The following is a 230,686-nucleotide window of genomic DNA, read 5'->3' as shown; positions in this document are numbered from 1 at the left end:
GTTCTCTTCGCGCTTCTGCGCGGTGACGATCACTTCTTCCAGACCGCTGTCGGGCGGAGCCGATGCTTCCTGTGCCTGCGCGAACGTCGTGACCAGAATCGTGCTGGCAAGCATCGCCGCCCCGTGGCGTGCCGCATTCAACGTCTTCATCTTAGCCCCCCAGTTTTTCGCTATCGCCTCATAGTCTTCACACATGCTAAGTGCTGCGTTTGCCGAAACAACGGCATGCGCGGAAAACTGATCAGGCGTGATTCATTTCTTTTCACGTTCAGGAGCCGGCGGAGCCTTAGGATCTCGCCATCCCCCTGACGCCGGGCCATTGCTGGCCCGGCATTTTTTTGTCGGTTATTTCTTCGCCAGGAACTTCGCCGGAATATACAACGGCATCGAATCCTCCCACGGGCTGTCCGTCAGCATGCGTTTGCCGGTACCGTCGGCGTTCATCGCCCAGTTCTGACCGTATGGCTGGAACGTGCGGTCGTAGAGCGATGCTTCGTCCCGGAAGCCGTATTCGCCCGTGTTCCAAAGGATCTGCTTGCCGTCCGCCGTCCACACGGCGTGACCGTCGTTCGCGCCGGAGGTCGTCAGACGTTTCAGCTCTGTGCCGTCCGGGCGAATCGTGAAGACATCGAAGTTCACCTCATCGACGCGGCGTGTGAACACAATGGCGCTGCCATCGGGCGACCAACCCGGCAAATTGTCAGGCTCGTTTGTCAGAGCACGAACCTTGCGAGTCTCCAGATCGAGAATTCGCAGGCCCTTCTCTTTCTCGCTGTACACGCGGAACACCACCTGCTTGCCATCGGCGGAGTAGCTGGGGAAGCCGGAGTGAACGGTGCCGTCAGTCAGCTCTTCCAATCCCGTGCCATCGCGACGCACGCGCATGATCTTCGCGGTGCCATGACGACGCTCTTGAAACCATTGCCCCAGGCCGAACGCGATCCACTGCCCATCCGGCGACCACGCGGGTTGGAAGGCGCCGGCCAAGCCGCGCGAAGACTGCGTCTTATCCAGGCCGCTCGTCGCAACCTCAAAAACAACTTGCCGATTCGTGCCGTCCGGATCGCTGATCACAACCGATGAGTTGCGATGTTTCTCGCTGTACACCAGCTTGCCGTCGTTCGACAGCGCAGGGAACACATCGGTGTACTGATAGTCCCATTCCGGATCCCAGCTGTAGAGCGGCAAGTTCTGCGCGCGCGGTTTGAAGTCCACCTTCTCGTAGAGGACTTGTGCGCCATTCGACGACCACACCGGCGAGCGCAGCTGGGCCTTCACCGTCGCGGAGCCCGTCGTGTTGTACAGACCTTCCAGCGGACCGCCCTTGATGTGATAAGCGATGTCTTTGTTATTGACGAACTGCGGCGCCACTTTGAAGCCCGGGCCCGACGTATGCTCGATGCGCTCGCCGCTCTTGATGTCCACCGACACGATCTGCGACGACACCTTCGCAATTCCTTCCGGGCGGCGGGCTCCCCATGTTTCCTCGGTCGTCGTCTCATAGAACACGACGCGCTTGCTGTCCGGCGACCACTTCGGTGAGCCGAGGCAGTAGCCCGGCTTCGTCGCGATCTTGCGCAAATTCTTGCCGTCCGCGCCGACCACATAGATGCTCAGTTCTTGAGTGTGCTCCCACCCATGAGGTGCATCGTGGCCGCGCCACTCCGTGCCGCGATCCGACGAGAACGCGATCCACTTGCCGTCGGGAGACCACGACGGCCGGAAGAAACCATCCGGCTTGCCCGAATCCTGCGCCGTCCGCGCGGTCGCGGTGAGATTGCGCAACTGACCCGACTTGATATCGAGCGTCCAGATGTTCGCCTTCAAGCTGCCACGCGTCGACATGAAAGCGATGCGCGAGCCATCCGGCGATAGCGTTGCTTGGTCATCGACCGCAGGATCTTTGGTCAACTGCTCGATGCCCGTGCCATCGGCGCGCGCACGATAGATGTCCGCCTGCCCGAGCCCGCCGCGCTCGGATGTAAAGACAATCCATTTGCCGTCCGCGGAATACGACGGGTGATAGTCGAACACCGAGCTCTGCAGCAGCTTGCGCTCGCCAGTGCCATCGGCGTTCGCGACAAACAGCTCTGAGGACGTCGGCCCGATCCGATTCATCAGCATGACGCCCTGCTTGGCAACATCGGCCTGGGCGGTGAATGGAACAGCACATTGCAGGGACAGGATCGCCGCGGCGATGCTCATCGTCAGTTGTCTTCGGTTCATTACTCTCGCTCTGGATTCTTGGACTTCGAGGGCCCCGCATCCCCTGCAGACCGCTTGCTTCCTGACACCGGCGTAAGCTTGGAGTCGCGCCGGCCTGGTGACCACCGTCGATTCTTGCATCGGGGCGCGACTGGCGAGTATTGGATTCGCGCTGGCGGCGATAGATTTGGGGTGTGGCGCTACGCCCTGCGGTAACTTATCAACGCCGGTTCGATCGCCCCGGCCTCCAGACTGCCGGTTCGCGCAAACAGTGACCATAATGCGCGGATTTTTTGGGCACTGGCGTGCACCTCGGACCAGCTCAACCCGGCCACCAGATCGGCGTCGTGCCAGGTTTGCTCGTCACCGAACAACAGCGGCAAGTCGATGGCATGCGTCGCGCCCAGCTGATTGGTCTTCGAACCCCAATGGATTTTGTACGTGTAGGCGCGCCCGCCCGCCCGAGCGTGACGCTTCGCGAAGCGATCCGCCGCAGTGGCGTACACCTTGCGCGTGATGGTGCCGATGGCCGCGCGCCGAATGGCGTTGCCCAGCATCGGCAGGGCTGCAAGTTTTCGCAGCGGCTCGATGATGGGGATGAAGAACGAGCCCTCCTCTGCCGTCGAGCCGATCAGCACATCGAAGCGGCGCGCGCATCGTGACCACGCCGAGTCAAGGTCTTCCTCGGCCGGCAACGGATGATGTCCGTACTGTGTGCCAAACGGCATGCTCGCCGGCCAGCCAAATCCTGCCGAAGCCGAGACGACAGAGGCTTGTGCTGCGATCACATCGTCGGTGGGCGCATCGTGAGCAACGCGGGCGGCGATCTTCATCATCGCTTCGTACATCTTGCGACGCCCCAGACTAATGCCCAACGGGGCGCTCTGAATGATCGCTCGTCGAAACAGATCTTGCGCACCGTCAGCGATCATCAAATGCGCGATTGCGTCGCCGCCCGCGGACTGGCCGAACAAGGTGATGTTGTCCGCGTCGCCGCCGAATGCCGCAATGTTTGCTTTCACCCAGCGCAACGCTTCGATGATGTCGAGCAACCCGACGTTCGCGGCTCGCCCCCCAGAGCCGCCGAGGAATCCCAACAACCCCAATCGATACGTGACCGAAACGACAATGACATTCTGTTCTTCCACCAAGGAGCGAGCGTCATAAATCGCCGCATCGCCTGCGCCGAAAACATACGAACCGCCGTGGATCCAGACCATCACGGGTCGCTGATCGCCGGGCGCAATGTCGTCGGGCCGCGTAATGGACAAACGCAGGCAATCTTCAGTCGTGGCGAGCGTGCGAACCGACGACTTCATCAGCCCCATGCCGAACGGATGATCGGCCTGCGCACAGGCTGGCGCCCATCCGGTGGCCTCGATGCCGGTCGGCGAGGCAGGCTCCGGCGTCGGCGGCTGAAAACGAGCGGCACGGGCGTAACGGATACCCGTCGCCCGAATCACCCGCCCGTCGCGCCAACCGATGATGCGGCCCGCCGGTGCGTCGAAGGAAGGAACAGTCATCGGCAAACTATAGCCGATGTGATCCGCTCAGCTGGCGGGTCTTAGGGTCAACAGCTTGTCATGAACGTATGACTTGGCTCGCTGACAGGCGGACTCCATCGGCTCGCCCGATGCCATCAGAGCGGCGATGGCCGAGCTGAGCGCACAGCCCGTGCCGCGCATGGTTACATCCAGGCGCGGAGCCCGAAGCAAGACTAGCGGTCCGGCATGATTTACAAGGACGTCCACGGACTCCGCGTCGGTCCCGTGCCCACCTTTAAGCAGGACGCCCTCCGAGCCAAAGCGGAGTAAGGCACGTGCTTGCCCAGCTTGCTCCGAGCTGGTTCGGGCAACGTGCTCGCCCAGCAGCGCGCCGGCTTCGATCAAGTTGGGCGTCATCAGCGAGCACCGAGGTAGCAGCTGATCTCGCAGCAATTGCAGCCCCTCTGGATCCAGCAGCGCCGCGGCCGAGGTCGAGCACAGCACGGGATCCACGACGATCGGGATCTCACGTCTATCGGGCAACTCATCGAGAACGGCACGCACGATCTCGCCCGTACCGAGCATGCCGATCTTGATGGCGCGGATGGCATTCGAGCGCAGTGCTGTGCGCAGTTGTTGTCTCACCAGTTCCGGCGAGAGCGCGCAGGAGGCTTCGACACAGCTATTTGTTTGCGCCGTAACGGCAGTGACCACGCAAGACGCGCGAGCGCCGAGTTCGGTGATGACTTCAACGTCTCTCACCAGACCGGCGCCACCGCTCGAATCGGTGCCGGCGATGACAAGGACTTGTGCCGTGCTTGGCATGCTACTTCGCAGCCATGCTGCGAGTCGCCTCGATCCATTCGCGCGCCCTCGTCTCTGGCGTTGCGTGCCGAATGACATCTGAAACGACAGCGGCGCTATCTGCACCAGCTCTAAAAATACCTGGCAGCCGCTCGACGGTGAGCCCGCCGATGGCGACCAGTGGAATCGGCGCGATCAGCCGTTTCCACTCTGCAACGCGCGCCAGTCCCTGCGGCGCCCAGGGCATCACTTTCAACGTCGTTGGATACACCGGCCCGAGTGCGATGTAGTCGGGCTTGAATGTCAGCGCTCGCTCCAGCTCATCGGGACTATGCGTACTGATGCCGATCCGAACGCCCGCCTTCTTCAACGCGGGCACATCGGCCTCATCGAGATCCGACTGACCGAGGTGCACGAAATCGCAGCCCTCATCCAGCGCGATCCGCCAATAGTCGTTGACGATCAAGCACGCCCCCGCCCGCGCACACAGCGACCTGGCCGTGACCACTTGCTCACGAATCTCCGGGTCCGATCGGTCCTTGATGCGCAGCTGGACCAGCCTCACGCCCATCGGCAGCAACCGCCGTAGCCACGACACATCGTCGACGATCAGATAAAACGGATCGAGCTTCATACCAGATGCGCCAGGCCGATTTCGGGCGTCGAAGGAATCGCTACGTCACTCGGCAGCATCGGTTGCGCGATAAACGCTGAGCGACCTGCTTTAACAGCGTCTGCAAACGCCCGCGCCATTCCAACCGGATCTCCCGCTCGCGCGACCGCGGTGTTGATCAGCACACCATCCATACCCAACTCCAAGGCTCGTGCCGCATGTGATGGCACGCCGATGCCCGCATCCACGATTAGCGGCACTTCAGCGAACCGAGCACGCATGGCGCGCAAGCCGGGTACGTTGTTCAAGCCTTGCCCTGAGCCGATCGGCGCACCCCACGGCATCAGCACGCGACAACCGGCATCCAGCAGCTTGTCCGCAACCACCAGGTCTTCGGTGGTATATGGAAAGACCTGGAACCCGTCGTCGCACAGAATCTTCGCGGCCTCCACGAGCCCGAATACATCTGGCTGCAACGTGGTGCGATCGCCGATGACTTCGAGTTTGATCCAGGATGTGCCGAACACTTCGCGGGCCATGTGCGCCGTCGTGACGGCCTCCTTCACCGAGTGACAGCCCGCGGTATTCGGCAGCACGCGCACACCCAGCGAACGAATGATCGAAAAGAATCCTTGCCCGGAACGTTCGTTGCTCGATTCACGCCGCAGCGACACAGTCACGACGCCGGTCCCCGACGCCTTGACCGCCTCGGTCAACACAGCCGGTGACGGATATCTCGAGGTTCCCAGCAACAGCCGCGAGCTCAGCTGCGTGTCGTAAACCAGCACGTCATCCTCCTTGCATCGGGGCCACGACTTCGATGCGATCGCCCTCGCTGAGGACGATGTCCAGCCGCTGAGTCTTTGGAATGAACTCACCGTTTACCGCGGTCGCAATGGCGCCGTCGCAATAGCCCAACTCGCGCAGCGCCTGATCCAGCAAGTTTTCCGAGACTTCCCGCTCGACGCCGTTAAGCGTGATCTTCATGAGCCACCTCAGAGCAAGGTTCGCCAGTCAACACGGCGTCCGCGGCCATCTGCGCAAATGCTGGCGCGAGCAGAAATCCATGCCGGAAGAAGCCATTGATATAAACGCGACCGGGTCGCCTCACGATGCGCGGCATGTTGTCTGGAAAAGCCGGACGTACTTGCGTGCCCAACTCCAGAACCTCCGCCTCCGCGAACGCCGGATGTAACGAACACGCAGCGCTGAGGAGCTCCAGCACCGATCTTGCCGTGACACGGTTCGAATCGTCGCTCTCGATCATGGTGGCGCCTACCATGAACACGCCATTGGGGCGCGGCACGATGTACGCTGGAATTCGCGGATCGACCAACCGGACCGGCCGATTGAGCGTGATCTCTTTGGACCGCAGCACCAGCATTTCTCCTTTGACCCCGCGAAGCTCCCGCAGAGCCTCCCTCGCGGCCAGACCGGTGCAATCGACAACGACATGATCGCCCTCGGGCCTGGCACTGCCCGAAGCACCGAAATGAATTCGACCGCCCAGCGAAGCCAGTCTGTTTGCCAGACAGGGCAGAGCCTCGCGCGGATCTATGTGAGCCTCATCCTTGAAGAACAAACCCTTCGGAAAGCGGTTTCCGAGCGCTGGCTCCAGCTCGCCGATGCCATTCGCGTTCAACCATTCATATCGCGTCGTCCGCCGACTGAGCTCGACCAACGCCGATGCGTGTCGGCCATGTGCGACCAACAAGCTCCCCTGCTGGTCCAAGGTCGGCATCCGCTTCTTCCACCACGCGAGGCTCCGCTCGCCAAACGTCGCCACCAGATCGGCCGAATGATCGCACTCGCACCAGGGCGCGAGCATGCCGCCGGCAAACCACGAGCAGCTCTGCGGGCCGAAGCTATCGGCCCTTTCGAACACCTCCGTGGCAACGCCGCGTTCGGCGAACTCGACGGCGCAGGTCATCCCCGCGACGCCGGCACCAATGATCGACACACGCACGTGGATCAGCCCTGCTCCGAGCGAATGTAAATCTCGCCCTGCTCGCGAAATTTCACCGCCATCTCGGTCATGCCCGACTCACGCGCCGCCGCCTGCACTTCGTGCGAAATGCGCATGGAGCAGAACTTCGGCCCACACATCGAGCAGAAGTGCGCGAGCTTGTGCGCCTCGCGCGGCATGGTTTCGTCGTGGAAGGCGCACGCAGTGTCTGGATCCAGCGAAAGATTGAATTGATCTTCCCACCGGAAATCGAAGCGCGCGCGTGAGATGGCATCGTCGCGATCTCGCGCGCCGGGATGGCCTTTCGCCAGATCTGCCGCATGCGCCGCGATCTTGTAGGTGATCACGCCCGTCTTGACGTCGTCGCGATTGGGCAGGCCCAGATGTTCCTTCGGCGTCACGTAGCAGAGCATCGCTGTGCCGAACCAGCCGATCATGGCGGCGCCGATCGCCGAGGTGATGTGATCGTAGCCCGGGGCAATGTCGGTGGTCAGCGGCCCGAGCGTGTAGAACGGCGCTTCGGCGCAATGCTTGAGTTGCTCGTCCATGTTCTCTTTGATCTTGTGCATCGGCACGTGGCCGGGGCCTTCGATCATCACCTGGCAGTCGTGCTTCCAGGCAATGCGAGTCAACTCACCGAGCGTTCTGAGCTCCGCGAACTGCGCGGCGTCGTTGGCATCGGCGATCGAACCGGGGCGCAGGCCGTCGCCGAGCGAGAAGCTCACATCGTAAGCACGGCAGATCTCGCAGATCTCCTCGAAGTGCTCGTACAGGAAACTCTCGCGATGATGGGCGAGACACCACTTCGCCATGATGGAGCCGCCGCGCGAAACGATGCCGGTGACTCTGTTTGCCGTCAGCGGGATGTATTCGAGCCGCACGCCCGCGTGAATCGTGAAGTAGTCGACGCCCTGCTCCGCCTGCTCGATGAGCGTGTCGCGGAAGATCTCCCACGTCAGCGCTTCGGCCACACCATCGACTTTTTCCAGCGCTTGATAGATGGGCACGGTGCCGATGGGCACCGGTGAATTGCGCAGAATCCACTCGCGTATGTTGTGGATGTTCTTGCCGGTGGAAAGATCCATGACGGTGTCTGCGCCCCAGCGGATCGCCCACACCATCTTGTCGACCTCCTCCGCCATGCTCGACGACACTGCGGAGTTGCCGATGTTCGCATTGATCTTCACCAGGAAGTTGCGGCCGATGATCATCGGCTCGGACTCCGGGTGATTGATGTTTGCAGGGATGATTGCGCGGCCCGCCGCGATTTCAGCGCGCACGAACTCAGGCGTCACGTACTCCGGGACGTTGGCGCCCCATGAATTGCCGTCGCGATTGGCCGCTGCTCTGAGCTTGGCGCGACCGACGTTTTCGCGGATCGCCACGTATTCCATCTCAGGCGTAATGACGCCCGCGCGCGCATACGCGAGTTGCGTTACACCCGCCCCCGCTTTCGCGCGCAGCGGCGGTTGCTTGATAGGAAACTCGGTGATGGCTGATTCGGTGCGTCGCTGACTTTCGTGATGCTCGACATCTTTGCGGGCAAGGATCCACGGCTCGCGGATGCGTGTCAGTCCCCGCTCGATTTGAATGTTTGCTCGCGGATCGGTGTAGGGACCGGAAGAATCGTAGACGACGACATCGGGCTCGTTGGCCGACGGATGCAGCTGGATAGCGCGCATCGGCACTTGAATGTACGGATGCAAGACGCCGGATTCATAGACTTTTCGCGAGGAAGGCAGCGCGGCCGTGCTGACGGGGACTGTGGTGGCGTTCATCTGATTCTCCATGTGGAGATCCAGCGCCGCCCCGGTGTACTAAAGCACGCGCCCACGCGACGTCCCAAAGGCAATCGAGACAGGGACCGTCGCTTCGCGCTCAGACTTTCCTACGCCAGCATGACCTGGATCAGGTGTAAGGGTCGCCATATCGCGCACGAGCGCCAATGACCTCTCAGCCCCTATAGGGACTCCCCTAGCGAGCGCGACGTTACCTTTTGCGCGCGATGTGCGTCAAGCTGCGCTCACAATGCGAGCTCATTTTGCTTTTCAGACGCTCCGCCGGATCGCCGAACAAAACTGACCGGTTCGCCGACGCGAACGATCCCTCCGCTGAGCACGCGCGCCGTGATTCCGCCGTGTCCGCGGACGGCGCTGTATCCGCCCGGTCCAAATGCTTCCTCCATTCTCGAACATGGATGGCACGGCCCCGTACCTTCCATCAGAGCGCCTCCAATCGTGAACTGCGCGCCGTTCAGCGACAGCAGATTGATGCCACTGACGACAATGTTCCGTCGCAACAGCGCGGGATCGATACGATTCTTGCCAAGGAGTTGCGCAATCGCGGGCAGATGTTCGCTCTGGATCAATGTCACCTGTCTCTTGCTCGACGCGCCGCCGCTGAATCGATCTCCCGTCAAGCCACGTCCTTCGCATGCTTCGACGCTGTCGACAACAATCATGGGCTCGCGCCGCGCGGGTCGTACACCAATCCATTCGACCCTGCCGATCTGGGGCACGCTCGAGAGCAAAACGTGGAAGCCTTCAGCCATGCCGGGCATCGTACCAATGTATACAAGCGCTCTTCGACATTTCTCGGTACGAGCAGCTATGCATCATAGCTTCCATCCTCGCTTCAGCCATGTGGAGAACCGCTACTTGCAGGTAGATTTTTCCCCAGCTCATATTCGCTGCTATCACAACCGAGGGGGAACGAGTCGTGCGCAAGATCCACCTACTTACCATTGTGCTGCTCGCGGCGCTGGCCTCGAGTCCGGCGCAGGCGATCACGGGGAAATACGTCAAAGACTTTGAGCATCCATTCGTGGGGCTCGCGGTGTTCTATGACGAGGCCGGCGAGTTCATCGGTCGCTGTTCCGGCTCGCTGTTGTCGCCGTCATTGTTTCTAACAGCCGGACACTGCATCGAAGGCGCGGCGAGCGCGCGGGTTTATTTCCAGCAGGATGCGGGGGCGAACTACGATCCGGAGACCGAAGTCGATCCCGTCACGGGCTATCCGGAAACCTGTCTGACCCAGCCCTGTACGACCTCCAGCGAGCTGATCAGCTATGGTTATCCGGAGCCCTTGCCAAATACACGCGACGCGGCGCTGCTCATCCTGGATGAGCCCATCAACCTGAGCGAATACGGCGTACTCGCGACGGCGGGCTCGCTCGACGCGCTGGCCACCCGGCGTGGCCATCAAGCCATCGATTTCACGGTGAGCGGCTACGGCCTGACCTACACGAATCCGGCACAAACGATCTCGTTCCGCGAGCGCCTCATGGCTTCCTCACGGCTGGTGAATCTGCGGAGTGCACTCAACGGCGGCTTCAATCTGCAGACCACGAACAACCCCGGCATCGGCGGCGGCACCTGCTTCGGCGATTCCGGTGGGCCGGTGTTCTACGGCAGCTCGAGCTCCAACCTGATCGTCGGCATTACGTCGTTCGGTCTGTCCAGCAACGTCTGCGCCGGCGTCGACTTCTCGTACCGCACCGACCAGGCCGAGTTGATTGAGTTTATTCTCGCCAACGTGCCCGAGGGCGAAACGGTGAGCGTCGTTCCGCTGCCTTGATCGACTAGTTAATCGATTGGGCGGGCCCGCCGCTCGGGGAAGCCCTGAACGTTCGCGGGCCCGCTTGCTCGTTTGCCGTCGCCGCGTCCGCTTTGCGACGGACCTCTCAAAATCCGCTACGGGATCACCGTAATTTTTCCGCGTCGCCTGCCGATGCAGGTCATCAGACGACGGATAACGCGCGGCGGCGACTCGTTGCCGCCCTGAGGCCAATGCTGAAAAAAATCGCCATATCTGAAGTTCGAACCGGGATGTTCGTGGCTTCGGTCGAGGGACCGTGGCTAAAACATTCCTTTTGGAAAACCCGCTTCCTGGTGGATGCGGAGTCGCTGGCCCGGCTGAAAAGCTCCGGCCTCGCCGAATGCTGGATCGATACTTCCAAGGGGCTCGACGTTGCGCGCCCCAAGGCCGAGACTCCGATCATCGAGATCGTTCCGAGCGCTCCGCCGGCGTCGAAACCCAGAGTCCGGCGCTCCATGGGCGACGAGTTGCACAACGCGGCCAATGTGTTGAAGCGCTCCAAGCAGGCGGTCAACTCGCTGTTCGCCGAAGCGCGCATGGGCAACGCCGTCAACACCAGCGACTGTGCGCCGCTGGTCAATGACATCGTCGATTCCGTCGACAGCAACTCCCACGCACTGATCAGCCTGTGCCGACTGAAAACCGCCGACGAATACACTTACATGCATTCGGTGTCGGTGTGCGCGCTGATGGTCTCGCTCGGCAAGCAGCTCGGCCTCGATGAGCCGACATTGCGCGATGCCGGCATGGCGGGGCTGCTGCACGATCTCGGCAAGGCGGTGATGCCGCAAGAGATCATCAACAAGCCTGGCAAGCTCACCGACGAAGAGTTCACCATCATCAAGTCGCATCCGGTGCGCGGCCACGAGATGCTGCTCGAGAGCGGCGTCAACAACGAGCGCGTGCTCGATGTCGCGCGTCATCATCACGAGCGCATCGACGGCAAGGGTTATCCCGACGCGCTGAGCGCCGACAAAATTTCTTTGATCGCCCGCATGAGCGCGGTCTGCGACGTTTACGATGCCGTCACTTCAGACCGGCCTTACAAAGCCGGCTGGGATCCGGCCGAATCGGTCGCGCGCATGGCGTCGTGGGAAGGTCATTTCGATTCGATGGTCCTGCAGACGTTCATCAAGACCATCGGCATCTATCCGGTCGGCTCGCTGGTGCGCATGGCGTCCGGCAAGCTGGGCGTGGTCGTGGAACAGAATCCCACCAGGCTCACCGCGCCGAAAGTGAAGCTGTTCTTCTCCACCAAGTCGGGCATGCCGTTCGAGCCGAAGCTGGTGGACCTGACCGAATCGCACGTCACCGACAAGATCGTGGCGCGCGAGCCGCCTGAGAACTGGAGCTTCGGCTATCTCAACGATCTGTGGGCAACTCACGTTGCGTGAGTGACGGACAGAACTGACTCGGCGGGTGGCCCAACACCCGCTTGAACATCGCAGTGAAGGCGCTCGGACTGTCGTAACCGAGATCGCCGGCCACATTCCCCACTGGCCGGCCCGCCGCAAGCTGCGTCATCGCCGCCAGCAATCGCGCTTGCCGGCGCCACGAGCCGAACGTAATCCCCGTCTCTTTGTGAAACAAACGCTCGAGCGTGCGTGAGCTCGCGCCCACCGTCGCGCCCCACTCCGCGCTCGTCCTGCAATCCGCAGGATCTTGCAGGATCGCCTGGCAAATACGACGCACGCGAGTGTCTTCCGGCATCGGAATATGCAGCGGCAACGTGCCGATCTCACGGATCTCGCTCAGAATCAATTCGATCAGATGTACCGATGGCGGCACCCGAGGCTCGGCTTCAGTAAGCGCCACCATTCGCAGAATCATTTCACGAAGCAGCGGCGTAACTTCGATGACGCAGCAGTCCGTGGGCAAATCGCTCCGTGCATCGGGACGGAAGAACAACGTGCGCATCTTCACTGCGCTGTTCGCGCGGATCTCATGAGGCACTTGCGACGGCACCCAGATCGCACGCATCGGCGGCACAACCCAGATCCCGCTCGGCGTATCGACTCGCATGATGCCGGCCGACGCATGGATGAGCTGCGCCCGGTCGTGCTGATGGCGCTCGATCAAATAACCGGCCGGATAATCGCGCGCGAACGCGACGATCGGCTGCGGACTCTCCTCCAGTTTCCGCACGATCGCCCAGGCCGAGCCGTTGACGGGCATGCACGCACTCATTGCTAAGCGGCTTTAGCCCGCTGTAAATCGGGCAACCACAGGGACAGCACGCCGAGCAACGGCAGCACAGCGCTGATCTTGTACACCAGCGCGATGCCGTAAACGTCCGCCAGATGTCCGAACGACGCCGCGGCCAGGCCGCCGATGCCGAACGAGAAACCGAACATCAATCCGGACATCATGCCGACGCGCGTCGGCAACAGCTCCTGTGCGAACACGACGATGGCCGGGAACGCAGACGCAATCGTGAGCCCGATCACCACGGTGAGCACTTCGGTCCACGCCAGGCTCACGAACGGCAGCATGAGCGTGAACGGCAACGCGCCGAGCACCGAGAATTGGATCACCGCCTTGCGACTGAAACGATCGCCGAAGTATCCGCCGAGCAGCGTGCCCACCGCGATCGAGCCCAGGAACAGGAACAAATGCACCTGAGCCTCGACGACGCCCATCTGGAAACGCTCGATGAGATAGAACGTGTAGTAGTTGGTCAGGCTCGACATGTAGGCATACTTGGAAAAGATCAGCAGCAGCAGGATGGTCATGCCGCGCACGACGGTCGCCCGAGGAATGGGCGAATCCTGCTTGCGTGGCGCATGCGCCCGCTGCAATCGGGGCAATCCATGGTGCTTGTACCAAACGCCCACGTTCCAAAGGATGACCGTCGATACCAGCGTCACGAGCGCAAACGCGCCGAGACTCGACTGCCCCCACTGCACGACCACCAGCGCCGCAAACAACGGACCGATGGCCTGGCCGGCGTTGCCGCCCAATTGAAACAAGGACTGCGCTAGCGAATGCCGGCCGCCCGCTGCCATGCGAGCAACGCGTGAGGCCTCAGGGTGAAATACCGAAGAGCCCATGCCAAGCATCGCCGCGCCAGCCAGCAGCCATTCGAAGTTGCTTGCCAGCGAGATCACCAGCAATCCCAGCGCCGTGAACAACGTGCCCGCCGGCAGCGAGAACGGCGCGGGCCGGCGGTCGGCGACATAACCGACGACCGGCTGAAGCATCGACGCCGTCAGCTGATACGCCAGCGAGATCCAGCCCAGCTCCGCGAACGTCAGGTGGTGGCTCGCCTTGAGCGCGGGATACGAGCCTTGCAACAGCGACTGCATCGTGTCGTTCAACAAGTGGCAGCAGCTGATCGCAATGATCACGGGAAAAGCGGTCTCGTCCCGCCAGCTGGCAGGATCGCGAGCCTCGGCCGAAGAATTCAAAAGGATGCTCCCAGGGAGAATCGCTCCGGACGGCACTGCCCGGAGGCGGATCGGAGGCAAGTGTAAGCAGTCCGTGACGCGGCGTCCCTAACAAGATCGACACCTTTCGTCGAGAAAGCGACAAGGCGACTTGGGTCGGCTACTCGCCCAACAGATGCAGCACGATTTCCCGCTGATGCGGCCGCTGGCGATGCTCGAACAGGTAGATGCCTTGCCAGGTGCCGAGCGCCGGCTCGCCATCAAGCACGGGGATGGATAACTGCACTTGGGTCAATGCCGTGCGCAGATGAGCCGGCATGTCGTCGGGACCTTCGTCGTCGTGCTCATAGCGGTCCGGATCTTCCGGCGCGATCTGCTCGAAAAAGGCTTCCAGATCGGTGCGCACCTCGCGGGCCGCATTCTCCTGGATCAGCAATGACGCCGAGGTGTGCTTGCAAAAGATCGTCAGCAATCCGGTGGTGACATGCTGAGCGTCCACCCACGCTCGAACTTCGCGCGTGAACTCCACCAAGCCGCGCCTGGTCGTGCGAATCGAAAGAACCTGGGTGAACTGACGCATGACTTTAGAAAATCTTTGCACCGACGGCCCGTAAACAGAACGCCACGATGCCCTCCACCAGTTCCGCGCGCCCGTCCCGCTTGGCTCGGGGCGCGATCGGTCGGACCAACGCTTCGGTGAATGCGCCGACGATGCAGGCCGCGCCGATATCGATGGATTGAGCCGGGAATTCCCGCTTCTCGATGCCCTCGATCAACAACGACTTGAACACCTCGCCGAATCGAATGCGACCGAGCAAGCGAGCCTCGTCGACCTCCTGCTCGGCCGGCTCGGCGATGAAGGCATAAGCCAGATACGGCCCCTCGAGCGCGCGGTTCGCAAACGATTCCACGCAGGCGCGCAGCCGCGCCGTCACATCGCCTTCCCCCTGCACGATGGCCTGCAGGATCGCGATCTCGTGATCGATGGCGCTGGTCAGCACTTCGACGAATAGCGCCGATTTCGACGGAAAGTAACGATAGATGGCCCCGGCGGACATCCCGGCACTCGCGGCCACCGCGGCAATGGAGGCGTGATTGAACCCGCCCTCGGCAACCAGGGCGCGCGCCGCCTTGAGGATGCGCTGGCGGTTATCGGCCAGGCGCTCCTCCATCAGGAAGGATCGCTTGTAGCTCACGGACCGGATCCTAGCATGAAGTGAACGTCGATTTTTTTTGTGAATCCCGATTCACTTCTTGGCCGACCCCTCCTACAATGCCCTTCATGAACGTCATTACTTCCAAGCTGCGGACCAGCAGCGACGAATACCGCGCCAACAGTGCCGCCCTGCGCGCACTCGTCGATGAATTGCGCGACCGGACCGCGACGGTCGCCTTGGGCGGCTCCGAAAGTGCCCGGCAGAAGCACACCTCCCGCGGCAAGCTCCTGGTCCGCGATCGTATCGACCTGCTGCTCGATCCGGGCACGCCCTTCCTCGAGCTCTCCGCCCTCGCCGCCTACGGCATGTATGGCGGCGAAGTCGCGAGCTCGGGCGCGGTCGCTGGCGTCGGCCGTATCAATGGGCGCGAATGCGTCATCGTTGGCAACGACGCAACAGTCAAAGGCGGCACTTACTATCCGATCACCGTAAAGAAACATTTGCGCGCTCAAGAGATCGCGCGTGAGAACCGCCTGCCTTGCGTGTATCTCGTCGACTCTGGCGGCGCGTTCCTGCCCATGCAGGATGAAGTGTTCCCGGACAAGGAACATTTCGGTCGCATCTTCTATAACCAGGCGAACCTGTCCGCCCTCGGCATCCCGCAGATCGCCTGCGTGATGGGCTCGTGCACTGCTGGCGGTGCGTATGTGCCGGCGATGAGCGACGAAGCCGTGATCGTTCGCAACCAAGGCACGATCTTCCTGGGCGGCCCGCCGCTGGTGAAAGCCGCCACGGGTGAAGTCGTGAGCGCTGAAGACCTGGGCGGCGGCGACGTGCACACTCGGATCTCCGGCGTCGCCGATCATCTCGCCGAGAACGATCATCACGCTCTCGCGCTCGTTCGACGCATCGTTGGCAACCTCGGCCCTCGCGATACGTTGTTTCAGCCTCAGTCCGTCGAGGATCCTCTGTACGATCCCGAAGAACTGTACGGCGTCATCCCGGCCGATACTCGCAAGCCCTTCGATGTGCGTGAAGTGATTGCTCGCATCGTCGACGGTTCACGGTTCGACGAATTCAAAGCGCGCTTCGGAACCACGCTCGTCACGGGATTCGCGCATGTGTATGGCTACCCGGTGGGCATCATCGCCAACAACGGCGTGCTGTTCTCCGAGTCCGCGCAAAAAGCGGCGCACTTCATCGAGCTGTGCTGTCAGCGTCGCATTCCGTTGGTGTTCCTGCAGAACATCACCGGCTTCATGGTCGGCCGCAAGTACGAGAACGAAGGCATCGCTCGTCACGGCGCCAAAATGGTGACGGCGGTTGCGACGGCGCAAGTGCCGAAGTTCACGGTGTTGATCGGCGGCTCCTACGGCGCCGGCAATTACGGCATGTGTGGTCGCGCCTACTCGCCTCGCTTCCTGTGGACCTGGCCGAACTCGAAGATCTCGGTGATGGGCGGCGAGCAAGCGGCCAATGTGCTCGCGACGGTGCGTCGTGACGCGCTCGAAGCTCAAGGCAAACAGTGGAGCGCGGCCGAGGAAGAAGCGTTCAAAGCGCCGACCAAGGCGCAGTTCGACGCGCAAGGCAGTGCCTACTACGCCACCGCGCGGCTCTGGGACGACGGCATCGTCGATCCGGCACAAACGCGGCGCACGCTGGGTCTCGGTCTCGCGGCTGCGGCCAATGCGCCGGTGAGCGACACGCGCTTCGGCGTGTTCCGCATGTAAGGAAAAGTATGTTCAGAAAAATCCTGATCGCCAATCGCGGCGAGATTGCATGCCGGGTCATCGCCACTTGTCGCAAGCTGGGCATCCGCACGGTCGCCGTTTATTCCGAAGCCGACGCCGGCGCGCGCCACGTCCGGCTTGCCGATGAGGCCTACTGCGTCGGTCCGGCCGCCTCGCGCGAGAGCTATCTCCGCATCGACCGCATCATCGAAATCTGCAAACAATCCGGCGCGCAGGCCGTGCATCCCGGCTACGGCTTCCTCTCCGAGAACGAGAGCTTCGCGCACGCCTGCGAAGAGAATGGGATCGTGTTCATCGGCCCGCCGGTGAAGAGCATTCGTGCGATGGGTTTGAAGTCCGCCGCCAAGGCGCTCATGCAACAGGCCAAGGTACCATTGGTGCCCGGCTATCACGGCGCCGATCAAGATCCGGCGTTATTGCAGCGTGAGGCTGATCGCATCGGCTATCCCGTGCTGATCAAGGCGTCCGCGGGCGGCGGCGGCAAAGGCATGCGCGTCGTCAACGCACCGAATGAGTTCGCCGCCGCGCTCGCTTCATGTCAGCGCGAAGCTCGTACATCGTTCGGCGACGACAACGTCCTCATCGAAAAGTATCTGCTCCAGCCGCGCCACATCGAGATCCAGGTGTTCGCCGACCAAGCCGGCCACACGATCAGCCTCAACGAGCGCGACTGCTCAGCCCAGCGTCGCCATCAAAAGGTGGTCGAAGAAGCGCCGGCTCCCAGCGTGAATGCCACTCAGCGTGCGGCGATGGGCAAAGCCGCTTGTGACGCCGCGCGCGCCGTCGGTTATGTCGGCGCCGGCACTGTCGAGTTCATCGCCGACTCGCAGGGCAACTTCTATTTCATGGAAATGAACACGCGCCTGCAGGTCGAGCATCCGGTCACCGAAATGATCACCGGCCTCGATCTGGTCGAATGGCAGCTGCGCGTCGCCGCCGGCGAAGACTTGCCGTTGACGCAAGATCGGGTGCCGCTGAACGGACACTCCATTGAAGTCCGTATCTACGCCGAGGAGCCCGAGAAAGGCTTCCTGCCTTCGGTGGGTCGGCTCGCCTACTTCAAGACGCCGGCGCCTTCCGCTCATGTGCGGCTCGACACAGGCGTCGAGCAAGGCGATGAGATCACGCCGCACTACGACCCGATGATCGCGAAACTGATCGTTTGGGATCGCACTCGTGAGGCTGCGATCGAGCGCATGCTCGGCGCGTTGGCGGAAACGCGCATCGTTGGCGTCGGTCACAATGTGAATTTCCTGTCGCGGCTGGTCGGGCACGCGGCGTTCCGCGAAGGTCGCGTCGATACGGGCCTGATCGAGCGCGAACGGGCCACGTTGATTCCGGCGGCTGCCGAGCTGCCGAAGGAAATCTTCGAGGTCGCCGCACTCGCGCAACTCGCTGCCGAGCGCGAGCAGACGGCGCAGTCGAACTCTCCGTGGAGCGTCACCGACGGCTGGCGCATCAACGGCACGCAGAACCGGGCGTTGCAGTTCTCCGCCGGCGAACAGAGCGCTTCCGTTTCAGTTCGCTACACAGCGAGCGGCTACGTCATCGACGACGAGCCTGCGCGCGTCCAACGCACGTCGGATTCGGATCTGCGCATCACGATTGGTCAGCGTCACATCAACACCGCCGTCGTGAAATCCGGCGAGCAGATGCACGTGTTCCTGCGCGGCCAACAGCACGCGCTGACCTACGTCGACCCGCTCGTTCACGCCGGCGAAACCGAAGAAGCTCAGGGCGGACTGACCGCTCCGATGCCAGGCAAGATCATCGCCCTGCTCGCTGAGCCCGGCGCGGAAATCGACAAGGGCGCGCCGCTGCTCGTGATGGAAGCGATGAAGATGGAGCTGACCGTGTTCGCGCCGAGCAAGGGCAAGCTGGTGAGCTACCTTTGCAATGCCGGCGATCAAGTGAAGGAAGGCGTGCCGCTGGTGGACTTCCAGGCCAGCGCCTGACGACGAAGCATCGATGCGGCCGGGGCGGCAATCGCTGCCCCACGTCCGAATAACCGCACGGCCGTACATGCCATACGTATGTGCCATCGCCGACACTGGAACCAATGAGCGGGCCTTGCGTTCCACGGGTCTCGCGTCGGCTCGGAGAACGTCATGGCAAAGGTCCTGGTGCTTTACTACTCCTCGTATGGCCACATCGAACAGATGGCGAATGCAGTCGCCGAGGGCGCTCGCTCCGCTGGCGCTGAAGTGGCGGTCAAACGCGTCCCAGAAACTGTGCCCGAAGATGTGGCACGCAAGTCCGGCTTCAAACTGGACCAGCCCGCACCGATCGCCACCGTCGACGAGCTGCCGCAATACGACGCGATCATCTTCGGCACGGGCACCCGCTACGGCAACATGACGGCGCAGATGAAGACCTTCATCGATCAGACCGGGTCGCTGTGGCTCAAAGGCGCTCTGGTCGGCAAGGTCGGCTCGGTGTTCTCGTCATCCAACACTCAGCACGGCGGTCAGGAGTCGACCATCCTGACGTTCCACCCCGTGCTGTTGCACCTGGGCTTCATCATCGTCGGCCTGCCCTACTCTTATCAGGGACAAATGGGCGTCAGCGAAGTCATGGGCGGCTCCCCCTATGGCGCGTCGACAATCGCAGGCACGGATGGCAGCCGCCAGCCGTCGAAAATCGAGCTAGAGGGTGCGCGCTATCAGGGCAAGCACGTCGCGGAGATCGCAGCGAAGGTTGCGGGGCGCTAGCGCTCAACGGCTTCTCGGCTTCTCGACACATGAGGATGGCGCCCGAATGGTGAGGGATCATTGAACTGATGAACTGTCGGTCATCGATCAGCGCCTGCGCGCGTGTCGCGACATATGAAGCGACCGTGAGGACGATGAATCCGACGTAGAGCGCGATATTCAACTGCTTTCGAGGAAACATGCCCGGCATGGTCGCCAGCATGAAGATCCCCATCGGCGCCCACATGGTCACCGCCATGTAGAACATGTTGAGATTGTTCCGGAAGTCATGGCCTCGGTCGATCATCGAGAACATCACGACGTACATCACAATCAAACCCAGCGCCATGTTGATCCAGATCATCAGATAGGGACGGCCTGAGCTCCCGCCGTGTTCGTGATGACCGGGATGAGAGGACTGCGCCATGTCGAACCTCCGTTTGTCCGGGGCCAGTCCGACATGAGTGCTACCCAATCGCAATACGGGACAGGTGTACCAATGATGCTTTAACCGTAGCGAATCCACCAATACGCCGCCCCGGCGAGCACACAACCCACCAGCACCCACACCATGCTGAGCTTGTAACGCGCCAATGCGATGAACGCGGCCAGGCTCAGCAGCACCGCACCCGGCTCGATAGTTGTCCACTCCGGCACGTCGAGCCGCATCGGGCCGGCGTCGATGCGATTCACTTTGCCGAACAGCGTGTGAATCGCAAACCAGATCGACAGGTTCAGGATCACACCGACGACGGCCGCGGTGACGCAGGAGAGCGCCGCGTTCAAGCCGCGATGGCGACGCAGCGATTCCATATAGGGTGCGCCCAGGAAGATAAATAGAAACGAAGGCAGGAACGTGACCCAAGTGGTCAGTAGCGCTCCGAGCGTCGCGGCCACCCACGGATTCAGTGGTTCCGCGAAACGATACGCAGCGAGGAAGCCGACGAACTGCAGCACCATGATCAACGGCCCGGGCGTCGTTTCGGCGAGCGCCAAGCCATCGATCATTTCTCCCGGCTGCAGCCATTGAAGATGTTCGACGGCTCGTTGCGCCACGTACGCAAGCACGGCGTACGCGCCGCCGAATGTGACGACCGCGGTTTGACTGAACATCACGCCCTCTTTCACCAGGACGTGCTGCGACCCCAACCACACCGCCACTGCCGCGACCGGGGCCAGCCACAAGGCGAGGCAGGTAATCGTTACGACAACGGCGCGACGCGTCGAGGGCTGCGCGTGAGAGAGGTGGCCGTCGGCCTGCATGCGGTCGACGATGTACTCGCCATCATCGCTGATGTCAGACGCCGAACCATGCGAGTTGCCCGCTACGTACTTCTTTGCGAAGAATCCGATCAGGGCCGCGCCGAGTACGACTAACGGAAACGGCACATGAAACGCCCAGATCGTGATGAATGCCGCCGCGGCAATGCCGACCATGAAGCTGTTCTTCAGCGCCCGACTGCCAATGCGCAGGACGGCGGAGACGACAATGGCAAGTACGGCTGCCTTGAGCCCGAAGAACACAACCGTCATCGCCGCGACATCGGCATAGCGAACGTACAGCCAGCTCAGCAGCAACATCGCGATGACGCCCGGCAGGACGAACAACCCACCGGCGACGATCCCGCCCCAGGTTCGATGCATCAGCCAGCCGATGTAGGTCGCGAGCTGCTGCGCTTCGGGACCGGGCAGCAACATGCAGTAGTTCAAGGCGTGAAGAAATCGAGACTCACTGATCCACCGCCGCTGCTCCACCAGCTCACGATGCATGAGCGCGATCTGCCCCGCCGGGCCGCCGAAGCTGAGCCAGCCGATACGAGACCAGACTTTGAGCGCCTCGGAGAACGAGACCGTTCTCGGAGGGTTCGCCGCGGGAGGAGAATCGGAGACGGTATCGGTGGTGATGCTCACCGCCGGGATTTAGAGCCACGGATGACAGGTGGTCAAGCGTAATCCACATGTGACCAGCATGTTACCTCCGCCCGGTGCCGGGAGGACACATCTCCCTCCCGGCGGCGCGAGTCACAACGCCTCCGGTCCGGTCAGATAGCCGACCACCCACCGCCGAGCGCCTTGAACAACGTGATCGATGCATTTACGCGCGTCAGCTTAGCCTGCACCAGTGAGTCTTCGGCGTTGAGCTGCGAGGTCTGGCTTTCAAGCACGGTCAGCAAGTCATCCGACCCTGCCTGATATCTCGTCGTCGCGAGCCGAAGCGCCAGCTGCGCCTGCTCGACCGTCTGAGTCAGCAACAACGTGCGCTGATCCGCCGTCGACACCGCGCTCAGGCTGTCATTCACTTCCTTCACACTTGTCAGCACCGTCTGCAGGTATGTCTCCACCAACTCGCGACGGCTCGCATCGGCCAACTGCACCTGACCCCGCAACTCGCCGCCATCAAACAAGACCTGTGTGAGTGACGCGGCAAGCGATGCAACGGATGCCGACCCGCCCGTCAGCCAGTTCGTCACCACACCTGTCGCACTCAATTCCATGTTCGGGTACAGCGCCGCCCGCGCCACGCCGATATCCGCGTTCGCCGCAACCAAGTCCGCTTCAGCCGCGCGCACATCAGGCCGACGCTGCAATAGATCGCCAGGCTGACCCGCCGCAATCGAAGGCAACTGCGTATCCGCAAGCGTTTCAGTTCGAACAGTGAAGTCCTGCGGCACGCGACCGAGCAGCAAGGCCAGCGCGCTCTGCGTCTCCGTCAGACTCTGCTGCAATTGAGGCACCTCAGCCTCGATGTTCAACAACGCCGTGCGCTGCTGAGCGACATCCAAACCGCTCGCCGCACCTTTGTCGTAGCGAACTTCGACCAGCGACATCAGCGACCGCGCCGCCTCGAGATTCTTCTGCGCAATGGCCAGCCGATCCTTCAACGCCAGCGTCTGGAAATAATAGGAAGCCACATCCGCCTGCAACACCAGCCGCGTCGACTCCATATCATATTCGCGAGCCGCGACGCGGGCCGCAGCCGCCTGCACGTTCGCTCGGTTTCCGCCCCACAGATCCAGCTCATAACTCACCGACAGCTGCGAATCATCCGACGACGCCAGTGACCGCGCGCCATTCAACTCTTTCTGCCGCGAGCCGCCGACCGACATCGTCGCGTACGGCACCAGCCGGCTGCTCGCCATCTTTGCCGTCGCCTTCGCCTGCTCGATGCGGGTCGCCGCCGCCGCGAGATCGTGATTCGCAGCGAGCGCTTCAGACATCAGCTGCTGCAGCTCCGCATCTTTGAACAGATCATTCCACTCGCTCGGCGAATCACTCGTCGCCGCGACCGCCTGATCCACCCATGACTCCGGCAAATCAGCGCTCGGCCGCTCATACGTCGGCGTCAGGCTGCAGCCGGCGAGAACTCCAAGCACCGCAACCGCCACAGCCCGCTTCAAATAAGTACTCATGTTCATTACTCCGATGCCAGGGCGACGACGGGATCCATGTAGGCCGCTTTCCGCGCCGGCAGATATCCGAACAGCACGCCAGTGAGCAGCGCTGAAGCAAGCGCCAGCAAAGCAGGCGTCGGCGTGAAAGCGACGTTCGTTCCCAAAGCTCGCGCGATGAAGCCCGCCGAGAAGCCGAGCGCAACTCCGATCAAGCCGCCGATGCCGCAAACCACCAACGCTTCGGTGTTGAACTGAAGCAGGATGTTGCTGGCCCGCGCGCCAGTCGCCATACGCACCCCAATCTCACGAGTCCGCTCGGTCACACTGACCAGCATGATGTTCATTACACCGATGCCGCCAACGATCAGCGAGATCGCCGCCACGCAGCCGAGCAGCAACGTCAGCGTGTTCTGCGTCGACGCAGCCGCGGCCATGAACGAGCTGGTGCTGCGGATCTGGAAGTCCTCGAGGTGATGCCGGGACATCAACAACTGACGGATTTCCTCCTGCGTCTCCGCCGTCCTTTCATCCGACGCCAGCTTCACATTGACCGAACCGAGGTACTGCTGACCGAACAACCGGTTGAAGCCCGTGGACAGCGGCACGAACGCCGCGTCGTCCATGTCGGAGCCGAAGGAATTCGCGCCCTTGGTCGAGAGCACACCGATGACTTCGAACGGCGTGTTGCCCACCAGCACGAACTCTCCCACCGGATCCTCATCGTCCGGGAACAGATTCTTCGCGACGGTCTTGCCGATCACGATCACGGTCGCATAGCTGCGAACATCCTCGTCCGTGATGAACGTGCCGTTCTCCATCGGCCAGTTCTGCGTCACCTGATACGTCGGCCACACGCCGGTGATGTTGCTCTGATAGTCGATCGAGCCCATACGCAGCGTGGCGCGCGTCCGTCGCTCCGGCGACACGGCGACCACGTTGTCCAGCTCGGAGATCGCCTCCGCATCGGTGGGAACCAGCGTGGCGATGTCACCAGACGGCCGCGTGCCGGGCGCACCAGGAAATACGAGCAGCAGATTGCTGCCCATCGCCGAGATTTGCTTCATCACGGCTTCTTTGCTGCCATTACCGATGGCGAGCATGGTCACGACGGCGGCGACGCCGATCATCACACCGAGCAGCGTCAGAGCGCTGCGGAACTTGTTGGCACGAAGCGATCGCATGGCCATCTTGACCGCCTCCTCCAGGTCGTCGAACCAATTCGCATGCGCCGCGGCCGAAGCACGCTCGGAGGACTTGCCGGCAACCGCACGTTTGACGCCCGAGTCATCGACAATCCGCCCATCTTTGATATGCAGAATGCGCTCGGCATGCTCGGCGACGGAGGCGTCGTGCGTGATCAAGATGATCGTGCGCCCCTCCGAGTGCAGTTGCTTGAGCAGCGCCATCACTTCGGCGCCGCTGCGACTATCGAGCGCACCCGTCGGCTCGTCTGCGAGAATGACTTCCGCATCGTTCATCAAAGCGCGAGCAATCGACACGCGCTGTTGCTGGCCGCCGGACAGCTGATTCGGCCGATGATCCGTGCGCTCGCACAAGCCCAGCTTGGCGAGCAGGCTCTTCGCGCGCTGCCTGCGCTCGTCCTGCGCCATGCCCGCGTAGATCGCAGGCAGCTCGACGTTCTCCGCCGCCGTGACCGTGGCCAGCAAGTTGTAGCGCTGGAACACGAACCCGAACGTGTCGCGACGCAGGGCCGCCAGCTCATCGGGATTCAAGCTGCCCACATCGACGCCGTTGACCTCGTAGCGGCCTGCGCTCGGTCGATCCAGGCAGCCGAGGATGTTCATCAGCGTCGACTTGCCGGAGCCCGACTGGCCCATGATGGCCACGAACTCGCCGCGCCGGATTTCCAGCGATGCATGGTCGAGCGCGCGGATCTCGGAGTCGCCGCTGACATAGACGCGACTTGCGTCGACGACTCGAATCAACGGGGTATTGGCGTCCATTGTGTTCTCCCGATGTGCGGCTTTAGAGACGCGGGCCCATCTGTCGGCCACCACCTTGCGGAGCTCCGCCCGCCGGCGGTACCGCAGCCGCGACCACCAGTTGATCACCCGGCAATAGCCCGGAGACGATCTGCGCCATCGAACGATTGGTGAGGCCCACCTTCACATCGCGCTCGACGACCCCGTCGTTGGTCAGCACCTTCGCCTTATAAACATTCGCGCCGGCGTCACGTTGCGCCTGCAGAGCATTGATCGGCGCGAGCGGCACATCCTTTGCTTCACCCAAGGTGAAGAACACCTGCACCGTCATCTGCGGCAACAACAGCTTCTCGTGGTTGTCCACATCGATGAGCACGTTGTAGAGCACCACATCGTTCTCGACGACCGGCGTTGGATATACAGCACGCACCTTGCCCTGCCACTTCTTTTCCGGCATGCCGAGGGTCGTGAACGTTGCCGGCATGCCCACTGCGATGCGGCTCACGTCGGCTTCCGCCACCTGCGCCCATGCCGTCATCACATCCAGGTTTGCGACCTGCACGATGACGGGCGCGGATTGCGAGGCATTCACCGTCTGGCCTTCAAGCGTCGTCTGCGATGCGACCGTGCCATCGAGCGGCGCATAGATCTTGGTGTAGCCCAAGTTGGCGAGGTCACCCGCGAGCGTGGCTTCGGCGGCTTTGATCTGAGCGCGTGTCGCGGCGACCGTGGCGTTCGCGACTTTGGCCTGCGCGTCAGACTGATCCACGGTCGTCTGGCTGATCGCGTCAGCCGCACGCATTTCCTGATTGCGCTTCAACTCGGTGGCTGCGAGTGCGGACTCCGCGAGCTGCTGATCCAGCTGCGCTTTGAGATTCTCGAGCGTCGCGCGGTCCTTTCGAACCGTGGACTCGTACACAGTGGGATCGATCTCAGCGATCAGATCGCCTTTGGAAACGCGGTCGCCGATCTGCACGTGGATCTTCATGACGCGGCCGGACACCTGAGTGCCGACGTCGACATAATCCTTGGGCTCGATGGAACCCACGGCGGTGATGCTCTTTTGCAGGTCGCCCCGGGTCACGGCCACCGTGCGCATGCCGGCATCGTCGTCCTTGCCAATGTAATGGCAGGCCCCGGCCACCACCGCGGCCACCAGCACCGCCGGCACCGGCAGCTTGCGCCAGCCGCTGAATTTTCCTGTCTGCTGCATGCCTCAGCCCTCGCCACCCGTGTTTTTCATGGGAATCAGCATGGGCGGCAAACGTGGAGGAAAATTGAAGACTTTGTGGAGTTGGCCCCCAAGCCTTGCCGGAAGCCGCCCGGCGGGCCTTAATGACGCCCTATGAAATGGAGCATTTCGACCAAGTTATTCCTGGTCCTGGTGGCGATCAGCATTGCAGCCGTGGCTGCAATGGGCGTGTCCGCGCGCATCAGCTTCACGCGCGGCTTTATCGGCTATCTCAATGAGCAGAGCACGACCTATGTCGAATCGGTCGTTCCCCGATTGGCCGAAGCCTACAAAAACGAGGGCAGCTGGAAGTTCCTGAACCATAATCCCCGTGCCTGGTACCGCCTGCTCGACACTCGTCCGCGTCGCGAAGGCCCGCCGCAATTTTCCGAAGTCGACTTCACCGCCGTGCAGCTGCGAATGACGCTGCTCGATGCGGACAAGGAAATCGTCATCGGCAACCGCACTCTGACGCCCGGCGCGCCGATGCGGGCGATCGAGGTCGAAGGCAAGACCGTGGGCTGGCTGGCGCTCGTGCCCTATCAGCAGGCGACGGCCGCCGCCGACGTGCGTTTCCAAAAGCGTCAGCTCACGCAGAACTGGCTGATCGGCCTCGGCACCGTTCTGATCGCGGCGCTGGCCGCATGGTGGTTGTCGCGCTTGCTGGTGACGCCGCTCACAAGAATCGCGTCGGCCACTCACAATCTCGCGAGCGGCGACTACACCGTCCGGATTCCCGTGACGTCGAAAGATGAGATCGGCGGACTGTCGCAAGACTTCAACCGGCTCGCCCAGGCGCTGGCCCACAACGAGCAGCTGCGTCGCTCGTTCATGGCGGATGTCTCGCACGAGTTGCGCACGCCGCTGTCTGTGCTGAAAGGCGAGCTCGAAGCCATCGAAGACGGGGTGCGCAGCATGACGCCCGAGACGCTGGCGTCCCTGCAATCGGAAGTTGCGACGCTCAACAAGCTGGTCAGCGATCTCTACGATCTGTCGCTATCCGACATCGGCGCGCTCAGCTATCGCATGACCGATGTGGATATCGGCGAGGTGCTGCACTCCACGCTCGCAGCCTTCCAGCAACGGCTGGCCGAGCGCGGACTCAAAGTGGAAACGCACATCGATTCGCCGGCCATGATCAATGGCGATGAAGGCCGGCTGCAGCAGCTGTTCAACAACCTATTGGAGAACTGCGCGCGTTACTCGCAAGCCGATGGCACCATGCGAGTCGCTTGCCGGAACACCAATGGCGAGGTGCTCATTGAAATCGAGGACTCCGGGCCTGGCGTGCCGGCCGATATCCTGCCCCGAATCTTCGAAAGATTCGTGCGTGCGGAGGCTTCACGCAATCGCTCGCACGGCGGCGCGGGATTGGGCCTGGCCATCTGTGCCAACATCGTCCAGGCTCACGGCGGTACGATCACGGCGAGCGCTGCGCCTCTGGGCGGTTTGCTGATCAGCATTCGACTGCCGCTACTGCGTACGTTGAAGGTCTGACATGAGCGACGGCGCACCGCAAACGCGAATTCTCATCGTCGAGGACGAGCCCAAGCTCGCGCAACTGCTCGCGGACTATCTCACCTCGGCGGGCTATTGCACGCAGATGATCGGCGACGGTCGCGAAGTCGTGCCCGCACTGAAGTCAGCGCATTTCGATTTGATGCTGCTCGATCTGATGCTGCCAGGTCGCGACGGTTTGGAAGTGTGCAAGGACGTGCGCGCGTTCAGCAGCATTCCCATCGTCATGGTGACGGCGCGGGTCGAAGAGATCGATCGACTGCTGGGCCTGGAGCTGGGGGCGGACGATTACATCTGCAAACCGTTCAGCCCTCGCGAAGTCGTCGCGCGAGTGAAGGCGATTCTGCGCCGGAGTCCGCAACAGGTGCAGGCGCAGGTCGAATCCAAGCTGAAGATCGACGAAGCGCAGTTCAAGGCCACACTCAATGGCCAGACGCTGGATCTCACGCCGGTGGAGTTTCGGCTGCTCAAAACATTGTCAGCGTCGCCCGGCCGCGTGTTCTCGCGTCAGCAGCTGCTGAATACGTTGTACGAGGATCATCGAGTGGTGACCGATCGCACCGTCGATAGTCACGTGAAGAACCTGCGCCGCAAGTTGCAGCAGGCGAATCCCGGCGACGAGCTGATCGAATCGATCTACGGCGTGGGCTACCGCTTTACGCTCTAGTGCTCGCGTCTCACCGGCGGCGGCATGCGCAGCTCGTGTTTGCGCACGGAATTGAGATAACGATGCACGCGCTCGGCGTCTGGTGTGCCGAGCAGGTCGGCAGGCCGGCCGCCCAATGTTTCATTCGGCGTACCCAGCCACGCCTTCGCCCGTTCCACCGATCCCAGCACTTCCACGATCGTGCGAAACAGGCCGACGACTTGCAGCGCGCCCTGCCACTCTTCCCGCTGCGGATCGAGCACGCGTTCGCCCGCCCGCAATTGGGCCGCTTCGTGGGCCGACATATGTAACAGCGAAGATAAATTCTCTGTCATGTTGAGCTGATCGACGGCTCGAAACACCGCCTTGGTCAGCAAGGCCGGGGACAGTTGCTTCAAATCTGCACGGTCTGCAGCCACGCTTTGGCCTCATCGAGGTTCTCGAACGAGCGCATCGCTATCCCACGCGGCGCTCGCGACATGACATTCGCGACGGACTGCTTGCCGAAAAATCCGTTCGGGCATTTGCTCGCCACCGCCTTCAGGCCGCCGCTCAGGGCGCGGGGCAACCAGTCCTCGCGAAGCCAGGTCTGATCGTCGGCCGGAATCACCGCGAGCGCGCTGTCGTCACCCAGAATTTTGTGTAAAGCATTCCGTCGCAACAGGTCGAGAGCGCATTCCTGGACGAAGCGCAATTGCGCGCTGGTGGCGTAGCGCCCCCACACCAGCATGACGCACGGAATCGCCGCATCCACCGAGATCCGGCAAATAGGATTGTCCGCGATGTTCGCGACCAGCCTGGCGCCGTCGCTGGATTCCGTCCGGACCACTTCCGTGAGTTGCCGCAGGAACTCCGTTTCCCGCCCTGCCGCTGCTCCATCCGTCATTTCGACTCGACCGCCCTCCAAATTCCATAAGGTCGATCATAGTGGGATATGCGCCCGGCCGCGACCCTCGCGGATTCGACTCCGTTCAGGCCGCGGCCGGCCGGCACTCGGGCAGCACGAAATAGAACGTCGCGCCCGCGCCGGGTTGCGACTCGGCCCACACACGCCCGCCGTGCTTTTCGATGACCGATTTCACGATGGTGAGGCCCAGGCCCGTGCCTTCGAACTCGCGCTCGGAATGCAGGCGTTGAAAGGCGCCGAACAGGCGTGGCGCATAGCGCGGATCGAATCCAACACCATTGTCGCGGACGAAATAAGCACGATCGCCCTCGACTTCGGTGGCGCCCACCCAGATCTCGGGATTGGGCCGGGTCTGCGAAAACTTGACCGCATTCGAAATCAAGTTGCGCAACGCCAGCGTGAGCAAGCCCGCATCGGCGCGCACACATTCGGACGCCAACGCGATGTGCACTTCGGCGGGCGGTTGCGGATTCACCTCCTCCACCACCTGCCGCATCAGATCGGCGAGCTCCAGCTGCTGAGTCTGCAACTCGCGCTGGCTCACCGAGGCAAGCTTCAGCAGATTGTCGATGATGGCGTCCATGCGCTTGGTCGTGTCCATGATCGCATCCATGTGGCGCTGGATCCGTGGCGCGCTGGCCGTGCCCAGATCTTCGCCGAGCAACGATGCGTAACCTTTGATCGCCCGCAGCGGCGCGCGCAAGTCGTGCGACACACTGCGAGTGAATGCTTCGAGATCCCGGTATGCCGCTTCCAGGCGGCGATTGGCCGTTTCCAATTCCTGCGTACGCTCGCTCACCCGTTGTTCGAGCGTCGCATTGAGCAGCTTCACCTGTTCTTCTTGCTGGCATCGCGCCGTGATATCCCGCAGCGACGCGAAGAACACCGTCTGGCCACGGCGCAGGGTGGATGCAATCGAGATGGCGACGATGATTTCGCTGCCGTCCCGTCGCAGCGCCGGCATCTCCACCCGCTTGCCGAGCACAGTGTGCCTGCGAACATGAAAATTCTTTATCGCATCGACGTGCGCGTCACGCAGGCTCTCCGGCACGATGAGCTCGGCCAGCCGTCGGCCGAGCACGTCGACCTTGGTCCAGCCGAAGGTCTGCACCGCCTGCTTGTTCCATTCGAGGATCCGGTCCTCGGCATCGATGACGATGAACACCTCGAGCGAGTTCTCCAGAATCGTGGCCGCGTCCCGCTCCTGTTCCAGCAAACGCTGGTCGGCCAGCACCCGTTCATGCAGCACGTGCCGGCTGCGAGCCATCGCGAACGCCAGGCTGCTCAACAACAACGAGCCGCACGCGCCGACGATCCAGACGATCCACACCGGCACGACCTGATTCTTCCTGATCATCGTTGGCGTGGCTGCCACACGCAGCGTCCAGCGATGCCCGCCAACGACGACATCGCGTAGGACGTACATCGACTCGGCGACGTTGGGATCATCGGGAGCGCGTCGATAGAGCAGCGCGCCGGCGTTCGGCTGCCGATCGTCATACAGCTCGAACTCCACGTCGCGCGGATCGCCTTCGAATACGTGCTCCATGAAATCGCCGGCCCGGAATGGGCTATAGACATAGCCGATCAGCGCCGCGCGTCGCTCGGTTGCCGAGGATGTGGGCAAGTCGCGCTGGTAGACCGGCACATACATCAGAAAGCCCGGCTGCGGCTTGGAGTCGATTTCCTGCACCAGGGTCACTTTGCCCGACACCGCCGCGATCTGCTCGTCGCGGGCCCGCTCCATGGCGACCCGGCGCACGGCCTCGCTGGCCATGTCGAAGCCCAAGGCCTGCTTGTTCCGTTCGTCCTGCGGCTCCAGGAAAATAATCGCGGTCTGCGGGTGCTCGTCGCGGCCAGCCGGATTGCTCCAGAGCTCGATGGGAAAAGCGTGCAACTGTTCGGGACTCAACTTGCTGACGACTGCCGTGAACCCGAATCCCTGCACTCCGCCCAACACCTGGCCCAGGTTCAGCGGCCGCGCGAAACGTCGCCATTGCTGTTCGGTAATAGGCCAGGCGTCGTCGATGAAACCTGCGCCGGCGCGCAGCATCGCTTCACAGGCCATCAATCGATCCTCGATGGCGTGCTGACTGTGAGAGGCGCGTTCTTCCAGCGTGCTCAATGTGAGAGTGCGTGCCGCCTCATCCATGGACAGCGCGAACGCCGCCGTCACCGCGGCCCCGAGCCCGAGGATGGCTAGCGCGACCGCCCCTGGAAACAGCCATCCAGAACGAGATTGTTCTTGTGGATGGTCCAACCTACCAGGCACGAATTGCCCGTCCCGTACGCTCATCGGCTCCTGGTCACCGTCCCCTGACGGCCGACACTATCGCCGGGCAGCACGATGCCGCATGGGTAGAAATACGATTGTGGGGTCCACGCATCGCCCGCCTGCGGCTAAGGGCAACGCAGTGACGGTCAAAGCGAACGCGCGATCTCGCCCGCGTCCGTGCAACTTTCCAGCGTCATGATTCGTTCGACCCACGAGTCGATCGTAACAGCGCTGGGTTGCGAGCGCGCCCGCTGGCAACAGTCGCGAAATTTTGCAATGAGCGCCGCGTCCGATGCGGGGCGTTGGGGACTGCCGGACGGTTCGTCGATCTCGAGTTTCACTCGCCTGCCGTCTTTCAGTTCCAACTCCACCGATCCGCGTAACACATCGGCCCCGGCGGTCGCCGAGCGCGTGGGATCGGCTGCAAAATGCACGCGACTCGCGAGGTCGAGCACGGCCCCGTTGCCGAGCGCACCGTCAGTGAAATCATCCAGCGTCACAGTGCCCCGATGCATCGCTGTCGCCACTGTGAACGGCAGACTGAACTTCGCATCGATGGCCGTCGCCGGCCGCTGCTTCTGAACGACAGGCTCCGCCAACATCAGATTGAGACGGCTGCCGATCAACCGCACGCTGGCGACATTGTTCGGATCGATCCGGTGCTCGCGGACGAGTTGCGCCGCTGCTTCGATATAAACATGCGTTCCGCGACAGGACGGCCAAGGTTTGAAGGCAATGTCATCGATTTCGAAACGCTCACCCAACGAGTGAGTCAACGCCTCGGGCTCATACGCTCCTCTCGCATACAACGCAAAGAAGCCCGCTCGGCCCTCGAACGGGCGATCGAACCCCTTCACTCCTTTGCGCGCGAGCAATGCGGAAGTCACGCCGATCTGCGCGGGGAATGCATCGCGTACGGCCCGAATGTGAGAGTGCGGACTGAACTTCAGCTCCGCACTGCAGGTCGCCTGGCAGAGCGTGAGTGAGAAGGCATCCGTCAGCTGCGATTCGTCGAGCCTCAAGAGCCGGCCCACGGCAGCAGTCGTTCCGAACGCAGCGATGATCGGAGGCGGATACCAACCATACTCATCCAGCGGCACCCGGAGTGCGAGCCCAATGCGACACGCGACGTCGCAACCGGCCGCGAGCGCTGCGATCAGCTCTTTGCCGTCGATGGGAGCGAAGGCTTCGCACACGGCCAGCGCCGCTGGAATCGTCGGCGCATTCGGATGCAAGAGCGCTCGATCATGCGCATCTTCGAAGTCCAATGCGTGTGCAAGAGCGCCGTTTGCGAACGCCGCCATCGCCGCGGGCACCCGAGCGCCCGTTGCGAACACGGTGCTCTCCGGTCGACCACCCTGCTCCACTGCGAAGTCGACGAACGGACGGCACACAGGCGCCAGTCCGGTGGCTGCGAGCGACACGCCCAAGCCATCCAACAAACAACGTTTCGCCATCTCGCGAGTGTGCTGAGGAATATTCTCGTAGCGGGTGCCCGCTACGAAGGCCGCTAGCGCATGGGAGATCGAATCTGTCATCGGTTACTTGGCAGCGTCGGGCTGTAGCCCGTTGGAAGCATCGTCAGGATTGTTGGGTGTTCGCGCGCGTGAGATCCAATGGAGGGTCGCGAGCGCGGCGATGTAGAAGGCGGCGAGCGTCCACACCAAGCCGCCGAACGATCCGGTGGAATCGTGCAAGCTGCCGATCAACGGATGCGCGAAAACGCCGGAGCCACTGCCGACGACGGTGATCATCGCGAACGCCGCCGCGGCGGCACGCCCTTCCAACAATTGCATGGCCAGCGCCCAGAACACGCCTTGGGCTCCACCGGCGCCAAGACAAGCCAGCAAGAAGGCGGCGAACGCGAACGCAGTACTCGATTCCTGCAGCGCTGCCGAGCAAAAGAATCCGAACGTGGCAATCGCCACCGAGATCCGCAAGGGTGTCGCTCGATCCTTTACTTTGTCCGAGCTTCGGCCGGCGATCAGGCAGCCGATGCTGAAAGTAATCCACGGCAAGCTATTGAGTGCGCCGACGGCGAGATTTCCGGCGCCCGACACCTGCCGGATCATCAGCGGCATCCAGATCGTCATGACATTGATCGCCAGCACCATCGTGAACAGCACGAAGCCCAGCGCCCATACCATGGGATTGAAGGCCGCTTCGCGGATGTTGCGCAGGGCGCCGGTGTGCTCCGACTGGTCGGCGACCTGGCTCAGCTCACCGATGAGCCAGGCGCGTTCTTCGTCATTGAGGAACTTCGCATCGGCGGGTGTATCGGGAATCAGCTTCAGACACAGCAGCCCCATGAGCACGGACGGCCCCCCTTCGAGAATGAAGAGCGACTGCCAGCCGTGCAAGCTCGCCCAGTCCACGTCCAGCAATGCGCCCGACAGCGGCGACGCGACGATCATCGAACATGGCACGGCGACGAAGCTCACGCCTACTGCGTAGCCGCGCACGCGCTTCGGAAAAATACGGCTGATGTAGTAAATCATGAAGGCATGGAAGCCGGCCTCCGCCATGCCGAGCGCGAATCGATTCACCAGGAACCAGAACTGATCCGGCACGAAGGCGGTCGACGTGGAGACCAGGCCCCACGCGCAAGCGATGATCGCGAAGCCACGACTTGCCCCCAGACGCCGCAGCAACTCGGCATTCGGCGCCTGAAACAGCAGATAAGCCAGCGTGAACAGGCCCGAGCCCCAGCCGAACACTTCCGCGCTCAAGCCCAGCGCGTCGTTCATCTGCAGCGCTGCGAAGCCGATATTGACGCGATCGATGGCGAAAAAGAAATACAGCAGGAACACGATGCTCGCGACGTGCAGCATCAGCTTTCGTTCAACGCGCTTCTGAATGTCCACGCCGCTCTCCGACTGCTTCAACGACGCGCGAGCGCCTTCTGATACTGGTCGCCCGCCTCGGCAACGATTGCGTCTGCATCGGCTGGCAATAGCAGACGATCCTTCACCAGTGCTAGGGCGGCCTGCTTCACCGACTGCACATACGCATCTCGCGAGGCGTAGCGCTCCTCGATCGACAAGCGTGGATCCTTGCGCTCCATGCGCTCTTGCCGAGTCGCGGCGAAAGGCACGTGCAGTCCCGTCGCCATGCACAGATCGCCTTCGCCGAAGCCCGGCTTACGCACGTTCCATCCCGCGTTGGTCGCGAGCGGCACGCTGACGAATGGATGACGAATACCTCCGATCATCAATCCGTCCGCATCCGCTTGCGGCACGAGCAACGGATAGGAACCGACCCGCTTCGGCGGTTCGTGGCCGAAATCGTAGTAATGCTTCGCGGAGAACGCGCCGACGTACGTGGCCTCGGGCAACTTAGGAAAGTTGTACGCGGACTTCGCCACCAACTCACCTCGCGCCACGGTGGGATAGCGACTGGCCGGCGGTGCTTCATCGTTCGTCACCCAACGATCCAACGCCGTGAATAGCGCTCGCGCGAAGACGCTCCAATCAATCCTCGCTGGCGCTGGAGCTGCACAGAATGGTGGGCTCATGCCGGGACGGGGCGTCGACGTATGCTCGGTGCCCGCAAACACATACACGCGCACGCTGTCAGGCATCGTGAGGTCACGGCTGCTCGTATCCACGTATGTGAGCGTGCCGCCGTGCCAGAGCTCGTTCTCCGAGTCGATATGAATGATGCGAGGACAGGTGCGCGTGGCCGAGCAACGACGCATCACGCCATCGGTGCGACCGCTCAGCGCGTCGCGAGTTACTGGATAGCTGAAAGGAAACTCATCGCCACGCAATCCCCAGCTCGTATGTTGTGCGTCCTTGAGACCCGGCCGCGCGAACAGGGAGTTGACGGAGTTGCGGCCCGCGCCGGAGATCACGATGTTGGCGCCATCGAGCACGACGCGGCCGGACTCGTCTTCGTTGAATTCAGAGAGCAGCTCTTTCAGTGTTCGGCCCGTCTGGGAAGCGCCGAGGCCGATCACTTTCTTGATCGCCGACCGAAGCGGATTGCCCTCCGCATCGCTGTATCTCAGATAGGAGACCAGATCGCGCATCGATGCCAGTGCCAGCCCATAGACCACTGGGTTCTTGGCCCGGTAGACGAACTCGAACAACGCGCCGGCGCTCGTGCCCGCGGGCTTGGTCACTTCGATGCGCCACGGATCGAGATATCGCCACGCAAGGCTTGCCGGCGATACGGCAGGATCCGCATCGCGCTCGCGCATCGTCAGCGTGCCCTTCTCGTTTACGTCCGCAGCTGGATAAGAGAGATAGCCGATGAAGGCACCCTCTGCGCCTACGTCGAAAAACTGTTCTCGAGTCATCGCAGTGACGCCAGCGGCCGTCGGCAACCGGGCACTGAGTGCTGCCGAGTTCGGTTGACGCGGCAGGCGACTGCCCAACGCTACGGACATCGGCGGAGCATTTTGTAGCGGATACTCCGCCTGCCAGCCGCTCATCACGAGGGTGAAGCCGGCATCCATCAAGAAGCCATCGCCTGCTTCCGGCGCCGCACTGAAGCTGCCTCGGCCCGCGCCTGGCGCTACGCGATTCAATAATCCTATGCTCAGCGGGCGGCCGCGGTTGACCATCTCATACAGCATGCGGCCATTGCCCTTCGCCAGATCGACAGGCTTGAGGATCAGCACGTCCGCTTCGAACTCGACACGTCCTTGGGCATCGCGCGGCGCCTTCTGAATATTCACGAGGCCGGCGTTGACCGGCGCGGACGGATCGACTCGATAGTGAGCGACGGCGCGAATCAGTTCATACGCGCCCGTGGAACCAAACGTTCGACCGGCAAATGCCGGCTCGAGGGATTTCACTTCGAGCTCGACCAACTCAGCGCGGGCCAGCCCCGTGAACGCCAGCATCATCCCAAGTGCAAGCGTCGCGAACTTCATTCGTCCATCGCCTCGAGTAGCAGTTCGTCGCCCGCGACGACGTATCGTGCATTCAGTCCTTGGCTCGCAGTGTGACGCTCGAGATAGGCGCGCACCTCCTCGAACCTCGAATCGCTCGCCTTCAGGATCTCCGGCTGCGACATCGGCCCGATGAACACGGGCAGCAGGCTGATGCGTGCCGGCTCGCCTCGCGCGAGAACGCACTTCACGATGGCGCTATGCCGCGAATCCGGCGGGAAGTTGTAGGTGATGTCGAAGTTCGGCTCCCACTCCGGATGCAGCTTCTGAATCTCCCTGAATCCCTTGCTGCGCGCGTGCTTCTCGTCCATATGCAAGTCCATCGCGAAGTTGCACAGGCTGTAGAAGATGGGCTTGCCCTTGTAGACATCGACGCCTTTCAGGATGTGCGCGTGATGCCCGAGGATCACATCGGCGCCCGCATCGATCGCCGCGTGACCGACATCGCGCTGATAGTCGGCGATCGCACCTGGAATGAAGTGAATGCCCCAGTGCAGAGACACTGCGACGAAATCGACCTCTTTGCGGATCTTGCGAATGTCGTCGGTGAGCGCCTTGAGGTCGTCGCGATTGGGGAACGTGTGAACTCGAGACGGCGTGCCCGGCTGGTCATGTTCCACCTGCTCATAAATCGTCCATGCGCGCATCGGCGCACAGCCCGGACGATTCTCTTCAGCCCAGAATCCCATCGGCAGAATGGAGCTGTACGCAAGAAAGGCGACGCGACGCCCCTTCACTTCGCCGATGACCGGCTTGCGCGCTTCGGCGATGTTCGCCCCGACACCGACAACGCTCAGCCCGCTCTCACGCAAAGCATGGACGGTGTCGAACATCGCGTCGGCGCCCCAGTCCATGCAGTGATTGCCCGCCATGGATGCAACGGTAAAGCCCGCTCGCCGGAGTGCGGGCGCCGCAGCTTTCGGGCTGCGATCTGTATGCCTGACCTGTGGCAGGCGCGCGCCGCGTTCTGAGATCGGCAGTTCGAGCTGCATGAACGCAACGTCCGCCCGCTGCAACGTGGGCCGCACGTAATCGAACAGCGTGTCCGGGTCGGGCCGACTGGGACCGATGTCGCCGACGGCATAGATCAGCACATCGTCCGAATCCACTACGGCGCTACACATGAAAAGTTCTCGGCGTCATCGATGCTGCCCGCGCCTTTGTAGCGCGCCACTTTCGGATAGGGACACAGCGGTCGCGAACGCTCCACGCGCGCGGCCTTCACATTGCTCGCGATGATTCGCTCCGGCGCGACTCCTCGCTCAACCCACTGCTCTAGCGCCATCAACACATCGTGCTGAGCATCCAGCACTGGCGGATCGCCCGCGTTGCCAAAGCTGTTCGGCCCCGGCCCGCCGCGACAGTGATACATGCCGGGCACCATGAACAGGCGGAAGAAGCCCTCGGTCTTCTGTTCGCCGACTTTGCGTCGCACGGCTTCGTAGTAATTGATGCTGTTGTAGGGTGACGGTCCCGAATCGTCCCAACCGTGATACAGAATCAAGCGCGCGTTGCGGTTTGCGAAGGGAGCCAGATCGACGTTGTCGGAGATCAACGCCTTCAGTCGCTCGCGCGCGATAGGCAGGTCCCGTTCCAGGACGAACGACGCCGGATCCCAGTTCTTGTCCTGAAACACCGCGTATCGATACATGTCCGCGCCGAGCTTGCCTCGGCGCTCCAGCTCAGACGCGGGCAACATTGCGCCGATCGCAGGCGGCGGATAAATCTCGTTGCCCGTCGCATCCTTCAATGGCGAGAACAAGCCGCGCAGATTCTCCACTTGCGCCTTACTCAAGCACTGGCCCTGCTCTGCGCCCGTGCACGCCAGGGACGCAAAATCAAACTTGCACGAGGGCGGATGCTCGATGAGTGCATCCTCGACGCCATCACTCTTGTCGCACGACGCAACCATGCGCGCGACCGCAAACTCCATGTCCTGCTGTGTCAATCGACCCGGAGCAGCAGCGCCGTTCGCACGGCCGCTGAGCATCACGTACGTCGACATATCTGGAAAGCTCGTGCCGGGCGCGCCGGAGACGACGCCGTCGTAGTCTTCGGGATATCTCTGCGCCGCTGTCAGCCCCTGCTGACCGCCATTCGAACATCCCATGAAATACGAATAGCGCGCGGGTCGCGTGTAGTACGCCTTGAGAATCTGCCTGGTCGCAGCCGCAGTGAGATGTTGCGCTCGTCCGCCGTAGTCCTCGATGCGCTGCGGTTGGCCGAGAGCCCACGATGCGTCCATCGGGCCGCCTTTGTGCCCCGTATCCGTCGACGCCGTCGCGTAGCCGCGCTTGAGCCCATGGGCGAGCGAGCTGTAGTTGATGAAGCCCGCGTAACCGCCGTTACCGACACCGAGATGTTTGCCATTCCAACGTGACGGAGCCGGCAACCACACCTCGAACTCGATCTCCTTCTCGATGCGTCCTTGCACTCGACAGAACGGCTCGCTGACAGCGACCGCGCCGCGCGTGAGCGTGTCGTTCTCCACAGTCCATTGCGGCGCCGGCTCGATGAACGTCGCCTCGAGCTTCGTGTCTTTCAACGTCAGCGCCTGCAGCGCCGTGCATGAACGATCGGCCGCATGCACACCACTCACTGTGACGACTGAGATCAGCAGCGCCGCAACCGATTCCTTCATGCCACCCCCACTGCAAACATTTCTCGCCTCTCCATAAGTAAACAGAGATGGCTTCATAAGAACTTCATATGGCTCGACGCCACAAGCCTCGCGGCGCGACGATTGTTTTCTTCAGCGTCCGGTTCGTCAAGACAACAGAGACAAAATAAATTTCTTTGTGCTATTACTTCTCGCGCTCGATACGAACACACAACGATGATTCGGGGGATACATGGCGAGTCACGCTTCGACACTTCGTCACGCGATCGTTCTGGCGCTCACTGCAGCGTCGTTCAGCGCACCGCGCGCATTCGCGCAGGAGCAGGCGGCAAACAGTGAAGGCTTGAATGAAGTTGTCGTCACAGGCAGTCGTATTCGCGGCGTGGAGCCGACTGGCTCCGCCGTGATCGCTTTGGATCGCGAGGTCATCGTCGAAACCGGCGCACCGACGACGAGTGACTTGATCAGAAAGCTGCCGCAGATCGTCGGCCTCGGTGCTTCTGAAACGGCATCGGGCGCGCAGAACGGCGCTGCGAACGCAACTCGCGGCGTCGCTGTGAATCTGCGTGGCATCGGTTCGAATGCAACGCTGCTTCTGCTCGGCGGACGCCGCATGCCTCCGGCCGGAACGCAAGGTCAGTTCACAGATGCGTCGGTCATTCCATCGATCGCCGTCGAGCGCCTCGAAGTCGTCGCTGACGGCGGTTCTGCGATCTATGGCTCCGATGCGGTCACCGGCGTGGTGAACCTCGTGCCGAGACGCGATTTCACCGGTGCGGAAAGTTGGGCACGCTACGGTGCGGCCGATGACTACTACGATTGGTCCGTCGCGCAGATTGGCGGCTTCGGCTGGAGCACGGGCCATGCAATGGCGGCTATCGAGCACACTTATCACAGCGCGCTCGAAGGCAAAGACAGGGATTTCTACACCTCCGACCTGCGGCGCTTCGGTGGCGACGATCTGCGCTCACAACAATGCGCCCCCGGCACCATTCTGGTTGGCGGTGTTCCCTACGCCATTCCTGCCAACTCAACGGGGACGGGACTGACGCCCGCCTCGTTCACGCCCAACACGCGAAATCTCTGCGACAACCTGAAGCGCGGCGACATCCTCGCCGATTTGAGACGCACCAGCGCGTTCGTCGCGGTCACGCAAGACCTGGGCGATGCGGTCACCTTGTTCGCCGAGGGTTACTTCTCTCAGCGCAGCTTCTCTTTGCAGGATTCACAAGTCGTCTCCAATCTCACAGTGACGCGTGCGAACCCGTACTACGTCAATCCCACCGGCGGCACTGGCCCCATCACCGTTCAGTATGACTTTGCGAACGACGGCGGCATTCCGGAGAATCCCGGTGAGGCTGAGTCGTGGGAAGCCGTGTTCGGCGCGCGCTTCAATATCTCCACTACCTGGCAAGCGGAAACTTACGTCGCGCACGGCAAGAGCGAAGACTTCGTGCGCCGGACCCAGAATCTGAACACCACGCCTGGAGGCATCAACGCTGCGCTCGCTATCACTGACCCCGCGCTCGCGTTCAATCCCTTCGGCGGTGGTGGCATTTCCAATCCCGCCACGGTCGCGGCGATCCGCAATGGTATGTTCATTATCCAGGGCGACACCGACATGACGGTGGTGGCCGTGCAAGCCGATGGTCCTGTGTGGTCGTTGCCTGGCGGCGATGTGCGTCTGGCTCTGGGCGGCGAGTATCGAGACGAGGGATTGAACGGCCTGCTCAATCAAGGTTCCGCTGTGGCGCCTGTGTACGTGCCGAGCAAAATCTCTCGAGACGTGAGCGCCGTGTTCGCCGAAGCCTATGTGCCGATCATCGGCGCCAACTCCAGCAGCGGCCAGGAACTGGGTGTTTCGCTCGCCGGACGCTACGAGGAGTACAGCGACTTCGGCGACACCTTCAATCCAAAAATCGGCGTGACCTGGCGTCCGTTCTCGGACATCGCCGTCCGAGGTAGCTGGGGGACTTCCTTCCGCGCACCCGGTCTCGCCGAGAACGATCCGCGCTCGGGCGGCTATGGTTTGTATGGTGACACCCTGCCCTGCAATCACCGTCCGCCCGCAACGACTTGCCAAGGCATCGGCATCGCGGGTGGCAATCCGGACGTGAAAGCTGAAGAGGCGACGACCTGGTCCGCCGGCTTCGAATATACGCCGCAAGCGCTGCCTGACCTGCGTGCGTCACTCACTTACTTCAGCATCGACTATGAGAATCAGATCATCGGGCTTCGCGGCACCTCGGGGCTGCTGACCAACCCGATCTACGCGCCCTATCGCATTCTCAATCCGACGGCGGATCAAGTGGCGGCGCTGCTTGCGTCAGGCTTGCCGATCAACTCCTCCATCAATCCGGCGACGGTGACTTATATCCAGGACGGCCGTCGGCAGAACCTGGGTCAAACGATTGCGAACGGCATCGATGCAGCCATCAACTACGACTGGGACCTGGCCGGCGGTCAACTGAGCGCGGGCTTCAACGGTTCCTACTTCACCGAGCTCACCACCTCCCAGGCTCCCGGCGCGCCCCAAGTGGACGTCGTCAGCACCCTCAACTTCCCCCAACGCTTCCGCGGCCGCGCCGAACTCGGCTGGCGGCGGAATGAATTCAGCGCGGTGGCGTTTGTCAACTATGTGAGCTCGTACGATCAGGTTGGCGTTACGGTTCCTCGCAGTATCGACGCGTACAAGACAGTGGATCTGCACGTTGGATATGAGCTGTCGCAGGTGTCGGAGGGACTGTCGCTTTCGTTGGATGTGCAGAACCTCGCGGATGAGGATCCGCCGTTTGTGAATATCTCCGGTGGATATGATCCGCAGTCGACGAGCCCGATCGGACGGTTGTTCGCGGTGAGCGTTCGCAAAACGTGGTGAATCTCATGAGCATCAGAGTTCTGCTTGCATCGACTTCAATTGCTCTCCTTGCCGCAACCGCGGCGGCCAGCGATACGGCGAACGTGAAAACCATCGATGCCGACCTGATCGGCAAGCCACCCTCCGGCGAATACGGCGTGGTCGTTGAGCACGATCCATCGCTCTCGACCCACACCATCTACCGCCCCGCCAAACTGGGTGCGATCAAACATCCCGTCATGGCGTGGGCGAACGGCGCCTGCAAGAAATCCGGTCTGCTCTTCGCTGAGTTTCTCGCCGAAATCGCCTCGCACGGCGTCGTGATCATTGCCGACGGCCCGCCCATTGCCGAGAAACGCATTCCACCCGGGCAGCGTACGGAACCCACTGCTCGTCCCAGTCCCAGCTCGCTAAAGCTCGACGGCACTCCTCTCATCGCCGCGCTCGACTGGATCGAAGCGCGCAACAAGGAACAAACCAGTCGTTACTTCGACAAGCTCGACATGAGCAAAGTCGCCGTCATGGGCATGTCCTGCGGTGGCCTCATGGCGTACGGGGCTTCCAGCGACAAGCGTGTCACCACCGTCGGCATCTGGAACAGCGGCCTGCTCGAGCCCAACGCGCCCATCTTCGCCTCGCTGCACAGTTCCGTCCTGATCGTCACCGGCGGCCCTCGAGACGTCGCACATCCGAACGGACTCCGTGACTTCGAAACGATGCCCGCCGCCATCCCTGTCTTCCACGCCGTGCGCCCAGCGATCGGCCACTACGGCACCTATTCGGAAGACAACGGCGGCCCCTTCGGCGAAGTCGCCGTCGCGTGGATCAAGTGGCAACTGCTCGGTGACGAATCGGCGGCCAGCAAAGGAATGTTCGTCGGCGAGCGCTGCTCGCTATGCGTCAATGCCGATTGGAAAGTCCAACAACGCGCATTGGAATGAAAAGGAAATACCGACGACCTGCAAGAGATGAACATCAGCGTACAAAGGGCATTCCCAATATAGGTAAGTCCACCCTATAAATCACAAGCGCGCAGTTCTATCGTCGGCGCTCCATTCGAGGAGAGCCCCCATGATTACGTTTCAGCGTCCATTACTCGTCGGCGCGCTTATGGGTTTGCCGCTGCTGGCCTCGGCGGCCGACCAGCCTGCGACCGACAATGCGGATCGCGCCTTGACCAGCAGCGGCTCCGCGCCGCTCGTCGAGAAAGTGAAACGAGCGACAGAGCAGTTCAAGAATTTGAACGTCGCGCTCAACCAGGGCTGGGTCGCAGCGACAACCTGTGTCAGTGGCCCGAACTTCGGCGCCATGGGCGTGCACTTCGGGTTGCCGGCGCGCATCGGCGACGGCGAGGTCAAGGGCGACGAGCCTGAATTGTTGATCTACGAACCGCTGTCGGGTGGCGACACGCGCCTGGTCGGCGTGGAGTTCATCGTGATCGCGGACGATTGGGCCGACAAACATCCGAACGGCGAACCGCCGTCCGTCGACGGCCACTTGATGAATTTTGTCGGCGAGCCGAATCGTTACGGATTGCCCGCGTTTTATGAGTTGCACGTATGGGCGTGGGAGCACAACCCGGACGGCTACTTCGCCGATTGGAACAAGCTCGTGACTTGTAACAAGCAGACCGCGGACTAGGCCTTGTCCGGGCCGATGCGGACCAACGCCTTGCCGAGATGCTGGCCGCGCACCATGCGCTCGAACTGCGCGGGTGCGCTGGCCAGTCCGTCGGAAATGTCATCGACTTGAACGAGCTTGTCCTCACGCAGCCAACGCGAGCCGAGCTGCACCCATTCGGGATGTCGGTTGAAATAGTCATAGACGACCATGCCCATGACCGTCGCACGCTTGCCCATCACCGCGCCGAGCGGATATGCAGCGGGCGGCCCATCCGAGTGGTAATGGTCGGCCAGGCCGCATAGAACGACGCGTCCATACAAACGTAGCAGCGGAAACGCCTTCTCGTAAACCGCGAGTCCGACGTTTTCGAAATGAATGGTCGAGCCTTCGCCGACCGCTTGCTTGAGTGCGGCCGCCCAGTTCTCGGTGCGATAGTCGATGCAGGCATCGAAGCGGTAGCGTTGCGTGACGAGCGCGCATTTCTCCGGCCCACCGGCAATGCCAATGGCTCGTCCACCCAGCGCACGCACGATCTGCCCTGCCACGCCGCCCACGGTTCCAGCAGCGGCATCGACAGTAAGCACATCGCCTTCTTTGGCTTTCGCCAGTTGAGTGATACCCACCCAAGCCGACAGACCCGGCATGCCAAGCACGCCGAGATGCGCCGTTAACGGTAGCGTCGGATCGACTTTCCGAGCGCCACTCGCAGGAATCGCGGCAATGTTCGTCCAACCGGTCTCCGCGACGACATAGTCGCCACGCGCAAAGTCCGGGTGATCCGAATCGAGCACTTCAGCAACTGCCGAGCCCGGCAGCGAAGCACCTGGCGCAGGCGCCGGTTCACCCATGTGCTTGCCACGCATTCGGGAGCCGAGATACGGATCGAGCGACAACGCGATAACACGCACACGCAGCCCACCGCGTGGCGCTGCGGCCGGCACGGGCCGCTCGACTAACGCGAAGTCCGCCGCAACCGGCCGAGCCTGCGGTGAGTGACGAAGTACGACTTCCTGATTTCCGGCGGACATGGCTGACCTTCGTGATAAGTGTCGTGGCGTTTAGCGACCGATCTCGAGCAGCTCGAGCAGCTCCCCTGCGGGGCCTCGAACTGTCGCCGCGCGACGCCCGCCATATACCGGCCCCGAGCGATGCACGGGCGCTTCGATATATTCCAGCGGCAGTGCGTCGAGGTCGTTCACCGCGAGCGTGACCAGGGCATTCGCTGCCGGCAGCGTGCCCTCCGGTCCGGATCGAACCGTCGCGCTTTCCGGATAATCATCGACTTCGACGATCGGCAAGCGCCCCTTCTGCACCATCGTGATGGTGCTGCGATGATCCTTCGGCAGACCGAAGGCGTTGTTGATCATCGAGTATGCGAGCGTGTAGCTGCTGCCCACATCCAGCTGCAGCAGGTGCTCATACCACTGCACCGTCGCGTCGCGGTTTGGAGTCGCAAGGATCACGATGAAGATGTGATCTGTCAGCGAGTTGGCCTTGGGCAAATCCGAAGTCGGCGTGTTCTCCGCGACTTCATTCAAATAAATCATTTCCCGACCGCGCCCCAGCACCTGCATCGGAATGAAATACGGCAAGCCCTCGAGCGCCTTCGGCGGACCGACAACGTCGAAGCCGCTGCCTTGCAATCGTCCGGGCCAGCCGAAGACTTCTTGAACCGTCAGCTCATAGGCCGCCCACCCGTAAGTGCGCGTCGGGTGAAAATCCGCCGGCAACGGCGCTTCGACCAGACGAATGAAACAATGCGCGCCGCTCTTCGGCTGCAGCGTCGCCATCTTCGCGCCGGCGCTGCGCGGACAACCCCAACTCGCCGCGAGATCCGCCGTAAGCGGACCATGATCGACGAGCTCGAGCCCCAAGCGCTCGTGATAGTCGGCCAGGGCGGCATCGAGATCCGGCGTGGTGACGACGCCGCCCACGATGCGGCCGTGAGTCAAATAGTTGCTCATTTGAATTGCGCTTTGCGCTTGGCAAGAAAAGCCGCCACGCCCTCGGCAAAGTCCTCGCTGCCGAACGCGGCCGAGAACACTTGCTGGGTGGATGCATCGTCATCCGGTTGCCCATCGAGAATCCGACGGACGATGCCCTTGATCGCGCGGATCGCTTGTGGCGAGTTGCTCGCAATCACGTCGGCAAGCTGATCTGCTTCACCGGCCGCGTTCTCGCTCAGAATCTCCACCAGTCCGATGCGATGCGCCTCGGCCGCGTCGAGCAGCTGACCGGAGAACAGCATGCGCTTGGCCTGCCCCTGTCCCACCAGATCGACCAGCAGTTTCGTATCGTGCAGCGAGTACACCAGTCCCAGCTTCGCCGGCGTGATGCCGAATCGTGCCCGCGAGCTGGCGACGCGAATGTCACATGCGATGGCCAGGCCGCAGCCACCGCCGACGCAATCGCCGTCGATGAGTGCGATCACGGGCTTCGGCGCACGCGCCAGCTCGTACTGAACCTTGCGGATCGCCGCCTGGTTCATCTTCTGCCACGCCGGATCGAGCGCTCCCGTCGCGAACTCGGAAATGTCAGCGCCGGCGGAGAACACGCCATCCACCGCGGACTGCAGGATCACGACCTTGATGGCAGCGTCCTTCATCGCCTCGTCGAGCAGCGATGGAAACAGGTCCCACATCGCCTGCGTGATCGCATTACGCTTCGCGGCTCGGTCGATGACGAGCCGGGCAATCGCTCCCTGCTTTTCGAGTCGCACCGTCACGGCGGGCTCACCTTCGCGAAGTGCTGGGCGATCTCCTGTCGCGTCGTGATCCACACGTCGCGCTTCGCCGTCGCGTACTTCAGGAACTCTTCGAGCGCCCAGATGCGACCCGGCCGGCCGATGATGCGCAGATGCAGGCCGAGCGACATCATCTTCGGAAAGCCGGCCTCGCCTTCGCGATACAGCTGGTCGAAGCATTGCCTGGCATAGTCGAGCCACTGGGTCGGCGACATGGCGGGATCGATCCACATCTTCATGTCGTTGGTGTCGAGCTGATACGGCACGATCGCGATGGGCTTGCCCGGCACGGTGGTGCGATCCCAGAACGGCACGTCACCGGAGTAATCGTCCATGTGATAGCTGAAGCCTTCCTCGATCAACAGTCGGCGAGTGTTGTCCGTATGCAGATAGCGGCTGAGCCAGCCCATCGGTCGCACGCCCACGGTCTTTTGAATCGAAGCCACGGCTTTGCGGATGAACTCACGCTCGTCGGCCTCATTCATCTTGAACTGATGAATCCAGCGCCAGCCGTGACTGACCGGCTCATGGCCGAGCTCGGCAATGGCCTTTGCGATCTCGGGATGGTTCTCGAGGCTGAGCGCCGCAACCGTCCAGCTCGCCTTCACACCATAGTTGCGCAGCAACTTGACGATGCGCGGCGCGCCGGCCTTGATGCCGTAGAGATAATTCGACTCGTTGCCATAGTTGCGGATGGGCAGTTTGAGATGAATGCCCAACTCGTCGACCGGCTCCATGCCCTTGTCGCCGCGGGCGACCGTCATCTCCGACCCTTCTTCGACGTTGACGACGATCGACAGCGCGAGCTTCGCGCCATTCGGCCACTCGATGCGTTCTTCCTGCATCAGTGCATCTCCTCGCCGCCGGAAACATTGAGCGATTCGCCCGTCACATACACGGCATCGTCGGAAGCGAGCCACGCGCAGGCCGCCGCGGTGTCGCTCGCGAACCCCGGCCGGCCGAGCGGATTTTTGCGCTTCATGTTCTCGATGTAAGCCTCGACGCTCGGGAAGCCGAGCAGCTTCGAGAAGTACTCGTTCTGTTTGGCGCCGAGGCCGGTCGTCACGTGATTCGGACACACCGCGTTGACGGTAATGCCGTGGGTGCCCAGCTCGATAGCCGTGGATCGAGTCAGACCGACCATGCCGTGCTTGGAGCTGGTGTACGGCGCCATGTGAGGAAAGCCGGACTTCGCAGCCTGGCTCGCGATATTGATGATGCGTCCGCCCCGCCCCTGCTTGATCATCACGCGCGCCGCGGCCTTCGTGCCGAAGAACGCGCCGGACAGGTTCACGCCGAGCACTGCGTCCCATTCGCTAGCAGTGGTTTCCAGCAGCGGCTTCATGATGTAGCCAATGCCCGCGTTGTTCACCCAGATGTCGAGCGATCCAAATGCTTCGACCGCTTTCTGAGCCAGTGCTTCGCAGCTCTGCTCGGAACGCACGTCGCAGGGAATGGTGGCGACCCTGGCGCCACGCTGACGTAGCTCGCTCGCAATCTTTTCCATCTCCGCCGTCGTGCCGATGTCGCCTGCGCCCATGTGCTGAGCGGGCGCGCCCAGGTCGGAAACGACGCAGTTCGCGCCCTCGTCGGCGAAGCGTTGCAGGATGGCCTGGCCGAGGCCTTTGTCGCGACCGGAGCCGGTGACGACCACGGTTTTGTTTTCAAAGCGCCGCATTAGAGTGCCTGCGTCAGAATGAATTGAGGATTGTCCGCAAACTGCTGGAACTGCGCGGCGACCTTCTGCACGGCCTCGCTGCCCACGTCCGCGCCGAACGCGTTCATGTCCGCCACGTCGATCACCTCTATATAGGAGTACGGCGGCTTGGCGTCGGTGCCGAGCACTCCGGTCGTGCGATAAACCTGGAAGTCCGCAACCGAGCGCAACGCGCGCACGCCAGGAATATCCGTGGTCCGCGCCCACTTCTCATAAGCCGCCACGTCCGTACCCGGCTTGAGATTGAATAGAACGACGATTCGCATGGGAGTCCCTCGCTTTCTAGTTGATAGGTGGAGGCCTATAGCCGCGCAGGCCGGTATCCAGTTCTCGCGCGACCGCGATCAATCCGGCTTCGTTGCCCGGAGCGCCGACGAGCTGAACAGCGACAGGCAGGCCGTGCTCATTCAATCCCGCTGGAACGCTGATCGCCGGCAGGCCCGCGATGCTCGCAAGCGCGGTGAAATTGGATTGGCTGACCGGCGGTCTGGACGTGTGCTCGAAGGCAGCTTGAGGCGCAGTGGGCAGTAACAGCACACCATCTGTCCCGATGCTTTCGCGAAGAACGTTTCGCGTACGTTCGAGCACGGCCTGAGCGTCCGCGCACTGCGCGTCCGAACGATCTTCTACGTAGCCCAGCATGAACTTCAATTCCGCCGACAGAACTTCTGCGCGCTCTCGGCGCGTCTCCCCAAGATGTTCGATCAGCTCGCGAACGGCGACGATGAACCCGGCAGAGCGTATGGCCAACGCATCGTCTGCAAGTTCGATGCTTGCGGCCGGCCGACTCGCCAGCAGTTGACGTGCCTTCTCGTATCCAGCAATCACAGCCGGCTCGCACTTGGATGCGTCCACCAAGCCATCGAGGAGCAACAGACGCTTCGGCTCAACGGCGGGCGAAACATCCATCAACACGCGGAGCACCGCGTTCAGATCATCCAGCGAGCGCGCGAGCGGTCCGATGCAATCGAAACGTTCGCTCAAAGGCACGAGCCCCGCGGATGACATCAGCCCCGTTGTGGGTTTGATCCCATACACGCCGTTGTAGGCCGCTGGGATGCGAACCGAACCGAGCGTATCGGTGCCGAGCGAAGCGACACATAAGCCAGCAGCGACAGCTGCACCACTGCCACCGGATGAGCCGCCAGGCGTGTGGCCGTCGCGATGAGGATTCAGGGCCCGGCCGAACCACGGATTGTCGGTGGTGGCACCGAGCGCCGCCTCGTGCATGTTCAGCGTGCCGAGCACGATGGCGCCGGCGTCCTTCAACTTCGCGACGACGTGCGCGTCGCGATCTGCGACAACGCCTCGTCGCAGTTCCATGCCCGCGTTCCATTCGAGCCCTTGGACCGCGATGTTCGCCTTGATCGCGACCGGCACGCCTTCGAGCGATCGCGCCTGCCCTTTCTGGATACGTTCGACGCTCGCAGCGGCATCCGACAACGCGCGCTCTCGATCGACCTCGATAAAAGCTTTCAGCGAAGCAAGGCGATCGATCCGATCGAGATGGCTCGCGATCACTTGCGCAGGCGTCGTCTCGCCGGCGGCATAAGCTGCTCGCAGACTCTCGATGCTGACTTTCCGCCAATCGCTCACGACTTGCGCTCGTCGATCAGTCGAATCGGTTTTTGACGCACGTCGATCTGGGTCAGCGACGCGGTCTCGCCGGCGCCCACCAGCTTTATCACCACTTCGACGCCCAACCCCCGCCGTAACACGCCGGCAAGTTGTTCCGCATCCGTGTTGCCGCGGCTTTCGAGCACGACGACCATGTCATCGCGCATCGTGCCCGGATCTCGCGTCAGGCGGCAGACGTACTCGCCCGTGAGATCGCTGCGATTCTCGATCAACGCGCCGATGGCATGCGGGAACACGTTGATGCCGCGCAGCTTGACCATGTTGTCGCTGCGGCCTTTGAAGCCGGCGATACGACTGAACACCATGCCGGTCTGATTCGTACCGGTCAGCTCGTGCGTGATGTCATGCGTGTTGAACCGGATGCAAGGCGCGATGTCGTCTTTGAACAGTGTCGTGACGACCATGTCGCCGACCTCGCCTCGTCCGACGGGCACGCCGGTATCGACATCGAGCAGTTCCAGATATTGCGCGTCTTCCCAAACATAGAGGCCGTCGCGCTCGGGACCTTCACCTGCAATCGATCCGGTGTCGCCGACGCCGTACCAGTCGAACGCCTTCGCGCCGTTCCACGCCTGCTCGACACCCGAACGATCTTCCGTACCGAGATGGCCGCAGATCATGCGAATGTTGATCTTGTCCAGCACACCTTCGGCGCGCGCCACTTCCGCGAGCTTACGAATGTAATCGATGAACCCGACCAGCACGGACACGTTGAAGTCGGCCATCAGCGCGACCTGATTCGCCGAACGGGTTTCGATGCCGGTGCCGGCGGACAGGAAGATCGAGTTCGTGAAATGCGTGACGGCCTCGCGGATGTAGTGACCGCCGTTGATCATGCCGTGCCCATACACGGACTGCACCACGTCCTCGGGCTTCAGTCCTTGCCAACGATACATGCGTCCCACGAGCAGATTCGTGACCTCGCGGCCTTTCGGACCGAACAGCAGCGCCTGCGGACGCCCCGTCGTGCCTGAGGTCGTGTGAAAAATCACCGGCGAACGCTCGGCTCCGCCGACACCGGCGAAATCGCCGTAGGGCGGATGCTCGGCAATCGACTTCATCAAGTCGCTCTTGTCGTAAACGGGCAGCTTGACGATGTCTTCGAGGCTGCGGATATCACCGGGCTCGATGCCCTTGGCGCTCCACAAGCGCCGATAGAACGGAATCTGCCAGCCGCGCTTCATCAACCGCAGGAAGCGCTGATTCTGCAGCGAACGCAGCTCATCGCGGCTCATCGCCGTGTAACGCGCGACGAAGGCGTCGCCGATGGGATAGTCCTCGAGCATCTGCCGGGCATCGAATGCTTCGAAGTACGAGGGAAACGTCATGCATCACTCCGCATGAGAGAAAAAGGACAGCGGATCCAGAAACAACGCATCGTCGAGACCGCCACCTGCCAGCTCGCGACAAAGACCGCGTTTCGCATCCACCTGCGCAGCGCTCATCGGCGCGGCCGGGTGCCCTAAAACATTCGGCACGTCCCGCTCGATCTTCGTGCCATCGGTTCGATGGACGACGATGCGCTGAGGCGCCAACGCATTGGGATTCGGATTGGCGTCGCGCGTGATCTCGAGCTTGGACGCCAGCGCCATGATGTTCGGATCCGAGAACGTTTCCGCCGTGAAACGACGCGGATCGATCCGACCGTCGCTGAGCATGAGCGCGCTGAGCAGAGGCAGACACAGGCGTGCGTACGCTGATGTCATCGTTGGCTGCAGCGGCCGACCGACGAGTCGATGGACGAGTGTCGGGACGAAAGCTTCGATGCGCGCCACCGAATTCACATCGACACTCCCGTCGCGACGGAGCGCGTCGAGCGTCGAGAGCACGCCGTGGCTCGCACGCCCGCTCGGAAACGGCTTGACGCTGACTTCAGCAATGCGCCACACCGAGCCTATCGTGTTCGTGTAGGTGGCGAGGTCGCCGTCATCGATCAACTTGAAGTAACCGAAAGGCCCTTCGAGCACATCGTGCGGCCCCGTCAGGCCCGCCTTCACCAAATCGACGGCCGCAATGGCCGCCCGAGCCGCGCCCGCAATCTGCAGCGGCAACGCGATCGACCCTTCCACATGCGCCTGCATCGTACCGGCGCATTGTGAGTATGCGAGACCGAGCACGTCGTCGACATTCTCGATGCCTTCGATGCGCGCTACCGCGAGAGCCGCGCCGATACATCCCGCCGTTGCTGGCCGGAAGAAACGCAGCGGACTGGTCGCCGCGATGCCGAGCCCACTCGCGATATCGACGCCGACCGCCAGCGCGGTGAGCGCCGCGTCCCGATCACAACCGCCGCGACGATCGATCGCTGCCAGCAAGGCGGCAGTGACAGTGGACAACGCATGCACGACCGCAGGCTCATGCACGGCGTCCCATTCCAAACAATGAATCTGAAATGCATTGACGAAGGCCGCGCTCGCCGCTGGCAAACGCACGCCGCTCGCCAACACGCGTGCGTCGTTGCCGGCTCCCCAACCACGCGCCGCAGTGAGCACGCCGGAGGCGCCGGGCGCTGTCGATCCAGCCGCTCCAACGGCCAACGTATCGGCAAGCAACCGTAGCGTTGCCTCGTGAGCTTCCGGAGGCAGCGTGTGCGGGGCTCGGGCGAAATCCAGCAATTTGCGCGTGGCGCTCACACCAGACTCCTCACGACTGCTGTGATGTCACGAACCTGGCGGGTCTCGAACACCGTGCGGACGATGTCATCGATGGCAGCCGGCGCCAGTCCGCCCCACTCCATCAACTCGCGGACTTTGTTCACAACGCCAAGTTCGCTCAATGGCCGCTCCGGATCGCCGAGCGTATCGCGCAACGTGATCTCGCCCGACTCCGACGTGACACGCGCGCCGAAATGGTCCGGATACGCGGCCGTCATTTCAGGCGATTCCTCGACCGTCACCAGCTTGCGAAGCTCGGCCAGTTCCTCGATGGCGCCGGGCTCGAAATCGCTGAGGCGCGGCGTGCCCCGCTTCATCACGATGGCGACGGCGTGTTGTAGTGAGAACTTGGCTTCGAGCACGCCGGCCGGATTCAAACGATTGCAGAACACCAAGGCGTCGCGGTAGGTACTGACGGTGACACGCCCAGTCAGGAGTCCTCGGCTCTTGAGCTCCAGGGCAGCGTCGATCGCTGGGTGCGCATGCCGGCAAGCGCCCCAAGGCTTGAAACTAACGGCTTCAATCTTCCATGCGCCACTCAGATCGAGCGGCTTGGGCTGCACGCAGGTGGCGGCGAGCAAGCCCTGCGGACCTTCCAGAATGAAACGCGGCCCGGTCACGCCATTGCGCGCCTGACGAGCGGCGGCGACGCCGGTCGCCATGGCATGCGCCAGATGCCATTGTTTCGCCATGACCGGCTCGTGTCGCATTTGCCAGAGCCCGCCCGCCACTGAGCCGGCCAGGCCCAGCGCCGAGACGATCTGGTCACGATCGGCCCCGGCCAAACAGGCCGCGGCCGCCGAGGCGCCGAAAAATCCGGCCGTCGCGGTGTTGTGCCAATAAGAATAGTGGCGCGCATCGAACATCGAGCCCACGGCGATCATGGCCTCGTAACCACGAATCGCCGTGTCCAGCACGGAATCCAGCGCATCGGCGCCCACTTCCAACACGGTTGGCCAGATCACCGGCCCGGGATGCAGCAGCGCGGCGCGATGCACGTCATCCATTTCCAACACGTTTCCAAGCCATGCGGCGGCTTGAACAGGCGCGGCCGACTGCGTGTTTCTCTGGATTTTTCCGACCGCCGACGCTCGCGCCCCGGCCACACACCCCAGCCAATCGAGCAAATGCAGGCGGGCCCGCCGGCGCACCGACGCATCAATGGGCTGCAGAAGTCGCTCCGCCAGGCGCTCGGTTTCGCTAAGCTTGCTACTATTCATTGCAGGTGGCTCTCCACCGACAATTGCCAAATGGAGGCCCTGGCTTGGCAGCAAAGATCAAAAGATCGACGCGCAGCGCGGTTCGCAAACCGAAATATCAGCAGATCGCGGCCGAGCTGCGTGAAGGCGTTTTGCGCGGCGATTACCGGGACCTGGATCAGTTCCCGACCGAAAGCGTGCTCTGCGAGCGCTACGGTGTCAGCCGTTACACGGTGCGCGAAGCGTTGCGCTCCCTGCAGCTCGAGGGTTTGATCGAGCGCACGCGCGGCTCGGGCACCACGATTCAGCCCGCGACCGCTCGTGGCGGCTCGTTGTATCAACTGTCGAGCGTTCGGGAAATTCTTCAATACGCCCGCGACACCAAGTCGGCGTTCACACCGCTGGGCATGACCGAGTTGCCGAAAGACATCGCGGCGAACGTGGGCGCACCGTCCGAGGAGCGTTGGTTTCATTTTCGCGGCTTGCGTACGCGCCCCGGTCAGCCGGAGCCTATCGCGCTGACAGATGCGTACATCCATCCCGACTTCCAGAGCGTGGTCGAGAAGATCAAGCCGAATGGCCTGGCGATCTTCTCTCAGCTCGAAAAGCTGGCGCGTGTGAAAATGACGCACGTCACCCAGAACATCAAAGCCGTGGCGGTGAGCAATCAAGTGGCGGCCGAGCTGGGTATTCCGCGGAAGACGCCGTGCCTGCACATCTTGCGTTGTTACATGGGCGCCAACGACCGGCTGTTCGAGATCTCCTCGAGCTACCACCCCGCCGATCGCTTCGTGTACTCGATGCATATCGACCTGGAAAAATAACTCAGCCATCGCCGAGCTCCGGCGCCGGCCGCGGGCTCCAGGCCGGCTCGCCCGAGAAACGAATCGCCGGTGCGATGTGATGAGCGCCATCGGCGTTGGCGACCAGGCCGCGCTCCGCCAGATGCGGTTGCGCGAACGCCTCGCGAAAATCCAGCACCGGCGCGAACGCCACATCCTTGTCGGCGAACCACTCGATCCACGCATCGCGCGAACGCGTTCGAAACGTTTGCCGTAAGAAATCGACCAGCGGCACTTGCGCCAGCCCCGGTGGCTCGGTCGCCAGCGGAATCAAATCGGGCCGGCCCAGCGCATTGAGCAGATTCGCGGCGAATTTCGGCTCGCGTCCGCCGAGCACGATGTGACGGCCGTCGGATGTTTCATAAACATTGTAGAACGCCGCGCCGCCGAGCGATCGCTGATTGCTGGAACGCGGCGGCTCACCGCCGGCCATCGCAGTACCGACGATGTGCGAACACCACGGCAACAACGAATCGAACATCGCGATATCGAGATAGTCGCCGCGCCCACTCTTCTCTCGACCCAGCAACGCCATGAGCACTGCCGACAACCCGGTAAGGGCCGCAGCCATATCTGCGGACGGCGCCCCCGGAACGACGGGCGTTCCGTCCACACCGTCGTTCACTGAAATAAAACCGCTGAGCGCCTGGACCGCGAGGTCGTGAGCCGCGTGATGCGCCATCTCGCCCGTCTGCCCGAATGCGGAGATGGAGCAGTAAACGATGCGCGGATTGCGCGCCGACACCGCTTCATAGCCGAAGCCAAGCCGCTTCATCACGCCTGGACGGAAGCCTTCGACGAACACGTCGGCGCCATCGATCAGCGACCACAGCGCTTCGACTCCCTGGGGCGATTTCAAATCGAGCGCAACACTGTGCTTGCCTCGATTCAGATTGCGAAACCACACCGACTGGCCGGCTTCGAACGGCGCCTGCGCGCGCGCCGGATCGCCCGCCGGCGGCTCGACCTTGATGACCTCCGCTCCCTGGTCGGCCATCATCACCGACAGCATCGGGCCCGGCAGGAACTGCGACAGGTCGACGACTTTGAGGCCGGTGAGCTTGCCCATGGATTTCAGACGATGCCTCGGTTCTTGAACGCTGCAATTTCCGCCCCGCTGTAGCCCGCTTCGGCCAGCACGGCGTCGGTGTCCGCCCCCAGCAGCGGCCCGGCGCGATTCGGCAAGCGCTTGCCATCGAGCCGGATCGGGCTCGCCAGCACGCGCAGCTCGGGGCGATCGGGATGCGCGACCGTGTCGATCATGCCGATGTTACGCAAATGCGGATTGTCCAGCGCCTGGTCGAGCGACAACACCGGTGCAACGGGCATGTGGCCGCAGAGCAGCTTTACCCAATGCGACGTCGGCTGCTGCTTGAACACGTCATCGAGAATCGCTGTCAGCTCGTCACGATGCGTCAGCCGATCGGCCGGCGTGACGAAGCGCGGATCGCGCGCCAGCTCGGGCTGCCCGATCTTTTCCACCAGCGCGCGCCAGAACTTCGGCAGCTGCGCCATCACGAACACCCAGCCATCGGAGGTGCGGAACATCTGGCTCGGCGTGACCGACGGATGCGCGGAACGCGGCGTACGAGGAATCACGTCGCCTTCATTCAAGTACCACATGGCCGGATAGCTGGTTTGATGAACCGCGACCGACAGCAGATCGACGTCCACGTCGCGCCCCTGCCCCGTGCGCTGAGCATCGAGCAACGACGCGAGCAAACCGATCGCCATCTGAGCGCCCGTCATGAAGTCCACCATCGACAACCCAAAGCGAGTCGGCGGCGCCGCCGGCTCGCCGGTCAACGACAGGAACCCCGCTTCCGCCTGCATCAAATAGTCATAGCCCGGCCAGCGCGTGCGCTCGTTGTCGCGTCCATAGGCGGACAGGTGCGCGCAAACCAGCGCCGGGTTGACGTCTTTCAGGTCATCGTAGGTCAAACCGATCTTCTTCGGCAGATCGCCGCGCAGATTATTGACCAACGCGTGGCTCTGCGCCGCCAGCCGATGCAGGATGGCCTTGCCCTCGGGGCTGCCGAGATCGAGCGTCAGCGAGCGTTTGTTGAGATTGAAGCTCTGAAAATACAGGCTCTCGTTCTCCCGCAGATAGTGCGGACCGACCGCACGGGCAGTGTCGCCTTCGCCGGGCGACTCGATCTTGATGACCTCGGCGCCGAGCTGCGCCAGGAACTGCGTGCCATAAGGGCCCGCGCCATACTGCTCGGCGGAGAGAATACGAAAACCTGCGAGCGGCAAAGGCTTCATGCCGGGTTCCTCTTCAGCCACTGCTTGGCGATGATCATCCGTTGCATTTCGTTGGTGCCCTCGCCGATGCACATGAGCAGCGCGTCCCGGTAGAAGCGCTCGATCTCGTATTCCTTGGAGTAGCTGTAGCCGCCGAAGATGCGCATGGCCTCTTCGGAGTTGCGGACCGCGGCTTCGGAAGCAAAGTACTTCGCCATGCCCGCTTCCATGTCGCAGCGTTCGCCGCGATCGTAGGCTTCAGCCGCGTTGGTCACGAGCAAACGAGCCGCCTCGGCGCGCGTCACCATCTCGCCCAACTTGAGCTGGATGGCCTGATGCTGGGCAATCGGCTTGCCCATGGTCTTTCTCACCTGCGCATAAGCCGTCGCGAGACGCAGCGAGCCTTCCGCCAAGCCGACGCCGCGAGCGGCGACGTTGATGCGGCCGAGCTCCAAACCGCCGGTGGCCTGGAAGAAACCCTGCCCCTCTTTGCCGCCGATCAGATTCGCCGCCGGCACCCGATAGTTCTCGAACACCAGCTCGGCGCTATCGATGGCCTTGTAACCGAGCTTGTCGAACTTCTTGCCGACGCTGAAGCCCGGGCCCTTGGGGCAAACGAAAAAGCTCATGCCGTTGTAACGCGGCTCAGCCTTCGGATCGGTCTTGACCAGCACGGCGAAGCAGCTGCCCTGGATGCCGTTGGTGATCCAGGTCTTGGTGCCATTGATGATGTAATCATCGCCGTCGCGAACTGCGGTCGTGCGAATGGCCTGCAAATCGGTGCCCGCATCGGGCTCGGTCAACGCCAGACCGCCGCGAATCTCGCCGGAAGCAAATTTCGGCAGCCATTGCTGCTTCTGATCTTCCGTGCCGAAGCGCTCGACCGCCGCGGCCATGATCAGATGCGAGTTGACGATGCCGGTGATCGCCATCCAGTAGGAAGAGATCTTGGCGATGATCTTCGCGTACGTGGTCGCCGGCAGGCCCAGCCCCTCGTAATCCTGGCCGATGGTGGCGCCGAACAGCCCCATCTCTTTCATCTGCTCGACCAGCTCGGCCGGCCAGATGTCGTTATGGTCGTGATGCATCACGACCGGGCGCACCTCGCGCTCGACCCAGCGGTCGATCGCCTCGAGCAGAGCCTGTTCCGCGGACGCGTCGATGCGCCGTTGCGAATGTGCTGACACTTATGAGATCCCTCAGTCGCCGACCGGACCGCAACCGCGCTTCCAGATCAGCATGGTCCGGCTGAATGTACAGACGATGTCGCCGTGCTGGTTCTTGCCCGTCGTCTTGACGGTCACGATGCCCTGCTCGGGACGCTTGGCGGATTCCCGCTTGTCGATGACTTCGCTCTCGGCATACAGCGTGTCGCCGGGGAACAGCGGATGTGACATCCGGATGTTGTCCCAGCCCAGGTTGGCGACCGCCTTCTGACTCACGTCCGAGACGCTCATGCCGACCATCAGCGCGACCGTGAACGGCGAGCACACCAGCGGCTTCTTGAATTCGGTCTTCTTGGCGAACTCGTAATCGAAGTGCGCCGGGTGCGTGTTCATGGTGAGCAACGTGAACCACACGTTGTCGGTATCGGTAATCGTGCGTCCGGGACGGTGCTCATACACGTGCCCCACCACGAAATCCTCGTAATAACGTCCAAAGCTCTCGCGATAGCGGCCCGGACTGACTTCAATGACCCCATCACGCATCGTGCTCGCTCCGCATGTTCGTCAAACTGCTTTGATCCAGAATTCGTCGATAACGGCGCATGATCGGTGCTTCGAGCATGCGGCCTTTGAAACGCACAGCGGCGCCGTTGGCCGCTGCGAATACTTGTGCTGCCTGCTGCGCCTCGGCGATTTCTTCCGCCGTCGGCAACATCACTGCGTTGATTGCATCGACCTGCGCCGGATGAATCGCCGCCTTGCCCGTGAATCCCAATTGCTTCGCGGCCCGGGTCTCCGCAATCAAACCTTGCTGATCGTCGAGACCGATGAATGGAACATCGATAGCGCCGACGCCTGCACCCGCGCACGCGAGAATGAAAGCGCCGCGCGCGGCGAGTAGCGGTTCCCACGCCAGTGCCACGCCGAGCTCGGCGGCGAAATCGCCGCCACCGAACATCATTGCGCCGACGCCCGGTGCAGCCGCAATTTCATGCGCCGCCCGCAATCCCTTTACCGTTTCGATCAACGGCACGATGGCCGGCGCGTTGCCGTCGAACGCCGCTGTAACGACCGCGATCTCAGCTGCGCTCTCGACCATCGGCACCAACAACAACGGCGGCGCGACGTTCGCATTGACGAGCGCCAGCAAATCTTCCAAGCCGGCGCGCGTCTTGATGCCATTGATACGCAGAGCGAGGCGTCGATCGCCCGCAGCCAACGCAGCGAGCGCGGCGGCCCGCGCCGTGACCTTGTCGGATGCGGGGACCGAATCTTCGAGATCGATACAAACAACGCGGGCCGCCGCGGCCAGCGCTTTCGATGTGCGTTCGGGCTTGCTGCCCGGTACGAACAGCAGACTGGCGATATCGTTTGCCGCGTTCGTCATAGCGGCTTCACCGCGCCGAGATACGAAGTCACGACCAGCAACAGGTAAACGGCCCACACCCACCAGCGCGTGCGATCCATCGTGGCGCGCAGCGGCTTCTCGGTGGCGTCGCTCGAGCCTTCCTTGATCAGGCGTCCCAACTGCGGCCCCACCGGCTTGAATGCAACATCGATCATGATGGCGGCCGCGAAGATCACGCCGAACAGAAATGCTTTGGCCGCGAGCCAGGTCGGAATCAGCGGCGCACCTGTCGCCAGCGACTGCGCGCCGATCCACAGATAACCGACCATGATGAAACATTTGAGCCAGAACTCGATCTTGCGATTGCGCGCGGCGCGCGGTGTTTGATCGTGCAGATGGGCATCCCACACCAGCCACAGCCAGACCAATCCCGCCAGCCACGCCGCCGCGAGCAGCCAGCCCGGCACGGCCCACCAACCACCGGCCGAAACCACCGACAGAGACAGCGGCACCATGAGCGCCCACGCAGTACGCGGCACCATGTCCACCTGCACCAGCAACTTCAGCAACGCCAGGCGCTGCTCGAGCGTGTAGGTCTCCCGCTTGCGAAAGTGCTGTCCGAGCACGAACACACCGACGTCTGCACCGAGCCAGAGCACGAACAACAGCAGGTGCAGATAAACCAGTGTCGGATACATCAGTGGCATCGCTCGTGCATCTCCCGTCGTCTTTTGCCTGGCGCCGACTGCGCTTCGTGGGCGCTCGATTACAGGCTCGTAATCATCATAGCGCCCATGGTATTTGTCCGGACAACTTTTTTGCAAGCGGCCTTTTTTTGCACAGCATTGCAGCGCGCATGCGACGCCTGCGCGGCGCCGGGCCAAGTCGCAGAATGCGCGCCGTTACAATTGTCCATACAACTCTAAAGCATTGTGCGGCGGCGGTTTCCCGCGGCGCGCGCTCGCAGCCCGCCCAGTGCACGCTTGACAAGGTGCGCGTTTAGTGAGATTTGTCCGGACAACTTTTTTGCCGCGCTTCGAGAACAACGGGAGGGGAATATGCGCAATCTGTTTGGCCTGGCCACAGCTCTGACGACCAGCCTCGTGACCATGCCGCTGTACGCACAGACCGATGCGGGATCCGACGAGGGCGCCTCGTCGGGCATCACAGAAGTCATCGTGACGGCCCAGCGCCGCACCGAAAGCGCACAGGAAGTGCCGATCGCAATCTCGGCGTTTTCCGCCGAACAGCTGACCAGCCAGGGCGTGTCGAACACCCTGCAGATCGGTCAGTACATCCCGAACATGGTGGCCCAGAACAACACCGGCCTCGGCTCGGCGAACGCGTTCTATCTGCGCGGCCTGGGCAACAGCGAGACGGTGGCCACCTTCGACCCGCCGGTCGGCACTTACGTCGACGACATCTATCTGAGCCGCCAGAACGCCAACAACCTGAGCTTGTTCGACGTCGAGCGCGTCGAAGTGCTGCGCGGTCCGCAGGGCACCCTGTTCGGCCGCAACACCACCGGCGGCGCGGTGCGCATGATCATGGCGGATCCCGGCGACGAGCTGGGTGGCTACGCCGAGATCGGCTATGGCCGCTACAACAAGCAGGTCGCACGCGGCTCCATCGATGTGCCGGTGCTCGACAAGCTGGCGGTGAAGTTCAGCGGTTACTGGCAGGAAGACGACGGCTACGTGAAGAATGTCACCACCGGCGATCGTCTGAACGACGACGACGGCTGGGGCGCCCGCGTCGGCCTGAAGGCCGACTTCACCGATACGATTTCCTGGTCGGCTTCGTTTGCCAAGATCGAGGCCGATGGCGAGAACATCCTCAACTTCGAGTGCAACCCGGCGAATCCCGCCGACTGCAACGGCCGCTTCGCGACCACCGGCCTGCGTGAAGGCGCAACCGGCGCTGCGCCGTACGCCCCGCTGGTGATCTCGGGCCGCAAGGCCAACTATCTGCTGGGCGCCCGCTCGGAGACCGATCTGCTCACCTCGAACTTCCAGATCGACTTGAGCCCGGACTTCCAGTTGAGCTTCATCACCGGCTACGTCGACACGACCCAGCAATATGCGCTGGACTTCTACGATGGCCGTGGCGGCCCGTCGCTGGCCTCGCCGACTCCGCCGGTTCGCGGCTTCACCCGTGGCGGCTTCACGATCCTCAATGACGGCTCGCACGAGCAGTTCAGCCAGGAAATCAAGTTGAACGGCAGCCTCGGCGACGGCTTCGCCGACCTGGTCGCGGGCGTGTACTACCTCGATGAGAAGAACACGACGGACTTCGCCGACATCTTCGGCGACACGCTGCTGCTCGCAGACCGCGTGCTGGACAACACGACCGAAGCCCTCGCCGGTTACGCGCAGGCCGACTTCAACGTCACCGACGAGTGGAAGCTCACGGCCGGCATCCGCTACACCGACGAAACCAAGAAGATGTCGATCCGCGACAATCGTCCGAGCTGTAACGACGGCACGATCGAGGCGACGTGCATGGACAACGTCAACCTGATCTCCCCGTCCGGCAAGCCGATTCCGCGAGAGATGGGCACGGACATGTGGACACCGCGCTTCGCCGTCAACTATCAGCCTTCTGGCGACGTGCTGCTGTTCGCCTCGGCGACCCGCGGCATGAAGTCCGGCGGCTGGAACGCCCGCAGCACGCCGGCTCGCAGCGTCCTGCCGTTCGGCCCTGAGAAGGTGTGGAGCTACGAGACCGGCGCCAAGACCGACTGGCTGAACAATCGCCTGCGCGCCAACGTGACGCTCTTCTACCTGGACGTGGCCGACCTGCAGACCCCGTCGGCGCTGCTCAACGCCAACGGCTCGATGACGTTCCTGACCCGCAACTTCGCGGATTACGAGAACAAGGGCATCGAGCTGGAGCTCACGTACATGCCGATCGACGGCTTGACCACGTACCTGAACGTCGGCTACCAGGATGACAAGTACAAGATCGACCGCAATGCGCCGGATTTCGACGAGTACGGCATCCAGTCGGTGAGCGCGCAACAACGCTTGTGTCAGCAACAGCTGTCGACCGGTGCGATTCCGAACGCCAGCCCCGCCGTCGCCGCCTGCGCCGCCGGCATCATCACCGCCGAAGGTCAGATCGCCGAACCGGTGCGCACACCGGACGTGACGCTCTCGTTCGGTGCAAGCTATGACATCCCGCTGGGCTCGAGCCGCATGACGTTGGTGCCTTCGCTCAACGCCAGCTATCGCACCGAGCAGGAAGTGTCGACCAACAACCTGACCATCTACAGCGGCTCGGTCACTGGCACCAACGGCACGTTCCCCTCCAACCCGTACAGCGGCGACTACATCACCGGCTCGTACAGCCCCGAGGCCTGGTTCGTGAATGCCACGTTGACGTTGTTCGGAGCGGACGATCGCTGGCTGGTGGCGGCCGAGTGCACGAACTGCTTCAATGAGACGGCGGTCAACACATCGCTGGCCAACACTGCCTACATCAACGCTCCGATGCAGTGGATGCTTCGCACGAGGTTCAACTTCTGATGACAGCAGGCGAAAGCCGCGCCGACACCACGTCGGCGCGGCCAGCTTCGGAATTCAAGCGGGGCTCCAAACCGCTGGTGGCGGCGTTGCTCGGCGTGGCGTGCGGCGCCTCGCCGTTGCCGTTCAACGTGCTGCCGCTGGTGATGGGCCCGATCCACAAGGAATTCGGGTGGGATTTCGCCTCGGTGAGCGCGGGCGTGACCATCTTCGGTCTGATCGCTTCGTTGCTCGCGCCGGTGTTCGGCGGGCTGGCCGACCGCTTCGGCGTCCGGCCCGTCGCTTTGTTGTCGTTGTTCCTGTTCGGGCTGATGTTCGGCTCGTTCTACTTTCTGCCCGGCTCGCTGGGCGGTTATTTCTTGTTCTGGGCGGCGCTCGGCGCCATCGGCATCGGCTCGACGCCGGTGACCTGGAGTCGCGCCGTCAGCTTATGGTTCAACCGCAATCGCGGCCTCGCGCTCGGCATCATGTTGTTGGGCACGAGCCTCGCCGCGCTGGTCGTTCCTCAAATCGCACAGCGCGCCATCGCCGCCGGGGGCTGGCGCATGGCGTTTCCGGTCGTCGCACTGTTGCCGATACTGGTCGCACTGCCGATCGGTTATTTGTGGTTTCGTGAGCCGCGCGCCGACGAGCGCCCCGCCGGTGTCGGTGGAGCGGACGGAAAAGTCGCTGGCATCACGCTCGCACAAGCCGCGCGCGGCTATCGTTTTTGGGTGCTGCTCGGCTCGATCCTGATGATCGCGTTCGCGTACGGCGGTGCTCACATTCACATCGCGCAGATCGTCGGGCTGCATGGCTTCTCGGCTCAAGTCGCCGCGAGCGTGCTCGGCGTCGTCGCCATCGGCATTCTCACTGGACGACTCCTCGTTGGTTTCCTGTTCGATCGCTTCTGGGCGCCGGGCGTCGCCTTCCCTGCCCTGCTGTTGCCCGCACTGGCTTGTTATCTGTTGATGGGAACAGACACCAGTCTGCCATTGGTGATGACGGGCGCGTTCCTGCTCGGCTTCGCTGCCGGCGCGGAGTCCGACGTGATCGCGTTCCTCGCCGCGAAGTATTTCGGCATGGCGCATTACGGCCGCATCTACGGCGTGCTCTACATGCCCTTCGGCATTGGCTCGGCGATCTCCCCCATCATCTACGGCATCGTGCGCGACCGCACCGGTGGCTACGATCCGATGCTGCTGGTCGCGATGGTGTTGTTCGCCGTGGGTGGCGCCATGCTGCTGGCGCTGGGCCGCTACAACGACAAATTCGCCGAGCCCAACTCCGACGCCGACCCCGAGCTGGTCCGCGCTTCCTGATCCCGGCGCTTGATATGAACGCTTCGATGCACATTGCAAACGATCCCCTGGCGGCGATTGCTGCCGCCGTCGGCCCACAAGCCTTGGTGACCGATCCGGCCGAACTGCGCTACTACTCGCACGATGTTTACAGCGGCGGCGAAACTGCGCTCGCCGTGCTTCGTCCGAACAACAAAGAGGAGCTCGCTCGCGGAATCGCGGCGGCTACTAAAGCCGGTGTCGCAATCATTCCTCGCGGCGGCGGCATGAGCTACACGGGCGGCTATCTCGCGCCAAGCAAACAAGCGCTGCTCGTCGATACGGCCGCGATGAACCGCGTGCTCGAGATCAATGAGACGGACATGACTGTGACCGTCGAAGCTGGTTGCACGTGGGATCAGTTACAGCGCACGTTGAAACCGAAGGGATTGCGGGCGCTGGCCTGGGGCACCTTGTCTGGCATCAACGCCACCGTCGGTGGCGGCATGAGTCAGAACGGCATCTTCTGGGGCGCGTCCGGCGGCACGGTCGTCAATGCGGCGATCAGTTTCGAAGTCGTGCTCGCTGACGGAACCCTGGTGAAGACTGGCAGCGACTTCTTCCGTACGTTTGGCCCCGATATCACCGGCCTGTTCGCCGCCGATTGTGGCGCGCTGGGCGTGAAAGCGACGATCACCTTGCAAGTGGTTCGCGAAGGCACCGCCTTTGCGTACGGCTCTTTCAGCTTCCCCGAGGCGGAGGGTTACTTCAAAGCCATGAGCGCGGTCTCACGCGAGGGGCTGGCATCTGAATGTTTCGGCTTCGATCCGAACCTGCAAGCTCAACGCATGAAGCGCGAGAGCCTGACCAAGGATGCGCAGTCGCTGGTCAACATGATGAAGGCGCAGGGGTCGGCATGGAAAGCTCTTAAGGAAGGCGCGAAAGTCGTCGCCGCCGGCCGCTCGTTCCTCGATGACGCTCACTTCTCGCTGCATGTGATCGCCGAGGGCCGCCATCAAAGCGCGGTCGATGCCGATATGAAAGCGGTGGAAGCCATCGCCGTTCAATTCGGCGGCCACGGTGTCGAGAACACGATTCCCAAGATCCTGCGTGCCAATCCGTTCCCGCCGGTGAATTCGATGGTCGGACCGGAAGGCGAGCGCTGGGTGCCAGTGCACGGCTTCCTGCCGCACAGCCGACTGGTCGAAGGCTGGAATCGCATTCAAGCCATGTTTGCCGAGCATGCGACTGCCATGACGGACAACGGAGTGACAACCGGCGCGTTGCTGTGCGCGGTCAATCGCTCCACTTGTCTGATCGAGCCCGTGTTCTATTGGCCGGATGAGTTGCAGGACATCCACCGCCGCTCCGTCGAGTCGGCGCATCTCGCCAAGCTCAAACAGTTTCCCGCGAATGAGTCGGCTCGCGCATTGGTCAAGCAGTTGCGCACGTCACTCATCGGAATCTTCCGCGAGCTGGGCGCGACTCATTTGCAGGTCGGTCGCGCTTATCCGCTGAAGCAAGCAAGCGATCCGCGCGCGTGGGAGCTGTTGCAAGCGGTGAAGCGGGCCGTCGATCCGAACAACCTGATGAATCCCGGCAGCCTGGGACTATGAGGGATGGGCATCGATCGCCGGCAAATGCTCGCGGGAATGGTGGCAGCAGGTCTGCCCTCGTCTGCCGCCGGAGCCAACGATACATCGCGGGGTAACAATATGACTGCGGTCTCTCAATACGCAGCCGTGGCTTTGCAAATCGCAGCCCGCTCGGTGGAGCGTCTGGCCGATCGCGCGGCCGCGAGTCAGCAGATGCTCGCAATGATCGAACAGATCGGCGTGAAGTTGCGGAGCTCGAGCGTATTTGTTCAGCAGTACGGCGGCACACCCGTAAAGCTTGCGGTGCTGCCGGAGTACGTGCTGACCAGCTATCCGGGCCGCATCTCCATTCCAGACTTCGCAGCCAAAGCAGCGCTCGATATCGACGGTCCCGAGTATCAAGCCCTCGGCAAGGTCGCACAGTCACAGCAGTTGTTTCTAGCGGGCAACGCGTACGAGCGCGACACTCACTTTCCCGGCCTCTACTTCCAGACGAGCTTCGTCGTCGGACCGAGCGGCGACGTCGTGCTGCGCTACCGCCGACTGAACTCGATGTTCGCGCCGACGCCTCACGACGTCTGGTCGAAGTACCTGGACATCTACGGCATGGACGGCGTCTTCCCGGTGGCTCGCACCGAGATCGGCAACCTCGCCGCCATCGCCTCCGAAGAAATTCTGTATCCCGAGATCGCCCGAGCCCACGCGCTGCGCGGCGCCGAGATCTTCGTGCACAGCTCCTCCGAAATCGGTTCGCCGCTGATGACGCCGAAAGCGCTCGCCAAGCGCGCGCGAGCGATGGAGAACATCGCGTACGTCGTGTCGGCAAATACCGCCGGCATCGAGGACACCACGCTCCCGCTCGCTTCGGCGGACGGCAATTCCGTGGTCGTCGACTACAAGGGTGCGGTGCTGGCCGAAGCGAACACGGGCGAAACCTTTACCGCGTTCGCCGATCTCAATCTGGACGCCTTGCGCCACCAGCGACGCAAGCCGGGCATGACCAACTTCCTGGCGCGTCAGCGGCTCGAGCCGTTCGCGGCCGTGTATGGCGCCACCGTCGGGCAGCCGGCCAACGGCCTGATCGAGAACGGCCAGGTGAAAGTCCCGGACCGCAATCATTTTCTGCGCGCTCATGAAGCAGTGATCGAGCGCCTCGCGAAGGATGGGCTCATATGAAACGTGAAGATGTGCCGCCGCCGTACACCGCGGTGACCCGGCACGAAGTGTTTCCGACGCCGACTCACGACGAGGCGGCGCGCTTCAACTTCCTCACCGCCTTCAACAAGTATCTGTCCGGCGTCATCGGTCCCGGCAACAAGCTCGCCTACGAAAAGCGCGTGCTGCCCGCGTTCCGCGCCGAGCATCGGCGCGATCCGAAAGACCGCTTCGAAATCCGGCACGCGATGAACAAGGATCCGTGGCATCGCTTCTGGTCGGCCTGCAAGCGCAACTCCATGGAAATGCGTCAGCAGAACGGCCGCTCGATGGTGCTGCGTCAGCTGGATGCGCTCGATGCGAAAGCTCGTCAGCTCAACGCCGACCGGCCGACCCTGCAGCTCGATCCTTCGGTCGCCACGCCTCGCTATCAGAATGCGGTGGATATTCACTGCATGCCCGGCTCCTATCACGGCGAAGAGCGTCCTGGCGATGTATCCGCCGGTGCAAACTACGACTGCGGCATCTTCGCGACCACCGCGGGTGGCCTAGGCGCGTTATCGGATGGCGGCGGTCAGGCGCTCGTCGAATGGATCAAGCGTGAGCGCCCCGGCTGGACGCCGAAGCGCATTCTCGATGTCGGCTGCACCATCGGCCACAACATCGTGCCGCTCGCGCTCGCGTTTCCGGACACTGAAATCATCGCGATCGATACCGCCGCGCCCGTCCTGCGATACGGACATGCACGCGCTCAAGCTCTCGGTGCGAAGAATCTGAAGTTCATCCAGATGAACGCCGAAGACCTGAGCCGCTTCCCCGACGGGCATTTCGATTGGGTGCAGACGACAATGTTCCTGCACGAGCTGTCCGGCAAGGCGCTGCCTCAAATCATTCGCGAAGGCGTGCGCGTCCTCGCGCCGGGCGGCTTGATGTTGCATCTCGAACAGCCGCAATACTCGGATGAGATGCCGCTGTACGAGCAGTTCATTCGCGACTGGGACGCTTTCAACAACAACGAGCCGTTCTGGTCGGCCATGCACGCCATGGATCTGAAGCAGGTCATCGAGGCGGCCGGCCTGCCCCGCTCCAGTCAGTTTGTGACAGGCGTGCGCGCGGTCGTCGACCCCACCGTCTTCCCGGTCGCCGCATCGGGTGAGAAGGAAGACCATGGTCGTGCCGCCGTCTGGAATGCGTACGGAGCCTGGAAGCCGCAATCATGAGCGACATCGATTACATCCTGCGCGCCGGCGCGCGAGCCAAGGGTAAGCGTCCCGATTTTCTCGGCGACCCGAGTAGCGAGCGCATGCTGTCCATCTTGCTCGCCGTTGTCGGCGAGGTGTCGGTGCTGAAAGAACGGCTCGACACGGTGGAACGCCTGCTCGACGCCAAAGGCACGATCAGCCGCGCCGACATCGATAAGTATCAGCCCGATCGCGACGCCGCTTACCAGCGCGGCTTGATGACCAAGGAATACATCGCCCGCGTCATGCGCGGCGTACAGCAGGAAATGGAGGCGATGCAGACGGACGAAAAACCCGTCGCCGATATCAGCGTGGATTTGCGAGACAATTGATGAAACATCGTGCTGTGAGCGGGCTCATCCGCTATACCTCCAAGAAGCCCGACATGCTCGACAAAGAGCGCGGCCGCGAATGGTTCACCTTCACGCATCACGGCGACGGCAGCGCGATCTTCCGCGCTCGCTGCGAGATCGAAGAGCCTGCTCCCACCGTGCTACGCGACATCATGTATTCGCTGGACAGCGCGGGCCGGCCGCAGAGCCTGCATGTGCATCTGACCGTCGGCGATCGCTTCATGGGCTCCGGCTGGCTGCGTCATGAGCCGGGCAACGACGGCGGTTTGGTTGAATGCGAAAGCTATGGTCCCTCCATCGGGCGGCTGTCGCAGCGGGTCGAGTATGCGGGCGCAATCGACGGCTTCGGCACTCACCCGGTCGCCGGCGACGCTTACACCACGCGGTGCATGGACCTGAGCAAGGGTCCGCATCGACGCACCATCCGTGTGTTCGTGCCCTCGCCCGATCATCGAGGCGCGACGCCGCCACAGATCGCGGAAGTCAATATCGGATTGGAATACGTCGGCGAGGAAACGATCACCGTCGCGGCGGGCACGTTCAAATGCCGCCACTTCAGATTTGTCGACGATGACGGCCCGGGCATGGGCGGCAAACAGCACCCGCACTACGATGTTTGGGTGACTGCCGATGACGACGCCGTCTTCGTGCAAGGCGGCGTCGGCGGTTATATGCAGACGTGGTACGAGCTGGTGGAGCTTCAGCGCAGCTAGGCTCATTCGCTCGAACCGGCAGGGCCCCGTAAGGACCCTGCCGATGTGCCGTTACTGCTTGCCACCCTTGCTGGCTGCGACGAACTTGAAGCCGCCCTGTAGAGCCGGAGCGCCGCAGACGTCGCCGATCAGGATGTCGACCTGATACGTGCCGGTCGCCGGAATCACGTAGTTCGTGATGTATTGCGTGACGTTGCCATAGTCGTCGGTCTCCCAGCGGATGTTACTGGCGCCCGAGCCTGCAACGCGCTGTTCGATCGCACCGGAGGGCGCAGTGATTCTCACCGTGATGCCGTCCATCGGCGGCAGCAGCGCGCCGACGCCATCCGTAATGCTGAACTTGATGGGCAGTGTCGAACCGGCATTGAACTGCCGATTGGGAACACTGATGGGCGGCAAGGCACCGACCATCGCGCCTACACTGAACGTGCGGATGGCCGATCCCGTGTGCCCTGCGTTGTCGTCGGCCTCGGCCGTCAGGGTAAACTCACCAACATACAGCCAGGGAGTAACGCCGGTCGTCGCGGTCACCGTGGTGTCGGCTGCTACCGGAAGCGCTGGGCTATTGGTCAGTGAGGAGCTGAGACTGTAATTGAAGCTCCCCGCGCAGCTCGTTATCGCTGCCCGTGTGGCGATCACGCCCGTACCGGCGCCGCCCTCCGGCGGATCCACGGCGGTGAAGTTGACGAGCAAGCTGTCATTCACCTTCAGCGAGGCGTCGCTGACCGGCGCCACGATGTTCACCGTCGGCGCCAGCGTGTCCAGCACCTGCGGTTCCTCGACCTGGATGGCAAACGACCGGCTGGCCGTGCCGACACCGACGCCCGTCTCCGACGGCTTCACCTCCACGGTTACATCGTAGATGCCGACAGGGATGGCGGCGGAATTGCCGAAGGAGAACGAGATCGTCTGGCTGCCGCTTCCCGGCGGTGTCAGCTGAAACGGCGCCGTCGTAAAGGAGGACAACGCCGCTTGCAGGGCAGCCGCGGTCGAGGCAGTGACCGCGATACCCCCTGTTTCGATCTTGGCGATGCTGACCGTCAGCGGCAGGATCGACGGATCCGTGCCATTGCCGTTGCCGAATTTCGGCGGCAAGCTGCTATCGCAGTTGCCATTCACCTGGACCGCGGGCGAGCTGACGGTAAATTGGAAGCTCTCGCTGCCCGCCTCGCCTTGTGTGTACGAGTACTGGGCCGGCGAGATGGCCGTCATCAACACGGGACCGTTGGTGGTACATGCCGGCTTGGCGGGTGGGGCTGCAAAACTCGCCGCGGACAAGATCAGGCCGAGGCCGAGCACGCCGATGGCCGCCGTCGAACGACTGACGATTGGGATCGTGGACATACCGAAACTCCTGATGCAGTTGAGTTGCAAACATCGAGGGCATTGCAAGAACAACGCGAGCCGTTGGAGCTCTCGTCGCCAGACGCTGCATCCAGTTCGGTACCCGGCCGTCTCCTGGAACGGAGACCCGTAGCTTTGCGAGCCCGGCTCACGCCGGGTGTGCCTTTATCGCCAGATCGAATCTGTCGAGGCAAACATATTGAGTTGCGAAGGCCAGCGGCGCGGACCAGACATAACTGATCCAATACGGGCCGTTGTGACGAATGAATCACGCCGGCACGGGTTGAATCTGCGACCTTCGACTAAGTGCTGGCCACAGGACTGTTGGAGCGATGCGCGCGGCGTTGCGACATCAACTGACGACTTCGGAGCGCTCGTCGTTAGCGCGGCCGCAATCCTTCTTCTGAATATGCTGCGAGCGGCGCCGGCGCGCCGCTCTGGCGAATCAGCAACTGCTTGCGAAAGAAACGCAGCAACCCGCTGTCTCCCATGCGTGACGGACCCAGTCCGCTCGCACCGAAGCTCGACTTCTCGGCCTCCCAAACCATTGTTGTCAACGAGCCGTCGTTGATCGACACCGCACCAGCGTTAATGCGCGCGGCGACCGGCTCCGCGTCCTCGGTTGTGCCGGCGAGCACGGCGGCTGAGAGCCCGAAGATGCCGGCGTTGGCGTGGGCGACGGCTTCGTCCGCTGAATCGAATATCGTTACAGGGATGACTGGACCAAACGTTTCCTCGGCCATCACGAGCATGTCAGGCGTGACCTCGGTGAGAACCGTCGGTCGCAAATACTTCCCGCCGCCCAGCGTCTCGACTCGTCCGCCGGCCAACAGCTTCGCACCGCGTGACACCGCGTCGTCGATCTGTGTCTGCACGATGTCCGCCTGTCGAGCGCTGATGAAGGGACCGATATCACCGACTTTGATGTCGGGATAGTTGAGCCGCACGGCCTGCGCCTTCTCAACCAACGTGGCCAGGAAGCGCTCGGCGATGGGGCGCGCGACGTAAACGCGCTCGATGGACTGGCACGCCTGCCCGGTGTTCACCACGGACGCGCGCAAGGCAATTTCCGCCGCTTTCACAGGATCGGCGCTCGCGAGCACGATCAGCGGATCTTTGCCGCCTAGTTCCAGGCTCGCTGGAATGAACGCGCGTGCGGCGCTCTCGCCCACTTTGCGACCGGTCGCGACGGAGCCGGTGAACGCCACGAAATCGACGTTCGGAATCAGCGCGCCGCCCGTGGAGCCGTCGCCTTCGATCACCGTCAACACGGAGGCGACCTCTGGGACTTCGGCGATCGCCTGCATCAACGGGCGAATGAAGCGCGGCGTAATCTCGGACGGCTTCACGATTACCGCACAGCCCGCCGCCAACGCCGGAACTGTGTCGATCATCGACAGCAACAGCGGGAAGTTCCAAGGGCTGATGACACCGACCAGGCTGTAAGGCACGAGCCGCGTTGAAGTCGTGATCGACGGGATCGCTGTACTCTGACCGGACGCTTGATAGCGAGCGATCAAAGCCGGCGCGCTCTGCGCCCAGCGATTCAACATGCCGATGACACTATCGACCTCAATTGACGACAACCCAGCACGCCCCGTGTCGTCAATCAACGCTGCGACCAGCGCCTCGCGATGCCGCGCGACACTCTCGGCCAGCCGCCGCAGCGAGCCCGCTCGACCTTCTGCACCCAGCTCCAGCCAAGCCCGCTGCCGCGCTCGCAGGTCGGCAGCAAGCGGAGAAACTGTGTCGGCGCGAACCGGCTCAATCGAGTAATCAGCCGCGCCCGTGCGCGGATTAACAACGGCAATGCTCATGGCAGTACTCGCAAGCTAGCGCTCACTCTGAGCGCAGCAATGAACAGGAATGACGGCGTGACGACAGCAGTCTGTTGGGGGTGGCGAATCGAAATTGGCCAGGCTCACTGCTGCGTGCGCCAGCTCGTCACAATATCCTCTCCGGTCGCAAACCAGGCTTCGCGGCGCTTGCTCAACTGCTCGAGCAACTTCTCGAACGCATCGATTCGATACGGCAGCCCGACGATGTACGGCGTGATGTGCAATGGAAGCACGCGGCCGCCATGACTCTTCGCTTCGTTGGCCAGCCAATCGAACGCATCGACGACTTGCTGGGCATAGCTATCGATCGATTGCTGTTGAACCGTGATGACCTGGCGATCCGACAGCTCATGATTGAGCGGCAAGTTGATGAGGCCGTTCGAGAACGCGTATGGCAGCTCGTCATTGGCCCAATCGCACATGTAGGTCAGCCCTGCCTCCTTGAGCAATCGCGGCGTATTCCAGCTCTGCGAGCGTGCAATCGACAACCATCCGGAGGGTTTCTTGCCCGCAACCGACAGCGCCGCGAGCGAGCGATCAATCAACGCACGCTCTTCTGCTTCGGGCAGACCCGTCGCGATCGTGCCGTTCATGTCAGTGGAATGGGCAATGATCTCGTGCCCCTCCGCCACGATATCTCGAATGATCTGCGGATAACGCTCGGCGATCGCGCCATTGGTCGCCACCGACGCCTTCACGCCGGCTTTCTTGAACGCATCCAGCAGTCGATAGAAACCTACCCGCGTGCCGTACTCTCGCGCCGTGTAGTGCCGATAGTCCGGATACGGCGTCACCATGTGCCCCGGTGCGCGAAATGGCTTGTCCGAAGGCGTCATCGGAAACCATTCGAGGCTCACGCACACCCACACCGCAACCGACTTGCCGCCCGGCCAACCGACCGGGCTGCGCGAAAAGATCGACGACCACTCGTACAAGTCGTGGTCATAGCCCTCGCGACGCTTCGCGTATTCGAGATACGAAGGCTCAAGCGCCATGGACGGCCTCCTGATAGTGATGATCGTAATAGTGATCCGCAATTTCGCCCGCGCGCGCAATCCAGGCGCGGCCGTCGGCAGCGATATGCTTGAGCACCTCGGCGAACGGCCCGATGCGATGAGGCTGCCCGATCAAATAAGCATGCAGCGGGATGCACATCACCGTGCCCGACTGCTCGCCTTCGCTCGCCAACCGCTGGTACTGACGGATCAACGCATCCGCGTAGTCGCGCGGTGACATGTTGTAGACGAAGAATCCATAGTGATCGTTGACTTCCAGGCTGTACGGAATGGAAATCAAGCGGCCCGACTTCACCTTCACCGGCTGCGGCTGGTCGTCGTGATACAGATCGCAGGTGTAGTGCAAACCGTACTCCGCGAGCAGATCGAGAGTGCGTGTCGTATGCGTCAACGCGGGCGCGAGCCAGCCGCGAATCGTCTGGCCCGTGGCTTCGCGCACCGTGCGAATCGAATCCTCGATGATCGCCCGCTCCTGCGCTTCGTCCATGCCGTACGTGTAGCGCGTGTTGTAGATGCCGTGGCTGAAAAATTCCCAGCCGCGTCGATTGGCGTCCGCAACGACTTCAGGATGATGCTGGCAAAGCGCCACCGACAGCGAGACCGAGCCTGGAAAGCCGTACTTGGTCATCACCTCGGCCATGCGCCAGTGCGAGACGCGATTGCTGTGATCGCGATGTGAGAAGCCGACCACGTCCGGATGCGGCCTGGTCCAGCTCTTGCGATTCGGATTGGCGGGCGGATCGAGCTCGTAGTACTCGAGATTCGGCGCCACCCACACGGCGATCTGCTTGCCGCCCGGCCAGACGATCTTCGGCCGCGCGCGATACGGCTTGAAATCGTAGAGCTGCGGATCGGCTCGTTGCACAGTGTCCATCAGCGCGCCTCCAGCCAATCGATCACAACCTGCACCGGCTCAACGTCGGCGTACTTCAATTGCAGGTCCGTGAGATTTGCGAAGTGATAGCTCTCGTGTTTGTCCGCGCAGGTTTCGATCGGCACGATGGTGCGAAAACCATAGGCCAACGCGTCGACCGCCGTGGCTCGCACGCAGCCCGACGTGCTGCCGCCAGTGACCACTACCGTATCCACCTTGTGCCAGCGCAGATAGCTGTTCAGCGGCGTCTCGAAGAATGCCGACGGCATCCGCTTGGTGTACTGCAAGTCGTTGGGATCGATGGCGCAACGCGGATCGTACGCGTGTCGCTCGCTGCCGTACTTGATGTTCTGCAGTGAGTCCGGCGTGTTGGTGCGGATGCCCCACACCCCGGCATCGCCCGCATCGTCCTTGTAACCGACGCGGCTCCAGATCACCGGCATGCCCCGGCTGCGCGCCAGTTGCGAAATGGTGTTGATGTACTCGATTTGCCGCGGGTCGGTCTCATACGCGGTTTTGAACATGTCGATGCGCGTGTACGCCTGCTGCATATCGACGTTGACGATGGCCAGCTTTTCCCCGAAGCCGAACTTGTTGCGGGCCGGGTTGGCCATGGTCTGCTCGAAGATCTGTCGCGCGGTGCGTCCATCGCACACCATCTTGGTTCCGATCGGCTGCATGCTCACTCCCCGCGAAATCAGCGCTTAACGCTCAAGTCCGCAAAAAAGGCTTGTGTAACTAAAGTTGTCCGGACAAACTTGTGGCATGAGGATCTTCCGCCATTTCGTGCGCGTCGGCAACCGTCGCGTCCATTACCGCCGGGCCGGCTCCGGGCCGAGCCTCATCATGGTGCACCAGAGCCCGCGCAGCTCGGCCGAGTACGAGCCGCTGATGCGCAAGTGGGGCCAGCACTTCACCTGCATCGCGCCGGATTCGCCCGGCTTCGGCCAGTCCGATCCGTTGCCGGGCTCGCCCGACATCGGCGCTTTCGCGCAGCATTACCTCGACTTGCTGGACGCGCTGGGCCTCGAGCGCACCGCCGCCTACGGCTTTCATTCCGGCGGCATCATTCTGGTCAGTGCGGCCAAGCGCAGCCCCGAGCGCTTCACCGCGCTGGCCATCGGCGGCTATGCGATCTGGACGCCGCAGGAAATGGCGCACTTCAGCGAGGGCTACCTGCCGCCGTTCCAGCCCAGCGCCTACGGCGAGCACCTGGTGTGGCTGTGGAATCGCATTCTCGAGCAGACGTGGTTCTTCCCCTGGTTCGACGTGCGCAATGGGTCGCGCCTGCGTGTGGCGCATGACGATCCTGTTCGCACCGACGCTGTCGTACGCGACATGCTCGACAGCGGTGACGCTTACCGAGCCGGCTACGGTGCGGTGTTGAAAGCGCCACGAGACATTCCGGCCCCGACGGCGAAAACGCCGCCCGTGCTCATTGCCGCTTACGAGGGCGATCCGCTCCATTCACACATTCCGCGACTGGGCACGTTGCCACCGAACTGGAGCGCGCGAGGCGTCGCGACGCCAGCCGATCTCGAAGCGGCGTGTTTGCAGCATGTGCGTCAGACGCCGCCGATTCCGTGCCCTGCTCCGCCTGAGAACGAAGATGCCGGCTTCGTCGTTGTGACTGTGCCTGGCTTCGATGGCTTGATTCACTGGAGCGGTCGGCGCGATGCCGACACGGTCGTGCTTCACGCGCCGGGACGATCGACGGAGCTGCTCGATACGTCGCGCGTGCTCGCAATCGATCTGCCAGGCCATGGCTTGTCGGATGAGTGGCAGGATGGTCACGCAGCGGAGTTGAAAGATTGGAGCGCCGTGGTCAGGGCCACGATGAAAGTCCTTGGCGCAAACGGCAAGCGCGTGATCGTTGGCGAGGGCTTGTCTGCATTCCTCGCAGCCGACGTTGCCCGAGCCATCGACGCAAGCAGTTGGGGCGCAATCAACGCACACATCCCGCAGCCGCAGGACGTCAAGCGGTGGGCCGACACCGCCATTCCCGATCTCACGCCCGATCGCTTCGGCAGTTATTTGAACGCGGCCTGGAGCGCAGTGCGCGCCAGTCACTTCTTCTGGCCGTGGTTCGACGGCAAGGCACCGAACGCCGTGCCTTTCGAAGCCGCCGACATCGCGCCGGATGCGCTCGCGTTGGAGCATCGCAGTTTGATTCGAGCACGCTCGGGCCGCGCGTTGCTCCGAACGTTGCTCAACGTCGATCGCGAGCAGCTTCTGGCCGGCGCACCCGCAATCACAACATGGGAACGAGCAGCCTGGGCCAAGGAACGCGCCGACATCTGGTCACCGAAGGTTTAGGAGATTCGCATGGGAATTCGTGAAGACATGCCGGTACTCGCGCGCCACGAAGGGGTGTGGGATGGCGTCTATATTTATTACAACGCCGCCGGCGTGAAGATCGACGAGCATCAATCCCGGCTGCTGTGTCGCTTTCCCGCGCAGGGCCCGCACCCTTATCACCAGACCAACTTCTACACCTGGGCCGATGGCCGCACCGAGGTCCGCGATTTCCCGGCGCGCTACGCCGACAAGCGCGTGTGGTGGGACAATGAGTTGATCAAGGGCTGGGCCGCCGAAGTCGCGCTCGATGAATATCGCCGCACGGTGATGCTGTACTGGCAGCGCCAGGGCGATCCCAGTTTGTATCTTTACGAGATGATTCAGATGTCGGATGACGGCCAGAACCGCTGCCGCACCTGGCACTGGATCCGCAACGGTCAGTTGGAAACGCGCACGGCCATTCAGGAGCGGCTCGTCAGTCGCGACTGGCAGTCGTACGATAAGTAGCTGGAGGAGCGGCGCTGTCCAAGCCAACCACACTGTTCGCCAGGCTGTGGGACCAGCACGTCGTCGCCACCCTCGACGGTGGCGTCGACCTGATCGCTATCGACCGCATTTTCCTGCACGAACGCACCGGCGCCGCCGCACTGAACAGTCTGCGTGAAGCCGGCCGCCCGATCGCCGATCCATCGCGCGTCTTCTGTGTCATGGACCACATCGTCGATACCCGGCGTGGCCGTAACGATCGAACCTTGATGCCGGGCGGTCAGGCATTCATCACGGAAACGCGTAGCGCCGCACGCGAAGCCGGCATCACGCTCTTCGATGTCACCGATCCCGATCAAGGCATCGTGCACGTGATTTCACCGGAGCTGGGCATCGTGCTGCCCGGCTGCACATTGATTGCACCTGACAGCCACACGTGCACCCAAGGCGCGTTTGGCGCGCTCGCATGGGGCATCGGTTCTTCCGAAGCCGAGCACGCGTTGGCAACGGGAGTGTTGCGTTTGTCCCGCCCGAAGACCCTGCGCGTAACTTTCACTGGTGCGCTTTCACCAGGCGTGACCGCAAAGGACATGATCCTCACGTTGATCGCACGTCACGGCGCGGGCGGCGGCAAAGGTCACGTCGTCGAGTTTGCCGGCGAAACCGTGACTGCGCTCGACATGGAAGCGCGCATGACCTTGTGCAATATGGCGACCGAGTTCTCGGCCATGACCGGAATCGTCGCCCCCGATGAGAAAACATTTGCGTGGCTCGAAGGCCGCCGCTATGCCCCGGCTGGCGAGTTGCGAGCGCAGGCAGTGAAGCACTGGCAGCCCCTTCACACCGATGAGGGTGCGCAGTTCGATGCCGAGATCGTCATCGATGCAAGCAGCATCGAACCCATGGTCAGCTGGGGCACCTCCCCCGAGCACAGCATCGGCATTTCCGGCACAGTGCCTTCGGGTGCGCCGGAACGGGCACTCCTATATATAGGCCTGGAGACTGGACAGCGCCTGGCCGGCACGCCCATCGATGCGGCCTTCATCGGCAGCTGCACCAACAGCCGCTTATCGGATCTGCGTCGCGCGGCGGCGCTGCTCAAAGGCCGGCGCGTCGCGCCCGGCGTCAAGGCGCTGTGCGTGCCTGGCTCCATGCATGTGAAGCGAGCCGCCGAAGCGGAAGGTCTCGATGCGATCTTCGAACAAGCAGGCTTCGAATGGCGGGAGAGCGGTTGCTCGATGTGCTTCTACGCGGGCGGCGAAAGTTTCGCGCCCGGCTCGCGCGTCATCTCTTCGACCAATCGCAATTTCGAAGGGCGACAAGGCCCGAACATTCGCACGCACATCGCCAGCCCCGAAGTGGTGGCCGCCAGCGCCATCGCAGGATGCATCGCCGATCCGCGGGAGCTGCGATCATGACGCCGTTCACCGTACTCACATCGGTCGCCGCTCCCCTGCTTCGCGACAACGTCGATACGGATGCGATCATTCCGTCGCGTGAGATGAAAAGCACGGGCAAGACCGGGCTCGCTGCCGGTTTGTTTGCGCCTTGGCGCTATCTCTCACCTGGCAGCCGCGATCCTGATCCTGCCTTCGTGCTCAATCAGCCGCGTTACGCCAATGCGCATATTCTCCTGGGCGGCGACAACTTCGGTTGCGGCTCCAGTCGCGAGCACGCCGTGTGGGCACTCGCCGAGTACGGGATTCGCGCCATCATTGCTCCGAGCTTCGCGCCGATCTTCGCGGGCAACTGTATTCGCAACGGCGTGCTGCCCGTCGTGCTCGATCGAGGAAGCGTCGCTACGATTGCAGCCGCGAACGAGCCTGTGACGATCGATCTCGCTCAACAGCAGGTCGAGGCGGGTTCGCAGCGCTGGAATTTCGCGATCGGCGCGGAGGCCAAGGCCATGCTGCTCGAAGGCCTCGACGGCATCGAGCTCACCTTGAAACATCGCGAGCGGATTGCCGCATTTCAACGAGCGGACCGGCTCGCGCGTCCCTGGATTTATTTCTCCACACAACCATGACACGCATTCACCTGAGCGAAGTCGGTCCGCGCGACGGCCTGCAGAGCATCAAACGCGTCATGCCGCTCGATGCCAAGAAGGCGTGGATTGCCGCCGAAGCGGCCGCCGGTGTGCGCGAGATCGAAGTCGGCAGCTTCGTGCCCGCCTCGCTCCTGCCGCAGATGGCGGACACCGCCGAACTGGTCGCCTTCGCGAGGATGATTCGCGGACTGTCTGTCGCCGTGCTCGTTCCCAATCTCAAGGGGGCTGAACGCGCCATCGCGGCCGGCGCGCAGAAGATGTCCATTCCGTTCTCCATGTCCGAAACGCACAGCCTCAAGAACGTGCGCAAGAGTCACGCGGAGATGGTCGAAGAGATTCGCGCAATCGCCGAGCTCGTCGCTGCACAACCCGCCGAGAGCCGTCCTCACTTCGAGGTCGGCTTGTCCACTGCCTTCGGTTGCACGATGGAAGGTTCGGTGAGCGAAGACACCGTCGTGCGACTTGCTGCTGCATCGATTGCAGCCGGCGCAGTTGAAGTCGGACTTTCCGACACGACCGGCTATGCGAACCCGGCGCAGGTCAAACGCCTGGTGCGCAAGGTGAAAGCGGAGATCGGCGCGAACAAGCTCAACACGCTGCATCTTCACAACACCCGCGGCCTGGGGCTCGCGAACGCACTCGCTGGACTCGAGGAAGGCATCACGACGCTCGATGCGTCGCTTGCCGGCCTCGGCGGCTGCCCCTTCGCACCGGGCGCCTCTGGCAACATCGTCACCGAAGATCTCGTCTTCATGCTGCAGGCGATGGGCTACGAAACCGGCATCGATCTGGAAAAACTGCTGGAAGTCCGCCGCATCCTAGCCGAAGCGTTACCCGGCGAGCCGTTGTATGGATTCACGCCGGATGCCGGCCTGCCCCTGGGCTTCAACGATGGAGTGCGCACATGAGCCGGCCCGCGCCGCTGAGTGGCTTGAAGGTCATCGAATTCACTCATATGGTGATGGGCCCCGCCGCGGGCGCGATGTTCGCCGCGCTGGGGGCTCATGTGATTCGCGTCGAGCCGCTCGAGGGTGACAAGACGCGGACGCTGCTCGGCTCGGGCGCCGGTTACTTTCCGATGTACAACCGGCACAAGCAGAGCATCGCGCTCGATCTGAAGTCGGAAGAAGATCTCGCGCTCGCAAAGCGTCTCGCGGCGAACAGCGACATCCTCATCGAGAATTTCCGGCCCGGCGCGCTCGACAAGATCGGCCTCGGCTATGAAGCGTTATCCGCCGCCAATCCTCGTTTGATCTACTGCTCCGCCAAGGGATTCCTGCCCGGTCCGTACGAAGATCGCACGGCGCTCGATGAAGTCGCGCAAATGATGGGCGGCCTCGCGTATATGACCGGCCCGCCGGGCCGACCCTTGCGTGCCGGCGCGAGTGTCATCGACGTGACTGGCGGAATGTTTGGTGTCATCGGTGTGCTCGCCGCGCTCGAAGAGCGTCATCGCACTGGTAAGGGCAAGCTCATCCAGGCCTCGTTGTTCGAGACGACTGTATATCTGGTCGGCCAGCACATGGCGCAGTTCGCGGTCACCGGCAAGCCTGCCAATCCCATGCCGGCGCGCATTTCGGCGTGGGCCATTTACGATGTGTTCGAGACGAAGGACGAGCCGGTTTTCATCGGCGTGGTCACCGATGCGCTTTGGGAGAAGTTCTGCAAGCTGTTTGGATTGAACGAGCTGTGGGCGGACGAATCCCTGCGCAAGAACAATGCCCGCGTTCAACAGCGTGACCGTGTTCTGCCGCAGATCAGAGCGTTGATTGCCGGCTTCACGCGGGCCGAAATCATCCAGCGATTGGAAGGCACGGGGTTGCCGTTCGCGCCCATCGGTAAACCGGAAGACATGCTCGACGATCCGCACCTGCTCGCCACCGGCGCGTTGGAATCGGTGCAGCTCGGCGACGGCAAGACCACGCGACTGCCGACGCTGCCGATTGCATTCGACGGCGAGCTTGTCGCGCGCGAGGCGTCGCTGTCCGAAATCGATGCGGACCGCGAGGCGATCCTCCGCAACTACCTCGGATCGTGAAATAACTGCACGCTCAACAGCGCTCTGCGTTCCGTCGTCCGTTGACGCGTAGGAGATAGTCCGGGCCGCTCGACGGCAAGGAATCGTTGCGTATCCACGCCGCCCCGGCTCGTCGGCTATGCTGGCGGACATGCGTCACTATCGATGGATACTCCTGCTGTGCTCGCTGTTCGCGACGGCCGCAGTGGCCGCGCCTCGCAGCGTCTTGCTGATCATCTCCGACGATCAGGGCCGCGACCTCGGGGCTTACGGCAACCCCGTTTTGCAGACACCGATCCTCGATGGCCTCGCATCGCGCGGCACGTTGTTCACGAATGCATTCGCCACCGTTTCGTCCTGTAGCCCGAGCCGCTCCGTGATCTACAGCGGCTTGTACTCGCACAGCAATGGCATGTACGGCCTGGCCCACGACGTTCACAACCAGCACTACTTGCCTTGGGTTCGCACCCTGCCCCAGATACTCAAGGCCGCCGGCTACGCAACAGCACTGGTCGGCAAGAAACACATCCTCCCCGAATCGGCTCTGCCCTTCGATGCGGAGCTAGCGCCCGAGAAGCCCGGCGTCCGTGACGTCGCATTCATGGCCGACGAAGCTCGCAAGTTCATGGCAGCGAATGCTGGTAAACCCTTCCTGATGATCGTCGGCTTCAGCGACCCGCATCGCGCGGCCGAGAACTTTGGCAACACGCAGGCATGGCCGTCGATCAAGCAGGTCACTTACGATCCGAAGAAAATCCCGGTGCCCGCGCATCTGCCCGACGTTCCTGAAGTCCGCAAGGACCTCGCCGACTATTACGAATCGATCAGCCGCCTCGACAGCGGCATCGGCCTGCTGCTCGAGGGATTGAAGGAGTCCGGCCGCGCCGACGACACGCTCGTGATCTTCCTGAGCGACAACGGCCGGCCCTTCCCCGGCGCGAAGACCACGCTGTACGATGAAGGCATCCACTTGCCGCTGATCGTTGCGTCGCCGACGCAATCCAAGCGTGGAGTGAAGAACGATGCCATGGTGAGTTGGGTCGATATCGCGCCGACCATCCTCGAGTGGGCCGGGGTGCCCGCACCGAAGGAATACAAACTGCAGGGCCGATCCTTACTGCCCATTCTCGATCAGAGCCAGCCGAAAGGCTGGGATCGTGTGTACGCCTCGCATGGCTTCCATGAGGTTCAGCAGTACTACCCGATGCGCGCGCTGCGCACGCGACAGTACAAATACATCACGAATCTCGCAGCACCGCTGGCCTTCCCCATCGCGGGAGACATCGCCTCCTCGGCCTCCTGGCATGCGATCGAAGCGAAGCCTTCTCTGGGACTGGGCGCCCGCTCGCTCGACGCATTTTTGCACCGGCCCGACGAAGAGCTCTACGACTTGAGCAAAGACCCGCACGAGCTACGGAATGTCGCGAACGATCCGGCCTATCGGCAAGTCATGCAGACCATGCGAGCGGATATGAAGAAGTTCCAGGCGGAGACGCACGATCCGTGGCTGCCGGGCACCTCGTCGCCCTTCGGTCATCACTGACTCAAGCAAACACCGCGTCCAGAAACATCATCACCGCGAAGCCGCCGAGCAGCGAGAAGGTTGCGATATCTTCGTAGCCGCCGCGATGGGTCTCGGGAATGATTTCATCGCTGATGATGAACAACATGGCGCCGGCCGCCATGCCGAGTACGATGGGCATCATCGGCCCGGCAATCCACACGGCCGAGGCGCCCACCGCGCCGCCCAGCGGTTCGACCAATCCGGTCAAGGAGGCGACCAGAAACGCCTGTGACTTCGGATAATCGATGGCCAGCATGGCCGCCGCAACCGCCAGTCCCTCCGGAATGTTTTGCAGTCCGATGCCCACCGCCAGCGGCGTGGCCTTGCCCATGTCGCCGCCGGCAAATCCAACGCCGACCGCCATGCCTTCGGGAAAGTTGTGCAGCGTGATGGCGATGATGAACAACCACAGCCGCTGTATGCGCAGGCTGTCCGGCCCTTGCTTGCCAAGCACGAAGTGCTCGTGCGGCACACGCGTGTGTATCCAGTACAGCCCGATGGCGCCGCCGAGCAAACCGAAGATGACGATCAGCACCGCCAGCGGCTTGGAAGAAATGTACGCTTCGGCATGATCGAGCGCCGGCTGCAACAGCGAAAAGAACGTCGCCGCCAACATGACGCCGGCCGCGCCGCTCAGCAACGCATCCTGCGCCTTTGGCGAAGGGCGTCGAAAGAAGAACACCCAGACAGCGCCGAGCACCGTGCCCATGCCGGCAAGAAAACTCGCCGTCAGACCGCGCCAGAAAATCTCATGAGCTTGCATGCAGCGGATACTACCGTGTCGCGCAGCAGCCAGTCTTGCGCGAACTAACGATAGTTGGGCAGCACCAGCGATCCGAAGCTGAGATAGACCGCATCGCGTCCATCGAACGTACGCCCATAGCCCAATTGCAACGGACCGATCGGCAAGTCCAGCCCGAGGAACACGCTGCCGGCTTTGATCAGATCGCCCGTTGAGACTTCCGAGCGGTCGAGCCAGGCATTGCCGGCTTCGAGACTGCCGGCCAGGTAGACCGGCAGATCGAACAACAGGCTTTGCCGGGTGAGGCGTCGATAGTAGATGCCTCGGAAGAACAGCATCTGGGTGCCGATCAGTTCGCGCTCGCTCAGCCCGGAAAGAAACGTCAGTCCGCCCAGGGTGGACAGCGTTTGCAGGGCGCCCGTCTCGTCGCTCGACATCGAAGCGCGGCCGCCGAGCACCACAGTGTTGCGCCCGAAGCTATAAGCCTTGTCGAACGAGACACGCAACAGGTCGCCGTCCTGATCGGAGCCGAGCGATGTATCGAACATCGTGTAAGCGATCTCGGTGCGCATGCCGTGGCGAGGGAAGCGCACGTTGTCGAGACTGTCCCAAAGAATGCCGGCTTCGACGCCGCCCACATCCTCCGAATCCAGCTCGGCGAATTCCGGCAAACCCACCTTGAGGTCGGCGCGGGCACGACTGCGTACGAGCGAAGTCGAGAGTTGCAGCCTGTCGCCGATGTCGCGACCGATTTTGAACGCGCCGCCGTACGTCGTGAGTCGATACTGAGCAACGGTATCGCCCTCCGCAACCAAGGGCTGATTGAGCGCGCTGTATTCGATCGACGGCGCGACGAACCAATTGCCGCGCTGTGCGAACGGTAGATAAACATCCGTTCCTATCGAGAGCACGCGCCCCAAGCCAACCAGCGTGCGCCATTCGCCGCCCTTCTCGGTCAGGCTGGTGACGCGACCTTCCAGGTTCAACTGATAGTCGCTGTTGCCCGCGAAGTCGTCGTCGATCTGCAGACCGGCGCGGAACAGCGTGCGGCCGATGCTGGCATCCACCGGCACGACACGGACACCCGGCCTGCCCTGCTCATCGGTGTCCATGTGATAGGAGATGGACTCGTATGTGCCGCGGCCGAACGAGCCGGTAATGTCGTTCTCCAGCGCCTTCAGGTCCAGCGGCTCGCCCGCCTTGGCCGACAATCGATCGTGGACGAACTCCGAAGTCGCGCTTTGTGACGCCTCCACATCGACGAAGGCCACCGTCTTCGGCGGCGAGTACGACTCGCGCTGTGTTCGTTGCCACGTTTGATAGGCGGCTTCGGACACCGACATCTCGCGCAGCTGCTCCACGGCCGCGAGCGCTGCCTTCTCACCGGCATCGACGCCTTCGATCGCCTCCTGAAAGCTGGCGCTCGTCAGCAGGCCCATCTCCGGTCGCAACAGCACGTCGCGGCTGCCCATCTTGCTCAGACTCTGCTGGGTACGATCGCGCATCATGCCGCTGACCATTTGCACCAGCACCTGCACGCCACTTTGCACCGACTCCGCCGGCGCCAATGGCTGACCCACATCGACGACGATCAGACGATCGACGCCCATCTCGCGAGCCACATCGATGGGAATGTTGTTGACGACACCGCCATCCACCAGCACGCGCCCCTGGTGCTTCACGGGTGCGAACGCGCCGGGCACCGCCATGCTTGCACGCACCGCCAGCGCCAGGTCGCCGGACTGAAACACGACCGGCTTGACCTCACCGATGTCGGTCGCGACACAGCGGAACGCAATGGGCAGGTCATTGAAGCTTTCGACCTTGCCGCGGCCAAGAAACATCCGACGCAGCCACAGACCCAGCTTCTGTCCGCGCACCAGTGTGGTCGGGAACCGTAAGTTGCCGTCCTCCAACCCGACTTCGAGATTGGCGACGATGCCGATGTCGGTTTCCTTCTGCCGCATCGGCCGCTCGCGACGCGCCGTGTCGTCGTGGAAAATATCGATCCAGTCGATGGAGCCGATGGCCTGCTCGATCTCGTCCGGCGAATAGCCGGCCGCATACAAGCCGCCGACAATGGAGCCGACGCTGGTGCCGGTGATCGCGTGAATCGGAATGCGTTCGCGCTCCAGCACCTTCAGTACGCCGATGTGAGCGGCGCCTCGTGCTCCGCCGCCGCCAAGCACGAGCCCGATGCGCTCGCCTTCCGCGTGCGCAAGATTGCTCACACACGTCGCCAGCAACAGCAGGAGACCGCGAGCGGCTTGCCGCCAATGCGTGCATTCCATGATCTGCCTCGGTATGGATGGGCACCGAGGGCTCGACTTTGCTAGCACTGGCGCCACTTTGGGTGGCGCCAGTCTGCGCGAAACTCAGCGAGCTGTCACGGCCGCGGGCTTGCCGAAGCGCGCCCGGAAGTCGCTCAACTCGATACGAAACTCGTCCTGACGCAGGAACTCTTCGTCGCTGAGCTTGGGCTTCTCCTGCGCCTTGTACCACTGCGCATAGCTCGGCGACTCGGTGCTGTGCTTCTTGTAATGCGTCGAATACGTACGCACCTGAATAACGGGCGTCGCGCCGCCCAGATCGAACGTCATCAGCCGCAGCCAGCCATCGCCGATGCCGACCGGGTAAGCGGATTTCACGCCCGCGTCCTTCGCGGTCTGGCCACGGTCCTGATAGTCGGCGAGCACCTGATAAACATCGTGACCGAACTTGTTGTCGTCGGTGCGCAGCACCTGGCCGTGCTCGTGACCGCACAACACCAGGAAGATCTGGTCGTGCTGGCCGATCAGCTTGTCCCACACCATCTGCGGACTGTTGTCCTGCGGATCGGCGGCGGATGCATCGATGATCGGGTTCGGCCAGGAGAAACTGGCGTTCGCGTTCGACACGCTGGTCGGCAGCATCATGTATCACGTGAGTCTGCGCAATCGCGCGCTGACCACGAAGCAGCTCGAAGCGCTGGTCGATTGCATGATCGCCATCATTCGCGACGAGACCGGCTCGCTAGCGACTTAGCGGGTAGCTCAGGCGACGGACGGCGACGCGATCCGATTGATAAGACGCCAGCCAGAGATCGTTATCGACGAGCACAGCTGCCGACACACCGTTGAACGCCGGATCGGGACCGTCATAGGCGATCAGCTTGAATTGCATGGTCGCCGGATCGAGCTGCGCCACGCCGTAGCCGCGGTGGCAAAGCATCCCGTCGGCTTTGCCGTCGACGATCTTGCGGAGTCCGCCGCACGCTGGCTCGTCGACCTGCATTCCCGCGAGCAGCAGCCGTCCTTCATGCCAGTGAATGTTGTCAGGCATGAAACCCGGCGCAGCCGCACGTCTCAAAGGCTTGGATGGATCGGCACGCGAGAACACCACGACCGAGCGCCAGCCGAATGCGACGACGTAAAACTCGTTGTCATCGATCGATGTCTCGATGCCGTTGTTTCCTGGCAGCTCCGTGCCTTTGAGCAGCTTGAACCCATCCGCGCCAGGGCGCCACTCGTAAACGCCGCCCGTGGTCTTGCCGAGCACGAAGTCGGTGATCGTCGTGCCCGGATGCGTCAGTACGCTTGCCAGGATCGTTCCATCGGAGAAGGTCGCAACGCTGTTGGCTGCGATGCCTTCGGGCAACAATACGCAGCCGATCCACGACAGTTTTGGCTCGCCGGCTCGCGCATCGATCAGGAATACTTCGATGCTTTCCCGACCGCCGTGATTCGCCACGTAGAGTCGATGCGATGATGGCGCAGCGGTGCGGAGGCTGATGCCTTGCGCGTTGAATGATTGGGCAGACGGCGGCGAAGAACAGTGCGGGAAGGCCTGCCGATCGTGTTGAAGCTGATCCGGCGTTCCGGAGTACCAAAGCCGCATCGAGTGCGCCGAGCTATCGACCAGCTTCAGCCCTGCCCCGTTACTGAAGCCGCTGAAAACCAGCCAGCGCGTGCCCGGAATGCGAGCGACATCCTCCGGTCGCTCGGCGCCGCAGATGAACTTCAGAGAATGCGTCGGCGCGCACTCCATCGAAGACGAATCGCTCGTTGCGGACTGCATTGAGCCCGCAGCGAGCCAGAGGATCAACCAGGCAACGGCTCGCACCACGACTACATCGAGAACCGCAGCCCCAGGTAGTACGAGCGACCGACGGCGTCGAACACGCTGGTATCCGTGCTCGTCTGCGAGCTGGAGACAAACACCGAATCCTTGTCCGTCAGATTGGTGATGCCCAGGCGGATCTGCCATTGATCGTTGAATTCGTACGAGCCGACCAGGTCATACAGGTTGTAGGCCGGCACGCCGATGCCGGGATTCGCCGGCGTCGTCACCGAAGTCACATCGTCCATCGCGTGCTGATATCGCCAGCGCACCGACACCGATGCGCCGCCGATGCCATAGCCCACGCTCGTCAACGCCTTGTACTCCGGATACGACGCCCCGATCGTGTTCGTGCCGCCGTACTCCTGGAACGGCGTCTCGGGCAGCGTCTGAATCGAGAAGTTCTTGGAATAGCCCACGCCAGTGGAGAAGAACACGCGACCGGTGCCGAAGCCGATCTCGCTCAAGTCGGCGCTCCAGGCGAACTGCACGTCGATGCCGCTGGTCTCGAGCCCGCCGAGGTTCAGATACGGCGTCCGGATGACCTGCAACAGACCGTTGGCATCGCGAGTCAACAAGGCGCAGAACGAGTTGTTCGGATCGTAGCCGGGATTCGAGCCGTCCAGGTTGTAGCACTTGCTGAGCGCCGTGAGGCCCGGAACGATGGAAATCACGTCCTTGATGCTGATGTCGTAATAGTCGACCGACAGCGTGATTCCGCTCACCCACGGCGACTGCGAATTCGGCTGCCAGGAGAAGCCGACGTTGTACGTATCGGCGGTCTCCGGATCGAGATCGCGATTGCCTCGAGTCAAGCCAGCGGTCGCCGTCGTCGGGAACGTGTAGTTGTCGATCACGCTCGTTGGAATGCCCTGCGCCAGGCAGAGCGATCTCACATTCGCACCGCCCGCGCCCGTACGAGCCGTCGAGCGAACATCGCAAGGATCGCCGATGGAAGCCGGCGGCGTGCCGAACGCGATCTGCGATCCGCTGTCGGCTGCGAACAGCTCGCCGATGTTCGGCGCACGGACGGCACGCTGATAGCCGCCGCGAATCAACAAGCCCGGCGTCGGCGTCCATTTCAGGTCGCCTTCGTAGCTGTCGACGCTGCCGCTGGTCGAGTAGTCCGACCGGCGAAACGCCGCGCCCACGTTCAAACGATCGATGAGCGGGAGATCGGCGAGAATGGGCACGTCGATCTGCGCCGCATACTCGGTCACGTCGTACTTGCCTTGCGAGGGCAGCGAAGCAATCACGGCTTCGATGTTCTGCGAGGCCAGCTGCGAGTCCGGGCTGTATCGATAGGTGTTCTTTCTATGCGAAGCCAGCAACGCCAGCTTCACCTCGCCGGCGGGCATGCTGAAGAGATCACCCTGCGCGACGCCTTGGAAGTTCGTTTGCGTCAGCACTTCGGTGCTCTTTGCCGTGGTCGTCATGTATGCGCGGCACTGGGGAGAGATGTTGCTGCTGTTCGTCAGGCCAAACGGGTTGAAGCCGCCCGCGCACAGCGAGTTGCCGCCATCCGGCGCATTCAGCAGATTCTGCACCTGGTTCTTCAACACGGCGTTGTAGTTGGACTGCAGATGGTTGGTGTCGTCATAGGAGCCGTAGAGATCCCAAGTCCAGCTCTCGAACGGCAGTGTGCCTTTCATCCCAATCAGATATTGGGACGTGTCGTAATGCTCGTCCCATGACTTGGCCGGCAATCCGACGTAACGGCCATTCCAGGTGAAGCGCGCGTTCGGCTCGCTACGCGAAGCGAGCAGCGTCCGCAGGTCGGCGGGAATGAACGGGTTGGTGATGGGAATGCTCGTCAGCGTGCCGAACTGCGTGAGACTGCCGCCGCTGCTGGTGGTGACCTCGGAATCGACATGCATGAACTGACCATACAGCGTCAGATTGTCGGTGAAGTCATAATCGAATTTGGTGTAGATGGACGTGCGATCCAGAGGATTCTGGATCACGGTCTGCGGGCCCACTGGCATGCGCACGTTGCCGGCGATGATCGCGTAGCCGCCGTCCGTTGGGCCGCGATAGTTTCTTGCGCCTGTCTGCGAGAACAACGTGCCGTCGTCGTTGAAGCCGAGATTGAGTGTGTTGCCGACCGTGCCGCTCACACCATAGCTCGCGAACAAGCTGTTGACGGCCGCCTGGCTCGGTAAGTTGGTCGCCGAAGGCACGAACGTGCCCTGGCCGATGAAGGACGACGGCGTCACCAGGTCGAAGAAATCGCGCTTGTCGCCGTTCAAGCCTTCGCGGGTCGAGTAACCGATGGACAACAGCGCCTGGCCGCGACTGTCCGCAAAGGAAGTTCCAAACGCCGCGGACGACGTTATCTGCTCATAGTCACCGCGCTCCGAGTTGCCATACTGCACGTCGGTGCGAATGCCCTCGAAGTGCGGCAGCGTGATGAAGTTGACGACGCCCGACATCGCGTCCGATCCATACACCGCGGATGCGCCGCCCGTGATGGTCTGCACGCTCGACAGAATGGCGTCGGGAATCAGGTTGATGTCGACGTTGCCGGAGATGTCGGCGAGCGGCAAGCGACGGCCATCGAGCAGCACGAGGTTGCGGTTCGAACCCAACCCGCGCAGGTTCACGGTGGCGTGACCGCCTGTGCCCTGGCCACCATTGCCCGCCGTGCCTGACGGCGAGAACTGCGGCAATTGATTGAGTGCCGCCTCGAGAGTGACCGCGCCCGTTTCTTTCAACGCCTCGGCATCGGCGATGACGATGGGACTGGGTGCGACGTGATTCGGATCGGAAATCAGCGAGCCGGTCACCACGACCTCTTCGAGCCCGCTCGCCGCCTGCTCCTGTGCCAGGGCGGTGCTTACAACCGTGGTCGCGGCAAGGCCGGCGACGAGGCGCCATCGTCGTTGTTTCATCGTTCATCCCCCCAAACATTCATGTTCCTCACACCGTGGTGCTCGGATCTTGTCGATGTCGAACCAGTAATCAGCCGATCGGGACCCCTGTCATTCGGCGGCAGCGAGCGCAGCGGGCCGGCGCGCCAGAGAATCGAAATGCCGGGCCATGCGCTGCGCATCCGGCGCAATGCCTGTGAACAAACGGAACGCGCCGACGGCCTGGTAGATGGCCATGCCACCGCCATCGAGCGTGCGACAACCGATGCTGCGAGCGGTCTTCAGCAGCTGCGTCTGCAACGGGAAATAGATGATCTCGACGACCCACTGCGATGCTCGAAGCATGTCGGCCGGCAGGGGCAGCCCTGGATTCTTCGCCATGCCTGTCGTCGTCGCATGCACGAGCCCATCGGCCGCGGCCATCGCCGATCGCAGGTCGGTGACCGCGCGAATCTGTCGAGAAGGAAACAACTCGGATAGCGACACAACGAGCGCTCGCATCTTCGCGGTGTCGATGTCGTAAATATCCAAGCGCCGCGCGCCGAGCTTGAGCATGGCGTAGGCCACAGCGGCGCCGGCGCCACCTGCGCCAAGCTGTACAACACACTCGACCACTGCACCTTGCAGACCGAGTTTGAAACTTTCGGCGAACCCCCACCAATCGGTGTTGTGCCCGACGCGACGCCCTTCGGAGAACACCACGGTATTCACGGCGCCGAGCGCTTGCGCGTCGTCGCTCAACGAATCCAGCATCGGCAGGATGATCTGCTTGCAAGGATGCGTGATATTCAGTCCCGCCAGCCCTCGCTCCTGCGCCGACGCCAGCAACGCCGGCAAAGCAGTCGCGCCGCCGTTGATCCGATCCAGATCGAGCAGCTCATAGCGATAATCCAGGCCCTGCGCCGCGCCCTCTTCCATGTGCAGCGCCGGTGTCAGCGACTGTTGAATGCCGGAACCGATCAGCCCGGCCAGCACGCGAGGATTGCTTGCGGTGGAAACGGCGGAGCTCACTTCCGTTCGCCTCCGGTCACCGCATCGATGAACTCGAAGGTCTGAGCCAATGCCTGCAAACTTGCCTGACGCGTTGCCTCGGGCGAGCTGCCAATGAAGCTGTGATCGACCGCGGGAATCACTACCAATTCTGATGCGACACCTTTCGCTCGCAGAGCTGCGTCGAAGGCACGTGACTGGCCGACTGCAACGACCTTGTCGATCTCGCCGTGGATCAGCAGCGCCGGCGGATCCTTCGCGTCGATATGTGAGATCGGACTGGCGAGCGCGACCTTATCTGGACACTGCGCCGGAGCGCAGCCGAAGTACTTGCCGGCGGCTGACACGGCATCGTCGACGCCGGGCGGCGGCGGCGGAATGGCTTTGAAATCGAACACTCCGTACCAAGCCACCAAGCCCTGCACGCAATCAGACTGGCTCGCGATGTTCTTATCGGAGGCGTTCGGCTCTACTCCTTCGATACCGCATGTCGTTGCAGCCAGCGCCGCCAACTGCCCGCCCGCGGAACCGCCCCACACGATGGTCTTCTGCGGATCGACGGAGTATTTCGCCGCGTTGGCCCGCAGCCATTTGATCGCGTTCTTCACGTCGTGAATCGCGGCAGGAAATTTCGCTTCGCTGCTGAGGCGATATTCCACGGACGCCACCACATAGCCTTTGCGAGCCAGCGACGCGAGCACGCCGGGCCAGTTCGCGAACGCGCCGGAATGGCGCGTATGACCGCTCTGCCAGCCGCCGCCGTGGATATAAACAACCAACGGACGCGGCCCCTTGGCTGCGACCTGACGGTAGATATCGAGACGCAACGGCCGGAAGCCCGCCGGTGTGCTGTAAATCACGTCGGGATAACTCTCGACATCCGACCCGAACGAGACTTTGGCCCGCGGGTACCGATCGTCGAGCACCGGCGCGGCCGCCGTCTCGGCAGCCACGTCGGCGCGAGCCGGCGCCGCCAGCTGTAACGCCACGACGACAGCCCCCACTCCAGCCCCGAATCTGCTCATGCCCCTGCAACGCATTGTGCTCTCGCCGCCATCGGCTATGTTCTGTACTAGTTCGTACATACTGCCTCGGAGAGGACCCGATGGCAAGCGTCGAAACATAGGGAGTGTCTTCAGCCCTGCTCGGAAGCTCGAGCGTCGGGGCGATAGCGCGACTGCGCGGCGATACGAACGGCAGCATTGCTCGCGCCGTAAGCCTGGTAATTACGTCGCTGCACGATCTCGAAAAAGAAACGCTTGGCGAACGCACGGGTGAACAACTGGAAGTATTCGCCCTGCCCCTCGCGCTCGTACAGGATATTGTGGGCGGCAAGGCGTTCGATCAGCGCGCTGTCGAGATCGAATCTGGCCTGCAGATCTTCGTAATAGTTCGCCGGAATGGGCAGCGTCTGTACGCCGCGCTCCTGCAACAACTGTGCGGTGCTGAAGATATCGTCGGTCTGCAATGCCAGGTGCTGCACGCCCGCGCCCATGAATCCATGCAGGAAACGCGACGACAGGGTCTGCGGTGTCGGCGAGCTGTTCAGCACGATACGAAAGGTTCGATCCGACGACTCCACGGCCTGGCTGTAGACCAATCCGAACGGATCGTCGATCTCGACCTGCGCAGTCTTGGAGACTGCAAACAAGGAGAGGTAGTACAAGAGCCAGGACAGCATGGCATCGTACTGCATCGTCTGCGTCACATAGTCGATGCGAAGCAACCCGACGCCACGCGCGCCTGCTATCGAATCGCTGACCGAGAGGAAATCGTTCTTCCAGACGTGCTGCTGTTCACCATCCCGGATGAAATAAAGCAAGCTCTCGCCCACGCCGCGCGCCGCGGGAATTTGCAGCTCTCCGGGTCCGACGGGCTGGGAGAAACTGCTGATCTGCAGCGCCTGCGAGCGTTCCATCGCCGCCTGCACATCCTCGACACGTACGCCCATCGCACACACTGACGCGCCATGCATGTCCGCGTAGGCTCGAGCGAAGCTGGCAGGCTCGTTGTTGATCAGCAAATTGATGCCGTTCTGGCTCCAGCGCGTGACTCGCTTGGAGCGATGCCGTCCGGTGAGCGTGAAGCCCAAGGTCTCGAACATCTGCCCTAGCGGCTCGACCTCGTTGTCGTTGGCAGCAAACTCGATGAACTCGATGCCGTGACACTGGACCCGCGGTGGCCGACCCGATCCTTTCGCCAGCAACAAACGTCGAGCGACCTGATCTTCGATGTATCGCAGGGCTCGCATGCCATCGACTGCGCTCGTCGACGCTGCGCTCGCCCGGTAACGATCGTTGAACACTTCGAGGGACCAGATGCCGTTGTAGCCACGGGCCCGCAGCGCCGCGACGTACACTTCCAGATCCAGCTCGCCCTGCCCTGGCAAGTACCGGAAGTGACGACTCCAGGAGCGGAAGTCCATCTGAATCACCGGCGCGTCCGCGAGGTGCACCAGAAAGATCCTGGCCGGATCGATGTCGGGCAGGCTGTCGATGGGAATGTTTCGGACCAGCGAATGAAAACTGCCGAGCACCAGGCCCAAGGCGGGATGATTGGTTTCCTTCACGACCGACCAGGCTTCGCGGTGATCGAAAATATATCGACCCCACGCCAGCGCCTCGTAGCCGATGCGCATGCCACGCGCGTGCGCCCGTTCGGCCAGCTCATGGAAGTCCGCAACGATGCGTTGACGATCGCCTGAGGTGGCTGTGGATGCATTGCTGCCGACGATCAGCAGATCCGCGCCGACCTGCTCCATGGTGTCGAGCTTGCGCTCGATCAGATTGAAGTTGTGGGTTCGAACGGCGCCGGACATGCCTTCGAAATCATCGACTCGTTGGAAGGCGGTGCACTTCAACCCGAGCTCGCGGATCGTCCGCCCGACATCTCGCGGCGTGCCGTCGAAGGCGAGCAGGTCGTTCTCGACCAGCTCGACACCCTCGAAGCCGGCGTCGGCAATGGCGCGCAGCTTGGCGTCGAGCCGGCCGCTGATCGAAACGGAGGCGATGGACGTGAACATAGAGGGCGCTCCTCGGCACGTACGTCCGTACCGGTTCGTACAGTGTACGCGCCGAATGCCCCGCGCACCATTGCGCTGCGCAGTCCCTGCTCCGCGCAAGCCCAGGGTGTACATCCATGTACGCGGAGCGAAGCCGTGCTTCGCTGAAAGACACCGCCGAGCCCCTGGCCGGCGAGGCGTACCGATGTGAGCGTGTCAGCCCTTGCGCACTTCCAGCAGCCGCTCCACCGCTTCGATGATGATCTTCTTGTGCCGCTTGCGCAGCTTCGGATCGGACAGGTCGCGATCGAAGATGGCGCCGAAGGTGTGCCGGTTCGACACGCGGAAGAAACAGAACGCGCTGATCAGCAGATGCACGTCCACCGGATCGAGATCGGCGCGGAACACGCCTTCCTTGCGCCCCCGCTCCAGGATGCTGGTGAGCGTGCGAATCACGCTCTGGTTCACGTCCTTGATCGAGGTGAGGTTGGTGAGGTGCTTGGCCTGATGAATGTTTTCCACGCTCACCAGGCTGATGAACAGCGGATGGGTCTCGTCGTAATCGAACGTCAGCTCGATCAGCTTGCGCATGGCGGCGCGCGGCTCCATGTCGAGCAGCTTGGCTTTTTCCTCGAGCGCGCGGATATCCATGTACGCCTTTTCGAGCACTGCCTGATACAGGCCCTCCTTGCCCTTGAAGTAGTAATAAATCATGCGCTTGGAGGTGCGCGTGCGCTCCGCGATCTGATCGACGCGCGCGCCACTCAAGCCATTGATGGCGAATTCCTCGGTGGCGACCGCGAGGATGTCCTGCACCGAGGCCTCGGGATCGCGCGTCACCACCGGCGGTTGTTCCGCGGTGGCTTTTTTCTTAGGCATCTTGCTCATGACTGACCTCGTTCATTGACACTCTGTACTGCCTGGTACATAGTGAAAAAATGGACCGGTTGGTACACGACCGGCCTCGATGAATATGCATTCTGGGGGAACGGGATGGAGAACACGGCGACGGTGGCGGTGAAGGCGGACACGGGCGCCGTGCGCAGCCGCGCGCGGCTGACCGTGTTGGGACTGATCACTGTCGGCACCATGATCAATTATCTGGATCGTGCCGTGCTGGGCGTCGCCGCCCCGTCGATGACCAGGGAGCTGGGGCTGGATGCGGTCGTGATGGGCATCGTGTTCTCGGCTTTTTCTTGGACCTATGCCGCGGCTCAGATTCCCGGCGGCGCGTTCGTCGATCGCGTCGGCGCGCGGCTGTCGTATTTCTGGTCGGTCAGCATCTGGTCGGTGTTCACGCTGCTGCAGGGCCTGGCGTCGGGCCTCGTTTCCTTGCTCACATTCCGCCTCGGATTGGGCGTCGCCGAGGCGCCATGTTATCCCACCAACAGCCGCGTGCTAAGCACATGGTTTCCACAACACGAGCGCGCCCGCGCGACCGGAGTTTACTCGGTGGGCCAGTACTTCGGCCTGGCGTTCCTCAGTCCCCTGCTGTTCTGGATCGTCGCCGAGCTCGGCTGGCGGGCGCTGTTCGTGATCGCCGGGGTCGCCGGCCTGTTATTCGCGGCGGTCTGGCTGAAAATCTATCGAGACCCGCAGGATCATCCCACCGTCAACCGGGCGGAGCTGGACTACATCGAGGCCGGCGGCGGGCTGGGTTATCGCGGCACGGCCACGCCGTTCGCTTGGCGCAATATCGGCGCACTGCTGAAGCATCGGCAGGTGCTCGGCGCGTCGATCGGCCAGTTCGCCGGCAATTCCACGCTGGTGTTCTTTCTGACCTGGTTCCCGACCTATCTTGCCACCGAGCGGAACATGGGCTGGCTCAAGGTCGGCTTCTATGCCGTGATGCCCTTCATCGCCGCCTCGGTCGGCGTGCTGGTCGGCGGCTGGGTTTCGGACACGATCATCCGACGCACCGGCTCGGCGACGCTGGGCCGCAAGCTGCCCATCCTGACCGGCCTGCTGCTCGCCTCCACCATCGTGATCGCGAACTTCGTCGATAGCGATCAGGTCGTGATCGCCGTGCTGTCGGTGGCGTTCTTCGGCCAGGGCATGGTCAACCTGGGCTGGACGCTGATCACCGACGTGGCGCCGAAGCGGCTGATCGGTTTGACCGGCGGCGTATTCAATCTGTGCGCGAACCTCGCCGGCATCGTCACGCCGCTGGTCATTGGTGTGATCGTCGGCGCCACCGGCTCGTTCTTCTACGCCCTCGCCTACATCGCGTTCGTCGCCCTCATTGGCGCACTGTCCTACATCTTCATCGTAGGCGAGGTGAAGCCGGTGGCGATGGACGTCTAGTCGCGAGGCGTCCGCGGCGCGCCGGCGCCCACGGCGCCCGGCATGTTCACAGTCGAGAAGAACTCCATCCGGCTCACATCGAAGCGCCGAGTATCGATCTCGTCGCCGAACTCGATGAACTCCTGCGTCCGCACCGTAAACCTCGGCACCTTCACTTCGCTCGTCGACGGAGTGCCGGTCTTTGCGAACGCCACCAGTACATCCGACATCTTATTGGCCAGGGCGCGATCGTAGTCCGTCCAGGCGCGAGTACGACGGATGCGGTTATAAACATCCTGGGTCAACAAGAAGAACGGCACCTCGCTCGTGTGATAAGCGCCGGCCGTCGCGGGATTGAGGTCGGCAATCGCCACGCCCGGCTCATACGAATGCGGATGGCTGTACATGTACACGTAAGTCGCCGCCTTGCCTTGGGCCACTTGTCCAAGCGCCCAGCTACGAATCGACGTTGCCATGCCGCCGTCACGAACGGCAGTAGCGCCGACAGTCGATACATCCGCATCGGATCGCACCGGATAGAGCTTCAGGAACTGATCGGCCTTGTCGCCGAAGTACTTCTTTGCTGCCGTGTTGAATTCATCGAGGGTGCGAGCCGTGCGCAGCTCGTTGCCGCTCTCGTCGCGGGTGAAGCCGATCAGCAAGGGCACGTCGTTCTGCTCGCCGCTTGCAAAGATCTCTCGCGGCGTGCGCGGCATGAAGTGAGCGTCGATGTTCGGTCGGAACCGCACGGTGCCTGCCGTACCGCCCAACTGGAACTCGGCTTGCGCTGCGAGGATGCGATCGGCAGGCACGTTGCGAAGGTCGGCCAGCGAGCTGACTTTGAGTGCCCGCTGCAATTCCAGACCGGACTGCTCAGCCTCGCTTTGCGAGATCGGGTCCGATCCGGCTCGCAAGCCACCGCCACTCATGCCGACGATACGATGAAACAACCCCTTCGCAAGCCCACTGGCCTGCAGGCTGAAAGCAGAGCTGGCGCCGGCCGATTGGCCCATCACGGTCACCCGATTCGGATCGCCGCCGAAATGTTCGATGTTTCGCTGGATCCACTGCAGGGCCGCGATCTGATCGAGGTGGCCATAGTTGCCTGAGGCTCGATGCGGAGAAGTCGCTGTCAACTCAGGGTGCGCCATGAAGCCGAACGCTCCGACGCGATAGCCGGCAGTGACATACACAACGCCCTTCTGCGCCAGCCCTTCGCCGCCATAGTTGGGCATGCTCGCCGAGCCGATGGACAATCCACCGCCATACAACCACAGGATGACGGGCGCCTTCTCCCCTTGCGGCAATGAAGCCGGCGCCCAGATGTTCAGATACAAACAATCTTCGCTGGTCGCCTCCTCGCCAAAGTAATGATTGATGTTGTGCGGCCGGAGGATCTGGATGCACTCGGGCGCGAAGCGATCGGCGTTGTAAACGCCTTTCCACGTCTCGCGCGGCTGAGGCTCGGCCCATCGCCGCTCGCCCGTCGGTGGCGCGGCGAATGGCACACCGAAATAGGCTCGCACACCGGACGGAAGCAGTTTGCCGCTGACGTTGCCGCTATCGATGGCGACTGGGTCGCCGGGAATTGGATTCTCGACGATCTGCGCCTGGCCGCTGCTCATCCACAAAGCGGTCGTTGCCAACAGCGCGCGAAACACGGCCGCACGCAGGCTCAAAGACTTCTGCATTCGATTCCCCGCAATCAACGTGGCGTCATTCGTCGTTCGTCGCCGCCTCAGGTCGAAACGTGGCTCACCTTCCGGCCCGGCGAATAGATGTCCATGATGTTCCAGTGGCCCGCGGTGGGCACCGGCGCATTCTCCATGATCACATCCAGCAAATACGGTTTGCCACAGCTCACCGCGTGTTCCAGCGCCGACTTGAATTGATCCGCCGACTCGATGCGCACCGAATCCACTCCGTATGCTTTAGCCACGGCCGCGAAGTTCGGCGAGTACGGCTGGTCGTTGTGACGAAACACTGTGCCGAACGTCGTGCCGAAGTGGGCTTTCTCCAAGCCCGCGATCGTGCCGAACGCTAGATTGTTCATCACCACCCACACGACGGCCGCGTTCTGCTCGACGGCGCTCGCCAGCACAGCGGGGTTCTGTCCGAATCCGCCATCGCCGACGAGCGACACTACCACTCGATCAGGTCGCGCGATCTTCGCGCCTAGTGCAGCCGGCGCGCCGAAGCCCATCGTGGCGTAACCGCCGGGCGTGAGGATCGTGCCAGGCTCGTAGATGGGAAACTGTTGCCCGACCCCATTCTTGTTCCAACCGACATCGGTCGTGATGAAGGCATCCCGAGGCAACACGGCCCGCACATCGGCGAGGATGCGCTCCGGCCGCATGGGGAACTGCGCGCTCGCCTCTGCCGCGGCGTTGTTACTCTTGAACTGCTTGCGATAGGCGGCAATCTCCTGTCGCAGCGACTCGTTGCCTCTCGGCTGCGGCAGCAACTCGCGCGCGACACGGTTCAACACGGTCAGCGCCTGCTTCAGATCCGCGATTACACCGATCTCCACCGGATAGTTTCGGCCGAGTTCCGACGGATCGATGTCGATGTGGATCAGCTTGGTCGGCGGCATGTTGAAGGTGTACTCACCTTCCCACGAGCTGCAGTCGGCCTCGCAGAAGCGAGTGCCCAACGCGAGCACATAGTCGGCATTGCGACAGCTGTCGTTGATGTACTTCGTGCCCCAGAAGCCGGTCATGCCAAGGGTCAGCGGATGATCGTCGGGCAGCGCGCCCTTACCCATCAACGAGTGCGCGACTGGAATGCCCAGATGGTCGGCGAAATCACGCAACTCCTGAGCCGCATCCGCGAGCAGAATGCCGCCGCCGACATACATCACGGGTTTACGTGCGCTCAGCAGCGTCTTCACGATGGTTCGAGCGGTGGTGTCGTCGATGGACGGCTTCTGATAGGCCGATGCGTTCGCCTTCACGCGATCGAACAGCGTCGAGCGCGCTTCGGCGGAGAAGATATCCATCGGCACGGAGATCAGCACCGGCCCGGGCCGTCCACTCTCGGCGAGATGGAACGCCTTGTCGACGATCTCCGGCAGGTGATCCGGGCGCTCGACTCGCCACGCGCGTTTAACGAACGGCCGATAAATCTCGAACTGCGAGGCGTCGGCGTGCATGTTCACTTCTTGATGAGGATGCTTGCCGTAGTAGTGACTCGGCACATCGCCGGCGATCACGACCATCGGGATCGAATCGAGCGCCGCGTTCGCCACCCCCGTCGCCGCATTCGTAAGACCTGGCCCGAGATGGCTCAGCACCACCCCGGTCTTTCGACTTGCCCGCGCGTAGCCATCGGCCGCATGAGCTGCGATCTGCTCATGCCGCGTGTTCACGAAGCGAATCGAGCTCTTCTCGAGTGCCGCCAGCACCGCAATGTTGGTGTGACCGCACAGGCCAAAAATGTGATCGACCCCGCGCGCTTCGAGATATTCGACCAGCAACTGGGCTACGGTTTGTGTCATACGGACCTCGAGCTTCGAATGCCAATGCGTTATCGATCCGGATCGAGCGAGCGTCGCTCCGGGCCGCTGTAGGTGTAGGGAATCTCTTTGGGCATGGGGCCTTTGATGCGCTGGTTCAGCTGCGTCTGTTCCCATGCGTGCGACAGAATTCCCACGGAGCGCGACAAGATGAACAAGCCGCGCCCCATGGGCGGGGGAAATCCCAATTCGGAAAAGATCACTGCGGTGATGCCATCGATATTCATCGGAATGGCTTTGCCAGTGCGACGCCGCAGCGCCGCTTCCACTTCCCTGCCGATACGCGCGTAGTTGCCCGAAACTGTGCCATCGCGAGACGCGCTCTCGACCAGCGCAAACAAAGGAGCAACGCGCGGGTCGACGGGATGAAAGCGATGCCCGAAGCCGGGAATGATCTTGCCATTGCGCGCGATGTAGCTGTCGAGCACACGATCGGTCGACGCCGCCAGATCGTTGCCGCTGGCCGCACGAACCTCCTCATACAACTCCATGCATTGTTGGCCCGGGCCGCCGTGAATGTCGCCGAGCACGTTGACGCCGGAGGCGACGGCATTGTTGAGATCGACGCCGCAAGTGACTGCCATGCGAGCGATGGCGATCGAAGGTGCGTGCGGTCCATGATCCACCGACGCCACCAGCGCGGCCTCGAGCAGCTTGCTTTGTCCCTTGGAGGGCAGCTCGCCTCGAGTCATGAGCCAGATCATGTCGGGGAACGAAATGCGCCCGATCAGCTCCTGAATGGGATAGCCGCGGATGCCGATCTCACCTGGATGAATATCGATGATGCGCGTGTTCCACCAGGCTTGCGCCTTGTCGACCAGCCCCTGCGAATCGTCACTCATATCGCACCGACAGCGCGGAAACTCTCGATCTCTTCCGATCCGTAGCCGAGATCGCGAAGCATTGCTTCGGTGTGCTGGCCCAAGGTCGGCGGCCGAAGATCGGAAGGAGCATCGGCATCGGAGTAGCGATATCCACCCTGCACCACGCTCACTTCCTTGCCGACGCCCGCGACATTCGAGACCTTGCGGATCAACTGGCGATGCGCGATCTGAGGCAGATCGAGTGCCTGCGGCACGCTCAACACGCGCCCCGCGGGTACGCCGGCTTTGTTGAGCTGATCTTCCCAGTACACAGCCGGTTGCTGGCGGAGCTCAGTTTCGATCAGCAGCGTCAGCACTTCCCGATTGCGCTTGCGAGATTCGCGCGTCAGGAAGCGAGGATCGCCGACGAGATCCGGCCGCTCGATGAGCTTCGCCAGTGACGCAAACTGATCGTCGGTATTCGCAGCGATGTTCAACAGGCCCGCGCCCGTTCTGAACGTACCCGACGGCGCAGCCGTGAAGTTGTCGTTGCCAATGGGCTCGGGCTCGAGACCCGCGATCAGATAATTCGAGACGATCCAGCCCATGGTTGCGATGGTGGAATCGAGCATGGAGACGTCGATGAAGCGGCCCTCCCCCGTGCGTTCCCGCCCCACGAGTGCACTGGAGATGGCGAAGGCTGCAGTCAGTCCGCCAATGCTGTCGCTTACGGGATAGCCCACGCGATAGGGAGCGTTGTGACGATCGCCGGTAATGCTCATCACACCCGACATGCCCTGCACGATCTGGTCATAGGCCGGCGCCTCGCGCATCGGCCCTTCCTGACCGAAGCCGCTGATCGCGCAGTAGACCAATTTGGGATTGATGCCGGCGAGCGCGTTGTAGCCCAGGCCGAGTCGATCCATCACGCCGGGCCGAAAGTTCTCGACCAGCACATCGGCGCTGCGCACCAGCCGGCGGAAGATTTCTTTGCCGCCTTCGAGCTTCAGATTCAGCGTCATGGATTTCTTGCCGCCGTTCTGTGCAATGAACGATGCGCCCATGAGCTGCTGGCTCAACTCCAGGTCGGCCCCGAGCTGACGCGCGAGGTCGCCGGCACCCGGCACCTCGACCTTGATGACCTCGGCGCCCGACAGCGCAAGCTGATACGAGCAGAACGGCCCGGCCAATACATTGGTGATATCGATGACGCGGATCCCGGACAGCACTGCCGTCATGAAGACTTCCTCGCTGGGCCACTGGCAATCCAGACACATTTGGTGTCCAGGTACTCGCGGATCGCATCGACGCCAGACTCACGCCCGACACCGGAGCGTTTCATCCCGCCGAACGGTGCGGTGAAGCTGGTCGCACGATAGTTGTTCACCCAGACGGTGCCGGCCTTGAGCTTCGCGGTCATCGACATCGCGCGATCCACATCCTTCGTCCAGACCGCGGCGGCCAGGCCGAATGCCACGTCGTTAGCGATCCGCAAAGCGTCCGCCTCGTCTTCAAACGGAATCACGCAAAGCACAGGACCGAAGACTTCTTCCTGCGCGATCCGCATGCGCATGTCGACGTTGGTGAAGATGGTGGGCTCGATGAACTGGCCCGCACCGAGATCGGTACGCGCCTGGCCGCCCGCGACACAGCGCGCGCCCTCGGCTTTTGCGATATCGATGTACTTGAGGATCTTTTCGAACTGAGGACGCGTGGCGATCGGGCCGACCTGCGTCTCGGCCAAGGTGGGATCGCCCAATCGCAGCCCTTTGGTGAATGCGACCAGACGCTCGACGAACTGGTCGTGGATGGACCGTTGTAGCAACAGCCGAGAGCCCGCCTGACAGCTCTGTCCCGACGCGGCGAAGATGCCGGCGAACACGCCGTTCAATGCCTGATCGAAATCGGCATCTTCGAAGATGATATTCGGCGACTTGCCACCCAGCTCCAGCGTGACCGTCTTCAAGCCACGCGCGGCGAGCTCGTAGACGCGAACGCCGGCCGCCTCGCCGCCGGTAAAGCCAATGTGAGCAACATCGGGATGCGAAACCAGCGGCGCGCCGACTTCATCGCCAAAGCCCGTCACCACATTCACGACGCCGTCCGGGAAACCGGCGCGTCGAAACAAATCGGCGAACTCGACGATCGCACAGGAAGTGAACTCGGAAGGCTTGATGACCGCTGTGCATCCCGCGGCGAGCGCCGGCGCCAACTTCCAACTCGTCAGCGTCAGAGGCGAGTTCCAGGGTGTGATGATGCCAACGACGCCCTTGGCCTCGTAGCGAATGTAGGTGAGCGCGCCGCCTTTATCGTTCGGCACGACATGACCTTGCACCTTGTCGGCAAGGCCGGCGTAGTAATGAAAATATTCGCCGACGTAGCGGACTTGCGAGTTGACCTCCGAGGCCAATTTGCCGTTATCGCGCTGTTCGATCTGCGCCAGGCGCGGCGCCTCTTCGATGATGAGATCGGCAACCTTGCGCAGTAACGCCGCTCGCTTCGACGCCGTGATTTCAGACCACGCTGGATTCGCGAACGCCGATTTCGCCGCGCTTACTGCCGCCGCCACATCGTCGGCATTACCGCGTGCCACCTCCGCCCAAGCCTCGCCCGTGTACGGATTTTCACTCGCGAGGTAGCTCCCGCCGCGCGGCGCTGTCTCCTTGCCGCCTATGTAGTGCCCATAGCGTCTCATTTATTCGGCCCGCAGCCGTCCGCACTCATCGAGACGATGAGAATCCCCGCGGCGGCCGGACGGTAGAGTAGCCCTTTATGGACTAACTAGTCCATACGCGTGTACCATTTGGTTCATAGTGACCGCCGCCGGGCCGCGCATGCATCCTGAATATTCCCTCGCCTATCTCACTGTGCTGGGCATGGCCCCACCCCGCATGGTCGCCGTCGCAGCCAAGGCGGGCTACACCTACGTTGGCCTACGGCCCAGCGCCGTCACAGACGACGAGCCGCGCTATCCGCTGCATCGGGATCGCGCGATGTTGTTGGAAACAAAGCGGCAGCTCGCGGCCACCGGCGTGCGGGTGCTGGATGTAGAGCTCATTCGCCTGACGCCGGACTTCGATGTCCACGAGCAAGATGCGCTGCTCGACGCGAGCGCCGAACTCGGCGCCCGACATCTCATCGCTCAGGGCTCCGATTCAAACCTGGAGCGCGTTACCGAGCATTTCGCCCAACTGTGTGACGCCGCGGCCAAGCGTAATCTGACCGCCGATATCGAGTTTGTGACGTGGACGGAGACAGCTGATCTCGCGCGCGCCGCTGCGATCGTTCGAGGCGCCGCCCGAAGCAACGGCGGGTTACTGATCGATACGCTGCACTTCTCACGCTCCAACGAGGACGTCGCCGAACTCGCCAAACTGCCAGGGTCATGGTTCCACTACGCGCAAGTCTGCGATGCGCCGAGCGAGCCGCCCAAAACACTGGACGGATTGATCTTCGCCGCTCGCAACGACCGGATGTTTCCTGGCGCGGGCGGCCTGGATCTGCAGGGCATCCTCGGCGCCCTGCCCCCGGGGATTCCCTATTCGCTCGAAATCCCCACGACGGCGCTGGCGAAAAAGGTGGGATTGGAAGAATGCGCGCGGCTCGCCATCGAGAGCGCGAAGGACTTCTTCGCAGCCAAGACGTTGCGCCAGCCGCCATCGACGCCGTCGCCGCGCCGCTTGCATCACTGAGAAAACGCAGGCGCCGAGGAGCGTTCTGCCCCTCGGCGCCCGACCAAACATCAGAAGTTCAGCTGCAGACCGGCGTAATAGTAACGACCCAGGATGTCGTACGTGCCCGGCTGCGTCTGACCGATGGTGCCGCCAACGATCGGCGGTTCCTCGTCGGCGATATTATTGACGCCGCCACGGAACAGGATGCCGTCGTTCAGGCGATAGGCCAGCGTCAGATCGAACAAGTCATAGGCCGGCACACCGGGCGCCGGGCTCGCCGGCCGAGTCACCGCCGTCACATCATCCATCGAGGGCAGATGCCGCCACCGCACGCCCGCCTCGAAATTCGTGAGCCGATACGTCACGGACATCAATGTCTTCCAGTCCGGCAGCGGAATGCCGCCGTTCTGCGTGCCGTCGATGGTGCCCGCGAACTCCTGCCAGGCCGAGCCTTCGAGCAGTTGCACTTCATAGGAGTTCGTGAAGTTCGCGACCAGATTCACATCGAGGTTGCCCGGACCAGCCGGGAACTGCCAGTCGATCTGCGCATCGACGCCGCTGGTGCGCAAGCCGCCGAGATTGAAGTACGGGGTCGCGATGATGTCGACGCCGCCCGTCGTGGCGTTGCGTTGAATGATGCCGCAGTAGACGTTGGCGGCATCGTACGTAGGATTGCTGCCGTCGAGGTTGTAGCACTTGCTGAGCGCCGTGCCGCCACTGACCGGCCCGATCACATCGGTGATATCGATGTCGTAGTAGTCCACCGAGATCGACACATCCGAGAACAGCGGAGCATCGAACGCCGGACGCCACACGGCGCCGAAGGTGATCGTGTCCGCTTCTTCGGGCGTCAACTCGGTGTTGCCGCTGTTGATCACGCCGATAGCCACCGTCGTGTACTGATACGTGTCCGCGATCTGCCCCGGAACACCAGTCGCCACGCAGAGCGCTCGAACTGCTGCCCCATTGGCGCCAGTGCGCGCGGACGAACGCACGTCGCACGGATCGCCTTGCCCTGGCGGCGAGCCGATCTGCGCCTGCGCCCCGAGTCGGTTGTACAACTCGCCAATATTTGGCGCGCGAATCGCATGCTCGAAGCCGCCTCGGAACGAGAAGCCGCGGAACGGCTCCCACAGACCGTCAGCCTTGTAGGTTTCAACTCTGCCCGAGACATCGTAGTCGGAGACGCGGAAACCCAGGTTCAAATCCAGGCGATGCGCGAACGCCTTGTCTTTCAGCAGCGGCACGAGCAACTCGAGCGCCGCCTCTTTCACATCGCTCGAGCCGTCCGCAGGATAGGTCTGCAATGTGCCGATGATGTCGAGATTCTCGCGCGACGGATCGGGATCGAACTCGAACTTGTTCTCGCGAGTATCCAGAGTGAACGCGAACTTCAAGTCGCCGGCAGGCATGGCGAACAGCGAACCTTTGACGCTCGCTTCGAAGATGGTCTGTGTCAGCTGCGTGTAGTCGTGAGTCTCGGCTTCGAGGTATTCACGGCACTCCTGTGAAACGTTCGTCGAGTTCCCGAAGCCGAAGGGATTGAAGCCGCCCGCGCAAATCGATGCGCCACCGTCTGCAGCGTACAGCAGCGTGCGCATGCGAGAGTTGAGGATCGCCTTGTCTTGCGTTTCGACCAGATCGGTCGAGTCATACGACCCGTAGATGTCCCACTGCCAGTCCTTGAACGGCAGATCGCCCCGCACGCCAAAGATATATTGGCCGACCGTGAAGTCGGATGGGAAGGCGCGCGCTTCCAATCCCATGAAGCGCTGGTTGATGGTGAAGTCGGCCGTCGGATTCGGCCGCGATGCCAGAATCGTGCGCAGGTCATTCGGAATAAAGGGATTCGTTACCGGCACGGTCGGCACCACGTACAGCGTCGGTGTCCAGCCCACCTGCCCGGTCGCGGTCGTGCGGTTGTAAAGGAACTGGCCGTACGCTTCGATGTGCTCGGTCACGTCATAGTCGAACTTGCCGAAGAACGACTTGCGCTCCATCGGATTGACGATGTACTCCTGATACGTGACCGGCTGGCGAACATTGTTGCCGGTGGTGCTGAAGTACTCGGTGGTCGGGCCCTTGTAGTTGATCACGCCGATCTGGCCGAACAGCGAACCGTCGTCGTTCACGCCCAGTGAACGAGAGTTGAGCACAGCCCCCGGCGCCACACCGTACTGGGCAAACACCGTGTTGAGCGCGGCCTGCGTCGGCAAGTTGGTGGGTGACGGCACGTAGGTGCCATTCGCGATGAACGAGGACAACACGCCGAGCTGATAGAAATCCCGATCTTTACCGAACAGCACATCGCGATCGGTGTAGCCGGCCGACAGCATCACGTTGCCGCGGCCCTCCTCGATCTGGAAGCCAGCGGTGATGCCCACATCGGTGGTATTCGCGTCGCCACGATCGCTGATGCCCGAGCGCAGGTCGATCTGCACGCCGTCGACGCGGCGCTTGGTCTTGAAGTTGACGACACCCGACATCGCGTCCGAACCGTACACGGCCGACGCACCGCCCGTGATCGTTTCCACCCCTTCGAGGATGAACTGCGGAATCAAGTTAACGTCGACGACAGCATTCGCATTCGACAGCGGCAGGCGCCGACCGTCGAGCAACACCAGGTTGCGCTGCTCGCCGAGGCCGCGCAGATTCAGCGATGCACGTCCCGCCAGCGCGACTGCGCCGATCGTGCTCTGCGTCTGGCCCTGCACGAACTGCGGCAGCTGATTCAACGCGTTCTCGATGTTGACCGTGCCGGTCTGAGTGATGGCCGCCTCGCCGAACGTGACGATCGGGCTGCTCGATGAATAATCCGGCCGCGAGATGCGCGAGCCTGTGACGACCAGCTCTTCGACTTCCTCGGTGGCGGCAGTGCTGGCCGGCTCGGCAGCCTGGCCGGAGGCAGCACCGGCGGTAAAGACGGCAAGGAAAGACGCAGCCTGCGCGGCAGCCATTGTTCTAATACGCATCGATTGCCCCCTGTCTTGACGATGTTCTCGAGCGCTCGCGCGTTTCCATTGCCCTGAAATGAAACATGGGCTCACGAGCGCATGCCAGCTTCGGGGGCGAGCGGATTTCCATTGAGTGTACGAACTAGTACGTTTGTGTCAAGAGCAGTACATCGGGCAGCATGCGCGTTGACATGTACGAAATGGTTCGTTTATGGTCGATCGACCGGCGCGTGCTCCGATGCGCCGGCGAACAGCAAACAAACGACGATGTAAGGGGGGCGTGCGAATGGAACATTTGCATGACGAGCGCATGCGCGCGGCCGCCGGCCATGAAGTCGTGACACCGATTACCTGCTCGCGCGGGCCGCCTCCGCCCTGACCCTTTCGATCCAGCGGCCATCAACCTCGTTGCGCCAAGTGCGGCGCTCTCTAGTCGCGCCCGACCGACGGACGCGCACAACGTGTCATGGAGATTTCGATGAAGCTCAAACTCGCCTTGTCTCTTGCGACTGCTGCGCTCGGTCTCGCCCCTATCGTTGCGAATGCCAGCGACGACTCGGACGAGCGCCGCGGCGGTCATCACCATCCCCGCCCTCGCGCTGCCGATCTCGATGATTGCTGCACGGCTGGCGACGCGGACTTTCCGAAAGTCGGCGGCAATCTTGGCAATCAGAACTACAGTCGGTTGAAACAGATCAATCGAGCGAAGCTGCGCAAGCTCGGCGCCGTGTGGCTGAACAAGATCGAAGGCGGCATGACTACTGGCACGAATCAGAGCACGCCTGTGGTCGTCGATGGCGTCATCTATATCGAATCGGCGCTTGGCAATGTGATCGCGGTCGACGGACGCACCGGACAGACCAAATGGAAATATCTGCAGACGCGCGGCACTCTCACGCGTCGCGGCGTCGCTGTGGGTCAAGGGTTGGTGTTCACGCTATCCGGCGACAACTACGTCGTCGCGCTCGACAAAGACACCGGCGAGGTCGTGTGGGAGCGGCAGCACGAAGGCTGGGGCAATGTGGAGAAAGTCGCCGTCGTTTATTACGGCGGTCGATTGTTCATCGGGACCAATGACGCCGATCGAAACGCGGCGCTGGCGCTCGACGCTACGACCGGTGACAAGCTCTGGCATTTCTGGGGCGCGCCCGGCCCGGGCGAGTTCGGCAATGACACCTGGGAAGGCGACACGTGGCAGGAAGCCGGCGCGGCTCCCTGGATTCATCCTGCCATCGACCCCGAGCTGAAAACCGTCTACTTCACGTTCGGGAATATTCGCGCGGGCTCGTCGCAAAATGGCTCGACGCGCGGCGGCGACAACTTGTTCGGCAACTCCATCGTCGCGCTCGACATGGATACCGGCGCCTACAAGTGGCACTTCCAGTCCGTCCATCACGACATCTGGGACATGGACAATGTGATGGCGCCGGTCATCGTCGACGCGAAGATCCGCGGACGCGATCGCAAACTCATCGTCTACGGCAGCAAGTCGGGCATGTACTACGTCCTCGATCGCCGCGACGGCAGCGCCCCGCTCGGCATCGACGAAGTACCCGTGGCGCAAGAGCCGCGACAGAAAACTTCGCCGACCCAGCCGTTCCCACGACAAGGCGCATGGACGGAAACCTGCGTCGTCGATCAGCCGCTGGGCACTGCAATTCCAGGCAATCCCAACCGTGCCGTCCCCAACTATGAGCGCGGTTGTATCTATCCGGCGCATTGGGATGTTCCGATCCTGTCGATTCCCGGTCACGGCGGCGGCGCGGACTGGAATCATCATTCGTTCAGCCACAGCACCGGGTTGATGTATACGGGCTTCGGCTACGTGGCCTCCGCTCATTCACTCACCGAATCGAGCAATGGCTTGCGTCCGCCGGGCGAGTACCAGACGGGTGGCATCGTCGCGGTCGATCCCAGCACCAATCGCATCCGTTGGAAGAAGCGCATGCCGTACTCGCTGGCGCACGGCAACGGCATTCTCACGACGGCGTCGGATCTGCTGTTCATCGGCCAGCCCGATGGCAATCTGCTCGCGCTCGATGCACGTAACGGCGAAGAGCTGTGGCGTTTCCAAACCGGCGCAGCCATCAGCGCGAGCCCGATCAGCTATGAGATCGACGGCGAACAGTACATTGCGATCTATGCCGGCGGCACCGGCATTCCTTACGGCAACTCAGCGCCGCGCGGCGACAATCTGTGGGCATTCAAGCTTGGCGGCAAACTCGCGGAAGCACCGACTCCACCTGCGCCCGTCGTGCGCCGGCCGGTGTCCGGCGGCCCTGTCGAAGGCAGTGTCGTTGCCAACACCATCGTCCTCGCTCGAACCTATAACGCTGCGACCAATACGGTTGGCACAACTGAGTCGACGGCGGTCAATGGCATGGCGCCGACTCACCTGCGCGTCGCGCCTGGCACGATTGTGACCTTCACCAATCCGGCCACGAACCTCAACACCCACTGCGCCACGCAGTTCTTCGAAGGCTTGTTCAACTTCCGTCTCGCGCCCGGCGACTCGGCGACGTATCGGTTCGATCAGCCCGGCGAATATTTCTTCAACGACTGCTTCAGCCCGCGCCCGACCGGCAAGGTGGAAGTCGTGCAGCCAACCAACAACCAATAGGGGATACAAACATGACGAATAAACCGGCTCTGTCGCGAGCAGCGTGGCTTGCCGCCGCGACATTGGGACTTTCATTGCCAGCGGTCGCCGGCGATCGCGGCTATGACGACGACGATCATTACGATCGCCACGACAAGAACAGCAGCTACGATCCCGCGTACAACGTTTGTCGAGGCGTCGATCCACGTTGCTATCACGACTGGGCGGCGGCCGAGCGCGAAGGCAATCGCGTGCTGATTTACTCGCGCACCGCCGGGCCGCGGCACGCGAATCTCGGCCCTCGTCTTGCGGCTGGATTGAACCCGGCGCTCGGGGCCGGCAACGTGGTGCAGAACGCACTCAAGAGCTGGCTCGAACAGGAAGGCATCGAAGTCGACTGGACCGAAGATGTCACGCGCCTGTCCAATTTGCATCGCTACAAGGCCGTGATCTTTGCCAGCACGACTCGCGACACACTGCAGGCGCACGGCCGCGCGATCGATCCAGCGCTCGCGGTCAATACCTCTACCAGCGCGCACCTGGATGCGGCAAAGACTGCGCTTCGACAATACATCCGCGCTGGCGGCGGATTCGTCGGCATCCACAATGCGTTTGGCACGGAGTACAACTGGCCTTGGTACGAAGGACTGCTCGGCAACGCCAACTACTACGATCACGGCGCGAATCAGGACGGCATGGTGAAGATCGTCTCGCGCAACGATTCATCCACCAATGGCCTGCCGAAGACCTGGCCCTTCCGCGATGAGTGGTACAACCTCGAGCCCTTCCCCACGCGCGTGAAGTTCCTCGCGACGGTTGACGAAAACACGCTGGCCACGCGTCGTGAGTTGCATCCGGGCCATGGTGACTTTCATCCCGTGACATGGTGCCAGTACTACGACGGCGGCCGCTCCTGGGTCACGACCCTGGGCCACGATGGCGCGGCATTTACCGACGGCTCCGGCTTCCCTGGCCAGCCGCAGTTCAAACAGATGATCGTGAATGGCATCAAGTCGGCGATGGGGTTGGCGCCGTTCTGCACGAGTGGACGTTGATTCGATGCGCTTTGAGCGTGCCCTGCTGGCTGTCCTGATCGGCGTCGGCATCAGCTCTCACGGCGCGGCGGATGAGCGCAAACTTTCATTCGCCGCGCCGGCTGGGCTGACCGTCGTCAACGACCATCTCTACTTTGGCGCGTCCGATCCCGACACCGGCTTCGAACTGTGGATGTCCGACGGTACCGAGGCCGGCACGCGTCAGGTCAAGGACATTCGCCCCGGCTTCCGCGGCTCGTATCCCGCCTTCATCACATCGTTCCGCGATCGCGTCTTCTTCGCGGCGGACGACGGCGCGAACGGCATCGAGCTGTGGACAACGAATGGAAGTGCGCAAGGCACGGCGCTCGTCAAAGACGTCCAGCCAGGACCAAACGCATCGACACCTAACAGTCTCACCGTCGCCGGCGACCACCTCTATTTCGTCGCCGACGACGGCCAGCATGGGCATGAGCTATGGCGAACCGACGGCACGGCCGACGCCACCAGCCTCGTCGCCGATATCTCGCCAGGATCGGCGGGTTCCGTGCCCCGCCACCTCACCGCAGCTGGCAATCATCTCTTCTTTGTCGCAAGCGACCCTGCCGCGGGGACGGAAGTCTGGGTCACCGACGGCACACCGTCCGGTACGCGCCGCGTTAGCGACATCAATCCCGGCTCATCGGACACCACCGTGCATTCCTTGACCGCGCTCAATGATTTTCTCGTGGTTGTCGCCGCCGATGAGGCTCACGGCATCGAGCTCTGGCGCACAGACGCGCAGGCAAACACACGATTGATTAAAGATATCCGCCCCGGCCCGGCCGCCTCGCGACCGCGCTATCTGCAGCGACTCAACGATCGCATCTACTTTCAAGCCGACGACGGCAAGCACGGCTTCGAGCTGTGGCGCACCGATGGCACGGAACGAGGCACGCAGCTGGTCAAGGACATTCGACCCGGCGTCGAAAGCTCACTGCCCAGTCATCTCGCCGTCGTGGACAACGTTCTCTTCTTCGCAGCGATGGATGGAAAGCACGGCGTCGAACTGTGGCAAAGCGACGGCACAACGAGCGGTACGCGCCTCACGGGCGACATCAACGCAGGAACGGACAGCTCATCGCCGGGCCAACTCACCGCCATCGGCGATGCCCTCTACTTCGCAGCGGGCACGCCGGCGCACGGCTGGGAACTCTGGAGCGCGAACAAACGCACCCAAGCACTCTCGATGATGACGGACGTCCGGGCCGGAAAAGATAGCGCCTACCCGCACGAATTTGTCGCCCTCGGCAAGCACATCGCGTTCGTCGCCGACGACGATCGAGGCCAGGCGCGGCTCTGGATACTCAAGCCGAATGGAGAAACGTCGCTACTCCATTCAGGAACATCTGCACGCTGATCATCACCAGCACCATGCCCATCAAGCGCTCCATGGCAATCAGGCCACGCTCGCCGAGCGCTCGATAAAAGAACGGCGCCGCGATCAGGATGGCCGCGGTCGCCGACCACGCGATCGTCGTCGCAAGCCACAGTTGGAACGTGCTCTCGGCGGTCGCCCGGAGCAGCAGCAAGGTCGCCAGCGTCGAGGGCCCGGCGATCAGCGGAATCGCCAGCGGCACCACCAGCGGCTCGTCGTCGCCCGCCTCGTCATGCCCACCGGGCGCGGGGAAGATCATGCGCAGCGCAATCAGGAACAACACGATGCCGCCAGCGATGCTGATCGTCTCCTGCTTGATCTGCAGCAGTGTCAGCGCCTTGTCACCCACCAGCATGAAGAAGATCAGGACCACGTACGCGATCAACACCTCGCGCACCAACACTTTCCGCCGCCGCTCCGGCGGCACTCGCTTGAGCACGGCCAGGAACACCGGCACGTTGCCCAGCGGGTCCATGATCAGCCAAAGCGTGATGACGGCGGAAAGAATGTCCATCCGCCCAGGATCTCACAAACGGGCGGAGCGCGACTATGGGAGCGGCCCTAGCGCCGCAACGGAAACATCGCCCGCACCTGCGGATCGCGCAGCCACAGGCCGCCCCACATGAATAGGCCGAGGTAGATGCTGAAGAGCTGGTGACTGGACAGCGGGTTGCCGGTCCGGATCTGAGTGGCCATGGCGCCGCCGAACACGCCCATGAACAGGATGGCGCCCAGGATGTTGGTGCGGGGATAGAGATAAAGCACCAGGCATACGAGCTCGAGAATACCGATGCCGAAGGCGTAGCCCGGCGGCCAGCCGAGCTGATTCATGGTCTCCTCGGCCACCGGCATGCCGAGCAGCTTGGGCGTAACCGATGCCCCCAGGATAAACAGCGCGAACAGCGCCGTGAGCACCCGGCCCGTCCAGATCGTCGGCGTCGCTTTCATGGTCCCTCCCGCCGGTGGCGGTGTTGGTCGAAAAAGAGGATTCGACCCTAGGACGCTCTTAGTAGGCGACTTCCGACAACTGCACGGATCAAAAAAGCGGGATCAGCCGAAGCGGCGAAACAGGCGGATGAGGGAGTTGACCTTGGGCTGCGGCTTCGGCTCGGGCCGATACGCCTGGGTGCGGATCGTCCGCTCGCGCCACTCGAAATACGAAGGGCTCGACGGCGTATCGTCCTCATCGATCAGGGAGAGACGATCGATTCGTGAGCGAGAGCGGCCGCGAGCTTGGTTTTGCATGGGCGCCAACTTAGGGCAGCCCCCGCCCCGCCTGAATAGGGCGGCCGCTGAACGCACTCTGCGGCGCCCACTCTCTGCAGAAATTTCCGGTGCGCTCGCGGTACCTATTGGAGCAGCGGCAATTGCTGGGCAGACTTCATCCCGGAATCATGATCGCCCGAAATCTCATATCGGTCATTTTGCTCGCGGTTGTACTGCTGGCGTCGGGCGGTTGCGCGACGCTTCAAGGTCGCGATCCATTGCAGGTAACGGTTGCCGGAATCGAGCCGCTCCAGGGCCAGGGGCTGGAGCTGCGCATGCTCGTGAAGCTGCGCGTACAGAATCCAAACGACACGCCGGTCAACTACAACGGGGTGGCGGTCGAAATGAACGTACAGGGAAAAACTTTCGCCACCGGCGTCAGCGACGCCGATGGGAATGTGCCGCGCTTCGGCGACGCCATCGTCAGCGTGCCGGTGACCGTCTCCGCGTTCCGAATGGCAGGTCAGGCAGTCGAAATGATCCGGCGCGGTGGCAGCGGGCCGATTGCCTATGAATTGAAAGGCAAGCTCAACGGGTCGACCTTCAACAGCATCCGGTTCCGCACGCAAGGTGAATTCGACCTGCCAGCACCGGCTACGGACAGGGACGACAGGGGCTGATCGACGATCAGCCCCGAAGGTACTGCTCACTCCCACTCGATCGTGGCCGGCGGCTTCCCCGAAATGTCGTACGTCACTCGCGAAATCCCATCGACCTCGTTACAGATCCGCCGCGCCACGAGATCCAGGAACTCGTAAGGCAGGCGCGACCAGCGAGCGGTCATGAAGTCGATGGTCTCGACGGCGCGCAGGGCGATGACGTAGTCATAGCGACGGCCGTCGCCCATCACAGCGACCGAGCGTACGGGCAGGAACACCGCGAACGCCTGGCTGGTGCGATCGTAGAGATCGTGCTTGCGCAGTTCGTCGAGGAAGATCGTGTCGGCCTTGCGGAGCAGATCGGCATATTGCTTCGTCACTTCGCCAAGGATGCGCACGCCCAAGCCCGGACCAGGGAACGGATGGCGATACACCATCTCGCGCGGCAGGCCGAGCTCGACGCCGAGCTTGCGCACTTCGTCCTTGAACAGCTCGCGCAGCGGCTCGCACAGCTTGAGATTCATCTTCTCGGGCAGGCCGCCGACGTTGTGATGGCTCTTGATCACGTGCGCCTTGCCGGTGCGCGAACCGGCGGACTCGATGACGTCGGGATAGATCGTGCCCTGCGCGAGCCAGCGAATGCCCTGCAGCTTGGCGGCCTCTTCTTCGAACACTTCGACGAACAGACGGCCGATGATCTTGCGCTTGCGCTCCGGATCCACTTCGCCCTTCAACGCCGTGAGGAAACGTTCCTCGGCATTGACGCGAATGACGCGCACGCCCATGTGCTGAGCAAACGTTTCCATCACCTGGTCGCCTTCGCCCTGCCGCAGCAGGCCGTGATCGACGAACACGCAGGTGAGCTGATCGCCGATCGCACGATGTAACAGCGCGCCGACGACGGAAGAATCGACGCCGCCCGACAAACCGAGCAGCACGTTGTCGCGACCGACTTGCTCGCGCACCCGGGCGATGGAATCAGTAATGATATTGCCCGGGCTCCAGCGCGCCTCGCAGCCGCAGATCTCGCGCACGAAGCGTTCGAGGATCTTTTCGCCCTGAAGCGTATGAGTGACTTCCGGGTGGAATTGAACCGCGTAGTAGTGTCGCGACTCATCGGCCATCGCCGCGAGCGGCACGCTGTTGGTGAAGCCCACAGCCACGAAGCCCGGCGGCAACTCATCGACCTTATCGCCGTGACTCATCCACACATCGAGCAGCGGCCTGCCCTGCCCGTCCTTGTGATCGAACAGACCATCGAACAATTTGCACGGCGCCGACGAAGTCACCTGCGCATAGCCAAACTCGCGATGCGTGCCGGCGGTGACGCGGCCACCGAGCTGCGCCGCCATCGTCTGCATGCCGTAGCAGATGCCGAGCACCGGCACGCCGCTTTGAAACACCGCTTGCGGCGCCGTCGGACCTTTCGTGTCCGTGACCGATTCCGGACCGCCCGAGAGGATGATGCCCTTCGCACCAAACTCGCGTACCTCGGCATCCGTCACGTCCCAAGGAAGGATCTCGCAATACACGCCGCTTTCGCGGACGCGGCGAGCGATCAGCTGAGTGTATTGCGCGCCGAAATCGAGAATCAGAATGCGGTGCGCGTGGATATCCGAGCGAGGCAAATTATCGGCTGACACGGTAGTTGGGTGCTTCTTTTGTGATAGTCACATCGTGAACGTGGCTCTCGCGCACACCGGCGTTCGTGATGCGTACGAACTGGGGCCGCGTCCGCATCTCTTCGATGGTTTTGCAGCCGGTGTAGCCCATCGCTGCGCGCAGGCCGCCGGCCAGCTGGTGCAGGATGGTGACCACGGAACCCTTGTAGGGCACGCGGCCTTCGACGCCTTCCGGCACCAGCTTTTCCAGCTCGGCGGTGGCGTCCTGGAAATAACGGTCCTTGGAGCCGTGCGCCTGAGACATGGCGCCCAGCGAGCCCATGCCGCGATAAGACTTGTACGACGCGCCTTGATACAACTCGACTTCGCCCGGCGATTCTTCGGTGCCGGCGAACATGCCGCCGCACATCACCGAATTGGCGCCGGCGACCAGCGCCTTGGCGATATCGCCCGAGAAGCGGATGCCGCCGTCCGCGATCAGCGGCACGCCGGAATCCTTCAACGCGGCGGCGACGTTGGCCACCGCCGTGATCTGCGGCACGCCCACACCGGCCACGACACGCGTCGTGCAGATCGAGCCCGGGCCGATGCCGACCTTCACGCCGTCGGCGCCCGCTTCGACCAGCGCCAACGCAGCGTCGGCGGTCACGATGTTGCCGCCAATGACCTGCTGATCGCGCCAGGTCTTCTTGATCTCACGCACCATCTGGATCACGCCGCTCGAATGGCCGTGCGCGGTGTCGACGATGATCACGTCGACGCCGACTTCGCGGAGTGCGGCGACGCGCTTCATCGTGTCCGCACCGGTGCCGACAGCGGCGCCGACGCGCAGCGCGCCTCGATCGTCCTTGGCGGCACGCGGGAATTCGGTGGCCTTCTGGAAGTCCTTGACCGTGATCATGCCCTTCAAGTTGAAGTTGGCGTCCACGACCAGCACCTTCTCGATGCGATGCTTGTGGAGCAGCGCCAGCACTTCGTCCTTGGGCGCGTTCTCACGCACGGTGACCAGGCGCTCTTGCGGGGTCATGACGGTGGAGACCGGCGCGTCGAGCTTGGTTTCGAACCGCAGGTCGCGGTGGGTGACGATGCCGACCGCCTTGGAGCCGACCACGACCGGCACGCCGGAGATGTTCTTGGAGCGGGTCAGCTCCAGCACTTCGCGAATGGTCTTGTCGGGCGAGATGGTGATCGGGTCGTGGATCACGCCGCTTTCGAACTTCTTGACCTTGCCCACTTCGCGCGCCTGGGCTTCGACGCTCATGTTCTTGTGGATGATGCCGATGCCGCCTTCCTGCGCGATGGTGATCGCCAGGCGCGCCTCGGTGACGGTGTCCATGGCGGCGGACAGGATGGGCAGATTGAGTCGGATCGCGCGAGTGAGTTGCGTGCTTAGGTCAGCGTCGCGCGGCAGGAAATTGGAGTAAGCCGGGACCAGAAGCACGTCGTCGAAGGTGAGTGCTTCCTCGAGAATACGCATGGTGGAGCGCCCGCGGGTTATCGATGAAAGCACGCCATTGTACGCGGCGGAGCCCCTCCGGTAAATGTTCTGCCTGAAGCCGGGCATCGGGCCCGACAGGCAATGCCGGACGTGCGCGCCCGGGACGTAGGCTGTAGCCTTCCCGAAATGAATCGCGAACTGGAATTCGACTTCTCCATGCCGCCGCCGGCCCCGAAGCCGCCTGAGGAGACTACGCCCGCCCCGCCCCCGGCCGAGCCCGCTCCTGTGGCCAGGAAGGCCGCGACTCCGCCCGTCCGTAAGGCCGCCCGGGCGCCGGTGCGCGCGCCGATAGACGATATCGATGCAGCGACGCCCACCTCGACCGAGCCTGAACGCGATGTCTATACGCCCGGCCGGCTGAACAAGGAGGCCCGCATGCTGCTCGAGCGGGGCCTGCCGTCGCTCTGGATGGAGGGCGAGATCTCCAACCTGTCGCGCCCCTCCTCCGGGCACTGGTACTTCTCGCTCAAAGACGAGTCCGCCCAACTGCGATGCGCCATGTTCCGTCAAAAGAACCTCGGCGCTCGCTTCACCCCCAAGGACGGCATGCATGTACTGACGCGCGGACGCGTGAGCCTCTACGAGCCGCGCGGCGAGTATCAATTCATCGCCGACTACATGGAGGAAGCGGGCGAAGGCGTGCTCCGCCGACGTTTCGAGCAGCTGAAAAACAAGTTGGCCGCCGAAGGCCTGTTCGACGCGAATCGGAAGAAGCCGCTGCCTCGCCTGCCCCGCCGGATCGGCGTTGTCACCTCCCCGACGGGCGCGGCCGTTCGCGACGTGCTCAATATTCTGCGACGCCGGTTCTGCACGATCCCGGTGTTGATCTATCCGGTTCAGGTGCAAGGTGAGAGCGCGGCCGGCCAGATCGCGAGGACCATTCGGATGGCGTCGGCTCGTGCCGAGTGCGATGTGCTGATCGTCGCTCGCGGCGGTGGCTCGCTCGAGGACTTGTGGGCGTTCAACGAAGAAGCGGTCGCGCGCGCCATCTTCGATTGTCAGATTCCGGTCGTCTCCGGTGTCGGTCACGAAGTGGATTTCACCATCGCCGATTTCGTCGCCGACGTGCGTGCACCGACGCCCTCGGGTGCGGCGGAAATCGTCGCGCCCGATTGCAATGAATGGACGCGCAGTGTCGATCTGCTCGGCCGTCGCGTGCGAACCGCGATGGTTCGAAACATGGCGTCTCGACAGCAACGGCTCGTGTGGCTGGAGCGGCGCCTGGCGCAAGTGCATCCGGGCGTGGAGCTACGTCAGAAGGCGCAGCGTCTGGATGATTTGGAGCAACGATTGAGTCGTTGCATCCGGCATGGGTTGTTTCAGCGCCGAAGCACGCTGGTAGAGCTCGCCGCACATCTTCGGCAGCGCTCGCCAGCTCTGCGCGTCGCCGATGCGCGCGGCAGATTGGAGATTGCACGCAAGACACTGGGTACGTCGTTGCAACGGCGCGTGAGCATGGCCGAGAGTCGGCTGCGTCACGCGGCCAGCAATCTGCGACAGCAGTCTCCGGCTGCTCGCATCGCCTCCTTGCACCGTCGAGTCGAGATTGCCGACCGGCGCATGGAGACGTCGTTGCAACGACAGCTGCGCAAGTTGGAAGCACGATTCACGCTCGCGGCCGGCAAGTTGAATACGGTAAGCCCGCTCGCGACCTTGCAGCGTGGCTATGCCATCGTCTCTGATGCTGACGGCACGGTCGTTACGGATGCCACGTCAGTGAACAAAGGCGACATCATTCAAACCCGTTTGTCCCGCGGCACCTTGCAGGCTCGCGTCGAGCAAATCACGCCGCATCGAGATGACGAGAACCAATGACCTCGACGATCCAGTCTCGCTTGCTTCGCTTCTCCGCTTCTTTGTTGCTGTTTGCCGGCTTCGCTGCCGGCGCCGCTGTGCTGCCGACGGAAAGCCGTGTTCCCGGCGGCATCGCGCTCGTGCCAGTGCCGGGCGGCGAGATGGCGCCCACGGTGATCTTCAATACGCACCGAGTCGCGGTCGTTCGCCGGAACGACCAATGGGTCGCCGTGGTCGGCATTCCGCTCGCGGAAAAGCCGGGTGAGCTGAAGGTGAAGGTCAGCACTCCGCAAGGCACGACCGAAGTGCCCTTTCGCATCACGGACAAGAAATATCGAACTCAGTATCTGACCATCAAGGATCAGCGCAAGGTCGAGCCGAATCCCGATGATTTGAAGCGCATTGGCCAGGAAACGAAGCGCTCGGACGCGGCGCTGTCCAAGTACACCGCGCTGGAGACGCCGTCACTGCAATTGGTGTCGCCCGTCGAAGGCGTGCGGTCCGACTCGTACGGCTCGCGCCGCGTGTTCAACGGCCAGCCCCGCAATCCCCACTCCGGCATGGACATCGCCGCTCCCAAAGGCACACCGATCAAATCGCCCGCCGCGGGCACGGTCGTGGAAGCCGGCGACTTCTTCTTCAACGGCAACACGCTCTACATCGATCACGGCGACGGCCTCGTGACCATGTACTGCCACCTCGACACCATCAAAGTAAAACCCGGCGACCGTGTCGACCAAGGCGAGCTGATCGGCACCGTCGGCGCCACCGGCCGCGTCACCGGCCCGCACCTCCACTGGGGCGTCGCGCTGAACCGCGCGATGGTGGATCCGGCGCTGTTTATCGGCAGCAAGTAGCTCGCCTCGCCGGCCGGAGGACCCACCCCCTGACCCCCTCCCGTGTACGGGAGGGGGAATTTGATTTTTCTTTTTTCTTTCCAGAGGCGGCCGGCTTTTATTGCCCATTCCCCTTCCGAGGAAGAAATAAAAAACCTAGTTCCCCCTCCCGTTCACGGGAGGGGGTTAGGGGGTGGGTCTTCAGGCCCAGTGGACCAATCAGGGATTCGCCAGCTTCAGCTCCGCCAGGAAGTCGGTGATCACCGGCCGGAAGCGGTCCATGTCGACCAGGAAGGAGTCGTGGCCCTGGATGGACGCGAGGCGGGCGAACTGCACGGTGCGGGTGCCGTTGCTCAGGCCGTCGGCGAGCTCTTGTTGTTGTTCGATGGGGAACAGCAGGTCGGTCTCGACGCCGATGATCAAGGCGCGCTCGACAGTGAACCGGCGCAGCGCTTCGGCGACCGAGCCGCCGTGGTCGGCGAGGTCGAACAGGTCCATGGCGCGCGAGATGTAGAGGTAGCAGTTCGGGTCGAACTGGCCGATGAATTTGACCGCGTGATTTTCCAGATACGACTCGACTTCGAAGTCGATGCCGAACGGATCGCCCGGCTTGCGCTCGGCGTTGGCGCGCTCGCGGCCGAAGCGTTGCAGCCATTCCTTCGCGGAACGATACGTGATCATGCCGAGCTTGCGAGCGAGGCGCATGCCCTGCACGGGAATCGCATCCGACGCATAGTTGCCTTCCAGCCAGGCGGGATCTTTGCGAATCATTTCCCGCTGCAGTGAGCGCAGGGCGATTGCGAATGGCGTCGAGCGCGCGGCGGAGGAAATGGAAACGAGCGCCCTCGCCCCTTCAGGAAACAAAGCGCAGTAAGCCAGCACCGTCATGCCGCCGAGCGACGGGCCGACGACGGCGGCGAGTTTCTTGATTCCAAGAGATGTGACGACTTCGTGGCCCGCGCGGGCGATGTCTTCCACCGTCAGCACGGGAAACGTCAGTCGATAGCACTGACCGGTGGCGGGATTGATGGACGTCGGCGAGGTAGAACCGAAAGGGCTGCCGAGCGAGTTCACGCAGATCACGAAGAAGCGGCGCGTATCGATCGGGCGGCCCGGGCCGATCATGTCTTCCCACCAGCCCGGCGCCGGATCCTCGGTGGAGGACGCCGCGTGCGCCGAGGGCGACAGGCCGGTGAAGATCAGAATGGCGTTGTCGTTGCAGAAACTCAGGTCGCCCCAGGTCTCATACGCGATCTGCACGTCCTGCAGAGCGCCGCCCCGCCGCATGGGAAATGGGCGGTCGAGGTTGAGAATTTTGCGGGCTGAAGCCATGAGGGAGTCCAGAACCGGATTGTTACGGGCAGTGTAAACCCGGCGCGTGACGATCGAACATTGCCGGGTGCTATATGCAAATGCCTAAGGTGGGCGTTGCTGGCCGGAAAACCCCACCCCCTGCCCCCTTCCGTGAACGGAAGGGCGACGCGCGTCAGCGCGCCTGACGTCAGCTCTTCTTGTGAGAGCGCTTCGCCCTGCGCTGCTCGGTGCGGCGCTGGCGAGGTGTCAGCGGATTCCGTTTACCTTTGAACGGATTGTCATCGGCACGGAACTGCACGCGCACCGGCGTACCTTCCAGCCGAAAGTTCTTACGGAAGACGTTCGCCAGATAGCGCTTGTATGCATCCGGGACGTGCTGGATCTGGTTGCCGTGAACCACGATGATGGGCGGGTTGCGCCCGCCCTGGTGCGCGTAGCGCAGCTTGATGCGACGGCCGCGAACCAGCGGCGGCTGGTGTTGCACCATCGCCGTTTCCAACACCCGCGTCAGCTCGGGCGTTGCCATCTCTCGCATCGACGCGTCGTACGCATGCTTCACGGCGCGCATCAACTCGCCCACGCCCGTGCCATGCAAGGCCGAAATAAAGTGCACCGGTGCGAAATCCAGGAACGGCAGACGCAAATCCAGGCCCGCGCGGATCTCATCTCGCTTGTCGGACGGAATGCCGTCCCACTTGTTGACCGCGATCAACAACGCGCGGCCGCGCTCGGCGACCATGCCGAACAAGCTCGCGTCCTGCTCAGTCACGGCATCGTGAGCATCGATCACGCCGATCACGACGTTGGCTGAATCGACCGCCTGCAGCGCCTTGATGACGCTGAACTTCTCGATCGCTTCCTCGACGCGGGCGCGGCGGCGCACGCCGGCGGTGTCGATCAATGTATACGTTTGGCCGTCGCGCTCGAATGGCACGAACACCGCATCGCGCGTGGTGCCGGGCTGGTCGAAGGAGATCAGCCGCTCTTCGCCGAGCAGGCGATTGATCAGCGTCGACTTGCCGACATTGGGTCGGCCAATGACCGCGACGCGAATGTCATCCTGTCCGCCCGCCGCAGCGGCGCCTTCGGGCAGCTCGATGCCTTCGAACACCTCATCCATCAGGCTCCGCACGCCATCGCCATGCTGAGCGGAGATCGCTTGAGGCTCGCCCAAGCCGAGCCCATAGAAGTCGGCGCCGGCCGTTGCCGAGTCGACACCCTCCGCCTTGTTGGCGAGCAGGAATACCTTCTTGTTCAGCTTGCGCAGCGTCTGCGCGATGTAGTGATCGTCCGGCGTCACGCCGGCGCGCGAATCGACCAGAAACAAAACGCGATCGGCCTCTTCGACCGCACGCAGCGCTTGCTTGACCATCTGCTGCTCGACGCCTCGGGCGTCGACAACGAGACCGCCGGTGTCGACGACGACATACGGAATCGAGCCGACTTTGCCGTAGCCGTAATTGCGGTCGCGCGTGAGGCCGGGCATGTCCGCGACGAGGGCGTCGCGGGTACGCGTGAGAAAGTTGAACAACGTCGATTTACCGACGTTGGGGCGACCGACCAGAGCGACGACAGGCAGCATGATGGATAACTGGAAATAACGGATGAGTGCGTGCTGCCTGAGCAGCGGCCCGGTCTCGATGAAGAGATTACTGGCCGCTGTCAGCTGTTTTGACTTCGCGGGCTTTGCTTTGGAACGCGAGCAGCTTGCCCGAGTCGGTCTGCACGAACACGCGCTCGTTGTCGCTGATCGCGGCGTTGGTGATGCGCTCGCCGTCCGTCTTCTGACGCGCGACGATGGCGCCCGTCGCCTTGTCGAGCCAGTGCAGATATCCCTCGAAGTCGCCGACGACCAGCGCATCGCCATCGATGGCCGGCGAGGTCAAGCCACGACGCTTCATCGTGTCCTGCTCCCACTGCACGGCGCCGTCACTGCGACGCATGGCGATCACCACGCTGTCCGCGTTGGTGAGATACAAGTTCTGCTCGTCCATCGTGAAGCCGCGATAGCTCGAAGCATCGCGCGCCCACCAGATCTGGCCGGAGTCACGCGCCAGCATGGCGACGCGGCCCTGGAAGCCGACGACGAAAATATCGTCGCCCGCGATGCGCGCCGGCGAATCGATGTCGGAGAGGCGTTCCAATTCGGTACGGCCGCGAGGCGAGTTCACGATCGTGTCCCACATCACTTCGCCGTTGCGCGGATCGATGGCCAGCACCTTGCCATTGTCGAAACCGGCGATGATGCGATCGCCTGCCAGCACCGGCGGCGCCGTACCACGCAACGTCAGCCTCGGCACCTGCTCATCGACGGCCCACTTGGTCGCGCCGTCGGTCGCCGACAGACCTTCGACGTGACCGTCGACGGTGCGGATCACGACCACGTCATTCACGATCAGCGGCTGAGCGAGGATTTCGCTCGCGATGGCTTTGCGCCAGCGTTGCGCGCCATTGCTGGCGTCGAGCGCGATGATGTCGCCGTCGCTCGAGCCCAGCACGACCAGACCATTGGCGACTTCAGGCCCCGCCGACAGCGCCAGCTTGGTCTTCGCGATCCAGTTGCGCTTGCCATTCGCGGCCGCCATGGCGATCACTTCGCCATCGTGAGAAGCGGCATACACGACACCGTCGACGACGATGGGCCGCAGCGCCAGGCGCATCCGCTCCGAATCGCCCCCGAGCCCCGCCGTCCAGACGCGATGCACGTCGCGCGTCGCCTTGATCTCGGTCAGCTCCGCGGGCGGATCGACCTCCTTGTCATTGTCGCAGCCGAGCATCACGAGCAAGGCCGTCGCGGCGGCGGCGATGCGCGCGCCACGATATAGACGATTCAAGGAAGTCTTCTTGTCGATCATGGCTGACCCTCGGCCGGCGCCGCCGGCTTGGTCTCGGGCGCGGCGGCTTTCTTATCGCCGCCCACGTCCTGCAGTTTCATTTCGAGCAAAGTACGGTCGATCGCACGATCGGCGCGCGGATCGATGTTAGCCGCGAGCGCAGCTGCATACTCGGCGCGCGCCCCTTCGACATTGCCTTTCGCAACCTGAGCATCGCCACGGATCTCACGAACCTGCGCAGCGAACGCACCGGCTTTCTCCGGATCCAACAGACTCAGCGCCTCGTCATGTTTGCCTTGCTGAATGAGCACACGAGCCACCCGCAAGCGCGCCACCCACGCGAGCTCCGCGTCGGCGGATTCATCGGCCACCGACCGCAGCAGCGGCAGAGCTTCATCGAACCTGCCGTCCTCGACGTGCTTCCGCGCCAGCAACAAGCGGGCCTGCTGCGTATACGGGGACTTCGCGTGATCGGCCGCGAGCGAGCTCAACGCGCGATTCGCCGCCTCCACGTCCTTCTTGTCCAGCGCGCCACGAAAGTCTTCGTACACCTTGGCAGCCGCGGCGGCCTGATTCGCGGTGTGAACCTTCCAGTACTGCCAGCCGCCCAGCAGCACCAGGCCCAGCACGATGCCGCCGAGAATCCAGGTCCAGTTCTCCCGCCACCAGTTGCGGAGCGCTTCTTCCTGATCGCGATCGGTCAGATATTCTTCGACCATGACTTGCCGTCTTGAATTGTAGTAAGGGTTGGAGACTTCAGCCTTCAGGTCAACGTTGTGCCAGGCGCGCGCCCAGCTCGTCGACCAGTCGCTCCCAGGCGACTTCCACCTGCGGCGCCTCTACCCGCAGGGACTTCAGACCAGCGACGCGCTTTTCAGTTTCCGAGTCGCCGAGAATCAGTGCCCAGGCCGCGCCGCTCTTGTCGGAGCGCTTGAGCTGCGACTTGAAACTGCCACCGCCACAGTTCATCTCGATGCGCAAACCGGGAATTTGGTCGCGCAGAGTTTCGGCAATTCGCAGCCCCTCGGCCTCGGCGCGCTGGCCGGCGATCACGAAATACACGTCCGGGGCCGGGGCCGGCACTTCGCCGTTCTGCACGCGGACCAGGTCCACGATGCGTTCCTGGCCCGCCGCCCAGCCGATCGCGGGCGTGGGCTTGCCGCCCAATTGCTCCACCAGGCCATCGTAGCGGCCGCCTGAACACACCGCCCCTTGCGAGCCGAGCTCGGTCGTCACCCACTCGAATACCGTGTGGGTGTAGTAGTCGAGACCGCGGACCAGCCGTGGATTCAAAACGTACTTCACTCCCAGCGCATCGAGGTGACGGCACAGCCCGCCGAAGTGCGTGCGCGATTCCTCATCCAGATGCTCGGTGAGGATCGGCGCGTTCCTGATGATGTCCTGCAGCTCCGGATTCTTGCTATCGAGAATGCGCAACGGGTTGCCATCCAGACGCTTCAGGCTGTCGGCATCCAGCTTCGACTTGTGAGCCGTGAAATATTCCACCAGCTTCTCGCGATATACGCGGCGCGAAGCCGGCGTGCCGAGCGAGTTCAGGTTCAGCTCCAGACGCTTCACGCCCGCCTGGGTCAGCAGGCGCGAGCTGAGCAATATCACTTCCGCATCGATGTCCGGGCCCGGATAACCGAAGGCCTCGACATCGAGCTGATTGAACTGCCGGAAGCGGCCACGCTGCGTGTTCTCGTGACGAAACATCGGGCCGGCGGTCCACACGCGTTGCGTTTGATTGTGCAGCAGACCGTTGCTGATCATGGCGCGCACGATGCCGGCGGTCGCCTCGGGGCGCAGCGTCAGCGAGTCGCCACTGGGATCGTCGAAGGTATACATTTCCTTCGACACGACGTCGGTGAACTCGCCGATGGAGCGCTTGAACAACCCGGTGTGCTCGACCAGCGGCAAACGGATTTCCTGATACGCGTAGGACGCGAAAATATCGCGCGCCAAAGTCTCCAGGCGCTGCCAGGCCGCCGTTTCGGCGGGCAGGATGTCGTTCATGCCTTTGGGCGGCTGGATCTGCTGCTGACTCACTCGACCGGAACCTCACCACTCGCCTGCGCGCTCATCATTTCCACGGTGCCATTCGCGGTGACCACGAATTTGGCCGCATCCCGCCCTGCCCTGCGTGGCACCACCACCGGACTATCGTTCACCTGGACGGTGACTGCGGACGCTTTGCCGAGCGTGACTCGTATCGGCGGCACGCCTGTCAGCGCGCTCACCTTGCCGCTCTCACCCAGCCCGAACATCAAACGTTTGCCGGTCGCGTCGTAGATCTCGGTCCATGACGCGTCGTTGAACTGCAGCCGCAACCGGACTTGTAGCGCCGCTGTTGGCGACGCTGTCGTCGCGGTCGCGGGCACCACGTTCGATACGGGCGGCGGTGGCTGAACCGCAGGCTCCGTTGAGTCCGCAGGCTCCGGCGGCAACGTCGATGGCAACGAACCCGCCTCGGTCACCGCTTCATCCGGAATCGACGTCTGCATCGGATCGCCCGGCGTGGACACCGTCGACCACAGCCACCAGCCCAAGCTCAGCGCGATCAACCCCACGCCCGACCACAACGGCCCGGCGAGCGAGCGACGTTCCATATCGATCGGCGCACTGGCCACCGACGCCGGAATCGGCGCGGGGATTTCCTGTACGCCGGTCAGCGCCTCGTAACGCTCGATGATGAGCTGCGGCGACAATCCCAACAGCGCGGCGTACTGTCGCAAATGTCCGCGCGCATACACCGCTGGACCCATTTGTTCGAAACGATTGTCCTCGATGGCCGCCACGACGCGCGCATCCAGGTGCAGCTCTTCGGCAATGTGCAGCTGAGTAAGCGAGCGCCGCTCGCGCTCCTTGCGCAACAATTCGCCGGGCGTCAGCGACGGGAGGGCCGGCTCCGCGGAGCTGGCCTGTGCGGTCTCTACCGCCGAGCTCTCGTTGCTGTTGCCAGCTGCATTCATCCAGGATTCCGCTCGGACTCGATCAACTCCTTGGTCTGAGCGGCCCTCGGGTATTCCAGCTTCAAACGCTCCGCATAATTCTTGGCTGCGGCCACGTTGCCGAGGCCGCGCTCGATGCGCACGCCCAACCACAGCGACGCCGGGCTGGTGCGGCCAACTTCAATGTAGCGCTCGAGAAAGCCACGCGCGGACAAATAATCGGTTTGCTTGTATTGCAGGTCGGCCATCTGGAACAGCGCTTCGCCGAACTTCGGCCGCACGGCCAGCGCCTTGCGCAGATTGGTCTCGGCGCCCTTCAGGTCGCCGCCATTGCGGGCGCAGTTGGCCGCGTTCAGATACGCAACTTCGGGCGTGCGATACAACGGATTGGTCGCGGCCTCGATCATCAGCTTTTCGCCGCGCGAGTGTTTGCCCCTCTGGCACAGAAACGCCCCGTAGTTGTTCTGCACTTCCGGATTCTTCGGATCGAGCGCCAGGCCCTTCGCGAAGTGCGATTCGGCTTTGTCGCTTTCGCCAAGGCGTTCGTACAGCATGCCGGCGGTGATCTGCGCCTGGGAGTTGCGCGGATTCTGCTCGACCGCCTTGTCGATCTTTTCCTTGGCCTGGTTCAGGTTGTTCTTGCGCAGATAATCGGTGCCGATCTGCAGATTGATTTCGGCGGCACGCTCGTTGTCCGGGGAGCCCAACTGCGTGCTACCAGTGCTCACGCAACCGGCGAGCGCGGCCGATAGCACCAGGAAAGCCACCGCCGTACTTCTCATTACTGCACCGCCACTGAGATCAGCTTCGAACCCAGACGAACTGTCGTACGGTCGTGCACGCGTCCCACCAGCTGGCCGCAGGCGGCATCGATGTCATCGCCGCGCGTCCGACGCGTCGTTGCGATCACTCCGTTCGCATTCAGAATGTCACGGAAGCGCTCGATGGCGGCGGCACTGGAACGTTTGTAACGCGTGCCCGGAAACGGATTGAACGGGATCAGATTGAGCTTGGCCGGCCGACCCTTGAGCAGGGCCACCAGCTCGTACGCGTGCTCAGGGTGATCGTTCACGCCGTCGAGCATGACGTATTCGAAAGTAATGCTGCGGGCGTTCTGTTTGTTGACGTACACCCAGCACGCATCCAGCAGCTCGGCGATCTTGTGCTTGCGATTGATCGGCACGAGCTCGTCGCGCAACGTGTCGTTCGGCGCATGCAACGACACCGCGAGCGCGCAGTTGGTTTCTTCAGCGAGCTTCAACATCTGCGGCACGAGACCTGAGGTGCTCACCGTGACGCGACGGCGCGAAATGTCGAAGCCCAGATCGTCCATGAGAATTTCAGTGGCTGGCACGACGTTGCGATAGTTCGCCAGCGGCTCGCCCATGCCCATGAACACGATGTTGGTGACGACGCGATCGCCGCCGTGCTGATAGCCGAGCTCCTTGTTCGCAAGCCACACCTGGCCGACGATCTCGGCGGCATTGAGATTGCGATTGAAGCCCTGCTGCGCGGTCGAGCAGAAGGTGCAGTCCATCGCACAGCCGACCTGGCTCGAGATGCACAGCGTGCCGCGGCCGGGCTCGGGGATGAACACCATCTCGATGCCCTGCTTCACGCCTTCACTCGTGTTCATCGCCAGCAGCCACTTGCGTGTGCCGTCGGCAGACACTTGAGTCATCGTGATTTCGGGCACCGCGACTTCGGCGACTTCGACGAGCTTCGCGCGGAAGCTCTTGGCCAGATCCGTCATCTGGTCGAAATCGGCAACGTGGCGCTTGTACAGCCACTTCATCAATTGCCGGGCGCGAAACGGCTTCTCGCCCATGTTCGCGACGAACGCCTCCAACTCGGCCCGTGTCAGACCCAGCAGGTTGGTTTTGGCGGTCGTCGCGTTCATGAGAGTGCCTGCAGTCGCGATCAACGCGTACGCGGGCAGATTTCGGTGTTCGAGAAGAAGTATGCGATCTCGATTTTCGCGTTGTCGAGGCTGTCCGAGCCGTGCACCGTGTTCTCGTCGATGCTGTTGGCCAGGTCGGCGCGGATCGTGCCCTTATCGGCCTTCTTCGGATCGGTGGCGCCCATCAGCTCGCGGTTCTTGGCCACCGCGTTTTCGCCTTCCAGCACCTGGAGCATCACCGGGCCGGAAATCATGAACTTGACCAGGTCCTTGAAGAACGGACGTTCTTTGTGGACCGCGTAGAAACCCTCGGCCTGCGCCTGGGTGAGCTGAACCATCTTGGCGGCAATGATCTTGAGGCCGGCCTGCTCGAAGCGGCGGTACACCTCACCGATCACGTTCTTTTGCACGCCGTCGGGTTTGACAATGGAAAAAGTGCGTTCGACCGCCATGGAATCGTCCCGTTAATTCAATGAATTGGAAAGAGTTTGCCGAACCTGACCAAGGCTGGTGTCGCCGGGCGGCGGCAATTGCGCGCGCGCAGTCTACCCGGCATGGCCGGGAGCAGCAAGAAAATGAATAGGGACGCGGAGTTAGGCAGTCCGCCTAACGACTTACACGCTGAAGCTCTCGCCGCAGCCGCATTCACCTTTCGCTTTCGGATTGCGGAAGCGGAAGGCCTCGTTCAGGCCCTGCTTCACGAAGTCCACCTCGGTGCCGTTGATGTAGTCGAGGCTGTCGCGGTCGACAATGACTTTGACCCCGCGGTCCTCGAACACCACGTCGTTGGAGCCGACGTCATCGGCATAGTTCACCACGTAGGCGAAGCCTGAACAGCCGGTCTTCTTGACCGCCAGGCGCAGCCCAAGGCCATGGCCCCTGCGTGTGAGGAAAGACTGGACACGATCGGCGGCGGCGGGAGTCAGTGAGATGCTCATAGCGTGTACAAGCGTGATGGCGGCGGCCTGCTGAATCAAGTGCGAGGGTCATGCCAATTCGGCCGACCCACATTCCAAGCGATGCCGATTATGGAATAAGCCGGGCCCAGGCTTCACTCAGGGCACGCACGGCGTCTTCGAGAATGAGAAGTCGGCCACGTTTTTCCAGCGGAAAACGCAGCGCCTGGTCGGCATCGCGCCAGCGCCAGGTGCGCAGCTGCTCGCGATTCAGCCCCACCAGCCGCTCGCTCAGCCAGGAGCCGGCGGCGATGCAATGAGGACACCCGTACGCTTCGAAACGCACCGCTTCGATTCGTTCGTCGGCGACGCGCGCACTGAGAACGAACATCGTGCCCTGCGCGACGCTGCCGGCCGTGCCTCGAATGACGCCCTCGCCCGCTTCGAAGTGCCCGCCGTTGCGCGGCTGCTCGAAGTGGTCGACGACGGTTGCAGAATATTCAGGTTCCATTTGGAACCAGGGCGCGCAACCGCCCGACCTCGCGGCTCACGATGGCGATGGCGCGATCGACGTCGTCCTCGGTCGTGAAGCGCCCCAAGCTGAACCGGATCGAGCTTTGCGCCAATTGATCGCTCCTGCCCAACGCTCGCAGCACGTACGACGCTTCATCCGAGCCCGATGCGCAGGCGGAGCCCGACGAGACCGCCAGCTCACGCAGCCCGAAGCGCAGGCTCTCGCCTTCGATGTTGTGGAAACAAACGTTGAGGACGCCCGCGACCCGCTCGGTGGGGTGGCCGTTCAGCTCCACGCCGCCGATGGCGAGCAGCCCCTTCAGCAGACGCTCCCGAAGCACCGAGATGCGCGCGACATCGGCCTCGCGCTCGCGCTCGCCGATCTCGAACGCCAGGCCCATGCCGACGATTTGATGCGTCGGCAACGTGCCCGAGCGCAATCCTGTTTCCTGGCCACCGCCATACGACAACGGCCGCAATCCCAGCGGCGGCCGGCGACGGACGTAGAGCACGCCGATGCCCTTCGGGCCGTACGCCTTGTGCGCGGTGAGCGACAACAGATCGATATTCATCGCCTCGACGTTGATTGGCAGTTTTCCCGCGCTCTGCGCGGCGTCCACATGGAACGCGACGCCTCGCTCGCGACAGATCGCGCCAATCGCGGCCACATCCTGAATCACGCCCGTCTCGTTGTTGACGTGCATGAGCGAGACCAGCTGCGTGTCCGGCCGTAACGCTTCACGAACCTGCTCGGACCGCACGATGCCGTCGGGACCGGGCTTGAGCCAGGTAACCTCGAACCCTTCCTTCTCGAGCTGCTTGAACGCATCGAGCACGGCTTTGTGCTCGGTGCGTGCGGTCACAACGTGACGACCGCGATCCGCATGGAACCGCGCGACGCCGAGGATTGCCAGGTTGTCCGACTCCGTCGCGCCCGACGTCCAGATGATGCACTCCGGGCGCGCACCGATCGCTGCCGCCACTTGCTGTCGCGCCTTCTCGATCATGGCGCGAGCACGAGTGCCGAACGTATGCCCCGACGAAGGATTGCCGTGCGCGCCGTCGGGGCGCAGGCATTCGATCATCAGCTCGGCGACGCGGGGGTCGACGGGCGTGGTGGCGGCGTAATCGAGGTAGATCGTCTTTGAAGGGGTCATGAGGAAGCGGTTTTCCCAGCGGTGCGCCGGCGCGATTGCACGGCGGTGAGAATGCCACGAAGGATATTCATTTCATTCTGATCGAGCCGCGAACGGTTGAACAAGCGACGGATGCGCGCCATCAGGTGCCCGCCGCCGGTGCGGTCGCGAAAATCGATCTCTTCCAGCACGCGCTCGAAGTGCTCGTACAACAGCTCCATCTCGCGTGCCGTCGCGAAAGGAACTTCGGGCGGCGGCATTGCGGGTGCGCCGGCGCGCGTCGCCAACATGATCTCGTATGCGATGACCTGGACCGCCATGCCGAGATTCAACGATGCGTAGTCCCCGGCGGTGGGAATGGTCACGAGCCGATGGCAGCGCGACAGCTCCACGTTGAGCAGCCCATACTTTTCCGAGCCGAACACGATCGCGACATTGCCGACCTGCCCCGCCTCGGCCACCAGCTGCGCGCATTCGCGCGGCTCGACCAGATCGAAGCTCATGTAGCGCTTGCGGGCGCTGGTGCCGACCACGAAGCCACAGTCGGCGATCGCGTCATCGAATTCCTCATGCACCCGGGCCGCATCCAGCACGTCGTCGGCGCCCGACGCGCGCGCGGTCGCCTCCGCATGAGGGAATGCCTTAGGCCGCACCAAGTGCAGCTCGCTCAGCCCCATGTTTTTCATGGCGCGGGCCACCGCGCCAATATTGCCGGGGTGGTTGGGATCGACCAGGACGACACGAATACTCATCGTAATGCGCTATTCTAGCGCCCCTTCGGACGGCACGCCGCCGTCATGCTCTTTACCAATTCCTGCCCCCTGCCCTGATCCGCTTTGGATCCGGGGCTCGTTTGTCGAGGTCGTTTTTCCATGCAGCCTTTGCTCAATATTGCCGTCCGCGCCGCCCGTCGTGCCGGAGAAGTCATCGTCCGCGGCATGAACCGCGTGCACCGTCTCGATATCCGCCAGAAGGGGCAGAACGATTTCGTCTCGGAGATCGACACCCAGGCCGAGATGGAAATCATCGATACGGTGCGCAAGAGCTACCCGGATCACGCCTTCCTCGCCGAGGAAAGCGGCTCGCACGGCGGCTCGATCCACAGCGAATTCGTGTGGATCATCGATCCGCTCGATGGCACCACCAACTATCTCCATGGTTTTCCGCAGTTCGCCGTTTCCATCGGCGTGCAACGTCGTGGGCGCATGGAACATGCGGTCGTTTACGACCCCTTGCGGCAGGAGCTGTTCACGGCGTCGCGCGGTGAAGGCGCGCAGCTCGATGGGCGGCGGATTCGAGTGAGTCCGCATGTGGGGTTGGAGCGGGCGTTGATTGGGACTGGCTTTCCTTATCGGACCAATCTGCATTGGATCGACCAGTACATGGCCATGTTCAAGGCGGTGACCCAGGCGACGGCGGGCATTCGCCGGCCGGGCGCGGCGGCGCTGGATCTGGCTTATGTGGCGGCGGGTCGGCTCGATGCGTTTTGGGAGTTTGGGTTGTCGCCTTGGGATACTGCGGCCGGGACTTTGTTGATTACTGAAGCGGGTGGGTTGGTGAGCTCGCTGCAAGGGACGGAATACAAGCAGGGCGGGAATATTCTGGCGGGGACGCCGAAGGTGCATGCGCCTTTGTTGGAGTTGTTGGCCCCTCACGTTCCTGCGGAACTCACCTGAGCTGCGCGCTTGCCGCTGCCCTTCGGGCGCGGCCGCGAAGAAACAGATAAATAGTTTTATTTTTTGCCCCTGCGGGGCGGCCCGGAGGCCGGCGACTTCTCGCCGGCCGCGAGGCAGATCGGAGTTCGGCGGTTCTGTTGCCGGCCGAGGCAAATCGGAGTTCGCGGTTCTGTTGCCGGCCGAGGCAAATCGGAGATCGGCGGTTCTGTTGCCGGCCGAGGCAAATCGGAGATCGGCGGTTCTCTTGCCCGGCTGCGAGCAATCGGAGCCCGCCGGTCCTCTCGGCTGCGAAGCAATTGAGTTCAGCGAATCCGGCAGGAGCGAAGCGAACTGCGCGGACCCGCGATCTTTGGCGCTTCGGTGACAGTTCAATCCCGGACTGGCGGAGCGGCATCTCCCCTAGCCCGTTCCTCCCCGGAGGGGAGGAACTAATTTTCTAATTCTTCAGGCCCGGCGCTCTGCCGAAGGCAGAGTCGCCGGACTCCGGGGCTTCAGTCCTGAGCGGGCGCGGGCGTCTTGGTGGCGCCGTTGCTGTGGCCGTTCTGGCCAAGGGGGCTGCGGCCGTAGCCGTAGACGGCGTACACCAGCAGGCCGATGCCGGCCCACACGAAGAACGTCAGCTGCGTACGCAGCGGCAGGGAGAACATCAGGAACGCGCAGCCTGCCATCGCGAGCGGCGCAACGATCCACACGCCGGGCGCGCGGAACGGGCGATGACGCTCCGGCTCGCGCTTGCGAAGGATCATCACACCGGCCGCCACCGTGAGGAACGCGAACAGCGTGCCGCTATTGGAAAGATCCGCCAGCACACCGACCGGGAAGAACGCGGCGAACACCGTCACCGCCAGGCCCGTAACAATCGTCACCACGTGCGGCGTATGGAACCGCGGATGAATCTTCGTGAGCTGCTCGTTGAACGGCAACAGCTTGTCTCGCGCCATCGCGAAGAAGATGCGCGTCTGGCCGAACAACATCATCAGGATCACCGACGGCAACGCCAGGAACGCCGCCAGGCCGATCAGCTTCGACACCGTCTTCCAGCCGATCTGATCGAGCACGTGCGCGAGCGGCTCGCCGCTGCACACCAGCTTGTCGGCGTTATCCGGCTGACGGCAGGCGATGGCGATATCCGCACTGCCCGGCTCGTAAGCGAGATTCGTGGCCGGATCGATGACCGGCTGCGCGCCGATCGTGCCCACCGCGCCGCCGGCGACCAGGATGTAGAAGATCGTGCAGATGACCAGAGAGCCGATCAGGCCGATCGGCATGTTGCGTTGAGGATTCTTGGTTTCTTCCGCCGCCGTTGAGACCGCATCGAAGCCGACGTAGGCGAAGAAGATGGACGCGGCGGCGCCCGCGATGCCCATGCCGGAAATCTCGCCCATGAAGCCGTTGGGCGAGAACGGCTCGAAGTTCTCCATGTTCATCACCGGCACCGCCAGGAAGATGAACAGCGTCAGCGCCGCGATCTTGATGGCGACCAGGATCGCGTTCACGGTGGCGCTCTCACGCGTGCCGAGCACCAGCAGGCTAGTCACGAGCAATGCGATCACCGCAGCCGGCACGTTCATGACGCCGCCGACGTGCATACCGCTGGTGAAGGCCGCCGGGATGTCTATGTCGAAGGATCGTTCCACCAAGCCGACGAAGTAGTTGGACCATCCCACCGACACCGCGCTCGCGGCGACGGCGTACTCGAGAATCAGCGCCCAGCCCACCATCCAGGCGATCACCTCGCCGAGCACGGCGTAGGAGTACGTGTAGGCGGAGCCCGAGACCGGCACCATCGCCGCCAGCTCCGCGTAGCACAGCGCGGTGACGGCGCAGACGAAGCCGGCGATCACGAACGACATCATCATGCCCGGACCGGCCTTTTGTGCGGCTTCGGCGGTGAGCACGAAGATACCCGTGCCGATCACGGCGCCGATGCCGAGCATGGTCAGCTGGAACGCGCCCAGGGTGCGCGTCAGCGATTTCTTCTCGGCGCTCTCGAGGATCAGTGCGAGAGGTTTGATACGCCAATTCATTATGTCGGTTTCCTCGGGTCTGTCGTGCCAGTGGTTAGACCGGAATCAAGGTGGAACAGCGCACTCCCCGTGCGGAGCGGATCATAGGCGCATCCGGCAGTGAACGTCACCCGACCTACGATAGGAAGACGCCAGAAACGTTCGCGCACCGCCGTGGCCCGCTGAGGCATTCCCTGGCACCACAACGGGGACAATATCTGTAAAGTCGCGCCCCAACGCTGTTGCATACAGAGTTTCGAGACTGCTCAGGCCGCCATGAATAATGTCTTAACCGTAATGTTCGGCGTCACGGTGACGCCGTGGAAGCTCATTGGCTACACCGGTGTGTTCCTGTTCGCCGGCCGCTGGTTCGTCCAGCTGGCCGCCTCGAAGGCCCACGGCAAGCCGGTCATGCCCACCCTGTTCTGGTACATGAGCGCCGCCGGCAGCGTGCTGCTGCTCGCCTATTTCATCTTCGGCAAGAACGACTCCGTCGGAGTCATGTCCAACCTTTTCCCGCTGTTCGTCGCGCTCTACAACTTATATCTGGATAGCAAGAACAAACAGCGCCCAGGCACCGCGGCCTGATCGCAACACTTCGGCGCTTTTCCTACTCTTCCTCGAGCTTCTTGCGCAGCTGGACCGGCTCTTCCTGGGGCCGGTTCATGCGCTTGCGCACCTGGATGTTGAGCATCTCCACCAGCACCGAGAACGCCATGGCGAAGTAGATGTAGCCCTTCGGGATGTGGAAGCCGAGGCCTTCGCCGACCAGCGCCACGCCGATCAGGATCAGGAACGACAGCGCCAGCATCTTGATGGTCGGATGACGATCGACGAAATCGCTGATCGGGCCGGCCAGGAACATCATCATCAGCACCGCGACGATCACCGCCGCGATCATGACTTCGACGTGATCGGCCATGCCGACCGCGGTGATCACGGAGTCGAGCGAGAACACGATGTCGATGATGGCGATCTGGATGATCACCGACATGAAGGACGCCCTGCCCTTCGCCTCGCGCTGTTCCTGTTCGCCTTCCAGGCTGCCGTGGATCTCGAGCGTGCTTTTCGCGATCAGGAACAGACCGCCGCCGAACAGGATCAGGTCGCGCCCCGAAACACCGCGGCCCAGGATCGAGAACAACTCCTCCGACAGCCCCATCACCCAGGTGATCGACAGCAGCAGCAGGATGCGCGTGATCATCGCGAGCGACAGGCCGATGGTGCGGCCTCGCGCGCGCTGCTCCGGCGGCAGGCGGCCCACCAGGATGGAAATGAAAATGATGTTGTCGATGCCGAGGACGATCTCCAGAGCCGTCAGCGTCAGGAACGCCAGCCACACCTGGGGATCAGTCAAGAATTCCACAATCCGAACCTCATGAGATGACAGTCACGACTCAATCGTTGCGCAGGTCGGGCGTACCCGACGCGGCCTCGCGCCGCGACACCCACAACGACGCAACGATGCCGATCGCCAGGAACCCGACGATCACGCCCAGCGAAATGGCGTGCGGGATCTCCAGATGATGATGCAGCATCATCTTCACGCCGACGAACGCCAGGATGAAGATCAGACTGAACTTGATGTACTTGAACATCATCATCAGGCCGGCGATCGCGAAGTACAGCGAGCGCAGTCCGAGAATGGCGAACGCGTTCGAAGTGAAGACGATGAACGGCTCCTGGGTCACCGCGAAGATCGCGGGAATGGAGTCGACCGCGAACACCACGTCGGCGAAATCGACCAGCAGCAAGGTGACGAACAGCGGCGTCGCATGGCGCGCGCCATCGACCATCGTGAAGAAGCGCTCGCCGTCGAGCTTGTCGGTGACCGGATAGACGCGGCGAGCCAGCCGCACCAGCACGCTCTTGCCCGGGTCGAACTGCTCTTCTTCGCTCTTCAGCATGCGCGCCGCCGAGAGCAGCAGAATCGCGCCGAAGACATAGAACATCCAGTCGAACGAATGGATCAGCGCCGCGCCGGCCGCGATCATCGCGCCGCGCAGCAGGATGGCGCCGACGATGCCCCAGAACAGCACCCGATACTGGAACTGCGGCGGAATCTTCATGTACGTGAAGATGATCGCGATCACGAAGATGTTGTCGACCGACAGCGACCATTCGAGCAGATAGCCGGTGATGTACTGAAGCGCCGCTTCAGTGCCGCTCGGCGCGTCGGGCGTGACGCGCCAGCCGAACCAGTGATGCTCGTAGACGCCGTACACCAGCGCGGAGAACGACAGCGCCACCAGGACCCAGACCACGGTCCAGCCGAGCGCCTGGCGGACGCTCATCTCCTTCGACTCCCGGTGCAGCACCACCAGATCCAGCGCCAGGACGCTCAGATACAGTGCGAAGAAGACCACCCAGACCATCAAGCTCATGGCTTAGCCGCTGCTGCTGTCGTTATTGCGGTATCCGCCACGGGGGCCTGGGGTTCCAAGGAGTTACGGCAAAGCGTCGAGTTCGGAGGTGTCTTTCTTCTGCTCGATCAGGTCGAGCGCCGACAGCTTCATGTCCAGCGCCAGCGCGCCGGCCACGTAAATCGAGGAATACGTGCCGACCAGGATGCCGATGGTCAGCGCCCACGAGAAGCCGCGCAGCGTCTCGCCGCCTTCGATCAGCAACACGACCACCACCAGCAAGGTGGCGCCCGACGTGATGATGGTTCGCGACAGCGTCTGGTTGATGGACGCGTCCATGACTTCTTCGGGGCTGGCCTTGCGCATCGAATGGAAATTCTCACGCACCCGGTCGAACACCACGACCGTGTCGTTCAGCGAGTAGCCGATGACGGCCAGGATCGCGGCCAGCACGGCGAGATCGAACGGAATGTCGCTGACGGCGAAGAAGCCCAGGATGATCAATGGATCGTGCAAGGTCGCGATGATGGCGCTGACGCCCATCTTCCATTGGAAGCGCCACCAGGTATAGATGCCGATCAACACGAACGTGAACAGAATCGCCAGGCCGCCCTGATTGGTCAGCTCCTCGCCGACCTGCGGACCGACCACCTCGGCGCGGCGCAGCTCGACCTCGGGATCGGTTTTCTTCAGCGCGTCGGTCACCGCCTTGCTGACCTGATTCACGTCCTGGCCGTCGGTCGGCAGCAGGCGCACCGCGACGCTGCGCTCGTCGCCGAAGTTTTGCACCTGGGCTTCGTGGAAGCCGGCTTCTTGCAGCGCCGTGCGCGTGCGCTCGATGTTCGCCGCCTTCGGATAGGCGAACTCCAGCACCACGCCGCCGGTGAAGTCGATGCCCAGATTCAATCCGTGCACGAACAGCAGCACGATGGACGCGATGATCGCCACGCCCGACACCCCGTACCACACCTTGCGGGTGTGCATGAACGGGTACTTCGTTACCTTGTGAAAGAACTCCATTGCGGGGCTCTCTTAAATAGACAAGTGATCGAGCTTGCGGCGGGTACCCCAGATCGCGTGGACCAGGGCGCGGCTGCCGACAACCGATGTGAACAGCGAAGTGATGATGCCGAGCGTCATCACGATGGCGAAGCTGCGGATCGTGCCCGTGCCGAAGGCGAACAGCACGACGCCGGCGATCAAGGTCGTCACGTTCGAGTCGGCGATCGTCGCGAACGCCTTTTCGAAGCCGACGTTGATCGATTGCAGCGGCGAGTTGCCGTTGCGCAGCTCTTCACGGATACGCTCGTAGATCAGGATGTTCGCGTCGACCGCGATACCCATGTGGAACACGACCGCGGCGATGCCGGGCAGTGACAGCGACGCCTGCAACATCGAGAGCAGGCCGACGGTGAGGATCAGGTTCGACAACAGCACCAGATTGGCGATCCAGCCGAACGCGCGGTAGTACACCGCCATGAACGCGAACGTTAGCAGCAGGCCGATGGCCATGGCGCGGATGCCGCGATCGATGTTGTCCTGACCCAGGCTCGGACCGACCGAACGCTGCTCGACGATGGTCTGCGGCGCCGCCAGCGCGCCGGAACGCAGCAACAGCGCCAGCTCGCGGGCTTCGGTCGCCTGCAGGCCGGTGATGCGGAAACGATCCGACAGCACGCTTTGAATGGTCGCGTCGCTGATGACTTCTTCTTCGGTACACAACGCGCCGTTGCGCGTGCCTTCGCACCGCTCGCCTTCGGCCAGTTGTTTCTTCTCGATATAGACGACGGCCATGCGCTTGCCGACGTTGTCGCGCGTCGCTTCCATCATCGACTGACCGCCGCGCGAATCGAGCACGACGTTCACCTGGGGCGAGCCTTCGGCGAAGCCCGAGCTCGCATCCGACAACTGCTCGCCGGTGGCGATGATGTCGCGCTTGACCAGGATCGGCCGGCCGTCGCGCGTATTCAGCAGCTTCGAGCCGATCGGAACGCGCTTGGTCTGGGCGGCTTCGTAAGGATTGTTGGTCTCATCGACCAGCCGGAACTCGAGCGTCGCGGTGGCGCCCAGCACTCGGATCGCTTCGTTCGGATCCTGCACGCCCGGCAATTGCACAACGATGCGGTTGACGGCCTGGCGCGTGACGATGGGCTCGGAGATGCCCAACTCGTCGACGCGGTTGCGCAGCGTGGTGATGTTCTGCTGAACGGCCACGTCCTGACGACGTTTGACTTCGGCCGGCGTCATCGTCATTTCGATCGTCGGGCCCGCGGCGCTGTCCGAAGTGTTCAGCAGAATGCTGCCGTCGGGCGAGCGCAGGGCGTCCTGCGCGGCGGTCAAATCGTCCTGACTACGCAGAGTAACGCGAATCGAATCGTTCACTCGCGTCACCGAGGCATATGGAACCCGCTTGTCGCGCAGCGTCGCGCGGGCGTCGCGCTCCATACGGTCGACTGCCTGATCGACCGCGCCGACCGTGTCCACTTCATAGACGAAGTGCACGCCGCCCCGCAGGTCGAGGCCGAGGCTCATCGGCTTCAGGCCGACGGCGCGCATCCAGTCCGGCGCGCGCGAAGCACTCGAGAGCGCGACCAGAAATTCGCCGTTGCCCCGCTTGGCGATGGTTTCACGCGCCTTGCTTTGGGTCTCCGTGTCCGCAAAGCGCAGGACCAGGCGGTCCTTTTCGGTATACGACGCTTCGACCGGCACGCTGTCGGCGTTCAGCAGGCCCAGCACTTTGTCCTTGCTGGCCTGATCCATGGCCGCCCGGTCGTTGCGCGACAGCTGCAGCGCCGGTCCTTCGCCGAACACGTTGGGTAACGCGAACAGCGTGCCGACCACCATCACGATGATGATCAGCCAGTATTTCCACTTGGCGAATTGATACATGGGTAAGTTTTTGTCGCGGCCGGGGGCCGGGCCGAGCGCCCGGCACTGCCCAATCCTTGGGTTATGCGCTCTTCAACGTGCCCTTCGGGAGCTCTTGGGACACGGCGTGACGCTGCACTTTGATGTTGACGCCGGGGGCGATCTCGAGGGTCACGAACTGCTCGCTCACCTCGGTGATCCTGCCCAGGATGCCGCCGCTGGTAACGACCTCGGCGCCGACGCCCAGGGCCGCCACCATGGCGCGATGTTCCTTGGCGCGCTTGGTTTGCGGACGGATCAGCAGGAAATAGAAGACCACGAAAATCAGCACCAGCGGCAAAAATTGCATGAGCGCGTTGGGCTGTGCCGGGGCGCCGGCGGCCTGTGCGGCAGCGGTGGAAATCAACCAGTCCATCTTGCAATGCCCCCGAAAACGAAAAACTGGGGAAGAACCCCGGGAAAGGACGAGAAAACGGCTCTGCCGGCGCGAACAGGCGCGCACCCCGGCACCGCCGGGTCGGCAAAGAGCGGCGCATTATACACACCGCCCTTCCGGCCACTATCCAGCCGCGGTTCAGGCCCCCTGCGGGCCGGCCGACATGCCGTACACTGTCGCCCTCCGTGAGCTACGAGGCTGATTCGGCTGCATGCTTTCCCGCGATGTCCTGATCCTGCTGCTGCTCACTTTATTGAACGGATTCTTCGCGCTGTCGGAAATGGCGCTGGTCGCCGCCAAGAAGGTGCGCCTGCAGGGATTGGCGGAACAGGGCCGCTCCGGCGCCCGGTCGGCGCTCGCGTTGATGGAAGATCCGACCTCGCTGCTGTCGGCGATTCAGATCGGCATCACCATCATCTCGATCGTCAACGGCGTCTACAGCACCAACGTATTTGCCGACCCTCTCGCCCAGCAGCTGGTGGCGCTGGGCCTGCATGCTTCGTTCGCCGAAGAAGCTGCGTATGTCGTGGTCGTGCTGCTGGTGACCTTCGTGACGCTGGTCATCGGCGAGCTGATCCCCAAGCGCGTGGCCCTGCTGCATGCCGAATCCCTGGCGATCTTCGTCGCACCGGCGATGCGTCTGTTCGCCACGATCATGGTGCCGTTCGTGTGGTTGTTGCGCGTGACGGTGAATCGGCTGCTCAAGTTGCTGCCCATCTCGTCGGCGCCGCAGGCGGCGGTCACTGAAGACGACGTGCGTGCGCTGGTCGCCGAAGGCACAACCGCTGGCGTGTTTCTCGCTTCGGAGCGCCGCTTGCTCGAAGGCGTGCTGGCGCTCGCCGATCGCAAGGTCGGCTCCATCATGATTCCGCGTCAGGATGTGATCTGGCTGGATATCGAAGAGCCGGTCGAAGTGCTGTGGCAACGAGCCAAGGAAAGCGGCCACGCGCGCTTCCTGGTGGCGCGCGAGAAGTTCGACAACCTGCTCGGCATGATCACCCTCGCCGACCTGAGCGAAGCCTTGCACCGGGGCGAGCTGGATCCGGAGAAAGACCTCGATCCACCGCTGCACATTCCCGACTCGATCTCGGTCCTGCAACTGCTCGATCAGTTCCAGCGCTCCAGCACGCACCTGGCCCTGGTCACCGACGAATACGGCGAAATCGAAGGCATCACCACGCCCATCGACATTCTCAAGGCGATTGCCGGCGAGCTGCCGGATCTGGGCAGTCGCGAGCGCGCCGAATATGTTCAGCGCGACGACGGTTCGTGGCTGGTCGACGGGCACATGCCCATCGAAGAGTTACAGCAGCGCCTCGGCCGGCGCGACATGGGCGGCCGCGACTATCACACCGTCGCGGGCTTCGTGCTCGCCCGCCTCGGCCGCATTCCCAAGGCCGGCGACACGCTCACCTGGCGCGATCTGAAGATCGAGATCATGGACATGGACGGCGTGCGCATCGACAAGATCCTGCTGCGCAAGCAGGCGGGGACTTAAGCCCTCAAGGCGAGCCGGTCTTCTTGACCGGCAGCGGCTTCGCGCCATCGCTCGTGACGATGGCAACGTCTTCCTTGGTCGAATGTTCTTCCAGCCACTCGCGCCAGATCGCCAGCGACACCGCCAGCAGCACCGGACCGATGAACAGGCCGACCAGGCCGAACGCCAGCACGCCGCCGAGCACGCCGAACACCACCAGCAGGAACGGCATGCGCGTCGCGTTGGAAATGACCAGCGGACGCACGATGTTGTCCACCCAGCTGACCAGGATCAGGCCCCACAGGATCAGGCCGATACCGTCGACCATTTGCCCGCGCACCAATGCCCAGGTCGCGAGGCTGCCCCACACCATCGGCGCGCCGAAAGGAATCAGCGCGATGATGACGGTGACCGCGCCCATCAGCACCGGCGCCTCGACCCCGAAAATCCAGTAGCCGAAGCCCGCCGCCACGCCCTGCGCCAGCGCACCGAGCATCAGCGCGTACACCACTGCCTGCGTCGTGGCACCGGCCGCGTCGATGTAGTCGTGCACTCGCGGGCCCAATATTCCTTCCAGCACAGCGCGCGCTTCCCGCATCAGCCGCGGTCCATCGCGCAACAGGAAATACATGGAGAACACGGCGAAGAACAGCTTCGCGACGTTGCGTCCCGCGCCGCCGATGAGCCGCGTCACTTCAACCGATGACTCCTCCATCATCAGCATCACCTGGCCGCGCAACGCCTTGGGATCGGCGGCGATTTGATTCAGGACGTCCTGCGCCTGCGCGCCGACATACGGCAAATCGCGAATGGCCTGGGGCAGCACTGGCTTGGTGGCGAGGAAATCCTGGATCGCGCCGTACGCCGCCACCGCTTCCACCCGCAGCATCAGGATCAGCCACACCAGCGGCACGACGATGATGACCGTCACCAGCAGGGTCGAGATCAACGACGCCGCCGGATTGCGACCGCCGCACGCTTTTAGAATCCGCAAATGCATGGGCCAGGCGACGTACGCCAGGATGGCGCCCCAGATCAGCGGCACGATGAACGGCTGCAGCACCGAGAAGGTCAGCAGCAGAATGCCGAGGATCAGACCTGCGACCAGCAGGCGGCGGAACCAAGGCGCGGTAGGCAGATCGGCAAGCATGAATGGAGAGCCGCTAACTCAAGCGCGTTTGTCGCATTACTCGCTGGCGTCGGTCCGCGACCGGCGCGCATAGAAATCCGCGGCGAAGGCCTCGAAACGATGCTCCTCGATGGCAGTGCGCATGGACTGCATCAAGGACAGATAGAAGTGCAGATTATGAATGCTGCCGAGGCGCGCGGCCAGAATTTCGCCGCAGCGGTCGAGGTGTCGCAAATAAGCACGGCTGTAATTCGTGCAGGTGTAACACGAGCATGCTTCATCCAGCGGACCGGTGTCGGTCTCGTACCGGGCATTGCGGATCCGAACCACGCCGGTACTGGTAAAGAAGTGTCCATTGCGCGCGTTGCGCGTCGGCATGACGCAATCGAACATGTCAACGCCCCGGCGCACCGCTTCGACCAGGTCCTCGGGCGTGCCGACGCCCATCAAATAGCGAGGCCGATCTTTCGGCAGATGCGAGACGATGCCATCGAGCATGCGCTCCCGCTCTTCTTTGGGCTCGCCCACCGCGAGCCCCCCGACGGCATAGCCGTCGAAGCCGATCTGCTGCAAACCAGCCGCCGACTCCTGGCGCAGCGCTGTGTACATGCCGCCCTGGACGATGCCGAACAGCGCGTTGGGATTGTTGAGCCGATCGAACTCGGCCCGGCTGCGCAGCGCCCAGCGCAAGGACAATTCCATCGAGCGTCGCGCCTCTTGTTCGGTCGCCGGATACGGCGTGCACTCATCGAAGATCATCGCCACATCCGAGTCGAGATCCTTCTGCACTTGCATGGAGCGCTCGGGCGTCAGCATCACCGCGTCGCCATTCACGGGCGAACGGAAGTTCACCCCCTCCTCCGTGATCTTGCGCATCGTCGCGAGGCTGAACACCTGGAAGCCGCCCGAGTCGGTGAGGATGGGCTTTTCCCAATGCATGAACCGATGCAGACCGTCGTGAGCGCGAATCACCGGCATGCCGGGACGAAGCATCAGATGAAACGTATTGCCGAGCACGATCTGCGCGCCCATGCCGACGAGCTCTTCCGGCGTCATCGCCTTCACGGTGCCGTAGGTGCCCACGGGCATGAAGATGGGCGTCTCGACCACGCCGCGAGGAAACGTCAGACGGCCGCGACGCGCGCCGCCGTCCGTCGTAATCAATTCGAACTGCATTCCCATGAGCTAACGACGCTCCAGAAACATCGCGTCACCATAACTGAAGAAACGATAGCGCTGCGCGACCGCGTGCCGGTACGCGCCCATCACTTCGTCGAAGCCGCCGAAGGCGCAGACCAGCATCAATAAGGTCGACTCGGGCAAATGAAAGTTCGTGAGCAACGCATCGACGACCCGGAACCGATAGCCCGGCGTGATGAACAAGCGCGTCTCGCCTTCATAGGGCTGCAGCGAGCCCGCTTGCGCCGCCGATTCGAGCGAGCGCACGACGGTTGTTCCCACGGCGACCACGCGGCCGCCTCGCGCTTTCGTCGCAGCGATGGCGGCACACGCTTCGGCACTTACGCTGATGCGCTCGGCGTGCATGCGATGCTGTTGTAGATCATCGACGCGCACGTTCTGAAACGTACCCGCACCGACGTGCAATGTCACAAACGTCGACTCGACGCCCTTGGCTTTGCATCGAGCCAGGATCTCATCGTCGAAATGCAGGCCCGCGGTTGGCGCCGCGACGGCGCCGGGTTCACGCGCGTACACCGTTTGATAGCGAGTCGCGTCGTCGAGCTCGGCGTTGCGCTCTATATAAGGTGGCAATGGCATCGAGCCATACTGCTGAAAGAACGCGAGCGGCTCGGCGCTCAGCTGCAGCTCGAACAGATCGTCGTGTCGCGTGACGAAGCGAGCTTCGACGCCGCCCGGCAATGCAACCGGCGCCTCGGCCCGCAGCGGTTTGCTCGCATGCACATGGGCGAGGATGCGATTTCCATCGAGCACCCGCTCGAGCAGGATTTCCACCTGCCCACCCGTCGGCTTCACCCCATGCACACGCGCCGGAATCACCCGGGTGTCGTTGAAAACCAGCAGGTCGCCGGCCTTCAGCAGACCGGGAAAGTCGGTAAATCGTAGGTCCTGCAGCGGTTCAGCCCGCGGAATGTGCAGCAGCCGGCCTCCCGCCCGTTCCACGGGAGGGTGCTGAGCTATCAGGTCGACCGGAAGGTCATAGGCGAAGTCGGTGCGCCGCATGGGGCGCGCACGGTAGCAGAAAGGTGCCGCCTGCGCCGAAAAGTACAGGCGGGTGAGCGCGGGTGCCTTTTCGAGGCGACTTAACGTCGCCTCGAACCGCGCGAACGCCGGTACACGGATGTGCCGGCTGGCTGAGGGTCCACGGACGGCTGCTCGAGATGAGCTTACGCCGGCTCGTCCACGATGCTGATGACGCCGCGCTCACCCGGCGGAGGCGGCGGCAGCGGCGGCCCACCGGGGCCGATCATGATGTCCTCGTGCGGCCCGTCCGGCCCTTCCACCCGTTCGTGGAACATGAACGGCAGTGCGCGCGCGGCAGCCGGCGAGTCAGGAATCGTGATGTCGAACGACATCTTCTTTTTCTGACGCAGCACATTGAGCGTCAGCTTCTCGCCCGCCTGATAAGAGCCGAGGATTCGAAACGCATGCCCCGGATTCGCCGGCGTGCGTCCGTCGATATCGACGATGACATCGCCGTCTTCCAACTTCAGGCGACTGTCGGCAGGCGCGCGTACCACGAGCAAACCCTTGTCAGTGCCGAAGTACTGACCGAGCTTGGGCGTCAGCGGCACCAACTCCGCCGAGCCGAACACGCCGACCGCGCGCATCGCGCCTAGCGGCGGCCCCATCGGGAAGCCTGGCCCCATCGTCTTCGCGATGTTTCCGCGCACCGCCATTGGCAGCGTCGTGAACATCCGGTCCCATCCTTGTGCGGTCACGGTGGCGGTCGCCACCTTATTGTCGCGCCGATAACGCAACTGCACCTTTTCACCAGGTTTCACTTCGCCCAGTTCCTTGAGCAGCACTTCGCGCGCGGTCAGATCGTCAGTGCGCTTCAGCTGCTTGTCACCGACCGAGAGCAACACGTCGCCCGCCTTCAATCCCGCGCTCTCAGCCGCGCCGCCGGGACTCACGCTGACGATCGCGACGCCCTCGGATTGCTCCTCGCCACGCGGCCCGAGGTTGATGCCCAACATGGCGCGCGGCGGTCCAAAGCCGGTGAAATGCCGCATCTGAGGCACCGAGAAGTCCGACATCGACATGCTCAGCTGCGCGACCTCGCGCGCGGCGGCGTCGAGCCTGCGCCGCGCATCTTCGAGCTTCTTTTCGATCTCAGCCTGCGACTGCTCGGGCTTCTTCTCGACTTCCGCCGCCGAAACCGACGCGGTCGCCACCGCCGCGGCAACGGCCAATAACGCGACGCGAACCATCGTCGTCGAACGCAATGACCTGGTCGTCATGATCTTGTGCTCCCACTATTTAGAACCAGAGTGCGCCGGCCTCGGCGTAGCGCACCTTCACCAGCGAATCCATCAACTCCACCCGCTCGCGCCATAGCTGACGTGACTGCTCCTCGCTCAAATCAGCTTCCGGCGCGTTGGACAGCTGGAAATCCAGCCATTGAATGCGCTGCTCGATCGTGTCGATGGTCGCGGCCGTCGACACGCGCTCGATGCGCGGCCGCTCCGGCAGCTTCTGCAACAGCTGCTCGAGCTGCTGAGACTGCGCAACCAGCTCATCGACATGCGGGACGATCTGCGGCAATGGAGCTTCAACCGTCGCGAGTTCGGTCGTCGCACCGCTGCGCCGGTCGACATGCCCTGCGACCAACGTAATCACCGTCAGCGTCACCACTGCCGCGGCAGCCGCCGCGTACCCGATCTTGCGCAGGCGGAATCGGCGATCCGCGGGTTCAGGAATCGCGGCTTTGATCCGCTCCCACGCCAGATCCGGCGGCTCGAACTGCGGCAACGCGCGCATTTCCTCGCGAAGTGCCGACAGACGCTGCAGCTCGCCTGCGCAGATCGGACACAACCGGACGTGCTCGGCCACGTCCGCGGCGACCGGCTCGCCGTCCCGAAGACCTAACAAGTGCTCGATGCGTGCGTGCATGACGTTGATCCCGCCGGTTGCTCCAGCAGCTCGCGCATTCGGGCATGCGCCCGCGCCAGCTGCGACTTCGAAAAACTCGCCGTGCGTCCTAGCAGGCGTCCAATCTCCGCGTGTGTATAACCTTCTACATCGTGCAGCCACACCACGCTGCGCGTGAGCGCAGGCAGCGTCGCCAAAGCACGCTCCACATCGGCACTCGCCGAGGCCTGCGCCTCGGGCAGCGAAGCACCATCCAGCAGCACCACCGGGGCCGTGGATTCGTCGTCGTTATCCAGGTACAGCAGGCTGCGATGCCACGGCGAACGCAGGTACATCAAGCACTTGCTCACCGCGATACTGCGCACCCACCCGCCGAATGCCCCCTCCCCGGTGTACGCGCCGATGTTCCGCAGAACCTCGATGAACGTCTCCTGGAACAGCTCATCCGCAATGGCGGCGCGCACCACCAGGCGCCTGATCAGGGTATAGATGGGCCGGCGACAGGCCCGATAAATGGCCTCATGGGCCCGCGACTCCCCCGCCTGGGCAGCCCGGACCACTTCAGCGGCGACCTCGATACCCTGAAAGTGCGACATCGCCTCGTTTGATGCGGCTGGCCGGAAAAAGGTCGCAAAAAAAGTGGTTGTAGCCGGGCAACGGCATTCCGCTATAATCGCCGCCCTTCCTTCCCGTAGCCGGCGTGGCGGAACTGGTAGACGCAGCGGACTCAAAATCCGCCGCCCTTAAAAGCGTGTGGGTTCGATTCCCTCCGCCGGCACCATCTCCTTCGATCGAGAGTGGCCAGTCAGGTTCTCTCTCCGCTCCCAGTACGGATCACGCCGACGGATGTCCTGGCTGCCCTACGCCCGATTGAGGCTTGCGGGGAAACACGAGGCAGCACATCGAACGAAACAATACGTTGGGCACATCTTTCGGTACGCAGTCGCCACCGGCAGGCGAAATAGGCTGAAATAAACTTCGATGCAGCCGAATGGCGTATTCCAGGCGAGCGGATGAAGATGAGCGAGCCGCACATCGTGCCGCTAGCGCCGCAAGCGCTATCGCTTTCGTCGGAGAACACCTTGCAGCCGACCTCAACGTCCAACGCCACCGGACTGGTTGTTTGCACAACCCGCGTGGATTTGTCCGTAAAAAATGCGTCGCAGTACACCACTGCACCGAGCGCGTGATGAAAGTCGACCAAATCAATGCCCTTGAGCCGTCGACGCTTGTCGCGGCAGATTACGGCATGGCACTTAGCATGGGCGTGCAGCGACGGAAACGTATCGCTGCCTTGGCCCGCTTGAGCGACGCTCACTAGGGCTTCAGCATCGAGGTTCAGGTCCATAAGTGGCTAATTCTTTGTGTCGGATCTACGTTAACGACTGCCGATGCCCCCCGCTTTGCATGGGCAGCTGCATAGGTCAAAAGGATAGTGTTCGGCCTATCCAGCGGACGCTTGCCATCAGACAGTCGCACCATCATCTGCATCAGAGCCGTACGACGGGTATCGCCGCGCGTCTTGGCGACTTCCAGCACGTTGTAGGCAGTAATTCGAATAGAACCAGTCGAGAGAAGCGCCGTGACTATCGGTTCCCATTCGGGATCATCAAACAATCTATTGATAGCGCTCGTATCAAAGCAATAGATCATTCAAAACACCCCTACCCAACAAACATCACAATCCCCCAGCGCGCACGAGCGATACAAGCGACTGACTATGAGCAACTTGAATCATGCTCCAGTGTACTCGGTCGGATTATCAGCCATCCGATTCTCTAAAGCATCCTTGACGGCCGCAGAGTTGCATCGATACATCGCGTCGAAGAACTAGGCTCTGCGTCAGTCGCCCTGGAAGCGGATCAGCCAGACAAGCCATCAAGCCAAGAGACAAACGCCAGAAGCAAGCCAATATCTATAGTACGAGTGAGATATCGATAGAGCACTCGAACTTACCTCTGATTTTCATCATATGAACGCACCTCTATGGACAATCCGTGCATTCAATCGTACGGAAAGGGATCGCGTCCCCGGAAGTGGTGTACGAGTCGTGAGTTCTGATTGGGCAGCTGCTCACGCGTGTGCGTGAGATCGACGCTGCCGTGTGAGAGCTGACACCTACTTGGCAGGTAGATAGCTTGTCGGACATCGAGCTACGATCCGCCCCGTCTCATCTGTTACGTTCCGCGGCATCAAGCATGTCGCCAACCTGCCTTCGGAAATTTCCGAGCGATGCGAGGCCGCGTTACATAGATCCCGCGCCTCTCGCATCCGGCCTGGAGGAGCAGCGATATGCACGGCGAGCGCTGGGAAGGACTCAACGAGTTGCCGAACGAGAGGAATTTGATCGCTATCGGCGGTGACTAAGATGGCTCGATCCATCACTCCGAGATGCGCGTCGGTCAGGACGCGCACAGCAAATGCCACGTCCGTCTGCTTCTCTTCATAGAAGTCGCAGATTCGCGAGAACCCGTTGCAGTATTTCTTGCTCTTGAGAAACCGAGATTCGACTACCGCGACTCGCTGCGCGACAAGGGCGGTGATGTACTCACGATGGCGCTGGTACTTGTCGGCGTTCCATACCATTGGCGCCGTGAAATACGTCACGCCGACCAATGTGTCCTGTTTCTCAAGAAACGATGCGGCGAGTACCCGGAGGGTGAGCCACTTGAGCTGCGGGCGCTGTAACTTGCTGATGGCATGGTACAAGTTGAAGCCATCGACATAGAACGAAACTTTGGCCATGGTCTAGTAATTTCTCTTTGGTCCCGTATAATCCTCGCATCTCCCCGCCGGGCTGCGGACGGCGGAAAAAGGGGCTAAACCTTCGGGTTGGCCCCTTTCTCTTTTCTGGGGTTCTGCTAGTCCGATGCGAGCGGCCCCGGCAAAACGTCGGAGCCGCTTGGTCATTTGACCGCCTTCAATGCAGCTCTTCGCCCTCGATATCAGCTTTTCCATCCTTGAATAAAGTGGCGCCGATCCGCGCGCTCGCCGCGGAAACAAGCGCGCGAACAACCGCGACGGCATCAGCTAGGTCAGCACCACACTCGTTGGCGTACTCCGCCGCGAATTGAATGCGCGCGAGTACCGCGGAAGCTTTCTGAAGTTCTCGGACTTCCGCGCGAATGCGCGCGGCGTCTGCCGTGGCCGTCATGTAGCACCGTCTTGCGCGGAGAAGTACGCGGAGCACTCGAGCACTTCCTCGACGAGCGCAGAAGACGTCCGTTCCTCAATGCTTCTCTCAGTGGAGCTCACGAACGATCTGCGCCATAAGATATGATCCCACCCGCTCCTTCGAACGAGATCGCAGCCATGCTCGCCTTGATCGTCGTCGCCAATCCGAGCTCGAAGAGCCTCAGTCACGCCATGGCGTCCGCAGCGGAGCAGGTGCTTGTCGCTCGAGGCTACGAGACGGCCTTTCACGATCTGTACGCCGAGCGCTTCGACCCGATTCAACCGACTGGGGAAGACGGCAACGTGGGCTCATCGAACATGCTGGTCGAGCAGCATTGTTCAGAACTGGCGCGCGCCGATCTGATACTCGTTTTCCATCCCAACTGGTGGGGTCAGCCGCCAGCCATTCTCAAGGGATGGATAGATCGCGTGTTCCGGCTGAACACTGCGTACGCCTATCCTGATGGCGTGGGGTTCGAAGGCGTGCCCGTTGGCCTGCTACGCGCCCGAATTGCAATTGTCGTTAACACCAGCAATACACCGGCCGAGCGTGAGGCCGCCGCGTTCGGCGATCCGCTTGAAACCCTCTGGAAGAAATGCATCTTCGGACTGTGCGGCGTCACCAATGTTGTGAGGCGCGTGTACGGACCAGTGTCGGGGAGCACCGCCCCGCAACGCGCCGCATGGCTTGCAGAGATTACGACGCTCGTCGAAAAAGCAGCCTAGCGCTTGCCCGCATAGCGATATGCCCGCATTCCGCACTGTTGGACCCGCGCTGGACCGCACGGCCTACATCGCTCGGCGAGAATGCGTCGGTGGCGCTCGGCTACGGGCGAGTTCGCGGATGACTACGAGCAGAAGGACGGCAACCTGAGCTTCCGCATAAGAGAGGTCCCGCATCTCCGGACACAGCCCCGCAAATCGTCAGCAGAACCGCTCTGCTTGGCATCCCTGCAAACTTCAGCTTCCGCCGCGTAGACATTTTTATAGCGTTTAGGTATCGGTGGCGCGATTACCGGGATGGGATGGACGTGGGCTACGGAGATCAACGGAACAGCAACGGCGGCGCACCGCCGGAGGGCGATGTACCGAGTTTCATCTGGCGTTTCGCTGACGCGGAACTCGACGAGGCGTGCTGGCGACTGAGTGTGCGCGGCCAACCCGTGGAGCTGGAGCCGCGGCCACTGCAAGTTCTGCGGGAGTTGCTCCGCTGCGCCGGCGAAGTGGTGCGCAAAGATGAGCTGGTCGAGGCGGTTTACGGCCACCAACATGTGACCGACGGCGCGCTGAATCAGGCCATCAGCAAACTGCGCAGCGCGCTTGGCGATCGCGATCAAACGATCATCACGACGGTGCACCGTCTCGGCTATCGCCTGGCGGTCCCGGTGCAGGTGCGAGCCGCGTCCAGCACTCAAGCACAGCCAGTGACACTGCAAACCGGCGGCACGCTGCCGGGGCGCGACCAATGGGAGCTCGTCGCGCCGCTCGGAGCCAACCGCGGGATCGAGGTATGGCTCGCGCGTCATCGAAAGCTCGGCGAGCAGCGCGTCTTCAAGATCAGCGTCGACGGCGCGCGGCTGTCCTGCCTCAAGCGCGAGGTCACGCTCTACCGCATGCTGAGCCAGCAGTTGGGCGAGCGCGACGACTTCGTGAAGGTGTTGGACTGGAACTTCGAGCTGGCGCCCTTCTATATCGAATGCGAGTACGGCGGTGTCGATCTGCTGCAATGGTGGCAGGCGCAGAGCGGCGCTGCCGGCGTACCGCTCGAGCAGCGCCTCGAGTTGCTCGCGTCGGTCGCCGATTCCCTCGCCGATGCGCATGCAGTCGGCGTGCTCCACAAAGATATGAAGCCCGGAAATATCCTCGTCGAAGCGACGGGCGACGGCCGCTGGCGCACACGCCTCGCCGATTTCGGTAGCGCACATCTGCTGCAGCTCGACCGCCTGGCGCAATTCGGCATCACGCGGCTCGGCTTCACGCAAACTCAGGCGAGCGGCGGCACGCCGCTGTACCTCGCGCCAGAAGTCATCGCCGATGGCAGCGCCACCGCGCCATCGGACGTCTACGCGCTCGGCGTCATGCTGTATCAGCTCGTCGTCGGCGACCTGCGCAAGCCGCTGGCTCCGGGCTGGGAGCGCGACATAGCCGACGAGGTACTCCGCAGCGACATCGCGTCGGCCGTCGATGGCAATCCGCAACGGCGACTGACTTCTGCGCGTGAGCTCGCGCAGCGCCTGCGCCAGCTCGACGCACGTCGCGAAGACTTGCGCGCTCAACAGCAACTACGCGAGCGCGCCGCTGAGACGGCAAGCCAGCTGGAACGTCTGCGCGCGCGACGACCATGGCTCATTACCGCAGTCTCGGCACTGTGCGTCGGTCTCGCTGTAGGCATCTGGTTCTATCTGAACGCCCTGCGATCCGAGCGCGCGGCCCGCGAGCAGGCGGCGGTCGCGCAGGCCGTCAGCGACTTCTTCAGCCGCGAAGTGTTATCCGCGGCCGCGCCGTACGAAGACATCGGAGAATCAAAGACACCGACCGTGCGCGAAGCCGTAGACCGCGCGCTGAATCGCATCGGCGAACGGTTTCGCGAACAGCCCGCGATCGAAGCCGCAATCCGCGCCTCGGCCGGTGAGGTGTACGGTGAGTTGACGGATCTGTCGGCCGCGATCGACCAGGATCGCAAGGCGCTAGCGCTGTTCCGCGCCAGCCTCGGCGCCGAACATCCGCGCAGCCTGCAGGCACAGTACTGGCTCTCGCAGGACCTGACCGAGGCATCGCGCTTCGATGAGGCGGCACAGCTGATTGCGGAAGCCGACGCCGTGCTCCAGCGCCAAGCTGTCGACGATCCGCGCGCACTGTTCGCCGCGTATCGCGCGCGTTGTTATCACGGGATCATGACATCGGACTACGAACGCGCCGTCGGTGATTGCGAAGCCACGCTGGAGAGCCAGCGCCAGATCGATCCGAACGATGGCACCGCGCGATTCAAATGGCTGGCCAATCTGGCCACGCTCTATTCACGCATGGGCCGCTTCGAGCAGGCCGACCCGTTGTTTGCCGAAGGGCTCGAAACCTTGCGTCGGGATGGTGGCGCAGCCAGCCCGACGGGCGCGCGCTTCAAGAATCTCTATGGCATCAATCTGGTGCTCGAGCGCCGCTACCAGCAAGCCGAGCCGTTGCTGCGTGAGGCGTACGAGACATTGGTGGCACACAACCCCGCGAACCTCTACGCGCACGAAACGCTTGGACTTCTGTCCGTTATCTACGCCCGTACCGGCCGTCCGCAGGAAGCGCTCGCGGCCAGCCGCACGAGCTACGAGCACTATCTGCGCGACGCCGGCACCGAGAGTCATTTCACGGCGCTCGCCGAAGGGCTGCTCGGCGTACACGAATGCGAGGCTGGCCAGTGCGATAGCGGGATCGCGCATCTCGAATCGGCGCGGGCGCGCCTGGGCCAACAGCTGGGCGAACGACATCCACAAACGCAGCGACTGGAGTTTTTCCTGGCCCGATCGCTGCTCGAGACCAAGCGCCCCGTTGAGGACATTGAACCCCTGCTCGCTGCGCTCGATCCCAAAGCGCTCGAAACCGCATCGCCCGAGCGCGATTGGGCGCCGCGCCTCGAGCTACTGCGCGGACGACTGCTGGCTGCTCAAGGCCGTGGCGCCGAAGCGATGAAGCTGCTCGAACCAGCCTTGGATCGTCTGCGGAAGATGGGATCGGCGCAAACCGAGGTAGTCGCCGCCGAAGAGCTGCGGCACTCGGTGGTAGCTGCGCGATCGCCGACTCCTTGACGCCCTAGCGGCCGCACACACTCACTGCATCTCCCAAATTGGATAGAAGATCCAATTCTGTGACCGGGTGCTCAGAGATCGTTGAGGCGCGCGACCAACTCGGCCTGACGGCTGACGCGGAGCTTGGCGCAGATAGTCTTTATTTGAGCGCGCACCGTGCCCACGGCGACGCCTCGGGCGGCGGCGATAGCCTGGGGCGTCTCGCCAGCGCCGAGTTGAATCGCGATCTGCGTCTCCGCCCCCGTGAGCGCATACGCTGCCTGTACCACCGCGGCTCTGCGTTCGTTTGGCACCCTCGCGCCTCTCGCGACGACCAGCACGCGAGGAGCGAGGTCAGCTTCGTACTCCCGCCGCGGTAGAGGAATGATTTCGAGCACGAGCGGCGGGCCTTCGCTGCGGCCGCCGCGCACGACGATCGTCCGATGTGTCGGAGGGGCTACCTGGGCGTGAGCGAGTGCCGCGGCAGCAATCGCATCATCGATCGCCTGCGCTTCGACGACGTTGTCCGCGCAAAGACGGTGTGACTTCAGGCACAGGCCGCGATCGGTTCGAACGAGCACTTCCGCCATAGGGGTGAGCGCCTGCACGGCACCCGCGCCATCGCAGACGAAGGCCGGAATCGAGAGCGCTTCCATCGCCGCGAGCACGGCCGCACTCTCGAGGGCCAGAGTGCGCACAGTGGCCGGCACCTGTGGCGCGATGCGAATTACCGTTGGGACGGTCCGAGCGGGCTTGTCGGTCGCATCATCAGCGCCATCGAGACGCACGTCACTGAACATAAATCGGTAGCCTCGGAAAGCCGTCGGGTCGACGAGGCGGAAACCCTGTTCCGCCTCCCCATCGACCGTAAGGCCAGCAGCGGCGCGAATCCTCACGGACTTCTCACGGAGTCGTCACGGCGCTACGGGACTGAGCGCGCATGCGCTCGCGGTGTCGCCTGGCGTTCTCCAGGTCCGCGATCGGCGATATCAACCCTCGATCGAACTCCTCAATCGCTCGCGCTTCGCTTACCCGTCGCACCCAATCCGGATGCATCAATGCGCCGCGCCCCAGCGAGACGAAGTCCGCCTCCCCTCGCTCGATCATGCCGGTCGCCTGCGCCGGCGCATGCAGCCCGCCATTGGCCAGCACCGGCTTCCGGGAATACTTCTTCGCCAATGCCGCGAGACTCAGTCCAGCCCCGAACGCCGGCTGCCACGCCTCGAACTCCGTGGTGTGGATGTAGTCGACCGGCAATGAGTCCAACGTTCCAAACACGACGGCGGCCGCCGCCTCGCCTTCGCTCCACTTGTAGGTGAAATCATTCACCTTGCCTTGGGAGATGCGCACTCCCACCACGAATGTCGGGCCGACTGCCGCCCGCACCGCTTCGACCACCTCGACCATCAGCCGCACCCGTCGCTCGATGCCGCCGCCGTAGCGGTCGTCGCGAAGGTTTACGCCCGCGCTCAGAAACTGGTCGACCAGATAGCCGTTCGCGCCATGAATTTCGACGCCATCGAAGCCGGCTTCGCGAGCGAGCACGGCGGCATCGGCGAAACCGCGAATCGCCGCCGATATCTCCTCCTGCGACAAGGGCTCGGGCAACGCATAGTCGCCACTGCCGTGATAGACAGTCATCTGCTGTCCTCGAGGCTTCACTCCCGACGGACCGCGCGTCCCGCCGTTATATGGATTCCACTGCGACAACGCGCCCGCGTGCATCAGCTGCGCGAAAATTCGGCCGCCGTGCCGATGCACCCCTTCGACCACGCGGCTCCATGCATCTCGTTGAGTGTCATCCGTCAGGCCCGGCTGATATCTGTAACCTTGCGAGAACGCCTTGTCCGTATACGTGCCTTCGGTGATCACGAGACCGAAGCCGCCTGCGGCGAAGGCGGAGTAATACTCCGCCATCCGCCGAGTGGCGCGACCATCCTCTGCCGCGCTGACTCGTGTCATCGGCGCGACTGAAACGCGGTTACGCAGAGTCAACCCACCCAATTCGAGTGCCGTGAAGAGCGGCGACGCTGCGGGAACATCGGCGCTCGTTCGATGTTGCTGTGAGCTCATGCTACTTGCTCCCACCCGTGCGCACGGCTGCGATCGCTTCAATCTCGATCATCGCTTTCGGGTCGTAGAGCGCCTTGATCTCGGCGATGGTGTCCGCAGGATACGGCGCCGAGAAATACTTCCTGCGCAGCTCGACGACCTGCGCGAAGTTCGCCATGTCCGTGACGAAGATCGTGACCTTGATCACGTCCTGCAGGCTGGAGCCGCCGGCCTCGAGTGCGCGGCGCAAGTTCGCGAACGCTTGTTCGCCCTGTGCGCGAAAGCCGCCCTCGACGATCCTGCCGCTGTCGTCAGCGCCGGCCTGGCCGGAGATGAAGATCAGGTTGCCGAACTTGATTCCCTGCGAGAGCAGGAAGGGAGCGTAGTTGTCCGGTCGAGTGACGATTCGTTCCAACATCATTGCAGTCCTCATGTGACATCGGCGGGCGAAGCGCCCGTCCACGGCAACGATGCGGCCGGCGCCGCAAATCGACAAACTCGAAATTCTCAGGCATAAGGTGAGCTCAACTCAGCTCTGCATCATGCGTCGACTCCCTCCTCTTTCGGCTCTTCGTGCGTTCGAAGCCGCTGCGCGGCTGGGCAGCTTCAAGCGGGCTGCCAGCGAGCTTGCCGTTACGCCCACTGCGATCAGTCATCAGATTCGCTCGCTGGAAGAGCACACCGGACTGTCGCTGTTCAAGCGCGACACGAGGAAGGTGGAGCTGACCGACGCTGGCGTGCAGCTGTTCCCGGTCTTGCAAGAGGGCTTCGATGCATTCGAGGCGACGCTCGCACGCCTGGTGCAAACGAAGAAACGAGCGCAGGTGACGATCTCGGCGACCAATGCCTTCACCGCGAAGTGGCTCGTGCCACGCATGCGACGGTTTCACGAGCAGCATCCCGAGATCGATCTGCTACTCAATGCATCCGACGAAGTCGTCGATCTCGTGGACAGCGCCGTCGATATCGCGATCCGTTATGGCGAAGGACCCTATCCCGGTGTTGCGAGCGAAGTCCTGTTCGCCGATCGCTACGCGCCGGTGGTTCATTCCAAGCTCGGCGTGACTTCGCCCGCAGATCTGGATGGCGTGACGTTCATACACTTTCAGTGGAAGCGAGCGCATCCGCTCAACCCGACCTGGGAAAGCTGGTTTGCCCGAGCGCAGCTGCCATGGAGCGCGGCGCCAGGACAGTTGCGCTTCTCGGACGAAGGGCATGCAATTCAAGCAGCAGTCGCGGGCCAAGGAATCGCACTGCTGAGTCTGCCATTGGTGGAAGAAGAACTCGCCGCCGGTCACCTGGTGCAGCCGTTCGGACCCGTGATGGCGGGGCACACGTATCATCTGGTCCTGAGATCCGATCGACCCGCAGCCCCGCACGTGAGCGCCACCGCGGAGTGGCTTCGAGCGGAGGCACGCGTTCAATCGATAACGACGTCGCAGCCGAGCTGATAACCGTGTTTGCGGATGGCGATGAGAGGATTGGCGGCGGCGCCCACCAAAGTGAATTTGCGCCGCAGACGGCTCATCGGAACTTCCAGCGCCATCTTGCCCGTCGTATCGACCCAGCCGAGTTGTTCGAGGAACTGCCAGGTCTCGAGGCGATGACCGGGCGCGCGCACTAGCGCGGCGAGCACGGTCGCTTCCTGCGCCGTAAGTGGCGTCTCGCCGGCTGGACCACGCAGCCGCATCTGCTGAAGATCCAAGCTGAAGCCCCGCCGTGGCGGGTGACTCACGCGCTGGAGTCGTTTCCCCAGAGCAGCCGCCGCTGCGCAAAGTTCTTCAACGGAGACGGGCTTGGTCAAATAAAGGTCCGCCCCACACTCATAAGCGCCGAGCTTGTCGTCCAGCCGGTCGCGCACACTGACCACGATCACACCCAGATCCGGATGGCTCTGCTTGAGGCGGCGCGCCAGGCTGACACCGTCCTCGCCCGGCAGATTGACATCGACCACGACCAGATCGAGCGGCTGATTGCCCAATGTTTCCTGCAGACATTCGGCGCTTTCCACGCCGATGACCCGATGTCCCCGGCTCTGCAGCGCTTCGACGGTGATGATGCGCAGCGCTTCGTGATCTTCGACGACGACGATGTTTAAGCAGGGATCCATAGGGTGAAACGCGCGCGCTGGTCAACCTGGTCGTAGCTCAGACGGACGTCCAGCAGTTCGGCCAGGTGCCGGACGAGATAGAGACCGAGACCCGAGCCGGTGTGCTTGTGAGCATGCGGACTGCGGTAATACTTCTCGAACAGCTTGTCCGGATCGGGCAGCCCGGCCGCGCCGGGCTGGTTTTCGATGGAAAAGCGGATGTGCGCCTGCCCGCCGCCCTCGCACCGTTCGATATGGCAATCGATGTCCGAACCGGGCGCGGAGTACTTGAGGGCGTTGTCGACCAGATTGCCGATGGCGATCTTCAGCAGATGCCGATCGCTCTCGATGTCGCACAGGGGCCCGGTTGCCAGGCGCAACCGGTGCGAAGCCGGGCAGGACGCGAGGATCTCGGCCAGCAAAGCATCCACTCGGCAAGATTCGCGGCGCGGCGTGAATCGGCCCTGTTGGAGCAGATCGAGTTGCCGGCAGCGCTCGACGACGGCGTCCATGTCATCGAGCGTCGTCAGTGCGTAGCGCCGTGCGCTGTCGGAGGCTTCGGGCAACTGAAAGACCATCTTCACCGCGGCGATCGGCGTCTTCAGTTCGTGCGTGAGCATGTCCATGAAGCGTGCCTGCTCTGCGGCGCGCTTGCGCTCGGCGTCGAGCAGGCTGTGGGTCATCTTCATTTCCATCTCGGCGTGCCGCCGCGCCTCGACCAGGCCGCGAGTGCGCTGATGCAAAATGGCACACATCACAGCGGCGGCGACCACGCCCTGGCTCAAGGGCGCATCCACGATCCATTCGACGCGCGACGCAAGCAGTCCGAGCAGCGGCATCATCATGATGGCGAGAGCGCCGGCCTGCAGCCAGACCAGCCCGCAGATGATACGGCGCTCACGTTCAGGGCCTGAGCGCATCGACAGCGCGATCACCGGCGCTAGCGCACTGAGCAGCAGCACGACGTTGCCGTTGATCTGTAGTGCGAGCCGGGTCTGGCCCACACCCATGAGGCAGAGCTCGGCGATGAAGACGAGCAGGAAGACATCGAGAACACGCAAGCCTAGAGCAGAAGCAGCGTAGTCGCGGAACAAGTGACGGTAGAAGAGTACGCCGGTGGCGACGCTGCCCATCACCAGGAGGCTGGTAATCGTGTCGCCCCAGTGAGCGTAAGCGGCGGGAATGAAGTGGGCCAGATAGCCGTTGAGCCCGACGAACGACGCAGTTTGGGTCGCCAGATACAACAGATAAACCGCAGCGAGGCGTGAGCGCAGATTGATGAAGCCAAGCAGCGCCAGAACCGCCATCGAGAGCATGACGCCGAGATAGATGGCATGCATCAACTCCCGGCCGACATCATCGGCGCGCGCAGCCGCCGGCTCGAGCGCGTCCACGACGAGAAGCGAACTGCTGGTGGTCTTGAGTCGCAGGTAGTAGGTGGTCTCTTCCCGCAGCGGCGCCATGAGGAATCCGAGCGTGGTCGCCGGGCGGCCCGGATTAGCGTGGCGGTCGCCCGTCACGCGTCGCAGCCAGGCACCCGGCCGTGCCGGATCTGGCTCGTAGAGCGCGACTTCATCGAGGAAGGTCGGCCGGATGCGCAGCTCGAACGTTCCGCCGTCCCGCGGCGCTCGCACAGTGATGCGCAGCCAGTACGCCGCATCGGTAAAGCCGCCAACGAGAATCGATCCAGCGTCCTTGAATTCGCTCGCGGCTGCGCCCTCGATGTCCAGGTCGCCGTCGGGGTCCACCAGGACGGCACGCGAGGTCACCAGATCGTGGGCGGATGCCGAGGCGCTGAGCAGGAGTCCGAGCAGCAGGCCGATGAGGAGAGCTTTGAAATACAGGGGCGCACACCAGCCGGTCATCGGCTCGGCCGCAAATGTAGGAAACCGTCTGCGCGGCGTCTACCCTTTTGCAATGTTTCGCAAGGTTCCGCAACATTCATAAGTTACAACTCGCCTTTTCGTCGAAACGTTTTACACATCGAGCGCGCTACGCCCGGCCTGCAGGGGGTCGAGGCCAGGCACCAAAGACAAGTCCGGTCGACCGGCGTCAGCAGCAACATGCGATACACAGAAACGAAGGAAAGGAGCGCGGAAATCCTGCGCTTGACGCTGCCATTGATGGCTCAACACCGTGCCGCTTACCACCCTCAGACGTATACCATCTGGTATGAGCACGTTTCGGGCATCAACCCGCGCTTGAGCAACGAGCTCGAGCAGCGCCTGGCGCGGAAGGAATCGCTCAGCGACGACGATGTCTGGCGGCTGCACGCGAACTTCGTCATTGCCCGCGATGCCGAAGTGCTCGAGCGTATGCATCAGCGCTTGCAGAATCTGTTGTCGGATACGGCCACGGCCGCCTCCAGCGCCGGCATCGAGGCTTCCCAGTTCAACCAGACGCTGCAGATTCACAAGAGCCAGTTGACGCAGCCGCTGGCGATCGACCTGATCACCAACATTGTCACCGAGCTGATCACCGACACCGAGCGCATGCGTATCGTGACGCACGAACTGTCCGAACAGCTCGAGCGCTCGACCCAGGAGGCCCGCCAGCTCACCGAGCAGCTGAAGCAGGCCGAACATCAGGCGAAGCTCGATCCGCTGACGGGCATGCTCAATCGACGCGGGCTGGAGCAGCGCGCGGAGTCCTTCGTGGAGGATGCGGGGTCGATCCAAGGTGGCGTCATGCTGCTCGCGGACATCGATCACTTCAAAGTGCTGAACGACACGTACGGTCACCTGCTCGGCGACAAAGTGATCCGCTCGGTCGCGCAGCTGATCTGCGACAGCATCAAAGGACGCGACATCGCAGCGCGAATCGGCGGCGAAGAGTTCGCAATCTTCCTGCCGGACACGACGCTCGAAGGTGCGACGGTGCTGGCGAAGCGGATCTGCGCCGCGACGGCCTCCCGCTCGATACGCCGCAGCGGTACGGATCAATCCATCGATCGCGTGACCCTGTCGATCGGCGTCGCCGCCAGCACCGCGAGCGATTCGCTCGAAACCTTGCTCGATCGCGCCGACAAGGCCATGTACGCCGGCAAGCACGCCGGTCGCAACCGCGTCACGCTGTACGATCCGGCGATGGGCGCCAATAGTGCTCCAGGACAGAAATCTCCTGAGACGTAACCATCGCGCCGATGTAACCGTCTGGCCGGACCAGCACCCAATCGCCCGGTGACGCCGCATACGCGTTCTCGAAATGACCGTCGTCGTCGATCAGATCGCCGCGACTGCCGACCGTGTGAATCCGCAATCCCGCTCGCGGTCGTACGCCATTCCGATCGACCTCGAAGCCCAGCAGTGTCCAGTGCGGGCCCGCCAACAATTCGAACAAACGTTTCGGCTGCCCGCCTGCGCCACGCAGTAGTGCATCGGGAGCTCGATCGCCAGCGCGCACACCCCGAGCTCGTGGCGGCTTTTCCATCGCGAGCGACGATTTCTGATACCCGAGATCCAGCTGATGGACTTCGCGGCCGCGACGCATATCGCCGCGCTTGGCTGCGTCAAGCAGATGGGTTGAAAGCCCCAACACGCTTGCGGCAATCGGTCGTCGCTCTTCTTCATAGGTGTCGAGCAGCGAATCCGAACGCCCCTCGATGACCGCCGCCAGCTTCCAGCCCAAGTTATATGAATCCTGGACGCTGGTGTTGAGCCCCTGCCCGCCCGTCGGCGGATGAATGTGTGCGGCATCGCCGACCAGAAACACGCGAGCCACGCGATAGCGATCCGCGAGCCTCGCATTCATGGTGTACGCCGAAGCCCATGACACCGATTGGATGCGAATATCGTTTCGACCCGTGCGCTCGGCAATCATGACATTCAGTGCGCTCACCGATAGATCGACCTCACCCTCGAGCGGGATGGGCGCCTGAATCTGAAACAGCTCCGTGCCCGCCAAAGGACACAGCGAAATCTGCGTCTCCATCGACTCGGAATTGAATCGATGCCACGCAGTTCTATCGAGACCTGAGAGCACCACGTCCGCAACCAGCGCGCGGACGCCGAGCGTCTTGCCTGGAAATTCGATATCGAGCGCGCTTCGCACGAAGCCACGCCCGCCGTCGGCTCCAATGAGATAACGCACTCTGAGGCGTTCCTCGCCACGCTCACAGCGCAGTCTCGCCGACACACCGGTGTCGTCCTGCTCGAATCCCATCAACTCACATCCGAACTCCACCAGGTGCCCGAGCTCAGCCAACCGCTCGCGCATCACGCGTTCGGTCAGAAACTGCGGGATCATGAGCGGGATGTGATACGGTTCCGCAGGCGTAGGCTCGCGTGGCTCCATCGGATTCGATTCAACGTGACTGCCATCGCTGCGATATTCCCGCTGCGGCGGATATACGCCTCCCCGCGCGACGATGCGATCGAGAATGCCCAGGTCCTCGAAGATCTCCTGCGTGCGCGGTTGAATGCCCTTGCCGCGTGAGCCATGAAACGGCTCACGCATTTTTTCTATCAATCGAAAGCGCACGCCGCGCCGCGCGAGATCGATCGCGAGCGTCAGCCCAGCTGCCCCCGCGCCACAGATCAACACATCCGTCGAGTCATCTTGCATGATGTTTGCTCCATATGTGTAATGTGCACATATCTGGAGAAACCCTATGCCGCCCCCGAAACGAGTGCAAGCTGCACATATTTCGTCTCAGCAGCTCAAGGACTTACATCGATCGCTCATCGACATCATGGGCGAGCTGAACCGTCCGCAACGGGACGAGTACATGGTGCGCGCGGCCGGAATCTCGCTCGAAGGCGTATTGTTTCCGCTGCTGGTGAGCGTCGAGCGACTCGGCCCCATCGGCCTGGTCGAGCTGGCGGATCGGGCCGGACGCGACTACACGACCGTGAGTCGACAGATCTCGAGGCTGGAAGCGTTGGGGCTGGTCAGGCGTGAGGCAAACACCGTGGACCGTCGTGTCCGCAAAGTTGCGATCACCCCTCAGGGCAAAACGATGACGAACCGGATCGACGCCGCGCGCGAGCGCTTCGCCCGCGCGATCCTGGATTCGTGGGAGCCGCAAGACTTCGAAGCGCTGCTGCGGCTCATGCGCAAACTTGCGGATGCGTTGCAAAGCTGACGTTTTTTCCCCGATGCACGGGACGGGTGTCGATTCGGACCGATGTCGTTCGTATAGGCAGACCAGGCGGTATCGGATCGCCCGGCTCACCTCAGAGGACCAGACAGTGAAGCACTACTTGTTGAGCATCTATCAGCCCGATGGCCCGCCGCCCCCGCCCGAGGTTCTCGACCCGATCATGCGCGACGTAAGCGAGGTGATTCGCGAGATGAAGGCGGCCGGCGCACTGGTGTTCGGTGGCGGCCTCTATCCGGCGTCCACCGCCACGGTGCTGACGTTCAAGGACGGCAAAATGCTGACGACCGACGGGCCGTACATCGAGGGCAAGGAGCATCTCGGCGGCTTCGACATCATTCAAGCACCCGATCTGGACGCGGCGCTCGAGTGGGGCCGCAAACTCGCGCGCGCCATTACATTGCCGATCGAAGTGAGGCCGTTCCAGCACAACGGCGCGTGATGGCGCTTTCACGAGCGGACATCGCTGGCATTTTCCGTGCGGAATATGGACGCGCGGTGGCGGTGCTCACGCGCTCATTCGGCGATATCGATGCTGCCGAAGAAGCCGTGCAGGACGCATTCACTACCGCGGTCGAGCGCTGGCCCAAGGAGGGGCCGCCCCCCAGCCCGGCGGGATGGATCATCACGACCGCACGCAACCGCGCCATCGACCGCCTGCGCAAGGACAGCTCGCGACTCGATCGTTACGAGCAGGCGGCGCTGCTGCAAACGAACGAGCCGCTCGACGAGGACGAAACCGTGCACGACGACCGCTTGCGCCTGATCTTCACTTGCTGTCATCCGTCGCTCGCAACGAGCGCACAGGTGGCGCTCACGCTGCGGCTGCTGGGCGGTTTGACCACCACGGAAATTGCCAAGGCGTTTCTTATTCCCGAAGTAACCCTGGCACAGCGTCTGGTGCGCGCGAAGGGCAAGATTCGCGACGCGGGAATTCCGTATCGAATCCCTGAAGCGAGCGAGCTCCCCGCCCGCCTAGTGCCGGTGCTCGCAGTTCTCTATCTGATTTTCAATGAAGGCTACGCCGCGACCGCTGGCGCTGAGCTCACACGCGGCGAGCTGTGCACGGAAGCCATACGACTCACTCGCGTCCTGTTGAGCGAGCTGCCCGATGAGTTGGAAGTTCAAGGGCTGCTTGCGCTGATGCTATTGACGGATGCTCGCCGTGCCGCGCGCGTGAGCAGCGACGGTCAGATGGTGTTACTGCGGGATCAGGATCGTAGTAAATGGGATGCCGGATTGACGGCCGAAGGGCTGAAGCTCGTGCAGCGCTGCTTGCGTCACAATCGGCCCGGCCCCTACCAGATCCAGGCGGCGATCAACGCGGCACACTCGATTGCCGCGAGCACCGCCGAAACAAACTGGCCCCAGATCGTTCGACTCTACGATCAACTGCTGGCGATACAACCGACTCCGGTAGTGGCGCTGAATCGTGCCGTCGCGGTGGCGGAGGTCGATGGACCAGAAACGGCGCTGCGACTGGTAGATGCCCTAGCCGCCGACCTCGACAGGTTCTATCTGTTTCACGCGATCCGCGCAGACCTTCTGCGGCGTCTCGGCCGCAACGAGCAAGCTGCAGCGTCATACACAAGAGCCATCGAGCGATGCGAGAACAATGCCGAACGCGAGTTTCTGCAAGGCCGGCTTGCAGCAGTTCAAGCGAACAAGGCAAACAAATAGGCTACCACCGAAAGCGCCACTGTCGTGATCGCGAGCGGCACTGGGTAGCCGATTCCCGGCACCGCGGATTGCGACTCTTCCTGCGCTGCCTGCATCGACGATGTGTTCTGCCTCGCGCCTGCGATTGCACCCATCAGCAGTGCCGGATTCATGCGCAGCACGTGGCGGCCAATCCACCAGGCGATGAGCGCTGGCACGGCGCTGATGATCAAACAGCTCAGGATGAGCGACCAGACCGGCCCGCCATGCATCACTTCGTTCACTGCCTGACCCGAGTTGATGGCGAGCACCGCGGTGAAGGTGTTCAACCCGAGAACTTCGAGCAGACTGCGGCCGCCCTCGGAAATCGGCCCGCCAAACGCAGGATGTCTCGTCTTCAACCAACCGAAGGCGATGCCCGTGACGAGCACCGCCGCCGCACCGAAGCTGATGCTGATACCGAACATCGGCACGGGAATCGCGCCGAGCGCGGCGCCGACCAGCAGCCCCAAAGCGAGTGTCAGCACGTCCGAGATGTGAGTCGCTCGTACGACCTGCCCGACTTCCTTTCCAAGGCACGCAAGTTTCGCCTCAGCACCGGTGACCCGAATCACATCGCCCATCTTCAGCTTCGTCCCGGCGCCGAGCGGCAACTCTGCACCGGCTCGAAACAATGCATTTGCATAGAGTCCCGGTCCAAGTCGTGTCATGAGCTCCGGAAGCGTACTGCCGACGACATCGCGGCGGCCGACCACGACATCGACAGTGTGCACAGGGCTGCGCGAGCGCGCCTCCACATCGGGAATTTCCGGCCCGAGCGCTTCGCGCACGCGCACCTGTGCCGCAACTGGCGCCTCCACCACAACCTCATCACCGGGCTCGAGCTTCAACGTTTCATCCGGCGTCAACCAACGATTCTCGCGGCGAACGCTCTCGATAGATACGCGTGGCGCCTTGGATCGGATCTCCGCAACGGTTCGTCCGCCAATCGTCGTCGCTTCGACGCGATAGGCGCGCACGGCAATGGATACATCGGCAACTTCGCCCGCCTCGACCGTTCCCGGCAGCGGCGCGGTCCGATCTCCACGCATCGACATCTCGAAGGCATGCGCTTCGGCCGGTGCATCGAAGCGGGCGAGCTTCGGGAGCAGCTTCATCAGCAGCACGAACTCCACTTGACTCACTGTGTAACAAAGTGCGAAAGCCGCGGACAACGCGCCAGTCACGGTGTCGACTGAGCCGCCCGATGCGATCTTGCGTCCACCGGACTGAACTGCGGAGGTCGCGGCGCCAAAGGACGCTGATGAATTGTTGGAGCCCGCCAGCACGCCGGCGACTGCGCCCTCCGGCCAGTCGAACAACCAGTCGCACGCATACGCCAGCACCGGAGCGAGCACCGCGACGAGCAGACCGATCGCGACGAGATGCCAACCGTCGCGCTCCAGGCCCGAGAAGAACTGCGGGCCGATCTTCACCCCGATCGCGAAGATGAAAAGATTGAAGAATACGGTTTGCAGAACATCCGGGAGCGCCAGCGAGACGTCAGCCACGTTGTAAGCAGTGACGCTCGTCAGCAAGCCCACCAGAATGATGCACACGACGGAACCGAGCGAGATGCCCCCGATCTTCTTCGCCCCCAGCCACATGCCGAGCGCGACGACGCTGAATATCGTGAAGAACGGCTGGCTGTGCAGAAACTGATAGAGCTCCGCCACGGTCAGTCCTCGATCATCGCTGCGGCCCTTTCGATCTCCGCCATTCCTCGAGCGCCTGCTGCGCCATCGCTTTCAGATCGCGCCCAATCGCCTCGTAGGCGTCGGCATCCAGATTCGCGAGCGAGACGCGCACCGACCATGGCGGCCCCTCGAAGCCCGAGCCGTTCAGAAGCACCGAGCCGTGCCGCTGCGCCAGGTCGATCACGAGATCCAGAGGCGCGTGATGAGCCGCGACATAGTGGGCGAAATCCTCACCGATGACCTGTCGCCCCCACACGGCGAGATCGAGATCGACGTAATAAGCAACCCGCAGCGGGTCCTCGGGAATGTCCAAGCCGAGCCCTTTCGAGAGCGCGCCCAATCTCTCCTTGACGATCTGCCGGCATCGGCGCTGATACGCGTCGTCACGATCGAGCAACGCAAACAGAGAGAACAATGTCATCTGCGCCTGCTGGGGCAGCGACAGCCCGGCAGTGTGATTCAGCGCCACGTCACGACTGTCGGCGACCAGCCGATCTATGAACTTCAGCCCATCGGGGTTCATCGTGAGCGAGCCATAGCGCTTGCGCAGCGCCAGCCGATCGCGCTCCGGCAGCGCTGCGATTCGCTCATCGAAGATGTTCTCCTGATGAACCCCGATCACCCCCAGGCGCCAGCCGGTGCAACCGAAGTGTTTCGAATAGGAATAGACGAGTACGGTGTTACGCGGCAGATCGGCGGCGAGCGAGCGGAACCCCTCTGCGAACGTGCCGTACACGTCGTCGGTCAGGATGATCAGGTCGGGACGTTTGTTTCTCACCAGATCCACCAGCCGCTGCTGCGTGGCGGGATGCATGGCGAACGACGCCGGGTTCGACGGGTTGACCAGAAAGAACGCTTTGATTTTCGGATCGGCCAGCTTGTCGATCTCTACGTCGCTGTATTGCCACGCGTGATGGTCGCTCGCCATCCGGCTCTGTGCGATCTCCACGACGGGAAATGCGAAGTCCTCGAGACGTGGCAGCTCGATATAAGGCGTAAAGATCGGCGTACCGAGGGCTATGGTATCGCCGGTGTGAAGCAGACGATTCTCGCGCAAGCTCGAGAATACGTAGCACATCGCCGCAGTTCCGCCCTCGACCGCAAACAAGTCGAAGGCACCTGGCGGCGGACGCTCCTCGCACATCGTCTTCGCAAGATAGCGCTGCACGACGCGCTCGGCGTGCGTGAGCATCCGGTCGGGCTCGGGATAGTTGTCACCGATAACCGCGTCCGTCAGCTCGTGCACGAAAGCATCGGCATTGAAGCCGAGCTCGGATTTACCGTAATCGATCGCTCCCCGCAGCAGCATCGAGCCCGGACTCGTTGCCAACGAGGAGAGAAATGAATCGAGGCGGCCGGCGATTCCTTCGGCGTCCGGCATGCCGCCGATGTCCCACTCATCCCAGACCCGCTTCGATTCGGCGAGGGCGAACTGGCCCAGCAGAAAGAACGCTTCGCGAGGCGTGGTCGCGACCCAGTTTGGATTGCCGCGGCCCGCGTTCAAAAACTTGTGAGTCGCGGCGCCACTCACGCACTCGGCCCGGGCATAGCGGATCAGCCGATCCTTCAGCTGAAATGGGCTGAGCTGGTCGAGTCCCCCGGTTCCGGTATTCATGTGACAACCATCCGCAGCTTGTGAGCTGCAGAGTTCGCCACGCTCTCCTGTCCAGACAATTGGACCTAGGGCCAGCCGCGGCAGCGGCGTTCGCAGGGCCAGTATTCCACAGTGAACCCGACTGACACCGAAGCATCTGCGGTCGCGCCAACCACGAGCCCGTCGTCCACCGAGCTCGCAAAACAGCGGACGCAACTCGCTGGAACGCGCAACACGCTAGCGCAAGAGCGCACTTCTCTTGCCCATCACCGCACTCACCTGGCAAACGAGCGCACGCATCTGGCCTATCTGCGCACCTCGGTCTCGCTGGCCGGGTTCGGCATCACGCTCAACCGATTTGCGATCTATCTCATCAACAACTCGAAAGTCACCGGCGCGGATGCCAGCCTGACCGCGCTTCGAGACGTCAAACACATCGGCCTTGCAATGGTGGTGCTCGGCATCCTCGTGGCCATATGGGCGCTGTTTCGCTACGCACGCGCCTCACGCGACATCGATCGCAACCTGCGGCACCGGGATTGGCCCGAGGTGGCTGTAGTGACCGTACTCTTCATCGTCCTGGGCGCGGGCGTGGCGCTCTGGTTGTTCATCAGATGAGCTCGATGCTGCCGCGGCGCTGTCAGGATCCACAGGTTGGCTGCCACGGTCGAATGTAGTAGAAACGCGGCCTTCGCAAATTCCATCGATTGCAATGTACTCGCACCGACGATCCTTCGTCGCGCTGTGATATCCGGTCGTTGCTCACCTGAGGGTCATGATGCTCGAGTTCTCCAATCTCGCTCAGCTTCCTTTGTTCGATAACTCCGCGCTGGACTGGCTCCTCGCACTTGGCATCGCCGTGTTCGCACTGCTCGCGCTGTTGACGGTTCGGCGCGCGGTACGCGGCTATCACAAGAGAATGGTTGCCACGGCGCAGACGGAGCTGCTCGAGATTCCCCTGCAGGTGCTGAGCCGCACGACGCTGCTGTTGCTGCTGGCTGTAGCTGCATATATCGGCGCTCAGTGGCTGACCACAGGCCCGAAGACGCAGCAGGTGCTGCGCTCGGCGATCACCATCGCGCTGTTCTGGCAGACCGGCATCTGGGCCGTGGCGGCCGCGTCGGTCTGGATCGATCGCAAGCGCAAGCACAGCCTCGCGGTGGACCGCGCCGCCGTCGGCTCGCTCGGCATCATCGGCTTCGTGATCAATGTCGTGATCTGGGCGATGGTGTTGCTGCTGACGCTCGACAATCTCGGCATCGACATCACCGCGCTCATCGCGGGCCTCGGCATCGGCGGCATCGCCGTGGCGCTCGCGGTCCAGAACGTGCTCGGCGATCTGTTCGCCTCGCTGTCGATCACGCTCGATCGTCCGTTCGTGGTCGGCGACTTCCTGATCCTCGGCGATTTCCTGGGCAGCGTCGAATACATCGGCATCAAGAGCACGCGGCTGCGCAGCCTGAGCGGCGAGCAGATCATCATTTCCAACAGCGACCTGCTGAGCAGTCGCGTCCGCAACTACGGCCGGATGAATGAGCGCCGCGTCGTGTTCGGCACGCGCTTGACCTACGAAACCCCGCTCGAGCAGTTGGAACGCGTGCCGAGCCTGATCCGGCAGATCATCGAGAGTCAGGCCGACACGCGCTTCGATCGCAGTCACTTCGCAAAGCACTCGCCGGACGCGATCGAGTACGAGACCGTGTACTACGTTCTCTCGGCGGACTACAACAAATATATGGACATTCAGCAGACCATCAACGTGACCTTGCATCGCGAGCTGCAACAACGCGGCATCAAGTTCGCCTATCCGACGCAACGGCTCTTCGTGATGTCTCAGAACGCCGAGACGGATCGGCCCGACGAGCCGATCCCCTCACGATCAGCTGCATGATTCCAGCGCGGCGGTGGCGACAGTGCGGGAGATCGTTCTGCCGCCTCTCGCGCTGCCCGCGGCCAGATCGAGCGGCCATTGCCAATGACGCCCCTCTGGATCGGCCAGCTTCTCGAAGTGATCGGCGATTGCCGCGATCGAAGTTGCGTCCGCAATCGGATCGAGCCCCTGATAAGGATGACCGTGGTAGTTGCCTCGATAGGTCAGGACGGCTTTCGGGCATGACTCGCGCGCGTAGATGCTGCGGATCAGCTCGCACTCCAGATCCCCTTCGGCCGCGTCGCTGAGCGCATAGCGAATCGCCAGCGCGATGGCGAACTCCAGGCCCGGTGTGGGAATGCCGTGTTTTCTTGCCAGTGCGAGGCTACCGAGGATTCGCTCTCGCCGCCGCAGCTTGCGCAGCGGATCGCGCCCCACTCGTTTGCACGGATCCTTGAAGGAGGAGCGGCAGCGCTCGATGAACGGCCGCATCAGCATTTTGATGATCGCTTCCAGCTGCGGGCTTTCGAGCAGCAGCGCCGGCTCGATCTCATTCTCGATCAGTTGCCTGACCAGCGCCATCACGCGCTCGTCTCCCATGCCGCGGCCGATCGTCGAGTAGCCCAGCAAGCTCGCGTACCAGGCGACGATGGCATGCGTGCCGTTCCACAGCCGGTTCTTGATCGTTTGTATCTGGGCGATGTCGGCGACCGTCTTCACTTGTCGCAAGTGGCGCAGGACCGAGCCGCCGCCCTGCGCATACAACAGCATGTCCGGCTCGCTGTTGAACAGAATCAGATGCAGCTGGCTCAGCGCCCTTGCCGGAGCCGAGGCATTGCGTAGCACGCTCACGTGCGGGTCCAGGTCCAAGGCAGGCTCGTCGGCTGAATCCTGCCGCGCGCTGTGGACTGCCGCGAGGTTCTTCTCGAACAGCTCGCATTTGATGCGCAGTTGACGCTGCAGCGACTCCCGCCCGAGCCGAGTGACGATGCGACTGACGACCGTTTCTGAAAAGTGTGTCGCGGCCAGGATCTTCGCGCACTCGAGTTCGGTCGTCAGTTCGAGCAGCGCGGCCTCGACGTGCCGGCGGACATAGCTCGCGCCGCCGACCTTGTTCAGCACCACCAGGATTGTGAGCTCGCCTCGGCCCTGCTCGTACCTGCGCAGCAGTCCCCGCGCGACGATCGGCGCCTGCTGACGGATCGCCTGCTCCGGCAGAGCCAGACCGACGATCAGCGAATCGCAGTACATCGCCATGATGCCGTCCTCGTCGCCCATGTGGATCAGTCGTACATGGTCGATGGTCTGGTCGAACGCGTGCTTGCCATAGCGGACGCTGAACTTGCCGAAGGCGTTGACGGCGTCGCGCAGCAACTGATCGCCAGTGACACCGATGATCTCGCAGGGCCGCGTGTAACCGTCCCAATGCGAGAACACCTGCGTGAGATAGCCGCCACCGATCGCGCCGAAGCCGTGAATGCCGGCGCGCATTTGATTTATAGCCTGCGGAAATGGATCGGTCACAGCGGGCACGTCGAGCTTCGGCACGCAGTCCGCCAGATCCGAGAGGAACTCCAGCATGCCGCCATAGGCCTTGAACGCGCGAGCTTCGATCTCCGCGCGCGGCGCCTTGATGTCATGAATCAGGATGGGCTGTCCGCCGGCATCGCTGGCCGACAGCAGGCCGTTCTCGGAGTCCTCGACCATGAGACAGCGCTCCGGCAGGCGGTTCAGCTCGGTGGCGGCGCGCAGAAAAATTTCCGGATGCGGCTTGCCCCGCTGCACCTCGTCGCCGCAGACAGTGATATCGAAGTACTTCAGAACATTTGCATTGATCAGATATTCCTCGGCGATGCTGCGACGGCTGGACGTCGCGACCGCCATCGTCAGGCCGCTGCGCCGGAGACGCTCCAACACCTGTAGCAGACCGATCTTGATAGGCACCCCGTGCGTGCGGACGTGCTGCAGCTCCAGCTCGTCGGCGCGCCGCCTGATTTCGCGATACGGATAGTCCTCGCCGTAATGCTCCTTCGCCAGAGCTTCGGCGCGCGTGGCGCTCAGACCCAGCGAGCCGATCAGCGTGCGATCCTCGATGGGCCGGCCCGCCAGTTCCAGCGATGCCTGCCTGATCGTCTGGAAGCGCAGCCGCTCCGTGTCGAACATGGTGCCATCCATATCGAAGATGGCGCTCTCGATGTGCTTGCCCAGGAAATTGATCATCAGACTCCATCACCTCCGTTGCCAGCGATGCGGGATCGCGGCCAACCGATTAACAATTTTGACAAAGACCTTCCGAGAAGCGTCACGCGGCCAAGGCCCTGCCCTGCGCATCGAAGCGATGCAGGCAGGACTCGTCAGGCGTCAGCCACAGCGTCTCGCCGTGGCGAACATCCAAGTCGCCCGCAGCGCGAGCGGCGATCGTGCCCAGGCCGGCGACGTCGACATGTACGAAGGTGTCCGAGCCCAGATGCTCGGCCAGGCTCACCTTGCCGTGCCATCTGCCCTCGCTGGTGGACAGCGATAGATGTTCCGGCCGGATGCCGATCGTGGCTGCTCCATAGCGCGACGCCGCGGCGCCGCCGAGCAGGTTCATTCGCGGCGAACCGATGAAGCCAGCGACGAATAGCGTGGCGGGCCGACGATACAGCTCCAATGGCGGACCGATCTGTTCCACCCGGCCGGCGTTCAGCACCACGATCCGGTCGGCGAGCGTCATCGCTTCGGTCTGATCGTGAGTGACGTAGATCGTGGTCGCGCCGAGCTGACGATGCAGCTCCGCAATCTCCATGCGCATGTTGACGCGCAAGGCCGCATCGAGATTCGACAACGGCTCATCGAACAGGAACGCCACGGGCTCACGAACGATGGCCCGGCCTATCGCCACGCGCTGGCGCTGACCGCCCGACAGCTCACGGGGCTTGCGATCCAGATAGTCCTGCAGATTCAGCACGCGCGCCGCTTCGGTCACCTTGCGCTCGATAGTTTCCTTGTCCCGCCTCGCCATCTTGAGCGGAAAGGCGATGTTGTCGCGCACGCTCATGTGCGGGTAAAGCGCATATGACTGGAACACCATCGACAGGCCGCGCCATGCCGGCGGGAGCTGCGTGGCGTCGCGCCCATCGATCAGCAGTTGGCCGCTGCTCACATCTTCCAGTCCGGCAATCAATCGCAACAAGGTCGACTTGCCGCAACCCGAAGGGCCCACGAAAACCACCAGCTCGCCGCGCTCGATCTGCAGATCGAGGCTGGCAATGACTTCGCGTCCGCCGAAGCTCTTGGAAACATTCTTCAATGCGATGCTGGCCATGAATCCTCCGCTACTTCACCGCGCCGAACGTCAGGCCGCGGACCAGTTGTTTTTGCGACAGCCAGCCCAGCACGACGATCGGCGCGATCGCCAGGGTCGAGGCCGCCGACAGCTTGGCGTAGAACAGCCCCTCGGGCGCCGAGAAGGACGCGATGAATGCCGTCAGCGAGCCCGTGCTCGCCGCGGTGAGATTCAGCGTCCAGAACGATTCGTTCCAGGCCAGGATGACGTTGAGCAACAGCGTCGAGGCGATGCCGGGCAGCGCCATCGGCGCCAGGATGTACAGCAGCTCGCGGCCGGGAGTCGCGCCGTCCATGCGCGCCGCCTCGAGAATGTCCCGAGGGATTTCCTTGAAGTAGGTGAACAGCATCCAGACCATGATGGGCAGGTTGCTGAGCATCAGCACGATGACCAGCCCGGTGCGCGTGTCGAGCAGGCCCGCGCTCTTGAATAGCAGATAGATCGGCACGAGTACGCCGACTGCCGGCAGCATCTTGGTCGAGAGCATCCACATCAGCACGCCGCGAGTGCGCCGGGTCGGCGAAAACGCCAGGGACCAGGCCGCTGGAATCGCGATGAACAGACCGAGCAATGACGAGCCCACGGAAATGACGACGGAGTTCGTGAAGTGACGCAGATAGTCCGTCCGTGCCCACACCTCCGCGTAGTTCTGCGTCGTCCAGTCGAAGAAGAGGAACTGCGGCGGTATCGCCACGGCCGCCCCTTCGGTCTTGAATGACGTGAGGACGGTCCACAGAATCGGGAAAAAGATCGCGAGCGCCACTACCCAGGCGACCGACGTAACGAGCAGCTTGTGCCGATTGTCCGATGCGCGCGCCATGGCTCAGCGCTCCAGGTTCTTGCCGACCAGGCGCATGAGAAAGATCGCCAGGATGTTCGCGAGCACCACCGCAACCATTCCGCCGGCGGAAGCGCTGCCCACATCGAAACGCAACAGGGTCTGGGAATAGACCAGGTACGCGAGATTCGTGCTCTGGGTACCCGGTCCGCCATTGGTGGTCACCAGGATCTCGGCGAACAACGACAGCAGAAAGATCGTTTGAATCAGGATGACGACCGCGATCGCCCGCGCCAGGTGCGGCAACGTGATGTGAATGAAGCGCGCGAAAGCGTTCGCACCATCCATCTCCGCCGCTTCTTTCTGCTCAGCGTCCAGCGATTGCAGCGCCGTGAGCAGAATCAAAGTGGCGAAAGGCAACCAGCCCCAGGCAACCATGAGCGTCAGCGACAACAGCGGCGCTTCCGCCAGCCAATCGATGGCCCGCATGCCGAATACCTGCGCGATCCAGGCGAACAAGCCGTTCACCGGATTCATGAACATGTTCTTCCACACCAGCGCCGAGACGGTCGGCATGACGAAGAACGGCGACACCACCAGCAGCCGCACGATGCCCTGCCCGTGCATCGGCCGGTCCAGCAGCAATGCGAGCCCGACGCCGCCGATCACGGTGATCGCAAGCACCCCGGCGAGCAGCGCAAAGGTATTCGCGAGCGACTGAAAGAAGGCTGGGTCAGTCAGGAAATAGACATAGTTCTCGAGACCGACAAAGTCATTGCCGCGCGGCATCAGCAGCTGATAATCGTGCAACGAATACCAGAGCGTCATGGCCAGCGGCACGGCCATCCACAGCAGCAGCAGCGCTACCGCTGGCGAAAGCATGAGACGGGCCGTGGCCCCGGTGTGGGTGCTTGCCATGAATCTCCCGGAAGAAAGATGCGCAGCGTTTCCGTCGAGGAAACGGCTAGTCGAGATAGCGGGCGCGAGTCATCTCACGCTCGGCGATGTACTGCGCGTTGGCCAATGCCTGGCGCGTGGAGATCTGGCCCGCGACTGCGGCCGATATTTGCTGACCGACGACAGTCCCGATGCCCTGATAAGGCGCGATCGAAACAAAATTCCCGCCGACGTACGGCACCGCCTGCTCGGAAGGATGGCGCGTATTGGCCGCCTCGATCGCCTGCAGAACGATGCCGGCAAAAGGCGCGGCCTGCCGATACTCGGCGCTCGAGTAGAGGGACTGACGAGTGCCGGGCGGCACATCCGCCCAGCCAGATTCGGCAGCAACCAGCTGCATATAGGACTTGCCCGTGGCCCATGCAACGAAGGACTTGGCGGCTTCGATATTCTCCGAAGCCGAGGGAATCACAAAGCTCCAGGCCCACAGCCAATTGCCGTGGTTCTCCAATGTGCCGCGCGATGGAAACAAAGCGAAACCGACGTCGTCCGATACCGTCGATTGCCGCGGGTCTGACACGAAGGCCGCGGCGACGGAGGCGTCGATCCACATGCCGCATTTGCCCGCCTGAAACAATGCCAGGTTCTCGTTGAAACCATTGGTCGAGGCGCCTGGCGGGCCATATTTCTTGAGCAGATCCACGTAGAACGAAACAGCCGCCTGCCAGCCGCGCGATTGCAGTTGCGGCCGCCACTGCATGTCGAACCAGCGAGCGCCCCACGAGTGTGCGAGCGTCGAGACAAACGCCATGTTCTCGCCCCAACCGGCTTTGCCACGCAGGCAGATCCCATAGACGCCGTTTTCGCGATCGGTGATCCGCTCGGCTGCCTTGCGAATGAATTTCCAGGTGGGACTCTCCGGCATGGCGAGTCCAGCGCGCTCGAACAGATCGGTGCGATACATGGTGAGCGCGCTTTCGGCGTAGAAAGGCGCGGCGTAGAGCTTGCCGTCGTGGGACAACGAATCGTCGATGGCGGGCAGCAGATCGTCTCGGGCGAAGTCTTCGCCCAGGTCTTCGAGCGGCACGAGCCAGTCCTGCGCCGCCCAGATCGGCACCTCGTAGTTGCCGACAGTGACCACGTCGTACTGGCCGCCCTGCGTAGCGACGTCGATGGTGACACGCTGACGCAGCAGGTTCTCTTCGAGAGTCACCCAGCGCAACTCGATGTCCGAGTGCTGCCGCGTAAATTCGCCGGCGAGCTTCTGCATGCGGATCATGTCACCGTTGTTGACGGTGGCGATCGTCAGCGTCACTGCGCCCGCCTGCGCCGCGCAGACCGTGGCAATGCCCGCGCAGAGCGCGAGCAGGCATTGTTTCATTGTCATCAACAAGCCTCCTTTTTCAGGATTCGGACCTCCCCTGCGAGGCCCGCTCGGAAAGCTCGTCGCGCGCGTGCGGACGAACCTTGAGTTGTCAACGAACAGCCACCGTGTCTTGCCCGTGCGGCGGCTTGGGTGTTCGCCGGAAAAATCAGTCAATCGTGTGCGACAAAACTCCTCTGAGGCCGACGGTCAAAAGATGCCCGTCAGCACTGGCAACAACTTCGATTTGGGCAGCCGCAGGGCGTACCATCCCGGAACAGGATCGATGGACCGCTGGGCACGGGCAGCTGCTGTTCAGCTCCCGGAATGGCGCTCGCGACAGTTCTGCGCACCGATGAGTCGCGAAGCTCGGACATCCGCGCGATGAAGGACGTTCATGCCGTCCACGCGCGGGGCCCGTGTTATTTATGACTGCATTCTGTAGCAGTCGGCCGACAGTATAGTAGAACTTGCGCAGCGCGCAACCCGCTGCGGCAAATTAGTGGATTGCCTGTGACGGCGATTCACAATCGACAGGCGTCAATGCGTCATCGCAATTACATACATTCTCGGCATGCTCTCGTCACATTCGACGATGACGTCTCGAAATCTTACGGCAACGCTCTGACGACGCGGAATCCCAATGTGTTGTTTCGTCTCGTCGGGTCATCTCCTGCATAGCGCAGCGCCGAGCGCACCGCTTCGGGCTTGTTGTACCAACCGCCGCCGCGATCGACACGCTTGACACAATCACCGGTGACCCAGGCGCGACCGTCCGCGGGTGCGCCTTCGTATGATGAGTTGTAACAATCCTCGACCCATTCCCAGACGTTGCCAACTGTGTCGTGCAAGCCGAAGCCGTTCGGTTTGAAGCTGCCCACCGGCGCCGTTTTCGCGTAGCCATCGTTGCAGTCGTGCCGGGGCCACTCCGGATGTTCCTGCTTCACCGATTCGTCGCCCACATTGGCGAATTCGCAGGCGCGCTTCGAGTCTTCGCCCCAGAACCATCGCGTCGTCGAGCCGCCGCGCGCCGCATACTCCCACTCGGCCTCGCTCGGCACGCGATATTGTTTACCCGTCTTCTGCGAGAGCCATTTGGCATAGCCCCTCGCCATCTCGAAGTTGACGTAGAGCACGGGACGACGGCCACGACCCCAACCGTCGTCGCCCACCGCCACACAAGCCTTCGCGGCCACGCAAGCATCCCATTCGTCGAATGTTACTTCGTATTTCCCAATCGCGAACGGCCTGGCGAAGGTGACTTTGTGGAACGGACCCTCGTTGGCGTTGCGGCCCTCCTCACTATCACGTGAGCCCATCTGAAACTCGCCGGCGGGCACGACGATCATTTCGGGACAGTCGGCGCAGTCTCGGTTGGCGGGCCCTGCGAAGATCGGCGTCTCGGCATAGACGAAGCCGGAAGCGAGCATCATGCAGCCAAACCAGAAGCTTCTCATCACTCAACTCCTCCCACCGTCGCTTCATCACGAAACTTTCGATACACGGCACGCGCCTCATCGAACTGCGCGAAGACATGATCCTTTTCTTTCTGCGAGCGCCAGCCCGGCCACGCGTCCGCCAGCTGCTGGAGCTTGTCGATCCACTTCAGACAATAGTTCGCCGCCGCCGCGCTACGCACCGGCCGGTCGCCGACTGTCACCCACACGGGATTGGTGAAGGCCTGCGCGAATTCAGCGTCGAGCGGGTAGCGCTCGTTCGGATTTCCTTCGGCGCGCAGGTGATACCACCCGCTGCGCGCGACCTTCAGTTTCTTGTTCAGCTGCGCGCTCTTGCGATCCGACGACAACGGGATCTTCTCGACGACCTCGCCGTTCCAAACGAGCGAGACGCTCTCGAGCGGCGTGATCGATTGCACGCGCGCCATCACGCTGACCTCGCCACCCTCGGCCGGCAGTCGAATCTCTTCGCCGGGCATTCGACCATCCACGGTGAGCTCGACCAGGGGGCCCGACGTTACGAAAGCGTGCCCATTTCGCAAACCTTCAAACCAGGCGTCGGCGTCGAGGCCGCGATTGCCCGTGTGCACGTACGTCCGCATCGAGCCCACCAGCTTGGAGATCTGCATGCTGCTGATCGAGTCTTCGCCACCGACGGCTGTGATGCGCAGCCCGTTGTTGAGCGTCGCATACCACGGATGGAAACTGCCCATGCCCGGATAGGACCATTCGAGCGCATCGGTCGCGCCGAGCGCGGCATCGACGATATAACCCTTGCCGCCGCCGAGATTGCCGCTGAGCGGATCTTTGCTCCCGAACGCGTGCACGTAGCCGACGGTCGCGCCCTGCGCCTTCGCTTTGCGCAACATATCGGTGTTGCTGGGAAAGAGACTCTCGATCGCAGTTCCTTCATAGCCCGTCGTGAACGGACTGATCAAATGATCGCGCAGCTGGAACATGAAGACGTGCCCGTAGAAGGCCGGCCGATACTCCTGCCCCACGACGAGCAGTCGCTCCGGCGTCGAGATCGGATGCGGCTTGCCGCCGGGAATGAAGAGATCGTAGTCGAGGATGCGATTGTCCTTGTTCGCGACCTGCTCGTTGACCATGTCCTGATCTTCGGCGGCCGACATCATCATCAGGTTCGCCGGTGTATTGTGCAGGTTGCCCGCGTAGTTCATGTGGACATGGGTCGATCCGTTGTACCAGCCGCGTGCCGACACATTGGTGAGAGGCTGCAGTTTCAAATCAATCTGCATGGCCTTACCGTCGCGGGCCTGCACCGTCGTCTTCACAGGCGTGTACTCGAAACCTTTCACGGCCTCGACGGTCACCGGACCGACAGGAACCTCGACTCGGAACGTTCCAGCCTGATGGAAGACGCGATCGCCGGCGCCCGTGACGCGTGCGTACGCATCCTCGGGTGCGTACATCTTCCCATCCGACGCAGTGAGATGAATGCGGGCCGCCGTTGGACGGCCGGTCGTTGCATCGATCGTCCTGACCGAGACGACGGCCATCGGCCGCTTCCACTGTCGCTCGGAGATGGGGACCTTCTTTAACGCTCCGCCGTAAGTCTCGAGCAGTTGCAGCTGCGGAAGCCCATCCTCATTCGAGACGAATGCAATCCACTCGCCGTCCGGCGACCAGCGAGGCTGGAATGCGTCGTGCTTGAAAAAGGTCATCTTGTACGGCTCACCGCCGATGGTCGGCTGCACGTACAGATTGTTGAACTGATCTGCGGCGCCGCGCGTCGACGAGTAGATGAAGCGCTTGCCATCGAGCGAAACATCCGGCCTCGTGCGATAGAGCGTTTGTTCGGCCAAAACCGTGGTCGCTCGGTCGATGCCATTCGCCACCGCCGGAACTCGCAGCACGTTGCCCGAGCCGAGCGGCATGTTGCGGTTCGACACGAGCAGCAACTCTTTGCCATCGGGCATCCACGCCGGCGTGATATGCATGTCCATCCGCCCGAAGTAGAGCCGGTCACGACCGAAGTCGTTGTCACGCGTGACGGCGATCTCCTCGCCCGCGAACTGCCCGTCTTTCAACGCGCGGATGTACACGTTGAAGTTTCCGGTGGGTCGAGTCGAGACGTAGACAAGCCGCGTTCCATCGGGCGAGAACGCGGGATCCATGTAGACCTGATCGTCGGACGTCAGCGGCCGGCTGATGCCGGTCTCAACCTCGACGATCTCCAGCTGAATCGTGCGGCCGCCATCGTCGGCGACATACACGATCCAACGCCCGTCGGGCGACCAGGCCGGCATCGAGTGATACTTGCGAGAGTAAGTGAGCTCCCGCGCGGCGCCCGAGCTTGGATTGACGATCCAGAGGGAACCGCTCATCGCAACGGCGATCTTCGAACCGTCGGGCGACCAGGCCGGCGCCCATGGCGTCGAGCTCGGCGCCGGGCCAAAGTAATAGTTGTGCGTGTAGAAGCCGCCCTGCGTGGACGACGGATAGGAAACGTTCTGGCCGATGCTCTCGGCGCCGGCCAATAGCAGAGCCGCGGCAATGACGATACTGACGATCGGCCCCATTCCCGACTTACCCCGTGTGTGGCGGGCAGTATCCGCGCCGCCTATCCCCAAAGAAAAGTTATATCGCCATGCAAGCGGCAACAGCGAGGATTCGTCGCTCAGGAACCCGCTCCGACCACCCACTTTTTCAGGCGCGCCGGCTCGTGGCGCTTCAGTGCGGGGTGGCGCGCGATGGCTCGGTCGATGCTGACGCTATCGTGTTCGCGTACATGCACATCCAGGAAAGCGAGTACCACATCGCCGATCGCTGAGAGCGCCTCATCACCACCGATCTCGCCGACGCGCTCTACTCGCTTCGAACCCTCCAGCAATGCCACCAGATCCGTGAATCCCATGTGGCGAATGCCCTCGAGACGAACACGCAGCACATCGCCGCTCCGCCCCGCCGCACTCCAGGATTCGTAGGCGAGATCATTCGGGCTGAAGTCCGCTTCCTTGGGCTGACCTTCGAACAGGCTGTAGCGTGTCCAGTCACTCAGCAGAAGCAGGAAGGGGCGTCCGACGGGACGGTCAAACAGATCCGGATCGAAGTTCTGGCCGTCGAGATTAACCGCCGCACGGCACGCATCGACGAGCTTGCAAGTCGTTGCTGACGTGGCGCCGCCGAACGACATCCCGGCGAACGCAAGGCGGTTGCGATGCGCCGCTCTCAAAACCTCACGCAACGCTCGGGGCTCGTTTCCGCCGACGATGGCCTTGGCGACTGCAAGCGTATCGTCGCGCCATTCAACGAACGAACGGCCGAGCCGGGTCGCGGCCAAGGCTTCGCCATAAACCGTCAGCGCCTCGCGGCTTGTTGCAAGGTCCTGCCCTCCCGCCAGCGTCTTCAATGTCGTGGCAAACCTCGGGTCATCACCTGGAACGGCAGGTCGGGTCGCGACGATGCGCCCATCCTCCAAACGCACGTCCGCGGCGTCACCTGGATGCGCAATCGATACGACGATGTAGCCATGACTGGCGAGGCGCATGGCGAGCGCGCTGTTCTGTTCCGGATATAAAAAGAATCCGTGGCTGAACACCACCACCGGAAATCCCCGCGATTGCCGCGCCGGCGTCGCTCCCGGTCGCACGTTCATGCGCTGGCTGGTCAGAGCGTGCAGTTCTTCAGTTGTATAACGAAAATTCCGTGCGATAGCTGGCACTCTGACGGCGGCCTCATCGCCTTCCATGTAGGGCGCGCCACCGACAGCACGACCCGCAGCCGGATACCAAACAATCGCTGGCAATCGTCTCGGTCCGCTCGCCGGATCGCCGGCATCGAGTCGTCGCGACGAGTCGACGAACTCGCCGCGAATCACGCCGACATCATGCTTGCCATCCGGCATCGGCATGGCCGAAGCCGAAACCGGATCCGACGCGACCGCAGTCCAGGCCGCGATAGTAATGAGTAGTGCAGATCGGACGACCGCGCTCGGCATCAGTAGTACTCGACTTTCTTGCCCTCGGCGAACGCCGCCAGGCCCCGCTTGGCATCACCGCTAGTAAACGCCAGCTGCCCGAGCACGGCCTCTCGGCGAAACGCCTCCTGCAGGGGCAGGTCGCTCAGTTCGCGCACCGATTGTTTGATGATCTTGAGCGCCGTGGGGCTCACCCGCACGAGACGCTCGGCCCACTGAGTGGCGGCCTGCGACAAGTGCTCGGGCTCGACGACTCGATTGAGCACGCCAACCCGCAACAGATGCTCACTGGTGAAACGGTCACCCGTCATCAAAATCTCCATCGCTGCCGCGAAGCCGATCTGCCGCACCAGGCGCACCAACGTGCCACCCGCGGGCACAATGCCAAGCGTGACTTCCGGAAGGCTGAATACTGCCGTGCTGGCTGCGATACGCAAGTCGGTCGCGAGCATGATCTCGAAACCGGCGCCCATGCACAGCCCGTTGACCGCGCAAATGACGGGCTTGTCGATGTTGATGCTCTTCAGATGCGCCGCGTCCCATGCCGAGATGTCGATATCATTGCGTGCCAGGGCGGGAATGGACTCCTTCAGGTCGGCGCCGGCGCAAAACGCACGCTCGCCTGCCCCAGTAAGGATCACGACACGAACCCGATCGTCTTCAGCAGCCGCCTTGAAGGCGCGACCGAGCTCGTCGTACATGGCCAGCGTCATCGCGTTGAGCTTGGCCGGCCGGTTGAAGCTGATTCGGGCAATGCCGTCGTGGACGTCGTAAGCGATGGACATGGTCAGATCACCTTGCTCTCGCACAGAGACTCGAAGGACTGACGGTCCAGACCGAGCCAATCCAGATAAATGGCTTCGTTATGCTCGCCCACCGTCGGCACTCGCGGCTCAGCGCCGGCGGCTGCGCCAGATAAGTGCACGGCGGAGCCGAACACTTTGACTTTGGCCTCTCCATACGCCACCTGCACGAGCATGTCTCGCGCCAGCATATGCGGATCCTCGACCACCTCCGCGATGTTTTTGATCGGACTCAAGGGAAAACGGTCGGAAGCGATCGCCTCGAGCTCCTGCTTGGTCTTGTCGGCAAACCAGCCGCGGATGATCGGCTCGACACGGCGGGCATAGACTGCTGGATCGAAGCGCTTCTCCATGGAGTCGATTTCCGGATCCGTCGCCAGCGCCGGCGTGCCGAACGCGCTACAGGCTTCTTGCCAGAACTTGTCCGTGTATGCACCGAAGAACACATGACCGTCTTTGCACTCGTAGCGTCCATAAGGTCGCACGAACGGATGATCGTTGCCCAACGGCTGTGCGATCTTGCGCTCCGCCGTGAAGTTCACAACGGCGTTTTCCGTCAGCGTGAATACGGCGTCTTGCTGCGAGATATCCACGAGCCGACCCACGCCCTTGCTCTCAGCTTCGCGCAACGCTGCGACCGTGCCGAGCGCCGCATACAACGATGCAGCCAGATCTCCGATGATCGTGCCGACCCGCTGCGGCTCACCCGGCATGCCGTTCATCGACCACAGTCCGCCGCTCGCCTGCGCGGAGTTGTCGTAGGCGGGACGCGCCGAGTTGGGCCCGCTTTGCCCGAAGCCGCTGATACCCGTGTAGATCAGCCTGGGATTGACCTTCCGCAGCTCATCGAACCCCAAGCCCAGCTTGCGCATCGTGCCGGGTCGAAAATTCTCGACGACGACGTGCGCCTTGCTGACCATGTCGAGAAACAACTCGCGTCCCTGCGCGGACTTCAGATCCAACGTCACGCCCAGTTTGTGTCGATTGTACTGGGCGAAGAATCCGCTCAGTCGCTCCGCGCCCTGCTCCACCATCGGTGGAAACGTTCGCACGTAGTCGGGGTCTTGCGGATTTTCGATCTTGATGACCGTGGCCCCGAGATCGGCCAGCATCATCGTGCAGTACGGCCCCGCGACGACCCGCGTCAGATCCAATACCAACACACCATGTAACGGTCCGACCGCAGGTGCGGTCGGTACTTCATTGTCTGAAGCGGCCATGACGGAACCTCACTTGCGCGCTTGAGCGAGCAGCTCGACCGCCAGATCCATGCGAACGTCGCGCTTCTCGACCATGCGTTTGACGATCGCATCCACTTCGGCTCCGACAGCGCCAGCCGCCACAGCGATATTGCGTGCATGCAGCGCCATGTGCCCGCGTTGAATTCCTTCGGTGGCGAGCGCTCGCATGGCGCCCATGTTCTGAGCCAGACCGACCGCCACGATGATCTCGGCAAGCTCCTGCGCCGAGCTCACTTGCAGGATCTTCAACGCGACTCGCGCCAGCGGATGCGTCTTCGTCGCGCCGCCGACCAGACCCACCGGCATCGGCATTTCGATCGTCCCGATCAAATCGCCGTTATTCGCGCGCTCCCAAGTCGTCAATGATGTGTAATGACCGCTGCGGGCCGCATACGCGTGCGCACCCGCCTCGACCGCACGCCAGTCGTTACCTGTCGCAACGACGATGGGATCGATGCCATTCATGATGCCTTTGTTATGAGTCGCGGCTCGATAGGGATCGACGGCAGCGAAGGTATAGGCGTCTAGCATGCCTTCGATCACGCGTTCGCCCGAGTATTCGCTCGTTGCAAGAACCGCAGGCGATACCCGCAGACTCGCCCTGGCCAGGCGCAGGTCCGCCAGGTTGGAAAGAATGCGAAGGCGGACCGATCCGCCCGTGATGCCTTCGATCTTCGTAGCCACGGCTTCGGCCATCGTGTTCACGGTGTTCGCGCCCATGGCGTCGCGAACATCGACAATCAGGTGAGCGACGACCATCGGACCGCGAGGCGTGTCGGGGAACACATGCACCTCGATGTCTCTACAGCCGCCGCCCAATCCGACCAGCACCTTGTCGCGGCCGTTCGCCAGCTCGATCAACTCCGCACGAGCACGGAGGATGGTCTGGCGCGCGCCGTAAGGATCGGCCACACCGATGACCTGAATCTGCGACCGCATCAGCGGCGGCGTGCTCGACGTGAAGAAGCCGCCGGACTCACGCACGAGCTTTGCCATGTACGACGCTGCGGCAACGATCGAGGGTTCTTCCACGACCATTGGCACGACAACATCCTTGCCGTTGACCCGGAAATTGCTCGCCACCGCGAGCGGCAATTCGAAAGTGCCGATGACGTTCTCGATCATCCCGTCAGCCGCGGCGCTCGGCAGTGCCCCAGGCTTGGCGAGCAGATCCACGTCCGCCGCAGGCACAATGCCCGCTTCGGCGAGCGCACGCAGACGCTGCGGCGGAGTCAGCGAACGGAAATTGGGAAGTCGTGAATCGAGGGCCATGGTTCACCTGATCAAAATGCGGCGCGAAATAAAGTTCTGAAGTCCTGCTCGCTGGTCTCGCGTGGGTTTCCTCCGCTGTCGTCGGAGGCAAAGCTCAGTCGAGCGAGCTCATCGAGCCGATCCTGGGCGACCCCGACATCGCGCAAGCGCGGCGGCATGCCCAGATCGCTGCACAGTGCGCGCAACCCATGAATGGCCTGTGCCCCACCCTGCGATTCACGGCGGCCACTGCCGTCGATGCCTAGAATCGCAGCGACCCGCGCATATCGCTCGGGATTCGCAGGCACATTGAATGCGGCGGCGTGCGGCAAACAAACGGCACTGGCGAGCCCGTGCGGTACTGGAAAAAGTGCACCGACCGACGACGCCATGCGATTCACGTTGCCCAGTCCCGTCACACCGAATGACATCGCGGCCAGCGCCGATCCACACAACATATCGAGCGCGGCCGACACATTGCTTCGATCCGCGACGAAGGCTCGGATGCTGCCGGCGATCAGCGTCATCGCATGCAAGTTCATTGCGTCGGAAAACACCGTGGCTCGATTGGATAGAAATGACTCGAACGCATGAACGAAGGCGTCCATGCCCGCATACGCCGCGTCATGCGCCGGCATGGAACTGACGGCAAGTGGATCCAGAATCGCGATGGCGGGCTCACCCGTCACCGCCGCTCGGGTGCCGGCAGTGGTCGGAATGGAGATCAGAGGCAACGACGACATCAGCAGATCGACCGCCTTCCCGACCTCGATGGTGCTGTCTCCACCGATGGCCAATATTCCTTCGGCGTCGTATTTTCGGCTCAGCTCGAATGCAGCCTGCACCGTGCTGTCGCTCGGACGAGATCCGATGTCACTGAAGACAACGGTCGCCACGTCGATCTGCGTCAGGATGTCGGCGACGATGCGGTGGATGGCGCTGTTTACCAGCGCGGGGTCGAGCAGCACCAGCAAGCGTTTGGTCGAGTGCTCACGAACCAGATCGGCGACCCGCTCGTGAGCGCCGATGCCGAAGAGGATCTTCGTCGGGCACTCGAACCAGGAAACGGCCGCATCACGCCACATGAACGCGGGCACCTCGCTCACGCAGCAGTACCGAGCGCAAAAAAGCAACGCCATCGTCAACCGCTTCGTTGGCGACGCGCGAGACCGCAACGGCCTCGATAAAGCTGTGCGGAGCGCCGGGGTAGACCTTGGCCTGGACCTGCACGCCGGCTTCGAGCAAGCGGCCGGCCATATGAAGATTCTGCTCCGCCAGAATGTCGCATTCGGCGATCACCAGAAACACCGGCGGCAAGCCGTGCAACGGCGCATAGGCCGTGGCCGCATACGGATCGCGGCGATCGTTGAGATGGCCGATGTAGTTATCCCAGAACGTATCGACCTCGTTCGCGGTCAGCATGTCCTGCTCGGTGCCATAGCGTTGTCGCGAGGCAGGCGAGCAATCTGGCGTGGAACCGCCATAGATGCTCAAGATCGCTTTCACCAGGTTCGGATGACCGGCGTCTCGCAAGCGAAGTGCGGCGCCCATCGAAAGATTGCCGCCCGCGGAGTCGCCGCCGATGGCAATCCGATCGCCATCGAGTCCGAGCGTGCGACCCTGCTCGTGCAACCAGTGCACGACGGCAACGACCTGATTCAATGCCGTCGGATATCGAACCTCGGGCGAAAGATCGTAGTCGACACCGACCACCGCCATGCCGCCGCGATGGGCGAATTCGCGCATTACTCGATCGTGCGTGTCCACACTGAAGAGGGACCAGCCGCCGCCGTGCATGAAAACAAACGTCGGCTTGCTGTGTCCCGGCGCTGGATCGTAGATGCGCAAGCGGACCGGGCCCGCCGAAGTCTGCGCAACTACATTGCGAGTTGCCGCGATCACCGGACCGCCTCGGGTCCATGGCGCACGCGTCAGCTCGCAAATTTCACGACGCTCCGGCCAACTGAGATCACGCCCGGCGGTGAGTTCTCGCCCCTTCGCGATCACGTCATCGATAAAACGTTTGATCTCCGGATCGAGCGCGCGCGGCGGCGGCTGACTGGCGGGCAGCGCCTGGGGCGATCGGGATTCGGCGAAGCGACGCATCCACTTGGCGAGCGGCGCCTGATCCTTGATGTCCAACGCGCGCAAAATCTCGGCAAACACCTCGTCGCGCTCATCCTGTCCCAGCTTGAAACAGCTTCGAGTCGCCAGAATGCGGGCCTCGAAACCGACGATGCCCGTCACGAGCTTCTCATAACGCGCGCCCATCTCCTCGGCCGACCATGCCGCCGGACGGTTCGCTTCCATTTGCGTGACCAGTCCTACCAGCAGGCGATCTGCATCCGCGCGCGTATCGCAAAGCTGGATCTCGACATCGAACATCACGCTTGCGTAATTCCACGTTGGGCCCCAAGTGCGATCCTGCACCCACGAAGGTGAAATGTATCCATGCGGCCCGACGAGTAATACCGTGGCGCGTGAACTGGCGGCGAGCGCCTTCACCTGCGGATTGTTTCTCGCAAAATGCCCCAGCAAAGTTCGAGGAGTGCCCTCGGCATCGCACACCAGCTGCACCGGCAGCGGCGTCGCCTGCTGCGCGCCTGGGACGCCGGAGACAATCCATGCCAAAGGTTGCTCCTGAACCAGGGCACGCAGGTCATCGGCGTTACGAGGTGGGAATCGGTCGCTCATGAATGATCGTCGGTGGCAACTTATGAATTGAAAGTGGCGATGCTGTGTTTCGGCCAGCGCGCGGCCCAGGGCAGCGAGGCTTCGAGCTCGAAGGCAAGCGCCAGTAGCACATCTTCCTGCGCGCGATCGGCGGCAAACATGCTGCCGATGGGCAGCCCTTCGCCGCTCTGAAACAGCGGCAACGAAATGGCCGGCGTGCCCGCCATGTTCTGCAGCGGCGTGTAGGCGACCCAGTCGAACATCGACGACATCAACTGCTCCGCGGGCACTGTCGGCGCATAAGTGCCGAGCAACGGCGGCGGCGCACTCACGACCGCGGACAAAACAACATCGAAGCGGGAAAAGAAATCGTTGAGCTGAACCGGCAGCCGCGCGATCTGTTGGTACGCGCGCTCCAGTGCCGACGTCGGCAACCGCTCGGCACGCTGCCCCAACGCTACCGTCCACGGCTCGATCGCATCCTCCAGACGGCCACCACCCAACAGCGCGCGAGTCGTATCGACGCAGTCGGCACTCAAATGCGACCACAGATCCTCAAACGAAGAGAGAAAGGCGTGACCGTCGAACGGCCAGGTCGTCCGCTCGACGTTGTGTCCCAGCTTTGCGCAAAGATCTGCCGTGGATGCGACTGCACGCGCGACGTCCCCGTGCGGCACGTTGCCTCGCAATCCATGTTCGATCACACCGATGCGCAGGCGTCGCGAGGATGGGCCGGTCACAACGGAACGTTTCGAATCACTGTGAGCGGCGGCGAACCCCCACGCGACATCACGCACGCTGCGCGAGTGCAGACTGTCCGCTACCAGCAAGTCTTCGACGAGATGACGTGCGCGCACACGCACCGTGCTATCACGTCCGGGTTTCAGCCCGACTACGCCACAACAAGATGAAGGCAAGCGAATGGAGCCGCCGCCGTCGCTACCGTGCGCGAGTGGCACGAGCCCAGCAGCGATGGCCGCGACAGCGCCACCGCTCGAGCCGCCCGGTGAATGTTCGAGCGACCACGGATTGCGCGTGACCGGTCCCGCGAGCGGTTCAGTGGAAGCCAGCAATCCGAACTCGGGCATCGCGGACTTTCCGAGCGCGACCAATCCGGCGTGCTGCATGCGTTGCACGTAGGGATAGCCCTGTTGGATGGCTTTTCGACTGCGGCTGCGCGAGCACGAGGTCGTCGGCATGCCGGGATAATCGAGCGAGTCTTTGGGCAGCCACGGCACCCCTCGCATGATGCCGTCGCCTTCACGCAGCGCTCGAGCTTCGGCGCGTGCCAAAGCGGGATCGTAGTGACTCAAGGCGCGCACCGTGGGATCCAGCGCTTCGATGCGCAGAATGGCAGCTTCTGTCAGTGCCTCCACCGGCAGCTCGCGATTCCGGACGAGCCGTGCCTGGTCGTGCGCATCCAGCTTGCCGAGCGCCAGCGCCTCGGACAATGAAACTTCGCGAATCGTCATCAGTTCAAACTTCCTGAAAGCTCGGCGGTCGCCGCGGGCGGCTGGCCTTGCGCGCGGGGCTTGCCGTACCACATGTAAATCGCAAGTCCGATCGCGAGATAGGTGAGCAGCAAGCAAGCGGGCAACCATTCGCCGTGACGGATCTGATTCACCAGATCGAGCAGCACGGGCAACGTCATCAGGAAGCTGACCACGATGGCGAGCACCGGCACCGTGCCGAACCAGATTCCGTTGATCCACACGCCGCCGAGCGGCACGCGAAAGCGCCCTGCTTTCTCGGGCTCGCGACTCCGCAGATCGATCAGCGCGGCCGCCACCATCGCGAATGTGAGCGCCACGCCCAAGGAAATCATGTCGGCCAGCACCGAGATGGGCAGCAGCGCCGCACCGAGCGCCGCGAGGCTGGCCAGTGTGAGATTGGCTTTCCAAAGGCTGTTGCGCTTCGGATGGACCACCGAGAACAGTCCTGGCAGAAAGCCATCGCTCGACATCGCGTAGCAGACCCGCGAATGGCCGAAGGCATTGGCCAGCAGCACCGAGCCCAGGCCGGCCAGCGCACCAATCTTGATCAGCGTGGCGATCAGCGGCCAGCCGATGCGATCGACGGCGAGCGCGATCGGGTCGGCAACGCCGAGCTCGCGGAACGGCACCAACCCGGTCAGCACCGTCGCGACCGACACATATAACAACGCGCAGATCGCCAACGAACCGAGAATTCCTATCGGCACGTCCCGGTGCGGATTGCGCGTCTCGGCAGCGGCCGTCGACACCGTCTCGAAGCCCAGGAATGCGAAGAACAACAACGAGGCCGCGCGCGCGATGCCTTCCCATCCGTACGTGAATCCACCTTCATTGGCCGGCACGTAGGGCTGCCAGTTGGCCGGATCGACCGCGTGCATGCCGGCCAGCACGAACCCGACCAGCACGAGGACCTTGACCACCACCAGCACGGTGTTGACGAGCGCGGACTTCGAGATGCCGAGCGCGAGAATGATGCCGGCGCTCAGACACGCAGCGGCTGCGACCAGATTCACGCTGTGGCCTACACCGAATTGAAAGCCGGTGCCGTCCACGAGCGTCGTCGTCACCAGCGAGGTCGACACGCTCGCCGGCACGTGAATACCGAAGTCGGCGAGCAGGCTCACCAGGTATCCGCCAAAGCCCAGGCCCAGCATCGAGGCCGCGATGTTGTACTCGAGGAATAACAGCCAGCCGAGCGCCCAGCCTGGCAGCGCGCCGAACGTGCGTCTGCAGTAGGTGTAAGAAGATCCCGACTCCGGCAACCGCGACGCCAGCTCCGCGTAGCACAGTCCCACCAGCAGACAGGCGAAGCCTGCGAGCACGAACGAGATGGTGACCGCCGGCCCCGCGAAAGACGCGGCGGCAGTGCCGGTCATCACGAACACGCCGGCCCCGAGAATGTTGGCGACCCCCAGCACCAGCAGCCCCGCCCAGCCGAGCGACGGCCGCAGCGACGGCGAGGTTTGGTTCTCTTGTTGAGTCATTGCTGGCTTCAGACGTCTCATCTGTGGCGTGACGCGTGCGAGTAAATATGGATATAGTCGACGCCAACGTCCAGCCATCCGCCACGGCGTCAGGCAGATGCACAGCCCTTGATGTGCAAGGCTTTTTCGTCGAGACCACGCAACAATCGGCGCGGCCGGCCGGCAAAAGACGCAGATCCTGTCCCGCCAGGCGCGGGAGATTGACAGGATCGAGCGCTTCGCGCCGCGCACCGCTCCAGCAGGTACGTGCCATGACCGCCCCGCCCGAAAAGAAAGACACCGCGATGAGCTTCGAAGAGGTGGATCAGATCGACCTCAAGATCATGGAAGTGCTGCAGAAGGATGCCCGGATCACCAACCAGGCGCTCGCCGACCGGGTTGCTTTGTCACCCAGCGCCTGCCTGCGACGGGTGCGGGACCTGGAGACTCGCGGGCTGATCAGCGCGTACCGCGCGCAGATCCAGGTCGACCGGATCCGCAGCGTCACCGTCGTGATGGCGCACATCACCTTCTCGCAGCACACGATCAAGAATCTGCACGACTTCGACGAGTGCATCGAAACCATTCCGGAAATCGTCGAGTCGTATCGGGTCAGCGGCAACGTCGACTACATCCTGCGCGTGGTCGTGCCCGACATGCACGCCTGGAAGCGCATCATGACCGTGCTGGTGAACGGCGGCTTCGGCGTGGAGAAGATCGTCTCGCACTTCCTGATGGATCAGATCAAGACGTTCAAGGGCTACAAGCTGCTGCAGAAACCCGGCGACAGCGTCTAGTGCCGGATGGGCAGCTCGATGTGACTTGCGTCCGGGCCGGCGACCACGACCTGCTGGGTCGCCTTCACGTACTCTCCCGGCCTGGCGAAGAAAATGTTCGGCACGAACGTTTGCGGGTTGCGGTCGTAGAGCGGGAACCAGCTGGACTGCACCTGAACCATGATGCGATGGCCGGGCCGAAAGACGTGATGCGCATTGGGCAACGCGAACTCGAATCGCAGCGGCACATCGGACTCGAGCGGCTCGGCTCGCGATAACGACTTACGATAGCGGCCGCGAAAGATCTCCATCGCCACCGGCAGCTGATAACCGCTCATGGTCGTGTCGTCGGCGACTCGGTCCGGATACACGTCGATCAGCTTTACCACCCAGTCACTGTCCGTGCCGCTGGTCGATGCCATGAGCTTCACCATCGGTTCACCCGCGATGCTCACCGCCTTATCGAGCACCTTCGACGTGAATGTGAGAACGTCGGGGCGCGCAGCAATGGTGCGCTGATCGGCTGTGAGCCACGACTCCCACTGGTCGCCATTGTCATCCACTCGCATCGGACGAGGCACGAACGTTACTGGGTTGGCCGGATCGGAGATGTAGTCCGCCGTTTGCAGCGGCCCTGCAGGCGCATCGAAGCCCAGCTCGCCATTCGGTTTGAGATACAACTTTGCGTTTGCCGGCGCCACAGGCCATTGCGCCAGCCGCCGCCATTCGTTGCTTCCTGATTCAAACGCCGTGACCGGCGCCACATCCATCGGCGCACCTTTCAAATGATGCGCAAGAAACGGCGCCAGCACCTGTTGTCGCCACCATTTCGCGGTGTCGTGACCCCAGCGAATCTTCCCCACGCTGCTGCCGTCGAAGATGGACTGAGCGTGATGCCACGGGCCCAAGGTGAGATAGACCTGCTTGCCCGTGCGGTCTCGCGGCTCGAGCGCCTTGTAGACAGCGGTGGCGCCGTAGATATCTTCCTGGTCCCACAGTGAGCCCACGATCATCACGGGCACTTGCAGTGGCCGGTCCGCGAGAATCCTGTCGAGCGCCTGCGACTGCCAGAACTCGTCGTACGCAGGATGCTCGACGATGTGTCGCCAGAACTGAACCTTATCCGTGCCATGGCGGCGCGCCAGCTCGCCCACCGATCCAGCGCGCATGAATGTTTCGTATCGGTCGGCGCTATTCCAGGGAAACTCGGCGCTGTTGTCGCGCGACTCGCTGCCGTGAATGGCCGCGATGGCGTACTGGCGGAACGCGCCATTATGAAACCAGTCGTCGCCGCGCCAGCCATCGACCATCGGATCCATCGGCACCGCGACCTCGAGCGCCGGATGCGGATTCACCAGCGCCATCAACGCGGTAAACCCGTTATAGGAAGTGCCGATGATGCCGACCTTGTCGTTGGCCTCGGCAACATGCTTCACCAGCCAGTCGATGGTGTCGTAACCATCCGTTGCCTCGTCCACCGAAGTGCGATTGAACGGAGAGCCCGCGAGCGGCCGGGTCACGACGAAGTCGCCGCCCGAGCCGTGCTTGCCGCGAATGTCCTGGACGACGCGAATGTATCCGCCCTCGACGATCACGTCGGCGGCGTTGTCGAAGCCTTCGAGCAACACGCGCATGTCGTTGCTCTCCTTCTGCCGAGTCATCCACTCGGCGTTGTAAGGCGTGCGCGTGAGCAGGATGGGCGCGTCCTTCGCCCCTTTTGGAATAACGATCACCGTGTGCAGCTTCACCCCATCGCGCATCGGGATGTCGAACACACGGCGTTCGTAGTTGGCAGTGGTGAGATTGGGTTGATCGGCGCTCGCGGCCCCGCCGATAAGCAGAATGGCTACCAGCAACCATCCTTGCGATGCAATCCGCACGCCCTCTTCCCTCCGTCAAAAAAAAATCAATTTTATGTTCCCCCTCCCGTGCACGGGAGGGGGTCAGGGGGTGGGTCTTCAGAAGCGCCAGTCGAGGCTCACCGAGTAGTTGCGCGGGGCGCCGTAGTAACCAACGTTGTACAGGCTGGTGATGTACTTTTCATCGCCGATGTTGCCGACGTTCGCACGCACCGTGATGTTCGGCTGGATCGCCCAGGCCGCGAAGGCATTCACGAGCGCGTAGCTATCCTGGTAAACCCGGTGGAAGGTGTAGTCCTCCTCGCCGGAAATGCCGCTCTGCCACTTGCCGCTGACGCCGAAGGACAGCGCCGTGAAACTCGGCACTCGCGCGCTGATCGTCGCATTGGCGGTACGCCGGGGCACCCACGAATAGGTGTCATCGCCCTCTTCGCCATCCATGCGCAGATAGGTGTAGCCGAGCAACACGTCGACGTGTTCGCCCAGCTTGCCGGTGGCCTCGAACTCGATGCCCTCCGATTCGACGTCGACCGGTCTGTAATAGCCGTAGGCGAAACCTTCCATGAACCGGGTGTCGACGAACGTCGCCAGCCCATCCTGCTCGGCTTTGAACACGGCGAACGTCGTCAACAGACGCTGGTCCAGCCACTCGACTTTGACGCCGGCTTCGTAATTCGTGCCCTTGCTCGGCCCCAGATAGTTGCGGTCGAAGTCGACCTGCTCCTGCGGCTGGAAGATGTACGAATAGTTGACGTAGCCGAGCACGCTATCGGTGAAGTCGAAGGTCAGGCCGGCATACGGGCTGAGCTCGCGGTCGGTCTTGTTGGTGCGCTTGCCTTCGTTGTCGACGGCGTCGAGCTCGTATTCGGCCCAGTTGAAACCGACGATGGCCTTGAATCGATCGGTCAACGCCAGGCGGCTCGCGCCGAACACGCGCTTCATGTTCTGGTCCATGGTCGTGTACACCGCACGCTCGCCCCAGATCGGCTCGGGAATCGCATCGCCGGCGTAGGGGAAGGACGGCAGCGCCTGAAACTGCACGCCGGTCGTGTCCGTTGGGTTGTAGAAATCCGTGCCGTCGCTCTTCGCCCAGCTCACGCCGAGCATCGCTTCATGCTCGCGGCCGAACAGCTCGAACGTGCCGTTGAGCTTCGCGTCGACCAGGTGCGCTTCGGTTTCGTACGGGCTCTTGTAGGCCCATCCAAACAGACCCTCGTGCGTCACCGGATCCATACCGAACAGCGAATAGGCCATGAAGATCTTGGAGTCGTGATCGTACAGGCGGTAGTTGTACGACGTGGTCGCTCGCCAGTTCTCGCCCAGCCGATGGGTGTATTCGACGAAAGCGGTATGCGTGGTCGAGTTCCAGTACACCCAATCCTGCGTCGCCGAGGCGCTGCGATCCCAGTCGAGCCGCTCACCGTCGACGGTCGTGAAGGTCAGCGCGCCCCACATGCCTTGATTGGAGTTGGCTTCCTGCCAGCTGTAGCCGAACGTCAGCGCGCCGTTCTCGCCGATCTGGCCGTCGATCACACCGTAAACGTACTTCCGCTCGGTATCGAAATCGCGCAGGTAAGACTCGCTCTCCTCGGTTGCGACGACGACGCGGCCGGCCCAGCTGCCGCTATCGGTGAACGGCGTCGAATAGTCCGCCTCGACACGGCGCCGATCCCAGGAGCCGACGGTCACGCCAAGGTGCCCCTGCGCTTCGTTGGTCGGCCGCTTGCGCACGTAGTTGATCGTGCCGGCGGCGTTGCCCACGCCGGTCAGCAGACCGTTCGCGCCGCGAATCACTTCGATCTTCTCGAAGCCAAAGGAGTCGATCTTGTTGGTGACGAGGCCCCAGCCGTTCGGCAGGCCGACGCCGTCGATCTGGGTGTTCTTGATCTCGAAGCCGCGCGCGAGGAACTGCGTAAGGTTGGTCGAAGTCTGCTCGACCTGGATGCCGGTGGCCATGCGCAGTGCATCGTTGATATCGTCGGCGCCGAACTGTTCGAGCTGTTCCTCGTTGATCACGCTGATCGACTGCGGCGTTTCCTGGATCGCCATATCCAGGTTGGTCGCGCCGCTGCTGACGCGACGCGCGCGCTGAGCAACGACCATCACCTCTTCAAGCGTCACTGCTCGAGTGTTCGCTGCGGTGTCGGCGTTCGTCGCCTGGCCGTAGGCAGCGCCGGCGAAGGTGCTCGCCGCCAGAATCGCCGTGGACAGAACACACTCAGATCGAAGCTTCATTGGTACAAGGTCTCCCAGCCAGTTTTCTTGATCGTTGCAATCCCCGTGACACGGAATATGGGATCGCCGAGCGCCGCCGTCCATCCACGCGCAAGATCCTGCCGATAACGGCTGTACCTTGAAACTAAAAGACTTTTTTCCATGAGAGCGCAAGATTCCGCGAGCGATGCGGCACAAATGCGCAGAATCCGCGCGGGCATGTCTGGAAGAAAGATAGGATCGGCGCTCGAATCGGCCGGCGCCTACGGCCGTACTGCGGGGGTTTCCATCGTCAACCCCCTGGCCCGCTCCATTAGAAACAACTCGATGTCCACGTACTCGGGCGCACCGAAGTCGAAAGGCTGGGCGCGCACGCCGACCAGGCAACCGCGCAAGCGCCGTTGCAGAGAGCCCATGTTCTGCCATTCCAACCGATACAACGGATAGCCGGTTGGATGGCCTTGCGGAATGACGCTGCCACCGAGGCGCGCGCCCCAGCGATCGTCGTGGCAGGCAGCGCACGAGAGTTGCAGTTGACCCAAGCGCCGCTCGAACCAGGCTCGACCGTTCTCGCGAAACGGCTCCAGCCGAGAATCCGCGGGTGGTGTTATGGGCATGCCATGGGACTGGTTGGCAACGTAGGCCGTGAGGGCCAGCAGCTCATCGCTTTGATAGGTGAGCGAGGCGGCGCCTTGACGCTTCGCGCGGCATTGATTGATGCGACCCATCAGATCGATCGGCCGCTTCGTCTCCTCGTCGAACGCGGGATATCGAGCCGCCACGCCACCCATGCTCTTCGTCGCTTCGGCATGACAGCTCGCGCACGATTTGCCCGCAGGCGCCTGCGGCTCGCTCCACAGACGCTCGCCATCGGCGACCCACAGCATGCCGGGATTGCTGGTCTCCTCCGACTGCATCGCTTGCGTCTGCGGCGACATGAATTCGAAGCCGGAGCGCCGGTCCTGCGGCGGAATCTCCGCCGCGACGCCGATCGACGCACAAGCAAGCAGGCCCAGCAGTACGAGCCGAGTCATCACGTCACCGTGATCTCGGCGGAAGCGCTCTGCGTCGCACCCTTGTCGTCGGTCCACTCGAACGTCAGCGTGCCGCTCTCGGTCGCAACGGTGCTGAACGCCATGTAGGGATTGGCAGCGATCGCAGGAAACAACTCGGCGGAGAAAATTTCTTCGGCGCCGTATTTGCAAACAAATCGTTTGATGATGTTGCGCGGCAGAGTGACACCGTTCGGCCCCTCTCGATACCCCGTTTCCATGACGTGCTGAATCATCGCGCGGATCTCGATGATCTCGCCGCGCTTGGCGGTCTTCGGCACGTTGACGAGCGCGCGTGTCATTGCTGGGAGATATCCTCGATGCAGGCCGCGAGCGTCACGATCACTTTGGCTCTGGCGGACCAGAATGCGCCATCGCTGGTCTCGGCCAGCGCGACCACGGTTTGCGACGCTGCCAGGCGGATGCGTGTTGACACTCTCGCCCGACCGCTGCGTGGGCCGAGGTGAAAGACGACCACGTCTGCCTGCGGATTCCTTTCGTTGAACAGCGCAATGCGCTTCACATGATCGGTCGCGGTCATGGGACTTTCGACCTCGACACTCACCGGCACCGCGTTGCCATTCTCCACCAACGGCGAGATCTCGAACTTCACGCGGCCTTCGCGCACGCTGGCGCCACTCGTGAACGAGTTGATTGCTTCATCGAGCGTGGGCCGGGAGATCTTCATGGTCGCAATGTCTGCAGATAAGCCACCAAATCCTCGATCTCCTCGGCCGTGAGGACGGGTTTGCCACGCCACCCCTCGGCGATGCGAGAGTCTTTGCTGTTCGTGGCGATGCCATAGTAGGTCGGCATGATGCTGTCGGGATTCAAGCGCTTCATATCGACGATGCGCAACCGCAGCTGACCGGCCGACAGTCGCTCACCGATGCCGGTCAGATCCGGCGCCAGCGTCCCTTGCAGATGCCGGTCGGGAAACGGACCGGAATGACACAACACACACAGGCTCTTGTGCCGCTGCTGAATGAGCTCGGCGCCTCGGGTCGCGTTGCCCGCCTGCCCTGTCAGCGATTGCTCGATGGCATCGCCGACCACGGCATACGGCTTCACGCGCTGCACTGGCGGAGTGGCCGACGCCACCGACGCCGATGCGCACAGTGCCCATACTAGCCATCTCATCGAACTCTCATCCGAAAACGCTGTGAGTGATGGTCTTGAACCATGCCTCCGCGTACGTCGATTCCTGTACGCGCACAGACTTCGGTGCGTCGAGCGGACTGACGCCGCCGGCGCCCGGCACATCGGTGAGCAATCCATTGGCCGGCTGATAGACGCCCGCGATGGAAATGCCGTAGTCCGGCGCCACCAGGCTGTAACAAGTATTGATGAGCTTGGGCGTCGCCGGCGTCCGTTCGCGAAGCAGATCGACGACGGCAGTCGCACAGACGCGCGCCTGCGAATTTGCGGAGAACGCCGACTTGGGCATGCCGCCCGCGATGATGGCATCGCCGATGACATGCACGCCCGGCTGCAACGTCGATTCGAACGAGACCGGATCGACCGGGCACCAGCCCGTTTGATCGGCAACGCCCGCGAGCGCCGCGACCGCCGCGGCACGCTGCGGAGGAATGACATTGCCCACGTCGGCAACGTGACTGCCGAACTCCGTCACGAACGTGCGCGTGTCGGTCTCGACGCGAGTGACATTACCCCCGGAGGACAACGACACCCATTCGATCAGGCCGGGATAAAGTTCCTTCCACGCCGCCTCGAACAGCTTCTGCTTGGAAAACGCGTCCTTGGCATCGAGCAGGATCAGCTTGGAACGTGGCTTGTGCGTCTTGAGATAATGAGCAATGAGGCTGGCGCGCTCGTACGGCCCGGGCGGACACCGGAACGGATTCGCCGGGGCGGACATCACGACCACACCGCCATCTTTCATGGCTTCGAGTTGACGACGTAACAACAACGTCTGCTCGCCTGCCTTCCATGCGTGCGGCAGGAGTTCCGCTGCCGCCTCGTTGTAGCCGGGAATGGCATCGAAGCGCAGCTCCACGCCCGGCGCCACGACCAGGCGGTCGTAGGCAAGCTGCTTGCCATCCTCCAGACGAACGGTTCGTTGCTTGGTATCGACGGCGGTCACCTTGCGATGAACCACATCGATGCCAGCGGCGCGCACACGGTCATAGCCGAACTTCTGCTGCTCCAGTTGCCGTAGTCCGGCGATCACCGCGTTGCTGAAGGGACAGGCGATGTACGTCGAGTTTGCTTCGATGAGCGTGACCGCGATGTCCCGATCTTCGCTCTTGATCAAGCGAGCGCAACTCGCACCGCCGAACCCGCCGCCGATCACTACGACCCGCGGCGCTGCTTTCGTCGCCGCTCGAGCCGCGGGAATTCCGAAAGCAGCAAGCACACCACCGGCGGCTATGCCGCCGAGAACCGCGCGCCGGCTACTTCGATTTCCGGCGCGCATACCAGTCGGCAATGGCCTTGATCTCTTCATCGGAAAAACCCTTGGCAATGCGATTCATCACGGTGGCTGAACGCGAACCGGAACGAAACGCCTGCATCGCCGTGACCATCTGCTCCGCCGTAAAGCTGCCGAGGGCCGGCACCGGACCGCCATCGACCGCGACCGTGTGACACCCGAGGCACGACGCAGCCCCCGGCGGCGATGCAGCCGATGTCAAACCCGGCGCGACGACTAGCGTCGCCGCGACGAGCGTGTGCATCAAGCGATTCATGCGAGGCTTTGTTTCTTCAGCGGCAGCGTGCGAATGCGTTTGCCCGTGGCTGCAAACAAGGCATTCATGACTGCCGGCGCGGCGACTGCGATCGTCGGCTCGCCGACACCGCCCCAGAACCCGCCCGAAGGAACGATGTGAGTATCCACCTTCGGCATCTCCGCCATGCGCATCACCTGATACGTGTGGAAATTGTCCTCCACCATGCGACCGCCCTGCATCGTGCATTCGCCGAACAGCGCAGCCGAGAGTCCATAGACGAAGGAACCTTCGACCTGGCGCTCCACCTGCGCGGGATTGACGACGTGCCCGGCATCGGTGGCGGCAACGATGCGATGAATTTTCATCTGACCGTCGGTGACCGACACCTCCGCGGCCGCGGCCACATAGCTGCCGAAGCCCATGATCTGAGCAAGACCCCGACCCACTCCCTTCGGCGCCGGCGTATCCCAACCGATGCCTTTGGCCGCGGCTTCCAGCGCCGCGAGATGCTTCGGATGGTTCTTCAGCAGCTTGCGACGGAACTCGAGCGGATCGACGCCGGCCGCATGCGCGAGCTCTTCGATGAACGACTCCAGGTAGAACGCGTTCTGATTCAGATTCACACCGCGCCAGAACCCCGGCGGCACCGGCGGATTGCGCATGGCGTGATCGACGAGCAGGTTCGGGATGGTGTAGCCGATGTGTCCTTCGGCACCGTCCAGGTTCAAGCCCTGAAACACTGCAGGATCTTTACCGCCTTGCATGCCCTCGGGCCGCACCGCCGCCAGAATCGACTGGCCGGAAATGCGCATGTGCATGGCTGTCACATTACCTTCGTCATCCAACGCGGCAGTGAGCTTGCACTGTGTGGTCGGGTGATACGCACCGTGCAGCATGTCCTCTTCGCGCGTCCAGATCATCTTGATTGGCGTGCCCGGCATCTGCTTGGCAATCAGCACCGACTGGCGCACGTAATCCTGGAAATTGCCGCGCCGGCCGAAGCCGCCACCCAGATGCAATTTGTAGACTTCGCACTGTTGCACCGGCAAACCCGCAGCCTCCGCCGCTGCGGCCAGACTCGCCTCGCCGTTTTGCGTCGGCACCCACACTTCGCATTTCTGCGGCGTGTAGCGCGCGGTCGCGTTCATCGGCTCCATCGTGGCGTGGTTCTGATACGGATAAGCGTAGACGGCCGAGATCGTCTTCTTCGCTCCAGTCAACGCAGCCGGCGCATCGCCCACGGTTGTTTGCACGAAGGCGTCTTTAGCATCGAGGCCGCCTTTGAGCATCTCGGCGATGGACTCGCTCGACACGCCCTTGTTCGGCCCTTCATCCCACACGATGGTCAGCGCATCCATCGCGGTCTTCGCTTGCCACCAGGTGTCGGCGACGACGGCGAGCGTTGTATCGTCGATCTGCATCACCTTGCGCACGCCCGGCATTTTGCTGACGGACGACGCATCGAAGCTCTTCACCTTGCCGCCAAAGTACGGGCATGCACGCACCGTCGCGTTCAACATGCCCGGCAGCTTCAGATCGGTGCCGTAGATCTGTTTGCCGGTGAGCTTGTCCGCCGTGTCCAGGCGCGCGAGCGGCTTGCCCGCGATCTTCCAATTCTTCGGGTCCTTGAGCGTCACGTCTTTGGGCGGCGTGACTTTCGCAGCGGCCGTTGCGACCTTGCCGAAACTGACTTTGCGACCGCTCGGTTGATGCGTGATCACGCTGTTGGCTGCGACACATTCGCTTGCGGGAACCTTCCATTCGGCCGCCGCGGCAGTAATCAACATCTCGCGTGCCGTAGCGCCACCCTTGCGCACGTACTCGTGCGACTCGCGAATGCCTCGGCTGCCACCGGTGGAGAAATTGCCCCAGACACGATCGCGGGCAAGATTTTGGCCCGGTGTTGGATATTCCGTGGTCACCTTCGACCAATCGCACTCGAGCTCTTCGGCGACCAGCTGCGCCAGGCCGGTGAGCGTGCCCTGGCCCATTTCGGAACGGGCGATGCGGATGACGACCTGGTCATCGGGCTGGATGACGACCCATGCGTTGACTTCCGGCGCACTCTTGGCGGCCGCCGCTTCGGCAAACGGCACATGGAAGCCCAGCGACAAACCGCCGATGGCCGAGGCGGACCCGATCAGAAAACTACGGCGAGAAACCTGCGTTGCCATGCTCATGGTGCTTCCCTCACGTGCTCTGCTTGGCCGGCAGACCCGACGCGGCGAGCTTGATCGCTTCGCGCACGCGGTTGTAGGTTCCGCACCGGCAAATGTTGGTGATCTCGGCGTCGATGTCGGCATCGCTCGGCTTGGGATTCTTCTTCAGCAACCCGGCCGCCGCCATGATCATGCCCGACTGGCAATAACCGCACTGGGGCACGTCGAGTTTCAGCCAGGCCTGTTGCAGCGGATGCGAACCGTCCTTGGACAGCCCTTCGATGGTCGTAACCTGTTGCTCAGCTGACAGCGCGCTGACAGGAAGGACACATGAGCGCACCGGATTGCCGTCGATGTGCACGGTACAGGCGCCGCATTGAGCCACACCGCAGCCGTATTTCGAGCCGGTCAGGCCCGCCTGCTCCCGCAGCACCCAGAGCAACGGTGTATTCGGATCTACATCGATGTCGCGAACGGTTCCGTTGATGGTCAACCTGGCCATATGAACTCTCCTGGCGATCGTGCTGGGGCCGCAGCAAGCGGATGCCGGAATATAAGCCGACCGCGGCCGAAGGAAAACCGCGCCGTGGCAACACGCAATGACTGCGCATATCCCGCAGGAAGCGACAAGCGAGTGGGAGTTTTGGGCAAGCCTGGCGCGGCGTAGCCAGGCTTACATGCTCAATCGCACGCCCGCCATCGGCACGATGCCGCGCTCCTCGAAACCGACGAACTGTTCGTATTGCTCGTCGGTGAGATTGTCTATCGAAACGTACATCTCGAGACGCGGCGAGAACTTCCAGGCGGCGTCCACATCGACGCGGTCGTAGCCTCGCAAGCGGACGTCTCCCGTTGCGATAGACGAATCGAAGGACGATCCGACATGCGTGGCGACAGCAGACAGGGTGAGCGAGTCGACAGGCGTCCAGTGCACAGCAGCCGCTGCGCTCCAATCCGGTCGGTTGCGCAGCTCGCTGTCTGTGGCGGTGACCCGGCTGCGAGCGAGAGTGACGCTCGCGTCGAATAACCATTGCGCCCCCGCCCTCACCCGACCCGCAAGCTCGACGCCGCGCGACCGGACTCGGTTGCGATTGACCAACTGCGGCGGCGGGCCGGAATCGAAGTCGATGGCGTTGCGAAACTCGCTGTCGAACCAGGTCGCACGCCAGCGGGCCACGCCCGACCACAGCTCCTGCGACAACTCGATCTCATAGGACCGGCTGCGTTCCGGCGACAGCTGTGGATTGCCGACAAGCGGATGCCCGAGAGCATACAAACTCGGCAGTTTGAACGCCTTGCCCCAACTCGCTGCGATCGTGAGGTTCTGCGGCATGGCGTAGGCAACGCGCAGCCGTGGACTGGTGACCGAGCTCTCCCCGTCTGGCATGTCCACGCGAGCACCCGCTTGTGCAGACAAGCCGATCGCGGACTCGACACGGACTTCGGCGAATGGAGCCCACGAGGAACGGGTCAGCTCGAAGGAGGTCGGCGCGAAAAATCCACCAACGTCGAGTTGTCCATCGCTCGTGCCCTCCTCGCGCTGCCAATCGATGCCATACGCCACGGACACAGCACTCGATAGCGATTGAGTGGCGGAGAGCGTCGCCGAATAGCGCGTGAAATCGGTATCGACCAGACTCGGAGGCACGCCGAACGGATCGCGTGAACCTGGCGCGACGCCCGGCGAGTCGATGCTTTCGTCTCTTTCAAAATATCCAAGCGTCAGCGAGAGTGCGCCGCCGTCCAAACGATGGGTGAGACCCGCGCCAAGCAGCGCTTCCTGCGAATCGCGGGACTCGACATCGCGCAACGTCGCGTACTCGAAGCCGCCGCTGTCATCTGGAAATCCGTGCCGGACGGCTTCCGAGTAACGTCCCGACAACGAGAGCTCCGTCGCTGCGCCAAGCGCTGCGTCGACGCCGCCAGAGACTCGCTGCACTTGGAATTTGTTTCCCCGCACGCGCTCCCCTTCGTCGACCTCGCCGACGCCGAAATGCCAGCGCGCGTGCTCCGTAGGCAACGTCGCATGCAGCGAGACCTGACCGATATCGTAAGCGCCGGCGGCCGCGCCGATCTCGACCTTCGAAGTCGTCGACTCGGGACGCGTGATGATGTTGATCACCCCTGCCAATGCGTCACCGCCATAGATCGCGGAATAGGGACCGCGCGCGATCTCGATGCGCTCCACATCGGTGATGTCCAACGCAGATAAGTCGAACGATCCGCCGCGCGAATTCGTCGGATCGTTGATCCGTACGCCGTTGAGCAGCACCAGCGTGTAATTGGGATCGGCGCCGCGTAAATAGATCGAACCGGTGCCGCCTCGGCCGCCGACGGTGTCGACATGTAAACCGGAAACCCGCCGCAACACATCGGCAAGGCTCAGTGGCTTCTCGACGTCGAAGTCCTCACGCCGCAAAACTGTCACACTCGCCGAGAGTTCCTGCTCGGGCGCGGGAACGCGAGATCCAATGACAGTCACTTCGGATGGCGACGCAGCTGCGGCTGCGGCCGCGATAAATAGAGCAATGTTCATTTGAGCGGCTGATTATCGCTTATACGAGGCCACCGCGGCATCATCCAGGCCGACGCGGTTCAGCAACACCCGATAGTGGGCCTGCTGACGGATCGGCGCCAGGCGGGGATCGTTGCGCAGAAAGATAAGACAGTTCGAGCGTTTGGCAACGGCATCGTCGAGCAGCGTCATGGCGTGGTCCTGCTCGCCCAAGCTGAGATAAGCGGCGGCCGATTCATAGGGACAAACATACGTGCCCGCACTCGCCGCCTTCTCGAGCAGCGGCCGCACCTTCTCCTTCTGACCTGCATAGCCATAGGCCTGTGCCAGCATGATCAACGCGACGGGCGATCCGTCCAGTTCGGCGCCTCTTTCCGCGAGCTGCACGGCGCGTCGATAGTCACCGGCGATGTAAGCACCCACGCCCGCGCCGGAAAACACCGGCCCGATGTCCGGGTGCTGCTGCATCTTCTTGTCGGCCCAGTCCCGCGCTGCCTGGCTTTCATCCACCATGAAGAGCGCCCAGTTGCCCCAATCGGCCATTTCGGTGTTGAGCGGATCGAGACGATCGGCATCGGCGAGCGCGAGCTTGACCTTCTCCGCTTCGCCCAGACCCGAGTAGTACAGCGCAAAACCCAATTCGGTCTGCGCCAGTGTCGGGTCGCGACGCTTCGCCTTGTTCAAGGCGATCCAGGCATCCTTCCAGCGCCACGCCATCACATAGGTCAGTCCCAGGGACGACCACGCCTCGGCGGAATCGGGCCGCAGCTGCTGCGCTTCGGCGAGCGAGTCGACCACCTTCTGCAGCATATTGATCGGCGGCTCGAAATAAGCAAACAACTGGCGGTAGGCGTCGCTGCGGGCGATATAGGCATCGAAGAATTTTGGATCGAGCGCAATGGCCTGGTCGAACAACTCGATCGCCCGCGGGAGAGAGTCATGACTGAGCAGATCCAACTGACTGCGTCCTGCCACATACGCCTCATAGGCTTTCAGGTTGGCAGTCGGAAACTCGTCCAGAGCGCGTTGCTCGTCCGCAAGGATCGCCACCTTCAAGGAATCCGATACCGCGCCGGCAATGGCGGACTGCATCGCGAACAGATTGGTGTCGTCGGTGCGGCCTTCGTAGTCTTTGTCCCAGACGACGAGTCCCTTACCCAAGTCCTCCAGCTCCACGGTGATGCGCAGCTCGTTGCCCGAAGAGATGCTGACAACGCCATCGAGCACGTACTGCACGTCGGGCAGCTGGCGTCGGATGTGATCGCGCGCTTTGTTGTCCCTGAAGGTAAATGCGGAAGGCGTCGGCACCACTCTCAAGCCCGAGATCTTCCGCAGGTTACGGATCACTTCGCGAGTGACCTGATCTGCGAAAGGCCGCCAGGCCGCGGGCGCATCGCCGGAAACATCGAAGGGGACGACGACGAGGTAAGGCGATTCGGGTGCCGGTCGCGCCTGCCAGGATGCGAACGCAAGCCAACCGAGCACTGCCGCCACCAGCACCACAGCGGCGATTGCCACGGGCGCTCGCCAGGCCGGTACAACGCGATCGGGTGCGGGCGGCGCGATGTCCGTCGCTACTGCTTCACCTTCCGGAACTACCATGACCGGGGCAATGAACTGATAACCGCGGCCGCGGACAGTCAGGATCGTCTTCTGCAGATCGCCGCTGTCGCCCAGGATCTTGCGAGCGCTCTTGACGTGATTGCTCAGCGTCGCATCGGAAACCTCGCGCCCGTCCCAGACTTCCCGAAACAGCTCCTCCCGGGACAGCACCCGGTCCCGATGCCGGATCAGATACACCAGCAGATCGAAGACCTTCGGCTCCGCCGGGAGGACGGCGTCGCCGTGACTGATCCGGTACCGGGTCGTGTCGACGGTGTATTCGGCAATCTGGTATTTCAGCGGGCGCCCCTGGGGAAACGTTATCGAATCATTACCCAAAAATTATCCAAACACCAAGCAGCGCCGCGGCCGCCGCAGCCAATGTAGCCCCCGATCGAATAACGCTCGCCTCGGGAGAACCCCAATGCCTACGCCGCTACAAATCCTGTTGGATCCTGTCTCGCTTGCCGTGCTCGGACTGTACGGAGCGTTGATACTGCTGGAAGCGCTGTTCCCCGCCCGCTCCCTGCCCCCGGTCAGGCTCTGGAGAACCCGGGCCCTGGCGGTGTTCATCTTCTATTTCTTTGTGTCGTCCTATCTGCCCCTGCTCTGGGGCGAGACGCTGGCGCGCTTCCAGCTGTTCAACCTGGAAGCGCTCAACCCGTTCGTCGGGGCCGGCATCGGGGTGCTCGCCTATGAATTGCTGGTTTATGTCTGGCACCGGACCATGCACCGGGTGCACTGGATCTGGCGCGCCTTTCATCAGATGCATCACAGCGCCGAGCGTATGGACAGTTTTGGTGCGTTCTACTTCAGCCCGCTCGATATCGTCGGCTTCACGCTGCTCAGCAGTGTCAGCCTGACCCTCATCGGGCTCGGCACGCAGGCGGTGACGTACTTCCTATATGCCACGATGTTCCTGGCCGTCGTCCAGCACATCAACGTCCGCACGCCGCAATGGCTGGGCTATATCGTGCAGCGGCCCGAGAGCCACAGCGTCCATCACGCTCGCGGCGTTCACCAGTACAACTATTCCGACCTGCCGCTGTGGGATATCCTGTTCGGCACCTTCCGCAATCCCAAGGACTTCGCCAGTGAGGCCGGCTTCTACGACGGCGCTTCGGCGAAGCTCTCGCAGATGCTCGTGTTCAAGGACATCGCGGGCAGGGATTTCGACCCGGCGCTGAAACTCGAGATCTCCAGGGCGAGCTCGCGCTCGTGACCGCCGTGGTAAGGTGCGGGCCAGGACGGGCCTGCCAGTGCAGGGACAGCCACCGGTGCAATGACTTACAAGCTTGCCATCTTCGATTTCGACGGGACGCTGGCCGACTCATTCGAATTCTTCGTCGCATCTCACAACACGCTCGCCCGCCGCCATGGCTTTGCCGAGCTGGATCCGGCACGGATCGACGAGTATCGCGGCCAGGAGCCGCGTGAGCTGATGCGTCGCCACGGCATCCCGATGTGGAAACTGCCCATCATCGCCAGAGACTTCATGGCGATGATGGCGCGTCACACCGACGGCATCCGCTTGTTCGAAGGGATTGCGGAGGCGCTGCATGCCTTGTCCGTGAGCGGCGTAGAACTCGCCATCGTCACTTCGAATTCCCTCGAGAACGTCAGACGCGTCATTGATAGTGAAGCGCTCCAGCGGGTCCGTCACATCGAGTCGGGGGCCTCGATCTTCGGCAAACGTCGGCGGCTGGAGCGCGTGTTGAAAACATCCAACACCGCGCGACAACATGCCATCTACGTCGGCGACCAGGCGACCGATGCTCGAGCAGCGCAGGCAGCCGGCATCGCATTCGGCGCCGTGCGCTGGGGATACGCGACGGCGGCAATGCTCGATCGACACTCACCGACGATGACGTTCGGCTGCGTATCCGAACTGCAGCGCATTGCATACGCGGCGTGCCCTTAAGCAGGCGCGGTCTATCTCACAAGGCCCGCAGGAATGCGACCAGGTCCTGCTCTTCCTGCTCGGTGAAGTTGAAGCCGCGCTGTTCGCCATAGTGGCGCACCACGTCGCGTAAGGTCTTTGCACTGCCATTGTGGAAGTACGGCGCCCTTGCAGCCACGCCGCGCACGCTGGGTACTTTGAATCTGTTGATGTCCGCGAACCGGCCCGTGATGATCGCCCGTCCGGGATCCGTCGTCTGCTTCTCCTCAACGACGCAGGCACTATCGGCCGGCGCGCAGCGTTTTCGCACAGTGTAAAGCGGCATGCCAGCCGGACGGTTGGCGGCATCCGATACGCCGATATCGAAGAACAGATCGTTCGAGTGGGTGCCGTTGTTCGCGACATTGTGACAGCCCAAACAAGTGCCGCCGTTCGCGCTAACGCGGGTATTGAAGATTTGCTGCCCGCGAGCGATCTGCGCGCGCAACGCCGCCGCTTGGGGTCGGGAATCGCAGCGATTTGGAACAAAATCGAGCCATGCATCATACAAGTCGAAGCGGCCGACACGCGTCGTCTCCAGACTCAGCGCCTCGGGTCCACCTCGACCACCACACGAATCGAGCCGCCCGATGCCGGGCACAAAAACTTGCGCGTGCCACAGCTGTACTTCATCGTCGACGATTGCATTGACCAGCGCATCCGCCGGCGGTGGGTCGCGGGGCGCTTCGAGCGCTCCCATCAGCGCAGCACGCGCCTGCTGAAACAAACCAAGTCTGGGTGGGCGACCGTCGCCCGCCACACTGAAACGGCCGTCCCAGTGCACTCCAGTCGCGAGTTTCAGATTCGCCGTGGCCAGCGGGCGGCGATAGAACGAGAACACCGTGGTCGAGCCGACGCCGTTGGGATCGTCCACCGCGACGATGTCGAAATCCCGGTCTGCAGGGACAGTGCCTCCGCGCCGGAACAGTCCTCGCAACAACATGCTGTAGGCTTCCCTGCGCTTCCACACTGTGGACAGATCCAGCGTCGGATTATTCGCGTCGAGCTTGTTGAACAGCGGATCGCGGCCCGCAGTCGCGATGAAACGTGCCGTGACATACGCCGGAGTGACGCTCCAGCCCGCCTCGGCGGCGTGACAGCTGGCGCAACTGCGGCCGTTCGTGCCAAGCGGTGAGTGAAAGTCGTCGGCGCGATTCACGAAGCCCTCTTCGCTGAAAGTCGCCGCCGCGCCGTATTCATTTGGAATAGGCACATTATTGGGAAGAGACGGCTGTGGCAGCTGCACCTGCGGCTCCGCCGAATTGGCGGCGCGCGGCGAAGACAATACGAGTACGGACAGCAGCACAAACCATAGACCCTGTGTTCTCATGAGAAGCTCGTTAGTTGATTCCTGAGGTTGAAAGCGCCGGCCTGCTGCATCGGCAGGCCGGCGTCGCATTCAAGGCGTCAGGCCGTGCAGGCAGAGCTTGCTCTTCACCGGCCCTTCGACGTTGTATTGAGCGGCCTTGCCTTCCTGCGCCGGCGCCAGCAGTTGGCTGACGACACGCCCGACGCTCTTCCCTTGTCGACAGCCTTCTTTCACGGCGTGCAGGAAGTGAATGCCGCCATACACTCGTGACATTCCATTTTCATGGGCCGCGTCGCTCAAGCTCTGAAACGTGCGGGTTGCGCCCGGCAGCGTCGTGCTCACCACCTCGAAGCGCAGGCGATCGCCGAAGTTTTGAATGAGCACTTCAGCCGCGGCAGCGCCCAGCACAGTGTGCGTGGAGGGATAATCTGGCACCGGCGGCGTGAAGAACGCAGGGGCTTGCAACGGCGTCCAATTCTTGTCCGCGTCCGTGGCGGGATTGCCATCGCGATCGGCAGCGCGAATCGCGGTGGTCGGACGCCAGAAACGATGGCGGTATTTTTCCGCGAAGCCCGTGATGTATCCGTCGGCGAGCGCGAAGTTCACCAGCGCCATGATGCGAGCTGAACGCCACACGTCAGTCCGTTCCTGACGCAGGACGGTGTTCGCGATGCGATTCCACCCCATGGGCGAGAATTCGAACCAGAACATTGCCATGTCCGTCTGCTGCTCGCTTCGCATCGAGCTGTCGTTGCGCCCCATGGCCTTCAGGAGTTTGAAATCGCGCGCATATTCGCGACTGGTCAACGCCAGCGGTCCTGGCAAGCGATGGTCCAATGTTTCCACACCAAAGGGAGTGACAGCCCCCCACCCTGGAAAGAGCGCGACCGGTCCGAACGGCGGTTTATCGAACGGCGGTGTGAAGTCATAGTCGCCAGGCTCACCTTTCGGCACATACGGCGGACCGCCCGCCGACTCGGCGCCATCGCCGACGCGTCGCGCGAGATTGGCTTCCGCACTTCGGCGACCGAGCTCGACGCCGGCCTGCTTGGCCGCGCCATCTGGAATGCCGAGCAACGTCGCTGCATATGCAATCTCGACGGTGGAGCTTTGGCTGGGTGACAGCGCAACCAGCGTATCGCGCGCCGCCGTGGCGATGGCCGCATCGACCGATGCATTCGGGTAAGACAGCTCGATCGTGTACGGTCGATACCGGCGCTCCACGCCGTTGACGGCGTCATGAATCGCCGCATGCACGATCGCGAACGCGCGAGAATCCATGACCAGTCCGGGATCCACCGGCAACACTTGAATCGCGACGGCGTTCCAGCGTGTTACAGGATTGCCGGCCGGCGAATCGGCGGCTCCGCCCGCGAGCGCCGTCAAGCTGGTGCACAGGGCCGCGGCCGCCAGCAGCGGCGTTAGAAACAACTTGGCTTGCATCGTTCTTTCCTCGGTTGATGTATCGGATGGGGTGCCAAAGGGCCCGCGCCCTCCCCGGAGCTGACCTCTTTGCTTGCGTAAAGCCGCAACCGAAGTGAAACCGGCTCATCGAATGTTACGGACAAAGGGACGTTGAGCCGCGAGCGGCCGCGGCGCTAAGATCTGCGGCGATCAGCCCATCCGACGACGATTAGAAACGGGCGAACCATGGAAGACCTGTTCACGCTGGTGTACGCCGAATTGCGCCGGATCGCGGAGCGCCAGCTTCGTGGCGAGCGCTTTGGACATACGTTGTGCACGACGGCTCTGGTGCACGAGGCGTGGTTCGAGCTTTCCAAACTCAATCGCATTCAATGGCAGAGCCGTGCGCACTTTCTTGCGTTGGCCTCACAAGCGATGCGCCGGGTGCTGATCGACTATGCAGTCGCCCGCAAGACCCAGAAGCGCGGCGGCGGCAAGCCTATGCAATCGATCGATGACGACGCGCTGGCGGTCGTGCAGGAACACGCCGAGGAATTCGTTCTTCTCGACGAAGCGTTGCAGCGGCTTGCGGCGATCAATGAACGTCACGCGCGCATCGTGGAATGTCGTTTCTACGGCGGGATGAGTGTGGACGAAACCGCCGAAGCACTCGAGATCTCTCCGGCCACGGTGAAGCGCGATTGGACCCTGGCCCGCGCCTGGCTGAACAAGGAGCTGGGCGCGTGAGCAACGAGCGCTGGCGCCGCATCGAGGAAATATTCGGTGCGGCGATCGAGTGCACGGCATCGAACCGCGCGACCTTGCTGGCCCGAGAGTGTGGCGACGACACTGCCTTGCTTCGTGAGGTCGAGCAACTCATCGAGGGCCACGAGCGCAGCGGGCTCGTCGATACGTTGGCGACCAAGCTCGAAGCCCCGGCGCGCTGGCGCTCGCGTATCGACGCCGTTGAATGGACCGACCGTCGAGTAGCTCAGTACGTCGTGCTGGCGCCGCTGGGAGCGGGCTCGATGGGCTGGGTCTACAAAGCGCGCGATGAGCGACTGGGTCGAATGGTCGCCCTGAAGTTTCTGCCGCCGCACCTGGTCAGCCACGAGAGCGCAAAGAATCGTTTCCTGCTCGAGGCGCGCGCGGCCGCCGCACTCGATCATCCGAACATCTGCACCGTCCACGAGATCGGCGCAGCGCCGGACGGCCAAATGTATATTTCGATGCCGCTGTACGAAGGCGAAACATTACAGGCGCGCCTCTCCCGCGGCCCCCTCCCCGCCGCGGAGCTCACTCATATCGCCCTGCAAGTCGCGAGCGGCCTGGCCAAGGCGCATCAGCAAGGCATCGTGCACCGGGATGTGAAGCCCTCGAATGTCATGCTGTTGAATGACGGCAGCGTCAAGATTCTGGACTTCGGCATCGCCCATATCGAGGACGTGTCGCTGACAGCAACCGCAGGGATGACGATGGGCACGCTGGCGTACATGAGTCCGGAGCAGGCACGGGGAGAAAGTGTCGATCCGCGAATGGATGTCTGGGCCCTCGGGGTCGTGATGTATGAAATGGCCACGGGCTCGCGTCCTTTTGTCGGCGACGACGCGCGAACGTTGCGGGCCGCCATCGAGGATCGCGAAGCGGAATCCATCGCGGCCCACCGGCCGGACGCAGCCATCGAACTGGATGCAATTGTTCGCAGGATGCTCGGCAAGACAGCGTCGCAGCGGTATGCGTCCATGGCCGAGGTGGAGGCCGAGCTCGCCGGGCTGATCGAGCGTGAGCAGTACCTCGGCGCCGCCCTCAAACGCAATCAGTCGCCTGCCTCGGCTGTTGCGAGCGAACGCCGTCATGCAGCCGTCATGGTAACGATCCTCTCGGATTACGCGACACTGATCGAACAGCACGCCGGCGAAGAAATCGAAGCGCTGATGACCAGAATCCGCAACAGCGCGGTCGACGTAGTTCGACAACACGGCGGTCTCGTCAATCATGCATTCGATGAGGAGATGGTCGCGCTCTTCGGTGTTCCCGCCGGTCATGAGGATGATGAGCTGCGAGCCGTTCGTGCGGCGATGGAACTGCACCGGCGCGTGGCGGAACTGGCCACTCAACTGTTGGGCCAGCATGGCGGACAGGTGCGACTACGCACCGGCGTGCGTTCCGGATTGATCGTCTCGCAGCGAATGAACAGTGGGCCGCGGCGATACGCTGTGAGCGGCGCCGTCGTGCAGTCGGCTTACCGCCTCGCGATCCTTGCTGCGCGCGACACCATCCTGGTCACTCCTGAATGTCAGCGCCTGATCACGCCCTTCATCCATACCGAGCCACAGGAGACGGTGACATTGCTGGCTGACGAAGGCCAGGTGATACCTCACCGTGTCCTCGGCGAATCGGGCCTGCGGGCGCGCATCGACGCGGCCGTGCACAGGGGATTGACGGCTTACACCGGTCGGCAGACGGAGCTGGCCACGCTGATCGAGCGGTTTTCCCGCGCTCGCATTGGTCATGGGCAGATCGCTCTCATCGTCGGCGAAGCAGGTGTCGGCAAGAGTCGGCTCCTCCATGAACTGCGTTCGCGCATCGTCGCAGCGGATGTCCGCGAGTTCGGCGCTCGTTGCCATTCCTATGGCGGCACCGCGCCTTATCAGCCCTTCATCGACGTGCTGCGACAGGCGTTGCAACTGGGCCCGCTGCGCGAAGACCGCCCTGACATCGGCGCCGTCGTCGACCGCATTCGCTCGATCGATGCGTCGCTGCTGCAATTCGTGCCGCTGTACTTGCATTTGCTTTCGATGGCGAGCGACGAATTCCCCCTGCCCCGCGATCTGCGCGGCGAGCATCTACAACAAGCGGTGCCGGAGGCTCTGGCTGCTTTGCTGGCGCGAGTCGCGAGTGCCGCTCCGACAGTCCTGTGGCTAGAAGACTGTCACTGGAGTGACGAGGGTTCACGCGCCGCGCTTCACCGGTTGATCGAGATTGTCCCGAATCATTCCTTGTTCGTACTCGTCACCAGCAGGCCTGCGGGCGTGGAACAGATCGAATGGGCATCGCGGGCCACACAGATCCATCTGACCGCACTCGATTTCAGCGCCTCGACCGACATCGTGCGCGACGTGCTGCGCGTCCAACGCATCTCCGCCGAGCTCGCTCAGCGTCTCTTCGAGCGCACCGCCGGCAATCCATTCTTTCTCGAAGAGATCTGCCACGCACTCACGGAAACGGGAGCAGTGGCGACGGAAGGCGGCGAAGGCATCGTCGCCGGCGGCGTCGCGTCATTGCAGCTGCCCGAGACGGTGCAGGCCGTTATCCGCACACGACTCGATGCGCTCGACAAGGATGCGCTGGAGGTCTTGAGAGTCGCGTCCGTGATCGGTCGCGAGTTCTCTCACGCGCTGCTCGCGGACGTTTTAGGAAGCAAACATGATGTAGCCCAAGCGCTCGAGCGCCTCACTCGCGCGGGCCTCGTTCAACAGAGCAGCCTCGTTCCGGACATCGCTTACCGATTCAATCATGTGCTGACCCATGAAGTGACTTACGAGAGCCTGCTGAGTCACCAACGGCGCTCGTGGCACAGGATCGTCGGCGCGGCGCTGGCGCGACTGACTCCGCGCCAAGTGGATGATCACGCCGAGCTGCTCGCACATCATTTCGCACTCGCCGAAAGCTGGCAGCAAGCGATCGACCATGGCGGCCGCGCGGCGGAACGCGCCCGCGCCCTGAGCCAATTTGCCGATGCATTGGCCATGCTCGACCGAGTCCGTTCATACATCGATCGACTGCCCGATGACGAGCAGCGCGCGGATCGCATCGCCGATGTCTTGCTTCAACAGGAGCGCTTGTGCGAAACGCTCGGCAAGCGCGGCCGGCAACAGCAGATCGTCGATGAGTTGATCGCGCTGCTTGCGCCCCGAGGCACCTCGTCGCGCCTTGCACAGGCCTATCAACGACAGGGCGATCTATTGACGCTGCTCCGGCGTTTCGACGCCGCGGATCGCGCACTCGGCACGGCGCTTCGTGTCAGTCGAGAACACGGCAACAGCGCTCTTGAACGACAGGCGCTGCGAAGTCTGGGACTGTTACGTTGGCACGAGGGCCGCCATGAAGAAGCGCTGAGCATGACGGAGCGCGCGCTCGAGATCGACCGCGAGCGTTGCGACGAGCTCGCCGTCGCCGGCGATCTGGCCAATCTCAGCACCATTCTGAAAGGCATGGGCGAGCATCGGCGGGCCATCGAAAGAATCGAAGAGGCGCTGGCCATCCCCGCCCTCGCCCAAGCGCCCGCCAATCTGAGTTACAGCTTGCAGAATCTCGCCAACATCTACCGTGACGCCGGCGATCCGCAGCGGGCGCTGGAAGTGTTGCAACGGGCGAACGAGCTGACTCGGCTGCACTTGTTGCCGATCCAGCGCTCGTTCCATCTCATGGCCATCGCCCACCTGTATTTGCAACAAGGGCAGATCGAGCGCTCACTGCAGACCTACCAGGAATCGATCGAGCTCAGCCGACGCGCCCGTTATGCGGACGGGCTCGTGCAGTCGCTACGTGCGTTTGGCGAAGTGTTGGAAGGTCTCGGCCGAGATGAAGAGGCGCTGCCCCGGCTGAAGGAGGCCGCATCCCTGTTTGCACAGCTCGAAGACCGCGCCGGCGAGGCGGAGATGTGGAGCCGGATAGCGACGATCGCCGAACGTTGCGGCGACGTCACGCCTGCCTTGCAAGCCTGGCAAAGCATGCGAGAGCTTTGTATCAAGCTAGGCGATGTCGACGGCGAGCTGCAGGCGCTCGAAGGCATTGCACGCGCGGTTCGATCCTTCAGTGGCAACACCGATCAGGCCATCGAAGCGGCCGAGGCGGCGCTGGCGCTCACCGTCACGCTCGGCGCGCAAAGCCGCGAGCTGACGTTAAGGAATACTCTCGGCATCATGCACTGGGCACGGTCGGAGTATTCACGAGCGCAGCGTCACTACGAAATCGCGCTACGCCTCACGCGCTTGTTGTCCGATCGCATCCATGAAGGCCTGATGCTCAACAGCTTGGGCATCACACTCGGCCGCCTGAACCGTCACGAGGAAGCTCGCACGGCGCTCGAGGAAAGCGTCGAGCTGAATCGTGCAACCAAGCAACGTTTGCTCGAAAGTCATGCCTTGACGGCGCTCGGCGACATTCACCGGATGCGTCGGCGCTCAAACCTTGCACGCGCATGCTACGAACAATCGCTCGCCCTGCGGCGTGCGCTCAACGACGCCACCGGTGAAGCTCTGTTGATACAACGCCTGGCCCAGCTCGTCACCGAACCGGAGTAACGGATATGCCGCGATTCATCATCGAACGCTCGGTCGCCCCGCTCACGCGGGCGCAGCTCGAGCAAGCGGGACGCCTCTCAGTCGACGTGCTCAAGGACATGCCGGACGTGCGATGGATTCGCAGCTACGTCTCGGATGCCGAAGGCAAGATCTATTGCGAGTACGACGCACCGAGCGCCGAGGCCATCCGCGAGCACGCCCGTCGCGCCGGGCTGCCCGTGGATCGCATCAGCGAGATTGCTCTCGAGATCAATCCCGCGATGTTCAGCTGAACTTTCAGACGTCAGCCCCAGCGTGGCATCTCGTCCGGGTTGATGCCGAGCGCCGTCTTGCCGACCAACTCATGGGTGAACATCGAGTTGCCTGGATGGATGCGCCCGAGCCGGGCGTCACGAAAGATCTGCTCGAGCCCGCTGCGCTTGAAGATGCCGAAGCCGCCCGCCACCTCCATCGCGAGGTCCACGACTCGCCACGCGTTCTCGACTGCGTTGTACTTGGCGGAAAGGATTTTCGCCGGCCAGAGCGGGCCATGATCGACGCCGCTGGACCAGTCCTGAGCGATGCGTTCGAGGTGCGGCTCGATCGGATCGAGCGCGAGCTGCATCTGCGCGATCCGATGCTGAACCTCGGGGTGATAAATCATCGGCCGCGACAGCGCGATCGAGCGCTTACCGTGCAGCGATTGAACCGTCAGGTCCAAGGCGCGACGCGCCAATCCATAGTAGATATTCCCGAATCCCAGCAGCGCCCATGCGAATATCGCCAACACGAACTGATCGACCCCGGCGGCCCCGGCCGCAACGATGCGGGCAACGTAACGGTCCGGCACGAATGCGCCGTCGAGCACCGTGTCGTCACTGCGTGTGGCGCGCATCCCGAGCACGTCCCAGGTCTCGTCGATCCGATAGCCTTCCGTGTCGCGTGGCATGAATGCATGCACGACCTTTGGCGCGCTCGGATCGCTCGTATCCATCCCGTGAATGCCAAGGTAGGTCCACACCGGCGTCAAACTGCCGAACGATTTCTTTCCGGTGAACCGATAGCCGCCTGACACTCGCTCGGCTCGCGTCGTGGACAGCAGCACCGGAATATCGTTGCCGCTCTCGGCGTGGCCGGCCGCGAAGATCTCGCCTTTCATCGCAGCGTCCAACAGCCACGCGAGCGACGTGTCGCCGGCCCTGAACAGGTCCGCTGCGATTCCGGTCCAATACAGATGCATATTGACCGCGAGGGCGGTCGGCGCCGCGTGGTAAGCCAATCGACGTTGCTGACGCACGACTTCAGCCAGCGTGAGCCCGCCGCCTCCGAAGTCGCGCGGCACTGCGGCCCGCAAATATCCGCATTCCCGCAACTCCTCGAAGTCCTCGGAAAAGAAGCGGTTTTCGCGATCGTAGTCGCTCGCACGCCGGGCAAAGCGGGCCAGCATTTCGTCGTTCAGTATCGTCGGGCTCATTCTGACTCTCCCAGGCGGCGCGGTGATTGTCTCTCGCCTGGGTAAAGCCATAAATGCGGACCGGGGGGCTCATCGGGTTGTCACAATCGAACCCTTGGCATTCCGAACTCGACAGATGGGAGCTGGGCAGGCTCCGCCGCGGCTCGGCTCCACATGCTGCCCATGACGGTATCGCCGTTCACGACGAACACGCACTCGTCGTGTAGCACGCTCCGATTCGGCACCGGGTATCGCGGATAGGCATTGGAGCGGTCCGGCTCCGCCGTTTCGATCACGCCTGCCAGACTCAGGTGAGGTGTCGCGCCTGCCAGCCCATCGATCTGCAGCAGATGCACTCCACTGTAGGTCCAATTGAACCGGCCGTCATACGACGGCGTGTCGAACACGTCGATCGGTAGCGCGAACCGGTAGCTATCCGTGTGCCCGACCGGCAACAGCGTCAGCGCATGCGGATCCTCGGTTGCATCGCTCGAGGACCCAATCTTCCCGAACACCTGCACACCGAGCGAGCGCGGTCGAGCGACATCACTTACGTCGAAGAGCTCGACCTTGATACCAGTGCGAACGCCCTGCGCGTTGAGCTCTCGCCCGACGGACAGCAGCAATGCAGCGCCCGTCGGCCCGACGATGGGCTGCAGATAGGTCGATACGCCGGGAATTTCGAGCTCGCCGGCGATGAACGGGTCTACCGGGTTGCTCAGGTCGATGGCATAGAGCGGGTCGGTCACTCGGGCCGTCACGACGTACGCGCGCTCGCCAAAGAAACGCACGGCGTGCACCTGCTCACCTGGTTTGCCGATCGGCGCCGGATGTTGCGTGTTCGGCAGCCTGGCCATCGCGATGAGCCGGCGATCCGTCGTTTCGCGCAGCACCGACAGGCCATGCACGTCGGCGCGGCTCGTGACGATACGCAAATCGCCCCGGTATTCATCCATGAAGTAGGAAGCGTTCGTCCAACCGATCCTGCCGCTGACTGCGCCGCTCGCGCGATAGGTGATATCGCCGCGGTTCAGCAAGAACTTGTGTAACACCGTCATGGGCGCGCCGTCGGCAGCGACGCCCTCGCCGCCCACGTACAGACTGTCGATCGAGACGTAGACGCCGTTGACGTTGGTGCTGATGCAGTTGACATCGGTCACGCGCCGCTGGTTCAAGTCGAGGGCGGTGATGACCACCAGGTCGGCGTACGCGTCTAGCGACGACAGATCGGCCGGCAACACGCAGTCGCGTGGCGTGACGAGCGGCAACTCGATCCCGCCGTTGATGCGGTAACCAGGCAACAGGTCTGCCGCGCTCGCCTCGAGGATGCGCCGCTCGTTCGCCTGCCTGGTCTCGAGCGTGTCCGCCGGCAGCACCAAACCGGCCAGTCGCGGCCGATAGCTGCTGACAAGGTATAGCGTATCGCCGATCTTCCGGCTGCCGCGCAACCAACCGTCCAGCTCGATCTGCCATGCCTGCGACACATTCGACGGATCGCGCACGTCGAGAAATTGCACGATCGTGCGATCCGGCTGGCTCACCAGCGTCCCGATCACCGGCTGCGCTTGCAACCAGGCCCGAGAATCCTGGCTCACGGCCGCGAGGTATTCCGTGTCGCCGCTGGAGGATTGCACTTGATACAGGAGCGGCACGGAGCTGTGCTCTCCCGCCAGGGTGAACTCGGAAACGACTTGCGTGGCGGCGCTCACCGCGTCCGTGCTGACTACTTTCAAGACATTGCGAATCAGCCCCGTGGGCGCTGTGCCGCTGGATGGCACAGGCTTGGGGACGACGGCGTAAACATGGTGGCCGTCGTATTTGACGAGATCTGCCTCATCCACCCCTGCCACCTGGACCGTGGTTCTGGAATAGCCACCGGCCCGATCGCTGAATGCCGCGGGTCCGCCGACGACAGCGATCTCAGGCGCGCCGGCCAGGGACATCCGAATACCATTGCGCAGGGCGTCCAAGACTCTCCCGTCCTTCGTCGCATAATGCAGAGCTCCGTCGGTCGATGTAGCAAGTCGCAAGCCGGAATAGTCGGTGTCCAGCTTCCGCCCGCTCGAGCCCGAGCCGCCGCTGCAGGCGACCAGTCCGATCGATGTCGCCAGCAGTGCCGTCGCTTTCGCCGATGCGCTCATCCACTGTCCTCCGGTGCGATTTTTCTTTGAGCGGCCGGAATATTAGGAAGCGGCCGCCAGGGAATCCGTCGCGCATTTGTAAAGGTTGTCAGCGGCGCGTACAGCTGGCACGCTCTGTTAACAGATCCCGAACCTGGGCGTACATTCGCGTAACAATTCGCTACCAAAGCTTCACAGCTGCCCGCGTGCGCTCTGGGAGAATCCCAGCCTCAGCGCGACTCGATCGCAAACGCACGCAGATCACGCCAATGCCTACGACACTGCGCCAACTCGCCCTGCTTCTGCTCATCGCATCCTGCAGCCCCCTGCCTGCCGGGGCGCAAGGCAAGTGCACCGCTGTCTCACCCGATTGTGTAGTCGTTGGCGAGTGGGATCTGAGTGTGGCGCTCGGAGCGGGTGTCCGTACCAATCCCATCGCCGGCCGTTCCGACATTCCGCTGATCGTCGTTCCGCAGTTGAGCTATTACGGCAAGCGGTTCTTCCTGGACAACCTGGAGCCCGGCTTTACGCTGCACGAAGGTGTGGCGAACACCTTCAACGTCGTTGCCGCGCCCGGCTACGATCGCGTGTTCTTCAGTCGTGGCGATCCACAGAACGTCCTGGTCAGCGGTCCCCTGGGCTCGACGGGCGGCGGCGCAGTCGCCCCTGGAGAGGAAGGGTCGCCTGGAGATGACGGGTCGCGCGAAGAATTTCCGCACCATCGTCGCCGCACGACCTATCTTGCCGGACCGGAATGGCTGTTTTCATACGGCGGCTTCGCGGGACAGCTGAGCGCGCTCTATGAATTCACCGGTCGGCACAAGGGCTACGAGATCCGTGGCGCGCTCTCCGCCCCACTGATCCAGACCGAACATTCCCTGATCGCAAACGCCGGCTTTACCTGGAAGAGCGCCGAGACGGTGCGCTATTACTATGGCGTCAAAGGACTGTATCGCCCCGCTGCGGCGCTCAACCCGTTCGTCAAACTGGGCTACTCACGCGTGCTGTCCGAGCGCTGGACGCTCAGTGCTTTCGTTCATTATGAATATTTCAGCGGCGAGATCGCCGACAGCCCGATCGTATCGGATCCCGCCGTGGTGACTGCCTTTGTGGGCTTCAACTTCAAAGTATTCTAACGCCGCGCTGCTGGGCTGCCTGCTCCTCGCAGCGTCGACAGGAGCCGCGGCCGACGCCGGCCAGCAACCGATCGAGCTTCAGCTGCGCCCGCGTGTCTGCACGCTCGCCGATAACGATGCGACTTGTAACACCACCGTGCGTGCGCAATGGCGCTCGACCAAGGACGAGTCGCTGTGCCTGGTGATCGTGGATCAGCCGCACATTCGCCACTGCTGGGAGCAACACTCCGAAGGGCTGTACAGCGTGGAAGTGGCATTCAGCCAGGATCTGGTGGTGCAGCTGCGCGATACCGAGCTCGATCGCGTGCTCGCCTCGCAAGCGATCGCCGTCATTCGCAAGGCGCTGCAGTTTCGACGCAAGCGCCGCCAACCGTGGAGCATTTTCTATTGAGCGCCGCCCCCGCCCTGCCTGTCATCCTGCTCGTCGAAGACGACCCGCGGTTGTCGGAGCTCGTGCGCACGTACCTGCAGGGCAATGGCTTTCGCGTCATCGTCGAACATCGCGGCGACGCGGTGGTCGGCCACCTGCAGCAGGAAAAGCCCGACCTGGTCATCCTCGACCTCGGCTTGCCGGGTCGCGATGGCTTTGCCGTCTGCAAGGAATTGCGCAGCCTGTCGACGCTGCCCATTCTGATTCTCACAGCGCGCAACAACGATATCGATCACGTCGTGGGCCTGGAGCTCGGCGCCGACGATTACGTCGCAAAACCCGTCGAGCCTCGTGTGCTGGTGGCGCGAATTCACGCGTTGTTACGCCGTAGCAGGGGCAACGCGCCACCCGAGCCTCGGTTGCTGAAGTTCGGCAACGTCTGTATCAATCCCATGTCGCGCTCGGTGTTCGTGGGAACCGAAGAAGTAACACTCTCCAGCAACGAATTCGACCTGTTGTTCGCGCTGGCCTGCCGCGCAGGAGAGATTCAATCGCGCGAAGCGTTGTATCAGCAGCTCTACAAACGCGACTACGACGGGGTCGATCGCACGCTCGACGTGCGTGTCTCGCATCTGCGCAAGAAGCTGGGGGACGCTGGCGCGCCGGAAAGAATCAGGACGGTGTGGGGGCACGGGTATTTGTTCGCGCCCGAGGGCTGAGCATGGCGCGCCACTTTCTGCAGCTCTACCTGGCCATCGTCGCGACGCTCGCCATCGTCAGTTGGGGGCAGGATCGGTTGTGGCATTTGTATGCGGAGTCTGCCCGGCCGACGGCCAGCTATCCCTCGCAGACCGCCGTGCTGACGATCGTCGAACAACAGCTGCAATCGATGCCGCAGGACCGCTGGCCCGAGGCCGTCGCGGATCTGGCCCGCAACACAGGGTTGGATCTGGAACTGATGGAGCCCGAGGAGCTTACCGGCATCGATCCAACCGGAGCCGAGCAAGGCAAGCCAGCGCTGTGGAGCGACGCGGACGATCGCGTCTGGGCGTTACAACGGATCGCCTCCAGCGATCGCATGCTCGCGTTCCGATTCGTGGATGAAACATTGCGGCGCACGCCGCTGGAATGGCTTCTAGTGCTCGTTTTCTACGCCGCCATAGCGCTCATCGTCATGCTATGGCTCTGGCCGCTCAGGCGCGACCTGCGCGCACTCGAACGCTCGACGCTCCGCTTCGGCAACCGCAATTGGAGCTTCGACGCCGACATCTCGCCGCGCTCTCCAGTCGCTTCACTCGCCGACGCATTCGGTCGCATGGCGCGCCGGATCGACGCCCTGATCCGCTCGCACAAAGACATGGCGAATGCGATGTCGCACGAGATCAAAACACCGCTCGCGCGCATGCGCTTCGAAATCGAGCTGGCGCGCAGCGCCGAGAACCGCGAAACACTGTTGCAACATCTCGATCACTTGAACACGGACATCGCCGAGCTGAATGCATTCGTCACCGCGACCCTGGAATACGCCGTGCTCGAACGTGCGGAGGTTGCATTGAATCTCGGACGCCACGATTTCACGCTGGTGGTCCCGGCTGTGACCGAATCCGTCAGGCGCGGTGCTCGCAATGATCTCATCCTGAGCTGCGAGGTCGCCGACGACACCGACGACGTAGTCTGCGACGCGCATCTCATCGAGACGGTGCTGCGCAATCTGCTATACAACGCCACGCGCTACGCGAAACAACGGGTCCACATCACCTTCAAAGTCGCGGCCGATAGCTATCGGCTCTACGTCGAAGACGACGGCCCCGGCATTCCCGCGGCCGACCGCGAGCGCGTATTCGGCTCCTTCATACAACTCGGCGGGCGCAGCAACTCGCACGGCAGCTTCGGGCTCGGGCTGGCGATCGTCAAACGCGCCATCGAATGGCACGGCGGCGCCGCCAGCGTCGACCGCTCGCCTCTCGGCGGCGCCAGATTCATCATCGAGTGGCCGGTGAGCGGATCGGAGACTGGCAGCAGGCGCGATTGAGCGGCTGCCGCGCAGTCACTCGAACAGACTGACGATGCTCTGGTACTTTTCGATGTACCACCGGTTCTCGTTGTTGTATCTCGGAATCGCCACCGGCCGGACCTCGGCGCCTACCGTTTTCCAAACACACGGACACTTCACGGCAGCGCCGGCGAGTTGCTCTCCGGGGCGGCTCAGTTCATCGAGCTTCACCTTCATCTGGGTCAGGACACGGTAGAGCTTCGTGACATTTCGCGGCCCGCCGTTGTACGCGGCGACCGGAAAGATGCCGAGCACGGCCGGATTGTCACGATAGGCACGGCGAATATCCGCACGCATTCCCGCCAGTTCCAGATCCAGCAGGCACACTGCCGCTTTCATGGCGTTGAGCAGATTCGTCGCGCCTCGCTCGAAGACCGGATCGATATTCGCGCCCCGGCAGCGCCTGACGACGAGTGAGTAGGTCCCATTTCCTCTGCGGTTGGTAAATTGCATCGGCCCCAGCGCATTCGCGCTGGACACGCTGTAGCGATACGCCTCCTCCTGCTTCAGCCCGTACTGGCTCAGGACCTCGTCGAACGCGATCGCCTGCTTCTGCACGTAATCGTTGTCATCGGTCTGTTCGATGACTGCAAGCGTCGTGACGACCGACAGAGGAATCGAGTCGGCGAGCAGTTCTCCAGGGAAGGCTGCACTGGGCACCTGCGCGAGACGCAGCTCCTCGATCGCCTTGCGCGCGGTGGCCACGAGAAACTCTTTTCCGCCACTGACGAAACCCGGATCGAATGTATCTTCGGTGAACGGCAGATAGATGATGGGTTTCGCGCTCTGGGCGACGGCGCGCCACTGCCTGCGTTTGATGAGGTTGTTATCGAACACGGGGAACTTGCGCCCGTAGACCTTCAAGGGATTGCCGTCCTGGGAGAAGGAGAACATCAGCCGCTCGGCGCCGGTGCCCTTCACGTGCTTCGCCTGGATGCCGGGCGTGAGCGTGCGAAACTTCAGAGGCTTCCGGCCGGGCTGCCAGGTGATCGGCGGCCGCGGCAGCTCGATTTGCGCGACGGACCACTCCTGTTTCGTTTCATTCCAGAGCGCAAAAGCCACCGGGCGGCCGCGCAGGACCTGCCTCTTTCCCTTGCCGGTGAAGACGTATTCAAGCTCGATATCGCGAAGCACCGCCTGCGCTTCGGCGACCAGATCCTGGATCACCTGGTGACGGGTGAGGATGCGGCTTTGGACAATGACCTCCTCGGGCCCTTCCCTGGGGGGCTCCGACTCGGCGACGGCAAGTGGCAGCTCGCCTTCTTCCTGCTTCGAGCCACCTTCGGTGTTGGGAGCCGCTGCCTCGAGCGACGCTGCCACCTCGGCCGGAGAGCTGCCTTCAGCGTCGATCAGCGTCGGCTCTTCTTCCCCGGTGGCCCCACCTGTCGTCGCGCATCCAGAACAGATCAGTGAGACCAGCATCAGGGTCAGCGCAGCCGTTTTCATCATGCTCATCTTCCGGTTTCTCGAGGCTGGGGGTTGCGCCGTCATGATAGTGAAGAAGGTGGACATCCGGTAAAGCCGTACCGCACGAATCCTTAGTCGTCCGGCGAGACTCATTTCGAAACTGAACACACGCGGCCCACCGCGCGGATCCGCTGATCACCGAAGGAGCACGGTAATGACTTCACGGGTCTATATCATTGGCGGCTACCAGACGGACTTCGCCGACAACTGGGCGCGCCGCGGCATGGAGATCGCCGATGCCATGGGTTCGACCATCATGCGCGGCCTGGCTGAAACCAAGCTCGCTGCCTGCGACATCGAGGTCGCTCACATCGGCAATTTCGGAGCCGAGTTGTTCTGCAATCAGGGGCACCTGGGCGGTTTGTTCGCGGCCACCGATCCGGCATTCGCTGGCCTTCCGGCGTCGCGACACGAAGGCGCGTGCGCCTCCGGGAGCCTGGCGCTGCTCGCTGCCGGTGCAGACATCGAAGCAGGACGGTATGGGCTGGCAGCCGTTCTCGGCGTGGAGCAAATGCGAAATGTGCCGGGCGAACAGGCCGCGAAGCTCATTGGCGGTCCGGCGATGTGGAACGGCCACGAGTACCAGGATGCGTGCTATCCATGGGTGCGGGTTTTCAGCGACGTAGCGGACGAATACGAGCGTCGTTACGGCTTGCAGCAAGAGCATTTGTCGCGCATCGCTCAGATCAATTTCGAGAACGCCAGACGCAATCCCAATGCGCAAACGCGCCGCTGGACATTCAAGGCAAACAGCTTCAGCGCCGACGACGTCGACAACCCCATCATCGAAGGCCGCACCCGCAAGCAGGACTGCGGTCAGATCACCGATGGCGCTGCGATCGTATTTCTCGCTTCCGAAGAACGCGCGCACGAGTATGCCAGGCGGCTCGGCCTCGACCGCGACGCGCTGCCTTACATCAAGGGCTGGGGACATCGAACGGCGCCCATCACATACGCTGCCAAGATCAAGGCGAGCGAAGGCCACCAATATCTCTTTCCGCATGTGCGGGGCGCAATCACCGATGCTTTCCGCCGCGCTGGCATCGCCGGCGTCGAGCAGATCGACGGCATCGAAACGCACGATTGCTTTACGACCACCGAGTACATGGCAATCGATCATTTCGGCCTCACGCCTCCCGGCCAAAGCTGGCGGGCGATCGAGGCTGGAGACATCGAGATCGGCGGGCGCACTCCCGTCAATCCCAGCGGAGGATTGATCGGCGGCGGTCATCCGGTTGGCGCGACCGGCGTGCGCATGGCGCTGGACTGCTTCAAGCAGGTGACGGGCGCCGCAGGCGAATATCAGGTGGAAGGCGCAAACAACTTCGCTACGCTGAATATCGGCGGCAGCGCGACCACGACGGTGAGCTTGATCGTGGGACGGTGAATCGGACCAGGCTTTCGCCACTTGACTCCTGGCAATAAAAACCTATGCTCCGCTAATGCTTCCGTCTTTGCACTTCATACTCAGCCACGGGATCCGCGGCGAGCAACTCATCCCAGGCACATCGCCCCGGGTGTAGCGCATTTCCTGCGCGCTGTGCCCGGGGCGTCCTGCCTAAGGCACCTTCTACACTGATTCGTTTCGAACAGCGTAGTTACCTTCATCGTCGTTTTCCGTTCGCGCTCGAGACTCGTCGTCTCCGGAGCCGACAACTCATCACGGTGACCCATGCAAACGGTCGACTTGCCACCTATTTCCATCCCTGCAGGTGACTTCCGCCGCTTGACCGCGCTGGTCGAGGCTGGCGAACGCGCGCCGACGCCGATACTCGATTACCTCGCTCAGGAGCTGAGCCGCGCCGAAGTGGTCGCCGACGAAGAATGCGCCCCGCACATCGTGCGAATCGGGTCGCTCGTTTCTTATCGCGATGGCGTGAACGGGCGCTATCGAACCGTGCGAGTGGTCTGGCCGCTGGAAGCGGACGTGACCCGCGATCGCATCTCTGTGCTCTCTCCGGTCGGCGCGGCGCTACTGGGCATGAGCCCCGGACAGTCGATCGCCTGGCCACGGCCGGTGGGCGAGCCTCGAGTGTTGACGGTGCTGGCAGTCTACGGCAGCGACGCGCCCGATCCGGCGGCCTGAGCGGCGTCTCGTTCCACGTGCAAATCATGACGATCCCAACGCCTTACTATCTGATCGACAAATCCGCGCTTCGCCGCAACTTGGAGAAGATCGCCGAGGTGCGTGCGCTCTCCGGCGCCAAGGTGCTGCTCGCGCTGAAATGTTTCGCGACCTGGTCGGTATTCGACCTGATGCGCGACTACATGGACGGCACAACCTCGTCGTCTCTATTCGAAGTGAAGCTCGGTCGCGAGCGCTTCGGCGGCGAGACGCAGGCGTACAGCGTCGCATGGGCGGATGCCGAGATCGAGCAGGCGGTGGCGCTCGCCGACAAGATCATTTTCAACAGCATCGGACAACTCGGTCGCTTCGCCGACCGGGCTTCCGGCATTGCTCGCGGCCTGCGGCTCAATCCGAAAATCAGCTCTTCCGGTTTCGACATCGCCGATCCGGCGCGACCGTACAGCAGACTCGGCGAGCACGACGTGCAGGCGGTCTCGGCAGTGCTCGACCGCATCGACGGCTTCATGATCCACAATCATTGCGAGAACAGCGATTTCGAGCGCTTCGACCGGGTGCTGGGAATCGTCGAGGAGCGCTTCGGAACGCTGTTCCATCGGGTCCGCTGGGTCAGCCTCGGCGGCGGCATTCATTTCACCGCGGACGGCTATCCGATCGAGGCGTTCTGCCAGCGGCTGAAGCGCTTCTCGGAGCGCTATGACGTGCAGGTGTATCTGGAGCCCGGCGAAGCGGCGATCACGCGCAGCACGACATTGGAGGTCACTGTGCTCGACACGCTCTTCAACGGCAAGAATCTGGCGATCGTGGACGCCTCGACCGAGGCTCACATGCTCGATCTGCTGATCTATCGGCAGAGCGCCAGGATCGCTCCCAACCGCGGGCCGCACGAGTACATGCTGTGCGGCAAGTCCTGCCTGGCCGGGGATGTCTTCGGCACGTTCGAATTTCCCAACCGGCTGACGGTGGGCGATCGCCTGTCGATCCAGGACGCCGGCGGCTACACCATGGTCAAGAAGAACTGGTTCAACGGCGTGCAGATGCCCGCCATCGTCATTCGCGAGCTCGACGGATCGCTACGGCGGGTTCGGGAATTCACGTTTGCAGATTATCAATCGAGCCTGTCCTGAAGGCTCGCGAACTGGAGGAGACATCCCGGAAATGAGAAAGAACGTGCTCGTCATCGGAGCCGGCGGCGTCGGCCAGGTGGTCGTTCACAAGTGCGCACAGAACAACAAGCTTCTCGGCGACATCCACATCGCTTCGCGCACGATCGACAAATGCAAGCGCATCGTCGCATCCGTACGTGAGAAGAATGCGCTGCAAGCCGACGGCGCGCTGGTCGCTCACGCGCTCGATGCAATGGATGTGGCTGCAACGTCGCAGCTGATCCGAACCACCGGAGCGCAAATCGTCATCAACGTCGGCTCCTCGTTTCTCAACATGTCGGTGCTGTCGGCCTGTATCGAGACTGGCGCCGCTTACATCGACACCGCCATTCATGAGGATCCGGCGAAGATCTGCGAAACTCCGCCCTGGTATGCGAACTACGAATGGAAGCGCCGCGCCGAATGCGAGCGCGCCGGTGTAACGGCCATCCTCGGCGCCGGCTTCGACCCGGGCGTCGTCAATGCCTACGCGAAGCTCGCTTCCGACAGATATTTCGACCGCATCGATTCCATCGACATCGTCGACATCAACGCCGGCAATCACGGTCGATTCTTCGCCACGAATTTCGATCCCGAGATCAACTTCCGCGAGTTCACCGGGCAGGTATGGTCGTGGCAGAACGGTCGCTGGACCGCGAACCGGATGTTCGAAGTGAGCCGCGAGTGGCAGCTGCCTGTCGTCGGTCTGCAGAAGGCGTATTTGACCGGCCACGACGAAGTGCATTCGCTCTCGCAGATCCTCGGAGTGCCCACCGTGCGATTCTGGATGGGCTTCAGCGACCACTACATCAACGTCTTCACCGTGCTCAAGAATCTGGGCCTGCTATCGGAACAGCCGCTGCGCACGGCCGAGGGGCAGGAAGTAGTGCCGCTCAAAGTCGTCAAAGCCGCCCTGCCCGATCCTGCGTCGCTGGCTCCCACTTACGCAGGCAAGACCTGTATCGGCGTGCTCGTGCAAGGGCGACAGCGCGGCAGCGAGCAGGAAGTGTTCGTTTATAACGTCGCCGATCACAAGCAGGCATTCGAAGAAGTGGGCAGTCAGGGCATTTCCTATACCGCCGGCGTTCCGGCGGCAGCCGCCGCAATGCTGATCGCCTCCGGCGAATGGGACGTGCGCAAGATGGTCAACGTAGAGGAGCTCGCGCCGCAACCCTTCCTCGGGCTACTCGACCGGCTGGGGCTGCCCACGCGCATCCTTCACCACGGAATCGATTCGTCACTGCAGGGCCAATGCGATGCGACCGATACATCGCGAGCGGCGTCAGTGCCGTAGCAACGCGCCTGGAGCGGGCGGGCGGCATGCCCGCCCGCTCGCAAGCTCGGCGATGCGGGGAACGACCAGCACGTCGCAGTCCACGACCTCTTTCAACAGCTGATTTGCGACGCTGCCGAGCAGCGCGCGCCGCATCCTGCCCATCGCTCTCGTGCCCATCACCAGCAGTTGCGGCCGGTGAGTCTCGACGGCGCGCAGTAGTGCGGGGATGGGATGGCCCTCTTCGACGACCACATCGTAGCGGCTGCAGTCCGCGCTGGCTCGAGTCAGCAGATCATGGATCGCCCCGGTGAGCTGTCGCTGTGCGACTGTCGCTCTGAGTGCGGCTGTCGTGGAAGGAACCATGCCTCTCAGAGGGGGCACACAGACGTGGATGGCCGTTGCTCGCGCGTCCCTGCTGAGCACCAATGTCTCTGCGGCGCGTACGGCCAGCTCAGCCTCCGCCGAGAGATCGACTGCAAACAGCACATTCCGATAGCTCACATCCGCACTGGTCTGCACGAACAGCAAGGGAGATTTGCGCGCAGCCAGCACCTTCTCGGCGATCGTGCCCGACAATCCCTCGAGCACATCGCGCCTCTCGTGCGGCCCAACCACCAACAGACCGCTTTGCTCCTGTGCCACCGTGTCGCAAATCAATCGTGCGGGATTGCCGGTGCGGACAATGATTTTCGGCTCCGATCCATGCCGCCAAAGAGGAGGCCGAGCGCGCGATCTCATGCGATTCATCGCGATCTGCAGCGACTGTTCCAGCACTCGTTCCGATGCGGTCGGAGAAACCACATGCAGCAGTGACAGCTCCGCGCCGAGCTCTTCGGCGAGCATGCCTGCGCGATCTATTGCTCGTTCGCTCTTCGGCAGCAGATCCGTCGCGCACAACAATCTCGTCACATCGGAGCTCCGCGTCTGTGGTCGTTCGACTATCGTGTGGTCGAGGGCCGGTTTCATCAATTAGAATTATTCAGCTCTTTGATTCGTCCGCGTCGAACCTTACAGCGGAGGACGCAAGATGGCCTCGATCCCGCGCATCAACTATCAACATCTGATGTACTTCTGGTCCGTCGTGCGTACCGGCAGCCTGACGCGCGCGTGCGAGGAACTGGCCTTGTCGGCGCCGACGGTGAGCTCACAATTACGCATATTGGAAGAGCGCCTGGGTGAAAAGCTGCTGTTGAAGTCCGGCCGCAACCTGGTGCCGACGGATGTCGGCAAGATGGTTTACAGCTACGCGAACGAGATCTTCTCGCTGGGGCAAGAACTGCTGGATGCACTGGAGCAACGCCCTTCCAGCCGGCCGCTGCGGCTGGTCGTAGGGATCGACGACGTCGTGCCCAAAGAGATCGCGTATCAAATCGTCGAGCCTGGCATGCATCTGGAACAGTCTGTGCGCGTCGTATGTCGTGAAAGCACGCTCGAGCGGCT

General features: G+C 62.7%; 198 protein-coding genes, 1 tRNA gene, 1 pseudogene and 1 riboswitch (2 of these 201 only partly in view). Of the genes and pseudogenes, 63 read left to right on the top strand and 137 right to left on the bottom strand.

What is annotated here, in order from left to right:
- The 10 genes from GYH35_RS12500 to GYH35_RS12455 form a co-directional block, all read right to left on the bottom strand.
- A protein-coding gene (locus GYH35_RS12500; protein WP_161812156.1) for a TonB-dependent receptor crosses the window boundary here: on the bottom strand, window positions 1-150 show its beginning. Its footprint begins 2,097 nt before the window's first position; 150 of the gene's 2,247 nt are visible here — the first part of the coding sequence; the start codon lies at window positions 148-150; its stop codon lies beyond the left edge, outside the window.
- A gap of 195 nt (window positions 151-345) precedes the next feature.
- Window positions 346-2,226, bottom strand: coding sequence for a PD40 domain-containing protein (locus GYH35_RS12495; RefSeq protein WP_202624273.1), 1,881 nt, complete (start codon window positions 2,224-2,226; stop codon window positions 346-348).
- A gap of 179 nt (window positions 2,227-2,405) precedes the next feature.
- Window positions 2,406-3,728, bottom strand: a complete 1,323-nt coding sequence (locus GYH35_RS12490) for a carboxylesterase family protein (protein ID WP_161812155.1) — start codon at window positions 3,726-3,728, stop codon at window positions 2,406-2,408.
- 27 nt (window positions 3,729-3,755) lie between these two features.
- Window positions 3,756-4,514 carry a hydroxymethylpyrimidine/phosphomethylpyrimidine kinase gene (locus tag GYH35_RS12485; RefSeq protein WP_161812154.1) on the bottom strand — a complete coding sequence of 253 codons (759 nt, stop codon included), beginning with the start codon at window positions 4,512-4,514 and terminating at the stop codon, window positions 3,756-3,758.
- Between the two features lies 1 nt (window position 4,515).
- Entirely contained in the window at window positions 4,516-5,127 is a 612-nt protein-coding gene (locus GYH35_RS12480; RefSeq protein WP_161828569.1) for a thiamine phosphate synthase, read from the bottom strand.
- Complete coding sequence (locus GYH35_RS12475; RefSeq protein WP_161828568.1) at window positions 5,124-5,894, bottom strand: thiazole synthase; 771 nt, start codon at window positions 5,892-5,894, stop codon at window positions 5,124-5,126. Before GYH35_RS12475 ends, GYH35_RS12480 begins: the two co-directional genes overlap by 4 nt.
- A 1-nt stretch (window position 5,895) precedes the next feature.
- Window positions 5,896-6,093, bottom strand: coding sequence for a sulfur carrier protein ThiS (gene thiS / locus GYH35_RS12470; RefSeq protein WP_161812151.1), 198 nt, complete (start codon window positions 6,091-6,093; stop codon window positions 5,896-5,898).
- A complete protein-coding gene (gene thiO / locus GYH35_RS12465; RefSeq protein ID WP_161828567.1) occupies window positions 6,077-7,072 on the bottom strand; it encodes a glycine oxidase ThiO in 996 nt (331 codons plus the stop codon). The genes thiS and thiO overlap by 17 nt, the downstream gene beginning before the upstream one ends.
- A 5-nt stretch (window positions 7,073-7,077) precedes the next feature.
- On the bottom strand, window positions 7,078-8,850 hold the full coding sequence (gene thiC, locus GYH35_RS12460; protein WP_308683792.1) for a phosphomethylpyrimidine synthase ThiC: 1,773 nt from the start codon (window positions 8,848-8,850) through the stop codon (window positions 7,078-7,080).
- Between the two features lie 245 nt (window positions 8,851-9,095).
- Window positions 9,096-9,533: an MOSC domain-containing protein gene (locus GYH35_RS12455; RefSeq protein ID WP_268894934.1), complete on the bottom strand. Its 438-nt coding sequence runs from the start codon at window positions 9,531-9,533 to the stop codon at window positions 9,096-9,098.
- A 257-nt stretch (window positions 9,534-9,790) separates the two neighbouring features.
- Here GYH35_RS12455 and GYH35_RS12450 point away from each other — a divergent pair, with 257 nt between their 5' ends.
- Both GYH35_RS12450 and GYH35_RS12445 read left to right on the top strand, forming a co-directional pair.
- Window positions 9,791-10,648, top strand: coding sequence for a S1 family peptidase (locus GYH35_RS12450; RefSeq protein WP_161812147.1), 858 nt, complete (start codon window positions 9,791-9,793; stop codon window positions 10,646-10,648).
- A 251-nt stretch (window positions 10,649-10,899) separates the two neighbouring features.
- A complete protein-coding gene (locus tag GYH35_RS12445; protein WP_235936770.1) occupies window positions 10,900-12,063 on the top strand; it encodes an HD-GYP domain-containing protein in 1,164 nt (387 codons plus the stop codon).
- On the opposite strand, the gene GYH35_RS12440 is transcribed toward GYH35_RS12445, so the two are convergent.
- From GYH35_RS12440 to GYH35_RS12425, 4 genes are all read right to left on the bottom strand, one after another.
- Entirely contained in the window at window positions 12,032-12,844 is an 813-nt protein-coding gene (locus GYH35_RS12440) for an AraC family transcriptional regulator (RefSeq protein ID WP_161828564.1), read from the bottom strand. The genes GYH35_RS12445 and GYH35_RS12440 overlap by 32 nt on opposite strands.
- 14 nt (window positions 12,845-12,858) lie before the next feature.
- Entirely contained in the window at window positions 12,859-14,076 is a 1,218-nt protein-coding gene (locus GYH35_RS12435; protein ID WP_235936769.1) for an MFS transporter, read from the bottom strand.
- A 139-nt stretch (window positions 14,077-14,215) separates the two neighbouring features.
- Window positions 14,216-14,635 (bottom strand): secondary thiamine-phosphate synthase enzyme YjbQ, encoded by a 420-nt coding sequence (locus GYH35_RS12430; protein WP_161812144.1) that lies wholly within the window; start codon window positions 14,633-14,635, stop codon window positions 14,216-14,218.
- A gap of 4 nt (window positions 14,636-14,639) precedes the next feature.
- The gene (locus tag GYH35_RS12425; RefSeq protein ID WP_161812143.1) at window positions 14,640-15,251 is read right to left on the bottom strand and encodes a TetR/AcrR family transcriptional regulator; all 612 of its coding nucleotides are present in this window, start codon (window positions 15,249-15,251) and stop codon (window positions 14,640-14,642) included.
- Window positions 15,252-15,337: 86 nt separating this feature from the next.
- Between GYH35_RS12425 and GYH35_RS12420 the strand changes: the two genes are divergently transcribed.
- The 3 genes from GYH35_RS12420 to wrbA all read left to right on the top strand — a co-directional run bounded on the left by GYH35_RS12420 (window position 15,338) and on the right by wrbA (window position 19,674).
- Window positions 15,338-16,942, top strand: coding sequence for a carboxyl transferase domain-containing protein (locus tag GYH35_RS12420; RefSeq protein ID WP_161828563.1), 1,605 nt, complete (start codon window positions 15,338-15,340; stop codon window positions 16,940-16,942).
- Window positions 16,943-16,950: 8 nt separating this feature from the next.
- A complete protein-coding gene (locus tag GYH35_RS12415; protein WP_161828562.1) occupies window positions 16,951-18,918 on the top strand; it encodes an acetyl/propionyl/methylcrotonyl-CoA carboxylase subunit alpha in 1,968 nt (655 codons plus the stop codon).
- 153 nt (window positions 18,919-19,071) lie between these two features.
- On the top strand, window positions 19,072-19,674 hold the full coding sequence (wrbA, locus tag GYH35_RS12410; protein ID WP_161828561.1) for an NAD(P)H:quinone oxidoreductase: 603 nt from the start codon (window positions 19,072-19,074) through the stop codon (window positions 19,672-19,674).
- A gap of 13 nt (window positions 19,675-19,687) precedes the next feature.
- On the opposite strand, the pseudogene GYH35_RS35425 reads toward wrbA, so the two are convergent.
- The 5 genes and pseudogenes from GYH35_RS35425 to GYH35_RS12385 form a co-directional block, all read right to left on the bottom strand.
- Window positions 19,688-20,080: pseudogene (locus GYH35_RS35425) on the bottom strand (DUF305 domain-containing protein); the annotation flags it as partial.
- Window positions 20,081-20,160: 80 nt separating this feature from the next.
- The gene (chrA, locus tag GYH35_RS12400; RefSeq protein ID WP_202624271.1) at window positions 20,161-21,564 is read right to left on the bottom strand and encodes a chromate efflux transporter; all 1,404 of its coding nucleotides are present in this window, start codon (window positions 21,562-21,564) and stop codon (window positions 20,161-20,163) included.
- A 131-nt stretch (window positions 21,565-21,695) separates the two neighbouring features.
- The gene (locus GYH35_RS12395; protein WP_161828560.1) at window positions 21,696-23,063 is read right to left on the bottom strand and encodes an efflux transporter outer membrane subunit; all 1,368 of its coding nucleotides are present in this window, start codon (window positions 23,061-23,063) and stop codon (window positions 21,696-21,698) included.
- A gap of 5 nt (window positions 23,064-23,068) precedes the next feature.
- Complete coding sequence (locus GYH35_RS12390) at window positions 23,069-25,009, bottom strand: MacB family efflux pump subunit (protein ID WP_161828559.1); 1,941 nt, start codon at window positions 25,007-25,009, stop codon at window positions 23,069-23,071.
- 22 nt (window positions 25,010-25,031) lie between these two features.
- Window positions 25,032-26,201, bottom strand: coding sequence for an efflux RND transporter periplasmic adaptor subunit (locus tag GYH35_RS12385; RefSeq protein WP_161828558.1), 1,170 nt, complete (start codon window positions 26,199-26,201; stop codon window positions 25,032-25,034).
- A gap of 132 nt (window positions 26,202-26,333) precedes the next feature.
- Between GYH35_RS12385 and GYH35_RS12380 the strand changes: the two genes are divergently transcribed.
- Window positions 26,334-27,716 (top strand): ATP-binding protein, encoded by a 1,383-nt coding sequence (locus GYH35_RS12380; protein ID WP_161828557.1) that lies wholly within the window; start codon window positions 26,334-26,336, stop codon window positions 27,714-27,716.
- Between the two features lies 1 nt (window position 27,717).
- Window positions 27,718-28,404 carry a response regulator gene (locus GYH35_RS12375; protein WP_161828556.1) on the top strand — a complete coding sequence of 229 codons (687 nt, stop codon included), beginning with the start codon at window positions 27,718-27,720 and terminating at the stop codon, window positions 28,402-28,404.
- Here GYH35_RS12375 and GYH35_RS12370 read toward each other — a convergent pair.
- From GYH35_RS12370 to GYH35_RS12335, 8 genes are all read right to left on the bottom strand, one after another.
- Window positions 28,401-28,781, bottom strand: coding sequence for an MbcA/ParS/Xre antitoxin family protein (locus tag GYH35_RS12370; protein ID WP_161828555.1), 381 nt, complete (start codon window positions 28,779-28,781; stop codon window positions 28,401-28,403). The two genes, GYH35_RS12375 and GYH35_RS12370, sit on opposite strands and share 4 nt — an antisense overlap.
- The gene (locus GYH35_RS12365) at window positions 28,778-29,269 is read right to left on the bottom strand and encodes a hypothetical protein (protein WP_161812133.1); all 492 of its coding nucleotides are present in this window, start codon (window positions 29,267-29,269) and stop codon (window positions 28,778-28,780) included. Before GYH35_RS12365 ends, GYH35_RS12370 begins: the two co-directional genes overlap by 4 nt.
- An 85-nt stretch (window positions 29,270-29,354) precedes the next feature.
- The gene (locus GYH35_RS12360; RefSeq protein WP_161828554.1) at window positions 29,355-31,562 is read right to left on the bottom strand and encodes a CHASE domain-containing protein; all 2,208 of its coding nucleotides are present in this window, start codon (window positions 31,560-31,562) and stop codon (window positions 29,355-29,357) included.
- A gap of 149 nt (window positions 31,563-31,711) precedes the next feature.
- On the bottom strand, window positions 31,712-33,103 hold the full coding sequence (locus GYH35_RS12355) for an MmgE/PrpD family protein (protein WP_161828553.1): 1,392 nt from the start codon (window positions 33,101-33,103) through the stop codon (window positions 31,712-31,714).
- Window positions 33,104-33,106: 3 nt separating this feature from the next.
- Window positions 33,107-34,429 carry an MFS transporter gene (locus GYH35_RS12350; RefSeq protein ID WP_161828552.1) on the bottom strand — a complete coding sequence of 441 codons (1,323 nt, stop codon included), beginning with the start codon at window positions 34,427-34,429 and terminating at the stop codon, window positions 33,107-33,109.
- 17 nt (window positions 34,430-34,446) lie between these two features.
- Window positions 34,447-36,444: an alpha/beta hydrolase domain-containing protein gene (locus GYH35_RS12345; RefSeq protein WP_161828551.1), complete on the bottom strand. Its 1,998-nt coding sequence runs from the start codon at window positions 36,442-36,444 to the stop codon at window positions 34,447-34,449.
- Entirely contained in the window at window positions 36,441-37,586 is a 1,146-nt protein-coding gene (locus GYH35_RS12340) for a CapA family protein (protein ID WP_161828550.1), read from the bottom strand. The genes GYH35_RS12345 and GYH35_RS12340 overlap by 4 nt, the downstream gene beginning before the upstream one ends.
- Window positions 37,571-39,103: a tannase/feruloyl esterase family alpha/beta hydrolase gene (locus GYH35_RS12335; protein WP_161828549.1), complete on the bottom strand. Its 1,533-nt coding sequence runs from the start codon at window positions 39,101-39,103 to the stop codon at window positions 37,571-37,573. Before GYH35_RS12335 ends, GYH35_RS12340 begins: the two co-directional genes overlap by 16 nt.
- Before the next feature lie 211 nt (window positions 39,104-39,314).
- On the opposite strand from GYH35_RS12335, the gene GYH35_RS12330 reads away from it, so the two are divergent.
- From GYH35_RS12330 to GYH35_RS12320, 3 genes are all read left to right on the top strand, one after another.
- Window positions 39,315-41,960 (top strand): TonB-dependent receptor plug domain-containing protein, encoded by a 2,646-nt coding sequence (locus GYH35_RS12330; RefSeq protein ID WP_161828548.1) that lies wholly within the window; start codon window positions 39,315-39,317, stop codon window positions 41,958-41,960.
- Between the two features lie 5 nt (window positions 41,961-41,965).
- Window positions 41,966-42,880: an alpha/beta hydrolase gene (locus tag GYH35_RS12325; protein ID WP_161828547.1), complete on the top strand. Its 915-nt coding sequence runs from the start codon at window positions 41,966-41,968 to the stop codon at window positions 42,878-42,880.
- A gap of 130 nt (window positions 42,881-43,010) precedes the next feature.
- A complete protein-coding gene (locus tag GYH35_RS12320) occupies window positions 43,011-43,580 on the top strand; it encodes a hypothetical protein (protein ID WP_161812124.1) in 570 nt (189 codons plus the stop codon).
- On the opposite strand, the gene GYH35_RS12315 is transcribed toward GYH35_RS12320, so the two are convergent.
- From GYH35_RS12315 to GYH35_RS12270, 10 genes are read right to left on the bottom strand one after another with little or no spacing between them, the layout of a single operon-like run.
- Window positions 43,577-44,590: an MDR family NADP-dependent oxidoreductase gene (locus tag GYH35_RS12315; RefSeq protein ID WP_161812123.1), complete on the bottom strand. Its 1,014-nt coding sequence runs from the start codon at window positions 44,588-44,590 to the stop codon at window positions 43,577-43,579. The genes GYH35_RS12320 and GYH35_RS12315 overlap by 4 nt on opposite strands.
- Before the next feature lie 30 nt (window positions 44,591-44,620).
- Window positions 44,621-45,526, bottom strand: coding sequence for a VOC family protein (locus GYH35_RS12310; protein ID WP_161812122.1), 906 nt, complete (start codon window positions 45,524-45,526; stop codon window positions 44,621-44,623).
- A complete protein-coding gene (locus GYH35_RS12305) occupies window positions 45,523-46,287 on the bottom strand; it encodes an enoyl-CoA hydratase/isomerase family protein (RefSeq protein WP_161828546.1) in 765 nt (254 codons plus the stop codon). Before GYH35_RS12305 ends, GYH35_RS12310 begins: the two co-directional genes overlap by 4 nt.
- The gene (locus GYH35_RS12300) at window positions 46,284-47,150 is read right to left on the bottom strand and encodes a polysaccharide deacetylase family protein (protein WP_161828545.1); all 867 of its coding nucleotides are present in this window, start codon (window positions 47,148-47,150) and stop codon (window positions 46,284-46,286) included. The genes GYH35_RS12305 and GYH35_RS12300 overlap by 4 nt, the downstream gene beginning before the upstream one ends.
- Entirely contained in the window at window positions 47,150-47,983 is an 834-nt protein-coding gene (locus tag GYH35_RS12295; protein WP_161828544.1) for an SDR family NAD(P)-dependent oxidoreductase, read from the bottom strand. Before GYH35_RS12295 ends, GYH35_RS12300 begins: the two co-directional genes overlap by 1 nt.
- The gene (locus GYH35_RS12290; RefSeq protein WP_161812118.1) at window positions 47,983-48,288 is read right to left on the bottom strand and encodes an REDY-like protein HapK; all 306 of its coding nucleotides are present in this window, start codon (window positions 48,286-48,288) and stop codon (window positions 47,983-47,985) included. Before GYH35_RS12290 ends, GYH35_RS12295 begins: the two co-directional genes overlap by 1 nt.
- Window positions 48,289-48,304: 16 nt before the next feature.
- Window positions 48,305-49,618 carry an amidase gene (locus GYH35_RS12285; protein ID WP_161828543.1) on the bottom strand — a complete coding sequence of 438 codons (1,314 nt, stop codon included), beginning with the start codon at window positions 49,616-49,618 and terminating at the stop codon, window positions 48,305-48,307.
- A complete protein-coding gene (locus GYH35_RS12280) occupies window positions 49,615-50,988 on the bottom strand; it encodes a phenylacetate--CoA ligase family protein (RefSeq protein WP_161828542.1) in 1,374 nt (457 codons plus the stop codon). Before GYH35_RS12280 ends, GYH35_RS12285 begins: the two co-directional genes overlap by 4 nt.
- 3 nt (window positions 50,989-50,991) lie before the next feature.
- Complete coding sequence (locus GYH35_RS12275; RefSeq protein WP_161828541.1) at window positions 50,992-52,293, bottom strand: MmgE/PrpD family protein; 1,302 nt, start codon at window positions 52,291-52,293, stop codon at window positions 50,992-50,994.
- Window positions 52,290-53,534: an MmgE/PrpD family protein gene (locus GYH35_RS12270; protein WP_161812114.1), complete on the bottom strand. Its 1,245-nt coding sequence runs from the start codon at window positions 53,532-53,534 to the stop codon at window positions 52,290-52,292. Before GYH35_RS12270 ends, GYH35_RS12275 begins: the two co-directional genes overlap by 4 nt.
- A gap of 44 nt (window positions 53,535-53,578) precedes the next feature.
- Between GYH35_RS12270 and GYH35_RS12265 the strand changes: the two genes are divergently transcribed.
- A complete protein-coding gene (locus tag GYH35_RS12265; RefSeq protein ID WP_202624270.1) occupies window positions 53,579-54,337 on the top strand; it encodes a GntR family transcriptional regulator in 759 nt (252 codons plus the stop codon).
- Window position 54,338: 1 nt separating this feature from the next.
- Here GYH35_RS12265 and GYH35_RS12260 read toward each other — a convergent pair whose 3' ends face one another.
- The 6 genes from GYH35_RS12260 to GYH35_RS12235 are packed head-to-tail and all read right to left on the bottom strand — an operon-like array spanning window position 54,339 to window position 59,820.
- Complete coding sequence (locus tag GYH35_RS12260) at window positions 54,339-55,424, bottom strand: CaiB/BaiF CoA transferase family protein (RefSeq protein WP_161828540.1); 1,086 nt, start codon at window positions 55,422-55,424, stop codon at window positions 54,339-54,341.
- A gap of 5 nt (window positions 55,425-55,429) precedes the next feature.
- Window positions 55,430-56,620: a CaiB/BaiF CoA transferase family protein gene (locus GYH35_RS12255; protein ID WP_161812112.1), complete on the bottom strand. Its 1,191-nt coding sequence runs from the start codon at window positions 56,618-56,620 to the stop codon at window positions 55,430-55,432.
- On the bottom strand, window positions 56,617-57,786 hold the full coding sequence (locus tag GYH35_RS12250) for an acyl-CoA dehydrogenase family protein (RefSeq protein ID WP_161812111.1): 1,170 nt from the start codon (window positions 57,784-57,786) through the stop codon (window positions 56,617-56,619). The genes GYH35_RS12255 and GYH35_RS12250 overlap by 4 nt, the downstream gene beginning before the upstream one ends.
- A gap of 12 nt (window positions 57,787-57,798) precedes the next feature.
- A complete protein-coding gene (locus GYH35_RS12245) occupies window positions 57,799-58,308 on the bottom strand; it encodes a MaoC family dehydratase (protein WP_161812110.1) in 510 nt (169 codons plus the stop codon).
- A complete protein-coding gene (locus GYH35_RS12240; RefSeq protein WP_161828539.1) occupies window positions 58,301-59,152 on the bottom strand; it encodes an HpcH/HpaI aldolase/citrate lyase family protein in 852 nt (283 codons plus the stop codon). Before GYH35_RS12240 ends, GYH35_RS12245 begins: the two co-directional genes overlap by 8 nt.
- Entirely contained in the window at window positions 59,149-59,820 is a 672-nt protein-coding gene (locus GYH35_RS12235) for a hypothetical protein (protein WP_161812108.1), read from the bottom strand. The genes GYH35_RS12240 and GYH35_RS12235 overlap by 4 nt, the downstream gene beginning before the upstream one ends.
- Window positions 59,821-60,171: 351 nt before the next feature.
- On the opposite strand from GYH35_RS12235, the gene GYH35_RS12230 reads away from it, so the two are divergent.
- The 7 genes from GYH35_RS12230 to GYH35_RS12200 all read left to right on the top strand — a co-directional run bounded on the left by GYH35_RS12230 (window position 60,172) and on the right by GYH35_RS12200 (window position 68,953).
- A complete protein-coding gene (locus GYH35_RS12230; RefSeq protein WP_161828538.1) occupies window positions 60,172-62,640 on the top strand; it encodes a TonB-dependent receptor in 2,469 nt (822 codons plus the stop codon).
- Window positions 62,640-63,938: an MFS transporter gene (locus tag GYH35_RS12225; RefSeq protein WP_202624269.1), complete on the top strand. Its 1,299-nt coding sequence runs from the start codon at window positions 62,640-62,642 to the stop codon at window positions 63,936-63,938. Before GYH35_RS12230 ends, GYH35_RS12225 begins: the two co-directional genes overlap by 1 nt.
- Before the next feature lie 14 nt (window positions 63,939-63,952).
- Window positions 63,953-65,512 carry an FAD-binding oxidoreductase gene (locus tag GYH35_RS12220; RefSeq protein WP_161828537.1) on the top strand — a complete coding sequence of 520 codons (1,560 nt, stop codon included), beginning with the start codon at window positions 63,953-63,955 and terminating at the stop codon, window positions 65,510-65,512.
- Between the two features lie 99 nt (window positions 65,513-65,611).
- Window positions 65,612-66,667, top strand: coding sequence for a nitrilase-related carbon-nitrogen hydrolase (locus tag GYH35_RS12215; protein WP_202624268.1), 1,056 nt, complete (start codon window positions 65,612-65,614; stop codon window positions 66,665-66,667).
- The gene (locus tag GYH35_RS12210; protein ID WP_161828535.1) at window positions 66,664-67,866 is read left to right on the top strand and encodes a class I SAM-dependent methyltransferase; all 1,203 of its coding nucleotides are present in this window, start codon (window positions 66,664-66,666) and stop codon (window positions 67,864-67,866) included. The genes GYH35_RS12215 and GYH35_RS12210 overlap by 4 nt, the downstream gene beginning before the upstream one ends.
- Window positions 67,863-68,219, top strand: coding sequence for a hypothetical protein (locus GYH35_RS12205; RefSeq protein WP_202624267.1), 357 nt, complete (start codon window positions 67,863-67,865; stop codon window positions 68,217-68,219). Before GYH35_RS12210 ends, GYH35_RS12205 begins: the two co-directional genes overlap by 4 nt.
- Entirely contained in the window at window positions 68,219-68,953 is a 735-nt protein-coding gene (locus GYH35_RS12200) for a DUF3108 domain-containing protein (protein ID WP_161828534.1), read from the top strand. Before GYH35_RS12205 ends, GYH35_RS12200 begins: the two co-directional genes overlap by 1 nt.
- A 51-nt stretch (window positions 68,954-69,004) precedes the next feature.
- On the opposite strand, the gene GYH35_RS12195 is transcribed toward GYH35_RS12200, so the two are convergent.
- The 5 genes from GYH35_RS12195 to GYH35_RS12175 form a co-directional block, all read right to left on the bottom strand.
- Window positions 69,005-70,297: a hypothetical protein gene (locus GYH35_RS12195; protein ID WP_161828533.1), complete on the bottom strand. Its 1,293-nt coding sequence runs from the start codon at window positions 70,295-70,297 to the stop codon at window positions 69,005-69,007.
- 95 nt (window positions 70,298-70,392) lie between these two features.
- Window positions 70,393-70,471, bottom strand: a riboswitch (cyclic di-GMP riboswitch).
- Window positions 70,472-70,677: 206 nt separating this feature from the next.
- On the bottom strand, window positions 70,678-72,114 hold the full coding sequence (locus tag GYH35_RS12190) for an aldehyde dehydrogenase family protein (protein ID WP_161828532.1): 1,437 nt from the start codon (window positions 72,112-72,114) through the stop codon (window positions 70,678-70,680).
- A gap of 104 nt (window positions 72,115-72,218) precedes the next feature.
- The gene (locus GYH35_RS12185; RefSeq protein WP_161812100.1) at window positions 72,219-73,130 is read right to left on the bottom strand and encodes a polysaccharide deacetylase family protein; all 912 of its coding nucleotides are present in this window, start codon (window positions 73,128-73,130) and stop codon (window positions 72,219-72,221) included.
- Entirely contained in the window at window positions 73,120-74,025 is a 906-nt protein-coding gene (locus GYH35_RS12180; protein ID WP_161812099.1) for a polysaccharide deacetylase family protein, read from the bottom strand. The genes GYH35_RS12185 and GYH35_RS12180 overlap by 11 nt, the downstream gene beginning before the upstream one ends.
- Window positions 74,025-74,705 carry an isochorismatase family protein gene (locus tag GYH35_RS12175; protein WP_161812098.1) on the bottom strand — a complete coding sequence of 227 codons (681 nt, stop codon included), beginning with the start codon at window positions 74,703-74,705 and terminating at the stop codon, window positions 74,025-74,027. Before GYH35_RS12175 ends, GYH35_RS12180 begins: the two co-directional genes overlap by 1 nt.
- A gap of 85 nt (window positions 74,706-74,790) precedes the next feature.
- Here GYH35_RS12175 and GYH35_RS12170 point away from each other — a divergent pair, with 85 nt between their 5' ends.
- The 7 genes from GYH35_RS12170 (at window position 74,791) to GYH35_RS12140 (ending at window position 82,416) form a co-directional block, all read left to right on the top strand.
- Window positions 74,791-76,341 (top strand): alpha/beta fold hydrolase, encoded by a 1,551-nt coding sequence (locus GYH35_RS12170; protein ID WP_161828531.1) that lies wholly within the window; start codon window positions 74,791-74,793, stop codon window positions 76,339-76,341.
- Between the two features lie 9 nt (window positions 76,342-76,350).
- Entirely contained in the window at window positions 76,351-76,830 is a 480-nt protein-coding gene (locus tag GYH35_RS12165) for a DUF3598 domain-containing protein (protein WP_161812096.1), read from the top strand.
- A gap of 14 nt (window positions 76,831-76,844) precedes the next feature.
- Complete coding sequence (locus tag GYH35_RS12160) at window positions 76,845-78,227, top strand: 3-isopropylmalate dehydratase large subunit (RefSeq protein ID WP_202624323.1); 1,383 nt, start codon at window positions 76,845-76,847, stop codon at window positions 78,225-78,227.
- Complete coding sequence (gene leuD, locus GYH35_RS12155; protein WP_161828530.1) at window positions 78,224-78,835, top strand: 3-isopropylmalate dehydratase small subunit; 612 nt, start codon at window positions 78,224-78,226, stop codon at window positions 78,833-78,835. The genes GYH35_RS12160 and leuD overlap by 4 nt, the downstream gene beginning before the upstream one ends.
- Window positions 78,832-79,764: a hydroxymethylglutaryl-CoA lyase gene (locus GYH35_RS12150; protein ID WP_161812094.1), complete on the top strand. Its 933-nt coding sequence runs from the start codon at window positions 78,832-78,834 to the stop codon at window positions 79,762-79,764. Before leuD ends, GYH35_RS12150 begins: the two co-directional genes overlap by 4 nt.
- Window positions 79,761-80,894, top strand: a complete 1,134-nt coding sequence (locus GYH35_RS12145) for a CaiB/BaiF CoA transferase family protein (protein WP_161828529.1) — start codon at window positions 79,761-79,763, stop codon at window positions 80,892-80,894. The genes GYH35_RS12150 and GYH35_RS12145 overlap by 4 nt, the downstream gene beginning before the upstream one ends.
- 130 nt (window positions 80,895-81,024) lie before the next feature.
- Complete coding sequence (locus GYH35_RS12140; protein ID WP_161828528.1) at window positions 81,025-82,416, top strand: sulfatase family protein; 1,392 nt, start codon at window positions 81,025-81,027, stop codon at window positions 82,414-82,416.
- Between the two features lies 1 nt (window position 82,417).
- Here the strand turns inward: GYH35_RS12140 and GYH35_RS12135 are convergent, their stop codons facing one another.
- The 3 genes from GYH35_RS12135 to GYH35_RS12125 all read right to left on the bottom strand — a co-directional run bounded on the left by GYH35_RS12135 (window position 82,418) and on the right by GYH35_RS12125 (window position 85,992).
- Window positions 82,418-83,200: a ZIP family metal transporter gene (locus GYH35_RS12135; RefSeq protein ID WP_202624266.1), complete on the bottom strand. Its 783-nt coding sequence runs from the start codon at window positions 83,198-83,200 to the stop codon at window positions 82,418-82,420.
- A gap of 44 nt (window positions 83,201-83,244) precedes the next feature.
- Window positions 83,245-85,470, bottom strand: a complete 2,226-nt coding sequence (locus GYH35_RS12130) for a patatin-like phospholipase family protein (protein ID WP_161828527.1) — start codon at window positions 85,468-85,470, stop codon at window positions 83,245-83,247.
- 84 nt (window positions 85,471-85,554) lie between these two features.
- Entirely contained in the window at window positions 85,555-85,992 is a 438-nt protein-coding gene (locus tag GYH35_RS12125; RefSeq protein WP_202624265.1) for a metallophosphoesterase family protein, read from the bottom strand.
- A gap of 40 nt (window positions 85,993-86,032) precedes the next feature.
- Here GYH35_RS12125 and GYH35_RS34595 point away from each other — a divergent pair, with 40 nt between their 5' ends.
- Entirely contained in the window at window positions 86,033-86,203 is a 171-nt protein-coding gene (locus GYH35_RS34595) for a hypothetical protein (protein ID WP_202624264.1), read from the top strand.
- Here the strand turns inward: GYH35_RS34595 and GYH35_RS12120 are convergent.
- The 6 genes from GYH35_RS12120 to GYH35_RS12095 form a co-directional block, all read right to left on the bottom strand.
- Window positions 86,192-87,235 (bottom strand): hypothetical protein, encoded by a 1,044-nt coding sequence (locus tag GYH35_RS12120; protein ID WP_161828526.1) that lies wholly within the window; start codon window positions 87,233-87,235, stop codon window positions 86,192-86,194. The genes GYH35_RS34595 and GYH35_RS12120 overlap by 12 nt on opposite strands.
- 50 nt (window positions 87,236-87,285) lie before the next feature.
- Window positions 87,286-90,168 carry a TonB-dependent receptor domain-containing protein gene (locus tag GYH35_RS12115; RefSeq protein WP_161828525.1) on the bottom strand — a complete coding sequence of 961 codons (2,883 nt, stop codon included), beginning with the start codon at window positions 90,166-90,168 and terminating at the stop codon, window positions 87,286-87,288.
- A 90-nt stretch (window positions 90,169-90,258) separates the two neighbouring features.
- Window positions 90,259-91,158, bottom strand: a complete 900-nt coding sequence (locus GYH35_RS12110; protein ID WP_202624263.1) for a shikimate dehydrogenase — start codon at window positions 91,156-91,158, stop codon at window positions 90,259-90,261.
- On the bottom strand, window positions 91,155-92,162 hold the full coding sequence (locus tag GYH35_RS12105; RefSeq protein WP_161812088.1) for an alpha/beta hydrolase: 1,008 nt from the start codon (window positions 92,160-92,162) through the stop codon (window positions 91,155-91,157). The genes GYH35_RS12110 and GYH35_RS12105 overlap by 4 nt, the downstream gene beginning before the upstream one ends.
- 110 nt (window positions 92,163-92,272) lie before the next feature.
- Entirely contained in the window at window positions 92,273-94,159 is a 1,887-nt protein-coding gene (locus GYH35_RS12100; RefSeq protein ID WP_161812087.1) for a bifunctional sugar phosphate isomerase/epimerase/4-hydroxyphenylpyruvate dioxygenase family protein, read from the bottom strand.
- Between the two features lie 195 nt (window positions 94,160-94,354).
- The gene (locus tag GYH35_RS12095) at window positions 94,355-95,026 is read right to left on the bottom strand and encodes a TetR/AcrR family transcriptional regulator (protein ID WP_161812086.1); all 672 of its coding nucleotides are present in this window, start codon (window positions 95,024-95,026) and stop codon (window positions 94,355-94,357) included.
- A 105-nt stretch (window positions 95,027-95,131) separates the two neighbouring features.
- Between GYH35_RS12095 and GYH35_RS12090 the strand changes: the two genes are divergently transcribed.
- Window positions 95,132-96,442, top strand: coding sequence for an MFS transporter (locus GYH35_RS12090; protein ID WP_161812554.1), 1,311 nt, complete (start codon window positions 95,132-95,134; stop codon window positions 96,440-96,442).
- On the opposite strand, the gene GYH35_RS12085 is transcribed toward GYH35_RS12090, so the two are convergent.
- Genes GYH35_RS12085 through GYH35_RS12065 form a run of 5 tightly spaced genes read right to left on the bottom strand, consistent with a single transcriptional unit; the run spans window position 96,439 to window position 103,433 of the window.
- The gene (locus tag GYH35_RS12085) at window positions 96,439-98,112 is read right to left on the bottom strand and encodes a carboxylesterase/lipase family protein (protein WP_161828524.1); all 1,674 of its coding nucleotides are present in this window, start codon (window positions 98,110-98,112) and stop codon (window positions 96,439-96,441) included. The genes GYH35_RS12090 and GYH35_RS12085 overlap by 4 nt on opposite strands.
- 47 nt (window positions 98,113-98,159) lie before the next feature.
- Entirely contained in the window at window positions 98,160-99,917 is a 1,758-nt protein-coding gene (locus GYH35_RS12080) for a thiamine pyrophosphate-binding protein (protein WP_161828523.1), read from the bottom strand.
- A gap of 29 nt (window positions 99,918-99,946) precedes the next feature.
- The gene (locus GYH35_RS12075; RefSeq protein ID WP_161812083.1) at window positions 99,947-100,777 is read right to left on the bottom strand and encodes a citryl-CoA lyase; all 831 of its coding nucleotides are present in this window, start codon (window positions 100,775-100,777) and stop codon (window positions 99,947-99,949) included.
- A complete protein-coding gene (locus GYH35_RS12070) occupies window positions 100,774-101,976 on the bottom strand; it encodes a CaiB/BaiF CoA transferase family protein (RefSeq protein ID WP_161812082.1) in 1,203 nt (400 codons plus the stop codon). Before GYH35_RS12070 ends, GYH35_RS12075 begins: the two co-directional genes overlap by 4 nt.
- On the bottom strand, window positions 101,973-103,433 hold the full coding sequence (locus GYH35_RS12065; RefSeq protein ID WP_161812081.1) for an aldehyde dehydrogenase: 1,461 nt from the start codon (window positions 103,431-103,433) through the stop codon (window positions 101,973-101,975). The genes GYH35_RS12070 and GYH35_RS12065 overlap by 4 nt, the downstream gene beginning before the upstream one ends.
- Window positions 103,434-103,572: 139 nt before the next feature.
- On the opposite strand from GYH35_RS12065, the gene GYH35_RS12060 reads away from it, so the two are divergent.
- Window positions 103,573-104,430 (top strand): sugar phosphate isomerase/epimerase family protein, encoded by an 858-nt coding sequence (locus GYH35_RS12060; protein ID WP_161812080.1) that lies wholly within the window; start codon window positions 103,573-103,575, stop codon window positions 104,428-104,430.
- A gap of 50 nt (window positions 104,431-104,480) precedes the next feature.
- Here the strand turns inward: GYH35_RS12060 and GYH35_RS12055 are convergent, their stop codons facing one another.
- On the bottom strand, window positions 104,481-107,384 hold the full coding sequence (locus GYH35_RS12055; RefSeq protein WP_161812079.1) for a TonB-dependent receptor domain-containing protein: 2,904 nt from the start codon (window positions 107,382-107,384) through the stop codon (window positions 104,481-104,483).
- 460 nt (window positions 107,385-107,844) lie between these two features.
- On the opposite strand from GYH35_RS12055, the gene GYH35_RS12050 reads away from it, so the two are divergent.
- Genes GYH35_RS12050 through GYH35_RS12040 form a run of 3 tightly spaced genes read left to right on the top strand, consistent with a single transcriptional unit; the run spans window position 107,845 to window position 112,398 of the window.
- Window positions 107,845-109,986, top strand: a complete 2,142-nt coding sequence (locus GYH35_RS12050) for an outer membrane protein assembly factor BamB family protein (protein ID WP_202624261.1) — start codon at window positions 107,845-107,847, stop codon at window positions 109,984-109,986.
- 11 nt (window positions 109,987-109,997) lie between these two features.
- Window positions 109,998-111,020, top strand: a complete 1,023-nt coding sequence (locus GYH35_RS12045) for a ThuA domain-containing protein (protein ID WP_161828521.1) — start codon at window positions 109,998-110,000, stop codon at window positions 111,018-111,020.
- Window positions 111,021-111,024: 4 nt separating this feature from the next.
- Window positions 111,025-112,398 (top strand): ELWxxDGT repeat protein, encoded by a 1,374-nt coding sequence (locus GYH35_RS12040; protein WP_161828520.1) that lies wholly within the window; start codon window positions 111,025-111,027, stop codon window positions 112,396-112,398.
- Here GYH35_RS12040 and GYH35_RS12035 read toward each other — a convergent pair.
- The 3 genes from GYH35_RS12035 to GYH35_RS12025 all read right to left on the bottom strand — a co-directional run bounded on the left by GYH35_RS12035 (window position 112,346) and on the right by GYH35_RS12025 (window position 113,661).
- Window positions 112,346-112,930: a YhgN family NAAT transporter gene (locus tag GYH35_RS12035; protein WP_161812075.1), complete on the bottom strand. Its 585-nt coding sequence runs from the start codon at window positions 112,928-112,930 to the stop codon at window positions 112,346-112,348. The genes GYH35_RS12040 and GYH35_RS12035 overlap by 53 nt on opposite strands.
- Before the next feature lie 47 nt (window positions 112,931-112,977).
- Window positions 112,978-113,364 (bottom strand): DoxX family protein, encoded by a 387-nt coding sequence (locus GYH35_RS12030; RefSeq protein ID WP_161828519.1) that lies wholly within the window; start codon window positions 113,362-113,364, stop codon window positions 112,978-112,980.
- Between the two features lie 102 nt (window positions 113,365-113,466).
- Entirely contained in the window at window positions 113,467-113,661 is a 195-nt protein-coding gene (locus GYH35_RS12025) for a hypothetical protein (RefSeq protein WP_161828518.1), read from the bottom strand.
- A 149-nt stretch (window positions 113,662-113,810) separates the two neighbouring features.
- Here GYH35_RS12025 and GYH35_RS12020 point away from each other — a divergent pair, with 149 nt between their 5' ends.
- Window positions 113,811-114,302 (top strand): LEA type 2 family protein, encoded by a 492-nt coding sequence (locus GYH35_RS12020; RefSeq protein ID WP_161828833.1) that lies wholly within the window; start codon window positions 113,811-113,813, stop codon window positions 114,300-114,302.
- Window positions 114,303-114,328: 26 nt separating this feature from the next.
- Here GYH35_RS12020 and guaA read toward each other — a convergent pair whose 3' ends face one another.
- Window positions 114,329-115,924, bottom strand: a complete 1,596-nt coding sequence (guaA, locus tag GYH35_RS12015; protein WP_244318914.1) for a glutamine-hydrolyzing GMP synthase — start codon at window positions 115,922-115,924, stop codon at window positions 114,329-114,331.
- Window positions 115,911-117,380 carry an IMP dehydrogenase gene (gene guaB / locus GYH35_RS12010; RefSeq protein ID WP_161812072.1) on the bottom strand — a complete coding sequence of 490 codons (1,470 nt, stop codon included), beginning with the start codon at window positions 117,378-117,380 and terminating at the stop codon, window positions 115,911-115,913. The genes guaA and guaB overlap by 14 nt, the downstream gene beginning before the upstream one ends.
- 147 nt (window positions 117,381-117,527) lie before the next feature.
- Between guaB and xseA the strand changes: the two genes are divergently transcribed.
- On the top strand, window positions 117,528-119,216 hold the full coding sequence (gene xseA, locus GYH35_RS12005) for an exodeoxyribonuclease VII large subunit (RefSeq protein WP_202624259.1): 1,689 nt from the start codon (window positions 117,528-117,530) through the stop codon (window positions 119,214-119,216).
- Window positions 119,213-120,052: a peptidoglycan DD-metalloendopeptidase family protein gene (locus GYH35_RS12000; protein ID WP_202624258.1), complete on the top strand. Its 840-nt coding sequence runs from the start codon at window positions 119,213-119,215 to the stop codon at window positions 120,050-120,052. Before xseA ends, GYH35_RS12000 begins: the two co-directional genes overlap by 4 nt.
- Before the next feature lie 198 nt (window positions 120,053-120,250).
- Here GYH35_RS12000 and metX read toward each other — a convergent pair whose 3' ends face one another.
- The 13 genes from metX to GYH35_RS11935 form a co-directional block, all read right to left on the bottom strand.
- Window positions 120,251-121,363, bottom strand: a complete 1,113-nt coding sequence (gene metX, locus GYH35_RS11995) for a homoserine O-acetyltransferase MetX (protein ID WP_161812071.1) — start codon at window positions 121,361-121,363, stop codon at window positions 120,251-120,253.
- A 169-nt stretch (window positions 121,364-121,532) separates the two neighbouring features.
- Window positions 121,533-122,927, bottom strand: a complete 1,395-nt coding sequence (der, locus tag GYH35_RS11990; RefSeq protein WP_161812070.1) for a ribosome biogenesis GTPase Der — start codon at window positions 122,925-122,927, stop codon at window positions 121,533-121,535.
- Between the two features lie 67 nt (window positions 122,928-122,994).
- Window positions 122,995-124,200, bottom strand: a complete 1,206-nt coding sequence (bamB, locus tag GYH35_RS11985) for an outer membrane protein assembly factor BamB (RefSeq protein ID WP_161812069.1) — start codon at window positions 124,198-124,200, stop codon at window positions 122,995-122,997.
- Window positions 124,197-124,898: a YfgM family protein gene (locus GYH35_RS11980; protein ID WP_161828517.1), complete on the bottom strand. Its 702-nt coding sequence runs from the start codon at window positions 124,896-124,898 to the stop codon at window positions 124,197-124,199. Before GYH35_RS11980 ends, bamB begins: the two co-directional genes overlap by 4 nt.
- Window positions 124,899-124,947: 49 nt before the next feature.
- Window positions 124,948-126,228, bottom strand: a complete 1,281-nt coding sequence (gene hisS / locus GYH35_RS11975; protein WP_235936768.1) for a histidine--tRNA ligase — start codon at window positions 126,226-126,228, stop codon at window positions 124,948-124,950.
- Window positions 126,225-127,151 carry a helix-turn-helix domain-containing protein gene (locus GYH35_RS11970; protein ID WP_161812067.1) on the bottom strand — a complete coding sequence of 309 codons (927 nt, stop codon included), beginning with the start codon at window positions 127,149-127,151 and terminating at the stop codon, window positions 126,225-126,227. Before GYH35_RS11970 ends, hisS begins: the two co-directional genes overlap by 4 nt.
- Window positions 127,148-127,912, bottom strand: coding sequence for a type IV pilus biogenesis/stability protein PilW (gene pilW / locus GYH35_RS11965; RefSeq protein ID WP_161812066.1), 765 nt, complete (start codon window positions 127,910-127,912; stop codon window positions 127,148-127,150). Before pilW ends, GYH35_RS11970 begins: the two co-directional genes overlap by 4 nt.
- Window positions 127,912-129,030: a 23S rRNA (adenine(2503)-C(2))-methyltransferase RlmN gene (gene rlmN / locus GYH35_RS11960; RefSeq protein ID WP_161812065.1), complete on the bottom strand. Its 1,119-nt coding sequence runs from the start codon at window positions 129,028-129,030 to the stop codon at window positions 127,912-127,914. Before rlmN ends, pilW begins: the two co-directional genes overlap by 1 nt.
- Before the next feature lie 20 nt (window positions 129,031-129,050).
- Complete coding sequence (gene ndk / locus GYH35_RS11955) at window positions 129,051-129,482, bottom strand: nucleoside-diphosphate kinase (protein ID WP_161812064.1); 432 nt, start codon at window positions 129,480-129,482, stop codon at window positions 129,051-129,053.
- A 162-nt stretch (window positions 129,483-129,644) separates the two neighbouring features.
- Window positions 129,645-129,968: a HesB/IscA family protein gene (locus tag GYH35_RS11950; RefSeq protein WP_161812063.1), complete on the bottom strand. Its 324-nt coding sequence runs from the start codon at window positions 129,966-129,968 to the stop codon at window positions 129,645-129,647.
- A gap of 88 nt (window positions 129,969-130,056) precedes the next feature.
- Window positions 130,057-130,437, bottom strand: a complete 381-nt coding sequence (locus GYH35_RS11945; RefSeq protein WP_161812062.1) for an iron-sulfur cluster assembly scaffold protein — start codon at window positions 130,435-130,437, stop codon at window positions 130,057-130,059.
- Window positions 130,427-131,596: an aminotransferase class V-fold PLP-dependent enzyme gene (locus GYH35_RS11940; protein ID WP_161828516.1), complete on the bottom strand. Its 1,170-nt coding sequence runs from the start codon at window positions 131,594-131,596 to the stop codon at window positions 130,427-130,429. The genes GYH35_RS11945 and GYH35_RS11940 overlap by 11 nt, the downstream gene beginning before the upstream one ends.
- Window positions 131,593-132,327 carry an RNA methyltransferase gene (locus tag GYH35_RS11935; protein WP_202624257.1) on the bottom strand — a complete coding sequence of 245 codons (735 nt, stop codon included), beginning with the start codon at window positions 132,325-132,327 and terminating at the stop codon, window positions 131,593-131,595. The genes GYH35_RS11940 and GYH35_RS11935 overlap by 4 nt, the downstream gene beginning before the upstream one ends.
- A gap of 120 nt (window positions 132,328-132,447) precedes the next feature.
- On the opposite strand from GYH35_RS11935, the gene GYH35_RS11930 reads away from it, so the two are divergent.
- The gene (locus tag GYH35_RS11930) at window positions 132,448-133,251 is read left to right on the top strand and encodes an inositol monophosphatase family protein (protein ID WP_161812060.1); all 804 of its coding nucleotides are present in this window, start codon (window positions 132,448-132,450) and stop codon (window positions 133,249-133,251) included.
- Window positions 133,252-133,742: 491 nt separating this feature from the next.
- Here the strand turns inward: GYH35_RS11930 and GYH35_RS11925 are convergent, their stop codons facing one another.
- Window positions 133,743-135,278, bottom strand: a complete 1,536-nt coding sequence (locus tag GYH35_RS11925; protein ID WP_202624256.1) for an amino acid permease — start codon at window positions 135,276-135,278, stop codon at window positions 133,743-133,745.
- A 255-nt stretch (window positions 135,279-135,533) separates the two neighbouring features.
- On the opposite strand from GYH35_RS11925, the gene GYH35_RS11920 reads away from it, so the two are divergent.
- Window positions 135,534-135,845: a lipid-A-disaccharide synthase N-terminal domain-containing protein gene (locus GYH35_RS11920; protein WP_161812059.1), complete on the top strand. Its 312-nt coding sequence runs from the start codon at window positions 135,534-135,536 to the stop codon at window positions 135,843-135,845.
- 22 nt (window positions 135,846-135,867) lie between these two features.
- On the opposite strand, the gene GYH35_RS11915 is transcribed toward GYH35_RS11920, so the two are convergent.
- From GYH35_RS11915 to yajC, 5 genes are all read right to left on the bottom strand, one after another.
- A complete protein-coding gene (locus tag GYH35_RS11915) occupies window positions 135,868-136,623 on the bottom strand; it encodes a TerC family protein (RefSeq protein ID WP_202624255.1) in 756 nt (251 codons plus the stop codon).
- 31 nt (window positions 136,624-136,654) lie between these two features.
- Entirely contained in the window at window positions 136,655-137,641 is a 987-nt protein-coding gene (locus GYH35_RS11910) for a TerC family protein (protein WP_161812058.1), read from the bottom strand.
- 63 nt (window positions 137,642-137,704) lie between these two features.
- On the bottom strand, window positions 137,705-138,640 hold the full coding sequence (gene secF, locus GYH35_RS11905) for a protein translocase subunit SecF (protein WP_129646482.1): 936 nt from the start codon (window positions 138,638-138,640) through the stop codon (window positions 137,705-137,707).
- A 12-nt stretch (window positions 138,641-138,652) separates the two neighbouring features.
- Window positions 138,653-140,509: a protein translocase subunit SecD gene (gene secD, locus GYH35_RS11900; protein WP_161812057.1), complete on the bottom strand. Its 1,857-nt coding sequence runs from the start codon at window positions 140,507-140,509 to the stop codon at window positions 138,653-138,655.
- A gap of 61 nt (window positions 140,510-140,570) precedes the next feature.
- On the bottom strand, window positions 140,571-140,903 hold the full coding sequence (gene yajC, locus GYH35_RS11895; protein WP_161812056.1) for a preprotein translocase subunit YajC: 333 nt from the start codon (window positions 140,901-140,903) through the stop codon (window positions 140,571-140,573).
- A 232-nt stretch (window positions 140,904-141,135) separates the two neighbouring features.
- Between yajC and GYH35_RS11890 the strand changes: the two genes are divergently transcribed.
- Complete coding sequence (locus tag GYH35_RS11890; protein ID WP_161812055.1) at window positions 141,136-142,422, top strand: hemolysin family protein; 1,287 nt, start codon at window positions 141,136-141,138, stop codon at window positions 142,420-142,422.
- A 4-nt stretch (window positions 142,423-142,426) separates the two neighbouring features.
- Here GYH35_RS11890 and GYH35_RS11885 read toward each other — a convergent pair whose 3' ends face one another.
- The 6 genes from GYH35_RS11885 to GYH35_RS11860 form a co-directional block, all read right to left on the bottom strand.
- Window positions 142,427-143,551, bottom strand: a complete 1,125-nt coding sequence (locus GYH35_RS11885; protein ID WP_161812054.1) for an AI-2E family transporter — start codon at window positions 143,549-143,551, stop codon at window positions 142,427-142,429.
- Window positions 143,552-143,587: 36 nt separating this feature from the next.
- Complete coding sequence (tgt, locus tag GYH35_RS11880; RefSeq protein ID WP_161812053.1) at window positions 143,588-144,706, bottom strand: tRNA guanosine(34) transglycosylase Tgt; 1,119 nt, start codon at window positions 144,704-144,706, stop codon at window positions 143,588-143,590.
- A 9-nt stretch (window positions 144,707-144,715) separates the two neighbouring features.
- Window positions 144,716-145,732, bottom strand: coding sequence for a tRNA preQ1(34) S-adenosylmethionine ribosyltransferase-isomerase QueA (queA, locus tag GYH35_RS11875; RefSeq protein WP_161828515.1), 1,017 nt, complete (start codon window positions 145,730-145,732; stop codon window positions 144,716-144,718).
- Between the two features lie 164 nt (window positions 145,733-145,896).
- Window positions 145,897-146,973, bottom strand: coding sequence for a PDZ domain-containing protein (locus tag GYH35_RS11870; protein WP_161828514.1), 1,077 nt, complete (start codon window positions 146,971-146,973; stop codon window positions 145,897-145,899).
- Between the two features lie 19 nt (window positions 146,974-146,992).
- Complete coding sequence (locus GYH35_RS11865; protein ID WP_161828513.1) at window positions 146,993-147,625, bottom strand: hypothetical protein; 633 nt, start codon at window positions 147,623-147,625, stop codon at window positions 146,993-146,995.
- Entirely contained in the window at window positions 147,598-148,200 is a 603-nt protein-coding gene (locus GYH35_RS11860; RefSeq protein ID WP_161812049.1) for an RNA polymerase sigma factor, read from the bottom strand. The genes GYH35_RS11865 and GYH35_RS11860 overlap by 28 nt, the downstream gene beginning before the upstream one ends.
- Before the next feature lie 98 nt (window positions 148,201-148,298).
- On the opposite strand from GYH35_RS11860, the gene GYH35_RS11855 reads away from it, so the two are divergent.
- Together GYH35_RS11855 and GYH35_RS35420 are read left to right on the top strand one after the other, a co-directional pair.
- Window positions 148,299-148,385 (top strand) — tRNA-Leu (locus GYH35_RS11855).
- 65 nt (window positions 148,386-148,450) lie between these two features.
- Window positions 148,451-148,579 (top strand): phage integrase central domain-containing protein, encoded by a 129-nt coding sequence (locus tag GYH35_RS35420; protein WP_407700204.1) that lies wholly within the window; start codon window positions 148,451-148,453, stop codon window positions 148,577-148,579.
- A gap of 363 nt (window positions 148,580-148,942) precedes the next feature.
- Here the strand turns inward: GYH35_RS35420 and GYH35_RS11845 are convergent, their stop codons facing one another.
- The 3 genes from GYH35_RS11845 to GYH35_RS11835 form a co-directional block, all read right to left on the bottom strand.
- Complete coding sequence (locus GYH35_RS11845) at window positions 148,943-149,257, bottom strand: hypothetical protein (protein ID WP_161828511.1); 315 nt, start codon at window positions 149,255-149,257, stop codon at window positions 148,943-148,945.
- 465 nt (window positions 149,258-149,722) lie between these two features.
- A complete protein-coding gene (locus GYH35_RS11840; RefSeq protein ID WP_161828510.1) occupies window positions 149,723-150,349 on the bottom strand; it encodes an NYN domain-containing protein in 627 nt (208 codons plus the stop codon).
- Between the two features lie 175 nt (window positions 150,350-150,524).
- On the bottom strand, window positions 150,525-150,758 hold the full coding sequence (locus GYH35_RS11835; protein WP_161828509.1) for a hypothetical protein: 234 nt from the start codon (window positions 150,756-150,758) through the stop codon (window positions 150,525-150,527).
- Between the two features lie 158 nt (window positions 150,759-150,916).
- Here GYH35_RS11835 and GYH35_RS11830 point away from each other — a divergent pair, with 158 nt between their 5' ends.
- Complete coding sequence (locus tag GYH35_RS11830) at window positions 150,917-151,504, top strand: NAD(P)H-dependent oxidoreductase (RefSeq protein WP_161812045.1); 588 nt, start codon at window positions 150,917-150,919, stop codon at window positions 151,502-151,504.
- A 299-nt stretch (window positions 151,505-151,803) separates the two neighbouring features.
- The gene (locus GYH35_RS11825; RefSeq protein WP_161828508.1) at window positions 151,804-154,572 is read left to right on the top strand and encodes a protein kinase domain-containing protein; all 2,769 of its coding nucleotides are present in this window, start codon (window positions 151,804-151,806) and stop codon (window positions 154,570-154,572) included.
- Window positions 154,573-154,643: 71 nt separating this feature from the next.
- Here the strand turns inward: GYH35_RS11825 and GYH35_RS11820 are convergent, their stop codons facing one another.
- The 3 genes from GYH35_RS11820 to GYH35_RS11810 all read right to left on the bottom strand — a co-directional run bounded on the left by GYH35_RS11820 (window position 154,644) and on the right by GYH35_RS11810 (window position 157,021).
- Window positions 154,644-155,249, bottom strand: a complete 606-nt coding sequence (locus GYH35_RS11820; RefSeq protein WP_161812043.1) for a helix-turn-helix transcriptional regulator — start codon at window positions 155,247-155,249, stop codon at window positions 154,644-154,646.
- A 205-nt stretch (window positions 155,250-155,454) separates the two neighbouring features.
- Complete coding sequence (locus GYH35_RS11815) at window positions 155,455-156,624, bottom strand: oxidoreductase (protein WP_161828507.1); 1,170 nt, start codon at window positions 156,622-156,624, stop codon at window positions 155,455-155,457.
- 1 nt (window position 156,625) lies between these two features.
- Window positions 156,626-157,021 carry a RidA family protein gene (locus GYH35_RS11810; protein WP_161812545.1) on the bottom strand — a complete coding sequence of 132 codons (396 nt, stop codon included), beginning with the start codon at window positions 157,019-157,021 and terminating at the stop codon, window positions 156,626-156,628.
- A 124-nt stretch (window positions 157,022-157,145) separates the two neighbouring features.
- Between GYH35_RS11810 and GYH35_RS11805 the strand changes: the two genes are divergently transcribed.
- Complete coding sequence (locus GYH35_RS11805; protein WP_161812041.1) at window positions 157,146-158,054, top strand: LysR substrate-binding domain-containing protein; 909 nt, start codon at window positions 157,146-157,148, stop codon at window positions 158,052-158,054.
- On the opposite strand, the gene GYH35_RS11800 is transcribed toward GYH35_RS11805, so the two are convergent.
- Together GYH35_RS11800 and GYH35_RS11795 are read right to left on the bottom strand one after the other, a co-directional pair.
- Window positions 158,024-158,713: a response regulator transcription factor gene (locus GYH35_RS11800; protein ID WP_161812040.1), complete on the bottom strand. Its 690-nt coding sequence runs from the start codon at window positions 158,711-158,713 to the stop codon at window positions 158,024-158,026. The genes GYH35_RS11805 and GYH35_RS11800 overlap by 31 nt on opposite strands.
- The gene (locus GYH35_RS11795) at window positions 158,698-160,557 is read right to left on the bottom strand and encodes a sensor histidine kinase (RefSeq protein WP_161828506.1); all 1,860 of its coding nucleotides are present in this window, start codon (window positions 160,555-160,557) and stop codon (window positions 158,698-158,700) included. Before GYH35_RS11795 ends, GYH35_RS11800 begins: the two co-directional genes overlap by 16 nt.
- A gap of 198 nt (window positions 160,558-160,755) precedes the next feature.
- Here GYH35_RS11795 and GYH35_RS11790 point away from each other — a divergent pair, with 198 nt between their 5' ends.
- Window positions 160,756-161,823, top strand: coding sequence for a GGDEF domain-containing protein (locus tag GYH35_RS11790; RefSeq protein WP_161812038.1), 1,068 nt, complete (start codon window positions 160,756-160,758; stop codon window positions 161,821-161,823).
- Here GYH35_RS11790 and GYH35_RS11785 read toward each other — a convergent pair.
- A complete protein-coding gene (locus GYH35_RS11785; RefSeq protein WP_161828831.1) occupies window positions 161,759-163,258 on the bottom strand; it encodes an FAD-dependent oxidoreductase in 1,500 nt (499 codons plus the stop codon). The genes GYH35_RS11790 and GYH35_RS11785 overlap by 65 nt on opposite strands.
- Before the next feature lie 43 nt (window positions 163,259-163,301).
- On the opposite strand from GYH35_RS11785, the gene GYH35_RS11780 reads away from it, so the two are divergent.
- From GYH35_RS11780 to GYH35_RS11770, 3 genes are all read left to right on the top strand, one after another.
- On the top strand, window positions 163,302-163,775 hold the full coding sequence (locus GYH35_RS11780; protein ID WP_161828505.1) for a MarR family winged helix-turn-helix transcriptional regulator: 474 nt from the start codon (window positions 163,302-163,304) through the stop codon (window positions 163,773-163,775).
- A gap of 106 nt (window positions 163,776-163,881) precedes the next feature.
- Complete coding sequence (locus tag GYH35_RS11775; RefSeq protein WP_161812036.1) at window positions 163,882-164,232, top strand: YciI family protein; 351 nt, start codon at window positions 163,882-163,884, stop codon at window positions 164,230-164,232.
- Window positions 164,232-165,470, top strand: a complete 1,239-nt coding sequence (locus tag GYH35_RS11770) for an RNA polymerase sigma factor (protein ID WP_161828504.1) — start codon at window positions 164,232-164,234, stop codon at window positions 165,468-165,470. The genes GYH35_RS11775 and GYH35_RS11770 overlap by 1 nt, the downstream gene beginning before the upstream one ends.
- Here the strand turns inward: GYH35_RS11770 and GYH35_RS11765 are convergent.
- Together GYH35_RS11765 and GYH35_RS11760 are read right to left on the bottom strand one after the other, a co-directional pair.
- On the bottom strand, window positions 165,446-167,164 hold the full coding sequence (locus GYH35_RS11765; RefSeq protein ID WP_161812034.1) for an aspartate:alanine exchanger family transporter: 1,719 nt from the start codon (window positions 167,162-167,164) through the stop codon (window positions 165,446-165,448). The two genes, GYH35_RS11770 and GYH35_RS11765, sit on opposite strands and share 25 nt — an antisense overlap.
- Before the next feature lie 13 nt (window positions 167,165-167,177).
- Window positions 167,178-168,800 carry a bifunctional aspartate transaminase/aspartate 4-decarboxylase gene (locus GYH35_RS11760; RefSeq protein ID WP_161828503.1) on the bottom strand — a complete coding sequence of 541 codons (1,623 nt, stop codon included), beginning with the start codon at window positions 168,798-168,800 and terminating at the stop codon, window positions 167,178-167,180.
- A gap of 111 nt (window positions 168,801-168,911) precedes the next feature.
- On the opposite strand from GYH35_RS11760, the gene GYH35_RS11755 reads away from it, so the two are divergent.
- Window positions 168,912-169,397 carry a YidH family protein gene (locus GYH35_RS11755; protein WP_161812032.1) on the top strand — a complete coding sequence of 162 codons (486 nt, stop codon included), beginning with the start codon at window positions 168,912-168,914 and terminating at the stop codon, window positions 169,395-169,397.
- 157 nt (window positions 169,398-169,554) lie between these two features.
- Window positions 169,555-170,670: a mechanosensitive ion channel family protein gene (locus GYH35_RS11750; RefSeq protein ID WP_161828502.1), complete on the top strand. Its 1,116-nt coding sequence runs from the start codon at window positions 169,555-169,557 to the stop codon at window positions 170,668-170,670.
- On the opposite strand, the gene mtlD is transcribed toward GYH35_RS11750, so the two are convergent.
- The 15 genes from mtlD to GYH35_RS11675 all read right to left on the bottom strand — a co-directional run bounded on the left by mtlD (window position 170,659) and on the right by GYH35_RS11675 (window position 191,357).
- Entirely contained in the window at window positions 170,659-172,869 is a 2,211-nt protein-coding gene (mtlD, locus tag GYH35_RS11745; RefSeq protein ID WP_161828501.1) for a bifunctional mannitol-1-phosphate dehydrogenase/phosphatase, read from the bottom strand. The two genes, GYH35_RS11750 and mtlD, sit on opposite strands and share 12 nt — an antisense overlap.
- A gap of 82 nt (window positions 172,870-172,951) precedes the next feature.
- On the bottom strand, window positions 172,952-173,956 hold the full coding sequence (locus tag GYH35_RS11740) for an ABC transporter ATP-binding protein (protein ID WP_161812029.1): 1,005 nt from the start codon (window positions 173,954-173,956) through the stop codon (window positions 172,952-172,954).
- 10 nt (window positions 173,957-173,966) lie between these two features.
- The gene (locus tag GYH35_RS11735; RefSeq protein WP_161828500.1) at window positions 173,967-174,797 is read right to left on the bottom strand and encodes a carbohydrate ABC transporter permease; all 831 of its coding nucleotides are present in this window, start codon (window positions 174,795-174,797) and stop codon (window positions 173,967-173,969) included.
- Between the two features lie 3 nt (window positions 174,798-174,800).
- Window positions 174,801-175,673 (bottom strand): carbohydrate ABC transporter permease, encoded by an 873-nt coding sequence (locus GYH35_RS11730; RefSeq protein ID WP_161828499.1) that lies wholly within the window; start codon window positions 175,671-175,673, stop codon window positions 174,801-174,803.
- Window positions 175,674-175,719: 46 nt separating this feature from the next.
- A complete protein-coding gene (locus GYH35_RS11725; RefSeq protein WP_161812026.1) occupies window positions 175,720-177,039 on the bottom strand; it encodes an ABC transporter substrate-binding protein in 1,320 nt (439 codons plus the stop codon).
- Window positions 177,040-177,626: 587 nt separating this feature from the next.
- On the bottom strand, window positions 177,627-178,472 hold the full coding sequence (locus GYH35_RS11720; protein WP_161828498.1) for a formylglycine-generating enzyme family protein: 846 nt from the start codon (window positions 178,470-178,472) through the stop codon (window positions 177,627-177,629).
- Window positions 178,472-181,015 carry a CehA/McbA family metallohydrolase gene (locus GYH35_RS11715; RefSeq protein ID WP_161828497.1) on the bottom strand — a complete coding sequence of 848 codons (2,544 nt, stop codon included), beginning with the start codon at window positions 181,013-181,015 and terminating at the stop codon, window positions 178,472-178,474. Before GYH35_RS11715 ends, GYH35_RS11720 begins: the two co-directional genes overlap by 1 nt.
- Window positions 181,016-181,113: 98 nt before the next feature.
- A complete protein-coding gene (locus GYH35_RS11710; protein WP_161828496.1) occupies window positions 181,114-182,184 on the bottom strand; it encodes an alpha/beta hydrolase in 1,071 nt (356 codons plus the stop codon).
- A 248-nt stretch (window positions 182,185-182,432) separates the two neighbouring features.
- Window positions 182,433-183,197 carry an enoyl-CoA hydratase/isomerase family protein gene (locus GYH35_RS11705; protein WP_161812022.1) on the bottom strand — a complete coding sequence of 255 codons (765 nt, stop codon included), beginning with the start codon at window positions 183,195-183,197 and terminating at the stop codon, window positions 182,433-182,435.
- A 2-nt stretch (window positions 183,198-183,199) separates the two neighbouring features.
- Window positions 183,200-184,435, bottom strand: coding sequence for a CaiB/BaiF CoA transferase family protein (locus GYH35_RS11700; protein WP_161828495.1), 1,236 nt, complete (start codon window positions 184,433-184,435; stop codon window positions 183,200-183,202).
- A 9-nt stretch (window positions 184,436-184,444) separates the two neighbouring features.
- Window positions 184,445-185,728, bottom strand: coding sequence for a hydroxymethylglutaryl-CoA reductase, degradative (locus tag GYH35_RS11695; RefSeq protein WP_161812020.1), 1,284 nt, complete (start codon window positions 185,726-185,728; stop codon window positions 184,445-184,447).
- A gap of 11 nt (window positions 185,729-185,739) precedes the next feature.
- Window positions 185,740-186,813: an iron-containing alcohol dehydrogenase gene (locus tag GYH35_RS11690; RefSeq protein ID WP_202624252.1), complete on the bottom strand. Its 1,074-nt coding sequence runs from the start codon at window positions 186,811-186,813 to the stop codon at window positions 185,740-185,742.
- Entirely contained in the window at window positions 186,782-188,401 is a 1,620-nt protein-coding gene (locus GYH35_RS11685) for an alpha/beta hydrolase fold domain-containing protein (protein WP_161828494.1), read from the bottom strand. The genes GYH35_RS11690 and GYH35_RS11685 overlap by 32 nt, the downstream gene beginning before the upstream one ends.
- A 20-nt stretch (window positions 188,402-188,421) precedes the next feature.
- A complete protein-coding gene (locus GYH35_RS11680) occupies window positions 188,422-189,852 on the bottom strand; it encodes an amidase family protein (RefSeq protein WP_161828493.1) in 1,431 nt (476 codons plus the stop codon).
- Window positions 189,852-191,357 (bottom strand): amino acid permease, encoded by a 1,506-nt coding sequence (locus tag GYH35_RS11675; RefSeq protein WP_161812017.1) that lies wholly within the window; start codon window positions 191,355-191,357, stop codon window positions 189,852-189,854. The genes GYH35_RS11680 and GYH35_RS11675 overlap by 1 nt, the downstream gene beginning before the upstream one ends.
- Window positions 191,358-191,608: 251 nt before the next feature.
- Between GYH35_RS11675 and GYH35_RS11670 the strand changes: the two genes are divergently transcribed.
- Window positions 191,609-192,133: an Lrp/AsnC family transcriptional regulator gene (locus GYH35_RS11670; protein WP_161812016.1), complete on the top strand. Its 525-nt coding sequence runs from the start codon at window positions 191,609-191,611 to the stop codon at window positions 192,131-192,133.
- On the opposite strand, the gene GYH35_RS11665 is transcribed toward GYH35_RS11670, so the two are convergent.
- The 12 genes from GYH35_RS11665 to GYH35_RS11610 all read right to left on the bottom strand — a co-directional run bounded on the left by GYH35_RS11665 (window position 192,130) and on the right by GYH35_RS11610 (window position 206,542).
- Window positions 192,130-193,992 carry a CocE/NonD family hydrolase gene (locus tag GYH35_RS11665; protein WP_202624251.1) on the bottom strand — a complete coding sequence of 621 codons (1,863 nt, stop codon included), beginning with the start codon at window positions 193,990-193,992 and terminating at the stop codon, window positions 192,130-192,132. The genes GYH35_RS11670 and GYH35_RS11665 overlap by 4 nt on opposite strands.
- 78 nt (window positions 193,993-194,070) lie before the next feature.
- On the bottom strand, window positions 194,071-196,206 hold the full coding sequence (locus GYH35_RS11660) for a TonB-dependent siderophore receptor (RefSeq protein ID WP_161812015.1): 2,136 nt from the start codon (window positions 196,204-196,206) through the stop codon (window positions 194,071-194,073).
- Window positions 196,207-196,448: 242 nt separating this feature from the next.
- Window positions 196,449-197,219, bottom strand: coding sequence for a sulfur oxidation c-type cytochrome SoxA (gene soxA, locus GYH35_RS11655; RefSeq protein WP_161828492.1), 771 nt, complete (start codon window positions 197,217-197,219; stop codon window positions 196,449-196,451).
- A complete protein-coding gene (gene soxZ / locus GYH35_RS11650) occupies window positions 197,219-197,539 on the bottom strand; it encodes a thiosulfate oxidation carrier complex protein SoxZ (RefSeq protein ID WP_161812013.1) in 321 nt (106 codons plus the stop codon). The genes soxA and soxZ overlap by 1 nt, the downstream gene beginning before the upstream one ends.
- On the bottom strand, window positions 197,536-197,925 hold the full coding sequence (locus GYH35_RS11645; RefSeq protein ID WP_161828491.1) for a SoxY-related AACIE arm protein: 390 nt from the start codon (window positions 197,923-197,925) through the stop codon (window positions 197,536-197,538). The genes soxZ and GYH35_RS11645 overlap by 4 nt, the downstream gene beginning before the upstream one ends.
- Window positions 197,922-198,377, bottom strand: a complete 456-nt coding sequence (gene soxX, locus GYH35_RS11640) for a sulfur oxidation c-type cytochrome SoxX (protein ID WP_161828490.1) — start codon at window positions 198,375-198,377, stop codon at window positions 197,922-197,924. Before soxX ends, GYH35_RS11645 begins: the two co-directional genes overlap by 4 nt.
- A gap of 7 nt (window positions 198,378-198,384) precedes the next feature.
- Window positions 198,385-199,674 carry an NAD(P)/FAD-dependent oxidoreductase gene (locus GYH35_RS11635; RefSeq protein ID WP_161828489.1) on the bottom strand — a complete coding sequence of 430 codons (1,290 nt, stop codon included), beginning with the start codon at window positions 199,672-199,674 and terminating at the stop codon, window positions 198,385-198,387.
- A complete protein-coding gene (locus GYH35_RS11630) occupies window positions 199,652-199,945 on the bottom strand; it encodes a c-type cytochrome (RefSeq protein WP_161828488.1) in 294 nt (97 codons plus the stop codon). The genes GYH35_RS11635 and GYH35_RS11630 overlap by 23 nt, the downstream gene beginning before the upstream one ends.
- Window positions 199,942-202,107: a xanthine dehydrogenase family protein molybdopterin-binding subunit gene (locus GYH35_RS11625; protein WP_161828487.1), complete on the bottom strand. Its 2,166-nt coding sequence runs from the start codon at window positions 202,105-202,107 to the stop codon at window positions 199,942-199,944. Before GYH35_RS11625 ends, GYH35_RS11630 begins: the two co-directional genes overlap by 4 nt.
- Before the next feature lie 10 nt (window positions 202,108-202,117).
- A complete protein-coding gene (locus GYH35_RS11620; RefSeq protein WP_161812007.1) occupies window positions 202,118-202,588 on the bottom strand; it encodes a (2Fe-2S)-binding protein in 471 nt (156 codons plus the stop codon).
- 171 nt (window positions 202,589-202,759) lie between these two features.
- A complete protein-coding gene (locus GYH35_RS11615) occupies window positions 202,760-204,622 on the bottom strand; it encodes a TonB-dependent receptor plug domain-containing protein (protein WP_161812006.1) in 1,863 nt (620 codons plus the stop codon).
- A gap of 12 nt (window positions 204,623-204,634) precedes the next feature.
- The gene (locus tag GYH35_RS11610) at window positions 204,635-206,542 is read right to left on the bottom strand and encodes a winged helix-turn-helix domain-containing protein (RefSeq protein ID WP_202624249.1); all 1,908 of its coding nucleotides are present in this window, start codon (window positions 206,540-206,542) and stop codon (window positions 204,635-204,637) included.
- Between the two features lie 85 nt (window positions 206,543-206,627).
- Here GYH35_RS11610 and GYH35_RS11605 point away from each other — a divergent pair, with 85 nt between their 5' ends.
- Window positions 206,628-207,425, top strand: coding sequence for a sterol desaturase family protein (locus tag GYH35_RS11605; protein ID WP_161812005.1), 798 nt, complete (start codon window positions 206,628-206,630; stop codon window positions 207,423-207,425).
- A gap of 60 nt (window positions 207,426-207,485) precedes the next feature.
- The gene (locus GYH35_RS11600; RefSeq protein WP_161812004.1) at window positions 207,486-208,124 is read left to right on the top strand and encodes an HAD hydrolase-like protein; all 639 of its coding nucleotides are present in this window, start codon (window positions 207,486-207,488) and stop codon (window positions 208,122-208,124) included.
- 16 nt (window positions 208,125-208,140) lie between these two features.
- On the opposite strand, the gene GYH35_RS11595 is transcribed toward GYH35_RS11600, so the two are convergent.
- Together GYH35_RS11595 and GYH35_RS11590 are read right to left on the bottom strand one after the other, a co-directional pair.
- Window positions 208,141-209,472, bottom strand: coding sequence for a c-type cytochrome (locus GYH35_RS11595; RefSeq protein WP_161812003.1), 1,332 nt, complete (start codon window positions 209,470-209,472; stop codon window positions 208,141-208,143).
- Window positions 209,473-209,541: 69 nt separating this feature from the next.
- Entirely contained in the window at window positions 209,542-210,894 is a 1,353-nt protein-coding gene (locus tag GYH35_RS11590; protein WP_161812002.1) for a vanadium-dependent haloperoxidase, read from the bottom strand.
- Between the two features lie 207 nt (window positions 210,895-211,101).
- Here GYH35_RS11590 and GYH35_RS11585 point away from each other — a divergent pair, with 207 nt between their 5' ends.
- From GYH35_RS11585 to GYH35_RS11575, 3 genes are read left to right on the top strand one after another with little or no spacing between them, the layout of a single operon-like run.
- Complete coding sequence (locus GYH35_RS11585) at window positions 211,102-211,602, top strand: ECF-type sigma factor (protein ID WP_161812001.1); 501 nt, start codon at window positions 211,102-211,104, stop codon at window positions 211,600-211,602.
- Window positions 211,599-216,161 carry a serine/threonine-protein kinase gene (locus GYH35_RS11580; RefSeq protein WP_161828486.1) on the top strand — a complete coding sequence of 1,521 codons (4,563 nt, stop codon included), beginning with the start codon at window positions 211,599-211,601 and terminating at the stop codon, window positions 216,159-216,161. Before GYH35_RS11585 ends, GYH35_RS11580 begins: the two co-directional genes overlap by 4 nt.
- A 5-nt stretch (window positions 216,162-216,166) precedes the next feature.
- A complete protein-coding gene (locus tag GYH35_RS11575) occupies window positions 216,167-216,433 on the top strand; it encodes a DUF4242 domain-containing protein (RefSeq protein WP_161811999.1) in 267 nt (88 codons plus the stop codon).
- A gap of 11 nt (window positions 216,434-216,444) precedes the next feature.
- On the opposite strand, the gene GYH35_RS11570 is transcribed toward GYH35_RS11575, so the two are convergent.
- Complete coding sequence (locus tag GYH35_RS11570; protein ID WP_161828485.1) at window positions 216,445-217,614, bottom strand: acyl-CoA dehydrogenase family protein; 1,170 nt, start codon at window positions 217,612-217,614, stop codon at window positions 216,445-216,447.
- An 80-nt stretch (window positions 217,615-217,694) separates the two neighbouring features.
- On the bottom strand, window positions 217,695-219,734 hold the full coding sequence (locus GYH35_RS11565; RefSeq protein WP_161828484.1) for a beta-propeller domain-containing protein: 2,040 nt from the start codon (window positions 219,732-219,734) through the stop codon (window positions 217,695-217,697).
- Between the two features lie 248 nt (window positions 219,735-219,982).
- On the opposite strand from GYH35_RS11565, the gene GYH35_RS11560 reads away from it, so the two are divergent.
- Genes GYH35_RS11560 through GYH35_RS11545 form a run of 4 tightly spaced genes read left to right on the top strand, consistent with a single transcriptional unit; the run spans window position 219,983 to window position 223,251 of the window.
- Window positions 219,983-220,849: a MipA/OmpV family protein gene (locus GYH35_RS11560; protein WP_161811996.1), complete on the top strand. Its 867-nt coding sequence runs from the start codon at window positions 219,983-219,985 to the stop codon at window positions 220,847-220,849.
- Window positions 220,821-221,240, top strand: a complete 420-nt coding sequence (locus GYH35_RS11555) for a DUF3019 domain-containing protein (protein ID WP_161811995.1) — start codon at window positions 220,821-220,823, stop codon at window positions 221,238-221,240. Before GYH35_RS11560 ends, GYH35_RS11555 begins: the two co-directional genes overlap by 29 nt.
- Window positions 221,241-221,254: 14 nt before the next feature.
- Window positions 221,255-221,938: a response regulator gene (locus tag GYH35_RS11550; RefSeq protein WP_161812540.1), complete on the top strand. Its 684-nt coding sequence runs from the start codon at window positions 221,255-221,257 to the stop codon at window positions 221,936-221,938.
- 2 nt (window positions 221,939-221,940) lie between these two features.
- Entirely contained in the window at window positions 221,941-223,251 is a 1,311-nt protein-coding gene (locus GYH35_RS11545) for an ATP-binding protein (RefSeq protein WP_161811994.1), read from the top strand.
- 15 nt (window positions 223,252-223,266) lie between these two features.
- Here the strand turns inward: GYH35_RS11545 and GYH35_RS11540 are convergent, their stop codons facing one another.
- The gene (locus tag GYH35_RS11540; RefSeq protein ID WP_161828483.1) at window positions 223,267-224,727 is read right to left on the bottom strand and encodes a hypothetical protein; all 1,461 of its coding nucleotides are present in this window, start codon (window positions 224,725-224,727) and stop codon (window positions 223,267-223,269) included.
- A gap of 166 nt (window positions 224,728-224,893) precedes the next feature.
- Here GYH35_RS11540 and GYH35_RS11535 point away from each other — a divergent pair, with 166 nt between their 5' ends.
- From GYH35_RS11535 to GYH35_RS11520, 4 genes are all read left to right on the top strand, one after another.
- Window positions 224,894-226,126: an acetyl-CoA acetyltransferase gene (locus GYH35_RS11535; RefSeq protein ID WP_161811992.1), complete on the top strand. Its 1,233-nt coding sequence runs from the start codon at window positions 224,894-224,896 to the stop codon at window positions 226,124-226,126.
- Window positions 226,127-226,411: 285 nt separating this feature from the next.
- A complete protein-coding gene (gene rnk / locus GYH35_RS11530; RefSeq protein ID WP_161811991.1) occupies window positions 226,412-226,825 on the top strand; it encodes a nucleoside diphosphate kinase regulator in 414 nt (137 codons plus the stop codon).
- Window positions 226,826-226,851: 26 nt separating this feature from the next.
- Window positions 226,852-227,952 (top strand): carboxynorspermidine decarboxylase, encoded by a 1,101-nt coding sequence (locus GYH35_RS11525; RefSeq protein WP_161811990.1) that lies wholly within the window; start codon window positions 226,852-226,854, stop codon window positions 227,950-227,952.
- Window positions 227,953-227,983: 31 nt separating this feature from the next.
- A complete protein-coding gene (locus GYH35_RS11520; RefSeq protein WP_161828482.1) occupies window positions 227,984-229,264 on the top strand; it encodes a saccharopine dehydrogenase family protein in 1,281 nt (426 codons plus the stop codon).
- Here the strand turns inward: GYH35_RS11520 and GYH35_RS11515 are convergent.
- The gene (locus tag GYH35_RS11515; protein WP_161828481.1) at window positions 229,253-230,155 is read right to left on the bottom strand and encodes a universal stress protein; all 903 of its coding nucleotides are present in this window, start codon (window positions 230,153-230,155) and stop codon (window positions 229,253-229,255) included. The genes GYH35_RS11520 and GYH35_RS11515 overlap by 12 nt on opposite strands.
- Window positions 230,156-230,273: 118 nt before the next feature.
- Here GYH35_RS11515 and nhaR point away from each other — a divergent pair, with 118 nt between their 5' ends.
- Window positions 230,274-230,686, top strand: partial view of a transcriptional activator NhaR gene (nhaR, locus tag GYH35_RS11510; RefSeq protein WP_161811987.1) — the beginning only. 499 nt of this gene lie beyond the right edge of the window; 413 of the gene's 912 nt are visible here — the first part of the coding sequence; the start codon lies at window positions 230,274-230,276; its stop codon lies beyond the right edge, outside the window.

It is taken from the genome of Steroidobacter agaridevorans (assembly GCF_009932555.1).
GTDB lineage: Bacteria > Pseudomonadota > Gammaproteobacteria > Steroidobacterales > Steroidobacteraceae > Steroidobacter > Steroidobacter agaridevorans.
Note: the sequence above shows the minus strand (reverse complement) of the source record. Positions and strands in the feature narration are given on the sequence as shown.

Bases quoted from the DNA above. Each gene is read 5' to 3' on its own strand.
- GYH35_RS11980 (WP_161828517.1), bottom strand. From the start codon at position 124,898: ATGGTCGAAGAATATCTGACCGATCGCGATCAGGAAGAAGCGCTCCGC.
- GYH35_RS12390 (WP_161828559.1), bottom strand. From the start codon at position 25,009: ATGGACGCCAATACCCCGTTGATTCGAGTCGTCGACGCAAGTCGCGTC.
- GYH35_RS11570 (WP_161828485.1), bottom strand. From the start codon at position 217,614: ATGAGCCCGACGATACTGAACGACGAAATGCTGGCCCGCTTTGCCCGG.
- queA (WP_161828515.1), bottom strand. From the start codon at position 145,732: ATGCGGCGCACCGACTTCGCCTATGACCTTCCGGTCGACCTGATAGCT.
- GYH35_RS12340 (WP_161828550.1), bottom strand. From the start codon at position 37,586: ATGTGTAGCGCCGTAGTGGATTCGGACGATGTGCTGATCTATGCCGTC.
- GYH35_RS11760 (WP_161828503.1), bottom strand. From the start codon at position 168,800: ATGAATACCGGAACCGGGGGACTCGACCAGCTCAGCCCATTTCAGCTG.
- yajC (WP_161812056.1), bottom strand. From the start codon at position 140,903: ATGGACTGGTTGATTTCCACCGCTGCCGCACAGGCCGCCGGCGCCCCG.
- der (WP_161812070.1), bottom strand. From the start codon at position 122,927: ATGCTGCCTGTCGTCGCTCTGGTCGGTCGCCCCAACGTCGGTAAATCG.
- soxX (WP_161828490.1), bottom strand. From the start codon at position 198,377: ATGAGATGGCTAGTATGGGCACTGTGCGCATCGGCGTCGGTGGCGTCG.
- GYH35_RS12290 (WP_161812118.1), bottom strand. From the start codon at position 48,288: ATGCGAATCGTCGTTCTATTCAATCTCAAGCCGGGTACGGACGTGGCG.
- GYH35_RS11920 (WP_161812059.1), top strand. From the start codon at position 135,534: ATGAATAATGTCTTAACCGTAATGTTCGGCGTCACGGTGACGCCGTGG.
- GYH35_RS11925 (WP_202624256.1), bottom strand. From the start codon at position 135,278: ATGAATTGGCGTATCAAACCTCTCGCACTGATCCTCGAGAGCGCCGAG.
- GYH35_RS11715 (WP_161828497.1), bottom strand. From the start codon at position 181,015: ATGGGGCCGATCGTCAGTATCGTCATTGCCGCGGCTCTGCTATTGGCC.
- GYH35_RS12335 (WP_161828549.1), bottom strand. From the start codon at position 39,103: ATGAAGGAATCGGTTGCGGCGCTGCTGATCTCAGTCGTCACAGTGAGT.
- metX (WP_161812071.1), bottom strand. From the start codon at position 121,363: ATGGCTTCAGCCCGCAAAATTCTCAACCTCGACCGCCCATTTCCCATG.
- GYH35_RS12310 (WP_161812122.1), bottom strand. From the start codon at position 45,526: ATGAGCAACTATTTGACTCACGGCCGCATCGTGGGCGGCGTCGTCACC.
- GYH35_RS12075 (WP_161812083.1), bottom strand. From the start codon at position 100,777: ATGAGTGACGATTCGCAGGGGCTGGTCGACAAGGCGCAAGCCTGGTGG.
- guaB (WP_161812072.1), bottom strand. From the start codon at position 117,380: ATGCGTATTCTCGAGGAAGCACTCACCTTCGACGACGTGCTTCTGGTC.
- GYH35_RS11750 (WP_161828502.1), top strand. From the start codon at position 169,555: ATGATGCTCGAGTTCTCCAATCTCGCTCAGCTTCCTTTGTTCGATAAC.
- GYH35_RS12225 (WP_202624269.1), top strand. From the start codon at position 62,640: ATGACAGCAGGCGAAAGCCGCGCCGACACCACGTCGGCGCGGCCAGCT.
- GYH35_RS12245 (WP_161812110.1), bottom strand. From the start codon at position 58,308: ATGCGTGATGGGGTCATTGAAGTCAGTCCGGGCCGCTATCGCGAGAGC.
- GYH35_RS11700 (WP_161828495.1), bottom strand. From the start codon at position 184,435: ATGGCCGCTTCAGACAATGAAGTACCGACCGCACCTGCGGTCGGACCG.
- GYH35_RS12415 (WP_161828562.1), top strand. From the start codon at position 16,951: ATGTTCAGAAAAATCCTGATCGCCAATCGCGGCGAGATTGCATGCCGG.
- GYH35_RS11810 (WP_161812545.1), bottom strand. From the start codon at position 157,021: ATGTTGGAACGAATCGTCACTCGACCGGACAACTACGCTCCCTTCCTG.
- rnk (WP_161811991.1), top strand. From the start codon at position 226,412: ATGCAAACGGTCGACTTGCCACCTATTTCCATCCCTGCAGGTGACTTC.
- GYH35_RS12300 (WP_161828545.1), bottom strand. From the start codon at position 47,150: ATGCAGGAAGAACGCATCGAGTGGCCGAATGGCGCGAAGCTCGCGCTG.
- GYH35_RS11635 (WP_161828489.1), bottom strand. From the start codon at position 199,674: ATGCGCGCCGGAAATCGAAGTAGCCGGCGCGCGGTTCTCGGCGGCATA.
- GYH35_RS12135 (WP_202624266.1), bottom strand. From the start codon at position 83,200: ATGCAAGCTCATGAGATTTTCTGGCGCGGTCTGACGGCGAGTTTTCTT.
- GYH35_RS11565 (WP_161828484.1), bottom strand. From the start codon at position 219,734: ATGAGCGCATCGGCGAAAGCGACGGCACTGCTGGCGACATCGATCGGA.
- GYH35_RS11600 (WP_161812004.1), top strand. From the start codon at position 207,486: ATGACTTACAAGCTTGCCATCTTCGATTTCGACGGGACGCTGGCCGAC.
- rlmN (WP_161812065.1), bottom strand. From the start codon at position 129,030: ATGAACGCGACGACCGCCAAAACCAACCTGCTGGGTCTGACACGGGCC.
- GYH35_RS12115 (WP_161828525.1), bottom strand. From the start codon at position 90,168: ATGAAACAACGACGATGGCGCCTCGTCGCCGGCCTTGCCGCGACCACG.
- GYH35_RS11725 (WP_161812026.1), bottom strand. From the start codon at position 177,039: ATGACAATGAAACAATGCCTGCTCGCGCTCTGCGCGGGCATTGCCACG.
- GYH35_RS12195 (WP_161828533.1), bottom strand. From the start codon at position 70,297: ATGTCCACGATCCCAATCGTCAGTCGTTCGACGGCGGCCATCGGCGTG.
- GYH35_RS12040 (WP_161828520.1), top strand. From the start codon at position 111,025: ATGCGCTTTGAGCGTGCCCTGCTGGCTGTCCTGATCGGCGTCGGCATC.
- GYH35_RS11740 (WP_161812029.1), bottom strand. From the start codon at position 173,956: ATGGCCAGCATCGCATTGAAGAATGTTTCCAAGAGCTTCGGCGGACGC.
- secD (WP_161812057.1), bottom strand. From the start codon at position 140,509: ATGTATCAATTCGCCAAGTGGAAATACTGGCTGATCATCATCGTGATG.
- GYH35_RS12385 (WP_161828558.1), bottom strand. From the start codon at position 26,201: ATGCAGCAGACAGGAAAATTCAGCGGCTGGCGCAAGCTGCCGGTGCCG.
- GYH35_RS35420 (WP_407700204.1), top strand. From the start codon at position 148,451: ATGTCCTGGCTGCCCTACGCCCGATTGAGGCTTGCGGGGAAACACGAG.
- GYH35_RS12180 (WP_161812099.1), bottom strand. From the start codon at position 74,025: ATGGACACTGTGCAACGAGCCGATCCGCAGCTCTACGATTTCAAGCCG.
- GYH35_RS11535 (WP_161811992.1), top strand. From the start codon at position 224,894: ATGACTTCACGGGTCTATATCATTGGCGGCTACCAGACGGACTTCGCC.
- tgt (WP_161812053.1), bottom strand. From the start codon at position 144,706: ATGCAGTTCGAATTGATTACGACGGACGGCGGCGCGCGTCGCGGCCGT.
- GYH35_RS11575 (WP_161811999.1), top strand. From the start codon at position 216,167: ATGCCGCGATTCATCATCGAACGCTCGGTCGCCCCGCTCACGCGGGCG.
- GYH35_RS12270 (WP_161812114.1), bottom strand. From the start codon at position 53,534: ATGAATAGTAGCAAGCTTAGCGAAACCGAGCGCCTGGCGGAGCGACTT.
- GYH35_RS11730 (WP_161828499.1), bottom strand. From the start codon at position 175,673: ATGGCAAGCACCCACACCGGGGCCACGGCCCGTCTCATGCTTTCGCCA.
- GYH35_RS12355 (WP_161828553.1), bottom strand. From the start codon at position 33,103: ATGACAGATTCGATCTCCCATGCGCTAGCGGCCTTCGTAGCGGGCACC.
- GYH35_RS12140 (WP_161828528.1), top strand. From the start codon at position 81,025: ATGCGTCACTATCGATGGATACTCCTGCTGTGCTCGCTGTTCGCGACG.
- leuD (WP_161828530.1), top strand. From the start codon at position 78,224: ATGACGCCGTTCACCGTACTCACATCGGTCGCCGCTCCCCTGCTTCGC.
- GYH35_RS11590 (WP_161812002.1), bottom strand. From the start codon at position 210,894: ATGCAAGCCAAGTTGTTTCTAACGCCGCTGCTGGCGGCCGCGGCCCTG.
- GYH35_RS12055 (WP_161812079.1), bottom strand. From the start codon at position 107,384: ATGCGTATTAGAACAATGGCTGCCGCGCAGGCTGCGTCTTTCCTTGCC.
- GYH35_RS11620 (WP_161812007.1), bottom strand. From the start codon at position 202,588: ATGGCCAGGTTGACCATCAACGGAACCGTTCGCGACATCGATGTAGAT.
- GYH35_RS11660 (WP_161812015.1), bottom strand. From the start codon at position 196,206: ATGAAGCTTCGATCTGAGTGTGTTCTGTCCACGGCGATTCTGGCGGCG.
- GYH35_RS11790 (WP_161812038.1), top strand. From the start codon at position 160,756: ATGCGATACACAGAAACGAAGGAAAGGAGCGCGGAAATCCTGCGCTTG.
- GYH35_RS11970 (WP_161812067.1), bottom strand. From the start codon at position 127,151: ATGAATGCAGCTGGCAACAGCAACGAGAGCTCGGCGGTAGAGACCGCA.
- GYH35_RS12165 (WP_161812096.1), top strand. From the start codon at position 76,351: ATGGGAATTCGTGAAGACATGCCGGTACTCGCGCGCCACGAAGGGGTG.
- GYH35_RS12080 (WP_161828523.1), bottom strand. From the start codon at position 99,917: ATGACACAAACCGTAGCCCAGTTGCTGGTCGAATATCTCGAAGCGCGC.
- GYH35_RS12145 (WP_161828529.1), top strand. From the start codon at position 79,761: ATGAGCCGGCCCGCGCCGCTGAGTGGCTTGAAGGTCATCGAATTCACT.
- GYH35_RS11945 (WP_161812062.1), bottom strand. From the start codon at position 130,437: ATGGAACCTGAATATTCTGCAACCGTCGTCGACCACTTCGAGCAGCCG.
- GYH35_RS11805 (WP_161812041.1), top strand. From the start codon at position 157,146: ATGCGTCGACTCCCTCCTCTTTCGGCTCTTCGTGCGTTCGAAGCCGCT.
- GYH35_RS11865 (WP_161828513.1), bottom strand. From the start codon at position 147,625: ATGCACGCACGCATCGAGCACTTGTTAGGTCTTCGGGACGGCGAGCCG.
- GYH35_RS11615 (WP_161812006.1), bottom strand. From the start codon at position 204,622: ATGAACATTGCTCTATTTATCGCGGCCGCAGCCGCAGCTGCGTCGCCA.
- mtlD (WP_161828501.1), bottom strand. From the start codon at position 172,869: ATGATCAATTTCCTGGGCAAGCACATCGAGAGCGCCATCTTCGATATG.
- GYH35_RS11680 (WP_161828493.1), bottom strand. From the start codon at position 189,852: ATGACGATTCGCGAAGTTTCATTGTCCGAGGCGCTGGCGCTCGGCAAG.
- GYH35_RS11675 (WP_161812017.1), bottom strand. From the start codon at position 191,357: ATGACTCAACAAGAGAACCAAACCTCGCCGTCGCTGCGGCCGTCGCTC.
- GYH35_RS11685 (WP_161828494.1), bottom strand. From the start codon at position 188,401: ATGAGCGACCGATTCCCACCTCGTAACGCCGATGACCTGCGTGCCCTG.
- GYH35_RS12495 (WP_202624273.1), bottom strand. From the start codon at position 2,226: ATGAACCGAAGACAACTGACGATGAGCATCGCCGCGGCGATCCTGTCC.
- GYH35_RS12480 (WP_161828569.1), bottom strand. From the start codon at position 5,127: ATGAAGCTCGATCCGTTTTATCTGATCGTCGACGATGTGTCGTGGCTA.
- GYH35_RS11935 (WP_202624257.1), bottom strand. From the start codon at position 132,327: ATGAGTATTCGTGTCGTCCTGGTCGATCCCAACCACCCCGGCAATATT.
- GYH35_RS12130 (WP_161828527.1), bottom strand. From the start codon at position 85,470: ATGGAATGCACGCATTGGCGGCAAGCCGCTCGCGGTCTCCTGCTGTTG.
- GYH35_RS12455 (WP_268894934.1), bottom strand. From the start codon at position 9,533: ATGATTGTTGTCGACAGCGTCGAAGCATGCGAAGGACGTGGCTTGACG.
- GYH35_RS11800 (WP_161812040.1), bottom strand. From the start codon at position 158,713: ATGGATCCCTGCTTAAACATCGTCGTCGTCGAAGATCACGAAGCGCTG.
- pilW (WP_161812066.1), bottom strand. From the start codon at position 127,912: ATGAGAAGTACGGCGGTGGCTTTCCTGGTGCTATCGGCCGCGCTCGCC.
- GYH35_RS12025 (WP_161828518.1), bottom strand. From the start codon at position 113,661: ATGCAAAACCAAGCTCGCGGCCGCTCTCGCTCACGAATCGATCGTCTC.
- GYH35_RS12320 (WP_161812124.1), top strand. From the start codon at position 43,011: ATGATTACGTTTCAGCGTCCATTACTCGTCGGCGCGCTTATGGGTTTG.
- GYH35_RS12060 (WP_161812080.1), top strand. From the start codon at position 103,573: ATGCATCCTGAATATTCCCTCGCCTATCTCACTGTGCTGGGCATGGCC.
- GYH35_RS12395 (WP_161828560.1), bottom strand. From the start codon at position 23,063: ATGAGTACTTATTTGAAGCGGGCTGTGGCGGTTGCGGTGCTTGGAGTT.
- GYH35_RS12235 (WP_161812108.1), bottom strand. From the start codon at position 59,820: ATGCCACTGATGTATCCGACACTGGTTTATCTGCACCTGCTGTTGTTC.
- GYH35_RS12260 (WP_161828540.1), bottom strand. From the start codon at position 55,424: ATGGGCAAGCTCACCGGCCTCAAAGTCGTCGACCTGTCGCAGTTCCTG.
- GYH35_RS12100 (WP_161812087.1), bottom strand. From the start codon at position 94,159: ATGTTCACGTCCATCGCCTCCGTTTCGATCAGCGGCCGGCTCGACGCC.
- GYH35_RS12280 (WP_161828542.1), bottom strand. From the start codon at position 50,988: ATGACGTTTCCCTCGTACTTCGAAGCATTCGATGCCCGGCAGATGCTC.
- GYH35_RS11770 (WP_161828504.1), top strand. From the start codon at position 164,232: ATGGCGCTTTCACGAGCGGACATCGCTGGCATTTTCCGTGCGGAATAT.
- GYH35_RS12220 (WP_161828537.1), top strand. From the start codon at position 63,953: ATGAACGCTTCGATGCACATTGCAAACGATCCCCTGGCGGCGATTGCT.
- secF (WP_129646482.1), bottom strand. From the start codon at position 138,640: ATGGAGTTCTTTCACAAGGTAACGAAGTACCCGTTCATGCACACCCGC.
- GYH35_RS12315 (WP_161812123.1), bottom strand. From the start codon at position 44,590: ATGTCCGCCGGAAATCAGGAAGTCGTACTTCGTCACTCACCGCAGGCT.
- GYH35_RS12440 (WP_161828564.1), bottom strand. From the start codon at position 12,844: ATGCCCGTCAACGGCTCGGCCTGGGCGATCGTGCGGAAACTGGAGGAG.
- GYH35_RS12365 (WP_161812133.1), bottom strand. From the start codon at position 29,269: ATGACGGATGGAGCAGCGGCAGGGCGGGAAACGGAGTTCCTGCGGCAA.
- GYH35_RS12430 (WP_161812144.1), bottom strand. From the start codon at position 14,635: ATGCGTCAGTTCACCCAGGTTCTTTCGATTCGCACGACCAGGCGCGGC.
- GYH35_RS11860 (WP_161812049.1), bottom strand. From the start codon at position 148,200: ATGTCGCACTTTCAGGGTATCGAGGTCGCCGCTGAAGTGGTCCGGGCT.
- GYH35_RS12120 (WP_161828526.1), bottom strand. From the start codon at position 87,235: ATGCAGTCCGCAACGAGCGATTCGTCTTCGATGGAGTGCGCGCCGACG.
- GYH35_RS12000 (WP_202624258.1), top strand. From the start codon at position 119,213: ATGACCTCGACGATCCAGTCTCGCTTGCTTCGCTTCTCCGCTTCTTTG.
- GYH35_RS12210 (WP_161828535.1), top strand. From the start codon at position 66,664: ATGAAACGTGAAGATGTGCCGCCGCCGTACACCGCGGTGACCCGGCAC.
- GYH35_RS11930 (WP_161812060.1), top strand. From the start codon at position 132,448: ATGCAGCCTTTGCTCAATATTGCCGTCCGCGCCGCCCGTCGTGCCGGA.
- GYH35_RS11585 (WP_161812001.1), top strand. From the start codon at position 211,102: ATGGAAGACCTGTTCACGCTGGTGTACGCCGAATTGCGCCGGATCGCG.
- GYH35_RS12050 (WP_202624261.1), top strand. From the start codon at position 107,845: ATGAAGCTCAAACTCGCCTTGTCTCTTGCGACTGCTGCGCTCGGTCTC.
- GYH35_RS11595 (WP_161812003.1), bottom strand. From the start codon at position 209,472: ATGAGAACACAGGGTCTATGGTTTGTGCTGCTGTCCGTACTCGTATTG.
- GYH35_RS12380 (WP_161828557.1), top strand. From the start codon at position 26,334: ATGAAATGGAGCATTTCGACCAAGTTATTCCTGGTCCTGGTGGCGATC.
- GYH35_RS12215 (WP_202624268.1), top strand. From the start codon at position 65,612: ATGACTGCGGTCTCTCAATACGCAGCCGTGGCTTTGCAAATCGCAGCC.
- GYH35_RS12125 (WP_202624265.1), bottom strand. From the start codon at position 85,992: ATGGTGTGGGACAAGCTGATCGGCCAGCACGACCAGATCTTCCTGGTG.
- GYH35_RS12230 (WP_161828538.1), top strand. From the start codon at position 60,172: ATGCGCAATCTGTTTGGCCTGGCCACAGCTCTGACGACCAGCCTCGTG.
- GYH35_RS11630 (WP_161828488.1), bottom strand. From the start codon at position 199,945: ATGAATCGCTTGATGCACACGCTCGTCGCGGCGACGCTAGTCGTCGCG.
- GYH35_RS11815 (WP_161828507.1), bottom strand. From the start codon at position 156,624: ATGAGCTCACAGCAACATCGAACGAGCGCCGATGTTCCCGCAGCGTCG.
- GYH35_RS11540 (WP_161828483.1), bottom strand. From the start codon at position 224,727: ATGAGCATGATGAAAACGGCTGCGCTGACCCTGATGCTGGTCTCACTG.
- GYH35_RS11950 (WP_161812063.1), bottom strand. From the start codon at position 129,968: ATGAGCATCTCACTGACTCCCGCCGCCGCCGATCGTGTCCAGTCTTTC.
- thiC (WP_308683792.1), bottom strand. From the start codon at position 8,850: ATGAACGCCACCACAGTCCCCGTCAGCACGGCCGCGCTGCCTTCCTCG.
- soxZ (WP_161812013.1), bottom strand. From the start codon at position 197,539: ATGACACGCGCGCTCGTCAACGTGCCGAAGACCGCCAAGCGCGGCGAG.
- GYH35_RS11625 (WP_161828487.1), bottom strand. From the start codon at position 202,107: ATGAGCATGGCAACGCAGGTTTCTCGCCGTAGTTTTCTGATCGGGTCC.
- GYH35_RS11525 (WP_161811990.1), top strand. From the start codon at position 226,852: ATGACGATCCCAACGCCTTACTATCTGATCGACAAATCCGCGCTTCGC.
- xseA (WP_202624259.1), top strand. From the start codon at position 117,528: ATGAATCGCGAACTGGAATTCGACTTCTCCATGCCGCCGCCGGCCCCG.
- GYH35_RS12190 (WP_161828532.1), bottom strand. From the start codon at position 72,114: ATGAGCATTGCCGTTGTTAATCCGCGCACGGGCGCGGCTGATTACTCG.
- GYH35_RS12490 (WP_161812155.1), bottom strand. From the start codon at position 3,728: ATGACTGTTCCTTCCTTCGACGCACCGGCGGGCCGCATCATCGGTTGG.
- GYH35_RS12070 (WP_161812082.1), bottom strand. From the start codon at position 101,976: ATGACGGCAGTGCTGTCCGGGATCCGCGTCATCGATATCACCAATGTA.
- bamB (WP_161812069.1), bottom strand. From the start codon at position 124,200: ATGATCGACAAGAAGACTTCCTTGAATCGTCTATATCGTGGCGCGCGC.
- soxA (WP_161828492.1), bottom strand. From the start codon at position 197,219: ATGACTCGGCTCGTACTGCTGGGCCTGCTTGCTTGTGCGTCGATCGGC.
- GYH35_RS12330 (WP_161828548.1), top strand. From the start codon at position 39,315: ATGGCGAGTCACGCTTCGACACTTCGTCACGCGATCGTTCTGGCGCTC.
- GYH35_RS34595 (WP_202624264.1), top strand. From the start codon at position 86,033: ATGATCGGGTTCGGCCAGGAGAAACTGGCGTTCGCGTTCGACACGCTG.
- GYH35_RS11835 (WP_161828509.1), bottom strand. From the start codon at position 150,758: ATGACGGCCACGGCAGACGCCGCGCGCATTCGCGCGGAAGTCCGAGAA.
- GYH35_RS11795 (WP_161828506.1), bottom strand. From the start codon at position 160,557: ATGACCGGCTGGTGTGCGCCCCTGTATTTCAAAGCTCTCCTCATCGGC.
- GYH35_RS11890 (WP_161812055.1), top strand. From the start codon at position 141,136: ATGCTTTCCCGCGATGTCCTGATCCTGCTGCTGCTCACTTTATTGAAC.
- GYH35_RS11645 (WP_161828491.1), bottom strand. From the start codon at position 197,925: ATGAAGATCTCCCGGCCCACGCTCGATGAAGCAATCAACTCGTTCACG.
- GYH35_RS11670 (WP_161812016.1), top strand. From the start codon at position 191,609: ATGACCGCCCCGCCCGAAAAGAAAGACACCGCGATGAGCTTCGAAGAG.
- GYH35_RS11545 (WP_161811994.1), top strand. From the start codon at position 221,941: ATGGCGCGCCACTTTCTGCAGCTCTACCTGGCCATCGTCGCGACGCTC.
- GYH35_RS12345 (WP_161828551.1), bottom strand. From the start codon at position 36,444: ATGAAGTTCGCGACGCTTGCACTTGGGATGATGCTGGCGTTCACGGGG.
- ndk (WP_161812064.1), bottom strand. From the start codon at position 129,482: ATGGCGGTCGAACGCACTTTTTCCATTGTCAAACCCGACGGCGTGCAA.
- GYH35_RS12420 (WP_161828563.1), top strand. From the start codon at position 15,338: ATGAACGTCATTACTTCCAAGCTGCGGACCAGCAGCGACGAATACCGC.
- GYH35_RS12175 (WP_161812098.1), bottom strand. From the start codon at position 74,705: ATGCAGCCGATCGGAACCAAGATGGTGTGCGATGGACGCACCGCGCGA.
- GYH35_RS11780 (WP_161828505.1), top strand. From the start codon at position 163,302: ATGCCGCCCCCGAAACGAGTGCAAGCTGCACATATTTCGTCTCAGCAG.
- GYH35_RS12150 (WP_161812094.1), top strand. From the start codon at position 78,832: ATGACACGCATTCACCTGAGCGAAGTCGGTCCGCGCGACGGCCTGCAG.
- GYH35_RS11845 (WP_161828511.1), bottom strand. From the start codon at position 149,257: ATGATCTATTGCTTTGATACGAGCGCTATCAATAGATTGTTTGATGAT.
- GYH35_RS11885 (WP_161812054.1), bottom strand. From the start codon at position 143,551: ATGCTTGCCGATCTGCCTACCGCGCCTTGGTTCCGCCGCCTGCTGGTC.
- GYH35_RS11695 (WP_161812020.1), bottom strand. From the start codon at position 185,728: ATGGCCCTCGATTCACGACTTCCCAATTTCCGTTCGCTGACTCCGCCG.
- GYH35_RS11870 (WP_161828514.1), bottom strand. From the start codon at position 146,973: ATGACGACCAGGTCATTGCGTTCGACGACGATGGTTCGCGTCGCGTTA.
- GYH35_RS12105 (WP_161812088.1), bottom strand. From the start codon at position 92,162: ATGAGCAGATTCGGGGCTGGAGTGGGGGCTGTCGTCGTGGCGTTACAG.
- GYH35_RS11830 (WP_161812045.1), top strand. From the start codon at position 150,917: ATGCTCGCCTTGATCGTCGTCGCCAATCCGAGCTCGAAGAGCCTCAGT.
- GYH35_RS12065 (WP_161812081.1), bottom strand. From the start codon at position 103,433: ATGAGACGCTATGGGCACTACATAGGCGGCAAGGAGACAGCGCCGCGC.
- wrbA (WP_161828561.1), top strand. From the start codon at position 19,072: ATGGCAAAGGTCCTGGTGCTTTACTACTCCTCGTATGGCCACATCGAA.
- GYH35_RS12325 (WP_161828547.1), top strand. From the start codon at position 41,966: ATGAGCATCAGAGTTCTGCTTGCATCGACTTCAATTGCTCTCCTTGCC.
- GYH35_RS12375 (WP_161828556.1), top strand. From the start codon at position 27,718: ATGAGCGACGGCGCACCGCAAACGCGAATTCTCATCGTCGAGGACGAG.
- GYH35_RS12295 (WP_161828544.1), bottom strand. From the start codon at position 47,983: ATGCGGCGCTTTGAAAACAAAACCGTGGTCGTCACCGGCTCCGGTCGC.
- GYH35_RS11825 (WP_161828508.1), top strand. From the start codon at position 151,804: ATGGACGTGGGCTACGGAGATCAACGGAACAGCAACGGCGGCGCACCG.
- GYH35_RS11710 (WP_161828496.1), bottom strand. From the start codon at position 182,184: ATGGAAGGCGATGAGGCCGCCGTCAGAGTGCCAGCTATCGCACGGAAT.
- GYH35_RS11605 (WP_161812005.1), top strand. From the start codon at position 206,628: ATGCCTACGCCGCTACAAATCCTGTTGGATCCTGTCTCGCTTGCCGTG.
- GYH35_RS12035 (WP_161812075.1), bottom strand. From the start codon at position 112,930: ATGGACATTCTTTCCGCCGTCATCACGCTTTGGCTGATCATGGACCCG.
- GYH35_RS12090 (WP_161812554.1), top strand. From the start codon at position 95,132: ATGGAGAACACGGCGACGGTGGCGGTGAAGGCGGACACGGGCGCCGTG.
- GYH35_RS11910 (WP_161812058.1), bottom strand. From the start codon at position 137,641: ATGAGCTTGATGGTCTGGGTGGTCTTCTTCGCACTGTATCTGAGCGTC.
- GYH35_RS12095 (WP_161812086.1), bottom strand. From the start codon at position 95,026: ATGAGCAAGATGCCTAAGAAAAAAGCCACCGCGGAACAACCGCCGGTG.
- GYH35_RS12030 (WP_161828519.1), bottom strand. From the start codon at position 113,364: ATGAAAGCGACGCCGACGATCTGGACGGGCCGGGTGCTCACGGCGCTG.
- GYH35_RS12255 (WP_161812112.1), bottom strand. From the start codon at position 56,620: ATGAAGCCTTTGCCGCTCGCAGGTTTTCGTATTCTCTCCGCCGAGCAG.
- GYH35_RS12240 (WP_161828539.1), bottom strand. From the start codon at position 59,152: ATGACGAACGCGGCAAACGATATCGCCAGTCTGCTGTTCGTACCGGGC.
- GYH35_RS12185 (WP_161812100.1), bottom strand. From the start codon at position 73,130: ATGGCGCTTGAGCCTTCGTATCTCGAATACGCGAAGCGTCGCGAGGGC.
- GYH35_RS12020 (WP_161828833.1), top strand. From the start codon at position 113,811: ATGATCGCCCGAAATCTCATATCGGTCATTTTGCTCGCGGTTGTACTG.
- GYH35_RS11560 (WP_161811996.1), top strand. From the start codon at position 219,983: ATGCCTACGACACTGCGCCAACTCGCCCTGCTTCTGCTCATCGCATCC.
- GYH35_RS12445 (WP_235936770.1), top strand. From the start codon at position 10,900: ATGTTCGTGGCTTCGGTCGAGGGACCGTGGCTAAAACATTCCTTTTGG.
- GYH35_RS12170 (WP_161828531.1), top strand. From the start codon at position 74,791: ATGAGGATCTTCCGCCATTTCGTGCGCGTCGGCAACCGTCGCGTCCAT.
- GYH35_RS11940 (WP_161828516.1), bottom strand. From the start codon at position 131,596: ATGACCCCTTCAAAGACGATCTACCTCGATTACGCCGCCACCACGCCC.
- GYH35_RS12200 (WP_161828534.1), top strand. From the start codon at position 68,219: ATGAAACATCGTGCTGTGAGCGGGCTCATCCGCTATACCTCCAAGAAG.
- GYH35_RS11520 (WP_161828482.1), top strand. From the start codon at position 227,984: ATGAGAAAGAACGTGCTCGTCATCGGAGCCGGCGGCGTCGGCCAGGTG.
- GYH35_RS12085 (WP_161828524.1), bottom strand. From the start codon at position 98,112: ATGCAGAAGTCTTTGAGCCTGCGTGCGGCCGTGTTTCGCGCGCTGTTG.
- GYH35_RS11705 (WP_161812022.1), bottom strand. From the start codon at position 183,197: ATGTCCATCGCTTACGACGTCCACGACGGCATTGCCCGAATCAGCTTC.
- GYH35_RS12045 (WP_161828521.1), top strand. From the start codon at position 109,998: ATGACGAATAAACCGGCTCTGTCGCGAGCAGCGTGGCTTGCCGCCGCG.
- GYH35_RS11840 (WP_161828510.1), bottom strand. From the start codon at position 150,349: ATGGCCAAAGTTTCGTTCTATGTCGATGGCTTCAACTTGTACCATGCC.
- GYH35_RS11735 (WP_161828500.1), bottom strand. From the start codon at position 174,797: ATGGCGCGCGCATCGGACAATCGGCACAAGCTGCTCGTTACGTCGGTC.
- GYH35_RS12485 (WP_161812154.1), bottom strand. From the start codon at position 4,514: ATGCCAAGCACGGCACAAGTCCTTGTCATCGCCGGCACCGATTCGAGC.
- thiS (WP_161812151.1), bottom strand. From the start codon at position 6,093: ATGAAGATCACGCTTAACGGCGTCGAGCGGGAAGTCTCGGAAAACTTG.
- GYH35_RS12205 (WP_202624267.1), top strand. From the start codon at position 67,863: ATGAGCGACATCGATTACATCCTGCGCGCCGGCGCGCGAGCCAAGGGT.
- GYH35_RS11720 (WP_161828498.1), bottom strand. From the start codon at position 178,472: ATGAGAAGCTTCTGGTTTGGCTGCATGATGCTCGCTTCCGGCTTCGTC.